Origin of the sequence: Neptuniibacter marinus (assembly GCF_965223595.1) — a bacterium.
Classification (GTDB): domain Bacteria; phylum Pseudomonadota; class Gammaproteobacteria; order Pseudomonadales; family Balneatricaceae; genus Neptuniibacter; species Neptuniibacter marinus.
Window position 1 is genome coordinate 2,818,469 of sequence record NZ_OZ245004.1, and the last position, 230,686, is coordinate 3,049,154.

Consider the following 230,686-nt stretch of genomic DNA (forward strand, 5'->3'; position numbering starts at 1 on the left):
AGGAAGATCATTGGATAAGCAGCGCGCACGGTAAACGACACGCCCATCAGCCCGCCATAGTACTGAACCGATGATATAACCGGGTAATTTTAAGCCGACGCCCCTCACTCCATGCTCCCTAGCACTGTGCACTAAAGGGAGAACATTCGTTGAAATGTCGCATTATAATCATCGAACGCGGTATCAGAAACAGGGGCACCATGACCACATAGAGCATGTTTAAATGGCAAGGCTAACAGGCGTTTAAAGTCATCCCCTAAAGGTTCAGCCGCTTGCGCCCATACAGGGCCTATATTGGCGGGCACAAAAAAGTTCATATTTTGCATCAGTTCTTTAGAGGCATCGGAAAAATATTGATCTGGCTCTAACCAGTTTTGTAGTGCGTCGCAGGCGATAAGAACACCACCTGCTCGATCAATGTGTAAAACGCCTTCGGGTATTTTTGTAGTTTCAAAGATAAATAGCGAAGCATCTGAGATAGGTAGGTTTTCTGTTGTAAGCACACGTGCGTCCTCCACACTTTTACCCCTTTCCATACCAGGTAAAATCCAGTAGTCAGCATCATACCGATCCACATAAAACTCATCATCACGCCCATGCAAACATCCTAGACGGATAACATCTGTCACCTTCCCTAGACGCTCTAATGCCGCAAGCCCTTCTTCGTCTAAACGTACACTATTAACAAGGATCAGGCGCTCACCATCCCGAACCACCGTCATATTACGACTAAACGCCCAGTCCATCTCCTGTAAAACGGTCTCCATAGCACCACTAACAAAAAACAGGTCTGGAAATACCTCTTCTAATGCACCATGGGCAAGCGCTGGGGGAAAATGATTCATTAATACTCCTTACTCTTCGCTGTAATCAAAGCGTCCAACATAACGGTACTCGCGAGCATATTCGTGTAGAAAAGCGTCTAAATATTGCCGCTGGGCCTGATTAAAGCGCCTGTGCCTCACATCATCCATAGTTTCACTATGATCGCTACAATCTAGCCTTTTTAGATGAAACAATGTCATATCTTTACCCCCGAAGAAACCTTTTAAATATTCATGCTGTCGTCGCGCCTCCGACATATCAAAAACAGCCCCATCCAACACCGTATACAATGGATACTGAGCTAAAGAAGTTCTATTAAATTGAGGATAATCACCTTGGGGAGGCTGAAAAGGAGGGTATACGCCGGGGTCATGCACAGGGTGACGTGCAAGCGCTGTTACATATTCAGCATCAAGTCCTGCTGATCGGGCACCCTCAACAATAATATTAAGGTAGCGCTGGCTAGGTAAACACATCTCATTGATAAACTCAGCTATGCCAATATAGGCAAACGCCGTGATAGTTCCACTTTCTGTTTCCACATCAACATTGACTCGGTCATAACCATGGCCGCAAGCTTCTACCGCATCTAAAGGTGCAAGCGCCTCATCTGGACACTCATAAAGCACACCCCAAACACAATCACTCAGATTACCGGTACATTCAATATTCCCAACACCGCCCTCCTGCCGGAAGAAGTGCTGCACATTAAAGCGCAAACGCCAACCGCGCAAAACCGCTCGCTGCGATGTTAAAGGCTCAACACCTTTAGCTCGTAGGGAGAGCTGATTCATATTGGAGCCAAAACCGAAATAACGAAACATGTGATATAAACCACCTTATTAGGGGCAATACACTAAGCCAGCACTTAACCTAAATCGACGTTATTTAGCTGACAGCAAGACCTTTACAATACAGAGATAGGACTCAAAATCAATAGCTTAGGAAGCAGAAGAAGGATCAAGAAAGGAAAACTCAGGATCCGATGCAGTATAAAAACTCCAAGCAACAAAGCGGCTAACTTTTTGCCCTTGCGCCATCTCAACCGTTTTAACTTTTTTAGCATTCACCTGCTTAAGTACCTGATAAACAGCCGGCAGATTATCTTTTTTAGATATTAACGTCGTAAACCAAAGCACATTATCTGCAAAGTGTTTACTCTCTTTAATCATTTGGCGTACAAAAGCGACCTCACCACCTTTACACCACAATTCAGCGCCCTGCCCGCCAAAATTGAGTTTCTCTTTAGCCTTATCCGCATTTCCATTAGCTCGATTTAAGTTTCTCACTTTACGCTTATTTCCCGCGCTAGCTTCTGCAAGCGAAGCATGAAAGGGGGGATTGCAGATAGAGAAATGGAAGAACTCTTCCGGCTGAATAATATTTTCAAAGATTCGATCAGACGAGGGCTGTAATCGGCACTGTAATTTATTCTTCATCACCTTGTTTGATCTAACAATCTCACCCACCGCAGCAATGGAGATAGGATCTATATCAGAGCCAACAAACTGCCACCCATAGCTCTGACTACCAATAATGGGATAGATACAGTTAGCCCCCACTCCCACATCTAAACCATGCACCTTTGTACCTACAGGTACACGACCTCCGTTACTCTCCGCTAGCAGGTCCGCTATATGATGTATGTAATCTGCTCGTCCTGGGATAGGCGGGCAAAGATAACCTTGAGGAAGATCCCAAAATGCTATCTGATAGAATACTTTCAAAAGAGCTTGGTTAAGTAATTTAACCGCTTGCGGGTCAGAAAAGTTAATGGAATCTTGCCCATTAGGCGTTTGATATACGTGGGATAACAGCTCAGGAGATGCTTTGCACAGCTGATCAAAATCATAACGTGAGCGATGGAGATTGCGAGCGTGCAGTGAGGTTTTAACTACAGATCGATCACTGCTACTTTTCAAAGGTTTACTCACACATCCTCACATTCTAATATCAGCTCATATTTATCAGTGAGATTGTAGCAAGATAAGTGAAAAGGGTTTAAGAAAGTTGCCCTGTTAAGCTAAAAAAATCGCCAAGTCTTACCTGTTACAGACCCCAACGTATGTTTCCTGCAAGACTTGGCCAAAGTTACCAGCGATTTTATGAGATCCTCTCTTATAAGTTGGATACCATGCGAACACGGTATTCATTGGCGACAATCCGCCATTGTGGGACTTCATCCATAACGCCCACTTGATCTAAATAACGTAGTGATAAATTACTCGCGAGATTACACTCTCCTTCCACATGCACTGAGGGTATCATTGCATCAGCAACATGCACGGCAGTTAGTACTTTAAAATCATGATCTTTAGATAGATGTGGGACATGATGTAACATCACCGCCTCTATCACTTGAGGAGGTAAGTTCCATAAAGCAAGCAAAGCGCCCGCTACCTCACCATGGAAAAAGCCAAAAGCCGCCTTCTCTACCAAATAGATAGGTTTACTTTTTTTAACCGCATAATTTAGTAGTTTTTTATATTGCTCTGGATTATGAGATGCCATTATCAATATACCCAAATCATGCAGTAAACCCGCCAAAAAGGCTTGATCCTGCATCACTTTGCTGGCACCTGATCGACGACAGATGGTCTGTGCCAAACGAGCCACAACTAAGGAGCGCGCATTCATCTGCTCAAATGAAAATGCCTTCCAATCATCTGGGCTTTTAAACTGGTTATTTAACTGGCTACTTAAGGCAAGACTACGTAAGTTACGAACACCTAGCATAGAGATCGCTTCTTTTAAATCAACGATAGTGCGTTCAAAGCCAAAGAAAGCAGAATTTACCTGCTTCATGATTTGCGCGACAACGGCGAGATCTTGCTCAACAATTTCACCAATATCAGCCAAATCTGCGCGATCAGAATTAATAGCATCGGTAAGTTGACGATAGATACTAGGGGGTGACGGCAAGCAACCAACAGACCCTACATAAGCTTGTAAGGAACTTCGATTAAGTAAGTGGAGTAATTTAATTTGATATTCAAGCGACGCCCCTAAGCCTTCAATCGTTACAGCGCTAGGATAAATTCGGTGTGCCACATCCGCCGCTTTCGCTTTTTGAGCGGCATTCCAATATTCTGCCCCCATAAACACTCGAACAGACGTAGGATGGCGTTTAGCTATTTGAGCCATCAACTCAATATCAACTTGAGCACGCATAGAGCAAGGGATAATTACCGCATCACAAATCTGCTCATCTAAACATAAAAGCAAACTGTCTTTAGAATCAAAGCGAACAAAATCCCACGAAAGATTAGACTCCGTGATATCTCTAGTCCAATTAGTATATCGGCATTCAGCATCCAACATGACTACTTTGAAATTATGTAAAGAACTATTAGTGATGGTACTCATGGCCTTTACTCACAATTATTTAGTTAATCATTACAAACCTTGTACCTTTAAAATAGTGAGTACAGGCCGTTTTAAAAGTTTGTTTTTATTAAAATTTTAGCGAATATGTATTAATAAAAAAACAGACTGTTTGAAAAACAGTATAAAACATAATGAATATGAGGCTTTTTTAAAACAGCAGCGTTTTGATTAAAATTTTATCAATCTTTTAATGAGTAAATTTCATATTAAAGCCACTCAGCATACTCAGCGTTTTAAATAAAACCATGTAATCTCGACGTAGAAAACCCGATAGATAACAACAAGATTAAACCTATTCCTGCTGCTTTAATTCAGAAGGACGCGACCAAATATAGATCATCGCAATCACAATCGTTACAACAACCCCAGCCTTTAAACCTAAATGAAATGACCTGAAAAACAGTGGATAAATCACCATAAGCACCATCATTGTGGTTGCTAAGACCTTTATTTTAAACGGTATGATACCGCCATCTTCCCAGTCTCGTATATATTTCCCAAAGTAGCGATTATTCAATAAAGTTTTATGCAGCCGCTCAGAGCTTCGTGAAAAACAAAAAGCGGCCACCAGTAAAAAAGGAGTGGTAGGAAGAAGCGGTAGGATTACGCCAATAAACCCAAGAACAACACATAAGCAACCGGCTATGAGGTATATAGAACGTATAATTTTAGCTTTCACTATTCCTCCTTTAACTGCATAAACCTAAAGCCTAAGTAGATACTTAACCTCCCTAATAAGATAGTCAGTAAAAAAAAGGCACCTAACGATGCCTATAATTATCTCTACTCTGGAAAAGCTCTACACTCAGTGCAATGGCCCCTCTCTGGTTATCATTGTTTATTTCAGCTCTTTTGCCAATATAGCATTCAATTCAGGAATACAGGATCCACAGTTAGTTCCACACTTAAGCTTATCCCCGAGCATATCAACCGTCCTAGAACCTAACCCTATCGCTTCTACTATGGCATTGCTACCTACTTGATAACAACTACAGATCATCTCACCGGGATTTTCAATTTCACATCCGGTTACACTCAAGATAAAACGGCGTTGATCAATCGACAATTCCGCTTCAGAAAACATCTCCTCCAACCAACGTGTAGAAGGTATCTCTCCATAAGGCATAACAAAAAAAGTCCATTCAAGTACTTCGCCTTTTAGTCCCGCTGCTCTAAAGTTTTGGCTATTCGGATCTTCTAACCAGATAGACACATCCCCTAAATGCTCTTTGCACCAAGCAATACCGTCAACCAACTCAACACTATCGGCAAGATAATAAAAAGTAACATCACCTTTAGGTACTTTGGACCAGTATTCAACGGGTAAATTGATTTCCAAATCAGAGCGACACATTAGCCACCCTTGCCAACTCGGATTAAGTTTAGAAAGACTGACTCGTCCATGCTTAGACTCAGGCTGCCCTGAAATAGGGTCCGTCACGGGTTCCAGTAAAGCGCCCATTTTAGCCAAGGAACTAAATTCATTATTCCAATGCATAGGCACAAACAGCTCACCCCTACGCTGCTCCGATGCCATAACTCTAGCACGGCCAATATAATCCCCTTGAGGATGGCTCAGCTTAACCAACTCGCCATCAGAGATCTGCTCTTTTAGCGCATCAGCCTGATTAAGCTCCACAAAAGGTTCATCCCTATGTTGAAACAAGCGGCGCGCACGTCCACTCATCGCCATGGTATGCCATTGATCTCTAATACGGCCTGTATTTAAGATATAAGGCAGTTCAGGGGTGACTTGCTGAATAGGGCTTGAAACCTGAATAGGTATAAACCTTGCCCGTTTTGATGGCGTAAAAAAGCGGCCATCTGAAAACATACGCGCTGTCCCGTAAGGTGCTTCCTGAGTCACCGGCCACTGAACAGGTTTAAAAGAATTATAAGTATCAATATCTATATCTTGATACAGACTAATATCAAAATCTCTGTTGCCATCATTCTCAAAACCAGAGAGCGCTGCATGCTCTGCAAAAATTTCTGCTGGATGTTGATAAGAGAATGCATCTTCAAAACCCATTTTCTTGGCCACTTCACTAATAATCCACCAATCATGTTTAGCCTCACCCGTAGGTGCTAAGAGACTACGCTGACGTGAAATTCTTCTTTCTGCATTAGTGACTGTGCCATCTTTCTCACTCCACCCTGTTGCGGGTAAGCAAACATCAGCATATTTAAGGGTTTCAGTACTCGCCATACAATCAGAAACAACCACTAAGGGACACTTTTCCAACGCCTGTGTCACTTGATGGGTATTAGGTAAACTCACCGCAGGATTTGTCCCCATAATCCAAACCGCTTTAACTTTACCCTCTTCAATGGCTTGAAAAAGCTCAACCGCCTTTAAACCTTCGGTTTGAGCAATATTCGGTGCATTCCAAAAACGCGAGACAAGATCAATATACTCAGGTGAAGAGAAGTCCAAATGCGCGGCTAGCTGATTTGCTAAACCGCCAACCTCACGCCCACCCATAGCATTAGGCTGTCCAGTAATAGAAAACGGGCCCGCACCTTCAAAACCTATACGACCAGTGGCAAGGTGACAGTTAATGATTGCATTGGAATTATCAGTGCCACTAAAAGACTGGTTTACCCCTTGAGAATAAAAAGTCACAACTTTATCAGTCTGGGCAAACCACTCATAAAACGTTGTTAAAATATCACTATCTAGATCGCAATACTTAGCTACCGCTGAAACTGAGTCAAACTGCTGCTGAGCTGAAGCTAAAGCAAGTTCAAAACCTTCTGTGTATTGCTCAATGTAATCATGATTTAAACAATTCTGATCAGCCAGATAGCTCAATAATCCTGAAAATAACTCACTATCGGTACTCGGTTTAAGTGCCAAATGAAGATCCGCTAAATCACAGGTTGCTGTTCGGCGAGGATCAACCACTACTACTTTCAGGGAGGGATTCTTTTTCTTAGCAGCCTGCATACGTTGATATAAAACAGGGTGGTTCCACGCGGTATTACTGCCGACCAGCACTAATAGTTCCGCTTTTTCCAAGTCTTCATAGGAACATGGCACTGTATCGCTACCAAAGGCACGTTTATAACCCGCTACAGCTGACGACATACAAAGACGTGAATTCGTATCCACATTAGCGCTACCAATAAAACCTTTCATCAATTTATTGGCTACATAATAATCTTCTGTGAGCAATTGACCGGATAAGTAAAAAGCTACAGAGTCCGGCCCATGCTCCGATATAGTGCGAAGAAATCTAGAAGAGACCTCATCTAGTGCGCTATCCCAAGAAACAGGGACATTATTTATAAGAGGGGAAAGTAGACGACCACCCGCACCTAATACCTCATGCAGGGCCGAGCCTTTAACGCATAACCTGCCAAAATTAGCCGGATGAGATTTATCGCCTTTAACACCGATTGAACCGGAATCCAGAATATCAGCATCAACACCACAGCCCACACCGCAGTATGGACACGTTGTCATTTTGTGCATCTAAACCTCCACTACTTTGTAACACACAAATCCAGATGCACTTTCCAGTTTACAGCGTACACGGCACGGAGCCACATATCTGCTAGTTGCCAGATAAGTGCGCTCCGTTGCGCTACTATAATTTTTTATGTACTAAATATGCTGTACATTTTTATCAATAAATATGATGAGTGACTCAGCAAGCACTGTGCCAATTTAGGATATCGCCAAGACCCAACGCCTGATTACACAGGCTACATCTTACCCACTTATCCACAGCAGCGTACCTCCAAACAACAATTAAATAAGTCTCCCGCACCACAATGGAACATTTATTGCTTAATTAACCAGTATCCACCTCCGGATATGGATTAATATGTAACGTGAATCGCTTAAATGTTTTACTGATAGATGACGAACCGGAAAGAGTACAGGCACTCAAAGAAGCCTTGCACTCACTAGGACATCATGTCGTCTGCCAACTACCCAATACTACCCATCTCAATAAACGTGTTGAGGATACCCATCCAGACATCGTTATTATTGATATGGATTCGCCTAATCGAGACACACTCGAAAGTATGTCAACGATGAGCAAAAACAATCCAAGACCTATCGTTTTTTTCGCTGAGCAGCAAAATGATCGTAAAACTATGTCTGATGCTATTAATGCGGGCGTCAGTGCTTACATATCGGACGGGCTACAGCCAGATCGGGTAAAAGCGATTATGGATACCGCTATTGCTCATTTCGATGCCCATAGCTCACTGCGCGCAGAACTCGAAAAAGCGAAAACCCAACTGGCTGACAGAAAAGTGATCGAAAAAGCCAAAGGCATGTTAATGAAGCATCAAGGGTGCGATGAAAAACAAGCATTCGAAACCCTTCGTAAGCTCGCCATGGATCGCGGTCAAAAGCTACCCGATGTCGCCCAGAGCGTTATTGATGTTCTGGAACTAACGAACGGCCTGAGCAAGTAGAGAGAAGAGGATAATTTATGTCAGCACCACTGACACTTGAAAAAAACAACCTGAAGCTCGGTTTTGTCGCGCTCTTAGATTGCGCACCTTTAGTGGTCGCCCGAGAAAAAGGCTTTTTCAAAAGACACGGCCTCGATGTCGTTTTATGCAAAGAATCATCTTGGGCCTCGATACGCGATAAAGTAAGCTTTGGCCTGTACGATGGCGCACATATGCTGGCCCCGATGCCATTGGCATCGACGCTTGGCTTAAACGGCAACAAAACACCGATGATGACAGCCCTAGCACTGAGCCAAAACGGTACGGCAATCACTTTATCTGAAGAGTTCCATACCCTCTTATCCAAAACAATTGATAACTGGGAAGACGACAAACTAGTCGGTGAGCAATTTAAAAAACAGGTCAAGAGCAGCTCAGTCAAACCGGTCATGGCAACGGTATATCCATACTCAAACCATTATTATCAGCTTCGTTACTGGCTTGAACAACATGGGATTGATGCAGAACATGATGTGCAATTAATTGCTGTTCCACCAACCCAGATGATACCAAGCTTATCTAATGGCGCTATAGATGGTTATTGCGTAGGTGAACCTTGGAATAGTTTAGCGCTCATTCAGAAGATCGGCGGCTTACTGACAACCGGACACAAAATATGGGGAGCCCATACAGAAAAGGTTCTTGGTGTGACTCAAGAGTGGGCAGCGGCCTACCCTAATACCCACCAAGCATTAGTAAAAGCGTTATATGAAGCTTGCCAATGGGTTGAAGATATCAACAATAAAGAGGAACTATACCAACTCCTTGCGCTACCCCCATACCTAGATCAAGCCGCCACTACGCTTTCTGACTACACACCGCCCCTTGCGATGAAACAACATTTCGCGGGCAAGCAAGTAAATGTTCCCGACCCGAAACAGGGCGAGTTTATTCTTAGCCAGATGTTAGACTGTGGGCAACTATCAGACGCAGACAACCCTGCCGATTTTGCAATCATTAGCCGTACAGTTTACCGCCAAGACCTCTTTCAAAAATGGGTTAGCTAAACATCAAGGCAGGAGTGCAACTTCTGCCTTTCTTCTCCCTGAACCCATTCGCTCGCCTACAGCTCGATAATCGGCACCCACTTACTCCATTCGTTTAATTGTATGCATCAATACGCACCCTGCTAACACAAATACGCACTATTGTGCAGCGCACCCTTGTAGAAACAGAGTAATAAAAATTACTGATTACATATATAACTATCTGTATATAAAGAGGTTTAGTTTTTTGGCATAGGTAATGCTTTATAAAAAAACAAATGAGCCATTCAACGAAGAGTGCTCGATAAATACAGAAACGGGCAGAAAAGCCCGCTCGATTATTTTATGGCAAAGGCGCCTTAACGAATCACAAGACTGTGATCACGTTAGGCGCCTTTTTTATTTTTCAAGACTGGAGAAGCCAACCATGCTTAAAAAGAAGACTGCTCTACTAAGCAAAATTATCAGTAGTACGGTGTTAGCCGCTGCCTTAATTACAACCCCTGCATGGGCAGCCATCGGCGAGCCTGAAAAGGAAGATTTAAAATTCGGGTTTATTAAACTAACTGATATGGCCCCTCTCGCAATTGCTTACGAAAAAGGTTTTTTCGAGGATGAAGGCCTCTACGTCACTTTAGAAGCCCAAGCCAACTGGAAGGTGCTTTTAGATCGCGTTATTGACGGTCAGCTAGATGGTGCTCATATGCTTGCAGGCCAACCTTTAGGCGCAACCATTGGGTTTGGTACTCAGTCCCACATTATCACGGCGTTTAGCATGGACCTTAATGGTAACGCCATCACCGTTTCCAATGATATTTGGGATCAGATGAAGCCATACGTACCAAAAGGGCCTGACGGCAAACCCGTTCACCCCATTAAAGCGGATGCGTTAAAGCCTATTGTCGAAAAATATAAAGATGAAGGTAAGCCTTTTAACATGGGCATGGTATTCCCTGTTTCGACCCATAACTATGAACTACGTTATTGGTTAGCAGCAGGCGGTATTCACCCTGGTTATTATGCGCCTCATAACGGCGATACATCAGGTACGATCGATGCAGATGCACTGTTATCAGTGACTCCGCCACCTCAAATGCCTGCAACAATGGAAGCTGGCACTATCTATGGTTACTGTGTGGGCGAACCTTGGAACCAGCAAGCGGTGTTTAAAGGTATTGGTGTTCCAGTCGTAACCGATTATGAAATATGGAAAAACAACCCCGAGAAAGTTTTTGGTGTCTCTAAGGGCTGGGCAGACGAAAATCCTAATACCCATATTCGTGTTGTTAAAGCGATGATTCGTGCCGCTAAATGGTTAGATGACAACAATAATGCTAACCGCCCAGAAGCAGTGAAGATTTTATCCAAATCTGATTATGTAGGTGCAGATTATGATGTTATCGCTAACTCAATGACTGGTACTTTTGAGTACGAAAAAGGCGATAAACGTCAGGTGCCTGATTTCAACGTATTCTTCCGCTATAACGCCACTTACCCGTACTATTCTGATGCGATTTGGTATCTAACTCAGATGCGTCGTTGGGGACAAATTGCTGAGCCTAAATCAGATCAGTGGTTTATGGATATTGCTAAGAAAGTTTACCGCCCAGATATCTATGCAGTTGCCGCAAAAGAACTCATTGAGGAAGGTAAAATGACTGCGGATATGTTCCCTGATTTTGTCTCCGAAGATGGCTACAAAGCACCACAAACACACTTTATCGACAACATCACCTTTGATGGCAAGCAACCAAACGCCTACCTAGAAAAATTCTCAATCGGTCTGAAGCCAGATCAAACACTTTGATCTAACAACAAAGCCCCTCTGTACCAGAGGGGCAACAGATCAACGGAAGGTAATATGTCATGAGTAAAATTTTAGCCACAATAGGCCTGAGCCATTTTATTGAAAACCCTAAAGCAAACTTCAGTCAATTGGGAAAGTCTTTACTGATACCGCTAATTGGTTTGTTAGTTTTCTTATTCATTTGGGAGATCGGGGCCAAAAGCGTCCACACTTCGCTAGGCACTTTCCCCGGTCCTGCGGCGGTTTATCAACAGTCGATTACATTAATAGAGGAACATCAAGCAGAGCGGGTGAAAGAGGTTAAATTCCACGAGCGCCAAGAGCTACGTAACGCAAAGAAACTCGAAAAAAATCCTGATGCTACAGTAAAAGTGCGTCCATACACCGGTAAACCCACCTTTTTTGATCAGATTTTAACAAGCCTAATCACCGTGCTTGCAGGCTTCATTATCGCCTCACTAATCGCTATTCCGGCGGGAATACTCATCGGTTTAAATAGCACACTTTACTCCGCCTTCAATCCACTGATTCAGCTATTTAAACCCGTCTCACCACTGGCTTGGTTACCCTTAGTAACGATGGTTGTCAGTGCAGTATACGTCAGTAAAGACCCGATGTTTGCGAAGTCATTCATCACCTCATTGATCACTGTATCCCTGTGTAGCTTATGGCCAACACTTCTCAATACAGCGGTCGGCGTGTCATCAATCAGTAAAGATCTACAAAACGTATCTCAAGTACTTCGCCTTAACTGGCTTACCCATATTATCAAAATCGTTCTGCCATCCTCTATCCCAATGATGTTTACTGGCTTGCGCTTATCACTCGGTATCGCATGGATGGTACTTATTGCAGCAGAAATGCTGGCCCAAAACCCAGGCCTTGGTAAATTTGTTTGGGATGAATTCCAAAACGGTAGCTCCAACTCCCTTGGCCGAATTATGGTGGCCGTACTCGTTATTGGACTGATCGGTTTTTTACTAGACCGTTGCATGCTGTTTTTACAGCGCAAAATGTCTTGGGATAAAACAGCAATACTTCGCTAATTAGCGGCGTTAGAAAAAGGATAATTATTATGGCTCAGCCTCCTAAACATTTAGAGTTAACAAAAGTTGATATCGATTTTCCAACACCTAACGGCCCTTTTAAAGCGCTTCAGGACATTAACCTGACGATTAACAAAGGGGAGTTTGTCTCGTTAATTGGTCACTCAGGTTGCGGTAAATCGACTGTACTAAACATCGTAGCCGGACTCTATCAAGCCACCAGCGGCGGCTGCCTCTTAGACGGAAAAGAGGTAAACTCACCAGGTCCTGAACGCGCGGTTGTTTTTCAAAACCACTCTTTACTGCCGTGGTTAAGCGCCTATGAAAACGTAGAGCTTGCGGTAAAACAGGTCTTTGGCCGCTCAAAGAGTAAAGCGGAGATGCGTGAATGGATAGAACATAACTTAGCCCTCGTCCATATGGATCATGCTATGGACAAGCGCCCTGATGAGATATCAGGAGGGATGAAGCAACGTGTCGGTATCGCACGCGCCCTCGCAATGGAACCCACTGTTATGTTGATGGACGAACCCTTCGGTGCCTTAGATGCGCTCACGCGAGCCCATCTACAGGACTCACTGATGGAGATCCAAAAAGATCTAAACAACACCGTTATTATGATCACTCATGATGTGGATGAAGCGGTTCTCCTCTCGGATCGCATTGTGATGATGACTAATGGCCCTGCCGCCACCGTCGGCGAAATACTGAATATTGACCTCCCCCGCCCACGCGACCGTATTGCGTTAGCGGACGACCCTCAATATAACCACTACCGCCATGAAGTACTGACTTTCCTGTATGAAAAACAGCGTACCCCCGACAGTAGCCCTAAAAAAGAAGAGGGCACACAAAAGATGGCGCAAGATATGCATAGTGATTCTCCAGTAAAAGCAAAACGCGAGGAAAAAGCAGCCTAAGGTCCGTGTATACCTCTATTCAAAGGCGAATAAAGGTAAATCGGTGTATCAAATAAGTGCACAGTTTTGTACTCAGGCTCAACCGACGCACCAATAGATAGCAAAAACATAAACAGCTTGAACAAAGGCGTTCATACCGTCCCCGATACAATCAGAGGGGACGTGTAGAACGCCTTTTTTGTTTCAACACCTATAACTATAATCGAGGCCAATACCATGAGTGATAGTGGCAAGCTAACTCTCTTCTCCTTCAGCGGAAAAATGAAGATTCTACATTTAAGCTGGATGGCGTTTTTCATCAGCTTTTTTGTATGGTTTAACCACGCCCCTTTACTCGGCGCTATAGCGGAATCCTTAGGGCTAACGAACGCAGAAATTAAAACTTTACTGATTTTAAACGTTGCATTGACCATCCCCGCTCGAATTATTATCGGCATGCTCACGGATAAGTACGGTCCAAGGATCACGTACGCCGCCCTCCTCTCGATTGCCAGTATCCCCTGCTTCATGTTTGCCCTATCCACTGATTTTGCGCAAGCCGCCGTATCCCGTTTTTTACTCGGCTTTATCGGCGCAGGATTTGTTATCGGTATTCGTATGGTAAGTGAATGGTTCCCTGCGAACGAGCTCGGTACGGCTGAAGGCTTATACGGCGGTTGGGGTAACTTTGGCTCCGCTGCAGCGGCTATGCTACTACCCACCTTAGTCGTGATCTTTGGGGGCCCTGATGGCTGGCGCTATGCGGTCGGTCTAACCGGTTTAATGAGCTTGCTCTTTAGTGTGATCTGGTACAAAAATGTAACCGACACACCAAAAGGTTCAACCTATTTTAAACCTAAGAAAATAGGGGGTATGGAGGTTACCAGCCCCAGTGATTTCATCTTAATGATTATCATGAAGGTCCCACTCTATGCCGCTCTATCGCTGCTCACATGGAAGCTTTCACCAGCAGGTGTATCAATCTTAACGGATACAGCTGCGTTCACTATATATCTAACCTTAGCCGCTATTTTTATCTATGACTGCTATAGCGCTTATCGTATTAACAAAACTATATTTACCCAGCCCGTCCCCGAGATGGAGCGCTACAAATTTAAGCAAGTTGCAGTATTAAATATACTGTACTTTGCCACCTTTGGCTCTGAACTAGCGGTGATCTCTATGCTACCTCTGTTCTTTGCCGACGTATTTTCATTAGATATGGTGTATGCCGGTTTAGTTGCATCCGCTTATGCGTTCATGAACCTCATGTCACGCCCTGGAGGGGGTTGGATCAGTGACCGTTTTGGCCGTAGAAAAACATTGTTAATTTTAACTGCAGGTTTGGCCGCAGGTTATGCTGTGATGTCGTTAATCGATAGCAGCTGGCCACTCTTCCTCGCCGTTGCCGCTGCGATGGCGTGCTCCTTCTTCGTTCAAGCGGGTGAAGGCGCTGTCTTTGCGGTCGTACCTTTAATAAAACGCCGCCTAACAGGGCAAATTGCCGGTATGACAGGGGCTTACGGCAATGTTGGCGCCGTCTTCTATCTAACCGTATTATCCTTAGTTGAGTACTCAACCTTTTTTACCGTGATTGCGGTAACTGCAGTCATTGGCTTTATCACCCTACTTTTCTTAGAAGAGCCAAAAGGGCATATGGCTGAGGTCAATGAAGATGGTACAGTAGAACTTATTAAAGTCAGTTAACCATGCTAAGGCCTAGCACGTTACCGAGACTCATTTCCGTGTACAGGCCTGACCCTCAGCAAGCGGTGAACAATGAACCCATTGCTCACCCTGCGTTTAGGTAAAAGTGAACATGAGTAAGAAAACGTTGGTCTTACGTTTTGGTGGACAATCCAGTGCAGGCATAAAGGCGCGTAACCAAGATGCCTTTGCCGCCCATCTGCCGAGTCATGCTGAACTTGACTTTAAAGGCGGTGCGGCAGCCATTGCCGACGGCGTGAGCAGCTGCGAAGACTCCCATATTGCAAGCCAAACCAGCGTCACCAGTTTCATGCAGGACTACTTCAGCACTCCCCATAGCTGGAGCGTAAAAAATTCTGTCTCCCGTGTATTAACCGCCTTGAATAGCTGGCTACACAAAGAAAACATTCAAAATAGCCGCGAAAAAGACAGCTTACTCTGTACCTTTTCAGCCTTAATCATTAAATCCAACACCCTACATTGGTTCCACGTTGGCGATTCTCGGATTTACCATTTTCAAGCGGACCAATTAGAGCAACTCACACAAGACCATGTCCGTAAAAGCGGTGGAAAACACTACTTATCTCGCGCCTTAGGGGGCGATCAACATTTAGACGTAGACTACGCAACCCGAGGTGTAAAAGAGGGTGATATGCTCTTAATGACCACCGATGGTATCCATGAGTTTCTCTCAAATCGCGAACTGCAAGCCATCCTTGCAGAACATTTCGATTCACCTGAAACCGCTGCACAGCAATGCATTGATCTTGCTCTTGAGCGCGGTAGTGATGACAACCTTACCGCACTCATCACCTGCATAGATCACCTGCCTTCGGAAACATTAGATGAAAGCCATGCACGGCTGGCCCAATTACCTATCCCTCCGGTCATGACCATTGGTAATAAAATTGATGATTACGAAGTGCTCGACATTATTTTTAGTGGCACCCGCAGCCATATGTACCTTGTTAAAGATACCGTTTCAGGGCAGCAATATGTGTTAAAAGCGCCCTCGCTTCAATTCGCGGAAGATCCTCTCTATCTTGATGGTTTTATCCGAGAAGAATGGGTGGGACAACGGATAGACCACCCCAATGTGATGAAAACCTTCCCTCCCCTGCGCGAAAAGCAGTACCTCTACTACTTAGGGGAACATATTCAGGGCATGAACCTGCGCGAATGGATGAACGATAATCCAGCACCAACGCTTGATGAGGTGCGGGACCTAACCAAACAGGTCATCCAAGGACTAAGAGCATTCCAACGGGCCGACATGGTGCATCAAGACCTCAAGCCCGAAAACATCATGATTAACCAAGATGGACGCATCAAAATTCTTGATTTTGGTACTGTGAAAATTGCGGGTATAGAGGAGATGAACTCTCCCCTAGATAAATCAATTCCCCAAGGTTCAATCAACTATGTCGCTCCTGAGTACCTACTTGGCGAGGCCGGTAGTTTTCGCTCGGACCTGTTCTCTCTCGCGGTCATTGTGTATGAGATGATCACAGGTCATCTGCCTTACAAGGAGATGAAAACCAATAATATAACGCTTAAAAATTATGGCCAAATGCACTACACGCCGACACTCCGTTACCGCAAAGGTGTACCTTTATGGGTCGAAGGCTGCTTAAAAAAGGCGTTACAGCCAAACCCCCGCTTTAGATATGAAGCTCTATCTGAATTTTTACAAGATTTCACCCAGCCCAATCAAAGCCTTGAAGCCAAAATAAAACATCAACCCATGCTAGAGAAAAACCCTATTCTCACGTGGCAGGTGATCGCAGCACTGATGCTGATCCTTAACCTAGTTCAACTCTTACTCAAATAGATCACACGGCATAGGTCACCGCCCCCTCAGTCGCACCAAAACAGTTCGCATCAACAGGTGTTTGCATCAAAACAAAGCCAAAACCCACCTACAAACAGCGTAATAACACTCTAACAAACACAGTAACCCACTGAAAAAAAGTAGATTTTAATAAATGGCACACTACGTGCTTTATTAAAAGCAATAACCACTATTATGTGTTTAATAGTCGTTATCACAACAAGCTCTGAGAACAAAGGCGTTCTACATCAACATGCTCATACATGTTGAATGTGAACGCCTTTTTTTATTTTTGGGATTTAGGATTTTTATGAAAAAACGTTTGGTCATCATTGGAAACGGCATGGCAACAGGTCGGTTACTGCAACGCTTATTTGAGCGTGCAGAACACCCGCTTGATGTCACTGTTTTTGGTGAAGAGCCGGGCGGTAGCTATAACCGTGTTTTGCTATCCAATTTACTCAGCGGTGAACTTGATAAAGATAAAGTGATCACCCTACCCACAGAGTGGTACGCAGAACATGGTGTGAAATTACATAGCCAAGATCCCGCTATACAAATTGATCGCGCTAATAAAACAGTCGTAAGCGAGCAAGGCGTCCAAGTAGATTACGATCTACTGGTTATTGCGACCGGTTCATACCCAACCCCTCTACCTGTAGAGGGCGCACATCTGAACGGGGTTATGAGCTTTAGAACATTTAAAGATGTTGAGCAGATGCAACATATTGCCAAAGAAAAGAAACGTGCCGTTGTTATTGGCGGTGGTTTCTTAGGCCTTGAAGCGGCAGAAGGCTTACGTGTGCAAGGTATGGATGTAACGCTACTGCATCGTGGGAAATACCTACTGGATCATCAACTGGACGAAACCGCCGGAAAGATGCTGCAAAACGCACTTGAAGAGCGAGGCCTTAAATTCCGCCTTCAAGCTAACACTCAAGCGATCCAAGGCAGTGGTTCCGTAGAGTCGGTAGCACTAGCAACAGGCGAAACACTACCCGCCGACCTTGTCGTCACCGCTATAGGTGTAACGCCGAATAAAGCATTAGCTGAAACAGCAAGACTTGATTACCAGCGCGGCATATTGGTCGATGCCCAAATGCGCACTAATGATTCATCTATTTATGCATTAGGTGAGTGCTGCCAGTTTGAATCATTCACTTATGGTTTAGTCGCCCCTATCTGGCAGCAGGCGGATATTCTTGTCGCTAGCCTTCTCAACGAAACCAAATTTTATCAAGAAGCACCGGTGGCGACTCAATTAAAAATCAGCGGTGTGGACCTTTTTTCATGTGGTTCGCTTCAGGACTCTCCTGAAACAGAAACACTGACTTATCACGATATTCAACACAATGAATACAGAAAACTTTGGCTGAAAGATAACCGAATAGTCGGCGCCGTTTTATACGGTGATGTCCGTGAGGGGCAGTGGTATTTCGATCAGCTAAAACAAAAAACTGATTTGAGTGCGAACAGACAACAACTGCTATTTGGCAGTCCGTTCTGCTCTCAAGACACTCAAACACAAGACATGGGTATATCTTCTATGACTACTTCAACGGACTCGAACAAAAAACAATTGGTCGTTATCGGTAACGGTATGGTGGGGCACCACTTTATTGAAAACTTTGTCGCTAACGAAGTTGCAGGCGAATATGAAATTCATATATTAGCCGAAGAATCACGTGCAGCTTACGACCGCGTCCACCTTTCAGAGTACTTTGGTGATTCAACCTACCAAGATCTCTGCCTAGTAGAAGATAACTTTTATGAAACACATGGCGTGCAGCTTCACTTAAACGAAGGTGCTACGCAGATCGATCGCGATACAAAGCAGGTGATCACAGAGCAAGCTAGCTATCCCTATGACAAGCTAGTACTCGCTACCGGTTCATACCCTTTTGTCCCCCCCATTCCGGGAAATGATGGTGATGCCTGCTTTGTTTATCGCACCTTGGAAGATTTAGATAAAATCCAAGAGTGCGCAAAAGCGGCCTCCGTCGGCGTTGTTGTTGGTGGTGGTTTACTGGGGCTAGAAGCGGCTAACGCGCTTAAATCTTTAGGTTTAAAAGCTCATGTTGTTGAGTTTGCTCCACGCTTAATGCCGGTACAGCTTGATGAAGATGGTGGTGAGCTTTTAAAGAAAAAAATAGAAGCCTTAGATGTAGATGTTCATTGCAATAAAGCGACTTCAGAAATCGTACCTGGTGAAGAGCATACCTACCGTATGAACTTCAGTGATGGCACTTTCTTAGAAACAGACCTAATCCTATTCTCTGCGGGTATCCGTCCTCAAGACGCCCTAGCACGTAGTAGCGCTCTGGCAATTGGCGAGCGCGGTGGCATCATTGTTGACAACTACTGCCAAACTTCTGATAAAAACATTTATGCCGTCGGCGAATGTGCACTATGGAACAATCAAATCTTTGGTTTAGTGGCGCCCGGTTATACTATGGCAAAAACAGCCGTTGCAGCCATTGTTGGCGATCTAGAAAACGAGACTACATTTACCGGCGCAGACATGAGTACAAAGCTAAAACTACTCGGCGTAGATGTAGGCTCCATTGGCGATGCGCATGGTAAAACCCCTGGCAGTATCAGTTACCGCTATTTAGATGAAGACACGCAGGTCTACTACCGCATCGTTGTATCAGAAGATCGTACAAAACTGCTCGGTGCGGTTTTAGTCGGCGATAACAGTAAATACGACACCTTAATTCAATATGCACTCAATGGCATTGATCTTCCCGAAAAGCCGCAGTCTCTAATCTTGCCGTCATTGGATGGTGCCGCGGCACCAACACTTGGCCCTGATGCGCTACCTGATACGGCGACTATTTGCTCCTGCTTAAATGTTACTAAAGGTCAAATCTGCTGTTCAATCGATGAGGGAGCCGTCACGCTCGGTGATGTTAAAGAGGTAACTAAAGCTGCATCAGGCTGTGGTGGCTGTGCCGCTATGTTAAAAAACCTAGTTGACCATGAGCTTGAAAAACGGGGGGTTGAAGTCTGTAAAGATATCTGCGAACACTTTGCTTACACCCGCGAAGAGCTTTACCACATTATTCGTGTTGAAGGTATTCGTAGCTTCTCTGATCTACTTGCTAAACATGGTAAAGGACTTGGTTGTGAAATATGTAAGCCTGCAGCCGGCTCTATTTTAGCCTCTTGCTGGAACGAGCATGTACTCGATGAACCTCACGTAGGGCTACAAGATACCAACGATCGTTTTATGGCCAATATGCAAAAAGATGGCACTTACTCTATTGTCCCGCGTATTGCCGGTGGTGAAATCACCCCTGACAAACTAATCGTCTTAGGTCAAGTAGGTAAAAAATACAACTTATACACCAAGATTACCGGTGGCCAACGTGTCGATCTATTTGGCGCAAAACTACATGAGCTGCCACTGATCTGGAAAGAACTGATTGATGCGGGTTTTGAAACCGGTCATGCCTACGGCAAGTCACTTCGTACCGTTAAATCATGTGTCGGCAGTACCTGGTGCCGCTTCGGCGTGAAGGACAGCGCAAGCATGGCAATCGAGCTTGAGAATCGCTATAAGGGTCTACGCTCTCCTCACAAAATAAAATTTGCCGTATCCGGTTGTACCCGCGAATGTGCAGAAGCACAAAGTAAAGATATTGGTGTGATCGCCACCGAAAATGGCTGGAACCTTTATGTGTGCGGTAATGGCGGTATGAAACCTCGCCACGGGGACCTGTTTGCTACCGACCTAGATGATGAAACTCTCGTTAAATATATCGACCGAGTTCTAATGTTCTACGTAAAAACCGCCGACCGCCTACAGCGCACATCCGTATGGATGGAAAATTTAGAGGGCGGTTTAGACTACCTAAAAGAGGTTGTCCTAGATGACAAATTAAACATTGCTACTGAACTTGAATCACAAATGCAGCATGTTGTTGATACTTACCAGTGTGAATGGAAAACAACATTGGAAGACGAGGAAAAATTAAAACAGTTCAGAAGTGTAGTAAATGCGGAAGAACAGGTTGATCCACAAATTGTACACATTATCGAACGCGATCAAATTCGCCCAGTTTAATTAAGTACGCTGATGAAAAGAGGAGAATGTTATGACAATTAACCCAAATGCTGACTGGCTAAAACTCTGCAATAAAAGCGACTTAGTACCTAACACAGGTGTTGCTGCATTGTATGAAGATCAGCAAATCGCTATTTTTTATATTCCTGGATATGAAGATGAAGTATTTGCAATCGGTAACCAAGATCCCTTTAGCGGTGCAAATATATTAGCCCGCGGTTTAATCGGAGATATCAAAGGTGAACCGATGGTGGCATCACCTTTATATAAACAGCACTTTTCCTTAAATACGGGGAGCTGCTTTGAGGATTCAAACACTCAAGTGCCCGTATGGCCAGTACGTTTAAAAGGTGAAAACGTCGAGATCATAGCCGCATAACGAGAACCGACTTCCGCGAGGAATAGCTTACACAGTAATGTGTAAGTGCGCTCTAAAATGACGTATACCCATACTTTTAGAGCACCATCCAATGTCGTTACATTGGTTTTTTACCGCAGGCAACCCCTGCGGTTTTTTTATAAGAAATAGATAACACATGGAAAATATTCTGTGTTATTTCTCCCTCACTCCATAAGCTCTTCGCAACCTCGCACCATAAAAGCAAACCAACGCACAATCACTACTTTTCAATCACATCGATAATCTGCACCTGCATGAATAACACTTAAAAATAGTTACATAAGCTGTTTAAAAAGCGGCACACGCGCTTGTCATGCTTTTAATTACCCCACCTATCATTTCTTAGATGATGACAATTGTCATATCAAAATGAGAAGCATTATCATTAAAATGGGTGGTTACTGTGGGTGAATGTTTAGGATCCACCCATTTTTATCGCCGCCATTTAGGAGAAAACATCTCATGAAGCTACCGCTCCCCAACAGGAGAAAGTGTACCATCCAAAATCATCGATGGAGATACCCTGTTACAACCTTAGCTTTCGCAATTGCCTGCACAAGCGCGGCACAGGCAGATGAGACAAAGTCTCACCACTCCTCCCAAAACACTCCAATCGAACTCGAATCGATCCTTGTAACAGGCACCCCCGATAAGGACGAAGAAAAGAAAGATGAAGTCTATACCGAAAACGTCACCAGTGTTTACCAAGATCGCGAACAACTACAACGTTTTAAAGCGACTAACCCTAGCGATGTATTCAAAGGCATGAACGGTGTGTACAGCATGGACTCTCGAAGTAGTCAGTCCATTACGCCTAATATCCGCGGTATAACGGGTGAAGGTCGAACCCCTTTAACCATTGATGGCACTGAACAATCCACCAACGTCTTCTTGCATATGTTTGGTTCGGGTAATCGTAGTTATGTTGATCCAGCTTTGTTTCGCAGCATTGAAGTGGAAAAAGGCCCTTCGCTAAGTCGAGGCATAAAAAGTGGTGTAGGTGGTGCCGTAAATATCCGGACTATTGAAGCGAACGACATTATTCCTGAAGGGGAAAGCTGGGGAATAGAAACGAACATCGAGACATCCGGTAATACTAGCGCCACACGCTTTAATGCCGAATCGTTCTACGGCAAAGATTATCGAGACATTCCTGGAGCAAGCCGATTAGGGCAAATGGGTATCGAAGTCCCCTACCCTGAACAGCGCTACAAGGGTAGCAGTGAACACTTAAATTTTGATGACCATTCCGAAATGTTAACTATTGCTGGGCGTAATGAATTTACCGACATTTTGATCTCACGAAGTGAGCGGACTACCGGAAATTATTACGCAGGTGACAATAATGCAGACCGATACTCAGGGTATGATTCTTTCGATACAACAACCGATAGATATATTCCAAATTTAATTAAATTGTACCCTTCTGGAAGTGAAGTTTTTAATACCGCTAGTAAAGTGGATACGACACTGATTAAAAATCACTGGTATTTGCCCAATGAGCAAAAAATTGGTTTGCAGTTTATGCGTACTAATACAATTTTTGGGGAAACTGTCCCTGGTGACTCCATCCTCTATTGGGGATATAGAGAGGCGGCAGAACAAAGCCAACCCGATGTTGATTGGTCTCAATACCAATTTGTGTTTGAAAAACCTCATTCAGAACTAGTAACGGAAAACTACAAGCTCAGTTACGATTTTAAACCGGAAGGCTCAAAATGGTTGAACCTAGAAACCAGCCTTTGGCATACCACAACAGAAGGGGAGCGCTATCAAAGTGGTGTAAACCCCTTTGGTTACTCCGTTGATGAAGATACGCAACAAGCACTTGATGATTATGATTTTAACGTAGAATCCTTCCCAGAATTTGCTGACTGGTTTGTCGAACCAGAACACGACGGCACCATTATTCGTCAAGGACGACAATGGACTCAACATGACCGAACTGGTTTTGATTTCAGCAATCAGATTCAGCTGAGCGATCGCCTACAGCTGATTTTAGGTGGTAGCTATCAGAAGGAAAAACTCAACGAACAGGTACAAACCAGCAATGCAGCCGCTAATGGTATTGCATTAGGCGGCGCAGATCTGCATATAACCAGTGAACTTTTTGGTCCTCGTTCAGGTGAACGTAAAGAATATTCGGCGATGTTTAACCTCGCTTGGCAGCCCACTGATTGGCTTACTTTGACTGCCGGAACACGCTATCTAAATTACACAGGTAAGGATACTGGAACGGCTAAACGTCGTAATGAAGGTAATGACTTTTATGCCGCAGAGCAACGTAAAGACGGTGTGGAGCTGACATGGGGCGAGCCTTTAACTGTTGAAGAGGTCGATGAATACACTAATATGCTGCAGACCTACGGAGTTAATAGTCCTGAATTTTCAGAGTATCTTGATGGACGTCAACTTGGACATGCTAAATATAACAGTTGGAGTTATCCCGTTTGGGAGAAAACGGCATTTGTACCTTATAAAGATGGCAAGCTTGATTCCTCACAAAACCCTTTCGCCAATGGCGAAATCGATACAGCACTTCTTTATGACAAAGTGATAGAGGCCCAAGGGGCTAATAGCGGAGAATATGAGATAAAGAATATCCCGGGAGTTCTCGCTGGCTCAGACACGGTTGTTTACCAAGATCTTGATGCTGGCCAAGCTTGGGAAGCCCCTGAGGAGCAGTCTGGTGATGCCTTTAGCCCAGTGTTCAGTGTTACTGCTCGAATCACTCCACACAGCACAGGTTTTTTACGTTATGCACAAACCACCCGCTTCCCTAGTGTTAATGAATTAACGTCTAGCGCTGTTATTGATGGTGCTGGAACCATAGGGACATTAGCCATCAATGGGGCTAGCAAACCAGAGCGCAGCATTAACTGGGAGCTAGGTTATTCCCATGACCTGACTCAATTCTTCCCCAATATGTATATGGCGGATGTACGTTTGAGTTATTACAACACCAAAATCAAGGACTTTATTGATCGTGACGACCAATATGATGTTATCCAGTTTGATGAAAAAAAGACCAGCGGTTTAGAGCTCCAGTCACGTTTCGATACAGGCCGTTATTTCGGTAGCCTAGGAGTGACCTATCGGCTAGAGCAAAAACTTTGTGATAAAGATTATGCCTCTGGCCTAGACCTTTTCTACAATCGTATTCCTGAATGTATGACGGGCGGCTTCCCAGGTACCTACAGCGGTAGCAGTTTGCAACCCAAATATTCTATTAATATGGGGTTGGGTGCTCGTTTTTTAAGTAATCAATTAGAGCTCGGTTGGCGCGGTGTCTATCACGCCGGTGCTGAAAATAAACAACTGGATCAGCTTTTGTCCTCAGAAAACCCCGATGATTGGGGGTTAGGTGAATCCGTCAGCGATGCATGGTTCAGTAATGGTGTTGATACTTTCTATTGGCGCTCTATGTTACTGCATGATCTTTATGTCAACTACAACGTAAATAATTCTGTGGCCTTAAACCTAGGCATCACCAATATTACGGATGAATATTATCTCGATCCTATGGCTAAAACCCTATTGCCGGGTCCTGGTCGTACAGTGACAGCAGGATTAAAGGTGAAATTCTAATAGTCTATTTAACGATTTTTGCTGGTTTTTATAAAAACTAGTTTTTACTAATCTAAATATGAGGAAGTGAAAATGAGAAAATGAGAAAATCAACATTAGCTTTGGCTGTTATGGCAATACTGAGTAGTAATGCTGTAATAGCTGCATCACCGAATGTGCAGGGTGGTAGCTCTAATGACTTATTAGTTGATCCCTATGCATCAAATCATTCGGTATTTGGTGGTGGCGACTCAGGTCTAGAACTTAATAGTTATGGCACCGCTATCGATGTAGCTAGTGGTCCAATTAATGGTTCTAATAATGCAATTACTGATCATGGAAATGGTGCCATTATGACACCGGGTGATTTAGGAATGCTTAATTTGCCAATTAATATTGCTCAGGTATGGAAAGATACTGAAACAGTGACAGGAGGCAGTAACGATGCCAACTTTGTGGTTAACAGTGTGCGACAAATTACCAAACTGTCGTTTGCTCCGCAATTTGGTGGTTTGGTAATTGGCCAAGTGGCGGATGCCAGTGGTGATCCGTTAGCAGCAGAGAGTGGTGTTTATTTTGGTGAATGGGCTCCGGCCGTTGATTCTCCAGACGCTGACAGCTATGACCTGAATATGACCAGCGCTGATCGTACTGTTTGGTACGTAGGTGATGATGCAGTTAAAAACGATGAAATGCCAACGTTGGATGATGTCGAATATGGTGTGGTTGGCATCAGCCAAACAGGTACAAATTCATCTGGTGTAACCTTGGATGGTGGACTACCTGACAGCGTGAATCTATATAAAGGTACATTGACTGCCAACTACTGTAGTGGCTGTAGCGGTAATGAACTCACTGGTAGCATTAGCCGTACTGTAGGTGCGACAACTCAAACCATTGACTTTGATGCTACTACCACGACTATCAATAGCGACGGTACCTTTGGAAATTCAGCTGCAACTAACACTATCGAAGGTCGTTTCTATAACGATGCAGAAGCGCTAGCGGGTATGTACACCAATGGTACTTATGATGATACAGCCTTCGGCGGTAGCAAAGTCAGCGGTACTATTACGCCTTAATATTTGACCACTCTCCACTGGGTGCAACCAGTGAAAAGCGTCAAATTGAGCGATTCTGGAAAGTTCTCTTTTCGTATCGTTTTAGAGGCAACACCCCAAGAGGCCAGTTCGCTGGCCTCTATTCTATTACGTCACTCTTTAAAATGGAAAAAATTCTATGACGTTCCGTTTCAGATCGGTGTGGCTACTGATATCTGTTTATCTTATCGTGCCTTTTGTGCAAGCGGATGAGGACGATACCCGTTTCCTACAAGAAGAAACCCATCGCATTATTGAACAGCAAGGCCAACATGAGGAAGAATTGGCCGCCCCTCCGGGGACTTTGATGTACCAAGGTAAACATTATCAAGTGCCTTCAACTCGAGATTCATTAGAGCCAGCGATTTACATCGCTATCAACAGCAATCAGTGGACGTTATTACCGGATTTTATTCAACGTTATCAGCAGTTACCTGATCACCGTCCTGCCTTGGTGGCCATGGCAGAAAGTTTGTTGGCACGTTTTCATAATGATTATTCGCTAGCGCTACAGCGAATGGAATACGCTAATAATTTGGAACCAGAAGACGCTCGAATTTTATTGGAGTTGGCGCGGCTATGGTTTGAAGACTATCAAGAAAAACGAGCGCTAGAAGGTTTTGAAAAGGCATTAAATGCCGGCTTGCCACCTCAAGCTCAAATGCTGGTTCAGCAATACAAACAAGCAATCGATATGCGTGATGATTGGCACGGCAGTGCGGCGTTTGGTTTTGGTTACAACAATAATATTAACCAGGCAAACGGCTATTACACCTGTTTAAGCAGTTTTGCAGGGATTTGTTTGTTTGAACGTCAAATGCCAGAAGCCATTGAATCGAACATGATCAATTATGAGCTGGCGTTTCAACGCCGTTTTAATGTCTCTGGTAATCATAATGTGGCGTTTAAACCGATGAGCTACGGGAGTTATTATCCCACTAAAAATCCTTCTGATACCGCCACGATTCAGGATTACAGTACTAACTTAACGCGTTTGCAGTTGGGCTACCAGTATTTGGATGCTAAAGACACTATCAGCCTAACGCCTTACCTTGAACATTATTACCGTAATGACAGTAGTCACTATCTTGCTCATGGTCTTAAAATGGGGTGGCAACATTCATTAAATCAACAATGGCAAGTAGGCACTGGCTTAGATGCCAAACGTTATGAATACACAACAGAGGGACAGCGCAGCGGGGCAGATTATGATTCGTATCAATGGGATTTTACTGCTGCCTATATGCCTAACCGAAGTACTAGCGTGTATGGTGGTTTGACACTTGATCGAAATAAATACGATGTAGATCAGGCCAGTAGTAAAAGTTGGTCAGTACGTGCTGGGGTATATCATGCTTTCTCCGGTCCTGCTGGATTATTCGTCAATGCCCAGACGATTTATCGTGATAGCAAGAACGACGCACATGATTTTTTCCTAGGTGAAAGACGTCACGATAAACAACAGATATATATCCTAAGCACAGGTGCCAAAGGCTGGGAGTTTGCAGAGTTAAGTCCAGAGCTAAGAATACGCCATAGTATTAATCAGAGTAATTTAGATTGGGCTTTTGGCTTTAAACAAACAGAAGTGAGTCTTCTGTTACGTCATATTTTTTAAATAACTAAAACACAATCAATTGAGATTAGATATTATTCACATTACAATCGTTATGAAAATGATTATTATTTGCATTGATATTGGGGTCACTCATGGAAGGTTTAGCCAAAACTAACTTATTTCGTATATTAGAAACAGACAACCTTCAAGCATTAACCCACGGTGCTCGTAGGCCAGTTATACAACGTGGTGAACATGTCTTTCATCAGGGCGACAAGCTGGATCATTATTATCTTTTGCAATCAGGCTGTATCCGCCTGTACAGACTCGGTCACGAAGGACATGAAAAAGTCTACCAAGAAATCAGTGAAGGCACTATATTTGCTGAAACGGTTGCATTTCAAAAGGATAAACTCGCACCACTCTCAGCGGTGGCTGTCCGAAAAAGCAAACTTCTCCAGCTAGATAGCCTCAAGCTTCTTAAACTCTTTGAAAAAAGCCCTGATTTCGCATTAACCATTGCGGCCAATATGGCGGATAACCTTTACTCTGCTGTTAGTCGTATTGACCAACTTACTGTCAACAAGTCGGCGCAACGACTTGTTATGTTTCTAGCTGAACTCTACCAAACTCAGAATACGCGTTGGCTAAAACTACCTTTCACTCAAGGCATCTTAGCCCGGCAACTAAACATTGAACCTGAAACACTTTCCCGAATGTTAACAAAATTCCGCGATGCAGGCTGTCTGAGTGTTAAAGGTAAAGACTGCGTTATATTAGAACCAGATCAGCTTTGTTCAATGGTTAGCCTTCCTTCAACCACATTAAGTAGCAATAAAATAGGAAGCGCCTCTTCTGATTTACTCCGCTGCTGTGGTATTCGTTAATTATCCACAAAGGTGATCGCCCATTGTGTAACGCTTTCTCACTTTAAGAAAATTACCTCACACTCATAGAATCAGTCTTTAATAAACTTATTGCTTAGAGCTTATGCACATAAGAAATTAGCGCACTCCTCTCCCGATCGCATGCAGATCACAACGACAAAAAATCAAGACTAAGCCTTATTCAGATAAGGGAGGGAGAATACCCACAACCCCAACACCTTCGACACACAAGGTGAACAAACTTTTCTAATATTCCGCTTGCCATTTAAACATGCAGCATCGTTTTGGCTAAAATAACAATCAGTATCATATGCGCAAAAACACTATAGTGCGTCAGTCGAAAACGACGGGAGGTCATGTTATTACACAGCGATGCTCTGATTGCGGTTATAAAATGAATTAAAACACTGATAGCAAGGATTATCTTGATAGTAAGTAATGTGGAAAAAGCACTGGAGAACGGAGGATACCAACTATGCCAATAAATCCTCCCCAACAAACCAATACCTGAAATAAACAGCAGAACAACCACGAAAGGCATAAACTTACGTGCCCGAGTATGAATACCTGCTTCAACTAATTCCATCATACTATCAGGTAAATGTGTACGGATTGGCTCCAGAAAAAGAACCTCGAATGCAACCACTCCAATAAATAGGATAGCGCAGCTAAGGTGGATAATTAACAGAATAGGGTATTCCATAAATACTTTTTTGACTCCTTGAAAATTAAAAAATCAATTACTTAAAGATAAGTATTATCCGCACTACGACCTTATATAATAATGACTATTATCAACAAAGTTCAGATAAAAGGTGGCTACAAAAAGGATAGAAGGTTAATTGACTAAAGGTAATTAAGAGGGGTCTTCTTAAACAATTCCTATAGGTAAGACCTGAGGTGCGAGCTATAAATAACGGCTTTGGGAGTGCATACAAATTTATTATTCTAGCAACCTAAGTTGACTAGTTAAGGGCTCAGGCTAGATAAGTAACGGCCAAGTTGACCTACCCATTTATATCAAATTTCCCCTTGAATCGCATGGGTAATTTTCTAGATTAAACCGCTCCCACATAGATAAAGTAGACTTCCCCCCCGAAAATAAAATTACTTTTATTTTAATAATTTATCAAACAGCCAACTTACGGTTAATTAAGTATTACCTTTTTTCAAGGTACTAAGCTACTACAGCTAAACCGCCTAGTATAAAAGCGCTGAACTAGCTTTTCTTACAACTTATTCCACTCTAATTTGAAGACAACTACACTTATCTATCACATAAGCGCAGCTCTCAGTTCAAGATGATTGGGATTCGTTCTTTACTGCTTCTAAGTTATGGCCCATTTTAAAAAGCAGCATATCTTTATCCAATGGTTTTAGCATTACCTCATGTACACCCTGCTTCATCGCTTCTTTAGCATTTTGAGTGTCACCCGGTTTAGCCAAGACCATAATCCGAGTATGACTCATTTCAGGATCTTGCTTGATCTGATCAATAACAAATAACGCACTCATATCTGGCAATGTTAAATCAAGCAGTATGATATCCGGTTTCCAGTTTTTTAATAACTTCATAGTATGAACCGCACTACCTGATACTTGCGCTTTATATCCCGCACCCTCCAAGATCATCTTAATCTTATCTCGCTCTTCAACCTCATCTTCCAACAGAAGGATATTACTATCGTCAAATACAATCGGATTATCTTTCTCCGCTTCTAAACTGGCTTTTTTCTGCTTAGCGACTTCCGTAACTGTGTTTAACTTACTTTTCACCTGTCCATTGGCACCCTGTTGATGCACACCCACTTCCTGTAAATGCTCTTTAGCATGGGTATCAATAAGGCTACTAATATTTTGACGTGACTGCTCCGTAATATTGCCATCATCAATTATTTTATCCTTCATATGCTTCATTGAGTATGAGACAAGTTCCATTAATTTGGCATAGTTAGCTTCATTAAGATCCGCTATTTCACTATCACAGTTAATGATCTGATCAAAATACCCACATAGATTTTCAACACTACAATCCCCCGATCCCAACAGACCTCTATCATCTCTTTCCGTCATCTCACGGCGAATAAATCGTAAACGAAGTAACAAATGGTAGGGATCATAAAGAGGTCGAATAATAAAATAATCGTCGAACACATCTTTATTACAGATGCCGAACGCATCTTTCAGCTCCTCTCGGCTACAAAAAACAATTTTTTTAAAAATAATCTTATCTACATCCTGTTTAGCGCTGAGAAGATGTAGATAAAACACTTCATTGTTTTGAATACCGTCAAGGCCCAATAAAAGAACATCGATCTGATGTTTGGCAATAAGCCGTATAGCTTCCTCTTCAGTAGAAGCAGTATAAAAACGTGGAAAATGTCTTTTAACCATATTGCAAAGAGACTGGATCTCTTTTGTTGACTGAATGATTAAAAGAACAGAAAACCGTTTCCCTGAACTCATCTACTGATACCTCTAGCAGCGCACACGTCAAATTTATTATAGTTTACTATAATTAAAATAATTTTCTTTAAAATCACCGAATTAAGTTCATTTCTAGATCAAAATAATTAACAAACCGTATCTAAAACAAACTCAACACCTTGGCTCGTGACAATGAAAGTTGTCTCCCCTCCCTTTTCTACCTCTTCAGCCATGTTAACCAACTCATAAAAAACATTACGATGTATCAACCCTTTTATGCCAAAACGCACATGAATATAAGGTGAAGGCTCCCCCGTTTCAAGACTGTGCTCAATCCATAACTGATGCGCCTTACCTAACGTCACTTTATCATCCGTCAAACTGGTAAAGACTAATTCAGGCCCTTTATCTCCTTCCTTTTTTTCAACCGCGACAAACAGAAAAGGGGCATCATCAACTTTAATTCCAACCTTCTCAACTGGAGTTTTTAAGAAATACCTTCCCTCTTCCATCCATAATACTTGTGAAAAAAGCTTAACCATCGCTGGACGGCCAATCGGCGTACCCATATAAAACCAGCGACCATCACGGGTAATACGCATATCAATATCACCACAAAACGCTGGGTCCCAACGTTCTAAAGGGGGGATGCCGTCAGAAGACTCCTCAATAGTTTTACTTACTTTTGCTAAATTAAAATTAGTTTCGGACAAACGCCTACCCCATTACAAAATTGGCTATTAAATTTACTCATCACTATCAGAGAAAATTTCATACGCTCAGCTAACTACATGAAAATAATTAATTGTTAGAATAGCCTACAATTAAAGCTTAGTAATAAAAGTAAAAAATACCATGAAACAGGATCTAAGAAGCAAATTTGCTGACAACAGTCGCGGAGTTTATCTCTTTGGCACCACTCCACCTAAAGCAACAACGACTGACGATGCTGCATCAGAGATCGCTGACAAGCTGCTCGGTCGCCTTCAGAATGTGGAGTTTGACGGCCTGATTGTTTATGACATTCAGGACGAAAGTAGCCGAATAGATATCCCTAGACCTTTCCCATATATGCGCACTTTAGATCCTCTCGCCTATTCTAAGCTGTTACGTGAAAAATCTGAAAAGCCAATTATCACTTATAAAAGTGTCTCTCAACGGGATAAACAGACATTTATTGAGTGGCTTGATAGCGCATGGAATGCCTACGGTGTTCGCGATACGGTATTGGTCGGCAGCCCCTCATCCGAAGGAGATATACAGCTCAGTTTAAATGATGCTTACGCCGCTATCGCAAAGCACCCTGCTGACTTTCAACTCGGTGGCGTTACCATTGCAGAACGTCATGCAGTCAAACACAATGAACATGAGCGCTTAATTAGTAAATCAGCGAATGGCTGCGAATTTTTCGTCTCTCAAGCGGTTTACAATGCCCAAGCTACTATTGATATGTTAAGCAGCTACGCACGTAAATGCCGCCAAGATGGCATTACACCTAAACGGGTTATTCTTACCTTCACTCCCTGCGGCAGCAGTAAAACATTAGAGTTTATGGAGTGGCTTGGCATTTCAGTCCCCGAGGCTACTAAATTTCGTATTATTGATGCGGAAAACCCACTACAAGAATCTACGCAAATTTGCCGTAATAATTTAGAGCAAATTTTAGAAGCGGTCATTCCACTCAATATTTCCATTGGTCTAAATATTGAGAGCTTAACTAACCGAAAAGAGGAGATTGATGCGTCTATACGTTTATTTAAACTCCTTAAGTCTATAGTGGATTTGAAGCTCGCTGAAGCGAACCTATAACCTCCCTCCACTCTCTCATCATGGCTGTTTTGTTTATCTTTTAATCTAAATAAAACAGCCCCATACCGACTCGTTATTCCCTCTTCATTTTCTCTCACAGCTATAAAATGGTGATTTTTTCAGCATCCCTCTGATGAACAGCAAGAATAGTTTGTTGCATTTTTAACGCTTGAAAAAAAAGCACGCCTAAGATATTTTGACGATTCGTCAACAATAATGAATCAAATTAAATGAGCAGCAAAAGCATTAATCATTGCGTATTAAAAGCACGCGAAGAAGAGATAATGGATACCGCCTTAGAGATCATTACAGCTCAAGGGATTGCTGGCCTAACGATTGATAAGGTGGCAGCTAAAATCCCCTATTCAAAAGGCACCATCTATAATCACTTTACTTGCAAAGAAGACTTGCTTACGGGCTTATGCAATAGAAGCGTTGAAAATTTATACAATCTCTTTTATCACGCCGCTTCATTTGATGGCTGTAGCCGTGAAAAAATTCTCGCTATAGGTTACGCCTATATGCTGCATGCGCTACTAAATCCTACCGAATTTATGCTAGTTATTTCGGCCAAGACCCCATCAATAGGTGAGAAATCGTCTGAAAAGCGTCGCGAAGAACATCTGCACCTTGAAGGCAAACTCCTTGAAAATATTCTACATGTAATATCAGAAGGCTTGACGAGTGGCGATTTTAAACTGCAAAGTCATCTAAGCCCCGCACAAGTGGCCTTTGCTCTCTGGTCGATGTGTTTTGGCACTATTGTTCTACTCCATGAATCCCTCGATAGATGCAGCGTTAGAACAGAGATGGAGCTAGAACGAGAGTTGATTAATCACGCTAACTTGATGCTTGATGGCTTGAACTGGAAACCTTATACCCAAGAGCATGACTGGGCTGGAACTCTTAAAAAATATAAAACCGAACTGTTTGCAGATGAAGTACGGCAATTAAAGCGACTACAAAACAAATAATAAAACGGTCTTTATATCGTTTTTATGGCATTAAAAATGACGAAACGTCACTTTTAAGTATTCAACCAACTTATAAAGTTGCCAATAGAGCAACATAATCCCTTGGAAAGGGTTCTGGAGAAGGGAAATGAAAGACCGTCTTTTCCGATTTGTGCTGGATCATCCAGTCTGGGTCATCTTAATTACTATAGTGTTTGTATTTGGCTCCGCTTATGGTGCTAAAAACTTAGTGTTTAAAAGCGATTACCGTGTATTTTTTAGTGAGGAAAATCCTCAACTAACAGCATTCGAGTCGATGCAAAAAATTTATAGTAAGAGTGATAATGTAGCATTTATTATTTCTCCCAATGATGGCGAAGTATTTACACCCAAAACACTTAAAGCGATTCAAGAACTCACTACCGAATCCTGGCAAGTACCCTTTTCCACGCGCGTAGATTCAATTACTAACTTCCAACATACATGGTCTGAAGAAGACGATATGTTTGTAGAAGATTTAGTTTTAGATGCTGACACCCTAACAAACGCAGATATGCCCCGTTTAAAAGAGATCGCAATTAACGAGCCTCTTTTACTGCATAAAATCATCTCACCTAAAAGCAATGTAAGCGTGGTGAATGTCACTGTACAACTACCCGGCATTAATCCAGTAGAAGAGATCCCACATGTAGTTTCTAAAATACGTGAGATAAAAACTCAATTTATTGAGAAAAACCCAGACATTACCGTTCACTTATCCGGCATGGTGATGATGAATAATAGCTTTGCTGAATCATCATTAAGCGACAACGCTATACTCGTACCGATTATGTTTGGCGTCGTCCTGTTAGGTATGATTTTTTTACTCCGTACCTTCAGCGGTACATTTGCCACTGTTGTCATCATCATTTTTACTATTGTTTCAACCATGGGATTAGCGGGACACACAGGCTTTTTCTTAACCGGTCCCTCTTCCACAACCCCCATAATGGTCCTCACTTTAGCCGTTGCCGATTGCATCCATATATTAACGACAATGTTTTATGAGATGCGCCAAGGGGTAGAGAAAAAACAAGCCATTCGAGACAGCCTTCGTATTAACTTCCAACCTATCTTCCTCACCAGTGTCACTACTGCTATAGGTTTCTTAAGCTTAAACTTTTCAGACTCACCACCGTTTAGAGACTTAGGAAATATGGTGGCTGCAGGCGTTATGTTGGCATTTATCTTCTCCATCACTTTGTTCCCAGCTATGTTAAGTTTATTGCCCCTTAAGGTTAAGGCAACCAAGGAAGGTAAGCTGGATTTCATGCACAAACTCGCAGGCTTTGTTGTTAACAACCGTAAAATACTGCTACCCAGCATGTCCGTTATTATGATCACTGTGATCCTATTTATGCCGCAAAACACACTCAACGATGACTTTGTTAAATACTTTGATACCAGTGTTCCATTTAGGCAAGCAACTGACTATATGCAGGAAAACCTGTCAGGTATGTCAACAATGGAAATCTCTATTGAGACAGGAGAATCAAGCGGTATAAACGATCCTAAGTTTCTTCGATCGGTCGGCGACTTAACCGAATGGCTGCGTACACAGCCTGAAACTGACCATGTCAGCTCTCTATCGGACATTATTAAACGCCTAAATAAAAATATGCATAGTGATGATCAAAACTTCTACGCCCTACCCGATGATCGTGAACTTTCTGCGCAATATTTACTTTTATATGAAATGTCACTGCCCTACGGCTTAGATCTCAACAATCAACTTAATGTGGATAAGTCATCCACGCGTGTTATCGCAACATTTCGCAATCTAACCAGTACTGAACAAATTGAAATTGAGGAGCGCATATATGCTTGGTTCAAAGCCCATGCCCCGACTTACCAAGTCGATATTGCCAGCCCCAATTTAATGTTCGCTCATATTGGACAGCGTAATATTAAAAGCATGTTATTAGGTACAACCGTTGCCCTGATCTTAATATCGCTTATTCTAGGTTTTGCGTTAAGGTCGGTTAAATTTGGATTGATTAGCCTTATTCCCAATATTGCGCCCGCCGCTATGGGCTTTGGTATCTGGTATTTTATTGATGGCCAAATCGGCTTAGCTTTATCTGTTGTCGCGGGTATGACCTTAGGGATCATTGTCGATGATACGGTACATTTCCTAAGCAAATACCTACATGCACGCCGTGAGCGTAACAAAGACCCTAAAGCCGCCGTAGAATATGCCTTTGCCAGTGTTGGCCGCGCATTATGGATCACCACATTTGTGCTGGTTGCTGGCTTTATGGTACTCGCCCAATCTAGTTTTAAATTAAATGCAGATATGGGTCTACTCACAGCCATTACTATTCTTATTGCCTTAATTGTCGATTTCTTATTTCTACCAGCGCTATTAATGAAACTGGATAAAAGCGACATCTCAACCACTGAAAATAATAGCAACCCTGCTGAAGGAGAACACAATGACTCTGTTAAAAAAATCGCTTAATTCAATCCTCGTATTAGGCCTAATAACGGCACCATTGATCGCTTCAGCGGAAACGCCTGAAGAGAAAGGCACGCGCATCGCCGTGGAAGCAAAAGCAAGCGATAAAGGCTGGCAAGATATGCAAGCCAGCATGAATATGATCCTTCGCAACAAACAGGGACAGGAAAGCGTTCGAGATATTCGCCTAAAATCATTAGAAATGGAGAATGATGGTGATAAAAGCCTATCAGTTTTTGATAAACCTAGGGATGTAAAAGGAACAGCATTCCTCAGTTTCTCTCACGCCATCGGTGCTGATGACCAGTGGTTATATCTACCTAAACTAAAACGGGTTAAACGTATCGCTTCTCGGAACAAGTCAGGTCCATTTATGGGTTCGGAATTTTCATACGAAGATTTATCCTCATTCGAAGTAGAAAAGTACACTTATAATTTTTTACGTGATGAGGCCTGCGAAGGGGGTACATGTTATGTGGTTGAACAGTTCCCTGTTGATAAAAATTCCGGTTATACCCGCCGTATCGCTTGGTTAGATCAAGCAGAATACCGCCCTTGGAAAATTGAGTTTTTTGATCGTAAAAATTCACTATTAAAAACACTCACTTACCATGAGTACAATGAGTACGAAGGTAAGCATTGGCGTCCGAACCTAATGAAAATGGTTAACCACCAATCAGGTAAAAGCACAGATCTAACCTATAGCGACTACCTATTTAAAGCCGGTTTAGATGATAACGATTTCAATAAAAACACCCTTAAACGGGCACGTTAATATGAACAGTAAGCGATTACTGCTAACCGCAGGGCTGTTAACAGCCCTGCCTACTCAAGCAGAAACCTTTTATGAGATGTCAGGTAAAGTGAGTGCTGAAGCACGTTACTTTTCCCAAGATGCCCAGTTCCAACATCAGGACTATAGCTCAAACTTATCTTTCTCAGTGGAGCCTGAATTTTATTGGGAATGGAATGATGGCATAGACAGTCTAACCTTCACCCCCTATCTGCGTGTCGATGGAAACGATAACGAACGGACCCACGGTGATATCCGTGAACTGAGCTGGATCCATATCGGTGAAGATTGGGAACTACGTATCGGTCTACGCAAAGTATTTTGGGGGGTAACCGAGTTTCAGCATCTGGTTGATGTTATTAACCAAACCGATAGCGTAGAAGATTTTGATGGCGAAGATAAACTAGGCCAACAGATGATCAACCTCTCTCTTGTTCGAGATTGGGGTATAGTCGATCTTTATCTTTTACCCGGCTTTAGAGAAAGAACCTTTTCCGGTGAAGATGGAAGATTGCGTTCAGGGCTTGTGGTCAATAGGGGTCAGGCCAGCTATGAATCTTCGGCGGGCGAACATCATTTAGATACCGCTATACGTTGGAGCCATACCTTAGGTGACTTTGATCTTGGTGCTTACTGGTTTCATGGTACTAACCGTGATCCAAAGCTTCTACTTAAGAATAGTAATGGCAACACCTACTTAGCACCTTACTATGAACAGATGGACCAAATAGGGTTTGATCTGCAAGCGACCATAGATAGTTGGTTATGGAAACTAGAAACCATTAACCGCGATACTAATAGCGAAAACTACTGGGCCGCCCAAGGTGGATTTGAGTATACCTTTTATGGCATTCAAGAAAGTGTCGCAGATCTCGGCGTATTAATGGAATATGGTTGGGATGAGCGTGGAGAAGATGCTGACGCCGCAGTTCAAAACGATCTCTTTCTGGGCGCCCGATTAACACTCAACGATGCAAGTAGCACAGAGATGCTGGCAGGCCTAAGCCACGACATTGATTATCACAGCGATAGTCTCATTATTGAAGCAAGCCGACGCTATGGTGACAACTGGAAACTCAGTTTAGATGGGCGTTTTTTTAGTAGCAACGATCCTATGGATCTAAGCTATAGCATTAAGCAAGATGATCATCTGCAATTAACGGTTGAACGTTACTTTTAATAACAGCCTGCCATGCTTACTCTGAAGCGGCGGTTTCATTCAGAAGCCGCTGCTCTAGTTTATCTAATGTTAACAGATCATCTTGGAGTTTTTTATACTTAGCTGGCGCCCAAATAATCTGTTGATTCTCTCTGTCTAACTCATACTGGGCGTTATATAGGAAGTCCATACCTAGTAAACCATGGCTACCGCCTGAATTCCCTTGATAATCGATAACCGCCGCAGACACATGGGGTATTTGATAGGGTCCTATATCGACACGATCAAAGTTCACCCGTTGGGTTTGCACAATACTTCCATTAGCTACTCGTGCAGCACCCGCCTCAATAAACTGTGCCCCTAGAGAACCTATTGCTGATTTATGTACAACCGTAAATGATGCACCCGTATCCATAACTAAATTCAGAGTGACTGAGCGAGCACCATAAACAAATTTAATCGGTAGCTGAATACGGTTCGAATGGAACGTAAAAGGCGTCACCCACTTTTTGATCGCGTCTTGTATCTTAGAGCGCTCAGCATTTACCTTTATCTGTAACTGTTTACGATCCCGTTCTCTAGACAGTTGCTGTAACGCTTGGCTAGAAAGTCGATCTTTTACCTCGTCTCGGGCGTCTAATTGGTCCCTATATTTTGCAGGCACTTTTGATAACCGGTCCACATAAACATTGCGTCCAGAATCATCTTTGTACTGATAGATTTTTGCTTCGCCAAACGTAGGTATAAATAAAAGTAAAAGCAAGACAGACCGTTTATACAATAGGCCAAACATTCAATCTACCTCGCTGTAATTTAAAACATACGTCACGGCGTTATGAGAAGAAATGTGAAAGCCCATTAAGCATAAATAAAACCACTACAGCCATAAACAACAAAGCAAAACGTAGCGCGATACACCGAGTACATATTTTTTTCTTCGCCATATTAGCCACCTGCTAACTTAACGGTAAAACCCTCTTTTTCCAAAACGGTTTTTAGTTTTTCTCGATGATCACCTTGGATCTCTATAACACTATCCTTCAATGCACCGCCGGTACCACAGACTTTTTTAAGTTTTTTCGCTAAGGCTTTTAGCTCCACATCCGCCAAGGGAACCCCTGTAATTGTGGTAACTCCTTTGCCTTTCCTACCTGAGGTTTCACGGCGAAGACGAACAATACCATCCAAACTGTCTAAACGTTGCTGATCGTTTAATGAGGCACAAATACACGCATCTACCGCCTCAGAACAGCCTGGGCACAGATCACCTTTTTCTGTTGAATATACCAAACCACTCAACTGATCTTTTAACGATGCCACGCCATTTTCCTTATCATTATTAAAAGCCCATTATAGGATAGTTACTCGTTTCGCACTAACCCGCTTTAATATAGTTACTAGCTTAAACCACCAATTTGACGGGCCAAATAGGTCGCATAATTGTCAGTCATGCCACTAATAAAATCTAACGCTCGCATATAAGCTTGATAGAGAGGAAGCTCCGGTTTTGGCGCATGTATACCCATCAAGCTGATAATTCTCTCACTACGATAACTAAGTTTCTCACCATCTAAGTGATGATTGTCATAAACCGCATGACAAAATGCTTCAAGTAGAATACCTAAAGTCGTGTAAGCCCCAACTTCAAGCTCAGCTTTTCGCGTATCTGGAAACACGCGTTCTTTTGCTAAGGCTTTAGCGGTATAAAGACCATCACGGACATCAGGGTCTCCATCACTCAGTAATTCACCTTGATACTCACCACGCATAATCTGTTGCTGATTATCCATATAAGCCTGCACTGCAGAAGAGACCATAAACTCCATCGCTTTGCCTCTTAAGGCAGAGATTTTACGTCGCGCAGATGCTTGAGAGGTAAAAATCTCATCATCAAATGAGGTATCCCCACAAAGCTGAAGAAGTATGGGTTTAATCTCATTAAAACTCAGTATATTAAGTTCTATCGCATCTTCTAGATCTACAATGGCATAACAAATATCATCAGCCGCTTCCATTAAGTAAGCTAAGGGGTGACGACACCAACGGTTTTCCCCTAAAGATACTAAACCTAATTCACGGCCTAACTTATTCAATATTTCTAGCTCAGTTAAGTAGGCACTAAACTTCCCTTTTGAGCCAGAATATTGAGCACTCCACGGATATTTGAGCAAAGCCCCCAAGGTTGGATAGGTTAACCGCAAACCGCCATCGAACAGATGATTCTCAATTCTAGTTACAACCCTTAACCCTTGCGCATTGCCTTCAAAGGTCATCAGATCTAGTCGCTCCTCTTGGCTTAAACTCTTGAGTAGTTCACTATCACCACGACGCTTAAACCAATCCCTTATTGCATACTCACCCGCATGACCAAAAGGTGGATTACCAATATCATGGGCAAGACAGGCTGACTGTACAATCATGCCAATATCATAAGCGGTGGCCCATTCGGGTAACTGATCCTGAATCTGCTCACCGACACGGATGCCTAAACTTCGCCCTAAACTGCCCACCTCAATAGAGTGGGTCAAACGTGTATGAATATGATCATTCAAAGCCATTGGATGCACTTGTGTTTTACGTCCTAAGCGCCGAAAAGCACTGGAGAAAATAATGCGATCATGATCTTTGTGGAAATGACTACGACCGATCTCCTCATCGGCAAGCTCCGCATGTCCATAACGTTTAGTTGTTAATAGACGTGGCCATTGCATCTCCATGCACAACTCTCCAAAAGAATGTTTAATATAAATTAGTTCGCTGCAACCCATTCTGTCGATCATCAAAGACAAAACTGAAGTAGCATAATAGTATAAGACCGCTATAGAATGCCCGCTCTACTCTAATCAAGCAAGGTGCCAAATGTTCATACATGGGAAAGAGATACATCGTAGCTATGATGAATATGGCGCAATACGCGTCATAGATGATGGCAACAAACGCTACCTTGCATTTGGTGATACCGATGAACAAAGTTGCTGGCTTAAAAGTGAACCTTTAGTGCCCCAACATGAATATGCGCGGGCGATGTTAATTGCACTGCTAATGACCGAGCCAAAACGTTGTATCACTTTGGGATTAGGTGCAGGTGCATTGAATAATTGCTTGCACCACCATTACCCAGAACTAAAACAACAGGTGATAGAACTCCGAGCTGATGTAATCCACACCGCCTATAAATACTTTCAATTACCCAGAAGTAAGCGTTTAGAACTTATTAATATGGATGCTTACGACTTTTTGCATGATGAGCACAAACGCAAAGTTGATATAATCTTTAGCGATATATACAGCGAAGAAGGCTTAGATGCTAAACAACTCTCTCCAGAATATTTAACTGCTGCCCACTCATTACTAAAAGAGGACGGTTGGCTGGTGCTTAATTGCTGGAAAGAGCATCAATCCGGTGACTGCCTTGATATATTAAGAGGGCTCTTTACCGATATCAGAGGCTGCACCACCAGCTGTGGGAACTGGATCATTTTCGCTGGTAAATTGGAGTGTTCACTCACCAGTAAGGAGCTAAAGCATCAGGCGAAAGCACTTAACTTAAAACTAGGTTTCTCTTTATCTTCCTCATTAAGCCGGCTCAAACAGTATTAAATAGAAACAAGTCGGCTAGCCTTATGCCAAAACAGATCACCCTACAGCAAGTAACTCCCGTATCTGTTTTGCCATAAGTTTTACCGCCTGCGTCACTGATTCATCTGGTTTTTTAGCAAAACTTAAACGCATACAATTTCTATATTTACCTGAAGCAGAAAAAATCACCCCAGGTGCAATACTAATGTTATGTTCTTCTAAGCATTTATTGAGCTTAATAGTATCGACCTCAATAGGTAACTCAACCCACAGCAAATAACCACCTTCTGGATAACTAATACGCGTCCCTTCAGGGAAATTTATTTTAACAAGATCAATCATCAAATCACGGGCCTGTTGATACTGAGCGCGCATAATTCTCATATGACGCTCATAGCCTCCCTGCGCAATAAACTCTGCCACAGCGGCCTGCTGGATCGGTGGATTACTCACGGTTGATACAAACTTTTTATGCAGCACTCTTTCAGTACATTGCCCAGGGGCTACCCAACCTAAACGTAGTCCGTAAGCCAATGTTTTTGAAAATGATGAGCATAAAAGTACACGCCCCTCTTCATCAAAAGATTTAATTGTGCGTGGTCGCGGTGATTTGTAAAACAAGTCACCATAAATATCATCTTCGATAATAGGTAGGTCAAACTGCTGCGCTAATCGCAATAAGGCCTTTCGCCGATCTTCCGGCATTGTATAGCCTAGTGGGTTATTGCAGGTAGGCGTTACCTGAATTGCTTTGATCGGCCATTGATCTAACGCCAGCTCCAGCGCTTCTAAACTAATACCCGTTTCAGGATGAGTAGGTATTTCTAACGCCTTTAAACCCAACGCTTTAATCGCTTGCGTAGAACCATAAAAACTAGGTGAATCTGTTGCCACTACATCACCAGGATTCGTGGTTGCTCGCAAACTACAAACCAATGCTTCCTGACAACCCGTTGTGATAATAATCTCATCGGGATGTAACTGGCACCCTGAATCTAAAGTAAGGCGGGCGATCTGTTTCCTTAGCTTTTCAGAGCCCCGTAGATCACAATAGTTTATAAAAGCATCTCCCCCCTGCTTTGCAGAATCCACCAATGCCTTTTTTAATAGCTTAAGCGTCGGTGAACTGACATCAGGCATCGCGGTTCCCAATGCGAGATGTCCATTTCCCTTCTCTGTATTTAACAGATGATAAACCTGCTCCCAATGAGAGACCTCTAGTGGTCTTTGTGCTGGACGGCTAATTTCTGGCAGTGTCGGCGCAACTGAACGACCTTGTACGTAATAACCTGATTTAGGTTTAACCTCAACAAGACCTCGTTCTTCTAAACGTTGATAAGCTTCTTGAACCGTTGAGATGCTAACGCCACGCTCTTTACTCAAAATACGTATAGAAGGCATTTTGCTACCCGCGGGATAATACCCTTGCTCAATACGCAAACTTAATTCTTCCAACAACTGCTCATACAGTTTCACCGCTAAACACCATTACACTTCAATTAAGTGGTACAGATATTGATTTATAATACATTACAGTTAAAAAAAAACAAATCTGTATACGAATAATTAGATAATTCTAAATCTGTAACCAAAAATCAATCTAATTTATTCTAACAATCTAAATTAATTACAGATCTGTAATGATAAAGATAGCAAATAGATATACGGAGGCGGGTCATGCTTAATTTCAAAAAAGGAGTTGTACTAATACTAGGAAGCTATCTATTAAATGGTTGTGACAGCAACTACCACTTATTTGACGGGTTATCAGGCTATAAGTTTTCACCCCTCACCTCGACTAGTTTTTCCGTCCAATACTATGGTAATGAAAAAAGCAGCTTAAAAGATGTAACAGCCATGTGGCATCACAAGGCTCGCGAATTATGTAAAGGTGGGGCTTATACCCATAAGCTACTTCCACCAACACAGCAAGACAGTTCAAATAAAAGCTTAGATAGTAGTTTTCTTCCAAAAGATGATAATTACTATTTACTGGAAGGCACAATAAACTGCTTAGCACCAAACCATACTAAAGATCAGAATCGTTTACTTAGCGAACACCTTCCCGCCAATCAACTTGTAGGCGGGCGTACCACGAATTAATGCTTCACGAGCAAACAGCCTATTACAGCTAGGGCATACACAAGGGGTAGTTGTATAATCTTCATTAATCCGTTCTTTGAAGCATTTTACCAACGCCCCTTTTCCTCCCTTTCGGTAATTAAAAAGACGCGTTCGACACTGACTGCAATACACATTAACCGTTGTTGATGGACCCTTTTTATTTGGTTTTGCCATAATATAAACAGCGTCCTTATTTAATAATACAAATAAAAAAGCGAACAGAATTGTTCGCTTTTAGCACTACAAAAATAAGATTAGACTTTAAATTGATTAACCAAAGTGCTTAAACGTACCTCTAACTGGGATACCTCACTTGTCGTCTCTGACAATTGATCAGCAGTACTACTAGCCCTCTCAGAAATATCAGCAATATGCTGGATACTGCGCCCCAACTCGTCGGCAACAGCCGTTTGTTCCTCTGCCGCAGTCGCAATCTGTGTACTCATTGCACTAATTTGGCTAACCGATGCCGTGATACTCTCCAACTGAGATCCCGTATTAGTCGCTTTCACTACCGTTTGATCTGTTTGTATGCGACTCTTTTCCATCTCTTGTACCGCTTGTCGTGCACCAGACTGCAGTTTCTCGATCATGGACTGTATCTCATCAGTACTCTGCTACGTACGGTTTGCCAATGTACGTACTTCATCGGCCACCACAGAGAAGCCTCCCCCTTGGTCTCCCGCTCGTGCAGCCTCAATAGCCGCATTCAAAGTTTGTTTGATCCGCAATATCTTTAATTACATTAACAACAGTGCCTATATGTTCAGCATCACAATCCAACTGGGTGATAACATCTGAAGCGGCATTGACTCCCCCTTGCAATAACTGGATAGACACTACCGTTTCATTCACTACCTTTTGCCCACCTTGGGCAAACTCATCAGCTTCTTGAACTGAGTGTGATGTATTAGTGGCATTCATAGATACCTCCTGAACAGCGGCAGCCATCTCATGAATAGCCGCGGCTACTTGCTCTGTTTCTTGGCGTTGTTCATTCACCTCAGTCCGCGTCTCATCTACAACACTGGTCATGCAATGGGAAGTACGAGAAAGCTCCTCAACAACACTTTTAACTTCACTCACTAAGAGTTGGATTTTGGCCGCAAACGCATTAAAACCATAAGCGACATCTCCAACCTCTCCTTTAACCGATGTATCCAGGCGTTTGCTTAGATCACCTTCTCCTTCACCTATACCTTTTAATGCTTCCGCTGCTACAGCAAGGGGGTTAGCAATATTATTCGCAAACATAATAGACATCACACCGAAAACCACCACTAAACCCGCGCCCACTAACAGAAACACCATCATTATATGGTTAATATCCTCTTCTAAAGTTTGCTGCGCGACTGCTATTTGATCGTCGATATCATCAACATAGAAGCCCGTACCTATCATCCACTGCCACTTATCAAGGCCCTTGGCATAACTCAGCTTTGGCATATCCGCTTTTTTAGATGGTTTCGCCCAAACATATTCAACAAAGCCACCGCCTTTTTTGGCCTGTTCAATCAGATCCTTAACAATAAAAACACCATTTTTATCTTTAAGACCCATTAACTTTTAGCCTTTCAATTCAGGCTTAGGACGGATTGCTAAATTAGTCCCATCATATTTATAAACAAACACATAGCCATCATTTTTTTCACCATAAGCCAATTTAGTAATGATATCTAAAGCTTGATCTTCAGCTGTTTGATCATCAGCAGAAGACTGATCATAAATGTGCTTTATTGACGATAGAGCAAGATCGACATAGCCCTCTAAGGCATCTTTTTTATCCGCCAACAGCTGCGAACGAAATACCTCAATTTGATGTTCACCAAACTCCCTTAACTGTATATTGGCCACAAACATTACAATACTTAATACCGTAAGAAGAGGCACCAGCGTTAACAGAAGTATTTTCTGTTTAACGTCACATTTACCATGATTTGAATTACTCCACCGTTCGCACTACGCACAAGAGACAATGGCCAAAATAAGCCATTAACCTCAAAATATACCCAGATTTTATAGTTTTAATTGTTAAAAAGACCTGTTCTTAAGCGTCATCAATCCTATCCCCAACAGATATCCATATTCACACTCTCGTTCATAAAAGTATAGATCAGATAAAACTGACCGACGCTGAGCTTTCTTGATACAAGTAGCCTCGCCTCCTTTTAAAGTAGGCGCCTCCTGTACTTAAATGATATTCTTTTTATAGACTTGCACAACTAGAACCACAAACAGCACTGAAAATTTCCCTACCCAGGGCAAAGAATAAACGGTAGATTTAGCGTCTATACGTATAAATAAAAACTAATGGACCTCTTATGTTTAAAAAGATTTTGCTAACCATCATTTTACCTATCTTATTTATCTCACCTGCATTCGCCGAAGGTGACAATCCTAAGGTTATTATGCAAACCAATTTAGGTAATATAACCATTGAGTTATTTCCTAATGAGTCTCCTGAAACAGTCGAAAATTTCCTAAACTATGTGGATAGTGGATATTACGAAGGCACGATTTTTCATCGCGTCATCGCAGGATTTATGATTCAAGGTGGCGGCTTTACACAAGAGATGGAAAAGAAAGAAACTCAAGAAGCAGTCAAGAATGAGTCTAAAAATGGCTTAAGTAATACACTAGGCACGATCGCTATGGCGCGTACAAACTACCCCCATAGCGCAACTTCCCAGTTTTTTATAAACACAGTCAACAACAGAAATTTAGATGCAAGAGGTAACCGCTTTGGCTATACCGTTTTTGGTAAAGTAACCGATGGCATGGACTTAGCGATTCAAATAAGTCGTGCACCTAGAACAGAAAAAAGCGGTCATAGGGACGTACCAAAGTCCCCTATTATAATAGAAAAAATTAGCCGCATCGGCGAATAAACAAACTCTGTATTGAGTCTTACTAAGATCTTATGCTCTCGCTTATTCTGGTAACAGATTTTTTTATAGTAAGACTCAATCCCCTTTAGCTATCTAAATTTAACCATCTATTTTAAGCCACCTAAGTCGATTGGCATTACTAACAACGGTAATGGACGACATCGCCATCGCAGCTCCAGCAATCGCCGGATTTAATAACACTCCGATAAAAGGAAATAGCACGCCTGCAGCGATAGGAATCGCTACCGCATTGTAAACAAACGCACCAAACAAATTCTGTTTGATATTTTTCACCGTGGCTTTAGAGATTGACATCGCTTTAGAGACACTCGATATAGACCCTGAAATCAACGTTACATCCGCGCTCGCAATTGCTATATCAGACCCAGTACCAATCGCATAGCCCAAATCAGCTTGAGCTAATGCAGGTGCATCATTAACACCATCTCCAACCATAGCCACAACCTCTCCTTGTGCTTGAAGGTCTTTAATAACCTCCTGCTTTTGCTCAGGTTTAACATCTGCAATCACTCGCTCGATTCCCACTTCGAGAGCAATAGCTTCTGCCGTAAGTTGGTTATCCCCTGATAATAGAATGATATTCAGGCCTGCTTTTTTTAGCTTTTCGATAGCCGATTTAGAATCACTTTTGACCTGATCAGCAATAGCCAATAAAGCGATCAACTCCTTATCACAAGCAACATATACTAAGGACTTCGCTTCTGATGCCCATTGCTGAGCTTGGGGTAAAACCTCCTCACAACGAACACCCTGCTCAGCCATAAGAGCGGCATTCCCCATAACCCAATGTTTATCCGCTACACAAGCAGAAAGCCCTAAGCCAGAGAGGCTTTCAAACGATTCAACACTGAGGTTTTCACCACTATGATCTAACGTCATCTGCATATGAGTGCATATGGCTGCTGCAAGAGGATGTTCAGAGCGAGACTGTATCGCTAAAATTGCTTGACGGACTTGGCTAATGTTTCGACTATCACAAATATACTGTTGATCAGTAACTACAGGCTTACCTTCTGTCACTGTACCTGTTTTATCAAATACGACCGTTGTTACTCGTTCAGCCAATTGCAACGCATCTGCATTTCGAATCAAAACCCCTTCACTTGCTGCCCGTCCTACTGCCACCATGACCGACATAGGTGTTGCTAATCCCAAAGCGCAAGGGCAAGCAATAATCAAAACAGTCATCATCGTAATGACTGCGTAGGTTAATTGAGGCTCAGGCCCCCAAAAGAACCAAATACAGGCGGTCAACACTGCAAACAACATCACAGAAGGCACAAAGAAAGAGGCAATCTTATCGGCCAGTTTACCTAGCTCTGGCTTACAGTTTTGCGCATCCCTGACCGATTCAATAATTTGAGCCAATACGGTTTGGGAGCCAACCTTCTCCACCTTCATTAGTAAACTACCAGAACCATTGAGCGTTCCGCCCACCAGCGGCTCTCCCTCAAGCTTATGCACCGGTTCAGATTCCCCCGTCAGCATCGACTCATCTATATAACTTTCACCTGACACTACTACGCCATCAACAGGAATGCTTTCACCGGGACGCACTCGCACTAGATCTTGTAGCGAGAGTAATTCAATGGCGACCTCCTGTTCATCATCACCGCGTATCCGTAATGCAGTACTCGGTTGAAGCTGCATTAAACTACGCACAGCATCACCGGTTTTCTTTCTCGCTTTTGCTTCGAGTGCTTGCCCTAATAAGATAAAACCCAAAATCATAACTGAAGCTTCGTAATAGAGATGGGTCGCAGGTTCAGGAAGAACAACGCCAAATAGGGAGACTAAAACAATCCCTGTGGAATAAAACCAAGCGGCACCTGTTCCAAGTGCAATTAAACTATCCATATTGAAATTTAACTTAAGTGCAGACCGCCAAGCACCTTTATAAATATGGCTTGCACAGGCAAACATGATCACAAGTGATAATAAGCAGGTGATAACACCCAACAAAATCCCACTGGTTTGATTAATAGGTGGCACCCAGCCAAGCCACATCTGAACCATTAACAAAGCCCCAAAACCTAAAGCAACAAGGCTACGTATCAACGTTGTTCGGTAATGCTGCTGCTCAGCTAGCTGAACTTTCTCTAAACTATCCGAGTCCGTTATCTCTATCGCACCATAACCAATTTCCTCTACCGTGCTGATGATCTGCTCAACAGGTTCCATAGAAGAGACCGTTAAACTACGATCCGCAAAATTCACCGAAAAGTCATCGATCGCTCTGCTCGCAGTTAAACCCTTTTCCAAAGAACGGACGCAGCCAGCACACTTAACACCTTGTAACGAGAAGCGGTATATCATGATGGTATCCAATAAATAGAAACTAAATAGAAGTACTAACCACTCAGCACTAAGTGGTTAGTTTGTATTAAAGGACAAGACTAGGTAGGGATATTATTTATATTAACGTCTTTTTTCTAAAGCAACATAACTACCCGTCAAACGCATAGCGATCTTATCATCCTGCTTAATGTCGATAATAAGATCCATTCTAGCGCGCCCTTTTTCTAACATTTTCCGATAAAACAGGCTAACAGCCCCCTCATCAGGCAAAGAGGTAATCGCTGTAAAATCTGCGGTAATTGGCAGAAAGTACTCTATATGACTATCGCGGATGACAACATCATCATCCCGCCCCTGAGACTTGAGGTAAAGAGTAACGATGCTCCAACCACACAAGGTTGCCACCGTTGCTAAAGACCCGCCAAAACCAGTGCCTTTATCATTCACATTAGGCGCAAGAGAGGCTTTCATTTCTAGCCTTGATCCATCCCATTTGAGAGGAAAAAGTCCCAAATGATTAATCAATGGAATTTGGCCCCTCAACTTAATAAGGAACTCTTCTGCTATTTGATTATAATCTGTCAAAAATGGCTGCCTTTCACTTTACCCATGCCAATCAGTGGCATAAAGTTCCTGATCATGCTGAGGTGGGTTGCGTAATTTTTTAGCCGTACCTAAATAGATGTAACCAATAATGGTTTCTTCTTCCTTAACACCTAAACCTGATTTAACAAGCGGATGATAAGCCATCTCACCGGTACGCCACATTGCCCCGATACCTTGAGCATGGGCCGCTAAGATAATATTTTGTGCTGCACATCCTGCCGAAACCTCTTGTTCAAGCTGAGGCACTTTAGGGTGATCAGATACCGCCGCTATGACGACAATCAAAGTAGGTGCGCGCAATGGCATCTTGCGTGTTTTCTCTTGACGCTCTTGAGCTAACTCAGAGTTATCAGCTAACGCCGCTTGTAAAAATAATTCACCCAAACGCTCACGGGAAGGCCCTGTGACTGTTAAAAAACGCCAAGGTCTAATCGCGCCATGATCCGGTGCTCTAAGCGCCGCTTGGTAGATATTATCGAGCTGCGCTTTAGTTGGCCCTGGTTCAGCCAAGGCGGGACAAGATACACGGTTATGTAAGAGTTCTAATGCATCCATAAACAGCTCCAGTTATTGTCGACTTAAACGTAGATTATCGATATCTTCCATTTCACTACTTCTGAATGGGTTTATATCCAATCCACCACGGCGCACATAACGAGCATAAACGTTTAAACTATCTGGTTTACAACGTTCCCAGATATGCATAAAGATATTTTCTACACACTGCTCATGGAAATCACCATGTTCACGATAAGAAATTATATATTTTAGTAAACCTTCTCGATCAATCTCCTTACCAGAGTAGCTTATACCTAAAGTTGCCCAATCTGGCTGCCCTGTTACAGGACAGTTAGATTTTAAGAGGTGGCTATATAGAACCTCTTCAACCTGATCTTCACAGGTAAACAACAACTCGGGATCTGGTGTGTATTGTGTAATCTCAACATCTTGGTTATCAATACAGAAGCCGGTGAATTGGCCAAACTCTGGCGCCTGATCCGGATGATAGATCCTTACATTAACTCGTCCTCCCGCCGCTTCAGAAAGGTCTTTAATCAATAAGGCCTCAACCTCTTTCTGCGATTCAAACTTACTCAAATTAAGTGAGTTTAAATAAAGCTTAAAGGATTTAGACTCAATGATATTTTTACTATCAGCAAACACGCGAAATTCAGCAAGACGAACCTCCGGCTTCCCTCGCTGATTTATCCAAGAAAGCTCATAAGCATTCCAAATATCGACCCCTTTGAAGGGTAACGCACTACGATCAACACCCTGTTCTTTCCAATTTAGGTCACGTGCTATTGGATATAATATCGAGGCATCGTAACTATTAATATACTCAGTGTCTTGGCCAAGCGGCGAGTTTTTTACATCATCATTTGTATTCATTAACTACGAATTCCTTTGCCATTTTGAAGCAGATAAAGTGCATAAGTGAAGAGCCCACCAATAAACAGCAAGATCATCATAAAAGCGAACCCAACATTTATATCACTCACCCCCAAAATACCGTAACGGAAGGTATTCACCATATAAAGAATAGGATTCAGCTGAGATACGCCCTGCCAAAATTCAGGTAATAACTGAATTGAATAAAAGACACCGCCTAAATAGGTAAGTGGCGTCAAAACAAAGGTAGGAATAATACTGATATCATCAAACGAGTTAGCAAATACCGCATTAATAAACCCGCCCAAAGCAAACAAAACAGCGGTCAGGAAAACGATTGTGATAGTTACCAATAGATTTTGTACCTGCAGCTCCGTAAAAAATAGGGACAGCAAGGTTACTATCAAACCCACACCTAAGCCTCGTACTACGCCACCGAGGACAAAACCACTTAAAATAATCCAGTTTGGTACAGGCGATACGAGTAATTCCTCAATACTACGTTGGAACTTAGTACTATAAAATGAGGAGACCACATTACTGTATGAGTTGGTAATAACGGACATCATAATTAAACCTGGAACAATATATTCCATATAATTAAAGCCGCCCATCTCTCCTATACGACTGCCGATTAAATTACCGAAAATAATAAAATACAGCGTCATAGTGATTGCGGGCGGAAGTAAAGTTTGCGGCCAAATACGGGTAAAACGACGTACTTCACGGCGAAAAATAGTCCAAAAAGCGATAAAAAGATCGTGGGCGTTCATGCTTTATCCTGATTAAGATTTTTATCCACAAGCGATACAAACAACTCTTCCAGTCTATTTGATTTATTTCGCATACTTCGCACTGACAGATTTTGAGCTTGTAAACGTTCAAACAAACTATTTAAGCCCTGTTCCTTCTCAACGTCTACTTCCAAAACATTATCTGTAATCAAACGAACGACGTATCCATCTAATTGCGGCGTTTCAGACAAACTCGCATCGATATCTAAAATAAACGTTTCTGTTGTGAGCTGCTGTAGTAAGGCTCGCATACTGGTATTTTTAATAATCTGGCCTTTATCGATAATAGCGATATTTCGACATAAGCTTTCCGCTTCTTCCAGATAGTGCGTCGTTAAAATAATCGTAGTACCCGACGCATTTAGCTCACGCAAAAACTCCCACATCGAACGACGCAACTCAATATCAACACCTGCCGTTGGCTCATCCAATATCAGTAACTTTGGGTCATGCATCAGAGCACGCGCGATCATCAAACGACGTTTCATCCCGCCTGATAACATACGAGCTGCACCATTGCGCTTTTCCCACAAACCTAACTTTTTAAGATAGTAATCAGCCCGCTCTGAAGCTATGGACCGCTTAATCCCATAATATCCAGCCTGCGTCACTAGGATGTCTTTGACATTTTCAAACATATTGAAATTAAATTCTTGTGGAACAACACCTAAGTTAAGCTTTGCTCCCGTCAGATTGTCATCAATATCAATACCAAAAATAGATACCTTGCCGGACGTTTTATTAACTAATGAGGAGACAATACCTAAGGTCGTGGACTTACCTGCACCATTAGGTCCAAGTAGTGCAAAAAAATCGCCCTCAGCCACATCAAAAGAGATCTCTTTTAACGCCTCAAAACCATTGCCATATACTTTATGTAACTTTTCAACTGTTAACGCTAATGTCATCTAGCTATCCCGACTTAAAATAAGGGGGTGAACGTGAATTTTTGAAAGAGTATAGGTTCTACTATCTACACCAAATAGACGCAGTTCCGCCATATCATCCATAAACTATATAAACGAACAACGGCCGTACATTGTAAGTAACTCTATTTTGCTTTCAATGGATTATTTATTCAGATCAAACTAGCAGGCTTAAGTTCCACCTTATAAAATAGCTTCACCATGATATCGGAGCCCGAAATGACATCTTACCAAATTCACCATCTTAATTTCCTGAAAATTGCATATAACAATTTGATAAAGTGCGAGCCCTTTACGCATGATGAGATCACACAAGAAGACGAGACCTTTATTCTTAGCCTTAAACAACTTATTGAAGACTTTGAAGCCGGTAACGAAAACATCTATATAACTGGAGAACAAATTCTAGAACGTGCTTTTAGAATGTACCCAGCCCTCGCCCACTTAATCGCTAGGGATCTACTCTGGTTTTTTGGAGGTAGTTGTCTACATAACATGGCCGACGACGAGATAGATAAATTCCAACAGCTAGATGAACTGCGATTCAGCGCAGAAGAAAATAATGAAGAGTTTGATTACCTAAACAAACGTGCAAGTATATTTAGTCAGAACTAGTGTAGAAGCATACACTCCCTATTCTCTTATTCAAATGTTATATCCACTGCTTGGTTAGCGACAAAACCTACAAGCTCTGCGCCCGGCAGTGGTCGACTAAAATAATAACCTTGGATTAAATGACAACCGTGCAATCTAAGGTAAGCAAGTTGCTCACTTGTTTCCACCCCTTCGGCAAGTACTTTTAAACCTAAACTTTTTGCCAATACAATAATTGCTTTCACAATCGCTTCACCTTCTGGATCAATCCCTATATCACGCACAAAGCTTTGATCAATCTTTAAGGTATTGAGTGGTAATTTTTTCAAATAACTAAGAGAAGAATAGCCTGTACCAAAATCATCCATAGAGAGCGAGATACCCATCTCTCTGATTTTTTGCAGCTTAGGAATCGTGATTTCAGGCTGACGTAATAAAAAATTCTCGGTCACCTCCAAATCAACTAGTTTAGGGTCTATGCCTGTCTCATGTATTACTTGTTGCACAGTCGACAATAAACTTTCATGCATAATCTGCTGACCAGCAACATTAACCCCCATACAAATATGTATACCTTCATCATGTAAGATCTTCCCTTGCTTACAAGCCTCGCGTAACACCCATTCGCCAATAGGTACAATCAATCCTTGCTCTTCAGCTAAAGGAATAAATTTGGCGGGAGAGATCATACCAAGCTCTTTATGCTGCCAACGAAGAAGCGCCTCCGCTCCCATCACGCTACCTGAACTCGTATCTATTTGAGGTTGAAAATAAACCTTAAGCTCATCACGCTCTAATGCTCGTCGCAGATCATTAATTAAAGAAAAGCGTTCATAACGCTCACTACCGCGCTCATCATGATAAAAACGTAGCTGATTTTTACCTCGCTCTTTCGCATCAAACATGGCCACGTCTGCATATTGCACAAGCGTAGTTACATCGACAGCATGTTCAGGATAGATCGCAATACCAATACTCAAGGTACTAAATATTTCGTAACCTTCAATAATAAAGGGCTCTCTAAATGCTGTTAAAGCATGCGAAGCAATATCCTCAAGCTCTTGAATTGAAGAACAAGCTTCAAGCAAGACAGTAAACTCATCACCACCCAAACGAGCCAAAAGACCCTTACTACCAATTACATTTTGAATACGCTCAGCCGCTTGCTTTAACAGTTCATCTCCCACAGGGTGGCCTATGGAATCATTAACATCCTTAAAGGAATCTAAATCACAAAAAAGTACAGCGATAATATCCTCACCACCCAAATGCCGAGCAAGCGCTTGCTCTACCAGATTATTAAACATCAATCTATTAGGTAAGGCGGTGAGCGAATCATGATTTGCAATCCACTCAAGGCTTTTTTCAGCATGCTGGCGTTCTGTAACATCCATGCCTATAGATAAAACCTGTGCATCTGAATCTGGGATATTTAATGCAGAATGCAACCATGAAATCTGTAATACTTGACCACTTTGAGCTCGAATCCCCGCTGAAATCTGTATCTTATTTTCTTGCTTATTTAACAAACGTTCCATTAACGCTTGATGCTCTTTCACATCTTGCTGATCATGCTGCAGATCAAAAAAACTAAGTGACGTCACTTCCTCATTGTTAAGCCCAAGTATACCTAGACCAAAACGGTTAATTGTCTCTATATTACCCTCATCATCTAAGGTCATAATAATTGCTTCAGCAGTATTCAAAAGACTGGTAACAAAATCACGCTCTGCCTCAAGCTGGACTGATCTCTCAGTCAAATTTACTGCGCGTTCAAGTAAAGACGTTTCTAAATGTTCAAGCTGTTGTGAAACCTCTAAGGTACTATTTTGTAAGAGATCTAGCTCATCCTCAAAAATATTACTCCGCTTGATTGTATGTATACCTAAACGAATATCTTCATAGGAACTTTTTGCGAGAAGCGGTAGAAGCGACGATACTTTAGCGAGTACACTCAAAGGTGAGCGCAAAACAGTCAATAAAAACAGAGCCGCCACAAAAAGCCCTGCTCCAGAAACCAATAAGCTCTGTACTAGATCATCTCTCGCCGCCATATAAGTATTTGTATGGTCTTCTATAAGAATCCAGTAAGCTTGCCCAGGAATCGTTCCCTCAGGAGGCCTTAAAATAATCTGGTAATGACGGCGATTGGCATCAATTTCATACATCCCTCCTTCGGTAGAGATATGCTGCTCGTTTATTAATGTATTTAACAGCATTTCATTTTCAGACTTTTGAGTTAAATACTTAAGCTCCAGCGTTTGTAATCGAGCATTATCAATACTTTCAGCCGGCTGTAAGGCAAGACCTATATCTCGTCCTGTTTGATGATTAAATTCAAGAATGATATCGCGCATCTCACGCCCAACGACGACTACACCAACTTGGCTATTCTCCAAAGTAACGGGCATAGCAATAAAACGTAAGCATTGTTCGGCGCAATGAAAAAACTTAACGGGCGATTCAATCTCTTGAACTTGAGTGATAACAGATACAGGAAAGTCGACAAAGATACCGTCTTTAACAACAAGTTTGCCTGCACTATCATAAAAATAGATAGCATCCATTGATCCGCTCATAACTAGATCTGGAAAGAGGGTTCCGATAACCTCCATATATGCTTCCGATCTTATGTTTCCCTCATACTGTTTATTAACAACGAGGGGGATGATTTCTGCTAAATTGAGCAGTCGATCATAAGAGGTAGCGACCAGCCCTTCTAGCACATCCACATCGCGTTTTATAAATTCAAGACGCTGTTGCTCACTTTTCTTTTCTAAGCTTAAATAGGAATAATAGCCATAAATAAGATGCACCATAGTCAATGCAAAAACTAAGTATATAAATACCTTCCAGCGCAAGCTAAAAAAAGAGCGACTACTCGCATGCACATCCGTCATCTTTATTAAAACCTATAGGTTGCTTGGAGAAGAAACAGATCCCAATTCTCTTTTTTCTTGGTTTGATCAGGATTATCTTGTGTTGCTAACCAACCCGTCCCTTCTACTTTGTGCCATTCGGCACGGAACAGCCAATGAGAGGAAGGCTCCCAACCAACCCCAAGCGTCCAATCGAAAGCATATTGATTATAAGCAGGCACTCCCAATAGCGCTTCCGTCTTTTTACCATCTTTATCGTCCTCATCTATATAAAATACATCTCGTCGAGCAAACATAGATAACTCAGACGTAAACCTATGCTCTAACTGTAGATAAAAAGATTCACTGGCCGTTTCAGGCTTAAGCGAAAATACGCCTCCTAAACTACCCCAATCAACATCTTGCCGAAAATACTCCCCCGTCAAACTCCACTTATCCCAATTGTATTGTAATGACAAAACAATAACGCCAAGATCGAGACGACCATCACCAGGCGCCCCAGGAGCCGGAGTCGAGGGGTGATCAAAATCCAACTTGAAATTCCCATAAGTAAAAGCGCCGATAAAACTATAGTCATTCAAACTATACTCTGTACGCCAAAGGTAGCCTCGAGTCTGATCAAATGAACCAGGCCAATCGTCATTCAAATACGCATATTCCACATTTTTATCTTTGCGCGGGGCGCCGACTAATAACTCCGACTTAATACGTCCACCGCTCAACATTTTCGTTCCATAAAGTATCAAGCCATCAGAAGATAGCTCTAGATTTCGGGCTCGGTCAAAATAGAGCGATTGAGGCAGCATAATTGAAGGCCGTGTAAACGCTACATCACGCGTCGTATTATAAAAACCAAATGGATTTTTTACCCGCCCTACCTGTATACCTGCATGTCCCCATTGCTGCTCTAAGAAACGATAATCGACTAAGGCATAATCAACACTTAATTTACCATCATCCACTTCCCCCGCCCGACGAGAAACCAACTGCCCGGAGACTAAAAACCGTTCACTTAAGCGCGTAGTTGAACTAATACCAAGCTCTCTAAAATCAAAACTTCCGCTCTCACTCTTACCATAGAAATTATTATCGTCAGTTAAGGAAAACCCTTGGGTAACAAAACCATTAACTTCCCAATCAATATCATCTGCCGCAACAAAATCCACCCATAGCAGACTGAAAAGAAGTGCACTAAACCACCTATTTAACCAGCAAAGTCTTAGCATCACTGCTCCCCCCCTTATCCATGGATATATACCCTATCGCTCCTTTATTTTTAGATACTTTATCTAGCATCTCGTCAAAGGACTCTACAACCATTGGGGACTGTCCTGAGCCAGAAAAAACAGATCGATCCCAGATTTTCACTAACTGATAAGGGAAGAGTTTTAATTCTTTTTTAACAAACATTTGATGTTCTGCTTTATGGGGAGGAAGAATATAAACCCTAACTGACTGACCATCGGGCCAAACACGAGTTTGCATCGAGAAAATAGAGAGGAGGTATTGTCGGCTAACGCTATCAAGTGAAACACTTGAATTGACGATAACCTCAGACGAAACTATCCGAGGAAGCACTAACAATAATAAAAATAACAGAAGTCGGATCATACAATGAATACAACCACATCCTATGTGAAATAACCTAGACTCGAAATAAAAAATCTTTATTTCGAACAAACAAGGTACAACGCATAGTAGTCTAGTTCAAGAAAAGAGATTTTTCTCAAAGCTAAGCATTAATTCATTTTATTGGGCGATACAACAAAGAAAAATAAGGAAATGGCGTCCCATAGGGGGTTCGAACCCCTGTTACCGCCGTGAAAGGGCGGTGTCCTAGACCTCTAGACGAATGGGACACAAAAAATTCAAATTCACTTCTGAATTTGGAGCGGGAAACGAGGTTCGAACTCGCGACCCCAACCTTGGCAAGGTTGTGCTCTACCGCTGAGCTATTCCCGCACAAGCTTCAAAGAGAATGGCGTCCCATAGGGGGTTCGAACCCCTGTTACCGCCGTGAAAGGGCGGTGTCCTAGACCTCTAGACGAATGGGACACAAAAAATTCAAATTCACTTCTGAATTTGGAGCGGGAAACGAGGTTCGAACTCGCGACCCCAACCTTGGCAAGGTTGTGCTCTACCACTGAGCTATTCCCGCTGATCTCTTTAAAGATAATGGCGTCCCATAGGGGGTTCGAACCCCTGTTACCGCCGTGAAAGGGCGGTGTCCTAGACCTCTAGACGAATGGGACGCTACATCCTTGCAAGACGTGTTGCCTTGTAAGGAGGCGCGTATATTAAAGAACTGATTCTTAGGGGTCAACCCTATTTTTAAGAAAAAAGAACACTTTGTTTTCTATCCATGGGTTGCAAATACAGCAAACAGCCCTAACGCTGTTTTCCCCCTAACCCATTGGTAATATTAAAGAACTTCCAACAAGGCAAACTCATGACAGCTTTACACCCAATACACATCATTTTTTGGCCACACAAGTACTAATAAGGTAGATTTTCAGTGAAGGAAGGCAGCTTAATAAACAGTTATCGGAGGGATAAAAAAAACCAACATAAGCCAGCTGATAGAATAAACGGGATAGTAGAAGATGGAGCGGGAAACGAGGTTCGAACTCGCGACCCCAACCTTGGCAAGGTTGTGCTCTACCACTGAGCTATTCCCGCAATGCTTTAAATGGCGTCCCATAGGGGGTTCGAACCCCTGTTACCGCCGTGAAAGGGCGGTGTCCTAGACCTCTAGACGAATGGGACGCAACAAGCTTCACCAGCTCATTAAAGCGGGGCAAATAATACTGATCTAACATTAAAAATACAAGTATTTTATTTGATTATTTACCTATAAAATCAGAGCTGTTTCCGATAGTGTAAAGTGATTAGAAATAGGACACTTTCATGAGCCCAACTTACATAGCAGTTATTATTCTTTGTGGCGTTGCTCTCATGGCCTGTATAGCCTTTGTCATACAGGATATTGAAAACAAAAAGCGTGAACGTAAGCTTCGCTTAATCAGTTTAAAGTCTGGCATTCGTAGGGCATCTCATCTACTGGATGCCTTCCCCCCCATTCTAATGACTACCGAAATCCGTTCCCTACTTTGCAAATATTTAGAAGCTCGCTGGACAGCAGTTGTCGAATTAGATTCGAGCGAAAGCAATAAACAACAAAGAGCCACCTTTCAAGCTCAAGCAGCTATTTTGCCAGAACCAGTAGCTCATCCATCCGGCTCCATGACCATATTTAAAAGCCATACAGAAGCAGCCAGAGCTATGGGAATCATAAAAGAGCTCGCTCAATTCATTACCGACATAAAAAATAAAGGCGAAATCAACCACGACATTGCTGATAACTTAACAAAAGGTGCGAAACAGACCTATGCACGTATAGAGGTCGATGTAGAACTACTAAATGCAATGGAAACGGAGAAGTCTAGAGGCCCCGAAGTCGTCATACATCACTACCGTAGCTGCTTTAGCAAGTTGCAAAACCTCAATTACCACCAAACGCTCGATCGACAATTATACGAAATCCGCACACATGTCGGCCAACTGGCTGAAAAAATAGATACAGCAGCAGAAGAAAAAGCAAAAGAGAAGGCAGAGGAAAAAGACTCAGGTAAAAAGTTTAACTTCTAACCACTGAAAGTTCTCGCTTTCGATCAACAAAGGTATCGGTCAGACCTGCCCCAGCCCACATAGAAGCCAAAGCAATCCAAGCCGTAATAGAAAACGCAGAACCTCCAGTTAATCCTGCACCCACGGCACAGCCACCAGCCAGCATCCCTCCCATCCCCATTAGGCATGCACCCATAATGTAGCGCACCATACTACTACCATCTTTAAACCCCTCAAGCTTCAACGTACGGGAAAAGAAAGCAGCTAAGAACGAACCGATAAAAACACCAGGCACGAGCCCAACATCAAAATCCATTGGCGCCCCACCCGGCGTCAGAAAGTACATCAAGGTATCAGCAGAAGGTCCTGTAAAGGTCATGCTCTCAACTTGTGTAGATTCGAATGTTTGATAAGACATATGATAAGTAAACCACCAGCCGCCTACGACCATAGATCCAACACCCATAGAACCAATCCAAGCCCACGGCGTCAGTTTATTTTTTATACCATAGATCACAGCCACTACAGCACAGGCGATACTGATATATATGCCGGCATAATCACCTAAGCCAAGAAAACCTAATAATTCCAGCCCCCCATCTTCATGTAGTAAAACAGAATGGGCAACAGCATCCCTAGCCGGTGCAAAAATACCCCGTAAACTCGCTTGCGCTATAGCAGCAAACAATAAGCCTGAAAACAGAGCACGAAGGTTTCCTGTGGCTGCTAGCACAAGCAAGCGTGCTCCGCAGCCTCTCGCCAAAATCATACCCGCACCAAACATGAGTCCGCCAAGCACTGCACCCGATAAACTTCCATAAGATGCCAGCATTCTAGAATCAGTAATATCCAGCTCACCCATCAGAATAAGCGCTTGAGTCCCGCCTACCGCAGCAGAAAAAGTTAACAGCCAAATAGCCACCTTAGGCCCCATATTTCCACGCACAAATTCAACAACCGCGGCTCGTAAACAGAACTGACTTCGCTGGGCAAACACACCAAACATTAGCCCTAACATCAGTCCACCTAAGGCTGTTGCGCCATCTTCACCTAAGCTATCAATTAAAAAATCGAAATCCATAATGGCTAAACCTATACATAAACGTTAAAGCTAATAGGCACCGCGCAACAAAAAAAAAAGAGACTCACAATCTCACGCTCAATTGAGAAAGGAATGACCACTGAGGGCTATTAGATTATTTCTGGATGGAATAATAACAAAACAAATTAGTATATAAATTGACCTATACCAACAGGCGAGTAGATTTATTAACAAGAACTAATAAAGAGATTGTCGGATGTAGTTGGTACTGGAACTGAGTTCCAACTTGGTAGGATTGCTCAACCATCGATGAGCTCTATGGTACAGAAGAGTTTCTCAAAAAATTGAAATGCCAGAATCCTAATTAAGATGGAACTATTATTCTCAAAGAGCAGATACCCCAATCACTTTATAGTGACGAAAAGTACTGTCCTATGGCTGAAGCCACTGAATATAGACACTTAAGGGTGGAACGTAACTAGCAAGTCTTGTTATTTTAGGCAATCATACTCTCAAGAAAGTCTAAGGAAGGAAGAGAATAAGATGTCAGTTAGCACTATAAAACAGCAGCTTCTTAAAGACTTAAAGGCAGGGAATACACTTAAAGCACTTTGTGATATTTATTTAGCCGAAGTAAATACGGGGCCCTCCAGTAGTTTAATCCTAGCAGTTGCAAAACTTCACAATACGAAAACTTTTGACCTTAATGAGCTGTTGCTGGGAGCTACACGTAATAACACACACTATGATTTGTTCATATTGCTTGATGTGTACGCATCATCATTACCATACATTAATTGCACCACCGCAGATGTTATGGGCTGTATAACCCATCTCTTGAATCAAGCAGGAAATGATCTATCCGTAGGAGATATCCACAAAGCCTTTCTCAATTTCTGTAAAAAGGATATTCAGCGTTCTAAAGATGCCTTATTCGCCATTCTTACTGATACCGACAAGTATTCTTCACTGACGTCCAGTGCAATTCTTGCAGCACAGAAACTTAAACCATCTTGGGCTTTAGAGCAGATAAAAGAACTCATCGAACATGAAACTCCAAGCATTAGATCTCAAGCCTTCATATCTATAAGTCAGCTGGATCTAGCCGAAGATCAAACATACGAGACTCTAATTACACTCATAAAAGAATCAGTAGAAAAAGAAACAGACGATTTTTCTAAAGCCCAATTGTTAAGGGCAATTATCTCTATTGGTGAGAAAAGCAAAACCAATTGGGATGATATAAAGATTCTGATCAATAAAATTGCCGCACAAAGGCAACCAGAAGTTGTTTATGCAGCGTCCCACATATCAGCCTTTTTTAGAGAAAACATTCCCCAAAATATTCTTGATCAACTGACTAATTGCCTCACAAGTAGCCCACTGGAATATGCAGGAACCGTGAGTAATATTGACTACATCCTTGTAGACCAAATCAAAGATAATCGTCTTTCTGAAGCAGCTAAACTTCTTGAATGCCTACTGAAAAAAAATGCCGAACTAGAAGTCAGAGCATTTAAGTCTTTCTCACACTTAATTCTCAAAGATCAGTCTTCACAGCTAAGCATGCTGATTACGATGTGGTTTTTATCAGGTGACCCAAAACTATGTAAAGCAGTTATGGATCTTATGGAAGAGTCGCCAAAAGATACTGCTATCGCCGCAGATATAAAACAACTAAGCACGTCAGATAAGAACCTATTATTCGTAAGTCGCAAGGCCATTGGCTGGTTGTTTTCCCGTCCAGTAGCAGCAAGCAGCTTTATTCTTTCCCTTTACCCACAGTGCTCAGCAGAAACAAAAAAAGAACTTAATGACTTACTGTTTGATCCCCTATTACTTAGTTACTCAGGTGATTTAAAGGACTACCTAAAAAGCATCAGCCAACAACCCGCTTATCAAGATATATGTAATAGCTTATTTACAAAGCTCGAGTCCTATAAGGACGGTTTAAAGGACACTTACGGCATAAAGGAATTAAAAGCCCCTCAAGAAAACTCTCAGCTATATAGGAAAGAATTTAATAAAGGAGTGCAAAAAGCACAGGATGAGGGGCCTAAACGACTATTCCATGAAATTTGCACAGTCCAGCATTTATTGTATGGGAACAGTTCAGTCTTTTACGTACATGATGGAAATGGAAATCAGCGTCGATCTGAGATGAAAATGCACTCTATTTCTCATTCTGCTGAATTACCCCGCCTTAACATAATCGACCCCGAAGGGCTTGATTATATGTTACGTACTTTTCGCGTTGAGAGGCTAAAATAATGAAACTAATTCTTAAACAGTATTTAGCTTCTCTAAGGGAAAGGGGCGAGCTAGATGTGGTGCTACCCGATCTACTAAGCCAAATGGGCCTAAATGTTTTCATTTCACCAACCAGAGGAGTCAAAGAATATGGAGTAGATATTGCTGCTGTCGGCAGTATCAAAGAAGGGGGTGAAAAGGTCTACCTATTTTCAGTTAAAGCAGGCAACCTAACAAGAAGCACTTGGGACGGCTCATCCGACCAAGCCTTGCGCCCTTCATTAAATGAAATACAAGATTCTTTCATTCCTAATCGAATACCCCCTGAACACTTAAATAAGCCTATTGTTATTTGTTTATGTTTTGGTGGCGATGTTAGCTCTGTAATACGCCAAGAAGTCACTGGCTATGAGAAGAACAACACTAGAGGGAATATTTCATTTGAAGAGTGGAATGGCGACAAGCTTTCAGAATTGATAATAGAATATTTGTTAAAGGAAGAGCTTTTACCAAAGGACTGGCAATCCTTACTAAGAAAATCACTTGCTCTTATTGATGAACCTGAATCCTCCCATAATCACTTTCAGAGACTAATATGCTTTATTCTGGAGAGGAGTGATAATGATGAAAAAGCATCTAATGCGCTTAATAAAATCAACTTGTACCTATGGATATTGTTCGCGTGGTGTCGTGAAGAAAGCAATTTAGAATCAGCATACCTTTCTGCTGAAAAAGCAGTTTTACTTTCATGGGAATCAATAAAAGAATATAACAATAGCAAAGTAACATCTTCGTTTTCTAGTTTACTAAGCACCTATCATTCCATTACGAGTGAATATATTGATAACCGTATCATCCCTCACACCCACAAAAAACATGCGATTTCTAACGCAATATCTTCTCCGTGTTCTATAGATATAAACCTCAAACTATTCGATCTCTTAGGGCGAATTTCGATTAAAGGGGTTTGGATTCTACAGCAATTAACCCAAAGCTATGAGGCTACCCCACCTACAGATCAACTCAATACGGAACAAACAGGCCTTATCAATAAACTCGATACCCTAACTGAATCATTGAAGCAACTGATTCATAATAATCCGCTATTGCTATCACCTTATAAGGACTCGCAAGCAATCGATATCGCACTTGCATTGTACTTACTTTGTCAGGACGATAAGCATGATGAATTTGTAGTCAGCTGGCTTGAGGCCATTATTGAAAATTCCATATTTACGTTCGCTTCAAATGGAATGTACCCAACAATTTTACAGAGTTATGAGCAACTACTTGAACATCGTCATAAAGATAAGGCTAATAAAAAATACAAACACAAAGTGACTCAAGGAAGCATCCTTTACCCATTATTGGCCCTCTACTGCGCTTTATACAAGGCAGAAAATGCTGGAGGAAAACTGACAAGCTTTGCAGAGAAAGATATGAAGCACTGCACTCTGCAATACTGGTACCCAAATTCATCATCAGAAGGTTGTTTATATTCAAATTCTGACACTCACGGAACAGCCTCGACTGATTTCCCAATTCATCAAAAAGACGTGATAAAACACGTAAGCAATGAATGCCAAATGTCTAAAACCTTCCATCTTCTTTCAGCTGTTAATAAGGGACACTATCCGTTAGTGCTTTTAGCCTGTCGTTGCTATCGTTACCCAATACCTTTTCATGTACTCGAAGATTGGATGCAACTGCAATAACCCCACTATCTAGGTACAGGGACATTTAAAATACCCAAAAAAGAGCTAGTGAGCAAAACGTAGCAAGCAGAAACGATATCGACACATTACCGCATCAAGGAAGAGCATGAAAATACAACTGATAGACTATTGGAACGGATCAAGTTACGAGCTTATTGATGGACTTAGATTTTTTGACGAGCTAAACCCAAAGACATACCAACGGCTCAGAATGGAAATAAATGACGCAAGAAATTCGAAGAACACCCCCTTGCTTCGCTGCAGCTTATGCAAAGAACCCCTCTATATCAGAGCCAAGAATCTATCTGATAAACATGAGTATTTTCCAAGTCACCATAAGGCGATTTCTGAGGAACAAGAACAGTGCCCACAAAGAAGTAATACTCATATTCCTATAGAGATAATACGAGCTCTTAAATACCAAGGAGCAGCTGAAAGTAAACTGCATCATGATCTAAAACACCATATCGCAGAAATACTAAAATTAGATTCAAGAATACCTAACGAAACCATACATATCGAGAAAATAATCAAGGTTAAGGGTGAGTGGCGAAAGCCAGATGTTCAAGCTTCATTAGGCGGACTCGTAACAGCATTTGAAGTACAGGTATCTACTGAAATGGCTCCGATGATTTCTGTCAGGCAGTATTTCTATCAAAAATTCGGTCGAATAATTTGGATCATGCCTACTTTTGATCCAGGCAAGATACGGCAAAGCCAAATCGATATTGCTATCACAAACAATGACCACTTATTTGTGCTAGATGATGAGATGATCCAGCTAAGTTTTGAAAGAAAAGAATTACACCTTCGTTGCTGGATTCATATGCCCTATAGAAATGACTGTGATATCGAGTATGAATGGCAACAACAACCAATCCACCTATCTGAAGTTCAATTTAGAAATGGACATCCATATATCGTCGATGTGGCAACAATAGAATCCGCGATTAAGGCAGAATGTGAACTGATCGAGGAAAGTAAAAAACAGCCTACTACTGACCCAACCCCTACAAAGAAAGTAGTATCCTTAGAAAGGCAGCTATGGGATAGATGGTTTAGCATTTGCGATTCAATCACTGATGATGCTATTCAACAGCTCCTTATTTCCACTATAACCAAACAGTATCAACAAGGTAGCCAATCCTCCCACCTTTTAGGAATCCTCTTAAGACTATACGGGCTTAATTGGAAAGACCTACAGTGCAATGATACTACTCTAGCTTTGTTACAAAGTGCTGCAAATGGGCATCTTCATTGGGAAAATCAATCTTGGAAATGGGCGGTTCATCAAGTATGTCAAAACCACTCTAGATGGTTTGCTCCATTTCTTAAGCTGCTAAAGAAAAGCAACGTATGGCCCCTAGATGATCTGGCCCAGTCAAACATTTTCCAAGAAACCTATAGAGACTTAAAGCAAACTCCTATCTACTTAACATCTCAAGAAAAAACTCTTCTATCGTTGATGTTTCCTAATACCTTTGAAGGCACAGACAATAGTCTATGCAAATACGATCTAATCGATTTCAAAACAAATGGGTTTTGTTATACGGCAGAGCTTAGGACAAGAAAAAACAGTGATATTCTTGATGTTGTTTTCTCGGATGTTTATGGCTATCAAACCGCCTGCTTAAGGGAAGATATCTCCAAGAGGCAGATGAGAAGGGATCTAGAACGAATGATACATCACCACTCTAACTCCAACACTTGGTTACCAATGCCAAATCTACCACCTAACGCTGATCATGAGGTTATACACTTTCCTGTGGGGAACTCAGGGAAGGCTAATTTCTTTGGTAAAATAGATAATCAACTATTAACTCTAGAAAAAGAACTCCAAAGTCTTACAAGTTAATTGATACTAGTATCAATTTAAGACCCCGCTCGAATTTACCTCAAGAACCCTTCTGACATCTTGTACGTTATATTTTCCACTAAAGCCAAAGTGATATGCAGGGATCTCTGTATTTCCAAAATAAGCTACTAGTGGATAGATACGCCCATGAACTTCAGAAGAAATTTGATCTGCTTTTTCTTCAACAGGAAGTCGGTTCTCACTTAGAAAATAGCCTAACATCGCCTTCCTCACCATGATGTGATTCTTTGGCAATAAATAGTCTCTCTCCATCAAAGCTTCAAACTGACTCCCATTAATTGGATTAGGCACGACTCTTATCGGCACAAGAGTATCCCAATCAACATCTGAGACCCCTTTATCAATTACTTCTGGCTGCACTCTTATCTCACTAAGAAACCTAGTGACCACAAAATCCTTTATTAAATCATTGTCATCAAGATCCACCGCCCTTAGATGAAAACGCCCATGAGCATTAACTATTTTAAGAGGTAACAGATTCCTCTCTATACCACCTGGATTTCTAGTAGAGGCGTAAATAGATCTGATTAGATGACTTCCTTCTATTGCTGCCTGAATAGAACAAAGAGCTTTTACAGGCACTTTGCGTTTTAGCACAAAACATGGAGATATATTTGGAGAACTAGGAGGAATAATTGTAGGAGTTGACTCCCACACGAGGTCATCTTCACCAAGAAAAAAAGGATTGAAAGATCCATGAGGCCTAAAAGCCCTAGTCTTCTCTCCAGGTGCGGTCTCATGAATGTTATGTGTAATTCGAGAGTACTCTGCAATATCCTTTCTAGCTTGTTGTTTAGAGACATGGAATGTATCGGCAATCATTCCAGAAGTAACAGACCTTTCCCACAACAACTGCCTTTCAACATATCTGAATCTAACCCATTGAGCATAAGTTATCGAAACACTGTGCTGCTGTACGAAATCTTCGAATTTCACTGAGTAGTCCTTGAAGATGTTTAGAACTTGTTGCCAGTGATCATACCACTGTATCAATAAACAGTAACACTTTATTACTGATTCAATCTATACTTTGCAAAGTTACTTTGCTTTTTATGCAATTATTTATTGCTTATATTGGAAATATAATATCCTCTGCTTGAGGCTGGATACTACAAATCACCGTTAAGCAAGATCGAAGTTAGATGCAATAGATCTCTTTTTGAAAACAACTTATAGCGCTATGATGGATAGCCTCAGGTAAGAGAACCTGCATCATCGAATTAGAGTTAACCGATGATTTTCATCACAAACGGATTGGTAAGAAGATGAAATACAAGCAAGCTCATATCGCTTTCAGCGAGGCGATGAACGCCCCGACTATGAAAATGCTGATCGCAAAGCACAGTGCATTCGTATTGGCCTTTCTCAGCGATGTTTTCAGCGAACAATCTGAAATTGAATTCAACGATTTTTTACTCCACTTAAGTGCAGTGCTTGAAGATCAACGTGTCAATGAGCTGAATGGGCCTCATGAAGACACAAACGCACGCTATCACTATGACCGTTGGATTCGTAACAACTGGATACGAGAAATGGATGGCAAGGTCATTAAGACCGAAGCTTTTGAACAAGCATCCCGTTTCGCCATGTCGCTCGAAAACCGAACTAGCGGTGTAACCTCCAACCACCTTCAACTTGTTCACAACACGATTAAAGACTATTCCAGTAAACTGAATAGCACTCCCGAAGAACGTATTAAGTATCTTGAATCTCAGATTTCTGATCTAAAAAAAGAAGTATCTGCATTACGCCGTGGTGAGTTCGTGCCTATGTCTGATCTTGAACGCCGTGAAGGTATTCAGGAGATCTACCAACAGGCGGAATTATTAACAAAGGATTTTCGCTATCTTGAGGACGAAACTATTCGTGTAGATCGCAAGATGCGACAAAAAATAGCAACAAGTGATAGCTCTCGCGCCAGTGTCTTAGAAACGGTCCTCAATTTAGAAGACGAGATTTTTTCAACAGAAGCAGGCTCTTCCTTTACCGAATTTGACGCATTACTCCGTGACACTCAGCGCCAGGAAGAAATCAATACTCTGCTTATAAGCATCCTTGCCGAGCCTGAAAGTGCTCAGCATCTCAATACTGACCAGAAGCGATACTTATCTCGATTTGTTCGAGAACTTAATAAAGAGTCAGGTCGAATTAGGGATGTCCGTAAAAAAACATCCGAGAGATTACGAGACCACATAACCAGTTATCAAGACATTGATCTGGGAGCTATTGGGAAAGTTCTTTCTCAAATAGAGCACTCAGCCATCTCTATTCATAATCATATTGGGAATGAGGTTTCTAAAACATACCGCGCCATCCCTGTAACAAGTGCATGCCTGAAAGTTAAAACCCGCAACCCTATTAGGCTTCATACACTTAAAACTCCTATTTCTGCTGAGGTTGAATCACATGATACATCTTCTGAACTAAGTGACGTTGCGCTTGAAGCTATGAACACCTTGCAAGCCCGTCGTGTTGCAGAACGAGTCAGAGAGTTGTTGCGCCAAACGGGTCGATCTATGACTCTGGGCGAAATTACCGAAGCACAACCGCTCACTTCTGGTGTGGAAGAATTAATAGCCTTAATACGTGTCGCTAAAGCCTCTTCAGCATTGGAATCGGAAGCACGTGAGCGTGTGACATTCACTGAGGATGGTAAAACCAAAACTGCAGATATTCCCTTTTTATCACTTCACGCTTCAGGCTTTCCTAACCATATTGAAGACATGAACCTTTGATCATGTCAGGCAGCTGTTTATTTGAGAGGATTACAATGGAAAACTCCAAACCTAGCATTTTTGACGACCTCACTTCTATCAACTCGGCTGAAGGCCTTGCTGCTAATGGCGAAAGTGAAGCATCAGATAGCGGAGCTGTAAGCGATGCAGAAGTCTCACCTGATATGGAGACAGCATTCACAATCGAAGTAATGCCACAGATGCGAGATTCACTGGTTTTCCTCCTAAAGAAAGGCTTAGTTGAATTAGAGAAAAACCAATCCATTTACAAAACAGTTAAGCAGTATCAGACCAATATCCGTGACTTTTTAGCAGCCATCTACATCGAGCTTGTGATTGATGATCTTAACGGCCTCATTTTTACTCGCTCCGTGACCAGAACCGATGACGATGGAAATGAAACTCTAGTCTGGGCACGAGGTCGAGAGGAAACATACCATCAATCTCTTGTGTACTTAGTGATACGACGCCACTTCCATGACCGTGAAATGGCAGGAGAAACGCAAATATTTATAGATGCCGAGTACATATCAGCCGAACTTCAGAAATACTGGAATGAAAGCGCATCAGGCACCAAAGATCAGAAGAAAATTGAAAACTGTATTAATCGTGCTGTCGAAGACAACATCCTCATTAAACCCAAAGCAAACGAAGGTGAGCGTTACCGTATATCCCCAATGGTGAAGCACCAACTAGATATGGACTATCTCCAGTCAACCCTTGCAAGTTACCAAGAATCTATTGATATCGAAATTGAAGACGAATTAGTGGGAGAACAATCATGACATCAATGACAATAAATGAATTGTTTTCCAACAATCGGGTTTGGGTATCGCAAATTGACTGTATCAATTGGGGTACTTTTGACGGGCACCACAGTGCAACATTGACCCCTGATGGCTTAATGGTTACAGGCGAAACTGGGGCAGGTAAATCAACACTTATCGATGGCTATATAACTCTCTTACAAGGTACTAATGGGCGTTACAATGTTGCTGCTGCTCAAGATGGTCAAAGCCGTGACAGAGATGTTTTGAGCTATATCCGTGGATACTATGCGAGCTCTGACTCAGGGGAAAATGATTGCCTTCGTAGCGACACGGTTGCCTCCGCCATCCGAGCAAGGTTTACATTCGAAGATGGTCGTACACTGATCGCAGCACTGATCTTATCCATTGAAGGTACTAGTCGCTCCAAATCCGATGTAAAACGCATGTATATATTGATGAATGATGATCTTTCTATAACAGATCTATATCGAGCGTATGCTGAAGATAAAAGGCGATTTAAAAAGCAGTTGTCTGAAAACAATCAATGCATTGTCCGTACTGATTCCTACAAAGAATATCGTTCCCACCTTTTGCAGTCATTGGGCATCGAAAACGAAAATGCAATAAGCCTTCTGTGTCGTGCAATGGGACTAAAGCAAATTCGGAACCTCGATGAAATGCTTCGCTCTCTAGTGCTAGAAGAAGGCGATTTTAAACAACGAGCAGAGTCTTCACTTGAAGAATCTGCTGCTCTCCATGAAATCAATGATGCCATTTTAGATGCTGAAGAGCAGATCGAAGAGCTAGAAACAATTAAAAATCAGCATGATCTTCATTCAGAGGCTGAATCACTCTTAAAAGAGGCAGAAACAGATACAGTACATGCTCGCAGCTTCTTTGCTCATTCAACGATTCCACACCTTCTACGAGCCAAGAAAATTTCTAAACAGGAAGCGGATTCTGTAGCGGAAGAAATTAGTAACAACGAATCCCAAAAAAGTTCATTAAAGTCTGAGTATGAGGTTTACCGAAGAGAGTTTGAGAACTTTGGCGGCAATCAGATTGAGGCGCTGGAGAAAGAAGCTGATTCAGTACGTGATGTTCTTGAAACACGAGAAGAACAAGCCAGACTGTATGCAAATATTGCTCAGTCACTTTCTCTAAATGCGTTGATTTCATTGGCCAACTTTGAGCAAAACCGTGCTCAAAAAAGCGAATCTATTGAGGCTATCGAAGGCTCTCAGGCAGATACACGTAATGAGATTTCTAAAGTAAGTCACAAACTGATTAATGTTGAAAATGAAATTAACTCCACTCAGTTAGAAATCGATGATTTAGCTCAGCGACGTTCCAATGTGCCAATGCCTTACCAGAAATTGCGTGATAAAATTTCTGAAGACCTTAATATCGATCCTGAATCCCTCATTTATATGGCTGAAATCATGAAGGTTAAGTCATCTGAATCGGAATGGCAGGGCGCTATCGAACGTGCTTTAGGTATGCGCAAACTGACATTATTAGTGCCAGCTGCTGATGAACATCGTGTAACTCAATACGTTAACCGCCGTCACCTGGGCTTAAATTTTAAAGCTCGTTCAGTAACGCCTGGTGCCAAGTTTGCGATGCCTACATTCAAGGACGATGGCTTTTTAAGAAAACTGGACTGGAAAGATCATCCTTACAGAGAAACAGTTAAAAATTTACTGGCTCATATTGATCTGAAGTGTGTAACTGAAGCTGAAATCAGCATGGTATCTCACGCGATGACAAAAGAAGGTCTTATTCATTATGAGAAAGGCCAATTTTCAAAAGATGATCGACATAAGATCAATGATAAAACTCGCTGGTCTCTAGGCTTTAGCAGTCAGGATCGTATGAATGCGTTGAATGAATTGCTGTCGAAACTAGAGCCTCAATTAGAGGAACTGAGTCAAGAATCTGAAAAACTAAATATTCGGCTAGAAACCTTAAGCACTCAAAAAGAAAAATGGGAGCAATTAAATCAGTACACTTGGGATGCCATTAATTTTCACCCAAAGATGGACGAACTAAAAAGGTTAGAAGAAAGACTGGAAGATCTGCGAAATAATCAACAAGATGCAGCAAGAGCCGAAGAGAAGATGCGCGATGTTGAAGGGCGCATCAAAGCTATCGAAGATACTGTACACAAACTTGTTGCAGATCAGACTCGTAAGGACGACCGATACAAAAAAGTCTGCAAAGAACATGAAAAAATGGAACTTGAATCCCAAGGCTTCAGCATGATTGAAGATTCCGTTATTCAGCGTCTCAGTGTTTATCTAACCGACCTTTCAGATATCACAGATTCTGAGAAAATTATTGATGACGCTGCAAAAAGTGTCAGCAAGGCATTTGAAGCTATCCATAAAAAAACGACTGAGCAAAAAGGTAAAATAAGTAACGCAGAGAGCAATATTAAGCTTGCTATTAAACGTTATAAATCAAAAGAAAATTGGGAAGTTTACTCTTGTAATTGGGGTTTAGAATTTGAGGATCGTCATGAATATATTGAGCATTATAGCTCGCTTGTAAATGAAGGATTGCCAAATCTTAAAGAGCGCTTCCAGAACAAACTTAACTCTCAAACCACCAGTAGCCTTTCTAGCTTAGTTAATCATTACCGTGATGAGCGCTTGGATATCCAAGAGCGCATAGAATCTATCAATAAGGTGCTTGAGCGAACTAATTTTACGCCAAGATCCTATTTGCGTATTGATATCTCAATTATCAAGAGCGTTATGGTTCAGGAGTTTGAAGCCAAAGTTCAAAAAGTACTTCAGCTGGCCTCAACCACTAATGAGTCACTTGATGCAAGGAAGCTCTTTAAGGCTCTGGAAGAGGTCAATGTGCTATTACGAGAAGCTCTCAGCAACCCTGATAAAAAGGCCAACAAAGAGTTAATCGATGTACGATATCAGATGAGTTTCACCGCAGTTGAAGTTGATCGTGAATCAGGTACTCAGCTTAACCGTTATGGTTCGAGAGGCACCCAAGGCAAGTCTGGGGGAGAAAAAGAGAGCTTCACAGGCATAATTTTAGCGGCGTCTCTTGCTTACGTCCTTACCCCTGATGGAACGACAAAGATTGGCTTCTCTACAGTTTTCTTGGATGAAGCTTTCAGTAATATGAGTGCTGCAGTAATCCGTCGAGTCATTCAGGTTTTCAAGGAAATGGGGCTTGTCCTAAACATAATCACCCCGTTTAAAAATATGGATATTGCTAAGGATGCCGCATCATCTGTTCTGATTGCAGATAAGGATGCAGGTAAACACCGATCAAGGTTGATTCAAATGTCCTGGGAAGAAGCTGAAAAACAACTCCAGCAACACCTAACTATTGATAATGCTCCATCAAATCAGAATGCTGAGAAGAAAAGCAGTGTTGAAGACTATGAGATCACTGTAAATGAGTAATCGTTTGGCTCTACCAGAAGAAGCCATCATGAGCGTTGCTAAGCGTTTCTGGGGAACTTTTGCCAAGCAGAAGGCACTTATCCTACGTGAAGTTGAACTCCCCTGGTCAAAATCTCTAGGGGGACTATCAGGCTCTCATTTGATAGATCGTATATCAGAGCATGGCGATTTCGTACATCGTTGGAAGCAATTTTCTAATCCAGACTTAGTTCAGTGGCGGACAGTCAACAAACAAGGCATAGGATCAATTGAGGTGCCAGAAAGGCTTGTAATAAAGAGTCTTGAAGACATTCTCAATTGTTTACCAGAGGAAGATCGCAAGACTTTCGACAACCGTAGCCACAGAATTAATGAATTAGCCCAAGGCTTGATAGCATCCTTTGGAAAAGTCGATTCACGAGGACTAATTGAAGCACTATGCGATTTCAACACGCTCGATTCTGCATCAGCACAATGGTGCAATGACCTGCTCACAATTATCCCTCAGTTGAGTCGCGGAATGGGCAAAGAAATTTATCTTCGTTCACTACCCATAAAACACGGGCATACCAAGTTCATCGAACGAAATACAAGTTTCATTGAACGAATCCTTGATTTTATTCATCAGGGAGAAGTATCTCAGCATGGAGGACTCCTCAATTGGCTTGGAGTTTCTGAGACTCCTAAAGGGTGGTTATATCTTAGGGGCCTATGTCCTTCTGTTCGCCAACAGCTCATGGGGCTGGATATGCTACGCGTGGATCAGGAGTCACTATCAGAACTAGATATCAAAGTTAAAAATGTTTTGATTGTTGAAAATCTTCAATCAGCGTTATCGATTCCCGATATTGAAAGTACACTCATTGTCACAGGTACAGGAAACAACCTTTCGTGGATAAATGGAACCTTATTAAAAAACAAACGAGTCGCCTACTGGGGTGATATTGATGTAGAGGGACTTAAGTTTCTTGCCGATGCTCGCACCTTTCAGCCTACTCTGACGGCACTCATGATGTCTCATGCAGAATGGAAAGCCTTTTCGATGTACCGTTCCACAGGCCCTAATTCAGTTAAAAAGATACCTGAGGGCCTGCTCGATCATGAGATAGAACTTTTCAATGAACTAGCGAGCTCAGAAAAGCCACGCCTTGAACAAGAATTTATTCATCAGGATTATCTTTCAGACCACTTACTCAAATGGGCCTCTCAAAATTCATGAGTGAACACTGCTCTGATCAATAAGCTTGCTAAAGATATTATGTTAACGTGATGAGCATAATTTCAGACTGAAATGTGTATTCACATGCGAGTCCTTTAATTGAAGCACGTCAAATATCTAAACTTTGACCGCATAAATAGATTTTAATATTAAAAAGCGCGTCAGGCTTCGAATTGGCGCGACGTAAAGATCAAAGATTAGATGAACTAGATTCATAACGGAGGCGTTGCGATACCTCCTGATCTGTAGTAGCTCAGACTTGATCAGACAGAATTCCATTAGCCGCCAGAGAGATCAGATCAACCTGCTCATCAGTCATTTCACATTGCCCTTCACGATACTTAGAAGCGCATCGACAGGAAGGTCAGATGAAATCATGGGCGATAACCTTTAAAGGAGGGATAACTCTAAGCCCATATATCTAGCGACGTAACCGCTCCTTTCTGTATTCGGCTAAGAAAAACCTCTGAGCCAATCACTACCGATCAAAAAACTAGGCTAGGTCTTGTGATGTATTAATATTTTTTAATGCAGAGGACTTTGCATCCACTTCCACAAAATACATAGGAAACTGCTTATACCATTTATAAACAGCTCGCTCACCGCTGGAAAGCCAATGGGTTAATTCAGTGCCAAATCTCATAGGTATAACCGCATGAAGAAACTGCGGTTGATCGCCCGTTTTTAACACCACAATCTTATCCCGATGCTCTTTGGTAGCCAGTAATAAACGTTCAATAACGTTTTTATCCAATAGAGGTGTATCACAAGGTAACACCATTAAATGGGTATAAGCATCCAGTTGACGCATTGCCGCATGAATGCCTGCTAGAGGCCCTTGATAACCATGAATCTGATCTTTTACCAAGGTACAGCCATAAGACTCATACTGATCAAAATTACGGTTACAACTAATAACCACGGTTTCTAACAAAGGCTTTAAACAATCCAATGTCCAGCAAACCATAGGCTTCCCATCGTAGAGCACTAAGCCTTTATCTTGATCTCCCATTCGACTCCCCTGCCCTCCAGCCAAAACGACCGCGGCAATCTTTAACGGGGAATGCTGTGTCAAAGTATGGGACATAAACAACCTAAATAGTAGATACGTTAAAAATCTACATACCGATAAAATGAAAGGATTACTCCGACACCGCAATATTATCTAAAGCAGTCACCAATTTTTCAAAATCAATCGGTTTCCAGAGAATCTCTTTAACATTCCCAGCATCAAGAATATTCTTAATCTCACGCCTTTCTGCTTGCCCAGTGATCACGATACAGGGTTGCTCTGGAAATTTCTGACTGATGTAATTAACCACCTGATCACCAGTCAAAAGTGGCATTTTCACATCGGTGATAAAAGCATAACAATCACCTTTTTCCAATTCGGCCAAAGCCGCTTTAATCGAACTAAAACAGTGCGGCTCATAGTCCAAATTTTCTAATTTAATACGACGCTCTAAGCTTTTGAGCATCATCTTCTCATCATCAAGAATGATAATTTTACGCATCTCTACACCGCTCAGTTTTCAACAACCCCTTATATATAGGAGCTATACACTTTTATAACGCTTTAATTATAAACTACAAATTAAAAAACAGATCGACTCAATTTCTCTTTGCACTCACTATAGCCAACCAAGATTGCTGTTGGCGCGGCATTCCTTCTGGGCGGTAATAATGATATAGCACCTCAAACCCAGCGTCATTCCAGAAACGTTGACTCACATCAAACTCCATATAATGGCCATATCGCTGACCATTCCAACCCTCATCATTCCCTCGAGGATTAGAACTAAACAAAATACCACCCTCTCTAAGCGCTCGATGGCAGGCACTTAAAACACTCGGTAATAACTGACTAGGTACATGAAACAGGGAAGCATTTGCGTAAATACCATCAAAACATTGCTCGCCTAAATCCAACTCAGCAAAACTTTGATTCAAAACATCGCAACCACTATGCTCCTGCGCCATCTTACAAAAAGTCTGACTACCATCTAAACCAACTGCTCGATGACCAAGCCTTTTAAAATAATGAAGATCGCGACCGGGTCCACAGCCTAAGTCCAAAAGGTCTAATCCTTCACGCTGCGGAAGCGCTTTTAAAAACGCCTCAATATTTTGACTAACATCATGATCACGTGTTCCCTGCCAAAACGCTTCTGCATTCGTTTCATAATGACCTAAAGTAATACGTTCAATCTCTTCAACTGCATCATCGGTGTGTTTCTTTGTCATACCTACCTTCCAATTTATATCTTTTACTAAATATTCGAACCGAGATTGAGGCCGCTTTATTTGATTTACATCCAAGCTTAAAACTAAATGACGGAGTAAAGTAGCTTTTTTCAACTAAGAGGTGGTTGTTATGAGTGAAATCTACGATGTCTTAATAATTGGTGCCGGCCCTGCAGGGCTGAGTTTTGCTCGTTCCTTAGCAGACCTGCCGCTTAATATCGCTATCGTAGAACGATCATCAGAAACAACGCTGGCAGAACCTCCCGAAGATGGCCGAGAAATAGCACTCACCCATCAATCCGTGGAGATCATGAAAGCTTGTGGCGCATGGCAAAGACTACCCGCGGAGTCGATCTCACCTATCAAAGCAGCCAAAGTGTTTGATGGTGAATCAAGCTACAGCTTAAATTTTGATAACTATATTCAAGATTTAGAAGCCTTAGGCTACCTAGTCCCCAACCACCAGATCCGTAAAGCTTACTACGCAGAACTCATATCTCACCCTCAGATAGACGTTTTAACTGAAACCCTTGTGGAAACAGTGACAACAGATGAATACAACGGCACAGCAATTCTCAGCAATGGCAAGGAACTAAAAGCTAAGCTAATTATTGCTGCGGATACGCGTTTTTCTGAGATGCGCCGTAAAATGGGGTTATCTGCAACCATGAAGGACTTTTCAAGAAGCGCAATCGTCTGCCGAATGGAACATAAAAAGTCACACCAGCAAACTGCATTTGAATGCTTTCATTATGGTCGCACAACCGCAATTCTACCGATGAACGGTAACCGCTCATCCATTGTAGTTACTGTTAATAGCCGTGAAGCACAGCACTATACTGAAATGAAAGAAACTGACTTTAACCAGACGATAGAACACCAGCTAAATGGCTTACTTGGTGGGATGCAACTGACCGGTATACGTCATATCTATCCATTAGTTGCTGTACACGCTAATCAATTTGTAGGATGTCGCTTCGCCTTAATCGGTGATGCCGCTGTAGGTATGCACCCCGTCACAGCTCACGGTTTTAATCTTGGACTTAAAGGACAAGCAACCTTAACTAAATTAATAGCACAAGCTGTGGCCGATGGAGAAGAGATTGCTAGTGAAACACTGTTAGCCAACTACGAATCAGAGATGATGCGCACTACTCGTATCCTCTACCACGGCACAAACTTAGTGGTAGGCCTATTCACAAACGACACTTTGGCAGCAAAAATAGCACGTAAAGCGACCCTTCGTTTGGCAAATAATATTACCCCGATAAAGCAGCTTATTACCCAATCTCTGACTGAAAAAGAATTAGATCAAGCAAACCCACTACAGGTATTAAAAAATTACCTACCGCCCCAACCAGCTTCCCTACCTATAAATAAGGTAAAACAGAACTTAGAAAAGAAGATATTGAACAAATTTAATCCGGCGGCGTTCTTTAGTTCTAACTAAATTATCCCTTATAGGGGCAAATGAGTGTTGAAGATCATTCTGCCGAAATTGCAGCAGAGCGGTAATTTAAAACCAAAATTCATCAACAAGCGTTTGGCACGCCTACCTTAGACGTGCCCTTTTTCCAAAACCTTACCTAATTCAGCCTCACAGCTAGGTAATGAATCCCCTGACCTGATAGCTGAGGCAAAAAGTAAATATCTCTATATTGAAAATACTGCTGTCCATTGATGGTGACCGACGCTGCGCCTTGGGGCAAAGCGCTATAACTGTTACCCAACTGAAAGTTGCTACTCCGGGTAGTACTACGGATAATCGTGCCACTCGGTGCTTCAACTACACGGTAATAGCCATTATCAAACACATAGTAAATGCCTTGAGCAGCATAATAGGAGCGCCCCTTTACTATGACCTTTTCATGTCCATTGGGTAGATAACGAATTTTTAAACCCAACGGTGGACGAACAACCGTATAGCCTTGATGACCATAGCGATAATAGAACCCGTCATTAAAGACAAATGACACACCTCCAAAATTAATGGATATTCCCTTCGCTGGTGCTTTATGAACAACCGCACCGGTTTTATAAACCTTCCGCTGCGGAACGCTATGCTGGCGATATACAGTTGTCTTGTGCGATACAACTTTAACCGGATCACTCTTATGATGACCCGGGCTCTTTTTCGTTTCCTTGCCCTTAGATTGTTTATTCTGATTCTTTTTATTTTGACCTTCTATAGATTTAGTCTCTTTATAGTGTGCATCTTTATACTGTGAGTCTTTTCCTTGAGCGGCACCCGTCGTTGGCAGCACAATCAAACTCATAACAAGGGGTAATAGGATAGTTAATTTCATCGCGTTACCTATCTAAACCAATTAAGTTAATAACCATACTACGCGGAAAAATTAACAAAAAACTCGACTTAGCATAGCTTTACACTACCTTTGCACTTCTTGACGGCCCTTAAAGTTTAACGATGAACTGGTGCACCTTCATAGACACATTGATTTCTTTCTAACCAAATAAGCCAGATAAAAAAGGCACAAATAATACGCGTACTAAGCTATACCAAGATAAAAATGGCATTCAGGGAATAGGCATAAAAACGTTAAGCTAGGATCTCTTTAGGGAAGGTAATCCGAAATCTGAACCTCATCAATCTGATCAGGGCTCATGTATTCTTGCGCATAAACCAGATAGGCCTTTGACTCTAAAAATAAGCGAAAGATATCAGGATCAATATGTTGGTTATCTACCATAAAAGACAGAATTTTAATGGATTCAGAGAGCATTTTTCCTTTTTTATAGGGTCGATCAATCGCAGTCAGCGCTTCAAATATATCAGCAACAGCCATCATTCGAGCGACAGGAGACATCTCTTCTCTCATTAAACGTTTAGGGTACCCTGTACCGTCCATCTTCTCATGATGCCCACCAGCAAGCTCGGGAACCATGCGTAAATGTTTAGGGAACGGGAGGTTATCAAGCATTTTTATGGTCTGAACAATATGTTCATTAATTTTATAACGGTCTTCTGGTGTTAGTGTTCCCCGTTGTATTGACAGATTATGTATCTCACCACGGTTATAGAGAAGTTCAGGAACATCCATTTTAAAGCCCCAAGGATTGCCTTCTGGAAGTTTTTCCGATTCTGGCCTCTCAAAAATATGCTCAAGCCTATCAGCGAGTAAAGGCTCTTTTACTGGTAGTTTAGGGGCAACAATCTTATTTTTCCTTTCTAGCTCCTCATGGGATATACCAATGCGATCATCCAGCGTTCGAGTCCAAGTTTTTTGAGCGATAGTATTCATACGATCTTGCTTGCTCTCGTCTAAATACTCCCCCCCTTGATTAAGCTTAGCGATAAAGGCGAAGTCATCATCAAGCTGGGAAAGCTCTTCATGCAATGCCATATCATCACAGGTAACACCGGCTGCACTAAGAGCACTGCGCAAGAAACGAATCTCTGCTTCGCGCTTCATCACCTCTACACGCATGCGAATCTCATGAATTCTATCGTAGAGGGTTTCGAGTTTTGTTGCCTTATCGACTATGAATTCCGGTGTTGTGATCTTGCCACAGTCATGCAACCAAGATGCAACATGAATCGCCTCCCAGTTATCACGAGACAAATTAAAATCTTTAAAGGGACCTTCATCTGCCTCATTCGCCGCTTTTGCGAGCAACTTAGTCAGCTCAGGTACCCTTGCACAATGCCCACCTGTATAAGGACTTTTCGCATCAATAGCGCCCGCTATAAGCTGAATAAAACTCTCAAATAGATCACGCTGGGCCGCAATAAGTCGTCTCGCTTCAACTGAAACAGCAGCCGACCCCGAAAGAGCCTCAGTAAAACGCACTAAAGCGGGGTCAATATTTGTTTCTTCAAAAAGCAGTATTACCCCAACAAGTTCGTTACTTCTATTAAATAGAGGGGCTGCCAATAGGTGTGACGGCGTAACATCCAAAACCGTTCCGAACGTTTCCAATCCCATACGCTCGAGCTCTTCACTCGAAGCTTTCGCATTCTCTGCATTTTTGTTTTCAGCAACACGAACAACTAAAGCCTCATCTAGCGAAAGCGGCACCGAAGGTATACTAATGTCAAGTGTTTGCTCACTGTCGATACGCGAGACAAATGGAACTAACGCAGTTTCTTCATTATCAGTTAGATAAAGAACACCAGCTTGGGTCTCGGTGGTGGCGATTATTTCGTCCAAAAGCTTCACAAGCAGTGTATTGAAGTCTTCTTCTGCCGCAATCGTTCGATTGATCTCTAAGAAGCGAGAAACAGTAACGCGCAACCGATCAATCGTATCGGCTAATTCCGAAGCCTCCCTAACCCTAGAACCCACACTGACCGGCTGAGTGAAATCGAAAGATGCAAGTTTTTGAACGTCCTTAGAGAGTTGGCTCAAAGGCTTAGTGATTTGGCGAATTATAAAAATGCCAAAAGGAATTGAAAGGCACAAAATAATCAAAATCACTATGCTTTGATCTCGAATAATTTGTCGTGTTGAGGCAAATAAATTATCCGCAGGTACAGCCAACAAGAGACGTGCTTCGGCCCCCATTCCAAAATCTAGAGGCCGGCTAGATACTACCCACTCCCTTCCCTCTGATTCGATAACACCATGTTTATATGATCCAGACAGGCCCATTTCTACAGCAGCTTTACTTAAAATCGGTGATTCAAGGCCAGATATATTCTGACGCACAATTTTACCGGAATCCGCACGCCTAGCTATTTGAGTAAGGTCAGGGTGAGCAATCAATGTACCATCACTTTCTGTGATAGCAATTTCAGAATCTGATGATAACTGAAGGCTTTTAACTTCCGCCGCCAACTGACCAATAGTCGCATCAAATCCAACAACAGCAGAAGCGTTCACGGAACGCTGCGATATAGTCACGCCAATTTTATCCGTCGTAAAAAATGCATAGGGCGCACTCGTAACTGAACCAGACTTTCCCTCACTAGCCTGAAACCATGAACGATCACGAGGGTCATAAGTATAATCCGACTTTACCTTCACCGCTTGTAAACGAAGGTTTTCATCATATAACCGATACTCCCCAACTCGATTACCGTTCACATCGATAGTTATGCTTTGCACAAGAAATGATGTCGTTTTATCTAACTGAAATAACGACCTAAGCTCATCATTATCTATTTTTTTAGCAAGAAAAAACTCACCATTCACATAACCTACATAGATATTACGAATGGTCGGATTGTTTTTAAGCGCTTCGGCTAGTACCGGCAATCTAGAAAGCCGTGTACTTAAATCTGAAGCAACTGTAATCTGATCATAAATCAGTATGCTCAGTTGAGATTGCACAGGCTCGACTAGCCGACGAGCACGTTCTTGGATCATCATACCGAGTGTATCAAACTGCTCCTCCAAAGCGGCCCTTAATCCATTGTTCGCACCAGTATAGCCAAGCACTAAAACCGTACTACCGAGCGTCAATGCAAGCGCAAAACTCGCTGCAATAAGCAACGTTTGAACAGATATGAGATTTTTTTTGGGTCTAGCGTGTGGCATAAGAAAACAACTCCATTGCATACAAAACATTCCATTTATGCCACTTAGAAACCGGCGAGACTACACTCTCTTTTAGCTCAATATACACAAAATAATCAATAGCGTTTGACTATTTTTTCGAATAATCTGGCTTAAAATCATCTAGAAATTTTTAGACTTAGAGGTCTCATTTTGCAGCCAATCGTTTTAGCCCTAGCATTATTTATCACACTAACATTAGATGCTTCAGCTGACAGCATTGACCCATACGGCTGTAAGGACAAAGAAATTTCTGTTGGTATTACTAAGTCTGGTGTCATGTATCATGACGGGCATGGCATAGACCCTGATTTACTTGCACTCTTAAGTGACATAACCCATTGCCAATTCCATTTAATCCCTATTGCCAGGAATGACGCATTCAATTTGGTAGAGCAAGGTAAAATAGACTTTGTTCCCAGCGTAACTCGCGAGCCGCACCGCGAAGCATTTGCATGGTTTATTCCTTATTACCAAGTTAAATTTTTACTATTGGCAAATACAAATAAATTACCGCTTATCTCTGATTTAGAGCAGTTAAAGAAAAAACAAAACATCAGCATTGCTCGCTCAGAAGGCAGTGGATACGGCACTTATTATAACTACCACTTATCTGAAATGAACTCACTCGGGATGCTTAAACTTTATCCTGATTATGGCGCAACCGTCGCCGCACTATTAGACGGAGAAGTCGATGCAGCACTTAGCCTACCCCTTATTTACCGTTTATTCTTTGCAGAAGGCGAAGAACCGATTCCCCTAAGTTTTACAGACCTATCTCCCGCCAATCCAATAACCGTTTCACTTATGCTCGGAAAACACCGCTTTTCAAGCTCACACGCTGCTAACTGGCTACGCGTAATTGAAACCTTACGTTTAGATGGCCGCTTACAAACAATAATGGAACATTACGTATCCGAAGATGAAGCTAATGCGATGATGCTAGGCACCTCCGCCCATCACTCCAATTGAAATCGGCCAGTCGCCCAAATATACAGATTGCTGAATAGACTTAAAAAAGCTGCCCACAAAAAGCCAATAACAGTTTTATTTCAGATAGTGGCTATCAATCAGCCAATCAGCTGATCAAATTTACCCTAGGGAGTACTTCCTGTTCTGTTATTACAGGGAATAGATCTCTCTACGCATCTATTAAACAAGCCAACATTTTACGTTCAACCTTTCCCAATCTAGCTCAAACGGGCTAATAATTTCGACTCGAGAATCGCGGCGGTAAGCGACCTTATCAAAATCAGATCCGTCCTGAACCCTATTGAACAAAACCCAATCACTACTAATTCGGATTACGCCCTTAATTCGATTAATGCCCCGAATACCATTAAGCACCTCTTCCAACTTCCAATAGTCGAAGCAATCACTCCGATGAAAAATCCAACCACAACTGTAAAAACCACTCCCATTACCTATTTTTTTGATAGGAGTTCTTGGTTCTGGCCATACGTCTGGATCGGAATGATTATGGTGATGATGAGGGGCATGCCCATGGGAACCGGGCAATTGATTACAAAACTTACCCTCTCGCACTACATCAAGCAGCTTAAGATCAATCAGTCCCCGAGTCGTTCTACCAACATGTTGTTTTGGAGGGAACATATTGTTGAGACTTGTTTCAGCTATTTCTATAAACTCTTCAGCAGCAAGATCACATTTATTGATGAGAACAATATCCGACATGCTCAGCTGATCCTGAAAAGTTTTATTACTTATTACCTCTTCTTGATCAAGTAAACGCGGATCCAGCAAACACACTGTCGCCCGTACATCCAGGATATCTTTAAAAGAACGATTCATAAGGGTATCCATAATACCTTCCGGATGCCCTAGACCTGTAGGTTCAATAATTAGACGGTCAGGGCTGGCATGCTCAATGAGCACTGAGAGCGTTTTTGACAATGAAGCTCCCATAGAACAACACATACATCCACCAGCAACCTCATTTTACATAAACGCCATCATTGTCAGGCAACATTTCCTGATCTATCCCGACCTGACCAAATTCATTAACTAAAATAGCCCAGGATTCACTTTCAGGTTTACTAGCTAACATTGCATTTATGGCTGTGGTTTTCCCGACACCCAAAAATCCAGTGATAATATTTGTAGGGATCTTTCGTTTCTGATCATTCATTAATTTTCTTCGCTATATTGTGAAGCAGGATACATCATCGAGGCTAAGTAACTTGAAACGCTTCAACGTGACACAAGATTCATAGATAACTGGTAGGTATGGCCGTTCTCAAAGGTAACGCCCATATTACAGGGCTATAACTTAAAAACTCATAGCGGAAGCGCAGCAAAGTTCTTAGCATCCGTTCTAGGAGTTTATTTTAATTTCTCTAGAGAGATAATAGCCTTTCCATAAAAACATCTTTTACACACAGGTAATAATAAAACCCCAGATAAAGCAGGTCTTTAATCCTTGCTGATGAAAAATGGACACCCCATGATTTACGCAGAACGGTGTCTAAAGCACCTAGAAGAAAATCAGGTGAAACGGACTTACCAACGGTATAGCTACCACAATGAAATGAAAGAAGCTTGGAAGTTACTGGAGGAACAGATTGAGCTATCAATACTTCAAGCTGCAAGCAAAGTAATAACAGCTGATTTTAGAATGAACAGATAGAAAGCAAGACAGACAAAACAACTACCCCGGCAAAGGCTGAGGTAGTTGTTTTGTCTGTAAATTGAAATAAAGTGCAAATTAGTTGAAATTATCCCTTTTAACTAATTCAATTAAAACATTACTTATCACATACTATAAAAACTGTAGTACCAATATTCGGCTGAGCAATACGAATAGAAGGCGTCATTTCAATAACTGATTTAGTTTGCCTAGTGACCCCTGCAGTGAAATCAAAGGATCTCGTTCCATTTGCTCGCCAACAACCAACACCTTCATCTAAGTAGATTTTAACGCTCTCCCCAGATTCAAAAACAAGCTCTAATTCCCTATTATGTGCAACATCCCGCCTATGCTTTGATTCTAGTCGAACAACTGTTCCTGTAATATGTTCTAACGCACTCCGAACCACTTGATCTCTTGACGCTTGAGAACTCCAGTTATCCGAAATCGAATAAGGAACGTTATCTCTCCCCCTCATATCTGCGGTCGCTATCTCTATTCGGGTTTGATTAGAAATACTTTCGTTCAAAGAATAAATTATTTGAAATATTAAGGAAGCATGCAGAGGCGTCACCAAATAACGGTCACGATAATATATATCTCTTAACAACCCCTTATTACAAATATCGCCACCCATTTTGCCATTTATTAATTGCCAAAATTTATCACCAAAATCTTGGGTGCTACCATCGCATTCTGTTTTGATAACCAAAGGTATTGCGCCAATAGCATCAGGAGTCTTTGCAATCGAAAGCTTAGACAATTCAAAGACGGTAGTAGGTAAATCGAATAACTTAGTACCCGCCACAAGAATATCTTCACTCTCTCCCCAATTAAGACCTGGGGTTAAGTTTGGTTTTTTAGTCAGCCAAAAATAGGGATTATCGCCTTCAGTAGAGGCCAATAAACTAGCGTCAGCTGTAACTAAATTCGGTAAATCCGTTTCAGCCAGCTCAATGCAACCATTTCCTAATGTACACATTGCAGATAACAGCCTTAATTGCTCATCTAGGAGGCTTTTGTATGTGCCTTTAGGCGCAACAATTTTTATAGTCTTGATGTCACCATTATTTTGGATGTTCTCTAATAATGGCCAATTGCTGATATCCCAATCGTCTACTTCAGATGACACAAACAGACTAATACTGGTAATTTCACCTCTAAAATTCTGCTCACGAACTGACTGAGCAATATTTGAATAAACAGCGCTAATGTCTTTAGATAAAGCAGAGTATTCATCTGATAATACCAAGCTTTTTTTCCAAGGTATTAAGAAATCGATTGCTTTTTGGCGCTTTAAAAATTCAACTTGATGCTGACTATCCCACTCAAGCAAACATGTATTACAAGCGTTATCGCATTTATCATCACAATCAAGCATATCCAAAGCTCTAGAAAGAACATTTTCTAAAAGATCCGGTAATTGCGAAACGTAACCCGCTCCTGATGAAGCTGAATCATAAAGATAAATAGCATAAATTTTTTCATTCTTGTCAGGCTCAGCAACCTCTTGCACTGCTACACAGACTTCATTTGCTTCAATACCAAGTTTGGTTACTAAGCCATGACGTAAGGCATAGGCTATTGACCATGCGGTCTCCTCATCTTCTAGAGCAGCCCCAACAGTTATATCATTTAACCTTAGCTCTAATACCGAAGTAACATCCTCACCCGCCAACCATAAATCACGCTTAATTGCCCAATCATGATCATTGCCTGGGCAATGAGTTTCAGCATTTGATTCCTTTCCTCCTCTTAACCTAAAGTGAGGGGGATCGATCATTTTAGCAGGGATAACTTCCGGCTCCATTTGCGGTTCAGTCCTCCCACAATGTAAACAAAGTGAATAACCATGACCATGAGGACCTTTGTTATAACTTAATACGGTTCCGTAATCAGAATACCGATAAATGCCCAAATCCTTATTCACAAAGTGATGGCGTTCGGCTTGAGCAATATTTACTCGCGGTGGACTAAAGGGCAAATACTCGGGTGTATTCACATCATTATGCGGCTCATAGTTTAACGACACTGCAAAACCATTGGGCTCAACTATCTGATTTTTTTTCAATTTACCCTTAGAGCAAACAGAGCATATTTCAGGAAATAAATGAGACGTGCCACCAGCACCACAAGATTCACAAAACCACGACCATTTTAAAGGTAAATTTTCGGGCGGCGCTTCTGCATTCGCCGGAATTTTCCAATTTAAGGTTAAGCCAGAAGATTGATAAACGGCACCATCCATAACAATGTCACTGCCTGGTGCAAACTCTCTGATCGCTACTGAGCGCTGACGAGTGGGATCTCCTCGCCGCACCGACTTAACATCAATACGACTGGTGTCATCATTATTTTTAGCTTGTTTAAAATCCCTCATTGTTGATGTCAAAAAAATAACAATACCGGAAGGGAAACCATGTCCTGGCAAATATCCTGCTACTGTAAGGTCTTTAAGTAAGTATTCATTTCTCGCTCGATACAGCTGACGATCAATTGCTTTAACAGCTGCTGAATCTTCACGCCCTTTTTCTGCAAGAACAAATGCTTCTCTCTGCTCTAACATAATACTGACATCATTTTGCCAAGTTGATGAGATAGAAAGCATCGTATCCAGTGTGGTACTGATGGATTCATCTAAAGAAATACCCGATAGAATTGTGCCGCGAATTAAAGTACTCACCGCATTTGCTACTAGAGAGCTCGGCTCGGATGAAATTGACTGACACCAAGTTTCAAATATCTGTACTCGGGTTAGCTCTGATACCTTTTCTTCAAATAACCACGCGCAATTCAATTTAGGGATATCTTCGCCAGAAGCCTTCAGCCATTCCGATAATAACAAAGCATTGACATGTCGCTGAACAATTGGACGACTATCAAACGGAACCTTAGGCACGCTCATAGCGTTTTGATCAAACGGCCACATTGGATTATTAAAGACTTCCAATCCATGTGAGTTTTGCTTACATAAAGTTACTGCTAATGCGGCGGATTCTTTACGTCGACCAGCACGCCCTGCTCGCTGTAAATAATTGGCTTGACTAGGTGGCACATTATTCATGACCACAGCCGACATACCACCAATATCAACTCCCATCTCCATGGTAGTCGAGCAACTCAAAACATTAACTTGGCCTTCTTTAAACGCTTTCTCTAGATCATCCAATCTAGATGAAGATTGCTGTGCAGAATGCTCACCTACTGCAAACCAACTGTCTTTTGCTGCCGCTCTATCCGAACGGTTTGGCCATAACCACTGTTTGCGCAGTTCCTTCACATCTTCATTAGTTTCTAACCAATCATTAACTGAAGGAATATCATCCAACTCTTTGTGCCAATAGCGTGCAGGAATGGTTGGCAAAGTAATTGGCTCTGCTTTTTCAATTACTTTACCCGCTTTAACAACACTATAAGGCGACATTCCAGCCAAAGTAACAGGTACAACCTTACGAGTATAAGGGCACTTCCAAGCATCTTTAATGGTAGAGAAAAGAGCATAGCGGGCTAAATCAAACTGAAAACCATCTGGATATTGATTCATCATGGGTCTTAATGCTTGCCATGCTTCCCTCATAAGCTGGTCCATAATACGACAATGTTCTTCTTGCTCAGTGGATAAGTGCAAGTACTCCATTGCTATATCAATAACACGATTACGACGACGATTACCTCGTAAACATTTAGGCCACCCCTTAACTCTTTTCCCACCTGTTAAAGGTTTATCATCAGGAGCTAGAACATACTTAAAACTGATCTTTGCACCCATCCAACGCTGAAATTGTTTCGGTATATCGATAATCGTATTTTCACGTAAAAAATGATCAACAATTAATCGTAAGAAATTCTTCCACTCACCTAAAGTGCCCTTGTAAGATTTCCACTCAACAGGGGCTGATTGAATCTGCTGAATCGGCAAGTAATCCATTTTAACCAAACCAAGCAGTTCACTTTGTGCTCCTTTTTTTGGTCTGCGCGCAAACTCACGAAACAAACAATAATCAGCAAACTCAGGTTGAGTTAAAGCGCTACCTGAAACCGAGTTAAAGGCCTTTCGCATTGAGTCACTGATGCTATTATCTTTTGTTAATGTAATCGAAAATTCAGGCCACGGTATTTCCTTCAATTCGACAGAGCAACTGCCTAAGGTCGATGCTTTTTCTTGCAGCACTTTAAGCTTTTCGAAAACAATAGGGCCAATAATAGGGTTATCTTCAACCTCAGAATAACTAACCTCTAATTCAGCAAGTTCATTTAGCTCAGCCTCACTCATCGATTGCACAGCCCCATTAAGTGGTGCCACGGCGTGATAAGCAATACTACGGATATAATTACGATCAGTATCCTGCTGTAGACGAGCAGAGATTCTAGCTGTTCCCTGACGAGAATCCGTAAAGGTCAATAAGCGACGCCCCTGAAAAGGTCCTGCTTGAGCATTACCCTTAGCAGGCGGGCACGATTCTAAGACTGTCGGCAAAATATCTCCCAAAAAGAAAGGAGCACCTAAACGCTTAGGCATAAAGAGCTTACGTAGTGAATTTTCACCTTCAGAGCAATGACTACACTCTAATACGTATTCCTTCCCGCTTGATAATTTGGGAGCCAATAATCGTATTCGATAATCACCCTCTTCAGGTTCTACTAGGGCCCAACTATTCTTACAAAGAGCATCGTTACCGTACTCGCTAATCAATGGAGCTATCAATCTTTTATAAGTAACGTCATGGCTACGACTATTATCATCATCCTGTTCAACATCTAACTGAAACTCATCAGCCAATACACTATTCCGAAGCGGCATTAATACTTGAGAGTCAGTATCTCGACTTTCTTCAGCTTGCAGGTATTCACTGCCACAACTAGCACAGCTGGTCATTTCAAATACGGAGCTATCGCAACAATCACAAAAGTCTTGCTGATGAAAAAATATTTTCCCGAAACCCCAATCCCCGTCATTAAGCGCTTTATTTTTGCCTGTACAGTTTTTATTAGCACAAGCCCACAAACCACCAAAAGTTTTCTCAAAAATATGCCCCCTTAACGGTAAAAAGGCATTATCGTTCTTATCTTTATACTCGGTTAAAACATCTAAAAACGTCAGTAATTCACTACGAGTAATATCCGGCCAAATCTCCTTAACTCTTCGGTGAATCGAAGTTAAGCTTTTAGGTGTATGGCTTACATGGTCTCTTATTGCACGTGCACCACGATTTTGTATAAGCACTTCATAAGATATTTCACTAACAGGCGCTTGATAAATGTACTCAGCACCTGAAGGCCCTTCAGGTAAAGAAGGCACCTGTCGCCTTCCTTTAACAACCACCACCTGCTCATCATTAACTCCCGCTATTTTAGCTAAGAAGCTACGTAACTTTGTTTTAGACGATTCATCATCACTCCCTATCGTTGCTGACGTAGCAACAAAACGAACATCACTTTTATTTACACCAAATGCAATCATCACACGGCGTAACATCAAAGCTAGCTCTGCCGCTTGAGAGCCAACATAAGTATGCGCTTCGTCCAGAACTATCCAACGTAATGTACCCTGTGATTTATTTAATATAGGCTGATCGTCTTTACGTACCAGCATATATTCCAGCATTGTAGAGTTCGTAACCAAAATTGGCGGTGGACATTCACGCAGTTCTTTTCTAGATTTAACCTCTTGAGGCTCTTCTCTTGCTAAACGGCTTGGTACTGTATGTTTAGTCTCACCGTTGTATAAACAAAAACGAACATCATTACCAAATGAGCCTGTCCAAGCAGCTAAACGATCACGCTGACTTTTGATCAATGCATTTAACGGATACAAGAATAAAGCCCTTACGCCCTCTAGCTGCCCCCCTGTTTGATCACGTTCATTTGCCAAATCATTCAAAATTGGAAATAAGAAACACTCTGTTTTACCCGACCCGGTACCACTAGAAACCAGAACAGACTTTTTCTTTTCCCCCATCAGGGCATTCCAAGCTGTTACCTGATGTTCATAAGGAACGAATTTTTTCGGTTTCAATTGATATTCGTCTTTATATTTTTTATCTGTTTTTGCCATCCCATCAATTAGGGCTGGATTAAACACCGTGCCTTTCATTGCCTCTAGTGACTTAACACCTTCTTTATAACCAAATGTAGCCTCGAAAACAGGATCAGCTAATAGCGAACCGTCAGAACCCGCGGGCTGACTTAACACATGACTAAGGTAATCATTTAATACTGCATTTCTGAAACCAAACTGACTTACTAATGCACGCTGAGAACGTCGATTTAACTGCTCAACTAATGGAGCAAATTTAATAGAATTATTTCCCATGATGAACACTCATATAAAAGACAATGACGGCAAGCTGCATCATTTGATCAAAAAATTGTGGATTAAATTCGCGGGTTGCACAGATGAATGCACGAAAATCTCTAGGTAAATATTCATCAAAAGCAATACTATAAGCTTGGGCAATAATCGCATCTAGAAAGGCCATTCTAAAGCCCATACCATGTGGATCTAACCAAGCAATTTCATTAGTGAAAAATACATTCCAATCTTCACGATTCAAGCCATTAGGCCAATCCGCCTCACCGACACTCTGAAATAGTTGTTGCTTTAGAATCCCGTCTAAATTGTTACGGAATAAGTCACAACTATTCATCCCTTTAACTTGATTATAGATTCCCTCTACAGGTGCATCGCTACAGTGAGTTAATACGATCTCAAGCGTGACTTTTGATAAGAAATTAAAGTGCCTGATTTGTTCTAAATTGGTTAATGCATTACCTATTATGATGTTAGCCAAATCCGAACCTTGATTTAATGCCATAATCTTAAAATCATCGAAGGCTCTAATATAAGAAGCAATAGGAATCTGCCACCACCTAAATGGAATATAATCCTCCCATGTCATCAGCATCGCTATATCTGCTTTATTCATACGGTACACCAGTCCTGCGATGACAACTGGATTATCAATTATGGCTTCATACAAATCTAAAGAGTCTGGATGCACTTCTGAGAACCGTCGAATCGCCTTTAAAACTTCTGACCACCCTTCATGATCCGCATTTAGCGATACAACATTTAAATATTCCTTCAGCGCTTGTTGCCTCTGCCACCGAGAAGGCAACCGGAATATATTACTTAGTTCAGAATATTCTTCTGCTTCAACAACTTCTTCTGAAGAAAACACAATACAAGGACGCACAGAACGTATTGTCGAGCCTTGCATTACAGCCATACAAGGACTGATATCACCAGAAATTGTTGAAAACTGATAAGCATATCCCCCCTCATCATTAATCACTGCGGTCTGTACTTCAGGTACTTGACCACCAGCTAATGAAATTAGCTGGATATCAAAACTATCGGATATCAATTGGCCTAAGTTATCTTTATGAACGATTTGACCTAACTCTCGATGAAATTCTAATTCACTAGAAAACTGACCAACGTCAATACGTGATAAAGTGCTACCATTCGAGACTATTTCTAATAACACGCTAGCATCAAGGTCTGCACTATAGCTAAACAAGTTACGAATCGAGGTTAAAACATTTACCAACGGTAATTCATAATAACCATTCTCTTGCTGATGGATTGGGGATGTAAACGAGAGACTGCACCGAACAACACCACCCTTAATATCACTAGCCCTCAGCGTGCCCTGCAATTCATAGTTTTGTAAATCACCACTACAAACTGCAACTGCAGATAGTCGAATAAGGTCATCCATACACTGACGCTTATTACTTCTATCATTGCCTTCAAGGTCAACAAAATTAGCACCCTGGCCGGGGAAAGGAACATAGATTGTCGCTCTATTTAAATCAGGCCAAATGACTTCAAGAGGTAATTTACCTGCGAAAGAGTTCTCAGCTATACAAGTCACTAATAATGCCCCTGGAACGTTATCTAGCTCTATAGACACGCCTAATTTATTATTAATATGAACTTGAACACCCTGAAGGCCTGTAAGTTCAATTTCTCCTGTTAAGCGACTACTTCCTTGTTGCAACTTAACCGAAAAAGTTTCTGGTAAAACAATCATTTTTCCAGACTGAACACACTCATTATCGATCACTATACGGTATTTAATAGAACCTTTAGGGAGTTCGTCCTCAGCAGTTTTCCAGTTAGCAACTTTCCCTATAGCTGACCAATAAAATTGTTGTTTGGTAATAGTAGTATGAGGTCCACCCTGCCATAACATCACTTTTGGAAAACCGGCATAACACGGAAGGTTAGGTGTCTCATATGAATACTGACGCTGTCCAACAACTGTACATAGTTGAGTTTCTGCAGATTGAGTTCTAGGAGAAATAGTACAATTAAAATCACCCGTCAAACTTAGATGTAAGCGTTCTATTACTTTCACCCACCTACCATCAAAGCCATCAATACTCCAAGATAACTGCTCATAATTACCGGTATTGATTTGGACTTCACTAGGCAAGAAAGTATAAACAAACTCAAGAGCACTACGAATAGAACCAGAGCCGATCACAGTTAAACGGCCATTATTCATTTGGCAAGTTAAAGGTAAATTGAAATCTAAAGCGCTACCACCACGTAAAGTTAGCTCACCCAACTTACCGCCATCGTAAGCCATAACAAAACAGCTCACCTCAACATCAGGGTCCAAGGTTAATGACAATGAATCCACACCATAGGGATAAATATAATAATCATCTTTCTCTCGTGTCATTGATGCTACTGGCACAAGGCTATGGGCAAATTGTATTGATAGTTCAAGCCGACGCGGCAACTTGTCTATCGCTATATTAACCTGTTGCGCTATTAATTCTTTTGAAAGAGAAGATGGAAGCTCTACCTTCCCTCCATGCTTCCAACAATCACTATTCTGAGAAGTCGGTTTAAAAAAACGATTCAGTAGTACAAATTCTGATTTGGAATGTTGCTTTTTCTTAGCCGTTCTTAACAACCCATTGACTAAAGACTGCGCGCCTGCAGACTCCAAGAGAATTGGTAATTTTTGTTTCCATTCAGGATAGTGCTTTTCTAATTCGTCAAACGCCTCTACCTCGGAGCTGCACTTATTTTGCAACGCCGTAATCTTATGAGCGTATTCATAGATCACCTCTATGGTATCAGCAGCAAGCTGGTAAACAGGATCGTTTCTGAAAGTTAATGGCAAGCGCTCACCATGAGCGGCTGCAATTCGAAATGCATCTGCGCCACCATCTATTAACTTGGTATAATCGTTAAGTACAGCTTTGAGATAACGGTTTAAATGGGTGTTCTCTTGATCCACAAGGCGCATAGGAAAGCCACCTTCAGCAACAACTGTCATTAGATAAGCAGCACGGCCCGAATCTCGACGAAAAACATTACGCTGCCAATAGCGCAGACCATCTTTCGCTAACCTCTGACGCTCTGACGCTCTGACGCTGAAAGCGTAGGCCAGTCTAGTGACTTGAAAACTTCCTCCCATTTCCAAGTGCCACCCTCATATCGTCGACGAAACCATTCCGCTGCATACAACACAAAGAGACGCTCAGTACCAGTATTAAAGCTAACGCAACCAACCTTGGAAGCAATTGAATTACTTAGAAGGGCACTTAAAAAATCAAATTCAGTCTCTTTTAATTGATAAGCATATAAAGCTCGACCATCGGGACCATCTAAATTTCGGTTATGATTTTTAAAAAAGCCTTTTAACCACATAGTTATACTGTTCACATTAACTCCTTGTAACCTTTTATATAACAACAACCAAAACCCAAAAATCGCATTCTGATGATTACGTCAATCCCAAACCCTATATTAAATTGCAATAACACTATCGATTCAGCTAACGCGAATTCATTGAGAGTATTAATATAATGTTCTAATATCAGGTATATAGGTACTTCACTTTAAGACTAATTTATATAGTCTCATGTCCAATCAACTTAAAACGTCTCTAAAACAGCACCTATCTCAGTTAAAGATATAGTAATGATCATTGCTATAAGATCACCACTTCCTCCTTTACAAATACCCTGTTACTTAAGCTGCTAACTTCTGTAACAAAAGCGCCTTGGCCTGATTTATCACGACGGGATTAGTCTTCTCAGACAAATCCTTTTCATCTTTCTCACCAAGAAAAAACTTAATCCTTTCCGCATTAGCTCCCGAAGGGTGCGGCATACCCGCAAGAACCTGCTCTTCTCTGATGACACCACGTTTAGCAAGATCCAATAGAACCTCAGCAACCTTTTCTCCAAGAGGCACATAAAGAGCACTAGGGTTTATTGAAGCGATCTCTGGTACTAAGTAAGTTTCAATTTGATCGCGTAACAAGGGAGTTCTCAGCATAGATGGAGAACCACTATAGTTTTTTCCATTTACAAATACGGGGTACCGAAGTGCTGAAGTCGTATGTAGAAGTTCTCGCTTGGCTTCGAATAACTCAGAGCAACTTGAAAGCTCTAATTTTTCATTTACTCCACAGTAATCAAGCATACGAATTAAATTTTTCCGCATACTTCCTGCAAAACTTGCCGTAGCTTTCGCCGCTCTTAAGGAATCAAGCTCAGAAGAACCAGTTCTTAAACTCTCAGCAGCAACCTCTAGAGCAATTCGGGCTTGCTGAAAACCTGGAGTGATACCACAAATAACAATTCGAGCATTGGTGTTTATGTAATCGAAAGGCGCGTAATAACAGCTTAGGCGATTGTCGCTAGCAATTTTTAGCGATTCTGGTAATTCTTCAATTCTCCCAATTGGGAGTGACTGAACTGTTGGTGTATGTTGCGAGAAACTATGTGACATCGGCATTCATCCTTATCCTTATGAAAAGCTAGAACAACAAGAGCGTCGCCTAACAGTCACGTCCTATATAGCACTTCATATGCCACAAACAAAAAACATATAACAAACAATAAGTTAAAAACTAACACTTATATAAACTGCATAACACCCTTCAAATAAAAATAAATTTATTTACCAAAATATAAATAAATTTACTAACAGATAGAGTTCGCCTGTTTCATCCTGCGGGCCCCAAGCGACAAGTAATCATATCCGTTCATCTAAACAGTACGAATAGTCAACTAAATTCTATTTAGAGTTCGGCAACAGTTTGACGGCTTTGGGGTGCCCAGCCTTAGCAGCTTTTTCTAGCCAGAACTCCCCTTTCACCCTTTTCTCCATTGATAGAGGCTTGCAGCTAAGCAAATATGCAGCAAGCAGATACATCGCTTCTGAGTTTCCCAACTTGGCAGAGATCTCAAAACTCTCTGCCATTTTACTTAAGTAACCTAAGTCATCGTATCTCTTACCTTTCAGCAAGTACTTTTGAGCGTTGGCGTCATGTAGGCTTTTGCCCAATTTACCAAGTGATTTTTCCCGTTCAAAAAAGGACGTAAACCACGGCTCCAGCTCTTCTGCCCGTCGTGCGATTAAATCACCATCTGGTTTAGGCAAACCATGTTTAGGCGAATAATCATTAGCATTTGGTGGCAGTCCTCTAAACCTTACAACCTCATCATTTGGTAAAATTCTAAAACACTTCCTGAGCCACGCTTCACATGACCATTGCCACATAAACACATGATCATGAACATCATCATGGAACGCCTGCCGTATCGATTTGATTGATAGATTCTTCGTCATCAATAACAAATTTGCATTACGTGTCGACTTATTAAAGAGCCTTACCTCACTGGTTCCACCACGTAAAAACTCAACAATGATGTGTTGGTCAAATTCCATAATGACAATTTCGCTACCAACCTCATCCTCCAAAGACTCCAGCCATGACGAATTGGCCATAAATTGAGGCAGCTTTACTTTGGTAGCACCTGAAACCAACACACGGAGGGAAAGCATTCTTGAGTCATAGTGCTCCCAAAATATTGCTCTCTTACGAATCTGGTTTTTGTCTTTATCATCTAATCCAATCTCTTCTGCTAAATCGTCATCACGTAGTAGCCGCACCAACTGTTTAAAAAGGTAGAATTCAGAAACACGTATCAGCTTACGCAAAACGGCTCGAGCATTATTTTTCAGCTCAAACCAGAAACTATTCTCAATACGTGGATGACAATGCTTTTCAAACCAGCTAATTAGCTCAGTAGAACTTTTCAGATGTTTTTCATCTGTTTCCAGAAGCGCGTTCAACAGACCGACCGCATCAGCTCTTTGAAGCTCAGAAAATACTTTAACCAACCAAGTATCATAACGACTAATATCTATTGATTTAACTAGCGGGGAAAGCGCCTCAACGGTCTTTCTCTTAAGATTTGTACACTTAGGAAGGTGGTAACTTGCATAAAATCGGTCAACGGTTAGATCTAAATCCGCAGCTATTCCTGCGATAGCTTCAAATTTACCCGCTCTCGCAAACAGGGCTATATCTAATAACTTAAGACTGCTGCCTTCAAGATGTTCACTCAAAAGGTGAAGATATTCTAAAAGTACTTTAGGCAGAAGGCTTCCCGAACCATCAATAGTTAACAACGCTCTAAACAAAGTAAGGTGCGTTAATGCCTGATCGTTCTGAATTGCTTTATAGATCAATACAGTTGTGTCTGCTATTTGTATATCAGAATGGGTTGAATCCCATGTATTCTTCGCATCAAAAAGAGTGATCCAATCCAGAATAGCTATATCTCCAGCCTGATCACTACGAAGTAAATCTAATACTTCTTCAACAGATTTAGGCGGAAAGGCATCAACGCTATTTCCCGGCGACCATTCTTTTTGCTCTAGTCCCCTAGCAAGCCTTATCATCCTATCAGGGATACTCTTATGTTCATGAAAACGAAGAGCTAAATCCAATGCTATAACCCTCTCTCATTGATAAACCAATGAAGGAAACGGTCACTTTTGAACTGAAACCGGAACAGAACTTTTCGATCACTAGGGCTATCGTAAGACTGATCCGCTTCTGACTCTCCCCTTCCTGCCACCAGCATCTTCGATCTAAACCTATTCTTACCATTAAAAGCGAGCTCTGAAATAGACTCCGAAACACTTTTCGCCCGATCCAAACTTAATGACATATTGAGATCCCAACTTCCTGTAGAGCTGGTATGTCCCTCAATCACAACATGTTGAATCTGATTAGATATCTGCTCAGATGAAAAGATAGCTTTACTATAAACCGGCACAAACAGCTCAAGAAACGCTTGCCCCTCAGGCTTTAATTTTGACTGGTTCAGATCAAAAAGCACTGAATCCAAAATACTGATATCTCCAGTCTGAGGATCAACATGCGCATTAATACCTTCCTGACTCAAGGTCTCTTGCAACGACTGAATAATAATAATTCGGCTGTTTTTAGCTTTTTCTGCTGCCTCTGTTAGCTGTAACAAAGCTAAAATCAGCAGCAGAGCAAAAATCATTAACAAGCCGGACATCAAATCACCGATTGAAAGCCAAGCGCCCGTTTCGTCAATATCCTGATCTGCCTGAATCTGACTATATCTATCCATTACGATACAGGCTCTTTCTCAAGTGAGATTAATTGCATTTCGATCTGCTGCATTGCAGTTACTAGAAGGTTCGCAGCGTCAGCTAACTTGCCGTGTACTTGAGCAGCCGCTTCATCAAAATTATCAAAGAAACGCTCATTTGAGCTTCTTGAGCGATTAAAATAATCATGCATTGCTTCAGGCATCTGCTCAGTCATTTCATTAAAGCGATTCGAGGCCTCTTCATAGGTACGTCTGAGTTTTCCAACCTGAGCGCTAATAGCTTGGGCACTATCTTCAAGTTGATTAAAAGCACCGGCCTTATTCATCCCCACCGCTTGAACCAACTGGCTAACAACATCCACACCTTCGAGTAACTTTTGATGCTGTTGATTGATCGCTTCAAATTGTCCTTTTCTTATCTCATTCTCAGCGACAAACGCTTCTTTATAGTCATTGACGACGCCAGCCAACCCCTCTCGCTGCTCACTCAACGTTTCTTCCAACAGGTTTGCCTGCTTACTAAAGAACTCTGTTAAGTTATTCTGATATTCCTTACGGAACACTTCCAGTTCTCGCTGAACAACATCAGACATGGCTTTAACTTTGTCGTCAATATTACCCAGTCCTTCAAGAAGACTCTCCTTAGCACTGAGCATCAGGTTGCTTGAATCCTCACCCACCCGTTTAAGGCTCTCATTTTGCTCAGAAAACGCATCAGCTGCTTTCACTGCACTCTCTTCGAAAGCCTTCCGCTGTAAAGTCATTCCTTGAATAGAACTATCCAAAGCGCCTTGAATCTCATCCGCCACTCGAGACAGAGCACCTTCAGTATCATCCTTAAATTGAGAAAGAATAATCTTAAGAGAATCCGCAAACCCTTGAAGCTTAACCAGCGTATCTCGCTGGAAGGTATTTAAAGAATCGGTGGTTTTATCCAGCCCAAGCATCATCTCCTCAAGCTTTGAGGCCAACTGATTAATCGACATTATTGATTGCTGAACCGCCTCCGCTGTGAGTTTATTACTACTAGAGAGCAGCTCTAGCTGTTGATTAAATGGTTCAAAAACCTCCTGCCGCATCTGACTGACTATCAGTTCAACTAGCTCTTTACTGCTTTGTTCTTTGATCGCTTTCAGCTCTTTAACGCTTTCACTAATAGCTTTAAGATGAGGTGATATCTCTTGCTCTACTGAATCAGACACCGCCTGAGAAATGGAAGCAGTCATTTTTTCGGCATCAAAACCAACGAGCGATTGAGCTAATTGATTACTCACAGCCATCATCGACTGATTAGAACGAATTGATTGCTCAGCGGCCTCTAACTGCTTTTCAATAAGGTTATTCTGACTAGAACCACCTAAGCGGTGTAAGAGTGTTACAGGTGATATCGCCAAACAGATAGCTTGATAGCTATTTATTACCTTTCTATGTCGAAACTCTCGAGATTTACTCAATAACGCATGCCAAACCATAAAAAGGATAGACCCCAACAGACCAGCTAAGGATGTATAAAAAGCAGTTTTCATTCCATCGAGCAGCGTAGTCGCTGATTTCATTAATGCCTGAGAGCCCTGACCATTAGCGTCAAAGTCCGATAAACCCAACGAGATACCCAAAAAAGTACCTAGTACACCTATCGTTGTTAACAAAGCGGGAACAAAACGATAGGGAGATATGGGTTGAACAGGAACAAATGCACTGACGGGAGTCGTCGCCAAGTATTTACTATTTTGCTGGGACAACGTCACATCACCCTCTTCTGAAACGGAATCCACAACAAAGTACTGATGCAACAAGCTTTGCTGCTGTGTAGATAACCTCTCATGAGAAACGGTTGCATGACGATGGCTCAACATTTTCACAAGCGTCTTCCAAGGCTGTAGCATTTTTCTATAACGTGTTGACAGCCTAAACTCTGCCAACATAAAAAAGAGGGCTACGCCGCCAATGACACTATAAAAAACAATATTAATATCAAACGATTTAAGCAGTGTTATATCCATGTTCAATCTCTATGAACTAATTGATCCAACTCTGTCGATGTAAATAACTCTTCGGCTAACCGAACAGGCAGATGTTCCGCATCTACACGACGTATTCCATTGGGTAAAGTGATCTCTGACTGAAGGCGAACACTGTAGAGCGCTTCACCTTCTGTATTTTCAATATCCAACCTTAAGAACACCTGGTTAGGGTATTCTCGGATTAAGCGACTTTGCAGGGAGGACTTTCGCTCTCGAAGCATAAGAGCGGTCTTTGAATCTTCTCCCCACTGGTCACGTGCCAACTTCCATGCTCGGTTGATTGCTGTAATTTGGTAAATTAACTTTTCCATATCAGTTCATTTGCGGCAAAATTTTGGTAACCATTCTACTTTATGGCTACAAAGCTGCATCTGTCACTTCCACCAGTTGCTTGAAAAAATTAATGCACTTCTTCATATCATCTCGGCTTACAAGATGACTGTTCTGTTTATCAGTAACCGAGCGATGCACTGCATCTCCCCTTTTCTTTATCCACTTATTTAACTTGGCTCTAATCTCTTCCGGTTTATTGCCGTTAATATCCCAGTGCTCAGTCACATCAACAGCAGTGAAGTCTTCAAAGATGTGCTTGGTTTTCTGTGAATTGGGGGTATGAAAGGTTTTAAGATCGATTTCCAGCTTCTTCCTGATGTAAGTTGCAATCTGACTTCCTTCTAAGGCTCTCAAACGACATTCAACTTCTTCTTTTACCCGATCCTCAACGTAGGTTTCCCACGCAGTCAGAGTCATAATCAATGCCGCTCGTTTCAGCTCTTCAGGGTCTCGGTTATCAACACGGTCTTTATTCAATCGATCATAAGCATCAAGAATATTCTCTGAATCCCTGATTGCTATCATGAAATTATCGTAAGCTTTAGACATCCTTATATCCTATTCAGTACATCCGTATCGTCAGGCCAATAAAGCCAGATCTTGTTTAAAGTTGATGAGTTCCGTGATTTGTCCGGAATCCGGATTAAAAACCCATTCATTGTCGAAATGAGTTTTAAGTCTTTTTGACATAAAACAGCTGCCAATCACCAACGAATTAAACTGATTATCCAATGCACGCTGCAACTCTAGTCGTTGTAGTAACTCATCAGAAAGACCAGCCATTATGAAATCAGAGATAATCAGCAGATCAGATTTTTTGTATACCTCGCTCTCCATTAGGTCGAGCGCATGTCTTAATGCTGGTGCCACATCGGTTCCACCGTGAAAAGACTGCTGCAGGAACTCAAGCAGCTTTTCTAAACCATTATTGGCACTGAATTCATAAGTGGCTATACCCGTCGAGAAATTGATCAGATAACATTTTCGGTTTTGTGATTTAGCAAGTGTAGCCAAATGTAGAGCCATCGCTTTTGCAATGGATTCCGGAGTTCCGGACATAGAACCACTGGTGTCGATACAAAGGATCATCGGCCCCTTTTTATCATCTTCCATAACTGAGCAATCCTCTATGTATTCCTCCGTTTCATCTCGGTATGTTTCGCCCTGCATCTCAAAACAGAGCAAACGCTCTTCCAGGTACTTTATATCAAACAGAATCGATGTATCCGGGTCAGATAGCAGTGCTAGCTCTGATGGAAGAGCATGTTCGATCTCACGAGCCAGCTTAATCCCTTTTATCTCCTGTCTCGAATTCACATCAATAGACGGGACTTTTACAATTCGTGATTTTGTTACCTGCTCAATCTTTTCAGACTGTTCAATCTGATGCATTTTACCCAGTAGGTCAGCAATCGCTTTCGCACCGGAATCCTCAGCAAGATAGCGTGCCCAACGCTGCAGCTGTTCAATATCACCGGGTGATAAATTCCCGTTACTCATATCCAGCCACACTCCCGGATCAAGCCCAAGAGTCTGTAGGGATTCAGACAGGGATGCCAATAGGTCAAGCCACTCTTGCAAACGTTTAATGAGTTCAGCACGCAGTTTTGCCAATTGCTCTAAACGCCACTGGACTTCGGCCTTATCTAGCTTCCTCCGCCACTCAGTCATCAACAGTTTGAAACTGACTTTCTTATTCTTCTCTGCCTGGGCTGTTTTTTTATCTACGGGCTTTAGTTTTTCTTTCGAACAATCATCTATGCCGAATTTTTGCTTCCAAAAATCTCTCTCGAATGGAGCATTAGTTTCTCTACAAAACTGGCGGTAATCATTAAGGGCTGCTGCAAACTGAGTATCGTGCAGACTAGATTCAGGCACCTGTTCCCATTCATTCAACGTTTCATCTGCAGCAGCATATGGAGAATCAACTATCAGTCGCTTTGCAACTTCACGCTGCCACTGTTCAATCTCAGATATGGTCTTATCATGAACCTGAGGCGATAAGGAAAAGACAACACCAAACTTATCATGAAGGCTCTCCTGAATATCAATTGCTTGATCTCTTAAAGCACTCATTTGCATAACTGCTCAAGTCTTTCACAGTCCTGAATACGCAACTCCAAAGCATCGAGTTGCGCTGTAATGCCTTGAACAGCAGTGTTAGCTTCGTGATCTGTAATAAAAGGGCTGTAAAGCTGAGATTTAAATTGATCCAGTTGTTTTTCAATGGAGGTTTTAACTTTCTTAAACTCCCCTCGAAGGTTACCAACTGATCCTGCTAAAGACCGAATCAGTCGGTGATTAATATCGGCCTTTTTATCACCCTTATGAAAAAGGATTTTTGGACTAAAGATAAAATCTTCGTATTCATCATAACGACTATTGTATTTTAGGGTGCATGTACCTTGACCATCAAAGGTAAACTTAATTTTATCAACCACATTACCTTGTTCATCCACTGGATTACCGTCTTTTCGAGACTTAAAGTCTGAATACGGTATATAACAAGTAAATTTTTCCCCGTCATAACGCCTTTCTTTAAAGTGAGCAAAAGCTTTAAAAAACTGCTTATCCCCAGCCCCCTTCAACTTCACCGTAGCGTAAACATCTCGACTGTGAAAAAGCTCTTCATGTATTTCTTTATCTAATGCATCTTTTTCACGATCTAGCTTCGCTAAATCAAACCCACTAGAAAAACCACATGCTTTGATAGCGTCCAGTACAATTTCCTGAACCGGCTGCTGATTCTCTGGCGTGGTCCATAAACAATGTTTCAATAAAACCAAATCACTCTGGTTGGTTTCCTGCCTACCATTGAAGAAAGCAGAAGCTTTTATTAATTGTGCTGCACGCTGCCAGCGACGGTCAGAAACATAAACACCTATGTCTTCGAACTGAGCTGTAAGTTCTGCACGGATCATTTTAATGATCAACAAACAGTTAGCGCTTAACTCCACCTCATGAATTTCTTTACGCCATTGAACCAATTCATCGTTTGAAACCAACAACTGTCTATCTATATCTGGTTTGTCTGTGGAGGGTTTACTGTTAATAAGGTTGTTGAAGTTACCTTCCTGCTCAATAGGGGGCACGACCAGTCGAACCACAAAGCGGTCATATAATGCATCAAGGCCCTGATTATCTTGTGGGACCTCATTCGAAGCTGCTATGAGTGATTTCAATGGAGCCGCCTCAACACTCTCGCCATTTTTAAATGTATGCTCGTTGATCAGTGTAAGAAGCGTATTGAGTATAGCCGGACTGGATTTCCAAATTTCATCTAAAAAGGCGAACTCAGCCGTAGGCAGGTAGCCACCCGTTTTACGGATATAGCGATCCTCTTTAAGCTCCTTAATGGATACCGGGCCGAATACCTCTTCCGGTGTAGTAAACCGGTTCATCAGGTGTTCAAAATAAGCTTCACTATGAAAAGCGGCTGAAAGCCTTCGGGAGATTAAGCTTTTTGCGGTTCCCGGTGGGCCATACAGAAACGTATTCTGTCCACTCAAGGCTGCAAGCAGAGAGACAGCCAATACCTGCTCACGTTCATGTAAGCCTGCACCCACCTGCTCCAGTAAACCAGAGATACGTGTTTGCAGTTGATTATTGGCCTGAGCTAACAGACTACCAATCTCTTTAAGGTTATCTGTTTTAAGTGGGTGTGTTTGTTTTGCTGTCATCTTCTGTCCTTAGATATAAAAATTGCCACCAAACGTCCAAATTCACTTGGTGCAAAATCGGTTTGAAAAGTAATACTGTTAAGACTCATATTTCTGCCCCTTAATATTTATCACCCGTGATAAAAGCAGGATACAAGCTAAATAAAAATATAATTACAAATCAATTGGTTATTTATTCTACGTAGTTGAATTTATTATATTTTGGTAAATTAATTTACCTATAAATAAATATATCACCTCTTATGGCTTAGGCAGTATTACCCAAGGATAATCTGAACTACCCGGTTCACCACCCTCGTTCCATTTCCTGTACTGCTCTTTCATGCAGGTACCACAGGGTTTGTAACCAGCTGCAATTGCATCTTCTTCATTTGCAAAGAAAACGCGATGGCCAGCATACCCCCTCGAGAGAGCGTTATTGGCCGCAGAGCAATGGAGTTCACCGTAACGCTTCTCTTTACTATTGCCCCCCAGGACTCCTTTGACAGGGCTTTTAAATAATTCTCCATCTGAGCCAAGTAAACGGTAGGTTTTTCCTGAACCGTTAAGAACCTGCAACAGCTGTTGAACGTATTGCTTGAGTAATGGAACCAAAAAAGCGGTTAGAGAGGTTTCATCAGAGAAAGGCAATTCGCGGCAGACGTGTTCCACACCAACCAAGGTGATGTCGTTATCTTTTAATGCAGGGCTATTCTTCCAGGAACCTGATGGTTTTCGATTCGTACTTACCTGTTTCAGCAATAGTCCTGAGGGTAATGCCGTATCGCACCATCGACTATATGACTCATTCGCGTGCTCATAAAACCAAGCAGTTATTCGTAATGAAAGAGGCTGAACGTCCCTTGGCAGAGTTATCGCCAGTAAGCGAATATCAGGATGAGGTTCACGGATTTCTATCCATGCGATCTGACTTTTTTTGTGCAGTGTTGCACTGAAACGCAGACGATCATCAGCTTCTTTTAGCAACGGCTTTATAATACTCTGAATTTCCTTTTTGGAATGTTTCCAATCAGGCTCGAACTGTTCTGAACAGATATAATTTTCGGGTTTCATAAATACAAACATCTCCTTGTAATGCACTACTTCGTTTGGCGCTATCCAACACTGATCATAGGGACTGGATCAAGCAGCTCTAAGTCGGTTCCGGTCCATAGGGCCACGCCGCCAATGACACTATAAAAAACAGTATTAATATCAAACGATTTAAGCAGTGATATATCCATGTTCAATCTCTATGAACTAATTGATCCAACTCTGTCGATGTAAACAACTCTTCGGCTAACCGAACAGGCAGATGTTCCGCATCTACACGACGTATTCCATTGGGTAAAGTAACCTCTGAATGAAGGCGAACACTAAATAGGGATTCTCCTTCGGTATTTTCAGTATCCAACCTTAAGAACACCTGGTTAGGGTATTCTCGGATTAAGCTACTTTGCAGGGAGGACTTTCGCTCTCGAAGCATAAGAGCGGTCTTTGAATCTTCTCCCCACTGGTCACGTGCTAACTTCCATGCACGGTTGATTGAGGTGATTTGATAAAGCAGCTCTTTCATAGCTATAACTAACCGGAGAAGGCTTTTTGCGACAGCACCCCAAACTGACAATTAGACATTTTAGCAGTCTCATACTGATAATTTTTCGTGGACATTAATTTTTTCACGACCTCTAAAAATTTTTCCTGTTCAGGCAATGGGGGAAGAGGTAATTCAAAATCTTTAATCATGCCGAGATTAAGGTTTTTCTGACGAACCCCGCGCCGCTGCCGCAGATATGTCTCTTTAGAAAACTCAATAAAACTAAACAACCATTCAATATGTACTAATTCATTAGGAATAATATTCGCGCACGCCTGATTTGAAGCTGAAGGCTCAGTCAATATTGATATTTTAAAAGCTGCTGTATCATACATACCAACAAGCATGGAGCCCTTAGGGAAGATCTTTGCTGCACTTTCTCTTAAAGCATTCTCGGTTATCTTCTCAATAGAACCATTTAAATACCGATCATTCAGCTCTCTAGCAGAATACCAATCAATATTACCTTCAAAATATTCAGGAACAGATCTTGACGGCGTTCCACCACTCGCCCACTGGCCTAGCTCTTCAAACTTTTTCACTTCCCATCCCTTCGGATTCGTCACTGGATCACCAAACATATCCAAGAACACGGAGCGGAGGAATTCGTCGGCGAGTTGGATCGCCTGCTGGCGTTTGCGACGGATGGCATCGGCCTTATCGAGGATGGCAGCGATGCGTTTCTGTTCGGCTAGAGGTGGGAGGGGGATTGTACTTTCTTTGATAATTCTATCGGACACTGCAGGATAATTAGCTCCTGTAGCTTTTGACATCATATCTTGAATAAATTTTCTAGTTTGTAACCAATAGAAAAGATAATTCGAATCTAAGCTTTCATCATTAGCTCTCAGTACACAATATCCAGTGGATGCAGTCGAAGAATGTAAAGATTCTGGAACTTTCGAAACACCGTTTAAATTTGGGCGGACGGTAGCAACGATAACATCTTCCTGGTGAACAATTTGACGAGCTCTACTTGGAGCATCTACTGGAAAAATGTTAGGTACTTCCGTTAGATCAATTTGTTTCTTTTCCTTATCTACTGAAGCTAGGTCAATGTAATCAAAGGGGTCTGAAGAACCAGACGTTACTGGATTCCACGTTTTAATTTTTTTAGTGTGCTCACCTATTGGAGACTTCGGCCAACTCACAACATCCCCTCCAACTCATCAAGATCCGCCATGATCTCTTTCTCTAAGCTCTTCAACTTAGCCAATATGACTTTCGGCTCTTCATACACCTCTTCCTCATACACCACTTCTTTATAGCGATTAATGGACAGATCATATTTATTGCCTTTGATATCGTCAGCATCAACCACAAAGGCTTTGCCGGTTTTATCGCCGTAGCTTTCTAGGATTGTCTCAACAGAGGTATTACTTTCAACCAGTTTACGGTAGTGCTTCCACTGTTCTATTACATCGGGCAGATCATTACTGTCTTCGCCTTGCAGTGGTGTGCGTTTATCGTCCAGCGAGTAGCCATCGGCTTTTAAGTCATAAAACCAGACGCGTTCTGTACTACCACCTTTGGTAAAGAACAAAATGGCGGTAGATACACCCGCATAAGGCTTAAATACGCCTGATGGCAGGCTAACAATGCCTTCCAGTTGGTTATCTTCTATCAGCGTTTTACGCAGCTGCTGGTGGGCTTTGGAGGAACCAAACAGCACACCGTCTGGAATGATGACCGCAGCACGGCCGCCAAGTCGTAGCATTTTGAGTATGCGAGCAACAAACAGCAATTCAGTCTTTTTAGTTTTAACAATGCGTAGTACTTCGGGCTCAACGTCGTCTTCATCCAAACTGCCTTTAAACGGTGGGTTGGCGAGGATTAGGTTAAAGCCGTTGTCGGCTTCTTGCGGGAAACGCTCGGCAAAACGCTGACTTAAGGTGTCCTGATAATGAATATCCGGTTCTTTAACGCCGTGCATAACCAAGTTCATAGCAGCGATACGCAGCATAGAAGCATCAAAATCAAAGCCATGGAACATATCAGTATCGACGTGTTTACGGTCTTCAGCCAATAGATCACCGGTGTAGGTTACTTGCTCCTCTTCCACACCCTTTTCGTTAATGACCGTTTCGCGAATAGTACCTGCTTCTGAAGAGTACTTTTCCAACATAAATTCGTAAGCGGTGCTTAAGAAACCCGCCGTACCACAAGCAGGGTCACAGATGCGGGCATGTTTATCGGGGTCCGTCATGTCAACCATGGCACGAATAATGTGGCGCGGGGTACGGAACTGGCCGTTAATACCTGCGGTGGTGAGCTTACCTAGCAGATACTCATAAAGATCACCTTTAGTATCCCCTTTATCCAACGGCAGCTTATCAATCATGATAACGGCTTTTTGCAACAGTGATGGTTTTTGGATCATCAACTGGGCGTCACGCATAAACTCGGCAAAAAGCGTGTTTTCACCGCCATGATTTTTACCGGAATCACGAAAGTATTTAAATAGACCGTCGCGTACTAGCTCAAGCAGCTTATCTGCAGACTCTTGATGCGCGAGCTCTTTCCAACGTAGATGCTGTTCACTGTCGCTAAAGCGGCGAGTAAAAGGCTTGCCCGTACGTTGGCTACGCTTTTCATCGCGGGTTTCATTAGCGTCGAGCAAGCGTGCGTACATCAGGAAGGTGATCTGCTCGATAACCGTGAGCGGGTTGGTAATGCCGCCCGTCCAGAACTCTTCCCATAGCTTGTCGATATTGCTTTTTAGTTCGCCAGTAATCATATATTTCTCTTATATTTAAGATGTAGGCTTAAACCTAAGCATCTTAAGATGTTAGTTCGGTTGTTGTTTTAGCCATGCCGGCGTTTACAGTGAAACCGGCTATAAAATCAGCGATAAGTGTCGCTTGTTCATCTTGGAACAGGCCATCAATGCCATCATCATGCAGAGACTGAAACGGGTGGTCATAAAGATCCGCTACGGTGATTTCACCACGGCGGCAGATTTCACTTTTAAGCATGCCGACAAAGCGCTGCTGTAATGCATTAAGAGCTAAGTGATTTTGTTGTACAAAGTCAGTGAACTTCTCTTCTATCGCCCCGCTATCGAGGCCAACAATGGTACGTAGCAGCTGATCAACGCCTACAGCGGAATCAGGGAAGAACTCTTTAAGCAGTGTTAAGTCGACACGTTCGTTTTGAGTGTGTACTAGGGCATTCAGCTGATCTAACTCTGTTTGAGTAACCGGCTCACCCGCACGGATTTTTTGCAGTACTTGGTTTTGCTCAAACAGCGGCGCTAAGGTTTTTTCAACTTCTTGACGATAGATTTCGTAATCCACTGTACGAATATTAGTTTTGCGTTCACCGTACTCTATCAAGCCACTCTCTTCTATCAGATCGATAACATTAATCGGCTCAGGTGGCGGCTTCACGTCTGTTTCACGTAGGTGAATGATGGGGCGCAGATCCAATCGTGATTTCTCTAATGCATCGAAACTTAATGCATTCCAATAATACTTATCTTGGATACGTTTAATCGCATCGCTTTTATTACGCACTTCATTTAAGTGCATCGTTAGTTGCCGAACTTTAGCCGTTACCTGCTCGCAGATCTGTTCAAGTTCTGGCGCATGAGTGAGCTGTGCATACTGAGCATTAATCAATTCCAGATCCCATTTAAGCGCTTCACTCTGACCACGGATATCACGCCACTGCATCAGCGGCGCTATGATACCGAGTAACTGTTGCTTAGTTTGCGGGGCAAATTTTTTCAGAAGGTCGAGCTTGCTCAACGTATGCTTATGCTGCCAATTATCTTTAATCGCAATGCATTTATCATTTAGCGCATCGATATCTTGCTTGATAAGCACAACGGCTTTTTCAAACTCATCAATACAGCCTTTTTTTAGTGCCTCTTCAGCAAAGAGCACACGTGCCTCAAACAGTTTTTGGCAAAGTGATTTACCTTGGCGGCCTTCATCATCTTCTGGATCTTGTTCGAAATACGCAAAGTTATTCCAATGATCGAAGATTAAGAATTTGTTTTTATGTTCACCCGGGCCAAAGAGATTTTCACACAGGCGCGTGCCGCGACCGATCATCTGCCAGAACTTAACCTTGGATTTAATCGGGCGCGCCATCACTAAGTTAAGAATTTCTGGAACGTCGATGCCTGTGTCGAGCATATCGACAGATACAGCGATCGTGATCTGTTTTTCGCTATTGTCTGTAAGTTTGAAGTTATCTATTAGCTCTTCTGCGCGTTCATATTTAGAGTGGATAACGCGACAGAAATTGACACCGTATTCATCGCCCGAATACATTTCATCGAATAACTCAGCCAGTAGCTCGGCATGGTCGATATTACGTGCGAATATAATTGTTTTACCTAAGGTTTGCCCGTCCGCTAACGTGAGGCCCTTTTCCATAAGGTTACGCAGAATATGACGGTTGGTATCTTTATTATAGATAGCCTTATCAATTGCACCTGCATCAAAGTCGAGTTCGTTTGGATCAATGCCTTGCTCTTCTAGCTGGGCTATCTGTTCATCCGTTAGGCTCTTCCCTGAGATACCTTCACGTAGGAACTGAGTAGTATGCGCGACCACTTTAAAGGGCACGAGGTTTTTATCTTCAATCGCCTGTTCTAACGGGTAGTTCGCTGTGGGTAATTTATATTCACAGCCGAACATTTCACTGGTAGAGCGGCTAATCATCTCAACGGGAGTTGCGGTCAAGCCTAGCTGCAACGCATCGTAGTATTTAAAAAGATCACCATAGATATTGTAGATGGAACGGTGAGACTCATCGGCAATAATCAAATCAAAATAGCCGGGGTCAAATTTCTCCATGATTTTCATCATGCCGGGGTACGTAGCGATAAATAGACGAGCACTATCGCGATCTGATTTCTTACTTTTACCCACCACATAAAGAGGCTCAGATAAAAAACCATTGTAAGCATTTGCTGCTTGCTTACGCAGTTCTTTACGGTCACATAAAAACAGTACGCGTTTAGCCCAACCCGCATCGATTAGACGCTTAGTTAGAGCAATAGAAACACGTGTTTTACCCGTACCTGTAGCCTGAACCACTAACGATTTACGGTATTTATCACTAAAGCGCTCACAGACACGTGTAATTGTTTCTATCTGATAGGTACGCCCCGCTATATTGGTATCAATAGCAGTTTGATTAAGGTCACCACGAGTGCGGCGCTGACGAATAAGGTATTCGAGGCTCTCTTTGCTGTAAAAGCTATACAGTTTACGAGGCTTATAGCCTTGCTTATCATCCAGAATACGAATGTCATGACCATTGGTGTAAAAGATGATCGGACGCTGATTGTATTTTTTCTCTAGCGCATCAGCATAAAGCACTGCTTGTTCACGTCCTTCGTTAATATTACGAATGGTACGTTTAGCTTCAATAACGGCTAATGGTTTACCATCGTCCCCCCAAAGCACGTAATCGCAATAACCAATACCACTTTCTGTAGGCTGACCTTCTACTTGTTCTTCAAAGCTAACTTGCTCTGTGCTTTTGCCATTGAGCAGATCAATATCCCAACCGCGAGTGTGGAGCTCTGTATCGATTAAACGACGGCGCGTTTCAGCCTCATTAAGGTCAATCTGGCTTTTAGCCTGATCACTGGCCTGTCGGTTTTTACTGGCCTGTACTGCATCCACCTGATGCTTAAGTTTGGCATTTTCTGCAAGCGCTTTCTGCTGAGACTGCTTTACTGACTCAAGCTCTTTAAGTGCCTTTTCTAACTGCTCCGCTTGCGCTTTGTTCAGTTCGTCTATCTTGGCAGTATCAGCCCTATCAGCTGCTTTGGGCTTTGGTTCTGGTTTAACTTCAACATAAGGGGTAAGGTCATTCTTAGTACCTTTACCAGACGTTAGCAGCAACCAGCAAGCAAGTATGTGGGCTTCTTTGATCAACCATTGGCTATCACCTCGATTGAACTTTCCATCATGACTGCCTTATTACCTGCTTTACGAATAGCATGTAGCTTATCCAGAATAGCCTGATCAACCATATCAGCAAAGTGAGCATTCTCTAGCCGATCAATAAACTTATCGCTGTAAAATGTTGGTAAGCGGAATTCTTGATAAACTACGCCCACCAGCAACTCAGCAAAGCAGCGTAGCTTTACCAGTGCACTTTGTGGATCACTGTAGGCGTATTGCTCAGCATGCGCACCTAAGCTTGCTAAATCAGGCCAATAAGGGCGAAGATGCTCAAAGTTATGTGATTGCATAAGTACTATTCTGTCCATATCCCCTCTATAGCGAAGGGTGTGCCAAGTTTAAAAGCGGCGGTTATTCAATGCCGTACTTGTCCATCCAATTGTTCAATGTTTGATAGTTTTTAAGGCTCAAAAGTTCTGCTGCCTTTTTCTTACTACCATTCGCTTCCGCCATCGCTCGCTTGATATAGTGTGTGCTAACTTCAGAAATAATACCATTAATATCAATACCTTGAGATACATCTCTATCTAATACTGGCTGTATAGATGCATTAACGCCCAACATAGCTTCCTTGATGTCAGTCTCAGAAAGGCTGGAACTACTTCCCCATAAAGAAGCTCTCAGCAATGTTGCATAGAGCTCTCTTACATTCCCAGGCCAAACGTGATTAAGAATAACTTTTTTTGCGCCAATAGAAATTTTTTTATTTTCATAGCCTGGCTGGCTCGCTGCTTCTTTATTGATCTGCTCTATCATATTTTCAGCTAACAGCCATTGATCACCTTGGCGATCTTTTAGTGGGGGCAAATTCAGCACCCCAATAGCAACACGATAGAACAGATCTTCTCGGAAGTTACCCTCGGCAACTTCCTGCGCTAAATTCCTGTTCGTTGCCACAACAATACGGACATTAACTTTCTTTTCCTGAACGGCCCCCACAGGGACAAATGTTCCATCCTGCAACACCCTCAATAAACGGACTTGGGCATCTGCAGGCAGCTCACCAAATTCATCAAGAAATAAAGTACCACCGTCCGCTTGCTCAAATACACCGGGTCTATTAGCACTTGCTCCAGTAAACGCCCCTTTAACATGACCAAACAGAGTGCTATCAATTAGCTCCGAAGGTATAGCGCCACAGTTAAGTGCAACGAAAGGCTTTTCTGATCGATGACTTGTATTATGAATGGCTCGTGCAAATAGCTCTTTACCTGTACCCGTTTCACCAAAAATCAAAACTGGGACTTCTCGGACAGCCAAAATAGCTGCACGCTCTTTTAAACGGATCATCACAGGATTATTAGTAATGATCTGATCAAATTCAGCGGTTGAGGGCGGTGTATAAGCAATAAGGTTAGTTAACTCGCCATCGAGTATCTCACTCACAGAGGGGAGGAAATCAGCAGCAATATCAAAAGGTACATCAACCTCTTGTACGCCTTGTTCCTTAGAGGATTGCAAGAACTTAGCTTTGTATTTTGTCTTACCCGTTAAAATAGACACAGAAGTCATCGCTGGAGTGCCTGAAGACAGCTGGATATATAGTTCCAAGCCTGGATTAGCACCCACTACTTGGCTTAACGTTGTATCTAGGGCTTTATAGATATCTGCAAAGTGGATCGGGGAACGCAGATCAGCCTTAACGACTTCAAAGCTCGTACTAAACTCTGAATTCAATCGGCTAGTAAATGCGTCACACTCATCTGGAGATTGATTATGGAGCAGATAAGCGTTATCAAAGCGATATTCTTTCAAAACACTTACTAGAGGCCCACTCATTGGATCCTCTAATCCACCTTTTAAATCAGCATAACCGATCCATGAAACAAGTATCTTAGCCATGAGGTATAAAATTAATTCCATTTAAAATAAGAATATTTATTCTCTAGGAACTTCACGCCTATCACAACCCTAAATCAGGCCATTATGAATAATCCCTATAAGTCAGCAGCACTATCATTGGGGCAGGCTTATTATTTCACCATCCTGAATTAACTTGCCACTCGCTACCAACCCTTCTAACGATGAATCCATATACATACGTGCCTTTTCTGTCGAACGTTGGAACCCCATTAGAGATAAAGCCTCAGCTACAGCATCTTGCTTAGTTAAACTAAAAGCCATTTTCACTGCCGTTTCTAATGATTCAGCCATCTCTTCACTTGGCACTAACTCAATTTTCTTCATAGCCGTCGGCAATGCTGAACGATCCCTGAGAGGCGTCGCTTTTTTTTCGTCCTGGTAAATAAAACCATTATCTACATGAAAACAATTTTGTTTATGACCCTCAGCTACAGCTTTCTCAACATGTTTCATAATCCGCTGACCTACTCGTGAATGACCAGCGCTCTCAGTTATTCGTCTAGCTGCTTCTTTTAAATGAATAGGCCCTTCAACTGCAAGAATAGCTTTAACTGCACTTTGTATTTGGGGGTGATCAAGCTCATGGATTTCTGCAGCAACAGGAATTCCGATCTCTCCAGAAACGAGTGTGTAGGGATTAGCGCTAACAGAAATATCGGTATCAACATCAACACGCTGAACTCGTGCTGGCTTGGCTTCTTCAAGAGGTACCGTGCTTTCCTCAATTACTTGCCCAGCATCTACTTTCTCATAAAACTCAATGGCCTTCTGAATAGATTCTTTTACTCGCTGCATCTCTTTATGAGGGTTTCGAAACCAATCAGTACTCCATATACGATGAAAACGCCAACCTAGACCTTCCAACACATCCTGACGTAATCTATCGCGATCACGAGCGCTAGCCGAACTGTGATACGTCGCACCATCGCACTCAACCGCTAACACGTAGCGGCCTGGCTTTTTGGGATCTCTCACCGCTATATCAATGAAAAAACCAGCGGAGCCTACTTGCGGTTCAACGTCATAACCTAATTGCCTAATAGCCGAAATAACTTCATCTTCAAACGGCGAATCTGTCTCTTTACCCGTTTCAGTAAGTCTTTCCAGATTTCCTGTTTCCGCATATTTGAGGAAATTTTTTAAGGACTTAACACCAAAGGGAGTTGATTCATCGGTTTTAAGGTCATCTGCACAAAAATTACTGAACACCTCCATACCTAATCTAGCACGCGTAATTAATACATTAAGACGGCGCTGCCCGCCTTCCCTGTTAATCGGACCAAAGCTTTTAGGTATGCTTCCTGCGGCTGTTCGGCCATAAGCAATACTTATTAAGATGATATCGCGTTCATCCCCTTGTACATTTTCTAAGTTTTTTACAAAAAAGGTTTCACCGTCATCTCGCTGAATATTAAAAAATGGCTCACAGCTCGGGTCTTCTCTTCGAAGCCTCTCGACCTCCAACAAAATACAGTCTCGCTGCGCTGTACTAAATGCCACCACCCCCAATGTTAAGGTTGGCTTAGTTTTCGCGTGAAGCATAACAGTTTCAGCTATCGCTCTAGCTTCTCCCGGATTTGTTCGCGACTCGCCACGCTCATATACAGTGTCTGGCAAATAATTAAATTTTAATCCTGTAGCATCGGGATGAACACCAGGAGAAGGGAAAACCATCAATTTGCCATCGTAGAACTCTTGATTGGAAACCGCTATTAAAGAATCATGTCGACTACGGTAATGCCAACGTAACATGGCCTCAGCGGCCCCTTGAGATAAGAACATGCTAAGAATGCTTTCAATATCTGCCGTTTGACTTTCATCTGCATCATCGTCATCTAACTCAAGGGCCCTGCCAAAGAAATCGGTGGGTGGCATCTGTTTAGTATCCCCAACAACCACAACCTGATGCCCTCTCAAAATTGGACCGAAAGCATCTACCACTTTTATTTGACTTGCCTCATCAAACACCACTAAATCAAACTCTACCGCCCCTTGCTCCAAATAAGTTGCAACTGACATAGGGCTCATCATAAATACAGGTTTAGCTTGCTGAATAGCCCTTCCTGCTTGAGAGATCAATTTTCGAATGGGAAGGTGACGACGCTTTTTATTCATCTCTCGACGAACAACGGCCATTTCTCCCGCTCCAGCAGATGACGGCATCTGCTGGTGAAGCTTATCCATCAAAGCTTCTTGTGCGTGATTAAACAACTTTTTATCAAGCCGCTTAAACTCATCAATCACATTTTCTTGACTGACTCGATCAAACTGCCGAAGAGCCTCACGTTGCTTATAGGCCTCCGCTACTAATCCTGAATACCAACTCATCTTCATTGTAGTTAATAACAACTTTGCTGGCAGTGCCCATTCATAAGATAACTCCCCAATTTCCGTTAACCCGGAACGCTTAAAGGATTGGCGAAGACGGTTATAACGAGTCATTTGATACAGATCATCAATACGCTGCTGCCAGCTCTCTAAAGCCCCTATAAGATTAGACAAATCAACATGCTGAAGTGATCTATTACCTTGACCTGGAAGTTCAGTAGAAAGCCGAACCATTACTTCACCGACAGTTTTTTCCAGTAATGCCGAATGACTTGCTAACTGTTCTAGGCGGGGCTGCCACTCTTCGACACTGCTTACCCCTTCAAGAAAACGAAGTAAACCTTTAGGTAAATCCCCTTTTCCTACTTCATCATAGAGCTCAATAACCCACTCGGTTAACTTAGCCAATACCTCCCAGTCACTGCTTTCACCTTGCCACTGCGCACCAAATAAGCTTTCACCCAATAACTGATGTTTGCTGAACACTTCATTTAGTGTCTGAAATTTTAGAATGTCATCAATTAAGTCAACACAATCCGTAGCAGCTTTAGGAAGCTCCGACCTCAGTAAGCCCTGTAATGTTCGTTTAGCCTGCCTAAACTCACTAGATAAAAAACGCCACCAGCTATGACCAGTAGTTGCCCACACGCTCCTAGTTGTGAGTAATTCTGCGCCCCATGCTTGATCAATCAATTGATTTTCACGTTTCTTTTTAAGCTGTGAAATTTCAGAACCCGCAGATATTAACTCACGCAGCTGATCACGCCGCTGCTGCCAATCATCTGTTGTTAAACTCAATCCAGCTAAATGAGGAGCTGCCACAGCACGAGTTGCTGCGCGATGTAGAGCCTGAATATCATCTAAGGTATTAGGCTCCTGTAACTCCATATCTATAGCTAACGCACTTGCTTCTTTTTTACACAGCTCGACCAATGCAAGAGAATCGGTAAGTAAATTGACTATCTGATTTTGCTCGATCGGAGAAAAATCTTCTAACCTTGAATCTGCAAAAGCGTTTTCAGCAGGCACGCCCATCGTTTCAAGATGCTCGACCAACTCTTTAACCAATAGGCAAGCCTCATCAAAATCATGACGAGTCCATTCTCGCATTCCAGTAAAATCAAGTTCAGGCAGTGCTTGATCATCCGTCGTTTTTTTAAGCTGTAGATGATGCCCTAAAGCATCAATATAGCTCACTGATGAGTTCAGGATTGGCTCATTAACTTGGTTAGAATAAGTATCAAGCTGATCTTGCAAGCGCGAATGACGGCGCTTGTCCGGCGTTCGATCTTCTACCGCTGGAGCACCCAACTCAAAAGTCCGTTTCAATTCTTCCAATACAGATTTTTTATTACTTTTGTGACTATGGAGTTCTAATACTGCATCACCTAGCTGGCACTCATCTAGGCGCCGCTTTACAACATCTAAGGCTGCCATTTTTTCGGCTACAAAGAGAATTCGTTTACCATCAGCTAAAGATTCAGAAATGATATTAGTAATAGTCTGTGATTTACCTGTGCCTGGAGGCCCCTGGATTACTAAATTAGATCCCTGTTTAACTGCCATAACTGCTTCTGTTTGGCTTGAATCTGCGTCCTTAACAAAATGCAAATCGACTAATTCTAGTGCTTTACTCGCACGATCATCCCCAAGCCCCCCGTCAGCCAAGGATTCTCCCCCAAAGCCTTCACCTAACAACCCATTCAATACAGGATGATCTGATGGCTGTTTATTAGCGGGCCAATTATTGCCATCCAGATCTTGGTACATCTGAAACTTACCAAACGAGAAAAAGCCGATTGCTATATCATCTACATTAATCTTCCAGCGAGGCTGATCCTTTATCCGTTCAGCTACTTCATTAAAGTACGCAACGATATCAAGCTCTTCACCAAACTCAGGTAGCTCAATATTAAATTCCATTTGCAGTTTGGCAGCCAAGCTTAAATTGGGCCCAATATCCGCTTGCGTATAACTAATCTTAAAACGCTCTTTAGCTGACGATCGCTCAAGGGCAACAGGAATTAAAACCAAAGGAGCCTTACGAGGGTTAGAGGAGTTTTTATCTTCGAACCAAGTTAAAAAACCCAGTGCCAGATACAAAATATCAACACCTTGCTCTTCGTAATAAGTACGAGCCTCAGTGCTGACTTTCAATAACCGTTTATCTAATTTTTCCGTCGTTAATTTAGTCTGCAGCTTAGTATCAACATGACGCCCACTGCCATACATCTCTTCCAACAAAGCGGGCAATGGCTGGGAATTGTCAACCTGATCATCTTCATCAACCAACGAATCAGGAACTGCCGAAAACGTCATAGCCTTATTTTGTTCAACAAAAATCCGGTAAACCTCAGCTGAGACCTCATCAACAACTTCTAATGTTTTAGCATTCTGACGGAAGTGAAGTAATGTATTACCCCTAAGCCCCATATCCAATAATTCTAGCCGCGCGTACTCAAGACTTTTTTTAACAGGGTTAGACATAAAACTTCCTTATTAATTGATTTCTATATAAATGGGAAAGGCCCAGCAATCATTTAACTGTGGAGACTACTATTGACTAAGAGTTATGATGCTAATAACAATGACATTAAACTCAACTCTCATATATTAACAATACGACTTCGCGACAACAAACATGGAAATATTACCGTTAGAGTTCTAAATAAGCATTATTGACTACTTTAATAGATATTTTCCACTTGATTTAATTTACCAATACTAAGAACGATAATTTTCTAAATACCTCCTCATATCTAGTATGAGTCAATCAACCGCACTAATCCCAAGAGAGGTTTGCTTGACGCTTAGTATGCACAGACATCTCTTTGCTCTATCTTGTCCAAAACCCAATCATCCACTTCACTCACTATCCAAGCAACTGCAGGCTCGCCCAATGATACAGGTTTAGGGAACTCTCCTTCTGCCACATACTTATGGATAGTGGAGCGCCCCAATCTGGTATTGCTCATTACTTCTTTCAGTTTGATTAATCTCATGACGTATTCCTCATCAGCGTTCATAAGATCAATCCCTCTTACTCGGCGTTATCGCAGGGTATAACTGGTCTAGAAAGCAAGATACTTAATGCTTCACCAGCATATAGAAGAAAGAGATAACTTAAAGGAAAGGTGCGATTAATTGACAGATAAACTAGATCAACTTCGCGTAACTTCAGATAAAGAAATGTGAACTGAAAAGCAGCCTCTATTAATACGGCTAGTAAGTTGTAAATAGCAACGAGAATCGAGCTTCCATCTAAACTAGAAAGAAGAGAGACCGAAAACAATCAGAACTTATTGATTTTATTGGTCGGGATGAGAGGATTTGAACCTCCGACCCCTTGCACCCCATGCAAGTGCGCTACCAAGCTGCGCTACATCCCGACTAAGAACTTGAGAGCGAGCGCTCTTCAAGAGGGCGGTATATTAACTTAACCGCCTGAATCTGTGAAGAATTTTTAAGAATTTATTGTGTAATAACCTCTTCCGCTATCACCATTACAGTAGCGGTTTGATTATAGTGACCAATGGAGCCACCTTGTGTTGAGCCCTGCTCGCCAAATGTATTAAATCCAATTAAAGGCACCTCTTCTCCGCAGACCTCTTGTAGCAAACTGAGGTCATCGACTTTTAGACGGCATTTAAGTTCGTGGCGCAGGATACAGTTAAAGACGATTACAGCAGCGATTTTTTTAGGGCTGCCCGCATCAATAATCGCTTTTTCCAAGGTTTCTTTAAAACGTTGCTTGGCGATTTCCGCATCGGTTTTCATCTCCCGAAGAAAAGCGCCTTTAGGGATCTCCGCATAAAAACTTACGCTACCATCTTCATGTACCTGTTGCGCACTTTTGATTGTGTATTCTGCAAACACATCGGAAGATTTAATCCCAAAGGGGTTTTGTATAAAAAGTTCAGGCGTTAGGTCGTCACTTTCTAGCAACTTTTCAAGCACCTCTTTTGCTGGTTTACCATTGAGGCTTATCACTCTACGACCAGAAGACTTTGTAACTACAGCACCTTTACTGGCAGGTGTGTAAGGGTGCCCCATCGCTGTACCAATTTTTAACCCGCTACTAAAACTAGCAATGGCGGCAGCATCTTGATAAATCCCATTACAGATCTGATAGCTTTTACTGTCAGAGAAATCGGTAGCGGTCGACCCCCCGATAATTTGCGATACAGTTCCAGTTTCAAGAATAAGGCTACGTAAAAACGCTTCCTCTTGTGCCGATGTACCATCCGGTAACACCATGTTAATACAAGGCTTAATACGAGAGACTTCATTTGCCCCTTTACTGTCTAGCGCAATCGCCATAAGGGACATAACAGCAGGGTTTGATAATAAGTTAGAGTAGGCATTACGAATAGCGTCTTTAGCCGCCTGTTCTGGCTGAGCGGTTAAGTTTTCACCTATGCCTAAACCAACGCTGAAGTAGGAACTTTGCAGGGTAAGAATAACAACCGTACCTGTTTGGGGCTCATCCATTAAACTGGAAAACTCTCCCCAAGCACTACCGCCAATAATTGGGGTATTTTCACCTACGATTGATCTTACATCTGCGTAAGCTTGATGAATGTCTAATGAGAAACTAATAAAACAGATTACTAGATCTGGTTTAGGTGTTTTCTCCATTGCTTGGTTCGCAGCAGTTGCTGCATCAGTCGCGTGACCTAACCCGACTCTAACAATAGCCATATCCATATCTCGCCGTTATTATTTTTGTTACATAATAGTAACTGAACAGCGATATCTAAACCAATAGTCTAAGAAAGAAACAGTGCCAAAGAGGGAGGGTATTGAAACTATGTATGTAAAACAGTTGTTTTAATAGATCCAAATATATAGAACTAAAGACGTATAACTAGTTCCGTTTAGACGAAGCTAGAATTGCTTCCAGTTCGGTAATTGTTTGCCGAAGCAACTGTTTATATTGATTTTGATCATCTTCGTTATTCTCGCCAGATAAATACTGCTTAGCCCCGCTCAAGGTATAACCTTGATCGTGTAATAAGCTTTTAATTTGGCGAATTAGCAGAACATCCTGCCGTTGATAATAACGACGATTATTACGTTTTACAGGCGATATTTGGCTAAACTCTTTCTCCCAATAACGCAGTACATGCGCTTTGAGATCACAAAGTTTAGCCACTTCACCAATAGTAAAATAACGCTTACCCGGAATAGGGTTAGGGTCGTTACTCTGCTCCGTCTCCAGCATAAGTTTCGACACGATCCTTCAGTTTTTGACCAGGTCGGAAAGTCACTACACGGCGAGCCGCTATAGGTACCTCTTCCCCCGTTTTGGGATTGCGGCCCGGTCTTTGACGCTTATCGCGCAGATCAAAGTTACCAAAGCCGGACAGTTTCACCTGCTCGTTATCAGCCAGACATGCACGGATTTCATCAAAAAACGACTCCACCATCTCTTTGGCTTCGCGTTTATTTAACCCAAGCTCTTCATTTAGGCGTTCAGCCATTTCAGCTTTTGTTAACGAACTCATGATAAATCACCTTTCGCTGCTTACTCTCGCAATGTGGCACTCAACTTAGAAGCTAGTGCTGAAACAACTGCGTCAATTGCGCTGTTTATTTCTTCGTCATTAAGAGTGCGCGAAGGATGCTGCCACGTCAAGCCCACAGCAAGACTTTTTCGTCCTGATTCAATACCTTGGCCCTGATAAACATCGAAAAGAGTGACTTCTTTAATAAATTCGCCTGCATGCTTCTCTGTAATCTGACGAATTGATTCAAATGCTACAGACTCATCCACAATCAATGCTAAGTCACGACGCGACTCTGGAAATTTAGAAATCTCATCATAACGAGGTAATTTACCTTGGCATAATGCAGCTTGGTTAAGCTCAAACAGATATACAGTACCATTCAAACCCAGCTCTTTAATCAAGTTAGGATGTAAAGCACCGATAAAGCCAATCGCGTTACCTTTACGCTCGATACGTGCGGTCTGCCCAGGATGCAAAGCGATATGACGGTCAGCAACAAAACTGAATTCATCCGCAGCACCACCAAGAGCTAGCAAGCTCTCCAAGTCACCTTTAATATCGAAGAAATCAACAGCGTCTTTACCTGCGTTCCAGCCTTCAGGGTCACGAGGGCCGGTGATCACACCCGCTATCACGTTTTCTTGAATAATCTCATCGCCGTCCGTAGGTAAAAAGCGCTGTCCGCTTTCAAACATGCGTACACGGTTTTGTTGACGGTTCTGGTTGTATTGAACGGCTTTAACAAGACCGGGCCAAATACTTGTACGCATTACAGCCATCTCAGCGGAAATTGGGTTAGCTAACGCAATCGCTTCGTATTGATCATCAAACTTTTTCTGCAAACCCGCTTCAATAAAGCTGTAAGTAATCGCTTCTTGATAACCTAAGGCGGTCAGAGCACGGCGCACATTGTGAATCGTTACAATGGTTTCATCATTCGCTTTGATCGGCATAGACGCCATTGGTGTGCGTACAGGTAGATTGTTATAACCATAAACACGGGCCAACTCTTCAATAAGATCAACTTCGATAGCGATATCAAAACGATAAGAGGGTACAGATACGCTCCATTCGCCTTCTGTCGATGTTTTCTCAATACCTAAACCTAAGCGTGTCAAAATCTCTTCGATCTCAGTAGATGACATCTCAAACGCCAACATACTATTCACTTTGCTTTGACGCAGAGTAACTTGACGAGCTGATGGCAGTTCATCTTGGTCAACAGTTTCAATAACTGGACCTGCTTCACCACCAACAATCTCAATCAATAAAGCGGTAGCACGGTTGATCGCTTTAGCTTGTAGCTGCCAATCTACACCCCGTTCAAAACGGTGAGATGAATCTGTATGCAAACCATAAGAACGCGCACGACCCGCAATAGTAATGGGGTTAAAAAAGGCGCTTTCTAGAAAAATATTTTTAGTCTCTGCCGTTACGCTAGTCGGTTCACCACCCATAATGCCGGCCATAGCAACAGGCCCTTTAGCATCAGAGATAGTCAGCGTATCAGTATTAAGCTCAACCTCTTGCCCATCAAGCAGTACAAGCTTTTCACCCTGCTCTGCACGACGAACAACGATGCCGCCTTCTAACTTATCTAAGTCAAAGGCATGCATTGGCTGACCTAATTCCAAAAGAATGAAGTTAGTGACATCAACGACTGGGTCGATACTACGCACACCAGAACGCTCAAGCTTCTGTTTCATCCACAATGGCGTTTCGGCCTGTGGATTAATATTACGAATCACACGGCTAACATAACGCGGGCAATCAGCACTGTCTTTTAAACCAACCGTAAATTGGTCATCAATGGTTGCAGCAACCTCAGGTGCGTCTATAAAGGTAACCGGCGCTTTATTAAGTACACCCACTTCGCGAGCAAGGCCGGTAATACTTAAACAGTCCCCTCGGTTAGGCGTAAGGTCAACATCAATAATATTATCATCAAGACCTAAGTAATCACGGATACAGGCACCTACAGGTGCTTCAGCCGGTAGCTCCATAATGCCGCCATGGTCTTCAGAAATACCTAGCTCATCATCCGCACATAACATACCGAAAGATTCAACTTGGCGTAGCTTAGCCTTCTTAATCTTAAAAGTTTTACCATCAGGCGTTGGGAGTACAGCCCCCACTGTCGCAAAGGCTGTTTTTAAGCCTGCACGTGCATTAGGTGCACCACATACAACTTGGAACTCTTCGCTACCACTTGATACAGTACAAACCTGCAGCTTATCAGCATTAGGATGCTGTTCAGCTGTTAGAATCTCACCGACAACAACACCACTAAAATCTTTAGCTGCCGCTTCTACTTCGTCTACTTCAAGACCTGCCATTGTGACCTGATCAACAAGACCCTGCGTATCAATTGCAGGGTTTACCAGTTCACGTAACCACTTTTCACTGAATTTCATTTTGCTTTCCCGAAAATCCTGTTAATAACCACTAAACGTTTATTGATCAGTTAAACTGACCTAAGAAACGCAGGTCGTTTTCAAAGAACAAGCGCAGGTCATTTACGCCATAACGTAGCATTGCCAAACGTTCCACACCCATGCCGAAAGCAAAGCCAGTGTACTCTTCAGGGTCGATACCCGATGCTTCAAATACTTTTGGATGCACCATGCCGCAACCAAGAACTTCTAACCATTTGCCATCACCACGATCAATATCCACTTCGATAGATGGTTCTGTAAATGGGAAATAAGATGGACGGAAACGTACACGTACATCTTCTTCAAAAAACTCACGAAGGAACTGCTCTAACGTGCCTTTCAAATCAGCAAAACTAATATTTTTATCTACAATCAAACCTTCAACCTGATGGAACATCGGTGAATGAGTTTGGTCGTAATCACAGCGATAAACTCGGCCGGGACAGATAATACGTAGAGGTGGCTGCTGTGTTTCCATAGTACGTACTTGCACACCTGAAGTATGTGTACGCAATAAGGTATTGGCATTAAAATAGAACGTATCATGCATCGCCCGCGCAGGATGGTGCGACGGTATATTTAGAGCTTCGAAATTGTGATAATCATCTTCAATCTCAGGCCCCTCTTCAACGCTGTAACCAATGCCAGCAAAGAACGCTTCTATACGTTCCATTGTTTTAGTTACAGGGTGTAAACCACCAAGTTCCTGACCACGACCGGGCAAAGTAACATCAATTGTCTCGTCTGCCAGTTTAGCTTCCAATGCCGCAGATTCTAACGAGGCTTTACGCTCGTTAATCTTATCTTGCAGTGCCTGTTTAGCTTCATTGATTTTGGCACCCGCCTGTGGACGCTCTTCAGCAGACAGCTTACCCAACCCTTTTAGCAGGGCTGTCAGCTCACCTTTTTTACCCAAGTACTGAACTCGTACATCGTCCAACGCTTGCGTAGTCGTTGCCTTAGCAACAGCTTCAGTACCTGCTGCCAACAGGCTTTGAATGTTTTCCATTATCCGGCTCCAATAATCAGGAGAAAAAGACCATAACCTTTATCTATATGAGAAAAGTAGGTCCCTACATAAAATCAGTTTCTTTGCGCAAATTTCATCAATAAATCTGTGCAAAAAAACCGAAAAAATAGGGGAAGAGCTTGCACCCTTCCCCTATTTCAATCGAGTCGTTCACACGACACTGGGTGCTTACTTACGCTAGAGAAGCTTTCGCTTTCTCAACGATCGCAGCAAATGCGCCAGCTTCGTGAACAGCTAGATCAGCTAGAACCTTACGGTCGATTTCAATGTTAGCCTTTTTAAGACCAGCAATGAAACGGCTGTAAGACAAACCATTGATACGTGCACCAGCGTTGATACGTGCAATCCACAATGCGCGGAATTGACGTTTTCTCTGGCGACGGTCACGGTATGCATACTGACCAGCTTTAATAACAGCCTGTTTAGCAACGCGGAATACACGGCTACGAGCACCGTAATAACCTTTTGCTTTTTTCAGGATTTTTTTGTGACGACGACGGGCAACAACACCACGTTTAACGCGAGCCATAACTTTCCTTCCTTTCTAAATTCTATTAACTAAAAAAATCGTTTAAATATAAGGCAACATACGACGAACTAGAGCCTTATCAGCAGCATGAATCTGCATCATCGGGCGTAGCTGACGCTTACGCTTAGTCGATTTTTTAGTCAGAATATGACTAGTGAAGGATTGCTTGTGCTTGAAGCCGTTAGCGGTTTTCTTAAAACGCTTAGCCGCACCACTATTAGATTTCATTTTAGGCATTACTAAAATCTCCACGCATTCGTTAATTTTTTTTCACTCAGAACAAACGACAAAACCCGCAGCTAACTTTTTAACGAGTTAGTCACGGGTTAAGGTAAGTAACGAGTTACTTTTTCTTCTTCGGAGCTAAGACCATGACCAATTGACGGCCTTCCATCTTAGGACGCTGTTCAACTACGGTTGTCTCTTCCAAATCTTTTTCGATTCGTTGGAGCAACTGCATGCCCAGTTCCTGATGAGCCATCTCACGGCCACGATAACGTAGTGTTATCTTGGCTTTATCTCCTGCTTCAAGGAAACGTATCAGGTTGCGTAGTTTTACCTGATAATCACCCTCTTCCGTATTTGGACGGAATTTTACTTCTTTAATCTGAACCTGGTGCTGTTTCTTCTTGGCTTCATTTTTTTGCTTTTTCAGCTCATATAAATGTTTGCCATAATCCATCACCTTACAGACGATAGGATCCGCTTCAGAAATCTTCACCAGATCAAGACCCGCTTCTTGAGATGCCTCAATAGCGTCTTTAATCGGTACGACGCCTATCTGCGTTCCGTCTGGACCAATCAACCTGCATTCTTTAGTTACTTTAAGCAGGTTCTCATTGATCATGGGCTCCTCTCTGCGAGCGCCCCTTTTATTATCACGCCTGATAGCTGTATCTCCTGACCATTATTTAGTCTAATTATTCCTGACGACCTTTCTTGGCGACATCGCTACCAAGAAGGTTTATAAATTCATCTTGAGACATGGAACCAAGGTCTACACCTGTTCTCGTACGTACCGCAACGGTACCTGCCTCAACTTCTTTATCGCCTATTACAAGAAGGTAAGGAACCTTCTGTAAAGTACGCTCGCGAATTTTAAAGCCGATCTTCTCATTTCTCAAGTCCGACTCGGCCCTGAATCCGTTATTTTCAAGATTTTGGACAACTTTTTCACAATATTCTGCTTGTTTGTCCGTAATATTCATCACAACAGCCTGTACAGGCGATAACCATGTCGGTAATGCACCGGCAAAGTTCTCGATCAGAATACCAATAAATCTTTCAAAAGAGCCCAAAATTGCTCGATGGAGCATGACTGGAGTCTCACGTTCGCCCTGCTCATTTACAAATTGAGCACCTAAACGACCGGGCATTGAGAAATCTACTTGAATAGTACCACACTGCCAAACACGACCAAGACAATCTTTCAAAGAAAATTCAATTTTAGGGCCATAAAAGGCGCCTTCGCCTGGAAGTTCACCCCATTCAAGGCCAGCAGCATCTAATGCATCCGCCAGAGCCTTCTCGGCTTTATCCCAAACTTCATCTGAACCTACACGCTGTTCTGGGCGTGTAGACAGTTTGTATATAACTTCGGTAAAACCAAAATCATCATATACTTCATCAAGAAATTCGATAAAGCGTGCAACTTCTTCTTGAATCGAGTCTTCAGCACAAAAAATATGCGCATCATCTTGCACAAAGCCGCGCACACGCATAATACCGTGTAAGGCACCTGATGGCTCATTACGGTGACAACAGCCAAACTCAGCCAAACGTAAAGGCAGATCTCGGTACGAGCGCAACCCTTGGTTAAACACTTGAACATGACAAGGGCAGTTCATTGGCTTAATTGCAAAATCGTGGTTTTCAGAGTGTGTTGTAAACATCTCTTCTGAGAACTTATCCCAGTGACCTGATTTCTCCCACAAGGAGCGTTCAACCACTTGTGGTGTTTTAATCTCGTTATAACCATGCTGGCGCTGCTTAGTACGCATGTACTGTTCGATCTGCTGATAAAGCGTCCAACCATTTGGATGCCAAAACACCATGCCCGGTGCTTCTTCTTGCAGATGGAACATATTAAGCTGTTTACCCAGCTTACGGTGATCACGTTTTTCAGCTTCTTCTAAGCGGTGCAAGTACGCTTTAAGTGCTTTTTTATCACCCCAAGCAGTACCGTAAATGCGCTGTAGCATTTCATTATTGGAGTCGCCACGCCAGTATGCACCGGCAACCTTCATCAATTTGAATGCTTTAATATGACCCGTAGATGGCACGTGTGGGCCACGACAAAGATCAATAAAATCACCTTGAGAGTAGAATGAAAGATCTTCAGCATCCGGAACAGCCTGTAGCAGCTCTACTTTGTACTTCTCACCCATCTCATCAAACATTTTAGTCGCTTCATCACGACTCATAATTGAACGGGTAACCGGTAGATTCTGCTTTGTTAGTTCAGCCATTTTCTTTTCGATTTTTTCTAGATCTTCTGGCGTAAACGGGCGTTCGTAAGCAAAGTCGTAATAGAAACCATCTTCAATAACAGGCCCGATGGTTACCTGAACACCTGGAAAAAGTGCTTGAACTGCCATTGCCATCAGATGCGCGCAAGAGTGACGAATCACTTCTAAACCTTCTTCATCACGGGAAGTTATAATCGCGAGGTCTGCATCATCTGCAATGGTAAAAGAAGTATCAACTGGCTGACCATTCACTTTACCAGCAAGGGCAGCTTTCGCTAAACCTGCACCAATATCAGCAGCAACTTCGAAAACAGTAACCGGATTAGCAAACTCACGTTTGCTACCGTCAGGTAGGGTAATTACAGGCATGTTATTTCCTTAGTTTCAGTGGTGACCCATACGGAAGGCCACATAGAATAATGGTTAAACTCGCATATCATACAAACCAAGTACGCTGCGGCGCGCCATTATATTCTATTGCAGAGCAGGTAGCTATAACGCACTTAAGAAACACTCGACAAGGCATTGCATTTAAGTTTATTCACGAAAAACCCAAACTTATTCGTATTATTTAACAACTTGCCCTATATCTATGTCGCCTTAATTATTTCCTATGTACTGTATGAAAGTACCTTTCTTTGCTTCACTTCAGCAACACGTAACATAAATCCATCGATACTCGCCACACCGGCACCATAAACAATAAGCTGAACCAGTAAAATACCCCATATATAGTGAAGATATAGTGCTGCAGGTGCTATTTCGACCAAACTAATGACAGCCACATAGTTGACAATAAACAAGCCTAACGCCGTAAACCGTGTAAAAAAGCCTAATACCAACAGCACAGGTAAAACTAGTTCACCAACCGTGCCTAAATAAGCGGCAAGTTCAAATGGTATCAACGGCACTTGGTACTCCTCTTCAAAGAGAAACAACGTTGTATCCCAATCTTGTACCTTTGTAAGCCCAGCTAAAAAGAAAATCTTTGCTATATATAATCTTGCTAATAGAGCAACCCAGCTATGGGCGGTAACAATCTTATCTACCTTTGTAAGATAGCCTTGATAAAATTTACTCATGATAATAATCACTCTTAAAATCTTTTAAAAAATCAAATTCACAATGGAAACGGACGAGATCTGTTTCAACGTAAGCCTTCTAACCACTGTTCTTCAATTGCAACACTTAACCAACCTGATAGATCAAAGGTTACATATTTTTCCAATAACTGGTCTAAACTCAAACCTGCCAACACGTCTATTAACCAAGCCTGTTCTTGTTCGGTTAATCGCTCTACGCAAGGCACAGCTTCGCGCTGATAAATAACAATACGATGCAGTTCTATAGGTTCCTTTAAAAGCACGGCTAATTCATTAGTGTCAATTTGGTTTTCATCTAATTGATGCAACATCCAAATTTCATCCACTGGATAGTGAAAACTCAGAACCTTCAACGTTTTGGATAGTTGAATAAATACACTCTTCAAATTCTGCTCGGATAAGCGAGCCAGTGAATTAACATTGAGTTCGGTCCCTACGCCTCGAGCGGTTTCATGTAAGAACCACTCAAATGATGCAATTTCTGCTAAATAAGGGTGCTGATCATACAATTCAGTTGTCATAATTAGTGATGAAAGCTGCTCACCCCAATCAGCCCAATCACCTGAAGCTGGAAGCTCTATATGCAGTAATTTCCGCGTTAAACCGCTTAATGCCTCACGCCCAATCATTTTATCAATTACGGGGTATTTTAATGATAAGGCTCGAACTGCGGTCATCAATAAGTTGTTCTGGTAGATTTTTAAGCCTTTGCTCATCTGATCCTCTTCTTTATTTTCGAGCATTGATTGTTCGGAAAAGATTAGGGCTATTAAAGCTTCTTGGCGGCGACATAAAATATCGAGTTCAGATTGCATTTAAAAAGCCCTCTTCACTCATCGGTACGTTTTTCATAATGGTTATCCCACTCATAATAGAGCGCGCCTTGGTCGCCTGATCTAATAAAACAGGCCAACTTGGCAAGTTATTATCCCATTCAATCAACGTTGTTACCGCCCCAAACTGCTTTAGTGCCGTGCGGTATAGCGACCAGCACTCATCAGAAACAGGCTGACTATGATCATCAATAATCAGTTCATTCTCAGCAACCGGTGTATAACCTGCTAAATGAATCTCTCCCACTGCACCAGTAGGTAATTGCTGCAACCACTGTGACGCAGTTTGGAGTGAACTCTCATCACTAAAATTATGCGCGTTCACAATTAAGTTATTCAGATCCACCAGCAATCCACATCCTGTGCGATTTACAAGTTCAGTTAAAAACTCTGTTTCGCTCATATTTGAAAACCGAAATTCAACATAAGAAGATAAGTTTTCAACTAGAATTTTACGCCCTAACACTTGCTGAACTTTATCTACATTTTCAGTCATAACTTGCAGGTTTTGCTGGCTAAACTCTAGAGGCAGAAGATCTCCCGCATGTACAGCATTTCCATTAAGGTTACTCCAAGTGAAGCAGGCATGATCAGAGATCAATATCGGGGTAACTTTCTGTGATAAGCGCTTTAAACGCTGCAGATAATCTCTGTTTATACCTACAGCCGAGCCTAGCCCCATGGAGGTTGAATGTAAGCTAATGGGATATTGCTGCGCGATATCATCTAAAATCGCAGGTACAATCCCACCTTCAGCAAAGAAGTTCTCGGCATGCACCTCGACAAAATCAATGGAAGATGACCCAAGCAGGGCTTCCTTATAATGAGGGTGGCGCAGCCCGACCCCAACCATTGATGAAAGAGTCTCACCTCTAGTATGAGCTGTATTTAAACAGGACATCTTCTTTCTCCTAGTGTTTTACTTTGCAGTAACCGAACAGCTATTTCTGCGCTTGATAGCGCTCTTTCGCTTCAGCCTTTAACATGCCACCCATATCTTCACAGGTACCTTTTGCTACGAGCTTCCATTCACCAGGATCGTTATCTACCTTTGCTTGACCTGCACACGAGTGCGTCCCAGCCAGATTGCCACAATCATTTTGGCCGGCTAATGCCACGCCGTAACACTTTTCTTTACCTGCGGCATTAGCTGCAGGAAGGGTTGCTACTGATGCCAGCGCTATGGCTAGCGCTGCAGTGGCTATACGTTGTTTACTGTCCATAACTTTTCTCCACTTTATTTAAAGTTAGCTAGATGCTGCTCGGCCATATGGCTAATCTGTTGATAGGCTATAGACCCCATCTGCCGATCCAGCTCTGCGTCTTTACTTAGAAAAACTAAGGTTGGAACCGCACGAATATTGAACTTATTTGAGAGTTCCGGCTGTTGATCAACATCGACTTTCAATACGCGAAGTTGACCTGCATATTTTTCAGCAAGCTTTTTCATAATGGGCACCATTTGCTGACAAGGTCCGCACCAATTAGCGCTGAAACAGATCAACGCTAAAGGTTCAGAGTAGTCGTGCCCAGTCGCTGAAAATGTCAATTCAGACTTAGACATCAGGAATTAATCTTCTGCGTTTGTGACAGCCACTGAAAGATCTTCAATACCCGCCCAAATACGATCAGCCGATTTCACATGGCCCGGTACATCTGTTAACCATTTTTTCTGTACATCTTTATTCAAATTAAGATAAAGCTTACCTTCCTGAATGTAGAACGCCTGAGGATCCACATCTAACTTTTTATTAAGCGCAACACCCATTGCACAATAACCACCAAACTGTGGTGCATATCGATCAGCATCGGCATTAAACAGGTCGCGATTTTTAGCACTTGCGAAACGATAAATTGCGCCATCATGTGTAGCCGTATATTTAGCGGAGCCTTCCACAGCTTTATCTTTTGTGAAATATGCAACAGGATCGTAACCGTGAATCGCTACATCGTTTGTGCCAATATTCACAGAAGCTGCAAAACTCATGCTGCTTAGTAGAAGCGCGCCTGCTGCTGTTGCTAGCTTTAGTGTTTTTGAAAATGTCATACCTTTTTCCTCATTTAATGGTTAAATAAACAAACTAGACAAAAGAAATCTGTCCCGTTGTTGAGGTATAGATTACGGACAATTAAGAATGGAAAGGCCTCCATTCATCTGCAAAAAAGCGCCAATCGTCCAAAAGGGGGTGTTCATGGATAAATTAAGTCACTTACTGCAAAACTTAGAGATCAATGCGGAAGTTTTTTTTAGTGGCAATTTATGCGGAATTCAACGCTTTGACGATAATGAAGAATCGGGCTTTCTACATTTAGTACAATCGGGATCATTAACGCTCAAGACTGAACAAGAACATAGCCTTAAGATGCATGCAGGTTCAGTGATCTTTTTCCCTAATGGAATCAGCCACCAAATCGAAATAGCTAAATCAGAAGATGCTCAGATGATTTGTGCTGCGATCAAGCTGCCCTCCTCCCAACACAAACAGTTGATTAGTCATCTCCCTAAATTTCTCTATTTTAATAAACTAGAGGAACAAGAAACCACTGACACAGTCGAGAAAATTTTTATGGAAGGCTTTGCTGAAAAGCAAGGACGTAAAATAATGATAGATCGCCTGTGCGATATTTTTATGGTCCAAACATTACGCAAGGTTGTAGAACAAGGGACCGTAGAGTTAGGCCTTATTGCGGCACAATCTCACCCTCAACTTGCCCGTTTGATCGAGGCGATTCAAAAGCAACCTGAACGAGAGTGGAGTCTTGAAGAGATGGCGGAGTCTGCCGCTATGTCTCGCTCAAAGTTTGCCTTAGTGTTTAAAGAAACCGTCGGGCAAGCACCCATGGGTTATGTAACCAGCTTACGCATGGCTATGGCAAAAGGCTTACTGCAACAAAATAAACCCGTAAGCCTCATTGCTAACGAAGTAGGCTATGAAAACTCTTCCTCTTTAGCCAAAGTATTTAAAAAACATTTTGGAATTACGCCAAAAAAATGGCTGCAAGAACATCTAAAGTCGCGCTAACAGCTTAATAAGGAGTGGGGTTGTAACAATTAAATAAAGTGGAGTCCTCTGTAAAAGGAAGGCGTTACACCGTTATCATTAAGTAGGGCTTTAGAGGTCACCCAGCGACCTAAACGCAAAGCGGTATCTTCGGTAAAGGCTACGTCAACTTATATCTGTCCCTGCTTGGCGTAACCATTACTAACACTAGTTAAGGTGCCAATGCTTTGGTCATCGTCACTATCATTAAGCTTCACGTTAGCAAAAGCTGACGCACCCAATGTAATCATATCTGTTGCGAGGACCCGCGAGTCAATACGCAAGGCTTGCGTTAGGATGTTCGATCCGTGTTCCCATCTTTGAAATCACAATAGAATGTTCTCAGGCTCAGGTCCGCTTCCCGCCGCCACACTGACTGTTGCGAATGAAGTAATGCTTAACATGGCAGCAGCTAGAGGCTAAACCTTTTTTCCGAAATAAGGCATAGTGTCAGAATCCAACGTTATTTATTATGGGTGGGATACTAAATTCTAGTAAAGAACCATTGGTTTATTTCGCTATATTGTAATAATTTGCAGTGCATACCATTCGTATCGCGCACTCAAAAAACACCGTTCAAGCTGTCGACTTATAATACAAATACATAGTCCCCACGTTACTTAACTATAAGTACCCGTGCAAAAAAAAGAGAATCAACATGATTCTCTTTTTTTTAATGCTTAAACAGAATTATCTGTGCTTAAGACTTTTATACCTATTGGTCTTCAATAATGACGATATGTAAAACCTCAGGGCCGTGCGCCCCTTGAATAAGTACACCTTCAATATCCGTAGTCCCACTCACACCAGAAATAAGACACATATTACGTGGCGTTCCCCCCTTTCTAGCTATCTCACCTGCAATTAGAGCATAGTCATCCATATAAGGGAGTATTTTCGATTTCGGGATAACGGCAAGAAGATACAAAGGTAAAAAATTAAGAAGAATAGGCATATCCGGCCCAGAATGAACGACAAACGTACCCGTTTCCGCTATACCATACTCCGCCCAACATAGCCCAACAGTATTATCGTTTTTAATATCGACTTCTGTTGTAATACCCTGCCAATTTAGTGCTTTTAATCGCTCTATCTCCTGAACCTTAAGCTCCGCAGGTAAAGCATATTTAGCTAAAAACTGATTAACAGAATCAGGTAACTGATCAAGGGAAGCAATCTTTTCGCAGCTGGTGCCTATAACTAGACCCGCTTCAATTCTTAGCGTCAATGCTTCAGCTGCATCTTCAGCTAATAGGGCAGGACGTGCAAACTCACTTTCACCTAAAATTTCAAGCGCTTCATTCTGAATGGTATTTACATCCATTGAAGTAGTGGGTGCTGCGGCTTTGATCGCACTAAAGATATTAGCTCGACTCATTTCACTTTTTTGTTTATTCATTATTTACGCACCATCACTTTTGGCTTTTTTCATTGCTTTATATTGCTGCATAAAGGTTTTTGATTCAGGCTCAATCAAATCACGATTACGCGTCCAACCACCCGCTAATGGCATTGATTTAATCCACCCCTGACGACTACATAACCTCATAAAGATCACGCCACAAGAGGAAACCAATTGAAATAACTTAGGTCTTTTAGCTAAAGCAGCAAAAACTTTGACAACAAAACGGTTTGTTAAGGGTTCGTACTTCTTATCCCATGACTGGGCGCGCAGTGAACGCAGTAATTTAGGTAGAGGAATATTAACCGGACAGACCTCTTCACAACGTCCATTTAAGGTACAGGCATGGGTCTGTTTATTCGCCACTTCCAGACTATTTAAATGGGGTGTTAACACAGACCCCATCGGACCTGGGTAAACAGAGCCATAGGCATGACCGCCAATATGTTTATAAACTACGCAATGATTCATACAAGCGCCACAACGTATACAACGCAGCATCTCTTCCATACCGTCAGCCAACATTTTGGTACGGCCATTATCGACTAAAACTATATGACACTCTTCAGGCCCATCCGCATCATTCTGGCGCTTAGGCCCGTTATGAAAAGTAATGTACTGGGTAATTTCCCCCCCAGTCGCCGAACGGGTCAGCAAGCGCAACAAAGGTACCGCATGAGCCATTGATGGTACTAACTTTTCAATACCCGCCGTTACAATATGTACTTTAGGCGGCGTAATTGTTAGCTCCGCATTACCTTCGTTAGTAACGGTACAAGATGAGCCACTATCCGCTAACAGAAAGTTTGAACCACTAATACCAATGTCGGCGGTTAAAAACTTGGTACGAAGATCTCGACGTGCGCTGCGCACTAGATCAATAATCTCTTCAGAATAAGTAGGGTCTTTATGGTATTCGCGGAAGAGTTTAATCACATCTTCTCGGCTACGGTGCATCGCAGGCCAGACAATATGCGAAGGGGGATCACCCGCCAACTGAATAATATGTTCAGCCAGATCTGTTTCAACTCGCTCTATCCCTGAGTTGTCTAACGCATGGGACAAACCGATCTCTTCACCTAGCATCGATTTACTACGGGTCACTTTCTTCGCTTCATGCTGACGGCAAATATCTAAAACGATCTTTGACGCTTCTTCTCCTGTGCTTGCCCAATGGACAATTGTCCCTTGCGCCAACGCATTTTTCTCGAACTCAGCCAAATAGTGATCCATATACTTAATTGTATGGTCTTTGACTTTCTGTCCCTGTTTACGGGCATTTTCAAACCCGGGGAAGTTAGTAATCGCCTCTGCACGTTTTGCTTCTGCCTTATCGGTCGTGCGCCGAATAATCATTTTTAGATCCGGCTGTGCTAGCGCATCTTTAACGTTCTGGTAGAAGTTTTCTGGTTTATTTGCTTGCATTTTCATCTCCCAAAATCTGTGGAGCCAAGCCTGCTAGCACTTCCGCCGTATGTAGCGCTTTGATCTCTTTATGGCCTTCTCGATTAAGCTTACCTGCCATATTCATTAAGCACCCCATGTCGCCGCCCAGCAAGTAATCCGCTTCAGTCGCTAGAATATTTTCAGTTTTCTCTGCAACAATCTCATTAGAGATATCGGAATACTTCACACAAAATGTTCCACCAAAGCCACAGCATTCAGAGTGGCCATTCAGCGGGTTATGCTCTAACCCTTTAACATTAGCCAACATCTTGCGAGGCTGCTCATAAACATGGAGCGCTCGATAACCTGAGCAGCTATCGTGGTAGGTGTACGACCCTTCAAGCTCAATACCGCTGGATTCAAATTCACAAACATCCACTAAAAATGAAAGCAGCTCATGAGTTATGTCAGCCAAATGCTGTGCTCGTGCAAGCCATTCTGGTTGATCTTTAAAAACCTCAATAAAATTCTTTTTGATCATTGCAGCACATGAGCCTGAAGGCACAACAACATAATCAAAATTCTCAAACTGTTTAATCGTCTGATAGGCTATCTGACGTGTTCCCTCATCATCACCCGAATTAAAAGCAGGCTGTCCACAACATGACTGCTGCTCCGGTACTTCAACGGTACATCCAGCCTCCTCCAGTAATTTTAGAGAAGCAAAGCCTACCGATGGTCGCATAGTATTGACTAAGCAGGTGACAAATAAACCTACTTTCTTTTCAGATATATTCAGGCATTTAATCGTATTGGATTGTGCGCCCTTAACATCGGCATTAATAATTTCTTGAGACATTTACCCGCCCTTGTCAATGAAGGTGACGTTCTTTTTATTGTTATACGAATCAACCAATAAGCAGTTTCAGGCAATGCTTGGCTAATCCACTAATCGGACCAACGTTTCGGGATAAATTATCATCGAATACAGGCCACCATTAAAACTTAGCAAGACACACTAAACCCTATTTTAAAGCAAAAACAGACAGATACGCCAACTGGTCTGACCAGAGAAGTCAAGAAAGCTAAGATTGATTGAAAAAAGCATAATGTGAATAAGTATAGGTTAATAAAACAGTACGGAATGAGAAAAGTAGACACACCTAAATTAACCAGCACCTTCCAACTGACTACGTGTGTAGTTGATATGCTCTATGGCTATTTTTTTTGCAAGCGGCGCATCTCTATTCATAAGAGCTTGATAGATCTGTGTATGCTGGGCACCGATGCGATCAGGGTATCGCCCAAATTTTTTCAGTGTGAGATCAAGTACGCCATAAATAGCATTAAAATAGCGATCATAAAAAATTTGGCTAAAGGACATGACTAAAACATTGTGGCTTGCTTCAGCGATCATCATATGGAACCGAAGATCCGCTTTCGCCTTAGCTAAGGTCGTCACGCCACTCGAACGCGCATGTACAATTTGGTATTCCTGCTCTATTTTTTCTAGCTGCTCATCTGTTGCTCTTAAAGCTGCATAAAAAGCAGCCTCTCCTTCCAAAGCAGCCCGCATCTCCATCACTTGTAATTGAAACTCCAAGCTATGCCCTAATCCTCCCAACGGCATATCTAAATGAGGTTCAAGTAAATTGAGACAGACTGACCCTCCACCTGGATAGGTCTTCACTATTCCTTTAAGCTCAAGATCTTGTATTGCCTCTCGAACTGTAGATCTAGAAACTTGATGAGTAGAAGCAAGTTCTCTCTGAGAAGTCAGTTTATGGCCAGGGCAAACATCGCCGTATAAGATATCTTGCTGCAGCTTAATACTTAATTGCTGACTTAAGCCCAACGATTGCTGCCCTAATTTTTTACTAGACATAGATAATCAACGTCATTTTTTAGAAAAATCTAGAACATATTTAGTTCGTTAATTCCAGTATTGCAATACAAGGAACAAATTCAAATAGGAAAGCTATATCTATTTATTCAGAGTGATGCGGAGAATATAGACATAGAAGGCAGATCATACGGTAGGTAAGGCAGGATTTCTAAACATGTTCTTTCTCAGTCAGATCAAATCGATGTAAAACCACCCCGAAAGATGGCTTACATCAAAAAATCGACCTAGTTATAAAGCTTTTCTAAATTACCCAAACCGGCTTTAAAAACACCTTGAATAACTTTTTCAGCCTCTTTATCTGGCAACCCTGCTGCATTAAAACTCGTTGACCAAGTTACAGTAGAACCACCTTTGCCATTAGACTGTACTGCAATTTCTGCTTCATAATCAGCAACAGGTAATGGAGATTTAGTGATGGCATAACGATAAGAGTGGTTCTCGTTATCCTGCTCTAACAACATTTCTGTTATTGTAGCGCCATCCCCTAAAGTTAATACGCGTACTTTATCTTGACGATCACTCGTAGCAATTGCTGGGTGCCATCGATACAGCCCATTATAATCACCTACTAACGCCCACACTGCAGCCGGTTTAGCATTAAGTGTTACCGACTCTTTCACATCGATATTACCCGCCGCAAAAGCAGTACCAGACAACATGCCTGATGCTGCAATTAATCCAATTAGAACTTTGCGAGTAACGCTTTGTTTCTGTTTCATTATCCCTAACCCTTTTAATTTTTAGTAAAGCAAAATGAAGTTAATTTAAAGCCTAAAAAATCCAGATAAGCATGAACTGTATATTCTGGTTTTTAAATCATTCTTGAGGCTTAGTTACAAAATAGTGTTTTCTGCCCAAAAAGTCACCTGTTGAATCGAGCTCTTGTCTTTTAAATGCTGTGCAACCTAAAGAAACGCTCAAGTATCTACACTTTCAGCCGATAATTTTATTACCTCTTTTTAAACAGAAAGAAAAAACTTCGCAGAGGAATGACAACCTAATCCCACGATCAAGGCAAAAGGTTAGAAATGGAAATAAATGAGATCAGTAGCAGTGCAGCAGTCGCTAGTGAGCATACAGTACCCACTAACCACACGATAAAATCTGCAGAAATGGCTAATAACCAAATTGAGAAAACGGGCGAGCAAGTGATGCAACTGCTAGAAGTCACTGCACCCGGAAAGTTACGCACCGACCCTCTAAGCCCATTAGGTTCACTGCTTGATGTCACCGCATAAAAACGGGCGAAAGCTACCTATTTCCGCAAAAAGATTAAAACAGTTTAATTTGCGGTGCGACTAAGTCATCAAAATCCTCACCTAAAAACTGCATAATTGCCTCAGCTACCGGCCGAATCTGTTTCTCTAGGTAGTGCTGGTAATCCAATGAAGACCTCACAAACTCGACTGGTTCTGGGCCATTAACCGTTATTACATATTCGATGTAACTGCCCGAACGGTACGGACTTGGCTGATCAAGCTGTTCATATTCGCGCTCAGCTTTTAAGCCTGCTTGAACGTGGGGCGGTTTATTTTTGACATATTGATCTAGGCGCTGCCTGATCCGTTTTCGATACACAAGCTTTGCATCAACCTCTCCCTGTTTCAGCTGCTCCACTATATGTTTTAAAAGTGACTTCCACTCCTGCCCTTTAAATACGCGTTCATACAAGTTCTCTTGCAACTCTCTAGCAAGCGGAGTCCAATCTGTTCGTACATTTTCCAACCCTTTAAAAACCATCCGTTCAGAACCGTCAGACAGACGCTTTAATCCCGCATAACGCTTCTTTGAACCTTTTTCAGAGTGTCTTATGGTCGGCATTAAAAAGCGGCTATAGTGTGTCTCGTACTCTAGCTCCAATTGAGTATCTAACTGAAAGCGCTGCTGTAAGTTTTCTCGCCACCAGCCGTTTAAAAATTCAGCTAACAACTCACCTTTTTTATCTGCATTTTCAGTAGAAAAGTCATCGCCTAACCACACAAAGACAGAGTCTGTGTCGCCATAGATTACTTTGAAACCAAAGTTATCCTCTATGCACTCAGCAGTTTTTGTCAGTATTTCATGTCCTCTCAGTGTAATAGAACTTGATAACCTTTGATCATAAAACCGGCAAACATTTGAACCGAGCACGCCATAAAACGAGTTCATTATTATTTTTATTGCCTGAGAGAGTGCGGCATTTTTCGACCGTTTAGCCTGATCTCTAGCGGCCCACAAGGTTTCAATTAACTCAGGGAGAATCGTCTTGCTACGCGAAAAAATAGCATGATTGAAACCGGGTAATAGATCTTCTGGGGGGCTATCCTCTTTTAGTCCTTCAGCTAAACCATAGGGATCTACTTTAAACGTACGAATAATACTCGGGTATAGGCTTTTAAAATCCAGAACAAGTACATGGCTGTATAGTCCTGGGCGGGAATCCATAACATATCCACCAGGTGCACTTAGCCCTGAAACTCCCGATGCGTATTCCGGCGCAACATAGCCTTTGCGATGAAGATGGGGTAAATACTGGTTATCAAAAGCGGCCGCTGAGCCTCCTACTTTATCTAAAGACAACCCTGTCAAACGGGCCCGTTCAATAAGATAATTGATCAGATCTGCTTTCTCAAAAATATCCCAAACCAACTTGCAATCTTCAAGGTTATAGCGCGCTAAAGCTTCTTTATCATCACGAAAAAGCCGTTGAATTTCATCCCCTCGAACCTCGACATGGTCAATCAACTTGCCACGATCCAACATCTGGCGAGAAACATTTTCTAAGGAGAAACTTTCAAATTGGTAGGTCGCACCTTTAAGCGTATCTATACCATCCAATACCATCCGCCCCGCCATACGGACAAATAACTTTCCCTGGCCTGACTCATGTAACTGTATTGGTTGTTTATCACGCCCCAAACGTAAAGCGACATGTAATGCATTGGCTCGATTTTTAAGGACTCTAAAATCAAAACCTACAACATTCCATCCGATGAAAATATCTGGATCATACTGTTCAACCACATCAATAAAAGCGAGTAGAAGTGATTTTTCACTGCTGTAGTATTGAAGTTCTGGCTTATCTTCACCCTCTCCGAGCATTAATACTAAACGGAAGTCATCAGCATAAAAGGCCGCCGATAATATTTTATCCGCACGCATAGTCGTTTCTAAGTCGATAGACAAAATTCGAAAACGCGGAAATACTTCTGCAGGTTTAAGCTTAAATTGCGATGCCTGCTGTGTGATAGCGACACCACCTTGAATGAACCGTTCCATTAAAAAACGATCAGTAAGGCGAATATCTTCCTCCATCATCACAATGCCTGATAATCGCAAAAGATCCACGATCTGCCGCATCACTTTAAGGCTACGGCAATAGAGGCCGTGCACCCCTTTATAATTAAGGTCAGTTAATTCAAGCTTAACTATTCGCCAACCTGAAAAACGCATTAATATGCGTTCGACCTCTTCAACCTGCTCATCTAAGACAAAGAAAATCGTCTCTTGATTGGGAATCGTAACAGGAAAAACTTGATCTATTGTGCGAACCCAGTAGGTGAGCACAATCCCTGTAGGGCCATCCTGTTGTTGACGCGTTAATATAAACCCTGTTGTCGATTCCGTAGTCGATTCCAACGCTAACAAATCTCGATTAGACATCAGGGATCACAGATAACTTATCCAAACGGCGCAACAATATCTACGTCCATTAACTCAGGAAAAACATCTCTTACTTGAGTTTCAGACTCACTATGGAAAATCAACTTTAAGTTGGGACCCGCATCCATAGTTAAGTAAACCTGAACACCCGATGCTCTTAATTCCCATAACCTATGCATTGCTGCAACAGACTCGGGTTGCCAATAAAGTAAGGGCGGCCAAGAACCTATCATAGTGGCATGCATAGATAAGGCATTCTGCTCCGCAGTTTGACCTAATAATTCTAGATCCCGATTATTAATAGCCTCTTTAATCACCCTCAAATCATTGGCAGCTTGCTGCGGCCATGAGTTATAAAGTGGTGCGGATTCAACTGTGCGCTGCATACCTGAACGGGAATCTATTTTTTTCTCGCCGGTTGCAACTTTTAACAGACCAATCCTAAATCCAGGCCATTGTGCAGCTAAAGGCTCAGCACAACTATCCATACCATCTGCTCGAACACCTAAATGCCACTCAACAAAACCTTGGTAAATGGAACGAGAAGCACTGCCACTCCCCATGCGAGCAAAAGCTGATAGATGTTCTTTCTTCAACCCAAAACGATAAAAGTCATTTACCGCTAAAGTCAAAGCAGCAAAGCCCGATGCAGATGATGCCAAACCTGCCGCTGTAGGAATATTATTTACAGTCCTCACAGTAATAGGCTGATCTAGATCTCGCCGAAACAGCTCAATAAACCTAATCACTTTACTGGCAAACTTACTATCTGGTTCAAGCAACTCATCGTTTAAATAAACCTGATCCTCTCCTGTGTCAGACTCATTTATTGATGTATGACTGCCCAGCTCACCTAACGAAATAGACAAAGATCCATTAATAGGCAGATTAAGCTCTACGTCTCGTTTCCCCCAATATTTGCATAACGCAATATTACTAGGCGCAAATGCCTCAGCTTTTAGCCCTGCCTCTGTTCTTTTCGGCAGGTAATTTGCGATCACATCCTTTTTAGAGATACTCAAGACTCACTCCTTGTTCTGATACTGCAACCTCTATCTGTTCATAAGGCATAGTTACATCTGTCACCTGCCCTAAAGCTAATACGCAATCACCTAAACCAGAACCTGATATTTTAACGCCTTGCACATCTGTACCGGATCGTAATCGATAAACCATATCTGAAATAACGCGATCAGATACGCCTAACGCATCCATTAAGCCTTGATAATGGTTCATCAGACAGCCAAGGTTCTGCCAATCTTGGTCTACAACAGCTTGTTCTGCTTTCAGTGTCACTTGCCCCATTAGCTGATAAATCTGTTGATATATCTCAGGATTAGCACGACTTAATTGCTCAACTTTACATAATACATCTGGGGTTTTTGTCTTATAACCTGCATAAAATAGAGAGATTGCAGGACATGCGGGCAGCTTTTTAATTGAACAAGGGTTAACACTATAAGCGACAATAGAGCCGTATATGCTAGCAACTAAATCTGTACCTGAACCACGTCCATCTTGCACTTTGTGCACGACAGCTAACGCTTTTTCAAATAAGGATTTATTATCTACCTTAAGCTCAGCATAGGCGGACAAAACAGCTACAACACCCGCTGTTACCGCCGCCGAAGAGCCCAATCCCACCTTATGGGAAAACTCTGACTCAATAGTTAACCGGAAGCCATTTGGCAGCTGACTCGCAAACAATTCAATCGCAGCTAACACAAAAGTTAAATTTGGATTAGCGGTAAGCTGAGCTAAATCAGATCGGTAATACGCTAAAGCAGAATCAATTACCACTTCAGGTTCTGACAGAGGCGTTAATTCAACAACAATATATTTATCTACAGCACAGGCCAATGCTCTCTCGCCAAAGAGCACTGAATGTTCACCCATCAGCATAATGCTACCGGGTATTTTTGCACGAATCTTACGCACGATGGGCGCCCCTTAATTGTTGCTGTAAAGGTGTTAACTGAATGCCGAGCTGTGCACTTAAGAGCTCAGTATTTTGTTCAGGAAAATACACTAGCACTTGCCCCGCCCCCTCACCTCGATGAGCTCCTGCACCACAAATTTTAGCTGCGCCGCCTAGCGCTTCAATACGCTCGATTAGCTGCGATACCGATAAAGGTACAACACCAATTTCTTGTAATAAACGATGATTTAATCGAATTGCGGAAAGCATCTCTGTAGGTTGATTGACACTCATCTCAACCCTTTGAGTTACTTCAGAAAATTGATCCCAAAGATGAGACTGATTTGAAAAACGTTCCCGTACTTCCGCAACTGTTTCTCCCGTTGAACAACAAGGCTCTCCCGAGTGAAAATGATACCATCCCTCTCCAAGCTCTACAGATAAAGGCGTTACATGATGATCTTGTACTTTAATTAGCCCGCCATAAGTCACCGCAGCAGCATCTATAGCACTACCTCTACCATGCTGTAAACGCTCACAATATTTTACTTTCTGGAAAAATATCTGCTGGTCAGCAGTCTCTTTTTGCATAGCGGAAGAGGGTTCAAATAGTTGAAGCAAACTCGCTATGACAGCAGCCGATGATCCCATACCTGCACCGCTAGGTATCTCACTATTTATGGTTATGTTTCCAGCACGTAATCTATTTGACTGTAACGCCGTATAATAAAGAAGATCATGGGGGGTAGTTAAAATATCTTGAACCGCAAGTTCGCCAGACAAAAAACGCTCAAAACGCTGATCTATACGCTCAACTAAGGTTGCTAGTTGCTCAAAAGCACGTCTATCCTGCCCCAACACAGTGGAAGTAATAGCTAACGTATCGGAATCCGAAGGAGTATAGCTAGCTGTGACAAAATGGTTCACAGCTAGCGCAATGGCAGGCGCCCCATAGACAACTGAATGTTCACCACTCAGTATCAATTTTCCAGGAGCTTTAGCAGATAACATATTCTCGTTTATGACCACTGATTGCAGCTAAACGATAGCGTCCTGTCGTGGACTCAGAAATATCATGATGCCCACCATCTCTGGGGTCAGGATAATGATAGAGCGTGAGATACTCGTCATAGGTTACTTCTCGACGCGCGTCCAACATACTTTTATGTGTCAATGTATGTAGACATTGTTCATAACCTGACACAACAGTGCCCGAGAAAAACTCAGCTACGCACCCTGAACCATAACTAAAAAAGCCAACTTTGTGGCCCGCAAGGTTTTCCTTACAGTTTTCTAGCAGCGAGGTTAGGCCAATATACATTGATGCCGTATAGCTGTTACCAATCACTCGATTGTAGTGCAGCGTATCTTCAACCTGCTGCTCTATTTGATCTAGTGACAAGCCCGCTTTATTCACTTTAGCTAAATGCTTATGTGCCTTCTCAGCCATTCGACTAAAAGGCAGGTGATAACAAAAGTGAGAAAAGTCATTAAATGCTAACGAACTCACTTCAACAAAATTTTCCCAAGCCTTTTTAAGCGATTTTAAATAAATCTTGGTGGAGTACTTACCATCCACAATAGCTGTAGTACGATAGTTAGGACGCCAAAAATCCATTACATCTTCGGTGTAATTTCCAACTTCAGGGTCAATTTCAACTAACCGAGGGTTCGTTGAGATGAGCATGGCTACAGCACCACAGCCTTGGGTCGCTTCACCTGAAGTATCCAGGTCATAACGGGCAACATCAGACGCGATAACCAGTACTTTTTTATTCGGCTGACGAGCAACTAAAGCGCACGCCATCTGAACCGCAGCGGTTGCGCTGTAGCAAGCCTGCTTTAATTCAACGACACGACAATTTGAATTTAGCCCTAATAAACGATGAACATAAACGCCAGCAGCTTTAGACTGATCGATCCCTGTTTCTGTAGCGAACAACAAGGTACCGATCGTATCTGCACCGACACGATCAATTAATGGATTGGCTGCATTTGCAGCCATAGTCACAACATCTTCATCTGGAGCGGCCATTGACATTTTTTCTTGCCAAATGCCTTGATAATACTTCCCAGACTCAATCTTTTGAACGTCTGCAAGAGTTCTCAGGTCTAAAAAATAATTAGATGTATAGAAACTAATTTCGTCAATACCAACTGACATTATGGGGTCTCGATCCTAACGCGCTTCTAAAATATGGGCTGGGTTATTAAATAAAGCGGCAACATCCCGAGCACCAAGCAGAAACATAGCAGTTCTGAATTCTGTTTTAATTTTTTCTATTTCTGCGACAACCGCTTCGCTTGATTCCATCGCCGGTTTCAGCAATGGAGCGGCCATGCCACATATTGAGGCGCCGAGTATAACAGATTTAACCATATCAATCCCATCCCTTAAGCCACCACTTGAAACTAATGTGGCACGATCGGTATAAGGATTTGCCATTTTCAGCGCCATTGGCGTAGAAATACCCCAGTCTTGAAACTTCAACCCTAAGTCACTACTGTCTTGACGACGATGATGTTCAATGCGACTCCATGAGGTACCACCGCTCCCTGCCACATCAAAGATAGATATACCGGCCTGCAGACCAATCTCAATATCCGCTGGAGACAAACCACTACCCACCTCTTTCAAAAGTACCGGGATATCCAACTTGTTAACTAATTCGGCAATGGCACTACCTAAGTTAGAAAAGTCCGTATCGCCTTCAGGCTGAACCGCTTCTTGTAAAGGGTTCAAATGCAGATAAAGCCCATCAGCCTGCAAGCAATCGATCGCATCTTGGACCTGTTCACCAGACATACCACAATTCAGTTGTACTGCACCAATATTACTAATCAACGGCACATCAGGGGCAAAATCTCGTAATTGGAAACTCGCTCTTGCGGAAGGCGCGGTAAACATCACCCGCTGAGAACCCACAGCCATTGCAACACCGCAGACTTGGGCCGCCTTAGCTAAATTCTGATTCACCTGTTTAACAAGCTGATGATCTCCACCGGTCATTGATGAGATCAACATAGGAAAGCTCAGCTTTTTTCCAAGGAAATCACAGGAGCTATCTACCTTCCCCAACGCTATCTCAGGAAGAGCTCGATGCATCAGTTTGATCTGATCAAAATAATGACCTGAACGATCGGTTAAAGGATCATTCTCAATAGCTCGAATATGCTCAAGTTTACGGTCATTGGTTAGATCCGTCATTATCGCTCCAACTTAAGATGCGCTTCCATAAGCTCACCTGGATTTGTCTGTGCCGCCAATAAAGAAAGCTCACCACACAACACCGTCGCGGCACAAATAGCCGCTAAACGACGCGCATTTTCACCTGGCGCCCTGTCTTCTTTACAGCCCAGCATCGCAAGATTATCTTCTACAAAATCAATCCCTTTACCATTCCCCACAGAACCCATTATTAGATTAGGTAAAGTACAGGAAAAATAAAGATCATCCCCCCTCACCTCTGCATGCACTATCCCTTGAGAGCCTTCAATAATATTCGCGGCATCCTGACCTGTTGCCAAATAGAATGCTAATAGCATATTAGCAAAATGGGCATTAGCACTCCGCAAACCACCGGCCACCATAGTACCTATTAGGTTTTTCTTAATATTAAGATCAACCACTTTCTCAGGTGTCGTCTTTAAACGCCGTTCACAGAGCTCACGTGAGATTAGAATTTCACATACAACATACTTGCCTCGGCCAAGAATACCATTCACCGCAGTTGCTTTTTTATCTGAGCAATAGTTACCCGATATGGATGAATACCGTAGCTGGGGATATTCATTGAGTATCCAAGGAATAATCTTATCCGCTGCATTAGTTACCATATTATGGCCCGACGCATCCCCAGTGGTAAACTCTAACCGCAGGTAGATCATATTCGCCACAATCTGGCTATTCATATCTATCAGCTTTGCAAAACGACTGCTGGTTGCCACCACAGCGTTAATATCATCCATTCTAGCCTTAATTGAGCTCAACGCTTTTAATGCTTCACAGGCATCATCCGCTTCCAAGAGAATTGAGCGACTCATACGCTCATCAATTACCGTTGTTTTAATTCCCTCAGTTAATACAGAGATCCGCGCTCCTCGACCCACAGAAGGCCAAAGCGGTGTTTCATAGGTCGCCAACGGCACCGATATTTTTTCATCCAATACAGGGCCACTAATCTTAATAGGGCCAACAGTTCGCATTGGGATTGGGGCTTGGCTAATTTTATGAGCTTTCATTTTGGCACTTCACATAAAGAAAAAAGGGCTGCCAATGGCAACCCTTTTTCAAACAATAAGGTTAGGGAGTGATTGTAATGAACTTCACACACCTTTTTCAATAATAGAACAATTCTATTAGCCTTTATTTATTCATTTATTTAGCGTCAGCTAACTGATCTTTTGGTTCTACATCACCCAAATTAGGTTCGGGTAACGAAAGATTAAAGCTATCCAATAGCGTACCCATACCATTAACGACACGATACTTAGCTACTAATTGATCATGCAACGCATTAGTAAGATCGTTTTTCGATGAAAACACCTCATTTTCAGTATCCAATAGATCCAATAATGAACGCTGACCAATATTGAACTGCTTTAGATATGAATTACGCGTCTCTTGGCTTGAGGCAACATGCTGTTCTAAATAAGGAACTTGGCGACTTAAAATAGAAAAAGCATTCCACGACAACTCAACACTCTGCATAACCTCACGGTGAGCATTACTCTGAACTGCTTTTGCTTCCTCAATCTGGTGCTGGGTTTGACGCACTTTCGCCTGATCAGCGCCACCATTGTATAAATTATAACTCATACGAATCATAGCGGTTAGGTCTTCATTCATACCATCAACGCCATCTAAATCATTATTCCATGTACGGTCTACTTCAAAATCAACGCGAGGATAATAATTACGTTTGGCTGCATTATACTGAGCGACGGCGGCCATCGTGTCAGCTTCAGCCACTTGAAGTGTCGGATGATTACTCATCGCCATCTCGGTAGCTTCTACAACAGTTTCAGGAATAGTTATATTCGCCGCTTCAGGGTAAATAATCTCTTCAGGAGCCGCAACGCCTACCACCCGCTGAAAGTTAGCCTTGGCATCCAATAAGTTGTTTTCAGCTGCCAATACGTTAACTTCAGCTAAAGCTAGACGACCTTCAGCCTGCTGAATAGAAGCTAACGCACCTAAACCAGACTCGGAACGGCGCTTAATTCGATCGTAAATTTTAACGTGATTAAATAAGGTTTCTTTAGCTTGTTGAAAAAGAACATTGCGACGATTCAATTCAATATAAGCGCGAGTGGCATCTAACGCATAAGATTCAGCTGTTTCAATCAGGCGTTTATCAGCCGACAACGCGCGAGCTTTTTGACGATTAACTTCGCTTTCCGTAGCAAAACCATCAAAAAGCATTTGACGGATGCTTAGAGCGCCCTCGCCCCTTTTTAATTCAACATCGTCCAAACCGTTAGCACCGGTAGTCGTGTTATTTGTCCATTCGTAACCATAACCAGCTGACACATCGACAGTAGGCAGATAGCCTCCTTTGGCTTGCCTAACTTCTTGGTACACCGAATTACGATAATTAATTGCTTGTTTTACACTGGGGTTGAGTGATAACCCCTGTGTAACAACCTCCTCCAAAGAGGCTGAATAGGAAACCGCACTCACTGTTCCTATAAGCACACCAGCAACTATTGACCTAAACATAAATCTTCCGCCTTCATTAATAAATAGTTTGTAGCCACCACCGCATTACTGCTAAACCGCCATAGAAGGCGATTTACTGGCCAATAAGACCAGCGAAACTCTGTCTGAAAGCCCTGTTTTCTGAAAAATAGAACTCAGGTGGGCTTTAACTGTTCGTTCAGTAATGTCAAGCTCGCGGGCAATTTCCTTATTACTAGCACCCGTCACTAAGACTGACAGTACCTCTTGCTCACGACTACTTAATCCGTCAAAACAATCTACAGACTCTGCGGTGTCCACTTTACTATTTGATGCAGGCAAATTACGTAATAGCCGCCGAAGCAACTTTTGTAATAATTCGGGGCCAGCCCAAATATCACCACGGAGTACAGTCTTCACCACTTCTAAAAGCAGTGAACCTGTTACATACGTGTTGGTATAACCATTTGCACCCAACTGCAACACTTCAACACCCTCTTCTTCATTAGGCGTATCCGTACATACAATTAAAATACTTTTAGGATTATTTTTTTTATAACTAAATACAAGCTGACTTTCAATGTCATTAACTGAGCTTAAATGCATCAGTAAAAGACCACCATTTGCCAACTTAGCTGCTACTTCATTTGCGCCAACCGTCTCAGGACTCCAATCACCTAATAGGTGATACCAACGTTCCAGAACCTTCGGTCGGTTACTAATGAAGAATAACTGCATAATTACTAGAATCCATCGCTCCAATTATAAACTTAAGAAATGATAACAAGTACATTACAACGAAATAAAGACAAATAACCATAACTTTATTATTGTTATTACGATTATCCTTTTTATAACTGAACATAAGCTGACTGAATCCATAATCAGGCGCTTAACCAGTTGTTTTTACTACTCTATCCACATTAGCCACCCCAGTATTTTATAATAATATCGATACAGAGTGGCATCAGCCTATTTAACCGGTTTTGTTAAATCACACCCAATAAACATGCTTTATAATTTTTTAGACTGACGCTCGGATTTACCTTCAGGTATTTAGGCTCGCTCTATAGCTAAAGAACTAATTACCACAACGCCCACCCTCCTCATAACAAAAAAACATGCATGATGTAATCCTTAGACTATAATTTAAATACACGTTTTCTTTTAAACTCAACCCTTTGTTTCCATTAGAGAAATCTTAATCAACGTTCAGTTAATGCTTTTTCTTTAGCTTTTAATACCGGCTTTAATAAATAATCCATTACCGTTTTCTTTCCTGTCAGGATATCAACTCCTACTGTCATGCCTGCAATCAGTGGTAATTCAGTTGAAGCCGTGCCTATATAAGGCTGATCTGTTTGTAAACGAACAAGATAATAACTCTCCCCCTCCTCATCTAGAATAGTACTAGGGCTGACAAAAACCACCTCCGCACCTACGCCACCATAAATCGAGAAATCATAAGCGGTTACTTTAATAACGGCTTTTTGCCCTTGTGCTATATTGGCAATATCCGAGGGCCTGATTCTCGCCTCAACAAGCAATGTGTCTTCCCATGGAATAATATTTAATAACTCATCACCCGGCTGAACAACACCGTCAATAGTGTTAACCAATAACTGCTTAATTGTCCCTTTCACGGGAGCTTTTACTTCAGCCTTTGCGATACGATCATTCATACCGGCCAAGGCTTGAGTGATTCGAGATATTTCCGCACTAACTTCATTCAGCTCTTTTTGAGCCTCATTACGATACTGAAGCTCAAACTCTCCTAATTTTTGCTTGGTTTCTTTTAAGGTTGATTCAATACGAGGAATATTTAACCGAACACCTGATAACTCCCCTCGTAGATCATTTAATTGACGCTTCAAACGCAAAAATTCTACTTCGGAAATAACCCCCTCTTTCAATAAAGGACGAGTTATATCAAGTTCACGCTTTAATAAACTATAACTCCGAGCAAGTTGCCCCTCCTGAGATTTAGCAGCCTTTAACTCTTGGCCTCGCTGAGCAATTTGCTGCTTTAGCCCTTCCACACCAGCTTGCATTTCAGCCTTACGGGTGGAATAAAGGTATTTTTCTTGCTCAACCATCGATTGATACTTGCCCGGAAAGTCACTAGGACTTACAAACGCCACATTATCTGCTTCCGCTTTCAAGCGTGCTGCTTTTGCAATAAGCTCATACTGACGAACTAAATTTTCCTCTAACGAACTAGAGAAACGGACATCATCAATACGTAAAAGCACTTGCCCTTTTTCAACAATACCCCCCTCTTTAACCAAAATTTCTGATACGGCTCCCCCTTCCAACGTTTTTATAATTTGGAGTTGGCTTGAAGGTATAATCTCTCCATCACCTCGAGTAATTTCATCGAGCTCAGCCCACATTGCCCAACCTATAGCGATAATAACGAAAAGAACCATTGCCCATAGTAGAATACTAGCGCCTCTTGGTGCTTGCTCCACAATCGCCTCGCTCACACTAGACATATACGAAAGATCTTTTTTATTGTGATTCATAGTACTCATTTCTGCACCTGAAGACGCCCTTGCTTCAAGGCATCTAAAACAACATCTTTAGGGCCGTCAGCAACAACTCTGCCCGAGTCCATAACTATGATTCGATCAACTAAAGAAAGTAATGACATTTTATGCGTAACCACTAACATCGTTTTATCTGCAGTGTATTTTTTCAACATAGATTTAATATGCTCTTCTGAAGCATTATCCATCGATGCCGTAGGCTCATCTAAAATCAAAACATTAGGGTCATGCACTAAAGACCTCGCTACGGCGACGGCCTGACGCTGCCCTCCCGAAAGAGATGCGCCACGCTCACCAACCGACATATCAAAGCCTTGCGGATGTCTATTCACCATATCCGATACGCCTGATAGATTAGCTACCTCTACCAGCCTAGAGTCTTCAGTCTGAGGGGAACCAATCACAATATTGTCACGTACACTCCCTGCAAATAACATAATATCTTGTGGCATATAACCAAAATTCCGACGCAGATCAACAGGATCGATTTGATTAATATCTAAGCCATCAATACGGACGGAACCCTCTGTCACATCATATAAGCCAAGGACTAATTTCTCGATACTAGACTTACCCGACCCTATACGCCCAATCAGTGCAACCTTTTCACCCGCTTTAACATTAAAAGACACATTATCCAGAGCCTTTTGCTGCTCACCCGGATAGGCAAAACTTACATTTTTAAACTCAATTGCACCTTTTAATTCATCACGATAAACAAACTGCTGGTTTTCTGAACGCTCAGATGGCATTTCCATAATTTCATTCAAGCCTTTTAACGCCGTTGAAGCTTGATGGTAAGAGATCACTAAATTGGCCACTTGGCTCATAGGCGCAATAGCCCGACCTGATAACATAACGCAGGCAACTAAAGCCCCCATCGTAATCTCTCGTTCACTAATCAGATAGACACCGGTAATGATAATACCTACCGATGTCAGCTGCTGAGCAAAGGATGCAAAATTGACGACCAATGCCGACAACATCCGCGACTTCAAACTCCATTTAGCGATATAACCTACAGCTTGCTCCCAGCTCAATTGCATCGACGAGCTGGCGCGCTGGGTCTTTACCGTTTCCATCGCGGTTAAGCTTTCAATCAGCGTAGAATTCTTTTGTGAATTAGATGCAAATGTTTTTTCTACAGTCTCTCTAAGGTAAGGACGCACAATAAACGAAAACAAAATAATCAAAGGAATTATTGTCAATGGAACAATGACTAATGGGCCACCAATAAAGCCAATAACAACTAAAAACAAAATAGCGAACGGCAGATCAATAAAAACCACATTAGTCGTAGAACTTAAAAAGGTCTTAATACTATCAAACTCTCTTAAGTTACTCGCAAAAGAGCCTACCGAAGCAGGTAATGCACTATATTTTAACGACAGAACCTTCTCAAACAGGATGGCTGATAATATGACATCACCTTTTTTACCTGCTATTTCAATAAAGTAGGAACGTAGCATCTTCAAACCAAAATCAAACAAATAGACAATGAAGACACCTATAGCCAACACCCATAATGTTTCAATCGCATTGTTAGGTACAACACGATCATAAACATTCATAACAAACAGGGGATTGGCAATAACAAATAGATTAATAAGAAAAGAGGCAATAAGAACATCACGATATATAGCAGATGAGCGCTTGATTGTTCCCCAAAACCAATGGCCTTTATGCCCCTCTAGCAGCTTTGACACTTGCTCCTGAAAGCGATATTCCAAACGAACAAAAACAGCATAACCAAGGTAACTATTTCTTAGCTGCTCAATATCTACCTTATGTTCACCGCCACTCTCAGGCTGCACAATAAGCGCTTGTCCAGTTTCTTGATCAATCTCCTGTAAAACACAGGCGTTATCACCTTCTAATAACAAAACGGCAGGAAGAACCATTGGGGGGATATCATCGAGTGAACGTTTCAACACTTGAGCAGCAAAACCGGCTCGTTTGGCCGCCCGCACAAAGAGTTTGGGCGTTAACTTATTATTAACTAGAGGGAGGCCCTCACAGAGCACTTCAGGCGTGGAAGGCTTATGATTTTGCTTACTTAGATGAACTAGACAACCGAGCAAAGGATCCTGAACAGCTTTCATTTACCTTGACCTTAACCTTATATGAGAGAGATACTCAAAAAAAAGCGCATGACAACCACGCTTTAAAACCCAACCAATGTAGCAAATCAATATGTTATACGCCATACGCAATGAAGAAGGACGCATTATCAGCCTTTCTGAAACCTTTCAAACAGGAGCAGAAGCGGTCGATATAAAAAACAAAGAGGTTCTAGCATTCCTCTCGATCAATGATAACGAATTTTCTGCGGAAGAATTCTTAGAGCAATCCGATGCGGCAGTATCTCGTATCTTCGAAGATCTAATTGATGTGCTTGTCGATAAAAACATCATTATGTTTACCGACCTCCCTCCTATGGCGCAGAAAAAGCTCTTAAGCCGAAAACTCGCTCGAAACCTTAATAGACAAGAAAGCGATTCGGAGACCCAAACATCAACATCATTTTTAATTGTAGATGACGATGAAACCATTTAACGTTTAGCCTTGATCAAAGCTCCTGACTCAGAGGGTCGTTACGAGGCATCTCTTCGGGCTGAACCAGCAAATTATATTGCTCCACAAAGCGCTTAAACAGAACCTTATAACGCTGCTGTTGTTTCGTGGGCAGCGCGCCAAAATTAACCGTTGAAAGTACATCGCGCACAGAAAGCAAAATCCAAATAGCACTCTCGCCTCTTTTCGCTTTTTCAATACCCGCTTGCACAAGGTTAAGTGCTATACCTGTATGACTAGGGAGCAGCTCATGGGCACGGCCGAACATTTGGAATGCCCTATCTAAATCTCCACTTCTAAAACTCGTCATTGCGGCATAATTAGCTTTACCCCACTCCATTTCAATCATTTTTCTAGTCAATTCTTTACGACGCTTTTTCACCTCGTCATCAAAACCTGTATCACTAGCGGTATCAACCATGACATCTAGCCACTTGCACTGACTATCTAAATCCATTCTTAAATAGAAATTCCACGTTTGTTGCAACATCTGCTGTAAACGAGAAGCATCAGACTCCATTCGGAAAAAATCACAGTTAATCAATTTTGCTCGAAACATTACCTCTTGATTATCAGGGTGGTCCAGCACAACATCCTCAAGGATTCTTATAACATCATCTTCTATCTCAGCTAAGCGCTGAGTATTTGCTTGAATAAGTGCCCGAACAAGCCCAAAGTAATATTTAGGCGACTGAAAAATTGAATAACGGGCATAACGTACCGCTTGCTGGTATGCCCCTTTAGCTATCTCCCACTCCTCAGTCTGACTAGCAAGTTCAGCTAGCTCCCCTTGCAACGAAGGCACAGTCGGTTGCAGCATCACTGCTTTTCGCATCAACGCGACAGCCAATTCAAGCTCCCCCCTAATCTGATGGGTTCGAGCCAACCATGTATAAGCCTCGACGCAAATATACTGCTGATTCACCACATTATTTAACGATGATAATGCATCTGAATATTCACCTAAATTAAAATAAGCAATCCCTTTCCCAACCTCAGCCCAAGGTAAGGACCGCTTCTCAGTCAACATCAAAAACAGTGCCTTTGCTTGACTAAAACGTCGCATACGAATCAGAGCAATTCCCGTAATACGCTGTAGCACAACATTTAAACCAGGGTAGTGTTTTGCCAGTATTTCAGATTTTTCTATCACCTCATCAAAATGCTCCTCATCCAACAATTGCTCTATTGGTTTAATGGCATCTTTTATTCGTAATAACTTTTCTAAACGTTGACGTATCTTAGCCTGATCAAAAGGTTTAGAAAGGTAGGTATCTGGAGAGTTTTCTAAAGAACCAAAGAGAAGCTCTGCGTCTTTAGGATCAACAATAAGGAAGTACGCACTCGATGATGGGAAAATATATTCAGCATTGGCCTCATGTAACAACTGAAGACCATTTTTTTCGCCTTTCCCCATATCGTAGGCAGCAAAACAGAGGTCATAGGAAAACTCCCTCATTAAACTAAGCGCCATATTCACCGACGAAGCTACCTGAATCTGTCCCACACCTATACGACTCAGGATTTGTCGCAGCGTCCCAAGGTCTTCAAGCTTACTGTCTACAATGAGAGCCGACTTTCCTGAGTAATTAATTTCCATAGGCGTCATAAAGATTACGTATCAGCAAAAGTAGCATATAAATCAGGATATTATCAAAGTTTAAGCGACTCTCTGGACAATAAAAAACCCCGCAGGACTAGTACGGGGTTTTTAAAAGGGTAAGTAACAACTTAATCTTCTAAAAGATTACGTCCTTTACTCGCTGCAATACGCATACGTAGTGCATTCAGTTTAATAAAGCCTGCCGCATCTTTCTGATCGTAAGAGCCTGCATCGTCTTCAAATGTTGCTATACTTTCATCAAAAAGACTGTCATCAGAACGACGACCAACGACCTCAACAGCTCCCTTGTAAAGTTTAACGCGTACATCACCGTTAACGACACGCTGAGAGTAATCAATAAGCTGCTGCATCATTTTACGCTCTTCTGACCACCAGAAGCCGTTATAAATAGTTTTAGCATACTTAGGCATCAATTCATCTTTAAGATGAGCCGCTTCACGATCCAAAGTAATAGACTCAATCGCACGATGCGCTTTCATCATGATGGTACCGCCCGGCGTTTCATAACAGCCGCGAGATTTCATGCCAACAAAACGGTTTTCAACAATATCTAAACGCCCAACACCATTCTCGCCACCTACTTTGTTCAGGTATTCAAGAACCGTAGCTGGACTCATTGCCTCACCGTTAATGGCAACAATATCACCTTTCTCATAGGTCAACTCAAGGTAAGTCGCCTGATCTGGAGCATTCTCAGGAGATACAGACCAACGCCACATCTCTTCTTCAGCTTCAGCCCAAGGGTCTTCTAAGATACCACCTTCATAAGAGATATGAAGAAGGTTAGCATCCATAGAGTAAGGGGACTTTTTCTTGCTTTTCGCGTAATCAACTTCAATATTGTGCGTTTCACAATAATTCATCAAAGATTCACGGGAATTCAAATCCCATTCACGCCAAGGGGCAATCACATGAACGCCAGGTTTAAGCGCATAAGCACCTAACTCAAAACGAACCTGATCGTTACCTTTACCTGTAGCACCATGAGAGATAGCATCTGCACCCGTTTCATTCGCAATTTCAATCAAACGTTTTGCGATTAACGGACGTGCTATAGACGTACCTAATAAGTACTCGCCCTCATAAATCGTATTAGCACGGAACATAGGGAATACAAAATCACGTACAAACTCTTCACGCAGATCTTCAATATAGATCTCTTTAACACCTAGCGCTTCGGCTTTAGCACGTGCAGGCTCAACCTCTTCACCCTGACCTAAATCAGCAGTAAAGGTAACAACTTCTGCGTTGTACTCATCTTGTAACCAACGAACAATTACGGACGTGTCTAATCCACCGGAATAGGCCAGAACGACCTTTTTGATCTCGGACATTCTCAAGCTCCAACTTGCGAACAGTTTCAGCCGAGAAGTCGACTGAAAGGGATGATTCAAATTTAGCGCGCTAGTATAGCAGAAACTATGCTGGTAACGAAACGGCTCGAAAGCAACAACTACAACTCAAACCAATAGAATCACAACAAACAGGCCGCTTTAATCTCGCTCTAAACGAATTGTCACACGACGATTTCGATCACGATTCGCCTTAGTGTTATTTTCAACAACGGGATAACGCTCACCATGATAACGGGTCGTAATCGCATTCGGATCCAAACCTAAACTAATAAGATAAGCGGTCACCTCTTCCGCTCGACGTTTAGACATATCACGATTCATTAAACGGCGCCCCATACTATCTGAGTGCCCATCAACATAAATCGCTTTTACGCTATCATCATTTTTCACATAAAGTGCAATCATATCCAAACGTTCGCGCGAAGCGTCGGACAACCGCCACTGAGAAGAAGGAAACAAAATAGCAGTACGCGCAACTTGGCGGTAATTAACAGGGAGCAGCCCTTCGGTACACCCTACATAATCAGAATAAGCAGATTGAAAATTTACAGCAGATACAGAGACACGGAGCGACTCCTCTGTGCCATACCACTGATTAGAAGTAAACGTAGGCATCATTCCCTTATAAAGCGCTGCTAACATATTTTTTGCATGCACTGGCTTGACATTCAGATAGCCGGTGCCCTCTTCAGCCTTCAGAGAGCCAATAAAACGAGGGGCAATTCCAGGCTGCCAAGGTGATGCTTCTGCAACGAGCTTCGCCCCATCTTCAAAATGTACATTTTCAGTAGGCTTGAGGATAAAGCGCACCGATTCACCGGCCTCATGTTCAAATACAGCACTACCAAACGAGGGAATAAGCTGACTTAGACGACAACTGAATTTTGAAGCTTCAAGGTCCCATTTCGCATCATCAATCGAGCTGCGAAATGTGATAGCCTGCACAGAATAAGCAGACAAAAAAATGATCAATGGAATAATTAAACGAACAAACACAGAATAAACCGCCTAGGAAATTCAATAAACACAACAACACCTACTTCTTTTCGGCCAAAACATCATTATCTTGAGGAGGTAATTGGAGTGACTTCAATTACACTGTTAGAATAACCTCTGATTAAACGGAAACCTCGCCAAGTAAGGGCAGCACTTGAATAACCTTCATGATACAAAACATCCCATGGCAAACCGCTTCCGCGGATTTTTACCTGTTGTTATAGACGTCGAGACAGCAGGTTTTAATGCCCGCACTGATGCGCTACTAGAAATTGCCGCAGTAACACTCACAATGGATGAAAATGGCTTTTTAATTATAGACCAAAGCTTTGAAGCTCAAGTTGATCCCTTTGAAGGCGCTAACATTGAGCAATCTGCACTTGATTTCACAGGCATAGATCCTTTTGATCCAAATCGGGAAGCCGTTCCCGAACGCGAAGCACTTGAAGAAATATTCAAAGCCGTTCGCAAATCGATCAAAGTTCATGACTGTAAACGTGCCGTATTAGTCGGCCATAATGCTTCTTTTGATCAAGGCTTTGTCAATGCCGCGTCTAATCGTGCCGATATCAAACGCAATCCATTCCATCCATTCTCTACATTCGACACAGCCACACTAGGCGGACTAGCCTTTGGCCAGACAGTATTAGCTAGAGCTTGCCAAGTTGCGGGGATAGATTTCGATGGAAAACAAGCCCATTCTGCACTCTATGACACAACCAAAACTGCCGAGCTTTTTTGCATTATTGTCAACCGCTGGAAAGAGCTAGGCGGATGGGACATGGTCGATAACTATGATGATTACGAATAACCACCATCACGTATAAATCCCCCCCTTTTACTATCAAACACAAAAAAACCCGCAATAGCGGGTTTTTTTATAAAAGCGCTAAAATTACAGCTTATCGCCTTCTTCGGAAAGATAAGAAGCAACACCTTCAGGAGATGCAACCATACCTTTATCACCTTGATTCCAGCCCGCTGGACAAACTTCACCATGCTCCTGGTGGAACGCAAGCGCATCAACCATACGTAGCATTTCATCAACGTTACGGCCAAGTGGCAGGTCGTTCACTACTTGATGACGAACTAAACCATCTTCATCAATCAAGAAAGAACCACGGAAAGCCATACCACCAGCAGATTCAACATCATAGTCCTTGCAGATACTATGCGTCATATCAGCAACCAATGTGTAGTTAACAGGCCCAATACCGCCTTCGTTAACCGGCGTATTACGCCAAGCATTATGTGAGAAATGAGAATCAATAGAAACACCGATCACTTCTACATTACGCTTTTTAAACTCTTCGATACGGTGATCGAAAGCCAATAGCTCAGAAGGACAAACAAAAGTAAAATCAAGCGGATAGAAGAAAACAACCGCTTTTTTGCCTTTGATAGCTTCAGACAGTGTATAAGAATCAACAATCTCACCGTTACCTAGTACAGCTGCTGTGGTGAAATCAGGTGCCTGCTTACCTACAAGTACGCCCATTGTAATAAATCTCCATTAAATGATATCTAGCGTTAGGGATAATATGATAGAAAAGATGCCCTTAAAATCAAGCGCATCCTTCTTCAAAATTTATTCTGCATCCGTTGCTTCTGAATTTGCTGCCGATTCTTTGATTAAGGTTTCAAGCTCACCGCTTTCTGCCATCTCACAAATAATATCGCAACCACCAATTAACTCACCTTTAATCCACAACTGTGGGAAGGTTGGCCAATTAGCATACTTTGGCAACTCTGCACGAATCTCTTGGTTTTCCAAAATATTGACAAAGGCAAAACGTTCGCCACAAGCCATTACTGCTTCAGAAGCACGAGATGAAAAGCCACACTGAGGGAAACGAGGCGTCCCTTTCATGTAAAGCAGAATATCATTACTCTCAAGCTGTTCTTTAATGGTATCTATTACACTCATTCGTACACCTATATTCTTTACTAATTCTGAAAACATTTCTCACGGATATTGTGGCGAACAATATACCATATATCCGACCATCTTACTCTGATAATGTACATTTGCATTTCTTAATTAGGTCGATAAATAATTTCTATCATTATCAACTACCGAAGTCCCCTCTCTAAAAAATTACTGACTTTATTGATACAAAATCTTGCCAAAGCGATCAAAGCTGCCTATTATTCGTCCTTTAGATTGGCAGCCTTGGCTGCCTTTTTGCGTTGTAGGGAAATATAAACATGGCTGTAGAATCTATCATGACTACCTACAACCGGTTGTCCGTAGCGTTCGAGCGCGGAGAAGGCAGCTGGTTGTTTGATATAAACGGTAATAAATACCTAGATGCATTAAGCGGTATCGCTGTATGTGGCTTAGGCCATGCACACCCAGCTGTTACACATGCCATATCAGAACAAGCAGGCAAACTTCTTCATACATCAAATTTATATACCATTCCCAATCAGCAGCAATTGGCAGAACGCCTAACCCAAATTTCGGGTATGGAAAATGTTTTTTTCGGCAACTCTGGTGCCGAAGCCAACGAAGCTGCGATAAAAATTGCTCGCCGCTACGGCCACACAGTTCGAAACATTGACAACCCTGCCATTATCGTTATGGAAAACGCATTCCACGGCCGCACCATGGCTACATTAAGTGCTACAGGTAATCGCTCAGCCCAAGCGGGTTTCGAGCCTCTCGTTAGTGGTTTTGTACGCGCCCCTTACGATGATATTGACGCCATCAAAACCATTGCAACAAACAATCCAAATATCGTTGCGGTTCTAGTAGAGCCGATCCAGGGCGAATCAGGTATTCATATACCTGCAGATGATTACCTCAACCAAATTCGTACCATCTGCGACGAAAATAACTGGCTAATGATGCTCGACGAAGTACAAAGCGGTAATGGCCGTTCGGGTAAATATTTCGCCTATCAACACAATAATATTCTGCCGGATGTTGTCACAACAGCCAAAGGCTTAGGCAATGGCGTACCTATTGGCGCTTGTTTAGCGCGCGGTGTAGCCGCTACTATTCTCTCTCCTGGTACTCATGGCTCAACCTATGGTGGTAACCCGCTTGCATGTGCCGCTGCACTTGCTGTCGTGAACACTATTATGAATGAGAATTTATGTGACCGCGCAGAAAAATTAGGCAATAAAATTGCTGAGGGTTTCCGCAGCGAAATCGGTACAGCCGAGTACGTTAAAGAGATCCGCAACAAAGGCATGCTTATCGCGATAGAACTCACCGACGGTGGTAGCGAACTGGCAGTCTTAGCAAAAGTGAAAGGAATTCTATTGAATATTACTGGCGGCGGGAAAGTCGTAAGGATGCTCCCTCCTCTAACAATGACCGACAGCGAAGCTGAACTTTTGGTCAACACGCTTTCACAAATTATTAGGATTTATGCGGCTGATGAACGCAGCTCAAATGATCTCCCAGAAGCACCCAATGGCGACCGCAGAGTATAATGACTATTAGACACTTTTTAACACTAAATGACCTAAGCTCAACTGAACTAGGCCGCCTGATCCGACGCGCAAGCGAACTCAAGGCAATTAGGAATCGCGGCGAAGTCTATGAGCCACTAAAAAGCAAAGTAATGTCGATGATCTTCGAAAAGTCATCGACTCGTACCCGTGTTTCTTTTGAAGCAGGTATGGCGCAATTTGGTGGCCACGCAATGTTTTTATCCCCGCGGGATACACAGTTAGGCCGCGGCGAACCAATTAGCGATAGTGCCAAAGTTATATCTAGCATGGTTGATGTGGTCATGATTAGAACATTTAGCCACCAGCTGGTTGAAGACTTTGCCGCCAACTCATCTGTACCGGTTATTAACGCACTGACCGATGAATACCACCCCTGCCAACTGCTTGCAGATATGCAAACTTACTTTGAACATCGCGGTGAGATTCAAGGAAAAACCGTGACTTGGATCGGTGATGGCAACAACATGTGCCACTCCTATATTAATGCGGCAAAACAATTCGATTTCAAACTTAATATTGCCTGCCCAGAAGGGTTTGATCCAAATATGGAGCTGGTTGAGGAAAATAAAGAACGTGTATTTATTACACGCTCTCCTCAAGAAGCAGTTACAGGCAGCGACCTGATCGTCACCGACGTATGGGCCTCCATGGGTCAAGAAGAGGAACAAAAGGAACGAGAAAAGAAATTTTCTGGTTTTCAAGTTTCTCCAGCACTGATGGACCATGCGAATAAAGATGCTTTATTTATGCACTGCCTTCCAGCTCACCGCGGCGAAGAAATTAGTATCGATATGATGGATGATCCTCGTTCGGTCGTATTCGATGAAGCTGAGAATAGACTGCATGCGCAAAAAGCATTATTAGAGTTTCTACTTGTCAAATAAAGCAAGGTAACCACAGTAATTTTCTGGGTTACCTGCTCTTCTTGCTCCAACGTACTATACTGCGTATATTCCGATTATAGGATCACCCACTAGAGAGACGAGCAAATGGTTGAACTTCGACATCTAAAAACACTGTCCGCTTTACGCGACGCCGGTAGTCTTGTCGAAGCAGCAGATCGAGTTCACCTCACTCAATCAGCCCTATCTCATCAGATTAAAGACTTAGAAGATCGTCTTAACTGCTCTCTTTTTATTCGTAAAACAAAACCTATTTGTTTTACCAGCGCAGGCCAACGCCTACTGACACTAGCCGATGAAATACTGCCCATGATTCGCAATACAGAACGCGATATTGCACGTCTTGCTGGCGGTGAAGCGGGCAGACTCAATTTATGTATAGAATGTCATAGTTGTTTTGACTGGCTAATGCCAACCATTGACCATTTCCGTCAGCACTGGCCTGAAATTGAGCTTGACCTCTCAAGTGGATTTAGCTTTCAACCCTTACCCGCACTCGCACGTGGCGATTTAGATCTAGTTATTACATCCGATCCAGAACCCCGTAATGGTATTACTTACATCCCTCTGTTTACCTACGAATCTCGATTAGCGATAAGTAAACAACACCGTTTAATGGCAAGACGCTTTATCCATCCAGAAGACTTAGCGCAAGAAACCCTTATTACCTACCCAGTAGAACACCAGCGACTGGATATTTTTAATCACTTTCTAGATGAAGCAGATGTAGAGCCACAAACCATAAGAACTGCTGAGCTGACTATTATGATGCTTCAGCTAGTGGCAAGCGGTCGCGGTGTAGCTGCTCTACCAAACTGGGCACTGCATGAGTATATTCAACGGGAATATATTGCCTCCAAACCTCTAGGCGAAAAAGGCATATGGTGCACCCTTTATGCAGCGATTCGCGACGACCAAAAAGATGCAGAATTTATGGTCGACTTCCTTAATACAGCAAAAGATATCTCTTTCCGTAATTTAACGGGTATTAAGACCGCTTAATAAATGATATAAATAATTAATCAACATTTAACAAGATAAGTATTTAAACGTGAATCGTAGCAATATGGATGCAGTAACCCTGCAGTCAAACTACATTACCTGCCCCGCTTTTTTTCTATACTCCTATTTTATTTAGGTCTGTAGACTTCGTGCTATCTGCACAAAATTTACAGGCCGCCTCCGTTCCTCTTTTCAAATAATCTTTATTTTTTAGCTTTAAACTAGAACACTCTAGGATGCAGAAAATGACCACACAAATATGGACACCGACTAGTTGGAGAGATAAACCTATTCTTCAACAGCCTGAATACACTGACCAAAAGGCTTTAATGGATGCCGAAGCAACATTAAGCAAAATGCCACCCTTGGTATTTGCCGGCGAAATAAACCAACTAAAAAAAGAGCTAGCTAACGTTGCTCAAGGCAAAGCTTTTCTTCTCCAAGGAGGGGACTGTGCTGAAAGCTTTAACGAATTTAGCGCCGATAAGATTCGCGATACCTTCAAGGTCCTTATGCAGATGGCCATTGTCATGACCTTTTCGGCAAGCAGCCCTATAGTAAAAATAGGTCGAATTGCTGGCCAGTACGCTAAACCTCGCTCCAGCGATATGGAAAGCAACAAAGGCATTGAATTACCTAGTTATCGCGGCGATATCATTAACGGTATTGAGTTTACGGAAAGCGCCCGACAGGCGGACCCTGAACGTTTAATAACTGCTTACCACCAAGCCGCATCGACGCTTAATCTGCTAAGAGCTTTCTCTAGTGGTGGCTTTGCCGACCTCCATCAAGTGCATGCATGGAATCAGAGTTTTATTAGTAACAGTCCACTGACAGATAAATACCAAAACCTAGCAGACCAAATTGATCAATCTATTCGTTTTATGGAGGCTTGTGGTATCAATTCATCCAACACGCCCCAGCTCCATGAAACGGCACTTTATACCTCTCACGAAGCGCTGCTACTGAGTTATGAGCAAGCTTTAACTCGAACAGATAGCCTAACAGGTGATTGGTATGACTGCTCAGCACATATGCTTTGGATTGGCGACAGAACACGTCAACCCGATCACGCCCATGTGGAGTTTTTACGAGGCGTCAAAAATCCCATTGGGATTAAAGTAGGGCCAAGTACAAAAGTTGACGACTTAGAGCAGCTGTTAAATATTTTGAATCCGGAAAACGAAGCTGGACGTATTACACTAATTGCTCGAATGGGAGCCGATAAAATCACTGAGTATCTGCCTAGACTTGTTCGCGCTGTCAAACAGAGCGGCCATCAAGTGATATGGAGTTCAGATCCTATGCATGGTAATACGATCAAAGCCTCCAGTGGCTATAAAACACGTAGTGTTGACGCCATTCTTAAAGAGGTCAAAGGATTCTTCGAAGTACACCGAGCGGAAGGCACCCATGCGGGCGGCGTTCATTTCGAAATGACAGGGCAAAATGTAACAGAATGCATAGGTGGCGCTTACATGATTAGCGAGCAAGGCCTAGCTGATCGCTACCACACTCATTGCGACCCCCGTCTTAATGGAGAACAAGCTTTAGAACTTGCTTATCTAATTGCCGATACACTAAAAGCCGCTCGACGGTAAGCAACCCATCACTCTAAATTAAAAAGCCTGCTCATGCAGGCTTTTCTATGTAAAGAAATCGACTGTATTTAAACGCCCAACACACCCTTTAAAACGATACCACTATAACTCACAACACCTAAGACCTTACCATCCTTAATAACAGGTGCATGCGCCAAACCAAAGTTCTCAAACAAACGTGAGCAATAACGAATATCCATTTCGGGATCCACGGAAACGACCGGCTTCGCCATTACTTCATAAACGTTGACTCGCTCTGGTGAACGATCTTTAGCTACAACATTCTTGGCCACATCAGATAAAAGTAACAGCCCATATTCGTCATCTGGGTTTCGCTTATTAATGATAAGCACTTCAGAATTTTGTTGCTGAAATACACTTAAAGCATCCTGCACAGTAATTAAACCATCAATGATAGCAAACTCATCCGTCATTACATCGCGGACACGGACTACTTTCTTTTCTACTTTCATAGCTCATCCTCAACGATATTCGACAGCTCTTTCACTTGATGAGCAATCCCTACTGCATCCTCTATATCAACTTGTATTGCTATTCCACGACCAGGATGCTCTTCAAACTCCGCAACGTTAGAAATTGTTTCTAGAATCTTCCGACTTAAATGCTCTTCAACAATAAAGAGTACAACATCACGCTGAGATACAAGCGTTAATCCTAAAAACGTTTTAGGCTGATTTACACCTTCTCCGCGAGCATTATTAATGACAGTAGCGCCTGTAGCACCCGCTTCGCGCGCAGCTTCCATAATCGCCTCAGTTTTTGAATCTTCTACAAAAACCACTAATAACTTGAAATGCATAACCGCCCCTTCGACTACTATTAGTCCGTTATCTTGCTACGTTTAGTACGTAGTTCTGCAATTTGCGCATATGCCATAACCGTTATTATCGGAAACAAACTAGCAAATGCAATCAAGCCAAAACCATCTATTAAAGCACTACGTCCCGGCACCGTTTCAGCCAATCCTAAGCCTAACGCAGCGACTAACGGAACAGTGACCGTTGATGTTGTAACCCCACCAGAATCATATGCCAACGGCACGATCATTTTAGGGGCAAAAAATGTTTGAATAACAACAATGATATAGCCAGCAATAATAAACCAGTAGATCGGGTACCCTGTAACTATACGCCAAGCACCTAAAGAGATTCCTATAGCAACCCCTATAGCAACCGCAATTCGAAGCCCCCAAACACCTATAGAGCCCCCCGAAACCTCATTCGCCTTCATAGCTACAGCAATAAGAGAGGGTTCGGCGATTGTTGTACTAGCACCTATAGCAAAAGCAAATATATACACCCAAAAATAATCATACCAATGAAGCCCCATATCAGAAGGATCACTCCAAGCACGAATAAAATCAGGATCGGTTAACTGCTCAGCCATTAAACGGCCAATAGGGAACAACGCTTTTTCTAGTCCTAACAAAAATAGTGCAAGGCCCAGCACTACATAAACAAAACCAACTAACACCTTTCGAAGGTTGGCTATACGCCGTCTGATCACACCAAACTGAAAACCAAAAAGAATAACCACAATGGGCATTACATCTTTTATGGTAGCAAGTGTAATATCAGAAAATTGCTCCCAAAATCCCATTACATCAACATTCCATAGGCCATTACAAAAATCATAGGAGAAAGCGAAGCAAAGGCAATCAACCCAAAGCCATCGATCATCGGATTACGTCCCTTTATAGAAGAAGCCAATCCAACCCCCAGTGCCGTCACTAAAGGCACCGTAATAGTTGAGGTAGTGACGCCACCCGAATCATACGCTATTCCAATTATTTCTTTAGGCGCAAAACAAGTCATAATCACCACTACAAGATAACCACCAATAATCATATATTGAATTGACCACCCTTTAAGAATACGAAGCACCCCCAAAACAATGGCAAACCCAACAGAAAAAGCAACGGTGTATCTAAGACCGGACGCATATTCAAGTTGAGCTTGAGGCTCCATAGCGATCATACCACCAGCTGCAGCCACCTGAGCCGCTTCAGCCGCGACCGCAATTAATGCAGGTTCAGCTACAGTCGTTCCCACACCTAGAGCAAACGCAAAAAGTAATAACCAAAAAAGGCTCCCTTTTCTTGTAAACTCATACGCCATACTCCCTCCAATAGGAAAGAGCCCCATTTCTAAGCCATAAATAAAAAAAGTAAGGCCAGCAACGACACACAAAAAGCCAACAAGAAGGTTAAAAAAATCAGGAATCGGCTGCTGTAAAACAACAAGCTGAAAAAACGCAATGACAAGTACAATCGGCGCCAAATCACGCAAACTCCCCAGCATTGATCGACCTAATGCAAACACACCCGCTTTCAATACAGTCCGCTCTCTATCAGTAAAGAAATAAGTTATAACAGAAAGGTGAGCGTTTTAGTCCACCCCGACAAAAAATACAGAAAAAAAAACCAAGGCAATTGCCTTGGTTTTTTATACCAAAAAGATACAGAGCCTAACGAGACACAGGAGAAGTAATCGCGTCATTAACACCCGCAAACAGCGTCTCATGCTGTAAGTCAGTGTATTCATTTGTAGACTTAACAATATCAACCATACCGACTACAGATTGAGCATTACCACCAAACACTGCACCATTAACTGTACCTGTTACGACTCCATCCACCGCACTCAAGTTACCTGAATTCGCCATAAAGTTAATACCATCAACCGTACCATTAGTAACAGCAAAAGCAACCTGACCTACAACATTGGTAGCTGTTGTACGAACAAGGCCATCACCTTGAACATCGCCATTATTCCAAGCACCATTCCATGTATTATTGCCAAAATCGATGGATGCCGCGAACGTACCTCCATGCATGGTAATACCGCTATAAGAAGCGATGACACCATTAGAACCAGTATAATCATTTAACTGATCCAAAGAGGTTGTAATACCCGCCCAAACAGCGCCATTAGCATTATCAAAACCAGATGGGGATAGAGTACTGCTAGACCAAGTACCCTCTGCAACACCTAATAAAGGAAAGAAGTTTGAGAAAAACACATCAGAATAACTGTTACCTTCCAGTTTAGCTAAGCCACCCCAGCCATAACCAAAAGTACCTGTAGCCTCATCAACCACTAGCTCATAGCCTTCATTGCCTTGTACATCAAAGGAACCGGCAATACGAGGAAACAACACTCTTTTCCAAAGAGGGCGATCCGCATCCGCTTCATAAATATCGGCTGTAAAAGTACCTACATCACCAACAGCAAATCTTGGCGGTACAGGACGTCTACTTCGTTCACCTTGAGACGTAGGGGCCGAATTTTGTGAATAGCTAGATTCTCGAATGGTAACAAACCCACAGATTGCACCGGCTTCGCATAGCGCAATATCTACTGGATCTACTGGATCTACTGGTACATCAAATCCAGGTTCATTTTGTCCATTACGACCAGTCTCACCTTGACCTACACCAGCAAATGCTAATCCTAAGGCTGCTGTGTTAACTTCACCACCTGCCGCAGTTGCAAAATTTTGCGCCCACTTGCCCCAAGACCTTACAGAATCCTCTTCTTTATCAGAAGAACCTGTATTAGCCGAAACCGACAACGCTGAAGTTAAAAGAATTGAAGCTATTGATACAGAAACTAGATTTCGCTTAAACATCATTATATCCCTTATTTTAATGAGCGACCCAGCTCCTAATGTTGAAACATAGGCGGGTAAAAGTATCTTATATGTTCATATTTTATACATATAAACTCTGGTTGTAATTGTACCAAGGTACAGGTGGCACTCTATTTGACGATAAAAACCCTCATCGCCAACAATAGGGCATTCAAACAAACTCGGCTTTAATTAGGTTTTAGATTCACAACTACTTGTTACTAAAAAAACTACCAGAAATAGCAGTATTTAAGGTACATGGCTCTGAAAAACTACCGAGCATGAAACTACAAAATTAAAACAGAATACTATAATAAAGAATCGACTCTTTTGACTTAATCAGCCCAAATCTCTATTTTTCTGCATCGAAAACGAATTTAAAAGAATCCACCCTGATAATTCAACACCCAACTAAACCTACATAAATTGTAGTTGAACAATCTATTTTATCCAATAAAAAAGGCCTCTAAAAAGAGGCCTTTATTACTAGATACTGTATTTAGAAATTAGAACTTTTTAGCCAAATTAATTGATAACTGATTACGATCATATTCATACAACTCAACATTAGAATCAGCTTCTACTCTCATCCATACAGCAGACAACTCTAATTCGTTAGCAAAAGTATGTTTACCACCGATAATAAGCTGAATCTGCTCATCATCCCTAACTTTACCAACACCTGTTACAATACCTTTAAAATCAGACTCATTGTAAGATACTCGGCTAAATAAGCTCGTCATAGGCTGAACTTGCCAATTCACACCAGCAAACACTTCCCAACCATTGTTAGAAAATTCAGCTTCGTTAGCATCATTTTCAAAACTTTCAAGCCCAGCCTGAACACCAATAGTATTATTTCTATACCCTTTACCTAGTGCTATGCCAACAGAGTAATAATCAGAGTCACGGCCTTGATCGCTAGCTTCCTGAAAATTACGATCTGTAAACTCAGCATCAACCGTCAATTCTGTACTGCTATCAAATGACCATGTCATAGATGGCTGAAGACCAATATAATTAGCAAGATCATTTCCTCCCAAACGGATATGATCCACCTGCAGTGCAACATTACCTCGCCATTTTTTATTGGTAATAACCGCAGGTCCTGTACGTAGTGACAACACATCTAAATCAAAATCATCTTCAGTATCATATCCACGATGATAAACAGATGCCCCACTCTGCCAAAACAGCATACCCGTGCTCTGTCCTAAACGGAGCGTTTTACCCGTACGATAACTATGATCATAACTACCGCTAACCACTAAAGCATTATCACTAACTGGCGAACCACCTGTAATAGTAAATGGCGTCCCATTAACATTAACAACTGAGCCCGAAGGGCCTACATTTACGTTGCTATCAAACAACACACCCGCTGACAAATTAAACTTATGGTCATGCTGTGGATTTAACTGCTCTTCATCTCTTTTCAACTGAGCTAAGAATGCCAATATAGATACGCGCACGCTCGCTGGTGTTTGAGGATCATCTAAAACTTCTTGCGCTTGCTCTTCAGCTTCTCGGTACTGCAATGTCTGCATATAAGCCACAGCCAATTCCAAACGAGCACGATGTAATGATGGCTGATTACTAAGGATAGTTTGAAATGATTCTATAGCACTATAAGGAGCTCCTTTTTCACGCTCCTCCATTCCTTGTTTGAAAAACTGCTCTGGATCAAACTGCTCTGCTGCGCTTTCTTCTGCCATGACAGAATTCGCCATCATTGACAATAAAACACCAGACAGCACAGAAACCCCGCTGTAATTCCTCATTTTTAAACTCCCCGTCCTTTATATGCACGCTATTTATTAGAGACTAGCGTTATTAACTGCGAGTATAACTACTGAGTATATTTCACACAACAAAAAAGGCACTTTAATAAAGTGCCTTTTAGTCGAACAGCTCTACATAACCCCTTTAACTAAATACCCTTTTATTGAGGTACTTGAAGGTCTGCACTAAAAGTTGTTACATGAACAGCATCAACGTACCCTGCAATATTTTCAGAAACGATGCTAGGCTGAGCGACAGTTTGTGTTTTCACTATATCAGCAACACCACCAATTTCACCTGCATTGTCGCCAAAAAAGCTAGCATTCACAGTTCCTGAGACTGTACCCTCCAAGGCACTTAATGCATTAGAGTCCGCATTTAAATTAATACCATTTATTGTACCCCCATCTATGCTGAAACCAACCTGCCCCACGACAGTAGTGCCATTTTCACTGGCATACGCCATAACATGACCTTCTAGCCCTCCATTAAAAGAGCCACCCAAAGTTTGATTGGAGAAATTAACACTCAGCTGTACACCTGCTCCCCAAGCACTATGCCCTCGATACTCAGCGACTAGGTCACCACTAAGTTCAGAAAAGCTATTCATGGTATCCAACTTAACCTGTAGAGCAATTAAGTCATCCAGTGTAGATGTAATACCAAGCACAAAACTACCTAAAAAAGTCTGAGCACCTCCACCTTCTTGACCGCCAGTGCTAGAAAACCAAAGCCCATGGGACAAATTACTACCTTCCAAGCCTCCTAAATGTCCATAATCCAACCGCATATATGGAGCAAAGCGTCCCTGACAATTACCTAAGCACCTGATAGATGTATCAGTTAATCCATCTAATCTTAAATTATCATCATCGTAACCATAATGAGCGACCATAGAACCTAGCCACATACGTTCATCAAGTGGCAAAGATGATAGATCAACGTACCGGCTATCACCGCCATTCGGTGCAACAGTAAATCCTAGCGCATCGTAACGCCTTATTCTTTGCTCACTCTCGGTATAACCTTCCATTGAAAAACCCGCCACAACAGGTGTCAAACTGGATACCCCTCTCCGAACAAAAAATCCACTGGAACGATGGCCTTGTCTGTCTGGGACCCTTGCATTACCTTCAGAACCAGACATAAGAGGATAGTAAGTCGCATAACCACAAGGCATTCCAGGCTGACAGCCATTCACTAATGGATCACCTCCCCCTAGACCTTCTATTTCTGGATCAAAAAACACATATTCAGGCCCTGCACCACCTGCTAAAAGCAAAGGATTTATAGCTACTTCAGGCCCTGCGGCTGTTGTTACCGGCATAGTCCATGTTACCGGCATATCCCAAGGCCCCCACTCATGAACAGAGCCTTGTTCCTCTCCTTACTGCTGATCTGCAAAAACAGAAGGTAGACTAACGCTGCTCAAGCAATTCTTTTGAAGTCCATGGCACACCTCCTTAAAGAGCTGCAATATCCAACTCCTTAATCTATCTTTTTCTTTCAATTAAAGAGTAGCTCTTAACAGCAAAGAAGGTATAAAAAAATACCCGAAAATAAATTGTATTTGTTGCATCTTATTAGTACATTTCAGGACTATCTGTGCAGCCCGTAAAAACAACCAAAACGATATAAACCTCCGCACTTATTGGTTACGCCATATAGTTTTAAATATGAACAGTGGAATTTCTGGCCTAGTTAGATATGCTCATAAAATCTATATATTGAGATCGCTGCCAATGAGAGCATCCTATCCACTCCTAATAATAGGAGTCATTTTATTAATCCCATTAACATGGTCATCCGCAACCTATGCAGGCCTTTTTGGTTCACAAGAACTACCACAGCGCTCATTAAGTGAGCTACCCGATTGGCTCAGCTACATGGAACGGCACTTAAGAGAAGATACGCCAGAACAAATATGCAGAGAATTAGGCTTATGTAATTTAAAGCCTTGGTATAATTTTCTTAATAGCATTAAAGGGCTTCCGAAAAGGCAGCAACTCGAACGGGTAAATCAATATGCAAACCGCCAACCTTATATTCAAGATATTGATAATTACGGAAAAGAAGATTACTGGGCGGTGGTAAGAGAGTTTCTATCGCGTAGTGGCGATTGCGAAGACTATTCATTAACTAAATTTTTCTCCTTACGACTATTAGGCTTCAGCAACGACGAGCTACGTATAGTGGTATTGCAAGACACCAACTTACGCATTGGTCACGCGGTGTTAGCCGTAAAGTACGGTGGTGATGAATTAATTCTAGATAATCAAAGCCGACAAGTTATTTCCCACCGCAACATTAAACATTACACCCCTCTATATACAGTTAATGAAAAGCGCTGGTGGCTGCATATGCCTGTTTACTGAGATTACTGCTAATATCTAGCTAGAATAAAATAATTTACTCACACACTTTGGATTATCAGCATGAAACGTATTTTAACCACTGGCTTTATCAGCCTCACACTTATCTTTATGATATGTATGTTGTTAATCAACCGTTTCACTGAAAATCAACAAACCCAGAGTATTCAACATTGGCAAACAACTTTATCAGCGCTCGCTGATAATCAAAGTTTAAGCGCAACAAGGTGGATGTTTTCTACAGAAGCCCCTCTAAAAGAGATTGCAGATAATAATTCCGTTCGGCTATACCTTCAACGATTAACAGGTAAAACATCAGCCGAACAAGAGAAAACCGCACAAATTGATTACCTTAGAAACCTTATTATCGCAGCCGCTAACCGTGAAGGTTATACTGATAAAACAAGAAGCAGTGTAAACGCCAATCTTCGAGTGATAGCCAATAGCTCTCTTGCTCTATATGACGCTAATTTAAAACCCATTGCTGGCACCCCTGGCTTAGCACCTATCAATAAAGAGATTCATGACACCATTAAATCCAGCTTATCAGTGGACACAGTCGCTGCCACCCACATATGGATGAATGAAAATCAAACAAGTCAGATCGCTTTTGTCAGCGCTATCACAGGGCTTCCGCAATTTGGCGCTGAAGGTAAGATCATTGGCTATTTGGTAGGGATAAAAAATGCTGAAAAAGAACTCTACAGCTTGCTCCGTAATTATAGTGTCGAACTACAATCCCTAGAATCTGCACTACTACAGAAAAAAGACGAAGGCTTAGTTTACGCGAGCCCTCTACGCCAAGACAAAAGCTCCGCATTGGCAAAAGTAATTCCAATGAATGGGCAAAGTGCAGCAGCGCTTGCCTTCAATGCACCTGGACAATTCATTCAGGCGAAAGATTATCGTGGCATAGATGTATTAGCGGTTAGCCGGAATATTGCCAGCACAAACCTTAAACTCATTATTAAGGTAGACCGTAACGATGCCCTAGGGCAAAGCGCAGAGGAACAAGCAAACCTACAAATGATGCTAGTGCTTGGCACACTCGCGCTTTTAGCGATGCTAGTCGCTGCGGGTTGGTACGGACACCTATTGAAGGAGCAGAAGTCAAACAAAGAGTTGCGAACCACCGCTCTAGCCTTAAAAGAAAAAACAAGCCTGCTTGATGCGATTAATAACAATGTGATCGATATGGTCATGATCGTTGATACTGATATTAACCTTGTATTTATCAACCATGCACTCGCCAGCAAAGTTTCAATCAACCCTGAGGATAGTGAAGGCAAAAATCTAAATTCCGTACTGGGGAGCCATTACGCTGAGCAACTATCCCCACTGATAAAAGAATGTTTTGAAAGCCAAAAAGATGGATCTTATAAAAAATCATTGGAGCTCCAAGGAACTCTCAGTACTTTTGTAATTAGCTTAGTGCCTATGCTCTACGGTGACACAGCATCGGTAATGCTCCACTTTCACGATATTACTTTAATTGAACAACACCAAAAGCGGCAAACTCAGCTACTTCGTCAAATCATGCAATCATTGATGAATGCGATTGACCTACATGATCCTTATTCAGCCAAGCATTCGCAAAAAACTGCCACAATAGCACTTGCAGTTGCTGATGCTATGGCACTCGAAGAAAATGACCGAGCCTCTCTTGAGATTGCAGCAAACCTTTGTAATTTAGGGAAACTATCCATCCCCCAGAGCCTGCTAACTAAAACAGAGCCTTTAACAGATCAAGAGAGAGATATTGTCCAAAATGAGGTCCAACATACCCGTGAAATACTCCAAAATATTGAATTTGATGGGCCGGTGTTAGAAACAATACTCCAGAAACATGAATACTTAGACGGTTCTGGCTCGAACGGAATATCTGGTGATGAGCTCTTGCTCAACTCGCGAATACTTACAACTGTAAACGATTTTGTCGCTATGATTAGTCCTAGAGCCTATAGAGATAGCTTACCGGTAGAAATGGCATTAGCGATCATTTTAAATGATGCAGGTAAGCGCTATGATCGCCAAGTAGTTGCATCTCTATTCCATGTGGCAGAAAACAAAATCGATTTCGATATACTATAAATCTACTTACTAAGTTCTTAATAATTAATGGATCGTCGGTGGGGCTTTAGGTGCATCAGGCACAATAATATGACCACTACTATCCAGCACCAACACTCCATGCTCAACGCCTAGCTCCAGCATCTGCTGGAGCAGCATCTGGGTTAAGTGGGCACTAATAATCAAACCTGCTGGAGGGTCACCATCAAACAGATCTTCATCCATTATATCTTCAGGCCTTAAACCAAGCAGCATTGGATTCTCAGCAACAAGCGGGGAGATATCTTCTGGTGCAAACACTGAATAACTAGATGATATATCAAGCGCCCGCTGATAAGGATCGAGGTCACGCGTACTTTGTTGCAATGAGTCTAGATAATCGGACTCTGCGGCAGAAAATATCTGAGACAGCTTACTCGCCCCTCCTATACTAATATTACGCTTTGCCGTTTCTGACTGGCTGTAATCAATATTAATCGGATACTGACTATCCTTTAGCAACTCTTCATCATCAACTAAAATATGCCCTTCATCATCAGTTTCCAGCCATTCACGATCGACAGCAACGGCCAGCAAGCCTTCTAAAGCTGCTGCTAAAATATTACTACAAACAATAATTCCAACGGAGGGGTTCTCACTCGCCTGTTTATTCATAATAAAATCACCAGCGCGGGCTGCGAGAAGTGTGGGATCCTGTTCTATTATCTCAGCTAACAGATCTGCTTCAAGAAAAAGCCTCTCATGGCATAAACGTTCGGCCGTTAAATAGGGCTCATTACAAGCCGTAGCCTGCATACGCGATATATATTCAACACGAACTTCTTCGAGTAAAGCTGTTAGCAATCCACTCATATAACGCCTAATTCCAAGAAAATGATAAAAATTTAAATTAAAAAGCTAAGGTTAATAAAACAATGGTCGATTGTTACTTAGGAAGCAACTAAAAAAAACAAGGAAGGGGAAACAAATGCGCACTTTATTTAAAGCAGGCGAAAAACAAACTGAAGATGAAGAAGGCAGCGTTTATATTCTCTCAGACAACTGAGAAACTAAGACGCAGAAGCTCATAACTAATGATCAAACTGCGTCCATACTTCACATTTACGGATAATCTCGAAACAGATTAATGTAACGTAATCCCTATGGGAGATGCATCCTGTTTAACTTCGTCAAAATAATCACGTAAGTCCACTAACTTAGTTAAACCATGATCTTCAGGTGATTTAGGTATTTCGAACCAATCTAATGCCCATACACGCGTCATCAGTTCATATTCACCTATCAATGCATCTAGATAGATCATAACCGCTTCTACCCTAGGATCCATATCCAAAACTTTTGGTGCATTTTCTAAATAGATCTCTAGATGCATACGATTATTTACAACATTTACGCGACACCAAAAATCATGAATTTCACAAAATTCATCACCAATATTCACCGATAAGGGAATAGGATCGTAGCGGTTATTAAACGCCTTAAATTCTATTCCGGTCAATTCTGGCGCTGCGCCTATTACACTTAACACAGAATGGATTGATTCGGGAAAACCATCACAACCAAAAACCATCTCTAAAGCCCCCTCTTCACCCTCATCGCTCTGAAAATGAAACGTCAGGTTGCTGTCAATCTTTTGTAATTGCTCACGGTATTGCTTTAGTAACGGCTCCGCCTCAAAACGATCATCACTCCTACTCGATAGAAGTTGCTCAATGGTTTCTTGGAGCTGGTCCCAAAATAAACTAATTTTTTCGTGCTTTAAAATCATTTATAGATACAGTCAAAGTTAAGTACGAGGAACCACAACACCAGTCTGACCCTGATACTTACCATCGCGATCTTTATAGGAGGTTTCACAAACCTCACTTCCCTGAAGAAACAGCATTTGAGCAACCCCTTCATTGGCATAAATTTTAGCAGGTAGCGGGGTGGTATTAGAAAACTCCAACGTTACATGACCTTCCCACTCAGGCTCTAATGGCGTGACATTAACAATAATACCGCAACGGGCATAAGTGCTTTTGCCTAAACAGATGGTTAATACATCACGAGGAATTTTGAAATATTCAACAGTACGCGCTAGCGCGAATGAATTTGGCGGGATAATACAGACATCCGACTGAACATCTACAAAACTGCCGTCATCAAAATCTTTAGGATCGACAATGGATGAGTTGATGTTGGTAAAAATTTTAAACTCATTCGCGCAACGTACATCATAGCCGTAACTAGATGTTCCATAAGAGACGATACGTGATCCATTAACCTCACGAACCTGACCCGGTTCAAAGGGTGAAATCATATCCTTCTCTTCCGCCATACGACGAATCCAACGATCAGCTTTAATGCCCATATTGGCCTATCCAGTAGTTAATAATTTTCTAGCCGCGCATTGTACCTTTTTTAATAGAGATGAACAAAGTTCAATCACACTAGCCACATATAAAAAACGACCCTTTAAGGGTCGTTTATTTTATTGATTAACAATATCTAATTAAATGAAATTAATTTAGCAGGTTAGCCGTCTTTTCATATTGATCAGCAAGCCAGAACTCTGCCGCTGTATTGCCTTCATCTCTCAAGCTATCAGCTTGTTTCCGAAGTTCCCTTGCCATATCACTACGGGAAGGTGCTGAAGGCTTTACCTGTATCTCTCTAATATCTGCTGTCTCTCTATAATCCATAACAACATCCCTCATTTATTTTTATATGATCCGTCTAATCGTCGAACTATCAGTGTAGACAATATTTTAGAGACCAACCAGATAACCTGGTTAATTTTTGATCTCAATCAAACTATAAACATTCGCAAAAAGCACCAACCTTAGCCTGTACGTAAAATATTAATCGTCAGAAACAACAATGGTAGGCACGGCAACATAGTTAGCATTTTTTGTAGCTAACCTAACTGCTAACTTACGTGCGACCTCCCGATATATTAACGCATAGTCGCACTCAGAATCAGCAGCTACGGTAGGTGTCCCTGAATCAACTTGCTGACGAATAGATAAGGCTAATGGTAATTGACCTAAGAGTTCCGTATCGTAGAGCTCTGCAATCTCTTTCCCCCCCCCATCGCCAAAGATCGCTTCAGTATGGCCACAGTTGCTGCATATATGAGTACTCATATTTTCAATGACCCCGAGTACATCAATATCGACTTTACGGAACATCTCTATCCCTTTTTTCGCATCCAGCAAAGCAATATCCTGCGGCGTTGTTACGATAACCGCCCCCGCAACCGGTACCTTTTGCGATAACGTCAACTGAATATCACCGGTGCCAGGTGGCATATCAATAAACAGGTAATCAAGATCATGCCAGCGTGTTTGCGTTAACAACTGCTGTAACGCACCTGCCGCCATTGGGCCTCGCCATACCATCGCCGTATTATCTTCGATTAGATAACTCATCGACATCGACTGTAAGCCATGCGCTTCAATAGGGTTAAAATGCTTCTCATCATGTTGAGAAGGGCGAACTCCCTCGTCTACACCGAGCATCATGCCTTGGCTTGGGCCATAAATATCAGCATCAAGAATACCTACTTTTGCACCCTCAGCAGCCATCGCCAGCGCTAAGTTAACCGCCGTGGTCGATTTACCAACACCCCCTTTACCTGAAGCGATGGCAATAACATTCTTAACACCTGACATCGAAGGAAGCTGGTTTTGCCCTTGATTGGAGGCAATCTGATGACTCAAGATCACCTCACATTCAGACACCTCATCCAAGGCCAACATTTTTTCACTGATGCGTTGTTTAAAAGTTGCTGCAACACCTTCACTTGGATAAACAAACTCAATGGCAATAACTAATTTACCAGAGGTTAGAGACACTTCTTTAACATGGTGCGCAGTAATAAGATCAGTCCCCATCAACGGATCATCAATTTCCGCTAACAAGTCAGTGACTTTAGATTCAATATTTGACACGGTTCTCTCCGCTTTCTGAGCTTTAGAATGTCGGTTAAAAAACTGTTTAAAAAAACTCATTATGACCTTCTAATTATATAGACTCACAGTATAACCCATAATAACCAAGCAGATTAGTAGGAATTACATAAAACTATGCAATACCTACTAAAACAAAGTATGTTCGCCGCTTTGTTTATGCGGGGCGAGCCATAGCCTCCGCCATCTCTCGGGCCGCACTAAAGTTCGTTTTACCACTGCCTAAAACAGGGACGGCCTCAACGCTATAGATATCCGCCGGTACCATCATCGGCGCCATTCCACCTTTGACCAAACGATCCCGCACATTTTCAACATCGATCCCTTCGATGAGAAGAATCACCTTTTCACCCTTTTTCAAGTCAGGCAGATTCACCGCGACCAAAGGCTGCTCTGTCAGCTCTAATATACGACGCACCTCACCCTCTATCGCAGTAAGACTCACCATCTCCCCACCCAGCTTAGCGAAACGACTATAGCGATCGACAATCGTTAAAAACCCATCTTCATCTAAATGGCCTTTATCGCCACTTTTATACCAACGAATACCATCCATCTCGACAACCACTTCGGCTGTTTTTTCTGGATTATTTAAATAACCCTGCATGATTTGAGTACCCCCAATCAAAATCAACCCATCTTCACCTATAGGGAGTTCATCTAAGGTTTCTGGGTCCACTATGCGGAAAGTCGAGCCGGGTAAGGCCATACCAACCGTACCGGGTTTGTTTCCCACCTGTACTGTCCACCAGTCTGTATCTAAAGCATCAGGTAAATTAGTACTTGCGACAGGAGTGGTTTCTGTAGAGCCATAACCTTCGACAACAGGTACATGGTATTTTTTCTCGAATCCCTCTCGTACAGCAGAATCAAGTTTCTCTGCACCGGCCACTACAGCTCGAAGCGACTGGAACATAAGTGGGTGAACCCGCTTATTCCGTGTATATAAACGCAAAAAGGTGGAGGTGGCACACATCAATGTTGCTTTATAACGTGCTACACCTTTACCTATTTTAGGCGCATCAGTTGGATCAGGATGGCAAACAACCGGCATTCCCTCAATCAACGGCATAAAACAAGTTACCGTTAGGCCAAACGCATGAAATAGGGGCAAGGTAGCCATAATACAATCATCTTCACGTACATTGAGCACATCTGCTGTTTGGCGAAGGTTCCCCATAATATTCCTGTGACTTAACATCACTCCTTTTGGAGCTCCCTCGCTACCGGAAGAGAATAATATAGCTGCGGTTTGATCAACATGTGCTTTATGACACAACCAAAATTGTAACCATGAAGTCGGCATCAGCGATACTAACCCTAAAGTTAATAGCCCTTCAGCTTTACTGATCTGTTCTTTAATATCTTCCATATACAGCAGTTCTCGTCCCTCAAATAACTCCGAAAGATCTGCGCCACGTGCTTTCAGCTTAATCACAAAACGACGCGAGGTAACAATAGTCTTCACATCCGCTTGCTCTAGCGCAGATTTCAGAGAGCCTACAGGTGCAGTAAAGTTGATATTAACTACAGTTTTTCCCGCCATTAATGCTGCCATATTAGCAATAGCACCAGCACTCGACGTTGGCACAAGCAAACCAATATTATTCCCTTCTGTTCGTACCATTCTTTTTCTAAATAAAGCCGTAGCAGTTAACAACTTTCTATGGCTTAACGGCCCTCCATCCACATCCGCTATAGCATATCCACCATCGGCACTTTTCATACTACGCACAAAGGCGCTTGGGAGTGTTTCAAGAGTTTCTGTATATTGTTCCCAAGTTCGAATCGATAACTCAAACACCTTCTGCTTAACTTCAGCAGCACAACTATCAATCGACATTGGCTGACCATAAGCGACGATGACATCTCGTTTAGAACCGTTACGACGAATGGTTTTCATTTTATCGGTCGAACGGGAGAAACGACTTCCCCACAACCCACGCATATAGAAAGGTACGATGACACCGTCCGCCCCTTCACAGGCTTTTTCAAAACCGCGCCTAAACTCTCCTAACTGTCCTATATGGCTGATTGCGCCTTCAGGAAACAAGCACACTACTTCGCCGATATTAATCAATTCACGTACCTGTTCAAGCGCTTGGCGACTCTTACCTTGAGAGATAGGAATAACTTTAAATAGATCTAAGAACCAGCGAAGATACCAGCGCTCATATATACTTCGCTCCATGACAAAGTGAATATGGCGAGGACAGGCCATCTGAATCATTGCCCAATCTAACCAGCTTATATGGTTACCTAATAGCAACGTCCCTTTACCCGCTTCAGGTAAGTTTTCAAAACCAAGTACCTGAAGATTATATTTCCGGCGAAACAGGAGCATCACCAAGACTTTGATAAATGCCTGTGGCAAGGTAATAATCGCATAGATAGCGCCCCCAACCCCCAGCGCGGCCAGCAACCAAAGCAACCAAAGTCCATCAATACTGTTCCACGCAAATAGCACAGTTAAAGACAAGAAACTCAGCATCATAAGGTTCTGAATAAAATTACTACCCGCCAATACCCGTCCGTTTTCAGCTTCACCTGCATGAAACTGTACCAATGCATTTAATGGCACACACATTAAGGCACCAAAAAGACCAATCGAAAAGAAGACAACCGCCTGCATAAGCATAGAATCAAGCTGAGGTAAAAGAACAAGCCCGCCCGCAACACCCACAGCCCCAACAGGAATCAAACCGACATTGATATAGTGCTTAGAAAACCGTCCAGCCAAGATAGAGCCCAGCATTATCCCTATACCTGCAAACGCCATGATGCCTTGAATTACGAAGGTATTATGTTGATCCATATGTTCTTCGGCAAACGCAGGAAAGACGGCCAGCATCACCTGACTAATTGACCAAAAAATAGATAGTCCAATAATCGACAACCAGATAGGACGTTTGCTTTTAAGTAAGCCAAGGTTGCGTTTTAAAGCTCGACCCGTTAGATAAGCCTTAGTATCAAAAACCGCTTTCTTATCGGTTTCCTGTAGTTCAGGCAGCTGGTACGCTAAATAGAGTTCAACAACCGCACCAGCAACTAAAAGCCAACCTAGGGGTGCGCATGACATTAAACTCTCTTCCGGTGAAAGCTGTACCGCGCCATCCAAACTCAATTCAAATAGTAGTGAGAAAACAACAATGCCACTTAAAATGGCGACCATAGTCACCGCCTGAACCCAGCTATTACCTTCGCTCAGGTTATTCGCGCCGACTAATTCTTTTATATATCCGTATTTAGCGGGCGAGTAAAAAGCACTTTGCAGCGCAAGTACAAAAGTCAGTCCAAAAGCAGGGATAAAAAGCCCTAAGTAGTAACAGGTTGTGATTAACAAAGTAATAACAACGCCGCCCCACGCAGATAGCTGCATCACCTTATTTTTAGGGTACTTATCAGCTAAGAATCCCGACGGGGTAAAAAGCAAAATAAAGGGAAGTAAGATCAAACCATTAACCACGGCGGTCAACAGTATCTGTAAATCACCGTCATAGGCCTTAAAGAGCGTATTTTGAATAATTATTTTATGACCAAGGTCGACAAAGGCATTAATAAATGCGACGCATATAAATGCAAAAAATCCGTTTAACTTTAATAGCTCTTTCATGGGGTGCTCCAGCCTATTCCAAACTCATGCTACGGTGCTTACCATACTTAGATCAAGGAATTACGACAGTTTTATGGGAATAAAGAACCACTTATGACTTGAGAATCATATGAACGGCTCCCGCTGTAGAGAACTATATAAAAAGCCGGCTAAAAACCGGCTTTTAATTGGAAAAGTATCGTATATTGCAACCTAATGGGTTGTGCTCTAAGCCTGCCTACTATTTGCGTGTAAGATAGACACCACACTCTAAATGCTCGGTATAGGGAAATTGATCGAAAATAGCAAAACGCTTTAACTCATGGGTCTGAGTCAAGGTTTCCAGATTTAACTTCAATGTTTCAGGGTTGCAGGATATATAGAGAATATTTTCATAGGACTGTACTTGCTTAACCGTTTCATCATCCAAACCTGAGCGAGGCGGATCAACCAATACCGTTGTAAAATCACAGCTATCCAAGCCAAGATCTTTAGTTCGACGCTTTTCCACCGTCCCACTTAGAACTTGGGAAAATTCCTCCGAACTAATACGAACAACATCTACATTTTCAATACCATTAGCCTCAATATTATATTGAGCAGCACGAACAGAGGTTTTTGAAATTTCAGTCGCTACGACACGGCGAAAGTTTTGAGCCATCGGCAAAGTAAAATTACCATTACCGCAATATAACTCGACCATATCACCTCCAGCCCCTTGGCTCGCATCAAGGGCCCATTTGATCATATGACGACAAACTTCGCCGTTCGGCTGGCTAAAATTGTTTTCTACCTGTTTATAGATATAATCCCGACCATTAATATCCAACGTTTCTATGACAAAATCCTGATCCAGCAATATTTTTGCTTTTCGAGAGCGTCCTACCAACTGAATATTAAATTTCTCTTTAAGCTTTTTAGCTTCTTCAATCCAGTCTTCTGCTAAAGGACGGTGATAGAGTAGTGTGACCAATAGCTCGCCACTTAAGGTGCTTAAAAAATCGATTTGGAATAGCTTACGTCGCAGCACTTCACTCGGGCGTATCTCTTCAAGCAGTTTGAACATCATATCGTGAATACGTTCAGCCACCATTGGGCAGTGATCAATACGTATACGGACGTTTTTGTTACCCTTTTCAAACATCACATAGAAAAGGTCATCACCCTCATGCCAAACACGAAACTCGCAGCGCATACGATAATGACTACGTGGAGATTCATAGACTTCGAGTTCGGGTAGATCAAAACAAGAAAAAAGCGATTCAACACCGGATTTTTTAACCGCAAGTTGAGCTTCATACTGTTCAGGTTCGACAACTGAGATTGACATTTACGCCTCTAAAATAAGTGCTATAGGCACAAAAAATGCGCCCACAAAAAATTGGGCGCATTTTAACAGTATGCAAGTCTCAGGCAAAACATTAAAAACAGGAAGCGGCAGGATTAAACAAATCCAACTTGTGTTTGATAATCTGCTGTAATTAGCTGCCAATGATCCAGTTCCGTCCCCATCCCAATTCGCTTGATGTAATCCATACTCAAACGACTGGACATATCACACCCAACAACGCTTGTAGCAGGTGGTAATAACGCATCCGCCACATGGACAGCCGTTAAGGGTGTAAAAACATTTTCAGGGTTAGCCTTGGGGAAATGGTGAAATAATACAGCCTCAATAACTCTAGGAGGTAAGTTCCATAAAGCCAGCATATACGCGCCCGCTTCAGCATGAGTAACACCTAACTCAAGCTTTTCAATTGCATAAACCGGTTGGTCCATTAAACTCGCTTTACTAATGATTCGATGATATTCAGCAGGGTTCTGACTGGCGAGAACTAAAATACCAAAATCATGTAGCAAACCTGCTAAAAACGCTTGGGCTTGCACATGACGGTCAGCTTTCACTGAACGCGCTATATGTTGAGCAGCGCGAGCGACGGCCATTGAACGCTGGTGAATTTGTTTAAACGAAAAACTTTTCCAAACATCGGTTTGCGGATAAGCATCAAATAGATGGGATGTTAGTACTAAATCTCGAATCATTCTGATACCAAGAATAGCTACCGCTTCCTGCATTCTATTAATATCACGACTTAAACCAAAAAAGGCTGAATTAACCCACTGCATGACTTTAGCAGTCATCACTGGGTCTTGCTCGAGTATCTGCGCAATTTGCCGAGCATTTGAGCGCTCAGAACTTAACGCTTTATTTAACTTATCGTATACATCCGGCAAGACTGGCAGAGTTTGTAACGAGGTAATGTAATTCTTCACTGCAGGTTTATTAATCAATCCTGCGACATGAATACTGTTGGATATATCCTCGATCAGCTCATCAGGACTACAGTCTAAAGATAACGAGTGATGCGCCAACTCAGATGCTCTTGCGGTTTGCAACGGGGTTAAATAACCAGATAAAACTACTCGAATAACATTAGGATGTTTTTCAACCACTTTGGCAAGTAATTCAAGTACTTGTGTCGGATTATCACCTAAAGGTAATACCAGCACATCGGCAGGATTACTATCAAGAACCGCCAATAACTCATCTAAGCGTTTGACTGAAACAGTATTCCAATCGGTGGTATCAGATATAGCCTTACCTAAACGTACACTTTGAGGGCATACCTGACAAAAAACAGCTGAATGTTTCAATATTTGGGATGTCATCTGCGCGTCCATAAAAAAACCATCCAATTAACCCATCCTTAGATAATACCTTTACTCTCTCGATATAGGTTTAGCTGGGTATTAGCTGAGTGTCCAGAAAATAAACAGCTACATGAAAACTATTCAAAATAAAACCACACTAAAATTGTACAATAAACAGCCTCCAGTTTAGCACAATCGGTATTTATTAAAAAACGTCAAACATAAGCTATCACCCTACCAGCACACTAAAATGATTAAGCGCGATATCATGAATAACTTACACACTTCCCTTATCAAGTATTTATTCTCCAACTCTCTATACAATCTGCATTCATAATGGTTCATATAATCAACTAAAAAGCGTAGAATCTGGCCTCCTTATTTCAATGATTTCAGGTTTTCAGGCAGCCCATGACTGACAGCAAACGTAAGATTCTTGTTACTAGTGCCCTTCCATACGCTAATGGTCCCATTCATTTAGGCCATTTAGTTGAATATATACAAACTGACATTTGGGTTCGCTTCCAAAAACTCCGGGGCAATCAATGTACTTACGTCTGTGCGGATGATGCTCACGGCACACCTATCATGCTGAAAGCCGATCAAATGGGTATTTCACCGCAAGAGCTGATTGACAAAGTTAGTGCTGAACACCAACGGGATTTTTCCGGTTTTATGGTTGGGTTTGATAACTACTACTCTACCCACTCAGAAGAAAACAAATACTTCGCATCTCATATATATACCGCATTACGTGACGGTGGGCATATTGATAAAAAAACGATCACTCAAGCCTATGACCCTGAAAAAGAGATGTTTCTGCCTGATCGCTTTGTTAAAGGCGACTGCCCAAAATGTGGCGAGAAAGACCAGTACGGCGATTCTTGTGAGAAATGTGGCGCAACCTACAGCCCTGTTGATCTTAAAAATGCTTATTCTGCAGTGTCTGGTGCAAAACCCATTGAAAAAGAATCTGAACACTATTTCTTTAAGCTAGGTAATTTCGAAACTTTCCTTCGTTCATGGGTAGATAACCACGTTCAAGAGCAGATGATTCATAAACTAAATGAATGGTTTGAATCAGGCCTACAGAATTGGGATATCTCTCGCGATGCACCTTATTGGGGTTTTGAAATACCAGATGCCCCAGGCAAATACTTCTATGTATGGCTAGACGCCCCAATCGGTTACATGGCGAGCTTTAAAAATTGGTGTGATAAAAACAACGTAGATTTTGATGAGTACTGGTCAGAAGCCTCAGAAACAGAGCTTTATCACTTTATCGGCAAAGATATAGCCTATTTTCACACTCTTTTCTGGCCCGCTATGCTTGAAGGCGCTGGCTTCCGTAAGCCTAATGGTGTTTTTTGTCACGGTTTCTTAACCGTAGATGGACAAAAAATGTCTAAGTCGCGCGGCACCTTCATTATGGCTGAGACCTACCTGAATCACCTTCGTCCAGAGTACCTGCGCTATTACTTTGCAGCTAAGTTAAGCTCTGGTATAGATGATATCGATTTAAACCTTGAAGATTTTCGTATGCGCGTCAATGCGGATCTGGTCAACAAAGTCGTCAATATCGCCTCTCGCTGTGCAGGCTTTATCAAAAAGAAATTTGACGGTGAAATGTCTGCACAATTAACCGAGCCTCAGCTTTATAACGAAGCAATTGCCGCTGGCGATCTAATTGCAGATGCCTACGAAAAACGCGAGTTTGGCAAGGCTATGCGTGAAATCATGGCCATTGCAGACAAAGCAAACCAATATATTGATACCGCTGAACCTTGGGTTTTAGCAAAACAAGAAGGCAAAGAACAGGAAGTACAAGATTGCTGCTCCATGGGCATCAACCTATTCCGCGTTATTGTTTCTTATTTGGCGCCTGTATTACCTCAAGTGGCTAAAGATGCAGAAGCGTTCTTGAATATTGACCGTATCACTTGGGATAGTATTAAAGAGCCACTGCTAAGTCATAAAATTAATAAATTTAAACCGCTAATGCAGCGCGTTGATGAAGATAAAATTACGGCAATAATTGATGACACAAAAGCGGCCATTGAAGCCGCCGCTCAGGCTTTACCACCAGCGGTTTCAACACCTTTAACCGATGAACCCATCGAAGAGACAATCGAATTCCCAGATTTTGCCAAGGTTGACTTACGGGTCGTGCGTATAGCGAAAGCTGAGCATGTTAAAGGGGCTAATAAACTTCTGCAACTCACCCTAGATTTAGGCGGAGAGACCCGTAATGTCTTTGCCGGCATTAAGTCAGCTTACGAACCAGAAGATCTTGAAGGAAAACTAACCGTTATGGTTGCTAACTTAGCTCCACGTCAGATGAAGTTTGGCGTATCTGAAGGCATGGTGTTAGCGGCAGGGCCTGGCGGCGAAGATATTTGGATACTAAGCCCAGATGACGGTGCACAACCAGGTATGCGCATCAAATAATCCAAGCTTAGATCTTCCACTTAAAAAGCCTATAAATCCACCTTTGTGATTTGTAGGCTTTTTTATTTCTACAGAGCAAACCAGCCCACTTCTGCTTACCCCTTACTGTTCAGCGTCACTCTCAAATGCAATACGACTTAAGCATCCTATTAAGAGATAGATAAATATAACTCTTGATTATTGAAGGCTTATATTTAGATAAAATTAAGTCTATGCTGTTCACAAGTACGTCGTTGTAAGCAACTTTATATAGTTGCAGCCACAAATATCTTGCCGTGAATAACTCAGGAGCGCATATGCCATACAACGAAGAAATCATGCAGGAATTGAATGTGTTAAACCTTTTCAACCTCAACACCACTCAAGAAGGAATCAAAGTCCACTCCTCTGCTCAATCAGAGGTTATTGCCGCTACACAAAGACTCTTTGACAAAGGATTGATTACTCAACACGACGGTGGCTACCTTACGCCACTAGGCCACGATGCAGCAGAAAGCACGCAAACCTTACTTACGATTCTAATAACAGAAAGCAGACTCTAATAGACAAAACAAAGGGCCTTATTAGGCCCTCTGTTAATCAATATTATGCTGGCGAGTGTATCGCCAAGAAATGCTCCATTACACGTCGGAGCAAGCTTGCATGAGCATAATCTCCACTGCGCTCTGCATGAGCAATATCATCAAGAATAATCTTTTTGATCTTGTCCTCACCGTCATGCTCGACTAAGTAATTACCTAGAGCCATAGCAATCATGGGATCAACATGTTCATGCTCAGCGATGGCATTAACTTCACCAACAGAGAGTCCACTCATTTCAACACATTCGTTGTAAGTTAACATGACACTACCCTCGCTTAAAAGTAATCAATCCTTCAAACCGGAAAGCAGACTGCTTAACTCCCTCCCTCATACTCAGTCTAGTTGAAAACTATAGATTCGAAGTGAATAGCGACTAAACACGAGTAATAACCCTGTCATAACTGACCTCTATCAATCTATTGCATATTTGACCAATATCACTAAGATCATTTGCCGCCAGAAGATTAAGACAGAGGATTACACCCTAATGACGCTGAATGACTTTATAAGCAAGCTTGCAACCAGCTCAGAGCTGGATTTTGAAGATACTATGCTAGTGATCGAAAGTAACTATAGCTATACACCTACCGCATTTGACAACGGCTCGATCAGTAATGATGCTGGGCAAAATGAGGGGAGCTGCAAAATCTTTGCTTTTGCTAAGCTAAATAACCTAGATGAAACAAGCACTCTAAAATGCTTTGGCCGCTTTTACCAAGATGTATTAAATACACCTGATGGTGATGATCATGGAAATATTCGCAACTTTATGCAGACCGGCTGGGCAGGTATTCACTTCTCAGGCGAAGCCCTTAGCTAATATAAAAACTTAGCTAATATAAAAATCTTAGCTGCTCTCAATAGCTAACCATCCATATAAAAAGACCCTCATCATTGGTGATCCAACGATGAGGGTCTTTTTACAACTTAGACCAGCAAGCGTTTTATAGCCAAAGGCGTTTAGGCTAAACGATCATCCGCCACTTTATAGCTTGGGTCTTCAATCATATTCACTTCCACAAGGCTTCCAGCCTTATTCAGAAGCTTACAACATTCAGGGCTTAAATGACGCAGACTGAGCTCTTTACCTGCTTTATCATAACGTTCCGCTAAAGACTCTATTGCCTCAATACCTGAGTGATCCATGACCCGACAGTTTGCAAAATCTACAATCACTTCCGGGGGATCAAACTTCGGATTAAATTGATCGCGAAAAGTTTGAATAGAAGCAAAGAAAAGCGGACCGTTTGGAAAATAAACTTTAGTATCGTATTCGTCACGTACTTCAAAAGACATATGGCTTGCATGTTTCCAAGCAAAAACCAACGCAGAGATAATTACGCCAACAATAACGGCAATCGCTAAATCCTGCCAAACCGTAACCCCAGTCACAGCAATAACGACAATTAAATCAGAACGCGGAATTTTTCCCCACAGGCGTAAACTAGCCCACTCAAATGTACCAATAACAACAATAAACATTACACCGACCAGCGCTGCAACAGGAATAACTTCGATAAGGCCCGAACCTACCAGAATAAAAGCAAGTAAGAAAAGAGCAGCAGATATACCTGATGCACGGCCAAAACCGCCCGAATTAATATTGATCATACTTTGACCAATCATTGCGCAGCCACCCATGCCACCAAAAAAGCCTGTTGTGACATTCGCCACACCTTGACCTATACACTCTTTATTACCACGACCACGCGTCTCTGTGATCTCATCAATCAAGGTCAACGTTAACAAGGACTCTATCAAGCCAACGGCAGCCAAGATCAAAGCATAAGGCACAATAATCTGAAATGTCTCCAAAGTTAATGGCACCATCGGAATATGGAACTGAGGCAGGCCACCAGCAATAGTGGCGTCAGCGTTACCTGTCATATCAGCTAGAACATCTTGCACTGTGCGCGTATCAAGATCTAAGCCGATTACAAGTAAGGTGACCGCAAGAATAGCGGCAAGTGTAGAGGGAATAACACGCGTAAACTTAGGTAAGAAGTGAATAATCGCCATTGTTAAAGCAATTAAACCGAGCATCACAAACATCTGCTCACCCTGCAGCCACTTAATAGCGCCATCATCATCCATAAACTGAAACTGCTTCATTTGCGCAAGAAAGATAACAATAGCCAGTCCGTTTACAAACCCCAACATAACCGGATGTGGTACTAAACGGATAAACTTACCTAATCGAAAAACACCCGCCAGTACTTGAAATATCCCCATTAATACAACAGTTGCAAAGAGATATTCCACACCATGATCAGCGACTAAGCTCACCATCACTACAGCAAGAGCACCCGTCGCACCCGAAATCATTCCTGGACGACCACCAATAGCAGCGGTAATAAGTCCAACCATAAAAGCGGCATAAAGGCCTACTAAAGGATCGACACCGGCTACAAAAGCAAACGCAACAGCTTCAGGCACAAGCGCCAATGCAACGGTTAATCCAGATAAAACATCGCTTTTAAGTGATTGTGTCCGCGACACAAGCAATTGAATCATTTACCACCTCAGCCATATACTGGTTCTTTTTTAACCAGACTTGAAAAGCGCGCGAGTATAACAAATCTACGGGCTAATTTCAGGTATCAAGAACGAATAGTTAACATAAGTTTCTGCCGCAGACCTTGCATCTGTGCAGATGCAATATCTGAGGCTAAGATAGAAAGTTCCTTCTCTTTATTAAAGCATTTAATAACAATTAGTTGAGCAAGATTATCCCACGCAGCTGGCAACTTATTGCAATGCGACATCATTCCACCCGCTTTATCTTCAGCTAAATAAATAATCTGACCTATCCCTGAGGCTAAAATCCGACCGCAGCACATAGGGCAAGGTTCTAACGAAGAGATCAGCTGCAAGCCTTCTCGATCCTTATAATCAGGAAACATATTTTCAAACTGATCAAGAACTCTCATCTCCGCATGCGCGGATGAATTAAACCCTTCACTAAACACCTGATTAGCCGCCTCAGCTAACAGATTATTATCCCGATCGACCAAAACAGCACCAACGCCATAGTTTCCCTCTTCCAAAGCTTCCAGCGCTAATTCACAACAACGAAACGCCCATTTATGTTCCCCTAATCGGTATTCAGGCGCATAAGTAGCTAAGCGAATTTTCAAACTCTCAATATTATTGTTATCAGTGCTCATCGCGCCACCACCTTGTAAAGCTTTCACTTAAAAATTAAGACTTATCTAGTAAGCTTAGCTGCAAAGGTTGTTCTTTGGAGCTTTCCGTTAATTTATATCCTACCCCTATCAGCCTTACTGGGCGTTGACCTCGATTGAAAGCATCCATTAATAGCTGTCGAAAATGGACAACGTTAGGACAAGCGACCTGATGTTCTGCTGTCGTTTGGACAAAATCACAAAACTTAACTTTCACCACAATCCCAGCAATCGACCGAGTCTCCTGTAAACGCTTATAACGTAAAACTAGCTTTTCTATTAACATAGGCAATTGAGCAACACAGCTATCAAGATCTAAAAGGTCCTGAGAATAAGTATGCTCCACACTAATCGACTTTCTTATTCGACTGAGTTTAACTGGACGCTCATCAATACCACGAGATAGGTCAAATAGACGTTGGCCGAACTTTCCAAACCTATCAACTAATTCAACCAAGGATTTCGCACGTAGATCTCGACAAGTCTCTATATCCATTTCTTTTAGCTTCTCAGCGGTTTTCATACCAACACCGGATATTTTTTTAACCGGTAGATTCAATACGAATTCATCTACTTTACGAGGGTGAACAACATAAATACCATCGGGCTTATTCCAATCACTCGCCACTTTGGCTAAAAATTTATTAGGCGCAACCCCAGCGGAAATAGTAATTCCTATCTCATCTCTTACTCGATTTCTTATCTGATCTGCGATTAAGGTTGCACTGCCTTGGCAATGATTTAATCCTGTTACATCAATAAATGCTTCATCGAGTGAGAGCGGCTCAATAATATCGCTATATTCAAGAAAGATACTCATCACCTGCTGGGAAACTTGACGATATTTAGCCATATCTCCTGAGACGACCCGTAAATCCGGACACAACTTTAATGCCTGAGCGGTAGACATCGCTGATCGAACTCCAAACTCCCTAGCAATATAGTTACAGGTAGCAATCACTCCTCGTCGATCAGCACTACCTCCAATTGCCATGGGAATGGATCTTAATTCTGGGTTATCTCTCATCTCAACTGCCGCAAAGAAACAATCACAATCGCAGTGAATGATCTTACGTTGCATAAATACCACCAAGATACTGTTTATATATACAGTATTGTAATAAAAAATAGCCTAAGCTGAAAATCTATTTTCAGTCGTCACAAAACCGTCACGTTTCTGTAAAGAGTTAGTCACCTAACTCACCTATATTTTTCACCTTATGAATACACGTGAAAATACCCTCATCATTAAAGAGCCAACTATTAACGTAGAGAAAGCTCTTGTAAGCAAATACCCTGCTTTTATTGATAAGCCGGCGCCGTTTAAACGCTCTGCTCTATTTATGTTGAAAAAACTGGTTCATGAAAATGAGATAAATAGTTTTCTCGACATTAATAAAGATGCAACAGGGTTTGAATTTATTGAACGGGTTCTGGAATATTTCAATTTTGGTTACAGCATCAGCAACCATGATAGAGCCAACATTCCATCCTCCGGCCGAGTGGTGATTATTGCTAACCACCCATTGGGGGCCTTAGATGGGCTCGCTTTACTTAAAATGGTCGGCGAAGTTAGACGCGATGTAAGGATCGTAGCTAATGATGTTCTTATGAACTTCGACCCTATAAAAAACTTGTTTCTCCCTGTAGACAACTTAGGCAAAAGCACGCGTAAAAGAGATATAGAACGTATTGTTGAGGCCCTTCATCAAGAACAAGCAATTATCGTCTTTCCCGCTGGCGAAGTTTCAAGAGCAGGCATAACAGGCGTTAAAGATGATAAGTGGAACAGCGGATTTATTCGTTTTGCCCGCAAAGCTAACGCACCTGTACTTCCTATTTTTATCGGTGGAAAAAACTCATCCTTGTTTTATAGCGTTTCTTACATTAACAAAACCCTCTCAACATTAATGCTAGCTAGAGAGATGTTTAATAAGCGCTCGGTCACTATCCCAATGCGTGTAGGTGAGCCCATTCCATTCAGTCAAATAGATGCGGTACCTGTATCCACAGCTGAAAAAACTAAACTGCTGAAAAAACACCTTTATCGTATAGCAAAAAATAAAAAGCCCCTTTTTCTAACGGAAAAAACGATCGCCCATCCTCAAAATCGCCAGAACCTAAAACAGGAACTAAGAGAGTCCGAACTCTTAGGTGAAACCATTGATGGAAAAAAGATCTATCTCTTTGATTACAAAGCAGAGTCAGCAGTTATTCAGGAGATAGGACGTCTGCGGGAGATCGCTTTCCGCTGTGTCGGCGAAGGAACTGGAGATAAAAAAGATTTAGACCTGTATGACCAATACTATCGTCACCTTATTTTATGGGATGAAGAGGAGCTAGAGATAGCAGGGGCCTACCGCCTTGCTGAAGCGGGAAAAATGGATCCAACGGCAACCGATACCGGCCTATACAGTGCAACCCTGTTCAAATATGGAGAACAGATGAAGCCCTATTTCGAGCAAGGAATAGAGTTAGGCCGAAGCTTTATTCAACCCAAGTACTGGGGAAAACGTAGTTTAGATTACCTCTGGTACGGAATTGGTGCCTATCTACGTAAACACCCTGAAGTACGCTATATGTTCGGTCCTGTAAGCTTGAGCAACAGCTACCCGAGGGTCGCTAAAGATATGCTTGTATGGTTTTATAGCCACTATTTTAATGATAACGAAGACCTTGGCCATTCATTCTCCCCTTATGTTTTAGATCAAGAAGCTCTAAATAATATGGATCGAATGTTTAGTGGTGACAATTACAAAGCTGACTTTAGAGCCCTAAAGGAACAACTGGAATTTTTAGGCGTTAGTGTACCAACGCTCTACAAACAATATAGTGAACTCTGTGAAGAGGGAGGCGTGCGTTTCCTTGATTTTGGTGTTGATGCCGACTTTAACTACTGTATTGATGGGCTTGTGTTAGTCGATATTGAGTTCGTGAAGGCAAAGAAACGAAAACGATATATAGGCGAAGATCCCATAGCAGAAACACTCTAAGTGTGATCAAAGCTCGCAACCAATAAAAAAGCCCCAAGAGCAAACACTTGGGGCTTTTTAGATTCAGAATGTAAAGTGTAGTAGCTCAGACTTGATCTGACAGTTACCCGTTTTTTATCTGGTGTCTGTCAGTTTAGATCTGGGCTAAATTCTTCTCGGCCCAGACCCGTTTACCATCAAGCAACGTTTCCATTGGCGTTCTACCGCAACATACCTTGCCCTGATGAGTTCGTTCATTGTTGTAGTATTCCATCCAGCCGTCCAGATCTTTTTGTAGTTCCTCAAGTGATTCGTAGAGCTTTTTACGGAAAGTTACTTGATAGAACTCATTCAAGATCGTTTTATGAAAGCGTTCACATATACCATTTGTTTGTGGGGACATCGCTTTAGTTTTGGTGTGATCAATATCGTTTATAGCAAGATAAAGCTGGTAATCATGCTGATCGACCCGACCACAGTATTCAGTTCCTCGGTCTGTAAGAATACGCAGCATAGGAAGCTCCTGTTCTTCAAAGAACGGTAATACCTTATCGTTGAGTGTATCTGCAGCAGTAATCGGTGTTTTAGTGGTATAGAGCTTACAGAAAGCGATTTTGCTGTAAGTATCCACAAAGGTCTGTTGGTATATACGGCCAACGCCTTTCAGGTTACCTACGTAAAAGGTGTCCTGAGACCCCAGATAACCTGGGTGTATCGTCTCAATTTCACCGCATGCTTCATCATCAGATTTCTTTTTCTCAAGCGCTGCAACCTGAGCATCGCTCAGGATGATGCCGTCGTTAGCAACTTTATCTTCTAAAGCTTTCAGTCTCTTTTTAAAGTTCTCAAGATTATGTCGAACCCAAATTGAACGGACGCCACTACCTGATACAAAGACACCCGACTTACGTAGTTCATTACTGGTACGGTGCTGACCATGAGCGGGTTGTTCAATGGCATAAGCAACGACAGCTTGTTCTGTTGCTTCATCCACTCTGTTCTTGGGATTCGGTGCTCTACGGCTTTTGTTGATCAGGCTATCGATACCACCTTCTTCAACAAGTTCCTGATAACGATAAAACGTATCTCGTGATACGCCCATGACTTTGCATGCTTTGGACACATTCCCAAGCTCTTCTGCCAAATTCAGCAAGCCAGCTTTGTGTTTAATGATTGGATTGTTAGTATGGATCATGAGAGTTACCTTTTGTTTTGATTTAAGATTCGACACCTTTATCAAAACGGGTAACTCTCTCTTTTTCAAGATGATGTGTCAGATCAAGTCTGAGCTACTACATGTAAAGCTACACCTTGGCGCTAAGGTGCTTTAATATCCGCTTCACTCTCAATTAAAATGCCCTGCTCATTCAGATTAATATCCATCTTCACTCGCATATCCATATTTTTCAATACGTCTAGCTGCTCAGTGACTTCTGGATCACCTGCCATCTCTAGAATAGGCAGTATCGGCTCAAACATTTTTTTATAATCAACAGAGAAGCTCAATAGGCCATTACTTTCGACAGTTTCACCTGCTAACTGATCAGCAATCGCCTTTCCTTTCTCTCCATTATAAACAACCAAGTGCTTACCTTTTAAAGCCAACATAGGTTTAATATCAACCTCGGTCGGAAGAGGCATAATTGTCGATAGATCAACAGGGCTTCCATCTGTAGGCAATTGCAGTTGCGCCAATTGTGGAACAAAAGCTTTAGCCATATTAAACAGAACAGCTGGATCCTCTGCACTCAAAGAGACGATACCATCTAAAGAGTTTAACTTAGGCGCTGAAGAGTCCATAGAAATAGAGAAATCTTGAACCCCAACCGCTACACCTTTAACCCCTTGCGCCATACCGGTAAACATACCTAAAGCAGCAGGGTTGGCTTGCTGAATATCCGCCTGCATCTCCAATAAAGGTTCACACTTATAGCTTGGCTCAAGCATGTTGCTCCAGATTGATGATAATGCGGGACCTAACTTATTCGCATCAAGCCCTAAGCCCATCCCAAACACTTGCGCATCACTAAGATAAGAAGGAATAAAACCCTGCATAGAGGTAAGCGCATCAAGCACAACTTTATTATTACTTTCCACCACTAACGCAGCCTTCATATAGCTCCGTTCAGAGGTGATTTTCAAATCATCGTGACTACGTATACCTGCTACTGTGCGCGGCCAGTTAGCTGCCATCGCTCCCATCTCAGCCTGACATTCAGCAGTGCGAACCCTATCTAGATCCGTCCCCTTTCCTTCCATCTCCATCGCTTTAGTCAACATAGATGCCAATCTATTGCCATCCGCCGTAGTAAATGCAGTGACTAGCCCTTTATGATCAAGATAAGAAAGGGTTGCATTAATAAAGCCATGTTTCGTTTGAATATCTTCCAAAATACCAGCGTCCTGCAACGAAGCTGCTGGTTTGGTTTGCGCTAAAGCCAATTCAACGTCCGACTCAGTATTCACATGCGTATTAATCGTCCAAGTCGCCCAGCCATTTTCATAAGCAACAAGCACTTCAAACTTTTCACCCTTAGCGTTACTTTCAAAGCTATACGCTCTATATACCAACTTATTTAATGTACGCGCCTCATGCTTAAAACCACTCTCCTGTTCAGCCTTATCTAAAACTGCCCACAAGCCCTGTTCATCGGTCACTTGATAACGCACAACTGGCATAAAACCGACAGCATAAACAAACGTTTTTATCTGATCAGGAAGCCCGAACGTTTTCTGAAAACTTTCTACTGAATGCGCAGCTTCAAAATAAGACTTAACTAAACTCGCAAAAAAGCGCTCCTTAGGATCTGTTCCATCATCCAGTTCTTCAAGCAAATCATCCGGAATTTTTGCTTGGGGAAACATTGTAGAATTCAGGTAATCCTTAAGGGGAAATGACTCAAGTTGACCTGAAAAGATCACACTATCCGCAGGCACGTATGCTAAAGGAGAGTATTCTGAAGAACCTGACTCGCCTTGCTGATTGACCATATAACCAACTGCACCAGCGGCAATGACTGCGCCGGCAATAATAATTTTACGCACCGTTTAAAGCTCCATTTTAATGTTTGTAAGAATCTTAACTGATCATTTTAAAACTGTCCCGATTTAGCCTAGAAAAATCGAGGCTATTCGGTATAAAAATATATACATAGTGACTCAGGTCTATAACCTAACACAGCAATATACACTCAATCTAAAGTTTGCCCCCCTATTCAGGGCCGTTTATCATGCAGGTAATGAACCTAAAGTCAGGTTATTAAAACACTGAGTTATAAAATGACTATCATCCGATAAGGGGAATTTGTGAATCCAGTCAGTTTGGTCTTATTAATTAGCATCGCACTTTTAGTGATTTTATGGGTACGCTCACTACCTAAGAAGAAAAAGCTGCCTGCGGTCATCATGATTATTCTGACACTCATTGCACTTTTTGTTCTACTGATGGCTATCACTGGACGCTTAAGCTGGGTCGCTGTTGCCTTTACAGCTCTACTACCTTTTGCTCGCCACTTAGTTCCGACCCTATTAAAAGTGCTTCCTTTTCTGAATATCTGGAATAAACATCGAAAAGAAAAGCGTCAACACAATAATAATCGAAGCTCAGCCAACCAAGGCCCATCCGGCAATAGTCAAAAGGTACGTGAGGCTTATGAAATTTTAGGCTTAAAGCCGGGTTGCTCTAAGGATGAGATCATTGCGGCCCATCGCCGTCTAATGCAAAAAAACCATCCAGATCGAGGAGGCAGTGATTATTTAGCGGCCAAAATAAATCAAGCGAAAGACACGCTACTTAACGGTTAAATCGACGATGTACTCGCTCAGGTCCAACTCGCTCAAGCCTAAGACCATCTGCGCCATAAGTAGAACTATACCCTTTAACGACTAAGCCTCCTCGCTTATCACGCCGAAATATAATCAATTCGTTACCTTCGCGGCCATCAATTTCTGTCAGATGAACTACAATTTTCCCTGCACTAAGGTGCCTCCATGTTCCTTTCTGTACAATCAAGGGCTGGCTATTTCGATAATCCTGAGTCAACAAAACGGTTTGATCAGATGATAAATCAAGGGATAAAAATCGATCTAACCCATTAGCACCTGTTAATAATGAAGTATATAACCCAGGTAACGTTCTGACCTCTAAGTCTCCTTGCCGAGCACAACCTGTAAACACCTTGCCGTTCAATACCATTCGGCTAGTGTATTCATATTCAATATCATACTGATCCCGACACCAGCGTTTTTCCAATGTTAGGCTTACCGTAAAAGCTTCAGCTCCTTCCAAATGGCTACTCCACTCAAAACCATTCCCTAAATTAATCGGTGACTCTTTAGGAAATATCAACTGAGATAATCTTCCATAATCCTGTACATAGAGGCCATCACCTCTAATGTCAGCAATCCATAAAGGGCGATCCCCTGCGGCTCGGTATTCATTGCCTGACAGCTCATAGCTACATGTGGATTGGTTCCCGCCCATTAAATGCACTTGATAGACCTCCCAAGGCTCACCAGGCACAACATGGTCTCCAGTTAACTCGGCATAAAAAACCGGAGACCCCGTTTGATTAAAACGTTTCTTTAGCTTGTTGGTATGATCCTGAATTGACTCTTCTTTGTTAACATAACAGGCTTGAAATTTTAATTCGCCATTCTGCAAAGACACTATACCTCGACGAAACAAAGGACGATCTTCGTCCGTTAAATCCGACGGTGTCGTTTTACAGCCCGATACAATCAGACAAGCGATAACAATGATAAATTGATGCTTCAACGTTATATTTTTAAAGAAAATCATATGGGTATTGCTTGAGATAGAATGAATGCCGATAATAAGCCAATAGTTCATGGAGGGCAAAAAATGGCAAGGCCAGCAGAGTTCGACCGCACGGATGTATTAGAAAAAGCGATGGACGTGTTCTGGAGAACCGGCTACAACGCTTCTTCAATTACAGATCTAGTCAAAGCAACGCAACTAAAACCCGGTTCACTTTATGGTGCATTTCAAAGTAAACGCGGATTGTTTTTGGAAGCAATCGACACTTATAGTAAACGTAGTGTTGAGCGTATCACTGCAGTGCTTAGCAAATCTGAATCCCCTCTACAAAATATAGAATCATTCTTTATTATATTCTGTGAGGAGCTAGAAAAAGATCAGATAGGCAAAGGCTGCTTCATGATTAATACAATGCTAGAACTGGCTACCGAAGATGATGAGATTAGAGAACGTGTGAGCATCTATTTAGATCAAGTCGAGCAGAGCTTCTGCAACACGGTTAGTAAAGCGCAACAACTAGGTGAGATTGATCCACACAAAAGTGCCGCAGATCTAGCGACCTATCTAATGACCAATATTTGGGGGTTGCGAGTATTAAGCAGCAAGCGCCCTAATCATAAAAAATATAAAGCGGTCATTAGTAATATTCTTTTAACCCTTACCTATTCACATCATTGATTAAGGACAACCTCAGAACTTATGTAGTTTGATTGAATAATTGATCAGACTACACGACCTTTTCCAATGCCCCACCCATCCAGCTTTTATTACCCCTATATCCACTCAGAAAACCCAGATACCCCATCACTGAAGAATATTTTTTAGTTACCTACCTTCTGTTAGATAACTAAATTGCTCTGATACCCATATAATAAACCCTACAACTGAATAACTGTTCTCTTGGGGCTCATCCTATGAAACTAGTCACTTTTAAGCACGATAACCGTGTTTCTGTAGGGATTCTCTATCAAGGAAAGATCATTCCTGCATGGTCAAACCCATTAATGCCTCAAGATATGTGTCATTTCCTATCCGGTGGGAAATCCCTACAAGAAAACCTACTCTCGTACGCAGGTAAAGCCGATATCCCCCAAGAAGAGGCAGAACTACTTGCACCCGTTCTTAATCCCCAAAAGTTTCTTGGTGTTGGGCTTAATTATGCTGACCACATTGCAGAAACAGGCTTAAAAACGCCTGAATTCCCCACTATTTTTAACAAACAGGCCAGTTGTATTATTGGTGACAGCGCGGCTATCCACCGCCCCTCAGTCTCAAATAAGCTTGATTACGAAGGCGAGCTAGCTTTCGTCATTGGGAAACGATGTCGGCATGTTCCTTACGAACAAGCTCAACATGTTATTGCGGGCTATACCATTGTTAATGATATCTCAGTACGTGACTGGCAAATTAAATCCCCAACATGGACTTTAGGAAAATCCTTTGATACCCATGGTCCTATGGGGCCTTGGATAACAACCGATAATATAGACCCTCACGCATTAGAACTTAAAACATGGGTTAATGGAGAGTTACGGCAACACTCCAATACAAAAAACCTCATCTTTGATTGCTATGCCCTAGTTGAAACACTCTCGACAGTCTGCACTTTAATGCCTGGTGATGTTATCGCGACGGGCACATGCTCTGGTGTAGGAGTATCAATGAAACCACGAGGCTACTTAAAGCCAGGCGATACTGTCACTGTCGAAATTGAACATATTGGACGTTTATCAAATAACATCATTGCAGAGCCCACTACTCCGCTCTATTAAAGCATCTAAACAACACTTTATCACAGCCACTATTTATAGGTGTCTCCATTTGGAAACCTTCTAACTTATTGTTTTATATAAATAAGTATATTAACCACTCAATTACTGTCTGCAAATGGAGACAGTATTGAAGAGATAAACATACTAAGTTTAAGCAGGCCTTTCCAAAAAAACCAAAAACACAATATAACTAATTGTTTTTAAATGCTTTTAAAAATATGGCACAAGTATTGATATATCTAGTTCGATTTTAAACTTTCGAACTGCCATATTTTATCTAGGAGATAAATCATGAAAACAATTAATTGGGTACTTGCTTCACTAATCGCTACTTCTTCAACTGTTGCACTAGCAGAAGAAGCACCAACAACTGCGGTAGAAACTCAAACTGAAGTTACTACAAGTGAACAGCCTGCAGAGAAAAAAGTTTTTAACAAACTTGATGCAGACCAAGATGGAAAAATCAGCCAAGAAGAAGCAAAAAATTACCCTAAACTGGTTGAAGGTTTCGATAAAATCGATGCCGATAGCGATGGTTTTTTAAGCCCTGAAGAATTCACTCGTCCACACAAAAAATCATAATCGGACAATCATAAGTTTTCTGGGAGAATCATTATGAAAGTAACAACATGGGCACTTGCGTCTCTACTAGTTATTTCATCATCAGCAAGCATCGCTGACACAGTAATTGCTGCAAAAATCCAATCGGATGATGCGCAGCCCGATGTGATGACTAATGAACAACCTAAAGCGCCTAGTATTTTTGAAAAGCTAGATGGAAACAAAGATGGCAAAGTAAGCCCACAAGAAGCGCAAGTATCCCCCGCTCTTGTAAAAGGTTTCGATAAAATCGATACCAATAAAGATGGCTTCCTAAGCCCTGACGAGTTTTCCCAACTTCAGGTTAATGCAACGCCAGCCCCTACTTTCATAGTAATGGCTTCTCTACAAACGTTGTAAACGGGTTCACTAGTGTGTGGAGGGGTAGCTTAAACTGATTCCGAGACAGCCTCAGTTAGTTATCTCTCCTCCTTCTGGTAACGGTTGAGTAGAGCATCCATGTCCACAAACATAGCCGCCAGCTCTACTTAATAGGCTAGGAATCCTCCACGGGGTTCCTAGCCCCCCTAATTTTTTCAAACCACCTCAATTAGTAAAAACAGATGGAAATACTATCCAATTAAAGCTCTATTCATGGATAATAGACATACACTTGTTAAATAAAATACTCTATTAAATGCCAAATCATAACCGGCGCGGTTGGCGCTTAAGTTCACTAAAGCAGTTAGTGTTACTTTCCTTCTTAGTAGTGGTCACACCTTTTGGTATCTTGATCTACTATGCAACAGATGCCCTTGTTGAACAATCAGCAGAGGGGCGCGTACTTGCTAAACAAGCACTAGAAGTCACTCGCCGTGGGCAACGCTTAGAAGGCCTAGCCGAAGACATTACTCGCTCTGCCCGTCAATACCAGATTCTCGCCAAGCCAGAAATAAAACAACGCTTAACTCAAAACCTGCTTGATTACCGAGAACAACTCTCGATCCACAGCTTCATACTGACCCAAGTTGAGCAGCTTAACCAAATCAGTACACTCTTAGATAATATTGAACAATATCAGTCAGAAGACGCTAATAACCTACTCGGATTAACACGCGAGATAAATCAGCAGGTTGACCTGATTCTTGACCAGCGATTACAAGCGCTCAACTCAACCGCTCAACATACACAAACCCAGCTAAGTACACTTGCGATCATTTTATTGGTTATAGAGATGCTGCTGATCCTATTTTTTAGTTTTAGCATTATTCGCCCGGTTCGCCGCATTGCAGATAGAATACAAGCACTAGGTACAGGTGAGGAATATACTGGAGCAATGGTAGGAGGCCCTGACGAGCTGGTCGAATTAGAGCAACAGCTTGATTGGCTCACCGATCGCTTAGCCGAAGTAGAAAATGAGAAACAGCGCTTTTTACGCCATATGTCCCATGAATTAAAAACGCCCTTAACCACTTTACGAGAAGGCTCCGACCTATTGGCAGATCAGATCACTGGGCCACTAAATACAAGCCAAATGGAAGTCACTCAATTACTACAAAGTAACTCAAGGCAGCTACAATCATTAATAGAACAGCTGTTAGACTACAGCCGTTTACATCAAAACGAATCTGTTAATTTTCATCGCGTCAAACTACTTCCAGTCTTAACTGAAGCGATCGAGCCTTATAAATTATTACTTGAGCAAAAAAAGATACACCTTAGCCTTCCTAAGGAAGATCATGAATGGGTCACCGACCGTGCTATGTTGGTAAGAATTATAAGCAACTTAGTCTCTAATGCTGCGCTATATGGGAGTAATGAAGGTGATCTCACGCTGAGTATTAGCCAAACAAATGAACACTGTCTTATTAACGTAGAAAATGATGGCCCCACTATCCCTCTTAAAGATGTTCCTCTGCTATTTGAACCGTTTTATCAAGGCCAAAATAGGCGACAAGGACCAGTAAAAGGCTCAGGTATAGGTCTAAGTATTGTCCATGACGCAGCCGAGTCCTTAGGCGCAACGGTTAAATTAGCAAAGAATGAAAATCACCGCGTTGGTTTTAGCGTTTGCCTTCCCATTTCGGAGCACCCTATTAATGATTAGATACATTCCTCTCACTTTATGCCTATTCATCTTACAAGGCTGCGAATTGAACGAAACAAAACCGAGTATTGAAGTAGAAACCATTTCAGAACAAAAAAGCTGCCGAATAGAGCCTGCTAATCTCGACCGTTTACAAAAAATAGAAAAGCTCTTTTTAGAAAACCCTGAACGACGTAGCCGAATAATGCAAAATGCTATCCGAGATAAAGACCAGACGCTTCTTGCTTTGCTGCTCTCAACACCGCTATCCTCTAAAGAACAGCTCCAACAAGCAAAACGCTATTACGCCAAATTTGTACTTTATCCAGATAAAGCCTGCCCTGGCGATCGATATTTCGACTTAAGAGATCAATTAACCTCTGCCCTACTGTGGATGAGAGCTGAGCAAGACAATCTATTACAAGAAAACAAAACATTGCAGATTAAAATAGATGCCTTAACTCAGATAGAAACTGATTTAAGTAAAGACAAAGAGATTCAGGAATGAAACCTCATATCCTTTTAGTCGATGATGACGCCTCTTTGCTAAAGCTTCTATCAATGCGTTTAGAGGCCAGTGGTTACCAGATTAGTTGTGCCGAAAGTGCAGAAGCGGCCCTAGAGGTGTTAGACGATAAGATTGATCTTCTGGTTACCGATCTACGAATGGAAGGTATGGATGGTATGGCACTGTTTAAACAAGTGCAGCGCCTTTATCCACAGCTCCCTGTTGTTATTATCACTGCCCATGGATCTATTCCTGAGGCCGTCACCGCTACCCAACAAGGCGTATTTGGTTTTTTAACTAAACCGATTGATCGTGACCAACTGATGCAAAATATTGAAGCCGCCTTAGCAAGCATCAGTCGAAGCGAAGGGGAATGGCGTAATAATATTATCAGCCGTAGCCATACTATGGAGCAACTACTCCAAGAAGCAGAGCAGATAGCCGCTTCCGATGTCAGTGTACTGATAACAGGAGCGAGCGGTAGCGGTAAAGAGCTATTGGCCAATGCCATTCATAAAGCGAGTCCACGTAGTAAAAAACCCTTTATTGCCATTAACTGTGGCGCACTACCAGAGCAACTACTGGAATCAGAACTCTTTGGGCACAGCAAAGGAGCCTTCACTGGCGCAGTTAATAAACACGAAGGGCTATTTCAAGCTGCAAATGGAGGCACCTTATTCTTAGATGAAATCGGTGATATGCCAACGCCACTTCAGGTAAAACTATTAAGGGTGTTGCAGGAACGTCAAATCCGTCCCGTTGGGAGCACCGAAACCATTGCCGTGGATGTCCGTGTTATTTCAGCGACGCATCGAGATCTTGAGCAAGCGATGCAAGACAATAGTTTTAGGGAAGATCTTTTCTACCGCCTAAACGTAATCAATCTGCACTTGCCTCCCTTAAAGGACCGACCTGAAGATATTCTTCCTCTCGCGCGCTATTTTGTTGAACAAGCAGCTCTAAGGCACAATCCAAAAGTCAAAAACATCTCAAGTGCAGCCCTACAAGTACTTGCTCAATCCTCATGGCCCGGTAATGTTCGCCAGCTCGAAAATATTATTGAAAAGGTCACGGCGTTAAGCACAACCCCAATCATTTCTGATACAGCTATCCACCGGGCATTAGCTAATCAAGAACAGGTCATTGCTAACTTTAATGATGCTAGGGCTGAGTTTGAAAAGAGATATCTCTGCAAAGTACTGCAGATAACTGAAGGTAATGTTACCCAAGCTGCGAAAATCGCCGGACGCAACCGAACCGATTTTTACAAATTACTGAAAAAACATGCACTGGAAGCTGCTGATTACAAAAATGCGGAGTAATCCATTACATTAATCCAACGCGATTACTGATAATCATCCGGTAGTTTAATACCCATGGTATTTGCATCCTCTTGTGCAAGCGCCTTAAAACGCTCTCGTACTTTAGAACCTTTAGGTTTAGTCAGATAAAATAGCCATTTACTCGCAATTTCAGGTTTTAGCTGATGCTCCTCTCCCCAAGATTGGATAAACGTAAAGAGTGAGTCATCGCTTTTATCAGGCAATGCGACAGGAACGGGGTTATCCAACTGCTCCCCTGCTCTTACCCGACGACAAAGAACCTCGTAGTTATATCGAAAATCAGGATATACATCCGCTGCATCTTCTGTACGTAGACGGAACCATCCCGTCGCTTTGCCCGCATGGTAAATGGCAGGGTGAGTCCACTGATGATGGGAAGCGCTGTCAGAAAAATTACACGCTTCTTCATAAGCATGTTTAGCCATGGGAAGGCCATAGTCTCCCGTCAAGCTTCTTAAAACTTTAATGAATTCAGAAATAGTCGGCATCCATGCACTATTTTCTTTACAGTAATCAATCGCAGCCACCAGCTCATTTTCAGTATAACCATCTAAGCTAAGTGCCCACTCTCGTTTTGCTATACGGATCTCATCTTGAGTTTCAAAACAGCTTTTAAACTTATGCCCATAGATCGCCATGAATCGGGCAAAGATCATATTTACAAAAGTTTTAACTTCAACACTCAGTTCGCGATTTTCCTGCTGTGTTTGATCATCACCAGTCTGTGTCTTTGATGTCCATGACTGCTGCGGTAACCCGTTTTCGCTTCTCTCGAGTATCTCGGCGGGGGTCTTCATGACTTAAACCTGCTTTTTGTTCGTTATTGATACGTTGTTGGCGACCCTCTTGGGTTTGTTTCTTAACCCACTCACGTTTCACCCAACCTAAAAATTTCTGATCCCAGTTTGTCTCTTTACGATCTTTATCTAACCAATAGAGAACGAACTCATCCAAACAGCTTAAGGCAAACTGCTGTGAAATATTGTGCCTTGGTAAAAGCGCATACAAATTTTCCGATGGCTGCCAGCCTAACTCCATACCATGTAGCTGCTTATTACGCTGTTCATGTTGCTGGAATAGCGCTTGCAGTTCATCGCCCTGACGTACTTTTTTAGCCCACCCAATACTACCACCAAAGGTAGGAGCGGGACCGGCATTAGGCGTCGACGTTGTTTGATAAGTACTAACCGCAGCATCAGGGTAGTAAGGCGTATCCTGCTGTGATTCTATCGACTGACTCTCCACATAATGGTCTTCATTTGTAAATTTTTGAGGTGGCGCAATTGCACGCTCTTCAACAACAGGGAGCCGACTCACCATCTCAACATCTGATGTGCTATCGGCCCCATCCTCCTTTACAGGAAGGAACGTTACACGTACACGGCCATCTTGAGAAAAAGCGACATCAACATACTCTTCCGCGACTAACAAACTGGTTAATTGAGCCAATCGTTCCTCATCCCAATAGGGTGCTAACAATAACCACTGCTGACGAGAAAGAATAAATTCGGAAGTAGCATTATTCAGATTTTCAAGCTGTAAACGCTGTTGATAAATCGTTAGCAATACAGCAGCTTCAACACCTACTTTATGAATAAGAGAGGGATAAAGCACAATAGGTGTTTCAGGAAAAGAGTAATTCATTAAATAGAACTGACCTTACAAATAAAAAAGCCGCAGTCTAAGCCACGGCTTTAGACATAACATTAAATGATCAACCGTTTTGAGCGAAGTTCTCTACTGCACGTAAAACATCACGACGACTAATCTGGCCGATCAGTTTACCATCTTTTACCACAGGTAAACGGCGACGTTTATTATTAATAAACTCTTCTGCCACTTTAATAATATCCGCATCATGGTTTATGGTGTAAACCTCTTCAGACATATACTTGCCCACAGTGCCGCCCATCTCTTCTTCATGATACGTTAGCGTGAGAATGGCTTTTAAACAATCAACTTCCGACATCAAGCCAACCAAATTACCTTTGGTATCCAAAACCGGTGCCCCGGTAATATGATGCTCAAGTAGTAAGTTGATCGCTTCAAAAAGATCAGTCTCAGGCGTAAAAGTGATTAAATCAGTACACATATAATCCTGAGCTTTTACGGATCTCAACATTAGCATTCCTCCAAGGCAATAGACATCAATTACCGAATATCATAAAACCGGGAAACCTATCGCCCTTATGGCGAAACATGCCCGACACTGTCTTTATATTTACACCTAAGCGCCTAAGCCGCAACAAAATAGAACTGATCAAGATCAGCTTAATTGAATACAACCGTCTTATTACCATGTACAAGCACTTTGTCTTCTAAGTGCCAACGCAAACCTCGCGACAGTACAGTTTTTTCCACATCACGACCTAAACGCACCATATCCTCAGGCTCATCACGATGAGTAATTCGAATCACATCTTGGTCAATTATCGGCCCTGCATCCAATTCCTCTGTCACAAAATGGCAGGTTGCACCAATTAGTTTAACACCACGCTCATGGGCTTGATGATAAGGCTTAGCCCCAGCAAACGAAGGCAGGAAGCTATGATGAATATTGATAATTCGATGTGTATAAGCCGCACAAATATCCGTAGGTAGTATCTGCATATAACGAGCTAGCACGACGACATCAGCATCATGTTCTCGAATAAGATGACTGACTTTGTCAAAATGCGGTTGTTTGTTCTCTTTATCGACAGGCACATGATGGTAAGGAATTTTATGCCACTCCACCATACTTCTTAAGTCATCATGATTGGAGATAACACATACGATCTCACAATCTAATTCCCCTTCATGATAACGATAGAGCAGATCAGCTAAACAGTGAGACTCTTTACTGGCCATAAGAATAACTTTCTTTGGCTGGGCCGAATCGGTTACTTCCCAATTCATATTGAACGACTGAGCTATAGGAGCAAAAGCCTCTTTAAACTCTGCTAGGGAATATGGCAGCGTCGTAGCACAGATCTCTACACGCATAAAAAAATAGCCGGAGCTACTATCAGAATGTTGATTAGCATCAGAAATGGAACCACCATGGCTGGAGATAAAATTACTAACCATCGCGACAATCCCTACCCTATCTGGGCACGATAACACCAACCTGAATTTACGCTCCATTAATCCCTAACTCCACAGCAAAAAATCGAGTGGACATTCTAGCAGCAGTTATCAGTGCATTGTAATTATTATAAACACCAAAAAATAATAACTATTTTGATTTTTTAACAATACTTTTCCATTCAAGCGTTCCCTCATATACTGAAAGAAGTAGGGAGACCGATTAGATGAATTACACACCAGAAAGAATGAATCCTTTAAAAGCCTGTCGCTTGGGCTTAGACACCCATCAAGAGCTCACCATTTATTTACGACAAGATAGCCCTGTATGCCGTTCTGAAGGTTTTTCTGCGCTCTCTCGCGTACTTGTTCATACAGACCATAAACATTTAATCGCTACGCTACATATGGTGACAGGCGACCTTTTGAACCCCGGAGAGATTGGCTTTTCAGAATCCGCTTGGAAACGGATGGAGCTCGAAGAAAACGTATCGGTATGGCTATCCCATCCGAAGCCCGTGCAATCACTCTCATATATTAGAGCTAAGGTATATAGTAAGGAACTGTCCGGAGAACAGCTAAAAGAGATCATTGATGATATTGTCGCCGGACGCTATGCGGATGTACATTTAGCCGCTTTTATCACTGCATGTGGTGGTGATAATTTAAATATCCGCGAGATCACTGACCTCACTAAAGCCATGGTAAATTCCGGCAGTAAAATAGAGTGGGGCCTACCTTTAGTTGTTGATAAACATTGTGTAGGCGGACTTCCGGGAAACCGCACCACCCCGATTCTAGTATCTATTTTAGCTGCCGCTGGGCTCATAATGCCTAAAACATCATCCCGGGCGATCACCTCCCCTGCGGGCACTGCAGATACGATGGAAACATTAACAAATGTTGATCTTAGCTTAGAATCTATGCGTGCTGTGGTCGAAAAAGAAGGTGCCTGTCTTGCCTGGGGTGGCTCAGTTAAGCTATCGCCCTCCGATGACCTTTTGATTCAAGTTGAGCGCGCACTAGATATTGATAGTGAGGGCCAGCTGATCGCATCAGTACTGTCGAAAAAGATTGCTGCTGGAGCGACCCATGTAGTCATTGATATACCTGTCGGCCCTACCGCAAAAGTAAGAAGTCGTGAAGCGGCAGAAATTTTATCCAATAATTTTAAAGCGGTAGCAACCACCTTAGGCTTAACAATCAGGGTACTCTTTACCGATGGTTCGCAACCGGTTGGACGCGGTATAGGCCCATCGCTTGAAGCAAGAGACATCCTCGATGTATTACAAAACACCCCCTCAATGCCACAAGATCTCCGACAACGTTCAGTGGAAGTGGCTGGGGCTATGCTGGAAATGGCGAAAGACCTTCCCCCCGGTGAAGGCATAAAAGAAGCTTTAAGTATTTTGGATTCAGGTGCTGCTTGGGAGAAGTTTCAAGCGATCTGTTTAGCCCAAGGCGCCTTAAAGTCACCTCCTATTGCTCCGTACCGGTATGAACTCATCGCCCATACCCACGGGACGGTAAAATGCATTAACAATAGAAAACTCGCCAAAGTCGCCAAACTTGCCGGAGCACCAGCGGACTTAGCCGCTGGTGTAGATTTACACTGCAAAATTGGTGACCCTGTTATCCACAATCAACCTCTTTTAACCATTCATGCCGAAAGTTCAGGTGAATTAAGCTACGCCGTAGAATATTTAGAAGACCACTTAGATGTTATTGAACTGATAGAAAAACCAAAAGGCTAACCCATGAAACCACTATTATTTAATCTGAACTCCGATACGCCATTGGCCAACAAGGTCGCAGATAGATTGAAAGCTGATTTGGGTGAGCTAGATACCAGACTCTTCCCGGATGGGGAAAGTTATTTGCGCGTTTTAAGTGACTGTAAAGATCGCTCGATCATTGTATTCTGCAATTTATATCAACCTAATAATAAAACACTAGACCTTATCTTCTTAGCCAACACTCTCAAGGAACTTGGCGCTAAGCATATAGGCTTAGTGACACCCTACCTGCCCTATATGAGGCAAGATAAACGCTTTAAGCCCGGTGAATGTGTTACGTCTCGCCCCTTTGCTCAACTGCTATCTACTCATTTTGATTGGCTCGTCACCCTAGACCCTCACCTCCATCGCTATCACTCACTGGATGAGATCTACAGTTTAGAGGGCCATGTAGTTCACGCAGCGCCAATGATTGCCAACTGGATCAAAAATAATATCCAGCAACCTCTTTTGATCGGCCCCGATAGTGAAAGTGAACAGTGGGTGTCTGATGTTGCTCAACTGGCTAATGCGCCCTTCCAAGTACTGTCAAAAGTGCGTAAAGGTGACTATCAAGTGGAGGTCTCACTCCCCGATGTGGAACAATGGCAACAACATACCCCTATTCTGGTCGACGATATAATCTCCAGTGGAAAAACAATGCTGCAAACCGTTCAGCATTTACATTCAGCAGGTCTATCAACACCTATCTGCATTGGTGTGCACGGCTTATTCTCTAATAACGCATACGAAGAACTTACGGCAAAAGCTAAGGTCATCACTTGTAACTCTATCCCTCATCTAAGCAATCAAATAGATATCAGTGACGCACTTTCACATGCTATATCTGAGCATCTATGAATCAGTAATGATGAAACGAATAAAGCTATTCCCAAGGATTACCACTAAAAAGTATGATATTTCAACCTGACTATTGGCTAAAAAATAATTTTATCTCTGAACAAGAATCTAGCGCCTTCTTATCGCTCCTAATTGAACAAATTGCTTGGCGACAAGATAAAATTCGCATGTTTGGAAAGACTGTCAGCATCCCTAGACTACAAACCTTTATGGGTGATCAAGGTATCAACTACACCTACTCAAACCTCAGCCTTAAAACCGAAGAATGGCATCCTGTAGTCGCTGAAATTAAGGAACGTATTGAGACACTAACAGGCCACTCTTTTAATTCAGTACTACTTAACTACTATCGTGATGGAAACGACAGTATGGGTTGGCATCGAGATAATGAACCTGAATTAGGTAAAAATCCGACTATTGCCTGCGTATCCCTGGGTGCATCGCGAACATTTACACTTAGAGATATAAACAACAAGAGCACAAAACAACAACTGACACTCGAAAACGGTTCTCTATTATGGATGGGTCCACAACTCCAGCAACAATGCCAACACGCCCTCCCGAAAAGGCTTAGCTGCAAAAATCCGCGGATAAGTTTAACGTTCAGGCAGATTCAATCAAAAACATAAATAGACCTATGACTAATAAATAAGGCTATTACGCTATAGTAAAGTGCAACCGCTTGGTATTATGTACAGATTCATAATAATTAAGATTGGCCAATGAATAGCTGCTCCAACACTCAAAATCCAGAAATTACTGGTAACCCTAATGCCCAAGAGCTTAATACTATTTTAAAGCTCCAAAGCCAGGTATTAGAATACGTTGTACAGGACACTCCTCCTGAACGAATCTTCGATGCTATTTGTCAATTTATAGAACAATCTGTACCTGATTGTATCGCATCCATTATGCTTTTTGATGCAACATATGAGTCTTTAAATGTAGCCTGCGCCCCCAGCTTTACTCGCGAAGCTATTGACGCATTTAACGGCCTAAAAGCAAACCTTGGCGAAGGCTCTTGTGGGTCATCCGCTTTTTTAGGTACACCCGTACTTAGTATAAATATTGAAAATGATTCACGATGGAATAACGTGCGCCACATAGCCAAAAAATTTGGCATAAGCGCGTGCTGGTCTTACCCCATCCTATTAGATACAAACAAAGTACACGGTACTATCGCTATATCGTCTTTTGAGTCGCGAAAGCCTAACTCCTTCCACATACAGCTTCTGAAAGCAGCAGCTAACATCATTGGCATTGTGCTCAAGCGGGTAGCCTCACATAAAGCCCTAACTCATACCTCTAGTCTCCTACAAAATATTACACAAGCAATGCCTGGTGTGCTTTATCAATACCACTTAACCACTGATAAAAAGCAAAATTTCACCTATCTCAGTCCAAGTATAGAAAAAATCACAGGTATCACACTGGAAGAGGCTTATGAAAACTTCGACCTTGTTTGGAACCAAGTTCACCCTGAAGACCAAGCTCAACTGTGGACAAGCATCATCGATGCAAGCACACACTCAAAACCTTGGTCCCATGAATTTAGACTTTTTCATAAGCAGGGGGGAGAACTAAAGTGGCTTCGCGGCTCATCCCTTCCGGGTCAACAGATATCAGATCAGGATCAAATTTGGAACGGTGTGCTGTTAGATATCACACCTGAAAAGTCATCGATTGAACAGCTAAGATTGGCAGGAATCGCCTTCTCTAGTACTACCGATGGCATCATGATAGCTGACAAGAACAATAAAATTGTCGATATAAATAGAGCTTACGCCATTATCTCTGGCTATAGCCGCGAAGAACTTATTGGTCAAAGCCCGACCCTTCTAAAATCAGACAAACACAGCTCAATATTTTACCAATCTATCTGGGAGTCCTTAGACAAAGATAAACATTGGCAAGGCGAGATTTGGAACAAACGTAAAGATGGTAAAGTTGTTCCTCATTTAGTCAATATAAATGCTGTTTTAGATCCTATCAGCGATGAACTAACCCACTATGTCAGTGTACTATCCGATATTAGCAGCATAAAGGCATCTGAAGCTAAACTATCCCATTTAGCCCATCATGATACTCTGACCAATCTACCTAATCGTTTACTCTTTAGCGCACGACTAGATCACGCCATTACGCACCGAAAGAAGAATGAGAAAGTAGTAATGTTGCACCTAGATTTAGACCGCTTCAAACACATCAACGATTCCTTAGGTCACACTTATGGGGATCAGCTTCTAATACAAGTAAGCGAGCGTCTAACTAATACATTAAATCCAGCCGATATTGTAGCTCGAGTTGGCGGAGATGAGTTCGCTATTCTTGTTGAAGAACTTGAAGATACAATCGATGCCTCAGCCGTCGCAGACAAAATTGTTACCGCGATGGAGCAGCCATTTGTATTGAATGGTAATGATTACTTCACTACAGCAAGCATAGGTATTGCTCTCTCGCCAGATCACGGTGAAGATATTGATGTGTTCACTAAAAACGCCGATATCGCTCTCAATCAGGCAAAAGATTTAGGCCGTAATAACTATGCTTTCTTCCAGCCAGAATTATCCGAAAGCGCGGAAGAATGGATCAAGCTGGAACCCCAACTGCGCAAAGCGATAAAAGAAAATCAGTTTAGGCTTTTTTATCAACCGCAAATGGACCGCAGAGGAAATAACATTGTTGGTGCAGAAGCACTCATACGCTGGCAACATCCTGAAATGGGCCTTATCCCACCGATTCAGTTTCTGAATATTGCGGAAGAGATGGGGCTGATGAAAAACATTGGTAACTGGGTATTAGAGGAAGCCTTTAAGCAACTTGCTCTCTGGAGACAGGCAGGCCTGAGAAATTTCAGACTTGCAATCAATTTAGCAAGCGATCAAATAACCAAACAAAGCCTACCTGATAAAGTCAGCGATTTATTACAGGAATACAAAATACCAGCAGAGATGATCGAGTTAGAAATCCTAGAAACCTTTCTACTCGAACATAAAACCGCATCGACTGAAACCTTTCATCAGCTTAGGGCACTAGACATACACTTAGCACTTGATGACTTTGGAACAGGCTACTCATCACTTAGCTATTTAAAACAATTACCAATCAATAAAGTTAAAATCGATCAATCTCTTGTCAGAGATATACCTGAAGATGCGAATGACGAGGCAATTGCCAAAGCTGTTATTTTACTTGGGCACACACTCGACCTTACAGCCTGCGCAGAGGGTGTAGAAACACCTGAACAACGGGCTTTTCTAGAATTAGAAGGCTGCGACCAACTACAAGGCTACTTATTCAGCAAACCGATTAATCAGGAGGAATTTAGCACCTTACTCCGTAAAAATAAGCGGCTAGTCTCTCTAAATAGCTAACTACTCTAGCACCAATTTTATACTTGTTATTTTCCCATTCAATAAATGGTAAAACCTTGAAGCAGCTTTATCAATGATAAGCATGCTGATGACTTTCCTTCTTAGTCCTCACCAAAACCACCTTTCCCTCTACTTTCAAACATTTGTTTACTTTTTTTTCTGGAAATACTCAGCCTTACATCTACACTAATAAGGAATGACATGTTCATGAAGGGGAATAAAACAATGGGCAAAGAAAGCTTATCTGCGCTTCTACACGAGTGGGAAAATAGAGCTCGAAAAATCAACGGCCGCCAAGAGGAAACACTATCTATATACCAATCTGATTCAGTAAAACTAAAAGCGTTAGCCACTATGTACAACCTACCAAAAGCAGATATTGTTGCGGCACTCCTTCACGAAGCCCTCAATGAATTAGAAGCTAAAATGCCCTATGTTCCGGGTAACAAAGTAATAAGAATTGAAGATGGTGAAGAGATCTACGAGGATAAAGGGCCTATGCCTCGCTACCTTGCTGAGCAAAAAAAGTTGTTGGATGTAAGTTAAATTACTCATGCAACGATAATAGATAAACTCTAAATAACGGCATAAAAAAGCCACCAGCTTTCACGGGTAGCTTGATAGGTTTATATGCAGGGATAGATTACAGGGTTTTCAAGTAAGCAATCAGGTAGTCCTGCTCTGCTTTATCTGTAATTTCTACGTGACGCATACGTGTGCCTGGTACAAACTGGTCGTTACCGGCAATCCACTTACGTAAATTATCTTCTGTCCAAGTAATTCCTGAATTACGTAGTGCATCAGAATAAGCAAAACGTGGTAATGAAGCGGCTTCACGACCAACTACACCAATCAAACTTGGACCGAAAGCATTTTTACTTGCATCTAAAGAGTGACAAGCTGAACACTTAGTGAAGATATCTTTACCTGCAGCTTGCATCATTGCTTCAGTATCTGCTGCCACAGCAACTGAAGACAAGGATAGTGACGCAACAAGTCCCATTAGAGCTACTTTAATTTTCATTTTCATTCCCCTCAAAATGAATAAAACAATTAAGCGTAAGTATATGCTCTATTCTCTACACAACAGTTGATCTCAAACATGAAATGACCATCTAATAAAAAATAAGGGTTAAATCACTCTACGGGTACCAGACATAAAAAAACGCAGCAGTAGAGTATCTCCTCTACACACTGCGTTTTTGAAAGAATAACTTACGAAACGTTAAACTTGCTTAGCGATAACATCTTTCCACTTAGCAGGACCTGTTGTATGAACAGACTCACCTGACGTATCAACAGCAACAGTAACCGGCATATCTTTAACTTCAAACTCATAAATAGCTTCCATTCCCATCTCAGGGAAGGCTAGCACTTTAGATGAAGTAATCGCTTTAGATACTAAATAAGCAGCACCACCAACAGCCATTAGATAAACCGCTTCGTTATCTTTAATCGCCTCAATCGCAACAGGACCACGTTCCGACTTACCGATCATACCTAATAATCCAGTACTTTCTAAAATCTGACGCGTAAATTTATCCATACGTGTCGACGTTGTCGGGCCCGCAGGGCCAACAACTTCATCACCTACAGGATCAACAGGACCTACATAATAGATAAAGCGCCCTTTCAGATCGACAGGTAGCTCTTCACCATTATTAAGCATCTCCACCATCCGCTTGTGGGCTGCATCACGTCCAGTTAACATCTTGCCATTAAGTAATACAGTCTCACCAACCTTCCACTCTTTAACATCTTCAGGTGTGATCTCATCTAAATTAACGCGACGAGTTGTTGCTCCCACTTCGAATGTCACTTCTGGCCAATCATCAAGATTTGGTGGCGTCAGAACAGCAGGGCCTGTTCCATCTAAGGTAAAGTGTGTATGACGTGTTGCCGCACAATTAGGGATCATGCAAACAGGTAACGAAGCTGCATGGGTTGGATAGTCCATAATTTTGACATCCATAATGGTTGTTAAACCGCCTAAGCCTTGAGCCCCTATACCTAAATTATTAACCGCATCCATAATTTCTAGGCGCAGTTCTTCAACTCGATTTTGAGGCCCACGTTCACGCAGTTCGTGAATATCTATAGATCCCATCAAGGATTCTTTAGCCATAACCGCCGCTTTTTCTGCCGTACCACCAATACCTATACCTAGCATACCCGGTGGGCACCAACCTGCCCCCATAGTAGGGACGGTTTTAACAATCCAGTCGACAATGCTATCGGATGGATTCAACATAACCATTTTAGATTTATTTTCAGAACCGCCGCCTTTAGCTGCAACCTGAACATCAACCTTATCGCCATCCACAATCTCATAATGAATAACAGCAGGCGTATTATCTTTTGTGTTTTGGCGCTTACCCGCAGGGTCTGCCAGAATTGAAGCACGTAGCACGTTATCAGGGTTAAGGTAAGCGCGACGTACACCTTCATTAACCATATCCGTTACATTCATGTCAGCATCCCACTGAACATTCATACCCACTTTCAAGAACACGGTCACAATACCGGTATCCTGACAGATTGGACGCTTACCTTCAGCACACATGCGAGAGTTAATAAGGATCTGCGCCATCGCATCCTTCGCCGCTGGGTTTTCTTCTTTTAGATAAGCTTCATGTACACCCTTGATGAAATCAAGCGGGTGGTAATAAGAGATGAACTGCAAAGCATCAGCAATACTGCTAATGAAATCGTCTTGACGGATTACGCTCATGCGGGGGCTCCATATATGGCTTTATTGTCATAAGGGATGAGTTTTGAAAATATTAGACTAAAACGAGTTTGAGTGGCTATCTTCACTTAACTACTCCATCTAACATCATCACCCATTAGTGCTCTCTCTCGGGAAAGCTTGAACTGCTGCAGAGTATACACCAAAAGTACCAATAAACGGTGTCGGGCATTGGTATTAGTTAACCATTTAGCATATCTTCAATTGTTATCTAACGAGCTTAGATATAGGCGGTAAAAAAGTAATAATCTATGACGATAATCAAACAAAAAGCTCAATTAAAAGAGTAAGTAATAAAGTTAGAGAGCTAACAAACAACAGTAAAAAAGCCCAAAAACAAAATAACCTCGCCCCGTCTCAGGTGTTAACTGACGGCGAGCGTCCCTTTCTCTATGTAAAAAGCGACAAGGTAAGATAACAATAGGCAAGGTCAGCAATAACCAATAGCTCCACGGCAATATATCCGCTAGGCCCAGCAGAATGGTGACGAGATAGATCGCAGCAATCATCATCTTATAAATTAAGATCGCATTATCGTAACCAACTCTCACCGATAAAGTTCGAATACCTTTATCCCGATCATCTTCATAATCCCTTATTTCATTACTTAATAGCAGCAATGAAGTAAACAAGCTAACCGGAATCGAGAGAAAGAAAACATCTACTTTCACCACTTTCGTTTGAATAAAATAAGCACCCAACACCATCATGACGCCCATTAACCAAAACACAAAGAAAACAGCTAAACCTCGATGTTTATAGTTAATGGGCTCTAAGGTGTATCCCAAGGCCCCAAACAATCCAACAACGCTAAGCACCAGTAAAAAAGGTCCAGACAGGTAGATAAAATACACACCTATGCAACTGGCGATAAGGAAGCAACACAAACCGATTCGAAAATTTATCTTTATCTGACGATGGACTGTCTGATATTGCGGTCCGCTAAGAAACGTTAAATCTGAAAAGTCATTTATAAGGTTCACACCCGCTTGCAATAACAACCCCGCCAAAAGAATAAGGAAAGCATTAAGAGGGTCAGAAAAACCCTCTCGATAAGCAGCAACAATACCGGTCAAACAGACGATAAACGCCACGCTAAATGAGAATGGCCGTAACGCTCGGCTAAAACGATACCGCTCAACAAGCATCATATTTTTTGATGGCCTGTCCGTTAAGCCTGACGGCTATATTCAGGGGCATTGGGAAGATCGCGCATCATCAAGGCATATTCAGGCTCACAATCTAACGCCATAGGGATCTTCATTACATGACCCGATCCTGGCGCAACATCGGCTTGCTTACCTTTTTTATCGATCATCTCATCTAATCTGAATTTATGGTTACCTTGGGGCGTCATCAATTCGAGAGTATCTCCTTTTAAGAAGCGATTTTTCACATCAACCTCCAACATACCCGCTTGTTTATCGTACCCCATAATCTCGCCAACAAACTGTTGATGGACACCCACCGAATTACCCGTTTCGTAGTTTTGATACTCATCATGGACATGACGGCGATAAAAACCTTCGGTATAACCTCGGCTGGCAAGATTTTCCAACTCATCCATCAATTTCATATCAAAAGGTTTACCCGCAACCGCATCATCAATCGCTTTACGATAAACTTGAGCGGTTCGTGCAACGTAGTAATGGGATTTTGTTCGTCCCTCTATTTTTAATGAATCAACCCCCATCGCAGCTAAGCGATGTACATGCTGAATGGCACGCAGGTCTTTTGAATTCATAATATAGGTGCCATGTTCATCTTCGAACGCGGGCATAAATTCACCGGGGCGCGTCTCCTCTTGCAATAGGAAGATACGATCAGTTGGCTCGCCCTCACCTAATGCAGGCTGACTCCCCTGCGCAAGCGTCTCCAATTTAGGATCAAATTGTTCAACCGGAACGACATCACCGGACTCATCCACTTTGGCTTCATGGGCGTCATACTTCCACCGACATGAGTTGGTACAAGTGCCTTGGTTTGGATCACGTTTATTAATGTAACCCGATAACAAGCAACGTCCTGAATAGGCAATACACAGCGCCCCATGAACAAACACCTCAATCTCCATCTCTGGACAACGCTGGCGAATCTCTTCCACTTCATCTAAAGACAGTTCACGTGAAAGAATCACCCTCTCGACACCCATGGCATGCCAAAACTTAACCGCGGCCCAGTTCATGGTATTTGCTTGCACAGAAAGGTGGATCGGCACATCAGGGAAGTGCTCTTTAACCAGATAAATCAATCCAGGGTCCGACATAATTAAGGCGTCAGGCCCCATGGCAATGATCGGACGAAGATCATCAATATAGGTTTTCAACTTGCTATTGTGAGGCAATATATTGCTGGCGAGGAAAAACTTTTTACCTAATTGATGGGCAAGGTCAATCCCTTCGCCCAAGTTTTCCATATTGAAGTCGTTATTGCGGACACGCAAACTATAACGAGGCTGCCCGGCATATACTGCATCTGCGCCATAGGCAAACGCATATTTCATATTTTTTAGTGTCCCCGCTGGAGACAAAAGTTCTGGAGTACGCATAATGAGGTGGTTTTTCTATAAGTCAGATAGAATAAATAACGCTAATTATTCAATTAGGCTAAATCCTGTAAGGGAATCTCAAATAATGGCGTGTAAATAGAGCCGTCCTCTCCTTGTTTACTTTGGAAAAGAACCACTGAATCAGCAAGACTGAACATATCAATAGCCGGCCAACTATCAGGCGCGTTAAACTTGTTAATACCCGGTAATCGTCCTAATGTGACATGAGGTTTAAAGTCTTCATCTGTATGGTTTACACCTGCTGTATCAGCAACATCGACCATTAGATGATGCAAAGATTCTAACTCTTTATTCACATCGGGAAGTGCGGCAATTAATGCCAAGCTTCTGCTAACACGATAATACTCAGCCGCATTTATATGCACTTGGAAAGAGCTAAAGTCAGCCAGTTTCTCCCGTGCACAGCGTTCGAGTTCTTCCACCTGTTCAAGCGAGACCTCTCCAAGAAAGCACAATGTCAGATGATAACGATCTGAATCCACCCAACTAATTTCTGTTTTTTTGTCGTAAACACACAGCGTATCAGCATGATCAGCCAACCAACGCACAACTGAATCAGGTAACGTTAGTGCAAAGAAAGCGCGGATCTTCATGGAGGCTAAAATTATCTCGTTTAGGAATAAGCGTGTATTCTGCCTTCAAGGGCCTGACTTAGCAAACCCTCAACGGCTATCATTTTGCTAGCTATACACCAATTGATTACTTTTGTTCCAATTGGAGCTGCAGATTATTCAATTTTTGCTTCACTTGAAGCAGATCTTGATTAAGTTGCCTGCGTGTACCATCAAACGCCCGCACAGCCTGCTCATTCACTTTTACTCGCCGCTCTAAACCAGCAGTGCTTTTACCTTCTAATTTCGTAACACGATCAGACAGCGACCTCTGAGTTTTAATAACCTCATCTTGCTGATCTTGATTAATCTCATTACTGGTTCTTACTTCAGTTTCTATACGTGTGACCAGTTTATTAATTTTTTCTACTTCAGCATTAACCGACTTCTTTAACTTAGCGCTTTCTGACTTCAAGCTTGATAATGCTTTTAACTCTTTTGCTTGGTTCGCCACAGTCGCTTGCAAGGTTTTAATTGTAGCTTCTTGCGTCTTAATTTGGTTACCCTGCTCTTTAATTAGGGGCGCATTCTTCTGGTGAGCGATCGCCCATAACTTAGCAATCTCTGAATCTAACTGTTTATCTTTTTGTTTAAGACTCTCTTCCAAAGAAGAAACATTACCTTGAATCGCTTGGCCGGACTGCTCTGCACCCTGCTCTGTTTGCTTTAAGAGCTCTCGTAATTCTTCGATCTGTTTTTGGGCTTGAGTAAATGTTGCCTCTTTCTGTTTTTGGGCATCGTACATATCAAAACCAAAGTAACCTAATGCAGATACCGCAGCGATCAGCACTATACTCACTAATGCCTGCAAAAAGCCCCCCGAACGTTGAACTTCAACCACAGGTGCCGCTGAGTTTCCTTTTTGAGAAGGCGATGCAGATTGGGGAGAACGGCTCTCGTCTATAGGCTCCGCTGGCCCCATATTTGGCACATTAATATCATCATCACGATTCATGGTTATCCATTCACCCATCACATAGAAAGTTAGATTTTAAACTTATTTTACGCACAAATAAAAAGCCCCGCAAAATGCGGGGCTCAGTATTTATAAATAGCCAACAGACGACTCTATTAGCTATTTACTACAGTAAGGGGATGATTTACATCATGCCGCCCATACCGCCCATACCACCCATGCCGCCCATATCTGGCATAGCAGGAGCTCCACCTTCTGATGGTTTATCAGCAATCATCGCTTCTGTTGTGATCATCAAGCCTGCAACAGATGCAGCAGCCTGAAGAGCAGAACGTGTTACTTTAGCTGGATCAAGGATACCCATATCGATCATATCACCATATTCACCAGATGCAGCATTGTAACCAAAGTTACCTTCACCCTTCTCACGAATATTCGCAACAATAACAGATCCTTCATCGCCAGAGTTAGCAACGATCTGACGAAGCGGCGCTTCTAATGCACGGAACGCAAGCTCAATACCAACGCTTTGATCATGGTTATCACCTTTAAGGTCTTTAACCATATCCATAGCACGAATAAGCGCAACCCCACCGCCAGGAACAACACCCTCTTCAACAGCAGCGCGAGTAGCATGCAGCGCATCTTCTACGCGTGCTTTCTTCTCTTTCATTTCAACTTCTGTTGCTGCGCCTACTTTAATTACCGCAACACCACCAGCCAGTTTAGCAACGCGCTCTTGCAGCTTTTCACGATCATAGTCAGAAGACGTTTCTTCCATCTGAGCACGGATCTGATTAACGCGAGCTTCAATCGTATCAGCAGCACCAACACCATCAACAAGCGTTGTATTTTCTTTAGTGATAGATACGCGCTTCGCTTGACCTAACTGTTCTAATGTTGCTTCTTCTAGCGTCAAACCCACTTCTTCAGAGATAACCGTACCACCGGTTAGGATCGCGATATCTTCAAGCATTGCTTTACGACGATCACCAAAACCAGGTGCTTTTACTGCAGCAACTTTAACAATACCGCGCATATTGTTCACAACCAATGTTGCTAGTGCTTCACCTTCAACGTCTTCAGCAATAATAAGTAGAGGACGAGATGCTTTCGCTACCTGTTCCAAAATAGGAAGAAGATCACGAATGTTAGAAATTTTCTTGTCAACTAACAAAATAAAAGGCTGTTCAACTTCAACAGACATGCTTTCCTGGTTGTTGATAAAGTAAGGTGATAGGTATCCACGATCAAACTGCATACCCTCAACAACAGCCAGCTCATTCTCAAGCCCACTACCTTCTTCAACAGTAATAACACCTTCTTTACCTACACGATCCATTGCTTCGGCAATAATTTCACCGACCTGAAGGTCAGCATTTGCTGAGATCGTACCTACCTGAGCAATCGCTTTACTATCCGCACATGGAACAGCCATTTTTTTGATCTGTTCAACAACCGCAGCAGATGCTTTATCGATACCGCGTTTAAGATCCATTGGGTTCATGCCTGCAGCAACAGATTTCAAACCTTCATTCACGATCGCTTGAGCTAGAACAGTCGCTGTTGTAGTACCATCACCCGCAACATCGTTAGCCTGCGACGCAACTTCTTTAACCATCTGAGCGCCCATATTTTCGAACTTATCCTCTAGTTCGATTTCTTTCGCTACAGATACACCGTCTTTAGTTACTGTTGGTGCGCCAAATGATTTATCTAGTACAACATTACGTCCTTTTGGACCGAGTGTTGTTTTAACTGCATCAGCAAGAATATTCACGCCGCTAAGCATACGTTGGCGTGCATCGTTTCCAAATAATACTTCTTTAGACATCTTGAAAATCCTATATTCAAAAATTCTTTAAACAAAACGTTCTACTGAACGTAGATACCTGCGAAAAGTTAAGCTGGAAGATTAATCTTCTAGCACACCGTAAATTTCGCCTTCGCTAAGAATAAGTAGCTCCTCGCCGTTTACTTTCACAGTATTGGCATAACCACCGAATAGTACTGTATCCCCAACCTGAACAGTCAACGCACTACGCTCACCGTTATCTAGAAGTCGGCCTTCGCCTACAGCAATAACCTTACCTTGGTTAGGTTTTTCCTGCGCGGAACCTGGCAACACAATACCGCTGGCAGTAGTGGCTTCTTCTTCGTTACGACGAACAACTACACGGTCGTGAAGTGGACGAATTTTCATTTTGTTTTTTCTCCTGATCTCTGTCTGACCAAAATCAACATTATGTTAGGAAATAGAGCAATTCATAGATTTAAAGAATCACCCTTTGAATAGCTAAATTGGGGCATTAAAAATGAATTCAACACCCCATCGAAAAAAAGTTTCGATGGAACAATTAATCTTTACGCTCAAACTCACCATCAATCACATCAGCCCTAGGCTTCGGAGGTATTTTTTGCTCGCCATGATGCTCAAAGGGGGTGGCAGAACGATTAAAAGGATCATTAGAATAGAAGTGAGCGGAACCCGAAGTATGTTGCTGAGACGCCATAATAGTGAAACGCCCCATTAGCTTAGATGCAAAAGCTTTACGTGTATAAGGCAGCAAACAGCAAAACCCAAGAATATCTGTTACAAAGCCAGGTGTAATAAGCATGGCCCCGCCAACAGCTAAAACAACGCCTTCAACCATCTCTTGGCCTGGAATTTCACCTTGATTAGCACGTTGCTGGGCCCTCATCAACGTTGATACCCCTTGATAACGCAACATATTCACGCCAATAAAGGCCGACAGTAGCACCAGACCGACCGTATTCCATATACCGATCGCATCACCTACATTTATAAGCACTGTGATTTCAATAATCGGGATAATAATAAACAGTAAAAAAAGAAATCTCATGGGCGCCTCATTGTGAATCAAAACACAACTAAACAGTAAGCAAAATTAATACAAAGTCAGCTGCGATATGCTTTATTTCTATGGGCACAAGCTTGCTTTTTCAAGTCTTATCGATATTTAAAATCATAAATTTGTATTAAGCCATGAAGTATTCATAAATAAAAAAGCATTACTACGAAAGTACAAATCTACATTGCAGCGCAATATTTAAAAGAAAAAACAGATACTTAGCAAATGCGTAATAAATCCAAAAAATACAGTCAAAAGTATATAGAACCTATTGATAAATGAATCATACAGGCTAAATGTGGACATTTGTGCAAAAGCGTTATAAGTTTAAATTCTGCACAATGACGCAATGCACAATAACATTCAGAGTCAAACCGAAGTAAGGGTAACCCTCAATGGAACTCAAAGATAAAGTAATTGTTGTAACCGGCGGTGGCCGTGGTCTTGGTCGCGCAATGGCGCTTGAACTAGCTTCTCAAGGTGCCAAATTGGCATTAATTGATCTTAGCCAAGAAGACTTAGACACAACTGTAGGCCTTTGCATGGAAGAAGGTGTTGAAGCTCGTGCTTACATTTGCAATGTTGCAAAAGAAGACGAAGTGGAAGCAACATTCGCTAAAATAGTAGCAGATTTCGGCTCTCTCAACGGTTTAGTAAACAATGCGGGTATTACTCGTGACGGTCTATTCCTAAAAGTTGATCGTGAAACAGGTAAAGTTGCTAAGAAGATGTCTATGGATCAGTGGAATCTGGTTATAGATGTAAACCTAACGGGTACTTTCCTATGTGCACGTGAAGCCGCTGCTCAGATGATCGATTTAGGTGTTGAAGGTTGTATCATCAATATCTCTTCAATATCACGTTCAGGTAATATGGGCCAGACTAACTACACCGCAACAAAAGCTGGCGCACAGGCAATGGCTGTCACTTGGGCTAAAGAGCTTGCTCGTTACAAGATTCGTGCCGCATCAATTGCACCAGGCTACATCGGTACTGAGATGGTAATGAGCATGAAGCCTGAAGCACTTGATAAAATCGCGGCAGGCATTCCAGCTAAACGTTTAGGTAAACCAGAAGAGATCGCTAAAACAGTTACTTTCATCTTTGAAAATGACTACGTTAGCGGCCGCTGCTTTGAAGTTGATGGCGGTCTGCGCATCTAATTTCGAGCAATTAGCACAAAAAAACCGGCTATTGCCGGTTTTTTTATATCTAATTTTTAAGATTAACTATTTTTGGCTCTTACGAAAAAGAGCTTTTCGGCCCTTTTTGTTAACAGTAATTCTAGAAGCCTAATTAAGCGCCAATCACTCCGCCATCATCACGGGTAATAACAACAATAGTTGAACGCGGTTTACTCATCCCACCTTCTGGAAAATGCGAACCTTTCAATTTCTCACCTGGATGCTGGATACCAATAAACATAGTTTTATAGTCAGGCGTAAATGTTAACCCCGTCACTTCTGCTGCCACTGGCCCCGTAAGGAAACGATGAACCTCACCGCTTTCAGGATCACCACACAGCATCTGGTTATTGCCCATACCTACAAAGTCATCTTTATTGGAATATTTACCATCGGTCATAATCCATAAGCGACCACTTTCATCAAAACCTAAACCGTCAGGACTATTAAACATATTATCTGGGGTTATATTATTGCTACCCGCCAACAAACCGCTTGAGTGCAATGTTGGGTTACCCGCTATCAGGTATAAATCCCAATTAAACGCAGACTGAGTATGATCACCATTCATTGGGCTCCAACGAACAATCTGCCCATACTTATTATTCTCACGAGGGTTCGGCCCGCCAATAGGTTGATTCTCTTTTTTACCACGATTTTTATTGTTAGTCAGAGTGCAAAAAGCGGTCTGTTTATTAGGATGTACTGCTACCCACTCGGGGCGATCCATGGTTGTTCCACCCACCTGAGTGGCGGCTAAACGGGTATAAATCAATACTTCAGCTTGGCTGTTAAAGCCATTCTCTGGTGTTAACCCATTTTTACCGAAAGTAAGCTCTATCCACTGACCTTTACCCTTTAACTCGCCATCAGCCGCCATAAATTTGGCAACGTATAAGGTACCCTCCTCAAGTAAACGACGATTATGTTGATTGTTGTTCGCTATATATTTATCTTTAGAAACAAACTTATAAAGATGCTCACCGCGCTCATCATCACCTAAATACACAACAGCATGACCGTTCTTATCGATCATAAATGCAGCATTTTCATGCTTAAAACGTCCTAACGCGGTACGCTTTTGTGGTTTAGACGTTGGATCCATTGGGTCAATCTCTATAACCCATCCGTGACGATTTGGCTCATTCGGATTTTGAGACAAATCAAAGCGCTCATCATGCTTACTCCACTGATAGGTTTTATCTTCTACGTTAATACCGTAGCGTTGCAGCTCAGCAGGCACAGCATAAGTGTCATCATTGGAACCAAAGTACTTATGAAAGTTTTCTTCACAAGTGAGATATGTTCCCCATGGAGTCTGCCCATTAGCGCAGTTATTAAATGTGCCAAGAACCTCCATGCCTGATGGATCCGCAGCGGTTTTTAGCAACTCATCGCCCGCAGCAGGGCCAGTAATCTGCATAGGCGTATTTGCTGTAATACGGCGGTTTAGTTTGCCTAAACGGTCCACGCTCCAGCCTTTAGCCGTTTTTTTAATTTCAAAAACAGACACACCATGGGCGTTTTGCGCTTTTAAAACATCATCCGCAGTAATTGCTTTACCTTGATGATCATATAAATACTCAACATTGGTATATTCATTATTGACCGCCATCACCGCGCGATCATTAGAGAGAGGGAATAAACTCATCCCATCGGTATTATCGCCAAACTGCAGTGCCTGACTTGCCGCCGGAGCCTTGCCTGACGGATCAAATTCAGGAGCATTGTCAAAAAGAGGATCACCCCAAGATATTAAATTAGTTACTTTATAGCCTTCAGGCACAACAACAGAATCAGCAGTACTTGCCGGTACAGGTTTAAAACCGATCAGTTTACTCTTAACTGAAGCAGACATTGCCGCCTGAACCGATTGGGCAATGGGCGACATACCAATAAAAGCACCTACACCCAGCGCTCCCATTCCCGCCATAAAACCACGACGACTAACAGCTGTGTTAGTCATGCGTGTAAATTCAGAATCTTGCTCTTGATTCAAATTACTACATAGATCATGTGAATTGTCGTAACCCATTTTACTCACCTATTGAAATTAAAAGGAGCGGCTCAAAGTTAAATGTTCTTCTATAAACACAGCAACTAAAGAGTTTTTAAACTGCTTAATCGAAGTGATGCAAGATAGAAGGTATGAGTGACAAAACCATGACAAATAGAGGAACAAAACAGATGAAATAAAAGTTTAATTAATTTTTAACATAAGCCAAAAGTAGCCGAACATACACGATATATCCATATATTTCATATAGATAGATCGACACAAAAACCAATAATCCGATAAAAGCAGTTAACCTTTCACGCAACCGTCACAATAGATCCATAGGATCCCGCCTCAATTCATTATTGAGTAGCCTATAGGAGTCGACACCCGATGTTTAACCACCCAGGTAAACACACCCTAATTGCATTAGCGCTAGCCTCTGCTGCAATGACAACCCATGCAGACACATTCAACCGAATCGCCACTTTTGCAAACATTCACAACCTACCTGCAGGTTCTGACGTTGCCACAGAGACATCAGCAGAAATTATTGCTGCAACACAAGATGGAAAATCACTTGTGTACTCTGATAGTCCTTTAGGTGGTTTAGGTTTTATTGATATCAAAAATGCATCAATGCCTAAACCGGGTGGTTTTGTTTCTCTTAATGGAGAACCTACATCGGTTGCAGTTACAGCAACGACGGTTCTTGCTGGCATCAACACATCAAAGAGCTATATCAAACCCAGCGGCAAGCTAGTATCTCTAAGCTTAAACGACCATAAGATCATCGCAAGCTGTGATCTGGGCGGTCAGCCAGACTCTGTAGCAGTCTCAAAAGATGAGAAATATGTTGCCATTGCCATCGAAAATGAACGCGATGAAGATCTAAATGATGGCGCTCTGCCACAACTACCAGCAGGCTTCCTTACTATTTATCCGTTAGAAAACGGCAACCCCGTTTGCAGCAAGATGAAAAAAGTAAATATGACAGGTATGGCGACTATAGGCGCTGACGATCCTGAGCCAGAATTTGTTGATTTCAACGAAAACAATGAAATCGTGGTCACTTTACAAGAGAACAACCACATTGCCATTGTTAATGCGGAAACAGGCACAGTAATTAATCATTTTTCAGCAGGTTCAGCAAAACTAACAATGATTGATACGAAGAAAGACAAAGCCTTTGATTTTTCCCAATCACAAACTCGCCTACGTGAACCCGATTCGGTTAAGTGGATCGACAATGATCGCTTCGTTACTGCTAACGAAGGTGATTTCCAAGGCGGCGCACGTGGGTTCACTATTTTCCACAAGAATGGCGAAGTCATCTATGAATCAGGGTCTGACTTCGAACACAAAGTGATTGCAACTGGACACTATCCAGATAAACGTTCTGGCAAAAAAGGTAATGAACCAGAAGGTGTTGCAATAGGCAAGTTTGGTAAAGAGACTTACATCTTCATCTTATCTGAACGCGCATCACTAATCGGCGTATACCGTGATACAGGCAAAGCCCCTGAATTTATTCAGATGCTCCCTTCAGGCATTGCACCTGAATCAGCAGTTACCATCCCAAGCCGCAATCTGTTAATCAGTGCCAATGAAAAGGATTTGATTGAAGATAAAGGTCCGCGTGCCCACGTTATGATTTATGAGCTAAGTGATAAAACTGCGGCTTACCCACAAATTATGTCTCAGCATGATGATAAAGGTATGCCTATCGGCTGGGGTGCACTTTCAGGCCTAGCTGCTGATCCGAAAAAAGCGGGTCACCTATTTGCAGTAAACGATAGCTTTTATGCAAACCAACCAACTATTTTCAGTATTGATGCAACACACAAGCCTGCCATCATAACTGAAGCTTTAAAAGTCACTCGTAATGGCAAACCTGCTAAAAAGCTAGATCTAGAAGGGATCTCTATTGATGGCGATAATGGCTTCTGGCTAGCCTCTGAAGGTAACGCTAAGAAAAAAGTTCCTCATGCTATCTATCATGTCGATACTAAAGGCGAAATTGATCAAACAATCGATTTTCCTAAAAGCCTTTTAGCACATCAAAAACGTTTCGGCGCTGAAGGTATCACGCAGGTCGGTGACACTTTATGGGTTGCTATCCAGAGAGAATGGGCTGACGATCCTAAAGGGTTAGTAAAACTACTTTCTTATGATCTAAAAACAAAACAATGGGGTGCGGTGCACTATCCTCTAGAAAAAGCCCAAACAGGTTGGGTTGGACTATCAGAGGTCACTGCCTACAACGATTCGCTCTATATTATCGAACGTGATAACCAACTAGACGAAAATGCCAAAATCAAGCAGCTATACAAGGTTAGCCTTGACGACCTAAAACCTGCTCCGATTGGCAGCACCCTACCTATAGTGAAGAAAGAGCTTGTAAAGAACTTCATCCCAAATCTGAAATCACTTAACGGCTACGTTACCGATAAAATTGAAGGTTTTGCCATTGATGCTTCGGGTCACGCTTACGCTGTAACTGACAATGATGGTGTAGATGACAGCTCTGGTGAGACTCTGTTCTTCTCTGCTGGCAAATTATAACGCCCACGCTTAAAACGACATCTCTTAAGGTAATCCAACCTTAGGAGATGTCTTCCTCATTTATATACCTATAAAAAAACAACGCCCTATCTATTTAAAAGTTTAAAAGTTTAAAAGTTTAAAAGTTTAAAAGTTTAAAAGAAATGTAACAAAAATAAACAAAACTGAAACCTAATTGAAATAAACAGCAACTATTATTGCGCTGAAAAATAAATTATTAAACGTAGAACAAACCAAGGACATAACATTGTTTTCATTACAGCCACTAAAAGTATCAATATTATTTCTGGCAACATTATTTTCATCTTCATTTGTTTTTGCAGAAAACATATTAAACCTCTCGGAAGGGGTTAATTTACTTGCAATTAATGGAAAAGAAGCTAAGTCACCTAGTTTCTTTAATGACCAAAGTGCCTATAA

187 protein-coding genes, 8 tRNA genes and 4 pseudogenes (2 of these 199 cut by a window edge) are annotated in these 230,686 nt (G+C 42.2%); 63 read left to right on the forward strand and 136 right to left on the reverse strand.

Annotated features, from left to right (window positions below):
• The 7 genes from ACOQOE_RS13300 to ACOQOE_RS13330 form a co-directional block, all read right to left on the reverse strand.
• Window positions 1-108, reverse strand: partial view of a diguanylate cyclase gene (locus ACOQOE_RS13300; RefSeq protein WP_420554227.1) — the 5' portion only. The gene continues 4,956 nt to the left of window position 1, outside the view; 108 of the gene's 5,064 nt are visible here — the first part of the coding sequence; the start codon lies at window positions 106-108; the stop codon falls past the left edge of the window.
• A gap of 23 nt (window positions 109-131) precedes the next feature.
• Complete coding sequence (locus ACOQOE_RS13305) at window positions 132-845, reverse strand: hypothetical protein (RefSeq protein WP_420554228.1); 714 nt, start codon at window positions 843-845, stop codon at window positions 132-134.
• Window positions 846-854: 9 nt separating this feature from the next.
• Window positions 855-1,649 (reverse strand): gamma-glutamylcyclotransferase family protein, encoded by a 795-nt coding sequence (locus ACOQOE_RS13310; protein WP_420554229.1) that lies wholly within the window; start codon window positions 1,647-1,649, stop codon window positions 855-857.
• Window positions 1,650-1,766: 117 nt separating this feature from the next.
• Window positions 1,767-2,759, reverse strand: coding sequence for a 23S rRNA (adenine(1618)-N(6))-methyltransferase RlmF (gene rlmF, locus ACOQOE_RS13315; RefSeq protein WP_067863458.1), 993 nt, complete (start codon window positions 2,757-2,759; stop codon window positions 1,767-1,769).
• A gap of 184 nt (window positions 2,760-2,943) precedes the next feature.
• Entirely contained in the window at window positions 2,944-4,191 is a 1,248-nt protein-coding gene (locus ACOQOE_RS13320; protein WP_420554230.1) for an HDOD domain-containing protein, read from the reverse strand.
• A gap of 313 nt (window positions 4,192-4,504) precedes the next feature.
• The gene (locus tag ACOQOE_RS13325) at window positions 4,505-4,891 is read right to left on the reverse strand and encodes a YbaN family protein (RefSeq protein ID WP_067863453.1); all 387 of its coding nucleotides are present in this window, start codon (window positions 4,889-4,891) and stop codon (window positions 4,505-4,507) included.
• A gap of 159 nt (window positions 4,892-5,050) precedes the next feature.
• A complete protein-coding gene (locus ACOQOE_RS13330; protein WP_420554231.1) occupies window positions 5,051-7,681 on the reverse strand; it encodes a molybdopterin-dependent oxidoreductase in 2,631 nt (876 codons plus the stop codon).
• Between the two features lie 371 nt (window positions 7,682-8,052).
• Here ACOQOE_RS13330 and ACOQOE_RS13335 point away from each other — a divergent pair, with 371 nt between their 5' ends.
• The 14 genes and pseudogenes from ACOQOE_RS13335 (at window position 8,053) to ACOQOE_RS13400 (ending at window position 28,545) form a co-directional block, all read left to right on the forward strand.
• Window positions 8,053-8,649, forward strand: a complete 597-nt coding sequence (locus tag ACOQOE_RS13335; protein ID WP_067863446.1) for an ANTAR domain-containing response regulator — start codon at window positions 8,053-8,055, stop codon at window positions 8,647-8,649.
• Between the two features lie 17 nt (window positions 8,650-8,666).
• Window positions 8,667-9,695 (forward strand): CmpA/NrtA family ABC transporter substrate-binding protein, encoded by a 1,029-nt coding sequence (locus ACOQOE_RS13340; protein ID WP_067863443.1) that lies wholly within the window; start codon window positions 8,667-8,669, stop codon window positions 9,693-9,695.
• A 406-nt stretch (window positions 9,696-10,101) separates the two neighbouring features.
• Window positions 10,102-11,481: a CmpA/NrtA family ABC transporter substrate-binding protein gene (locus tag ACOQOE_RS13345; protein ID WP_067864103.1), complete on the forward strand. Its 1,380-nt coding sequence runs from the start codon at window positions 10,102-10,104 to the stop codon at window positions 11,479-11,481.
• Window positions 11,482-11,540: 59 nt separating this feature from the next.
• Window positions 11,541-12,527 (forward strand): ABC transporter permease, encoded by a 987-nt coding sequence (locus ACOQOE_RS13350; protein ID WP_082792337.1) that lies wholly within the window; start codon window positions 11,541-11,543, stop codon window positions 12,525-12,527.
• 29 nt (window positions 12,528-12,556) lie between these two features.
• Window positions 12,557-13,447 carry an ABC transporter ATP-binding protein gene (locus tag ACOQOE_RS13355; RefSeq protein ID WP_067863440.1) on the forward strand — a complete coding sequence of 297 codons (891 nt, stop codon included), beginning with the start codon at window positions 12,557-12,559 and terminating at the stop codon, window positions 13,445-13,447.
• 216 nt (window positions 13,448-13,663) lie between these two features.
• Window positions 13,664-15,133 carry a NarK family nitrate/nitrite MFS transporter gene (locus ACOQOE_RS13360; RefSeq protein ID WP_420554232.1) on the forward strand — a complete coding sequence of 490 codons (1,470 nt, stop codon included), beginning with the start codon at window positions 13,664-13,666 and terminating at the stop codon, window positions 15,131-15,133.
• Between the two features lie 112 nt (window positions 15,134-15,245).
• Window positions 15,246-16,964 (forward strand): protein kinase domain-containing protein, encoded by a 1,719-nt coding sequence (locus ACOQOE_RS13365; RefSeq protein ID WP_420554233.1) that lies wholly within the window; start codon window positions 15,246-15,248, stop codon window positions 16,962-16,964.
• A gap of 343 nt (window positions 16,965-17,307) precedes the next feature.
• Window positions 17,308-18,360, forward strand: a pseudogene (locus tag ACOQOE_RS13370) (NAD(P)/FAD-dependent oxidoreductase); the annotation flags it as partial.
• Between the two features lie 150 nt (window positions 18,361-18,510).
• Complete coding sequence (gene nirB / locus ACOQOE_RS13375) at window positions 18,511-21,033, forward strand: nitrite reductase large subunit NirB (RefSeq protein ID WP_420555484.1); 2,523 nt, start codon at window positions 18,511-18,513, stop codon at window positions 21,031-21,033.
• Window positions 21,034-21,064: 31 nt separating this feature from the next.
• Entirely contained in the window at window positions 21,065-21,412 is a 348-nt protein-coding gene (gene nirD, locus ACOQOE_RS13380; protein ID WP_067863430.1) for a nitrite reductase small subunit NirD, read from the forward strand.
• 483 nt (window positions 21,413-21,895) lie between these two features.
• On the forward strand, window positions 21,896-25,021 hold the full coding sequence (locus tag ACOQOE_RS13385) for a TonB-dependent receptor domain-containing protein (RefSeq protein ID WP_420554234.1): 3,126 nt from the start codon (window positions 21,896-21,898) through the stop codon (window positions 25,019-25,021).
• A gap of 80 nt (window positions 25,022-25,101) precedes the next feature.
• Window positions 25,102-26,082, forward strand: a complete 981-nt coding sequence (locus ACOQOE_RS13390; protein ID WP_067863425.1) for a hypothetical protein — start codon at window positions 25,102-25,104, stop codon at window positions 26,080-26,082.
• A gap of 157 nt (window positions 26,083-26,239) precedes the next feature.
• Complete coding sequence (locus tag ACOQOE_RS13395; RefSeq protein WP_067863422.1) at window positions 26,240-27,718, forward strand: surface lipoprotein assembly modifier; 1,479 nt, start codon at window positions 26,240-26,242, stop codon at window positions 27,716-27,718.
• Window positions 27,719-27,810: 92 nt separating this feature from the next.
• Window positions 27,811-28,545 (forward strand): Crp/Fnr family transcriptional regulator, encoded by a 735-nt coding sequence (locus ACOQOE_RS13400; RefSeq protein WP_067863419.1) that lies wholly within the window; start codon window positions 27,811-27,813, stop codon window positions 28,543-28,545.
• 265 nt (window positions 28,546-28,810) lie between these two features.
• Here ACOQOE_RS13400 and ACOQOE_RS13405 read toward each other — a convergent pair whose 3' ends face one another.
• The 3 genes from ACOQOE_RS13405 to ACOQOE_RS13415 all read right to left on the reverse strand — a co-directional run bounded on the left by ACOQOE_RS13405 (window position 28,811) and on the right by ACOQOE_RS13415 (window position 31,685).
• Window positions 28,811-29,248 (reverse strand): CopD family copper resistance protein, encoded by a 438-nt coding sequence (locus tag ACOQOE_RS13405; RefSeq protein ID WP_067863416.1) that lies wholly within the window; start codon window positions 29,246-29,248, stop codon window positions 28,811-28,813.
• 593 nt (window positions 29,249-29,841) lie between these two features.
• Window positions 29,842-31,011, reverse strand: coding sequence for a response regulator (locus ACOQOE_RS13410; protein ID WP_420554235.1), 1,170 nt, complete (start codon window positions 31,009-31,011; stop codon window positions 29,842-29,844).
• A gap of 107 nt (window positions 31,012-31,118) precedes the next feature.
• On the reverse strand, window positions 31,119-31,685 hold the full coding sequence (locus tag ACOQOE_RS13415; protein ID WP_067863411.1) for a DUF1285 domain-containing protein: 567 nt from the start codon (window positions 31,683-31,685) through the stop codon (window positions 31,119-31,121).
• A 142-nt stretch (window positions 31,686-31,827) separates the two neighbouring features.
• On the opposite strand from ACOQOE_RS13415, the gene ACOQOE_RS13420 reads away from it, so the two are divergent.
• From ACOQOE_RS13420 to ACOQOE_RS13440, 5 genes are all read left to right on the forward strand, one after another.
• Window positions 31,828-32,781, forward strand: a complete 954-nt coding sequence (locus tag ACOQOE_RS13420; RefSeq protein ID WP_067863408.1) for a methylenetetrahydrofolate reductase — start codon at window positions 31,828-31,830, stop codon at window positions 32,779-32,781.
• 230 nt (window positions 32,782-33,011) lie between these two features.
• Entirely contained in the window at window positions 33,012-33,755 is a 744-nt protein-coding gene (locus ACOQOE_RS13425) for a TetR/AcrR family transcriptional regulator (protein WP_420554236.1), read from the forward strand.
• Window positions 33,756-33,882: 127 nt separating this feature from the next.
• A complete protein-coding gene (locus ACOQOE_RS13430) occupies window positions 33,883-36,234 on the forward strand; it encodes an efflux RND transporter permease subunit (protein ID WP_067863402.1) in 2,352 nt (783 codons plus the stop codon).
• On the forward strand, window positions 36,209-37,006 hold the full coding sequence (locus ACOQOE_RS13435; RefSeq protein WP_067863399.1) for an outer membrane lipoprotein-sorting protein: 798 nt from the start codon (window positions 36,209-36,211) through the stop codon (window positions 37,004-37,006). The genes ACOQOE_RS13430 and ACOQOE_RS13435 overlap by 26 nt, the downstream gene beginning before the upstream one ends.
• 1 nt (window position 37,007) lies before the next feature.
• Window positions 37,008-38,204 (forward strand): hypothetical protein, encoded by a 1,197-nt coding sequence (locus tag ACOQOE_RS13440; RefSeq protein ID WP_067863397.1) that lies wholly within the window; start codon window positions 37,008-37,010, stop codon window positions 38,202-38,204.
• Between the two features lie 16 nt (window positions 38,205-38,220).
• Here the strand turns inward: ACOQOE_RS13440 and ACOQOE_RS13445 are convergent, their stop codons facing one another.
• The 3 genes from ACOQOE_RS13445 to ACOQOE_RS13455 all read right to left on the reverse strand — a co-directional run bounded on the left by ACOQOE_RS13445 (window position 38,221) and on the right by ACOQOE_RS13455 (window position 40,900).
• Entirely contained in the window at window positions 38,221-38,976 is a 756-nt protein-coding gene (locus tag ACOQOE_RS13445; protein ID WP_067863394.1) for a retropepsin-like aspartic protease, read from the reverse strand.
• A 152-nt stretch (window positions 38,977-39,128) separates the two neighbouring features.
• Entirely contained in the window at window positions 39,129-39,503 is a 375-nt protein-coding gene (locus tag ACOQOE_RS13450) for a translation initiation factor Sui1 (protein ID WP_067863392.1), read from the reverse strand.
• Window positions 39,504-39,580: 77 nt separating this feature from the next.
• Entirely contained in the window at window positions 39,581-40,900 is a 1,320-nt protein-coding gene (locus ACOQOE_RS13455) for a deoxyguanosinetriphosphate triphosphohydrolase (protein ID WP_420554237.1), read from the reverse strand.
• A gap of 142 nt (window positions 40,901-41,042) precedes the next feature.
• Here ACOQOE_RS13455 and ACOQOE_RS13460 point away from each other — a divergent pair, with 142 nt between their 5' ends.
• Window positions 41,043-41,783: a spermidine synthase gene (locus tag ACOQOE_RS13460; protein WP_067863386.1), complete on the forward strand. Its 741-nt coding sequence runs from the start codon at window positions 41,043-41,045 to the stop codon at window positions 41,781-41,783.
• Window positions 41,784-41,819: 36 nt separating this feature from the next.
• Here ACOQOE_RS13460 and ACOQOE_RS13465 read toward each other — a convergent pair whose 3' ends face one another.
• A complete protein-coding gene (locus ACOQOE_RS13465; RefSeq protein WP_067863383.1) occupies window positions 41,820-43,238 on the reverse strand; it encodes a PLP-dependent aminotransferase family protein in 1,419 nt (472 codons plus the stop codon).
• A 201-nt stretch (window positions 43,239-43,439) separates the two neighbouring features.
• On the opposite strand from ACOQOE_RS13465, the gene ACOQOE_RS13470 reads away from it, so the two are divergent.
• Window positions 43,440-43,865, forward strand: coding sequence for a hypothetical protein (locus ACOQOE_RS13470; RefSeq protein ID WP_067863380.1), 426 nt, complete (start codon window positions 43,440-43,442; stop codon window positions 43,863-43,865).
• 275 nt (window positions 43,866-44,140) lie between these two features.
• Here ACOQOE_RS13470 and ACOQOE_RS13475 read toward each other — a convergent pair.
• The 3 genes and pseudogenes from ACOQOE_RS13475 to ACOQOE_RS13485 all read right to left on the reverse strand — a co-directional run.
• Window positions 44,141-44,545 (reverse strand): annotated as a pseudogene (locus ACOQOE_RS13475) (methyl-accepting chemotaxis protein).
• 37 nt (window positions 44,546-44,582) lie between these two features.
• Complete coding sequence (locus tag ACOQOE_RS13480; RefSeq protein WP_420555485.1) at window positions 44,583-45,287, reverse strand: methyl-accepting chemotaxis protein; 705 nt, start codon at window positions 45,285-45,287, stop codon at window positions 44,583-44,585.
• Window positions 45,288-45,746, reverse strand: a pseudogene (locus ACOQOE_RS13485) (cache domain-containing protein); the annotation flags it as partial.
• Between the two features lie 461 nt (window positions 45,747-46,207).
• Between ACOQOE_RS13485 and ACOQOE_RS13490 the strand changes: the two are divergent.
• Window positions 46,208-46,774: a peptidylprolyl isomerase gene (locus ACOQOE_RS13490; RefSeq protein ID WP_067863377.1), complete on the forward strand. Its 567-nt coding sequence runs from the start codon at window positions 46,208-46,210 to the stop codon at window positions 46,772-46,774.
• A gap of 99 nt (window positions 46,775-46,873) precedes the next feature.
• Here ACOQOE_RS13490 and ACOQOE_RS13495 read toward each other — a convergent pair whose 3' ends face one another.
• The 6 genes from ACOQOE_RS13495 to ACOQOE_RS13520 all read right to left on the reverse strand — a co-directional run bounded on the left by ACOQOE_RS13495 (window position 46,874) and on the right by ACOQOE_RS13520 (window position 52,793).
• Window positions 46,874-49,111, reverse strand: coding sequence for a heavy metal translocating P-type ATPase (locus tag ACOQOE_RS13495; RefSeq protein WP_420554238.1), 2,238 nt, complete (start codon window positions 49,109-49,111; stop codon window positions 46,874-46,876).
• A gap of 102 nt (window positions 49,112-49,213) precedes the next feature.
• Window positions 49,214-49,678, reverse strand: coding sequence for a YiiD C-terminal domain-containing protein (locus tag ACOQOE_RS13500; RefSeq protein WP_067863371.1), 465 nt, complete (start codon window positions 49,676-49,678; stop codon window positions 49,214-49,216).
• Window positions 49,679-49,696: 18 nt separating this feature from the next.
• Window positions 49,697-50,254: a nitroreductase family protein gene (locus tag ACOQOE_RS13505; protein WP_067863368.1), complete on the reverse strand. Its 558-nt coding sequence runs from the start codon at window positions 50,252-50,254 to the stop codon at window positions 49,697-49,699.
• A gap of 12 nt (window positions 50,255-50,266) precedes the next feature.
• Complete coding sequence (gene queF / locus ACOQOE_RS13510) at window positions 50,267-51,091, reverse strand: NADPH-dependent 7-cyano-7-deazaguanine reductase QueF (RefSeq protein ID WP_420554239.1); 825 nt, start codon at window positions 51,089-51,091, stop codon at window positions 50,267-50,269.
• On the reverse strand, window positions 51,091-51,864 hold the full coding sequence (locus ACOQOE_RS13515) for an ABC transporter permease (RefSeq protein WP_420554240.1): 774 nt from the start codon (window positions 51,862-51,864) through the stop codon (window positions 51,091-51,093). The genes queF and ACOQOE_RS13515 overlap by 1 nt, the downstream gene beginning before the upstream one ends.
• Window positions 51,861-52,793 (reverse strand): ABC transporter ATP-binding protein, encoded by a 933-nt coding sequence (locus ACOQOE_RS13520; RefSeq protein ID WP_420554241.1) that lies wholly within the window; start codon window positions 52,791-52,793, stop codon window positions 51,861-51,863. Before ACOQOE_RS13520 ends, ACOQOE_RS13515 begins: the two co-directional genes overlap by 4 nt.
• A gap of 237 nt (window positions 52,794-53,030) precedes the next feature.
• On the opposite strand from ACOQOE_RS13520, the gene ACOQOE_RS13525 reads away from it, so the two are divergent.
• A complete protein-coding gene (locus tag ACOQOE_RS13525) occupies window positions 53,031-53,426 on the forward strand; it encodes a PA2817 family protein (protein WP_420554242.1) in 396 nt (131 codons plus the stop codon).
• A 26-nt stretch (window positions 53,427-53,452) separates the two neighbouring features.
• On the opposite strand, the gene ACOQOE_RS13530 is transcribed toward ACOQOE_RS13525, so the two are convergent.
• From ACOQOE_RS13530 to ACOQOE_RS13575, 10 genes are all read right to left on the reverse strand, one after another.
• Entirely contained in the window at window positions 53,453-56,305 is a 2,853-nt protein-coding gene (locus ACOQOE_RS13530; protein WP_420554243.1) for a putative bifunctional diguanylate cyclase/phosphodiesterase, read from the reverse strand.
• A 5-nt stretch (window positions 56,306-56,310) separates the two neighbouring features.
• Window positions 56,311-57,513 (reverse strand): hypothetical protein, encoded by a 1,203-nt coding sequence (locus ACOQOE_RS13535; RefSeq protein WP_420554244.1) that lies wholly within the window; start codon window positions 57,511-57,513, stop codon window positions 56,311-56,313.
• Entirely contained in the window at window positions 57,485-57,895 is a 411-nt protein-coding gene (locus tag ACOQOE_RS13540; protein ID WP_303415555.1) for a hypothetical protein, read from the reverse strand. Before ACOQOE_RS13540 ends, ACOQOE_RS13535 begins: the two co-directional genes overlap by 29 nt.
• Before the next feature lie 172 nt (window positions 57,896-58,067).
• Window positions 58,068-58,143, reverse strand: a tRNA-Glu gene (locus ACOQOE_RS13545).
• A 28-nt stretch (window positions 58,144-58,171) separates the two neighbouring features.
• Window positions 58,172-58,246: transfer RNA gene (locus tag ACOQOE_RS13550), tRNA-Gly, on the reverse strand.
• A 17-nt stretch (window positions 58,247-58,263) separates the two neighbouring features.
• A tRNA-Glu gene (locus tag ACOQOE_RS13555) sits at window positions 58,264-58,339 on the reverse strand.
• A gap of 28 nt (window positions 58,340-58,367) precedes the next feature.
• Window positions 58,368-58,442: transfer RNA gene (locus tag ACOQOE_RS13560), tRNA-Gly, on the reverse strand.
• 18 nt (window positions 58,443-58,460) lie between these two features.
• Window positions 58,461-58,536: transfer RNA gene (locus tag ACOQOE_RS13565), tRNA-Glu, on the reverse strand.
• Window positions 58,537-58,888: 352 nt separating this feature from the next.
• Window positions 58,889-58,963, reverse strand: a tRNA-Gly gene (locus ACOQOE_RS13570).
• Between the two features lie 11 nt (window positions 58,964-58,974).
• Window positions 58,975-59,050, reverse strand: a tRNA-Glu gene (locus tag ACOQOE_RS13575).
• 141 nt (window positions 59,051-59,191) lie between these two features.
• On the opposite strand from ACOQOE_RS13575, the gene ACOQOE_RS13580 reads away from it, so the two are divergent.
• The gene (locus tag ACOQOE_RS13580) at window positions 59,192-59,932 is read left to right on the forward strand and encodes a hypothetical protein (protein WP_420554245.1); all 741 of its coding nucleotides are present in this window, start codon (window positions 59,192-59,194) and stop codon (window positions 59,930-59,932) included.
• Here the strand turns inward: ACOQOE_RS13580 and ACOQOE_RS13585 are convergent.
• Window positions 59,922-60,992, reverse strand: a complete 1,071-nt coding sequence (locus tag ACOQOE_RS13585; protein ID WP_420554246.1) for a YeeE/YedE family protein — start codon at window positions 60,990-60,992, stop codon at window positions 59,922-59,924. The genes ACOQOE_RS13580 and ACOQOE_RS13585 overlap by 11 nt on opposite strands.
• A 504-nt stretch (window positions 60,993-61,496) precedes the next feature.
• Between ACOQOE_RS13585 and ACOQOE_RS13590 the strand changes: the two genes are divergently transcribed.
• From ACOQOE_RS13590 to ACOQOE_RS13600, 3 genes are all read left to right on the forward strand, one after another.
• Complete coding sequence (locus tag ACOQOE_RS13590) at window positions 61,497-63,224, forward strand: hypothetical protein (protein ID WP_420554247.1); 1,728 nt, start codon at window positions 61,497-61,499, stop codon at window positions 63,222-63,224.
• Window positions 63,224-64,918 carry a hypothetical protein gene (locus tag ACOQOE_RS13595; protein ID WP_420554248.1) on the forward strand — a complete coding sequence of 565 codons (1,695 nt, stop codon included), beginning with the start codon at window positions 63,224-63,226 and terminating at the stop codon, window positions 64,916-64,918. Before ACOQOE_RS13590 ends, ACOQOE_RS13595 begins: the two co-directional genes overlap by 1 nt.
• A gap of 106 nt (window positions 64,919-65,024) precedes the next feature.
• Window positions 65,025-66,773 (forward strand): DUF6035 family protein, encoded by a 1,749-nt coding sequence (locus ACOQOE_RS13600; protein WP_420554249.1) that lies wholly within the window; start codon window positions 65,025-65,027, stop codon window positions 66,771-66,773.
• 12 nt (window positions 66,774-66,785) lie between these two features.
• On the opposite strand, the gene ACOQOE_RS13605 is transcribed toward ACOQOE_RS13600, so the two are convergent.
• Window positions 66,786-67,730, reverse strand: coding sequence for a hypothetical protein (locus tag ACOQOE_RS13605; protein WP_420554250.1), 945 nt, complete (start codon window positions 67,728-67,730; stop codon window positions 66,786-66,788).
• A gap of 329 nt (window positions 67,731-68,059) precedes the next feature.
• On the opposite strand from ACOQOE_RS13605, the gene ACOQOE_RS13610 reads away from it, so the two are divergent.
• Genes ACOQOE_RS13610 through ACOQOE_RS13625 form a run of 4 tightly spaced genes read left to right on the forward strand, consistent with a single transcriptional unit; the run spans window position 68,060 to window position 74,931 of the window.
• Window positions 68,060-69,529 carry a DUF3375 family protein gene (locus ACOQOE_RS13610; RefSeq protein ID WP_420554251.1) on the forward strand — a complete coding sequence of 490 codons (1,470 nt, stop codon included), beginning with the start codon at window positions 68,060-68,062 and terminating at the stop codon, window positions 69,527-69,529.
• 35 nt (window positions 69,530-69,564) lie between these two features.
• Entirely contained in the window at window positions 69,565-70,314 is a 750-nt protein-coding gene (locus tag ACOQOE_RS13615) for a DUF4194 domain-containing protein (RefSeq protein ID WP_420554252.1), read from the forward strand.
• On the forward strand, window positions 70,311-73,733 hold the full coding sequence (locus ACOQOE_RS13620) for an ATP-binding protein (RefSeq protein WP_420554253.1): 3,423 nt from the start codon (window positions 70,311-70,313) through the stop codon (window positions 73,731-73,733). The genes ACOQOE_RS13615 and ACOQOE_RS13620 overlap by 4 nt, the downstream gene beginning before the upstream one ends.
• Window positions 73,726-74,931, forward strand: coding sequence for a Wadjet anti-phage system protein JetD domain-containing protein (locus tag ACOQOE_RS13625; RefSeq protein ID WP_420554254.1), 1,206 nt, complete (start codon window positions 73,726-73,728; stop codon window positions 74,929-74,931). The genes ACOQOE_RS13620 and ACOQOE_RS13625 overlap by 8 nt, the downstream gene beginning before the upstream one ends.
• 493 nt (window positions 74,932-75,424) lie before the next feature.
• Here the strand turns inward: ACOQOE_RS13625 and mobA are convergent, their stop codons facing one another.
• The 3 genes from mobA to ACOQOE_RS13640 all read right to left on the reverse strand — a co-directional run bounded on the left by mobA (window position 75,425) and on the right by ACOQOE_RS13640 (window position 77,175).
• On the reverse strand, window positions 75,425-76,018 hold the full coding sequence (mobA, locus tag ACOQOE_RS13630; RefSeq protein ID WP_420554255.1) for a molybdenum cofactor guanylyltransferase MobA: 594 nt from the start codon (window positions 76,016-76,018) through the stop codon (window positions 75,425-75,427).
• Window positions 76,019-76,073: 55 nt separating this feature from the next.
• Window positions 76,074-76,445, reverse strand: a complete 372-nt coding sequence (locus ACOQOE_RS13635) for a response regulator (RefSeq protein WP_420554256.1) — start codon at window positions 76,443-76,445, stop codon at window positions 76,074-76,076.
• Between the two features lie 97 nt (window positions 76,446-76,542).
• Window positions 76,543-77,175, reverse strand: a complete 633-nt coding sequence (locus ACOQOE_RS13640) for a class I SAM-dependent methyltransferase (protein WP_420554257.1) — start codon at window positions 77,173-77,175, stop codon at window positions 76,543-76,545.
• Between the two features lie 130 nt (window positions 77,176-77,305).
• Between ACOQOE_RS13640 and ubiM the strand changes: the two genes are divergently transcribed.
• Window positions 77,306-78,625, forward strand: coding sequence for a 5-demethoxyubiquinol-8 5-hydroxylase UbiM (gene ubiM, locus ACOQOE_RS13645; RefSeq protein WP_420554258.1), 1,320 nt, complete (start codon window positions 77,306-77,308; stop codon window positions 78,623-78,625).
• Window positions 78,626-78,761: 136 nt separating this feature from the next.
• Here the strand turns inward: ubiM and ACOQOE_RS13650 are convergent, their stop codons facing one another.
• Both ACOQOE_RS13650 and ACOQOE_RS13655 read right to left on the reverse strand, forming a co-directional pair.
• Window positions 78,762-79,481 (reverse strand): DUF6515 family protein, encoded by a 720-nt coding sequence (locus ACOQOE_RS13650; protein ID WP_420554259.1) that lies wholly within the window; start codon window positions 79,479-79,481, stop codon window positions 78,762-78,764.
• A 270-nt stretch (window positions 79,482-79,751) separates the two neighbouring features.
• Window positions 79,752-82,676, reverse strand: coding sequence for an HD domain-containing phosphohydrolase (locus ACOQOE_RS13655; protein WP_420554260.1), 2,925 nt, complete (start codon window positions 82,674-82,676; stop codon window positions 79,752-79,754).
• Window positions 82,677-82,847: 171 nt separating this feature from the next.
• On the opposite strand from ACOQOE_RS13655, the gene ACOQOE_RS13660 reads away from it, so the two are divergent.
• Entirely contained in the window at window positions 82,848-83,666 is an 819-nt protein-coding gene (locus ACOQOE_RS13660) for a substrate-binding periplasmic protein (RefSeq protein ID WP_067866282.1), read from the forward strand.
• Between the two features lie 180 nt (window positions 83,667-83,846).
• Here ACOQOE_RS13660 and ACOQOE_RS13665 read toward each other — a convergent pair whose 3' ends face one another.
• The 39 genes from ACOQOE_RS13665 to ACOQOE_RS13855 form a co-directional block, all read right to left on the reverse strand.
• Entirely contained in the window at window positions 83,847-84,608 is a 762-nt protein-coding gene (locus tag ACOQOE_RS13665) for a GTP-binding protein (RefSeq protein ID WP_420554261.1), read from the reverse strand.
• 40 nt (window positions 84,609-84,648) lie between these two features.
• Window positions 84,649-84,843, reverse strand: coding sequence for a GTP-binding protein (locus ACOQOE_RS13670; protein ID WP_067866289.1), 195 nt, complete (start codon window positions 84,841-84,843; stop codon window positions 84,649-84,651).
• Window positions 84,844-85,459: 616 nt separating this feature from the next.
• Complete coding sequence (locus ACOQOE_RS13675; RefSeq protein WP_420554262.1) at window positions 85,460-91,654, reverse strand: DEAD/DEAH box helicase; 6,195 nt, start codon at window positions 91,652-91,654, stop codon at window positions 85,460-85,462.
• The gene (locus tag ACOQOE_RS13680) at window positions 91,644-94,784 is read right to left on the reverse strand and encodes an STY4851/ECs_5259 family protein (protein WP_420554263.1); all 3,141 of its coding nucleotides are present in this window, start codon (window positions 94,782-94,784) and stop codon (window positions 91,644-91,646) included. The genes ACOQOE_RS13675 and ACOQOE_RS13680 overlap by 11 nt, the downstream gene beginning before the upstream one ends.
• A complete protein-coding gene (locus ACOQOE_RS13685; protein WP_420554264.1) occupies window positions 94,712-95,032 on the reverse strand; it encodes a hypothetical protein in 321 nt (106 codons plus the stop codon). The genes ACOQOE_RS13680 and ACOQOE_RS13685 overlap by 73 nt, the downstream gene beginning before the upstream one ends.
• 309 nt (window positions 95,033-95,341) lie before the next feature.
• Complete coding sequence (locus ACOQOE_RS13690; protein ID WP_420554265.1) at window positions 95,342-96,106, reverse strand: uracil-DNA glycosylase family protein; 765 nt, start codon at window positions 96,104-96,106, stop codon at window positions 95,342-95,344.
• 288 nt (window positions 96,107-96,394) lie between these two features.
• Window positions 96,395-98,116, reverse strand: coding sequence for an EH signature domain-containing protein (locus tag ACOQOE_RS13695; protein WP_420554266.1), 1,722 nt, complete (start codon window positions 98,114-98,116; stop codon window positions 96,395-96,397).
• 2 nt (window positions 98,117-98,118) lie between these two features.
• Window positions 98,119-98,772 (reverse strand): OmpA family protein, encoded by a 654-nt coding sequence (locus tag ACOQOE_RS13700; RefSeq protein ID WP_420554267.1) that lies wholly within the window; start codon window positions 98,770-98,772, stop codon window positions 98,119-98,121.
• Window positions 98,772-100,757 (reverse strand): hypothetical protein, encoded by a 1,986-nt coding sequence (locus ACOQOE_RS13705; protein ID WP_420554268.1) that lies wholly within the window; start codon window positions 100,755-100,757, stop codon window positions 98,772-98,774. The genes ACOQOE_RS13700 and ACOQOE_RS13705 overlap by 1 nt, the downstream gene beginning before the upstream one ends.
• 2 nt (window positions 100,758-100,759) lie before the next feature.
• Window positions 100,760-101,089 (reverse strand): hypothetical protein, encoded by a 330-nt coding sequence (locus ACOQOE_RS13710; RefSeq protein WP_420554269.1) that lies wholly within the window; start codon window positions 101,087-101,089, stop codon window positions 100,760-100,762.
• A 46-nt stretch (window positions 101,090-101,135) separates the two neighbouring features.
• Window positions 101,136-101,660 (reverse strand): HEPN domain-containing protein, encoded by a 525-nt coding sequence (locus ACOQOE_RS13715; protein WP_420554270.1) that lies wholly within the window; start codon window positions 101,658-101,660, stop codon window positions 101,136-101,138.
• A gap of 30 nt (window positions 101,661-101,690) precedes the next feature.
• Complete coding sequence (locus tag ACOQOE_RS13720; protein WP_420554271.1) at window positions 101,691-103,187, reverse strand: VWA domain-containing protein; 1,497 nt, start codon at window positions 103,185-103,187, stop codon at window positions 101,691-101,693.
• Window positions 103,184-104,791, reverse strand: a complete 1,608-nt coding sequence (locus ACOQOE_RS13725; RefSeq protein ID WP_420554272.1) for an AAA family ATPase — start codon at window positions 104,789-104,791, stop codon at window positions 103,184-103,186. The genes ACOQOE_RS13720 and ACOQOE_RS13725 overlap by 4 nt, the downstream gene beginning before the upstream one ends.
• Window positions 104,792-105,031: 240 nt before the next feature.
• On the reverse strand, window positions 105,032-105,844 hold the full coding sequence (locus tag ACOQOE_RS13730) for a hypothetical protein (protein WP_420554273.1): 813 nt from the start codon (window positions 105,842-105,844) through the stop codon (window positions 105,032-105,034).
• Window positions 105,845-105,885: 41 nt separating this feature from the next.
• Window positions 105,886-106,014, reverse strand: coding sequence for a hypothetical protein (locus ACOQOE_RS13735; protein ID WP_420554274.1), 129 nt, complete (start codon window positions 106,012-106,014; stop codon window positions 105,886-105,888).
• Between the two features lie 2 nt (window positions 106,015-106,016).
• Entirely contained in the window at window positions 106,017-106,346 is a 330-nt protein-coding gene (locus ACOQOE_RS13740; protein ID WP_420554275.1) for a hypothetical protein, read from the reverse strand.
• An 8-nt stretch (window positions 106,347-106,354) separates the two neighbouring features.
• On the reverse strand, window positions 106,355-107,518 hold the full coding sequence (locus tag ACOQOE_RS13745) for a restriction endonuclease subunit S (RefSeq protein WP_420554276.1): 1,164 nt from the start codon (window positions 107,516-107,518) through the stop codon (window positions 106,355-106,357).
• On the reverse strand, window positions 107,515-109,104 hold the full coding sequence (locus ACOQOE_RS13750; protein ID WP_420554277.1) for a type I restriction-modification system subunit M: 1,590 nt from the start codon (window positions 109,102-109,104) through the stop codon (window positions 107,515-107,517). Before ACOQOE_RS13750 ends, ACOQOE_RS13745 begins: the two co-directional genes overlap by 4 nt.
• A 43-nt stretch (window positions 109,105-109,147) precedes the next feature.
• Window positions 109,148-112,267, reverse strand: coding sequence for a DEAD/DEAH box helicase family protein (locus ACOQOE_RS13755; protein WP_420554278.1), 3,120 nt, complete (start codon window positions 112,265-112,267; stop codon window positions 109,148-109,150).
• Complete coding sequence (locus ACOQOE_RS13760; protein WP_420554279.1) at window positions 112,264-112,605, reverse strand: DUF4145 domain-containing protein; 342 nt, start codon at window positions 112,603-112,605, stop codon at window positions 112,264-112,266. The genes ACOQOE_RS13755 and ACOQOE_RS13760 overlap by 4 nt, the downstream gene beginning before the upstream one ends.
• A gap of 43 nt (window positions 112,606-112,648) precedes the next feature.
• Complete coding sequence (locus ACOQOE_RS13765) at window positions 112,649-114,139, reverse strand: sigma-54 interaction domain-containing protein (protein WP_420554280.1); 1,491 nt, start codon at window positions 114,137-114,139, stop codon at window positions 112,649-112,651.
• Window positions 114,140-114,253: 114 nt separating this feature from the next.
• Window positions 114,254-118,975 (reverse strand): DUF3320 domain-containing protein, encoded by a 4,722-nt coding sequence (locus tag ACOQOE_RS13770; RefSeq protein WP_420554281.1) that lies wholly within the window; start codon window positions 118,973-118,975, stop codon window positions 114,254-114,256.
• Between the two features lie 323 nt (window positions 118,976-119,298).
• Entirely contained in the window at window positions 119,299-119,490 is a 192-nt protein-coding gene (locus ACOQOE_RS13775; RefSeq protein ID WP_420554282.1) for an AlpA family transcriptional regulator, read from the reverse strand.
• Between the two features lie 310 nt (window positions 119,491-119,800).
• Window positions 119,801-119,877, reverse strand: a tRNA-Pro gene (locus tag ACOQOE_RS13780).
• An 82-nt stretch (window positions 119,878-119,959) separates the two neighbouring features.
• Entirely contained in the window at window positions 119,960-121,189 is a 1,230-nt protein-coding gene (locus tag ACOQOE_RS13785; protein ID WP_197468040.1) for an FIST signal transduction protein, read from the reverse strand.
• 166 nt (window positions 121,190-121,355) lie between these two features.
• Window positions 121,356-121,712, reverse strand: coding sequence for a MerR family transcriptional regulator (locus ACOQOE_RS13790; protein ID WP_067866303.1), 357 nt, complete (start codon window positions 121,710-121,712; stop codon window positions 121,356-121,358).
• Window positions 121,690-121,995, reverse strand: a complete 306-nt coding sequence (gene ihfA, locus ACOQOE_RS13795; protein WP_067866305.1) for an integration host factor subunit alpha — start codon at window positions 121,993-121,995, stop codon at window positions 121,690-121,692. Before ihfA ends, ACOQOE_RS13790 begins: the two co-directional genes overlap by 23 nt.
• A gap of 20 nt (window positions 121,996-122,015) precedes the next feature.
• Window positions 122,016-124,412 (reverse strand): phenylalanine--tRNA ligase subunit beta, encoded by a 2,397-nt coding sequence (gene pheT / locus ACOQOE_RS13800; protein ID WP_420554283.1) that lies wholly within the window; start codon window positions 124,410-124,412, stop codon window positions 122,016-122,018.
• A 46-nt stretch (window positions 124,413-124,458) separates the two neighbouring features.
• Complete coding sequence (gene pheS, locus ACOQOE_RS13805) at window positions 124,459-125,442, reverse strand: phenylalanine--tRNA ligase subunit alpha (protein ID WP_067866310.1); 984 nt, start codon at window positions 125,440-125,442, stop codon at window positions 124,459-124,461.
• 193 nt (window positions 125,443-125,635) lie between these two features.
• Entirely contained in the window at window positions 125,636-125,992 is a 357-nt protein-coding gene (rplT, locus tag ACOQOE_RS13810) for a 50S ribosomal protein L20 (protein WP_067866312.1), read from the reverse strand.
• 42 nt (window positions 125,993-126,034) lie between these two features.
• On the reverse strand, window positions 126,035-126,229 hold the full coding sequence (rpmI, locus tag ACOQOE_RS13815) for a 50S ribosomal protein L35 (RefSeq protein WP_067866314.1): 195 nt from the start codon (window positions 126,227-126,229) through the stop codon (window positions 126,035-126,037).
• 106 nt (window positions 126,230-126,335) lie between these two features.
• On the reverse strand, window positions 126,336-126,839 hold the full coding sequence (gene infC / locus ACOQOE_RS13820; RefSeq protein ID WP_067866316.1) for a translation initiation factor IF-3: 504 nt from the start codon (window positions 126,837-126,839) through the stop codon (window positions 126,336-126,338).
• A 73-nt stretch (window positions 126,840-126,912) separates the two neighbouring features.
• Window positions 126,913-128,829, reverse strand: coding sequence for a threonine--tRNA ligase (gene thrS, locus ACOQOE_RS13825; RefSeq protein ID WP_067866318.1), 1,917 nt, complete (start codon window positions 128,827-128,829; stop codon window positions 126,913-126,915).
• Window positions 128,830-129,071: 242 nt separating this feature from the next.
• Window positions 129,072-129,542, reverse strand: a complete 471-nt coding sequence (locus tag ACOQOE_RS13830; protein ID WP_067866320.1) for a DoxX family protein — start codon at window positions 129,540-129,542, stop codon at window positions 129,072-129,074.
• A 65-nt stretch (window positions 129,543-129,607) separates the two neighbouring features.
• Window positions 129,608-130,378 carry a putative DNA-binding domain-containing protein gene (locus ACOQOE_RS13835; protein ID WP_067866323.1) on the reverse strand — a complete coding sequence of 257 codons (771 nt, stop codon included), beginning with the start codon at window positions 130,376-130,378 and terminating at the stop codon, window positions 129,608-129,610.
• Window positions 130,368-131,297 carry a DUF692 domain-containing protein gene (locus tag ACOQOE_RS13840; protein ID WP_197468041.1) on the reverse strand — a complete coding sequence of 310 codons (930 nt, stop codon included), beginning with the start codon at window positions 131,295-131,297 and terminating at the stop codon, window positions 130,368-130,370. The genes ACOQOE_RS13835 and ACOQOE_RS13840 overlap by 11 nt, the downstream gene beginning before the upstream one ends.
• A 40-nt stretch (window positions 131,298-131,337) precedes the next feature.
• Window positions 131,338-131,619: a DUF2282 domain-containing protein gene (locus ACOQOE_RS13845; RefSeq protein WP_067982153.1), complete on the reverse strand. Its 282-nt coding sequence runs from the start codon at window positions 131,617-131,619 to the stop codon at window positions 131,338-131,340.
• 14 nt (window positions 131,620-131,633) lie between these two features.
• Window positions 131,634-131,960: a thioredoxin family protein gene (locus ACOQOE_RS13850; protein WP_067866330.1), complete on the reverse strand. Its 327-nt coding sequence runs from the start codon at window positions 131,958-131,960 to the stop codon at window positions 131,634-131,636.
• Between the two features lie 6 nt (window positions 131,961-131,966).
• Window positions 131,967-132,443: a YHS domain-containing (seleno)protein gene (locus tag ACOQOE_RS13855; RefSeq protein WP_420554284.1), complete on the reverse strand. Its 477-nt coding sequence runs from the start codon at window positions 132,441-132,443 to the stop codon at window positions 131,967-131,969.
• Between the two features lie 145 nt (window positions 132,444-132,588).
• On the opposite strand from ACOQOE_RS13855, the gene ACOQOE_RS13860 reads away from it, so the two are divergent.
• A complete protein-coding gene (locus ACOQOE_RS13860) occupies window positions 132,589-133,419 on the forward strand; it encodes a cupin domain-containing protein (RefSeq protein ID WP_420554285.1) in 831 nt (276 codons plus the stop codon).
• A gap of 733 nt (window positions 133,420-134,152) precedes the next feature.
• Here the strand turns inward: ACOQOE_RS13860 and ACOQOE_RS13865 are convergent.
• The 5 genes from ACOQOE_RS13865 to ACOQOE_RS13885 form a co-directional block, all read right to left on the reverse strand.
• Window positions 134,153-134,836: a LutC/YkgG family protein gene (locus ACOQOE_RS13865; protein ID WP_067866336.1), complete on the reverse strand. Its 684-nt coding sequence runs from the start codon at window positions 134,834-134,836 to the stop codon at window positions 134,153-134,155.
• Window positions 134,837-134,839: 3 nt separating this feature from the next.
• Window positions 134,840-136,264, reverse strand: a complete 1,425-nt coding sequence (locus tag ACOQOE_RS13870) for a lactate utilization protein B (protein ID WP_420554286.1) — start codon at window positions 136,262-136,264, stop codon at window positions 134,840-134,842.
• The gene (locus ACOQOE_RS13875; protein ID WP_420554287.1) at window positions 136,251-137,084 is read right to left on the reverse strand and encodes a (Fe-S)-binding protein; all 834 of its coding nucleotides are present in this window, start codon (window positions 137,082-137,084) and stop codon (window positions 136,251-136,253) included. The genes ACOQOE_RS13870 and ACOQOE_RS13875 overlap by 14 nt, the downstream gene beginning before the upstream one ends.
• Window positions 137,085-137,393: 309 nt before the next feature.
• A complete protein-coding gene (locus tag ACOQOE_RS13880) occupies window positions 137,394-138,110 on the reverse strand; it encodes a FadR/GntR family transcriptional regulator (RefSeq protein ID WP_420554288.1) in 717 nt (238 codons plus the stop codon).
• A 245-nt stretch (window positions 138,111-138,355) separates the two neighbouring features.
• Window positions 138,356-138,850 carry an SRPBCC family protein gene (locus tag ACOQOE_RS13885; RefSeq protein WP_420554289.1) on the reverse strand — a complete coding sequence of 165 codons (495 nt, stop codon included), beginning with the start codon at window positions 138,848-138,850 and terminating at the stop codon, window positions 138,356-138,358.
• Between the two features lie 309 nt (window positions 138,851-139,159).
• Between ACOQOE_RS13885 and ACOQOE_RS13890 the strand changes: the two genes are divergently transcribed.
• Complete coding sequence (locus tag ACOQOE_RS13890) at window positions 139,160-139,369, forward strand: hypothetical protein (protein ID WP_420554290.1); 210 nt, start codon at window positions 139,160-139,162, stop codon at window positions 139,367-139,369.
• Between the two features lie 34 nt (window positions 139,370-139,403).
• Here ACOQOE_RS13890 and ACOQOE_RS13895 read toward each other — a convergent pair whose 3' ends face one another.
• From ACOQOE_RS13895 to ACOQOE_RS13945, 11 genes are all read right to left on the reverse strand, one after another.
• Window positions 139,404-141,773, reverse strand: coding sequence for a DNA polymerase II (locus tag ACOQOE_RS13895; RefSeq protein ID WP_420554291.1), 2,370 nt, complete (start codon window positions 141,771-141,773; stop codon window positions 139,404-139,406).
• Between the two features lie 17 nt (window positions 141,774-141,790).
• Window positions 141,791-142,795: a diphosphomevalonate decarboxylase gene (gene mvaD, locus ACOQOE_RS13900; RefSeq protein WP_420554292.1), complete on the reverse strand. Its 1,005-nt coding sequence runs from the start codon at window positions 142,793-142,795 to the stop codon at window positions 141,791-141,793.
• A complete protein-coding gene (gene mvk / locus ACOQOE_RS13905; protein ID WP_231867964.1) occupies window positions 142,782-143,711 on the reverse strand; it encodes a mevalonate kinase in 930 nt (309 codons plus the stop codon). Before mvk ends, mvaD begins: the two co-directional genes overlap by 14 nt.
• Entirely contained in the window at window positions 143,704-144,702 is a 999-nt protein-coding gene (locus ACOQOE_RS13910) for a mevalonate kinase (RefSeq protein WP_420554293.1), read from the reverse strand. The genes mvk and ACOQOE_RS13910 overlap by 8 nt, the downstream gene beginning before the upstream one ends.
• Window positions 144,689-145,855 (reverse strand): hydroxymethylglutaryl-CoA synthase, encoded by a 1,167-nt coding sequence (locus ACOQOE_RS13915; RefSeq protein WP_067866353.1) that lies wholly within the window; start codon window positions 145,853-145,855, stop codon window positions 144,689-144,691. The genes ACOQOE_RS13910 and ACOQOE_RS13915 overlap by 14 nt, the downstream gene beginning before the upstream one ends.
• 15 nt (window positions 145,856-145,870) lie before the next feature.
• Window positions 145,871-146,899, reverse strand: coding sequence for a type 2 isopentenyl-diphosphate Delta-isomerase (gene fni / locus ACOQOE_RS13920; protein WP_067866355.1), 1,029 nt, complete (start codon window positions 146,897-146,899; stop codon window positions 145,871-145,873).
• A complete protein-coding gene (locus ACOQOE_RS13925) occupies window positions 146,899-147,933 on the reverse strand; it encodes a hydroxymethylglutaryl-CoA reductase (protein ID WP_067866357.1) in 1,035 nt (344 codons plus the stop codon). Before ACOQOE_RS13925 ends, fni begins: the two co-directional genes overlap by 1 nt.
• A 136-nt stretch (window positions 147,934-148,069) precedes the next feature.
• Complete coding sequence (locus ACOQOE_RS13930; RefSeq protein ID WP_420554294.1) at window positions 148,070-149,413, reverse strand: TolC family outer membrane protein; 1,344 nt, start codon at window positions 149,411-149,413, stop codon at window positions 148,070-148,072.
• Window positions 149,414-149,464: 51 nt separating this feature from the next.
• Window positions 149,465-150,109, reverse strand: coding sequence for a helix-turn-helix domain-containing protein (locus ACOQOE_RS13935; RefSeq protein WP_420554295.1), 645 nt, complete (start codon window positions 150,107-150,109; stop codon window positions 149,465-149,467).
• A gap of 467 nt (window positions 150,110-150,576) precedes the next feature.
• Window positions 150,577-151,905, reverse strand: a complete 1,329-nt coding sequence (locus ACOQOE_RS13940; protein WP_420554296.1) for an HlyD family type I secretion periplasmic adaptor subunit — start codon at window positions 151,903-151,905, stop codon at window positions 150,577-150,579.
• Entirely contained in the window at window positions 151,902-154,022 is a 2,121-nt protein-coding gene (locus ACOQOE_RS13945; protein ID WP_420554297.1) for a type I secretion system permease/ATPase, read from the reverse strand. Before ACOQOE_RS13945 ends, ACOQOE_RS13940 begins: the two co-directional genes overlap by 4 nt.
• Before the next feature lie 91 nt (window positions 154,023-154,113).
• On the opposite strand from ACOQOE_RS13945, the gene ACOQOE_RS13950 reads away from it, so the two are divergent.
• A complete protein-coding gene (locus ACOQOE_RS13950; RefSeq protein ID WP_067866364.1) occupies window positions 154,114-154,476 on the forward strand; it encodes a hypothetical protein in 363 nt (120 codons plus the stop codon).
• 13 nt (window positions 154,477-154,489) lie between these two features.
• Here ACOQOE_RS13950 and ACOQOE_RS13955 read toward each other — a convergent pair whose 3' ends face one another.
• From ACOQOE_RS13955 to ACOQOE_RS13965, 3 genes are all read right to left on the reverse strand, one after another.
• Window positions 154,490-156,103, reverse strand: coding sequence for a tetratricopeptide repeat protein (locus tag ACOQOE_RS13955; RefSeq protein WP_082792399.1), 1,614 nt, complete (start codon window positions 156,101-156,103; stop codon window positions 154,490-154,492).
• 122 nt (window positions 156,104-156,225) lie between these two features.
• Entirely contained in the window at window positions 156,226-157,452 is a 1,227-nt protein-coding gene (locus tag ACOQOE_RS13960) for an argininosuccinate synthase (RefSeq protein WP_067866368.1), read from the reverse strand.
• Between the two features lie 159 nt (window positions 157,453-157,611).
• Window positions 157,612-158,469 carry a flagellar protein MotY gene (locus ACOQOE_RS13965; RefSeq protein WP_420554298.1) on the reverse strand — a complete coding sequence of 286 codons (858 nt, stop codon included), beginning with the start codon at window positions 158,467-158,469 and terminating at the stop codon, window positions 157,612-157,614.
• 184 nt (window positions 158,470-158,653) lie between these two features.
• Between ACOQOE_RS13965 and rnt the strand changes: the two genes are divergently transcribed.
• Window positions 158,654-159,280 carry a ribonuclease T gene (rnt, locus tag ACOQOE_RS13970; protein WP_067866445.1) on the forward strand — a complete coding sequence of 209 codons (627 nt, stop codon included), beginning with the start codon at window positions 158,654-158,656 and terminating at the stop codon, window positions 159,278-159,280.
• Between the two features lie 84 nt (window positions 159,281-159,364).
• Here the strand turns inward: rnt and ACOQOE_RS13975 are convergent, their stop codons facing one another.
• Window positions 159,365-159,967, reverse strand: coding sequence for a peroxiredoxin (locus tag ACOQOE_RS13975; protein WP_067866372.1), 603 nt, complete (start codon window positions 159,965-159,967; stop codon window positions 159,365-159,367).
• 90 nt (window positions 159,968-160,057) lie between these two features.
• Complete coding sequence (grxD, locus tag ACOQOE_RS13980; RefSeq protein ID WP_067866374.1) at window positions 160,058-160,396, reverse strand: Grx4 family monothiol glutaredoxin; 339 nt, start codon at window positions 160,394-160,396, stop codon at window positions 160,058-160,060.
• A gap of 281 nt (window positions 160,397-160,677) precedes the next feature.
• Between grxD and ACOQOE_RS13985 the strand changes: the two genes are divergently transcribed.
• The 4 genes from ACOQOE_RS13985 (at window position 160,678) to ACOQOE_RS14000 (ending at window position 165,439) form a co-directional block, all read left to right on the forward strand.
• Window positions 160,678-161,913, forward strand: coding sequence for an aspartate aminotransferase family protein (locus tag ACOQOE_RS13985; RefSeq protein ID WP_067866376.1), 1,236 nt, complete (start codon window positions 160,678-160,680; stop codon window positions 161,911-161,913).
• Window positions 161,913-162,818, forward strand: coding sequence for an ornithine carbamoyltransferase (argF, locus tag ACOQOE_RS13990; protein WP_067866379.1), 906 nt, complete (start codon window positions 161,913-161,915; stop codon window positions 162,816-162,818). Before ACOQOE_RS13985 ends, argF begins: the two co-directional genes overlap by 1 nt.
• Window positions 162,819-162,923: 105 nt before the next feature.
• Complete coding sequence (locus ACOQOE_RS13995; protein WP_420554299.1) at window positions 162,924-163,838, forward strand: LysR family transcriptional regulator; 915 nt, start codon at window positions 162,924-162,926, stop codon at window positions 163,836-163,838.
• A gap of 245 nt (window positions 163,839-164,083) precedes the next feature.
• Complete coding sequence (locus ACOQOE_RS14000) at window positions 164,084-165,439, forward strand: class II 3-deoxy-7-phosphoheptulonate synthase (RefSeq protein ID WP_067866382.1); 1,356 nt, start codon at window positions 164,084-164,086, stop codon at window positions 165,437-165,439.
• 68 nt (window positions 165,440-165,507) lie between these two features.
• On the opposite strand, the gene ACOQOE_RS14005 is transcribed toward ACOQOE_RS14000, so the two are convergent.
• From ACOQOE_RS14005 to ACOQOE_RS14035, 7 genes are all read right to left on the reverse strand, one after another.
• Window positions 165,508-165,912: a CBS domain-containing protein gene (locus tag ACOQOE_RS14005; RefSeq protein WP_067866384.1), complete on the reverse strand. Its 405-nt coding sequence runs from the start codon at window positions 165,910-165,912 to the stop codon at window positions 165,508-165,510.
• Complete coding sequence (locus tag ACOQOE_RS14010; protein ID WP_067866386.1) at window positions 165,909-166,259, reverse strand: P-II family nitrogen regulator; 351 nt, start codon at window positions 166,257-166,259, stop codon at window positions 165,909-165,911. Before ACOQOE_RS14010 ends, ACOQOE_RS14005 begins: the two co-directional genes overlap by 4 nt.
• A gap of 20 nt (window positions 166,260-166,279) precedes the next feature.
• Window positions 166,280-167,059 (reverse strand): DUF1538 domain-containing protein, encoded by a 780-nt coding sequence (locus tag ACOQOE_RS14015; protein WP_420554300.1) that lies wholly within the window; start codon window positions 167,057-167,059, stop codon window positions 166,280-166,282.
• Window positions 167,059-167,760 (reverse strand): DUF1538 domain-containing protein, encoded by a 702-nt coding sequence (locus ACOQOE_RS14020; protein ID WP_067866446.1) that lies wholly within the window; start codon window positions 167,758-167,760, stop codon window positions 167,059-167,061. Before ACOQOE_RS14020 ends, ACOQOE_RS14015 begins: the two co-directional genes overlap by 1 nt.
• Before the next feature lie 166 nt (window positions 167,761-167,926).
• Window positions 167,927-169,093 carry a hypothetical protein gene (locus ACOQOE_RS14025; RefSeq protein WP_420554301.1) on the reverse strand — a complete coding sequence of 389 codons (1,167 nt, stop codon included), beginning with the start codon at window positions 169,091-169,093 and terminating at the stop codon, window positions 167,927-167,929.
• A gap of 503 nt (window positions 169,094-169,596) precedes the next feature.
• Window positions 169,597-170,871 carry a surface lipoprotein assembly modifier gene (locus tag ACOQOE_RS14030; RefSeq protein ID WP_067866392.1) on the reverse strand — a complete coding sequence of 425 codons (1,275 nt, stop codon included), beginning with the start codon at window positions 170,869-170,871 and terminating at the stop codon, window positions 169,597-169,599.
• A gap of 161 nt (window positions 170,872-171,032) precedes the next feature.
• Window positions 171,033-172,217 carry a transferrin-binding protein-like solute binding protein gene (locus ACOQOE_RS14035; RefSeq protein WP_067866394.1) on the reverse strand — a complete coding sequence of 395 codons (1,185 nt, stop codon included), beginning with the start codon at window positions 172,215-172,217 and terminating at the stop codon, window positions 171,033-171,035.
• A gap of 397 nt (window positions 172,218-172,614) precedes the next feature.
• Between ACOQOE_RS14035 and ACOQOE_RS14040 the strand changes: the two genes are divergently transcribed.
• Together ACOQOE_RS14040 and ACOQOE_RS14045 are read left to right on the forward strand one after the other, a co-directional pair.
• The gene (locus tag ACOQOE_RS14040; protein ID WP_420554302.1) at window positions 172,615-173,247 is read left to right on the forward strand and encodes a transglutaminase-like cysteine peptidase; all 633 of its coding nucleotides are present in this window, start codon (window positions 172,615-172,617) and stop codon (window positions 173,245-173,247) included.
• Window positions 173,248-173,307: 60 nt separating this feature from the next.
• Window positions 173,308-175,335: an HD domain-containing phosphohydrolase gene (locus ACOQOE_RS14045; protein WP_420554303.1), complete on the forward strand. Its 2,028-nt coding sequence runs from the start codon at window positions 173,308-173,310 to the stop codon at window positions 175,333-175,335.
• A 24-nt stretch (window positions 175,336-175,359) separates the two neighbouring features.
• Here the strand turns inward: ACOQOE_RS14045 and ACOQOE_RS14050 are convergent, their stop codons facing one another.
• The 8 genes from ACOQOE_RS14050 to ACOQOE_RS14085 form a co-directional block, all read right to left on the reverse strand.
• Entirely contained in the window at window positions 175,360-176,166 is an 807-nt protein-coding gene (locus ACOQOE_RS14050) for a hypothetical protein (RefSeq protein ID WP_420554304.1), read from the reverse strand.
• A 271-nt stretch (window positions 176,167-176,437) separates the two neighbouring features.
• Window positions 176,438-177,082, reverse strand: a complete 645-nt coding sequence (locus ACOQOE_RS14055) for a hypothetical protein (RefSeq protein ID WP_067866403.1) — start codon at window positions 177,080-177,082, stop codon at window positions 176,438-176,440.
• 18 nt (window positions 177,083-177,100) lie between these two features.
• On the reverse strand, window positions 177,101-177,667 hold the full coding sequence (gene dcd, locus ACOQOE_RS14060) for a dCTP deaminase (RefSeq protein WP_067866405.1): 567 nt from the start codon (window positions 177,665-177,667) through the stop codon (window positions 177,101-177,103).
• A 151-nt stretch (window positions 177,668-177,818) separates the two neighbouring features.
• Window positions 177,819-177,998 carry a hypothetical protein gene (locus ACOQOE_RS14065; protein ID WP_067866407.1) on the reverse strand — a complete coding sequence of 60 codons (180 nt, stop codon included), beginning with the start codon at window positions 177,996-177,998 and terminating at the stop codon, window positions 177,819-177,821.
• A gap of 159 nt (window positions 177,999-178,157) precedes the next feature.
• Window positions 178,158-179,249 (reverse strand): iron-sulfur cluster carrier protein ApbC, encoded by a 1,092-nt coding sequence (gene apbC, locus ACOQOE_RS14070; protein WP_067866448.1) that lies wholly within the window; start codon window positions 179,247-179,249, stop codon window positions 178,158-178,160.
• 175 nt (window positions 179,250-179,424) lie between these two features.
• The gene (locus tag ACOQOE_RS14075) at window positions 179,425-182,880 is read right to left on the reverse strand and encodes an acyl-[ACP]--phospholipid O-acyltransferase (RefSeq protein WP_067866408.1); all 3,456 of its coding nucleotides are present in this window, start codon (window positions 182,878-182,880) and stop codon (window positions 179,425-179,427) included.
• Between the two features lie 220 nt (window positions 182,881-183,100).
• Window positions 183,101-184,189 (reverse strand): tRNA (uridine(54)-C5)-methyltransferase TrmA, encoded by a 1,089-nt coding sequence (trmA, locus tag ACOQOE_RS14080; RefSeq protein WP_420554305.1) that lies wholly within the window; start codon window positions 184,187-184,189, stop codon window positions 183,101-183,103.
• Between the two features lie 113 nt (window positions 184,190-184,302).
• Window positions 184,303-185,529, reverse strand: a complete 1,227-nt coding sequence (locus ACOQOE_RS14085; protein WP_420554306.1) for an HDOD domain-containing protein — start codon at window positions 185,527-185,529, stop codon at window positions 184,303-184,305.
• Window positions 185,530-185,922: 393 nt separating this feature from the next.
• On the opposite strand from ACOQOE_RS14085, the gene metG reads away from it, so the two are divergent.
• Both metG and ACOQOE_RS14095 read left to right on the forward strand, forming a co-directional pair.
• Window positions 185,923-187,959 (forward strand): methionine--tRNA ligase, encoded by a 2,037-nt coding sequence (metG, locus tag ACOQOE_RS14090; RefSeq protein WP_420554307.1) that lies wholly within the window; start codon window positions 185,923-185,925, stop codon window positions 187,957-187,959.
• Window positions 187,960-188,255: 296 nt separating this feature from the next.
• Window positions 188,256-188,501 (forward strand): TIGR02647 family protein, encoded by a 246-nt coding sequence (locus ACOQOE_RS14095; RefSeq protein WP_067866418.1) that lies wholly within the window; start codon window positions 188,256-188,258, stop codon window positions 188,499-188,501.
• A 43-nt stretch (window positions 188,502-188,544) separates the two neighbouring features.
• Here ACOQOE_RS14095 and ACOQOE_RS14100 read toward each other — a convergent pair whose 3' ends face one another.
• Window positions 188,545-188,802: a hypothetical protein gene (locus ACOQOE_RS14100; protein ID WP_067866421.1), complete on the reverse strand. Its 258-nt coding sequence runs from the start codon at window positions 188,800-188,802 to the stop codon at window positions 188,545-188,547.
• A gap of 226 nt (window positions 188,803-189,028) precedes the next feature.
• Between ACOQOE_RS14100 and ACOQOE_RS14105 the strand changes: the two genes are divergently transcribed.
• Window positions 189,029-189,361, forward strand: coding sequence for a HopJ type III effector protein (locus ACOQOE_RS14105; RefSeq protein ID WP_067866423.1), 333 nt, complete (start codon window positions 189,029-189,031; stop codon window positions 189,359-189,361).
• A gap of 140 nt (window positions 189,362-189,501) precedes the next feature.
• Here the strand turns inward: ACOQOE_RS14105 and ACOQOE_RS14110 are convergent, their stop codons facing one another.
• From ACOQOE_RS14110 to dinB, 3 genes are all read right to left on the reverse strand, one after another.
• Window positions 189,502-191,055 (reverse strand): SulP family inorganic anion transporter, encoded by a 1,554-nt coding sequence (locus tag ACOQOE_RS14110; RefSeq protein WP_067866425.1) that lies wholly within the window; start codon window positions 191,053-191,055, stop codon window positions 189,502-189,504.
• Between the two features lie 86 nt (window positions 191,056-191,141).
• Window positions 191,142-191,708, reverse strand: a complete 567-nt coding sequence (locus ACOQOE_RS14115; protein ID WP_067866427.1) for a nucleoside deaminase — start codon at window positions 191,706-191,708, stop codon at window positions 191,142-191,144.
• A 34-nt stretch (window positions 191,709-191,742) separates the two neighbouring features.
• A complete protein-coding gene (dinB, locus tag ACOQOE_RS14120) occupies window positions 191,743-192,807 on the reverse strand; it encodes a DNA polymerase IV (protein WP_420554308.1) in 1,065 nt (354 codons plus the stop codon).
• 139 nt (window positions 192,808-192,946) lie between these two features.
• Between dinB and ACOQOE_RS14125 the strand changes: the two genes are divergently transcribed.
• A complete protein-coding gene (locus ACOQOE_RS14125) occupies window positions 192,947-194,719 on the forward strand; it encodes a GNAT family N-acyltransferase (protein ID WP_420554309.1) in 1,773 nt (590 codons plus the stop codon).
• Window positions 194,720-194,852: 133 nt separating this feature from the next.
• On the opposite strand, the gene ACOQOE_RS14130 is transcribed toward ACOQOE_RS14125, so the two are convergent.
• A complete protein-coding gene (locus tag ACOQOE_RS14130) occupies window positions 194,853-195,893 on the reverse strand; it encodes an IS481 family transposase (RefSeq protein ID WP_420553798.1) in 1,041 nt (346 codons plus the stop codon).
• Between the two features lie 122 nt (window positions 195,894-196,015).
• Entirely contained in the window at window positions 196,016-197,743 is a 1,728-nt protein-coding gene (locus tag ACOQOE_RS14135) for a hypothetical protein (RefSeq protein ID WP_420554310.1), read from the reverse strand.
• 261 nt (window positions 197,744-198,004) lie between these two features.
• Here ACOQOE_RS14135 and ACOQOE_RS14140 point away from each other — a divergent pair, with 261 nt between their 5' ends.
• Window positions 198,005-198,502: a DnaJ domain-containing protein gene (locus ACOQOE_RS14140; RefSeq protein ID WP_067868614.1), complete on the forward strand. Its 498-nt coding sequence runs from the start codon at window positions 198,005-198,007 to the stop codon at window positions 198,500-198,502.
• Here ACOQOE_RS14140 and ACOQOE_RS14145 read toward each other — a convergent pair.
• The gene (locus ACOQOE_RS14145) at window positions 198,492-199,499 is read right to left on the reverse strand and encodes a hypothetical protein (RefSeq protein ID WP_067868616.1); all 1,008 of its coding nucleotides are present in this window, start codon (window positions 199,497-199,499) and stop codon (window positions 198,492-198,494) included. The genes ACOQOE_RS14140 and ACOQOE_RS14145 overlap by 11 nt on opposite strands.
• A 63-nt stretch (window positions 199,500-199,562) precedes the next feature.
• Between ACOQOE_RS14145 and ACOQOE_RS14150 the strand changes: the two genes are divergently transcribed.
• From ACOQOE_RS14150 to ACOQOE_RS14180, 7 genes are all read left to right on the forward strand, one after another.
• Window positions 199,563-200,156 (forward strand): TetR/AcrR family transcriptional regulator, encoded by a 594-nt coding sequence (locus tag ACOQOE_RS14150; protein ID WP_197468069.1) that lies wholly within the window; start codon window positions 199,563-199,565, stop codon window positions 200,154-200,156.
• A gap of 236 nt (window positions 200,157-200,392) precedes the next feature.
• A complete protein-coding gene (locus ACOQOE_RS14155) occupies window positions 200,393-201,250 on the forward strand; it encodes a fumarylacetoacetate hydrolase family protein (protein ID WP_067868622.1) in 858 nt (285 codons plus the stop codon).
• Between the two features lie 291 nt (window positions 201,251-201,541).
• On the forward strand, window positions 201,542-201,832 hold the full coding sequence (locus ACOQOE_RS14160; RefSeq protein WP_420554311.1) for a hypothetical protein: 291 nt from the start codon (window positions 201,542-201,544) through the stop codon (window positions 201,830-201,832).
• Window positions 201,833-201,865: 33 nt separating this feature from the next.
• Complete coding sequence (locus tag ACOQOE_RS14165) at window positions 201,866-202,210, forward strand: hypothetical protein (RefSeq protein WP_067868631.1); 345 nt, start codon at window positions 201,866-201,868, stop codon at window positions 202,208-202,210.
• Window positions 202,211-202,487: 277 nt separating this feature from the next.
• A complete protein-coding gene (locus ACOQOE_RS14170; RefSeq protein ID WP_067868634.1) occupies window positions 202,488-203,897 on the forward strand; it encodes a HAMP domain-containing sensor histidine kinase in 1,410 nt (469 codons plus the stop codon).
• On the forward strand, window positions 203,890-204,384 hold the full coding sequence (locus ACOQOE_RS14175; protein ID WP_067868637.1) for a hypothetical protein: 495 nt from the start codon (window positions 203,890-203,892) through the stop codon (window positions 204,382-204,384). Before ACOQOE_RS14170 ends, ACOQOE_RS14175 begins: the two co-directional genes overlap by 8 nt.
• Window positions 204,381-205,706, forward strand: coding sequence for a sigma 54-interacting transcriptional regulator (locus tag ACOQOE_RS14180; protein WP_067868640.1), 1,326 nt, complete (start codon window positions 204,381-204,383; stop codon window positions 205,704-205,706). Before ACOQOE_RS14175 ends, ACOQOE_RS14180 begins: the two co-directional genes overlap by 4 nt.
• A 23-nt stretch (window positions 205,707-205,729) precedes the next feature.
• Here ACOQOE_RS14180 and ACOQOE_RS14185 read toward each other — a convergent pair whose 3' ends face one another.
• From ACOQOE_RS14185 to purU, 4 genes are all read right to left on the reverse strand, one after another.
• Complete coding sequence (locus tag ACOQOE_RS14185) at window positions 205,730-206,524, reverse strand: replication protein P (protein WP_082792447.1); 795 nt, start codon at window positions 206,522-206,524, stop codon at window positions 205,730-205,732.
• Window positions 206,442-207,371 carry a DnaT-like ssDNA-binding domain-containing protein gene (locus ACOQOE_RS14190; RefSeq protein ID WP_067868646.1) on the reverse strand — a complete coding sequence of 310 codons (930 nt, stop codon included), beginning with the start codon at window positions 207,369-207,371 and terminating at the stop codon, window positions 206,442-206,444. The genes ACOQOE_RS14185 and ACOQOE_RS14190 overlap by 83 nt, the downstream gene beginning before the upstream one ends.
• 70 nt (window positions 207,372-207,441) lie before the next feature.
• Entirely contained in the window at window positions 207,442-207,849 is a 408-nt protein-coding gene (locus tag ACOQOE_RS14195) for a CBS domain-containing protein (protein ID WP_067868648.1), read from the reverse strand.
• A 149-nt stretch (window positions 207,850-207,998) separates the two neighbouring features.
• Window positions 207,999-208,853, reverse strand: a complete 855-nt coding sequence (gene purU / locus ACOQOE_RS14200) for a formyltetrahydrofolate deformylase (RefSeq protein ID WP_420554312.1) — start codon at window positions 208,851-208,853, stop codon at window positions 207,999-208,001.
• 167 nt (window positions 208,854-209,020) lie between these two features.
• Between purU and ACOQOE_RS14205 the strand changes: the two genes are divergently transcribed.
• The 5 genes from ACOQOE_RS14205 (at window position 209,021) to ACOQOE_RS14225 (ending at window position 215,349) form a co-directional block, all read left to right on the forward strand.
• Window positions 209,021-210,547: a thymidine phosphorylase family protein gene (locus ACOQOE_RS14205; protein ID WP_420554313.1), complete on the forward strand. Its 1,527-nt coding sequence runs from the start codon at window positions 209,021-209,023 to the stop codon at window positions 210,545-210,547.
• Window positions 210,548-210,550: 3 nt separating this feature from the next.
• Complete coding sequence (locus ACOQOE_RS14210) at window positions 210,551-211,429, forward strand: ribose-phosphate pyrophosphokinase (protein ID WP_067868658.1); 879 nt, start codon at window positions 210,551-210,553, stop codon at window positions 211,427-211,429.
• Window positions 211,430-211,482: 53 nt separating this feature from the next.
• Window positions 211,483-212,058, forward strand: coding sequence for an alpha-ketoglutarate-dependent dioxygenase AlkB family protein (locus tag ACOQOE_RS14215; RefSeq protein WP_420554314.1), 576 nt, complete (start codon window positions 211,483-211,485; stop codon window positions 212,056-212,058).
• Between the two features lie 93 nt (window positions 212,059-212,151).
• Window positions 212,152-214,803: an EAL domain-containing protein gene (locus ACOQOE_RS14220; RefSeq protein WP_420554315.1), complete on the forward strand. Its 2,652-nt coding sequence runs from the start codon at window positions 212,152-212,154 to the stop codon at window positions 214,801-214,803.
• 225 nt (window positions 214,804-215,028) lie between these two features.
• The gene (locus tag ACOQOE_RS14225) at window positions 215,029-215,349 is read left to right on the forward strand and encodes a hypothetical protein (protein WP_075107982.1); all 321 of its coding nucleotides are present in this window, start codon (window positions 215,029-215,031) and stop codon (window positions 215,347-215,349) included.
• A gap of 97 nt (window positions 215,350-215,446) precedes the next feature.
• Here the strand turns inward: ACOQOE_RS14225 and ACOQOE_RS14230 are convergent, their stop codons facing one another.
• From ACOQOE_RS14230 to ACOQOE_RS14270, 9 genes are all read right to left on the reverse strand, one after another.
• Entirely contained in the window at window positions 215,447-215,827 is a 381-nt protein-coding gene (locus ACOQOE_RS14230; RefSeq protein WP_067868667.1) for a c-type cytochrome, read from the reverse strand.
• A 201-nt stretch (window positions 215,828-216,028) separates the two neighbouring features.
• Window positions 216,029-217,534 (reverse strand): fumarate hydratase, encoded by a 1,506-nt coding sequence (locus ACOQOE_RS14235; protein WP_067868669.1) that lies wholly within the window; start codon window positions 217,532-217,534, stop codon window positions 216,029-216,031.
• Between the two features lie 317 nt (window positions 217,535-217,851).
• Window positions 217,852-218,703, reverse strand: coding sequence for a prenyltransferase (locus ACOQOE_RS14240; RefSeq protein WP_067868670.1), 852 nt, complete (start codon window positions 218,701-218,703; stop codon window positions 217,852-217,854).
• Window positions 218,704-218,723: 20 nt separating this feature from the next.
• The gene (gene yegQ, locus ACOQOE_RS14245; protein WP_067868673.1) at window positions 218,724-220,100 is read right to left on the reverse strand and encodes a tRNA 5-hydroxyuridine modification protein YegQ; all 1,377 of its coding nucleotides are present in this window, start codon (window positions 220,098-220,100) and stop codon (window positions 218,724-218,726) included.
• 53 nt (window positions 220,101-220,153) lie between these two features.
• Window positions 220,154-220,714, reverse strand: coding sequence for an RNA 2',3'-cyclic phosphodiesterase (thpR, locus tag ACOQOE_RS14250; protein ID WP_067868676.1), 561 nt, complete (start codon window positions 220,712-220,714; stop codon window positions 220,154-220,156).
• Between the two features lie 106 nt (window positions 220,715-220,820).
• Window positions 220,821-221,687, reverse strand: a complete 867-nt coding sequence (locus ACOQOE_RS14255) for a hypothetical protein (RefSeq protein WP_420554316.1) — start codon at window positions 221,685-221,687, stop codon at window positions 220,821-220,823.
• A gap of 145 nt (window positions 221,688-221,832) precedes the next feature.
• Window positions 221,833-223,482 (reverse strand): chaperonin GroEL, encoded by a 1,650-nt coding sequence (gene groL, locus ACOQOE_RS14260; protein ID WP_067868686.1) that lies wholly within the window; start codon window positions 223,480-223,482, stop codon window positions 221,833-221,835.
• An 81-nt stretch (window positions 223,483-223,563) separates the two neighbouring features.
• Window positions 223,564-223,851 (reverse strand): co-chaperone GroES, encoded by a 288-nt coding sequence (locus ACOQOE_RS14265; protein WP_067868688.1) that lies wholly within the window; start codon window positions 223,849-223,851, stop codon window positions 223,564-223,566.
• A 154-nt stretch (window positions 223,852-224,005) separates the two neighbouring features.
• Window positions 224,006-224,512, reverse strand: coding sequence for an FxsA family protein (locus ACOQOE_RS14270; protein ID WP_420554317.1), 507 nt, complete (start codon window positions 224,510-224,512; stop codon window positions 224,006-224,008).
• Between the two features lie 404 nt (window positions 224,513-224,916).
• Between ACOQOE_RS14270 and ACOQOE_RS14275 the strand changes: the two genes are divergently transcribed.
• Window positions 224,917-225,684, forward strand: a complete 768-nt coding sequence (locus tag ACOQOE_RS14275; protein WP_067868692.1) for an SDR family oxidoreductase — start codon at window positions 224,917-224,919, stop codon at window positions 225,682-225,684.
• Window positions 225,685-225,817: 133 nt separating this feature from the next.
• Here the strand turns inward: ACOQOE_RS14275 and ACOQOE_RS14280 are convergent, their stop codons facing one another.
• A complete protein-coding gene (locus ACOQOE_RS14280; RefSeq protein ID WP_420554318.1) occupies window positions 225,818-227,740 on the reverse strand; it encodes a PhoX family protein in 1,923 nt (640 codons plus the stop codon).
• Window positions 227,741-228,094: 354 nt separating this feature from the next.
• Between ACOQOE_RS14280 and ACOQOE_RS14285 the strand changes: the two genes are divergently transcribed.
• Both ACOQOE_RS14285 and ACOQOE_RS14290 read left to right on the forward strand, forming a co-directional pair.
• A complete protein-coding gene (locus tag ACOQOE_RS14285) occupies window positions 228,095-230,266 on the forward strand; it encodes an esterase-like activity of phytase family protein (RefSeq protein WP_420554319.1) in 2,172 nt (723 codons plus the stop codon).
• A 247-nt stretch (window positions 230,267-230,513) separates the two neighbouring features.
• Window positions 230,514-230,686: pseudogene (locus ACOQOE_RS14290) on the forward strand (DUF2057 family protein) (it continues 496 nt past the right edge of the window).

Excerpts from the sequence above, each read along its gene's own strand:
- ACOQOE_RS13640 (WP_420554257.1), bottom strand. The coding sequence starts at position 77,175 with ATGACAAAGAAACACACCGATGATGCAGTTGAAGAGATTGAACGTATT.
- ACOQOE_RS14115 (WP_067866427.1), bottom strand. The coding sequence starts at position 191,708 with ATGAGCACTGATAACAATAATATTGAGAGTTTGAAAATTCGCTTAGCT.
- ACOQOE_RS14125 (WP_420554309.1), top strand. The coding sequence starts at position 192,947 with ATGAATACACGTGAAAATACCCTCATCATTAAAGAGCCAACTATTAAC.
- ACOQOE_RS13625 (WP_420554254.1), top strand. The coding sequence starts at position 73,726 with ATGAGTAATCGTTTGGCTCTACCAGAAGAAGCCATCATGAGCGTTGCT.
- ACOQOE_RS13830 (WP_067866320.1), bottom strand. The coding sequence starts at position 129,542 with ATGAGTAAATTTTATCAAGGCTATCTTACAAAGGTAGATAAGATTGTT.
- ACOQOE_RS13610 (WP_420554251.1), top strand. The coding sequence starts at position 68,060 with ATGAAATACAAGCAAGCTCATATCGCTTTCAGCGAGGCGATGAACGCC.
- ACOQOE_RS14040 (WP_420554302.1), top strand. The coding sequence starts at position 172,615 with ATGAGAGCATCCTATCCACTCCTAATAATAGGAGTCATTTTATTAATC.
- ACOQOE_RS14265 (WP_067868688.1), bottom strand. The coding sequence starts at position 223,851 with ATGAAAATTCGTCCACTTCACGACCGTGTAGTTGTTCGTCGTAACGAA.
- argF (WP_067866379.1), top strand. The coding sequence starts at position 161,913 with ATGACTATTAGACACTTTTTAACACTAAATGACCTAAGCTCAACTGAA.
- ACOQOE_RS13730 (WP_420554273.1), bottom strand. The coding sequence starts at position 105,844 with ATGAAACCCGAAAATTATATCTGTTCAGAACAGTTCGAGCCTGATTGG.
- ACOQOE_RS13945 (WP_420554297.1), bottom strand. The coding sequence starts at position 154,022 with ATGAAAGCTGTTCAGGATCCTTTGCTCGGTTGTCTAGTTCATCTAAGT.
- ACOQOE_RS13925 (WP_067866357.1), bottom strand. The coding sequence starts at position 147,933 with ATGAAAGCTCATAAAATTAGCCAAGCCCCAATCCCAATGCGAACTGTT.
- ACOQOE_RS13495 (WP_420554238.1), bottom strand. The coding sequence starts at position 49,111 with ATGATATACCGCTTCTCGTTACAAGGTGTTAAGTGTGCTGGCTGCGTC.
- ACOQOE_RS13865 (WP_067866336.1), bottom strand. The coding sequence starts at position 134,836 with ATGAATAAACAAAAAAGTGAAATGAGTCGAGCTAATATCTTTAGTGCG.
- ACOQOE_RS13400 (WP_067863419.1), top strand. The coding sequence starts at position 27,811 with ATGGAAGGTTTAGCCAAAACTAACTTATTTCGTATATTAGAAACAGAC.
- ACOQOE_RS13430 (WP_067863402.1), top strand. The coding sequence starts at position 33,883 with ATGAAAGACCGTCTTTTCCGATTTGTGCTGGATCATCCAGTCTGGGTC.
- ACOQOE_RS13895 (WP_420554291.1), bottom strand. The coding sequence starts at position 141,773 with ATGTCTAATCGAGATTTGTTAGCGTTGGAATCGACTACGGAATCGACA.
- ACOQOE_RS13705 (WP_420554268.1), bottom strand. The coding sequence starts at position 100,757 with ATGGATATAACACTGCTTAAATCGTTTGATATTAATATTGTTTTTTAT.
- ACOQOE_RS14170 (WP_067868634.1), top strand. The coding sequence starts at position 202,488 with ATGCCAAATCATAACCGGCGCGGTTGGCGCTTAAGTTCACTAAAGCAG.
- ACOQOE_RS13650 (WP_420554259.1), bottom strand. The coding sequence starts at position 79,481 with ATGAAATTAACTATCCTATTACCCCTTGTTATGAGTTTGATTGTGCTG.
- ACOQOE_RS13595 (WP_420554248.1), top strand. The coding sequence starts at position 63,224 with ATGAAACTAATTCTTAAACAGTATTTAGCTTCTCTAAGGGAAAGGGGC.
- ACOQOE_RS13405 (WP_067863416.1), bottom strand. The coding sequence starts at position 29,248 with ATGGAATACCCTATTCTGTTAATTATCCACCTTAGCTGCGCTATCCTA.
- ACOQOE_RS13950 (WP_067866364.1), top strand. The coding sequence starts at position 154,114 with ATGTTATACGCCATACGCAATGAAGAAGGACGCATTATCAGCCTTTCT.
- ACOQOE_RS13835 (WP_067866323.1), bottom strand. The coding sequence starts at position 130,378 with ATGCAATCTGAACTCGATATTTTATGTCGCCGCCAAGAAGCTTTAATA.
- ACOQOE_RS14220 (WP_420554315.1), top strand. The coding sequence starts at position 212,152 with ATGAATAGCTGCTCCAACACTCAAAATCCAGAAATTACTGGTAACCCT.
- ACOQOE_RS14150 (WP_197468069.1), top strand. The coding sequence starts at position 199,563 with ATGGCAAGGCCAGCAGAGTTCGACCGCACGGATGTATTAGAAAAAGCG.
- trmA (WP_420554305.1), bottom strand. The coding sequence starts at position 184,189 with ATGTCAATCTCAGTTGTCGAACCTGAACAGTATGAAGCTCAACTTGCG.
- ACOQOE_RS13670 (WP_067866289.1), bottom strand. The coding sequence starts at position 84,843 with ATGAATGATCAGAAACGAAAGATCCCTACAAATATTATCACTGGATTT.
- ACOQOE_RS13975 (WP_067866372.1), bottom strand. The coding sequence starts at position 159,967 with ATGGGCGTACTTGTAGGTAAGCAGGCACCTGATTTCACCACAGCAGCT.
- ACOQOE_RS13770 (WP_420554281.1), bottom strand. The coding sequence starts at position 118,975 with ATGTCTAACCCTGTTAAAAAAAGTCTTGAGTACGCGCGGCTAGAATTA.
- rpmI (WP_067866314.1), bottom strand. The coding sequence starts at position 126,229 with ATGCCTAAAATGAAATCTAATAGTGGTGCGGCTAAGCGTTTTAAGAAA.
- ACOQOE_RS13775 (WP_420554282.1), bottom strand. The coding sequence starts at position 119,490 with ATGAGATTAATCAAACTGAAAGAAGTAATGAGCAATACCAGATTGGGG.
- ACOQOE_RS14085 (WP_420554306.1), bottom strand. The coding sequence starts at position 185,529 with ATGACATCCCAAATATTGAAACATTCAGCTGTTTTTTGTCAGGTATGC.
- ACOQOE_RS13385 (WP_420554234.1), top strand. The coding sequence starts at position 21,896 with ATGAAGCTACCGCTCCCCAACAGGAGAAAGTGTACCATCCAAAATCAT.
- fni (WP_067866355.1), bottom strand. The coding sequence starts at position 146,899 with ATGACGGATCTAACCAATGACCGTAAACTTGAGCATATTCGAGCTATT.
- ACOQOE_RS13710 (WP_420554269.1), bottom strand. The coding sequence starts at position 101,089 with ATGGAAAAGTTAATTTACCAAATTACAGCAATCAACCGAGCATGGAAG.
- ACOQOE_RS14270 (WP_420554317.1), bottom strand. The coding sequence starts at position 224,512 with ATGAGATTTCTTTTTTTACTGTTTATTATTATCCCGATTATTGAAATC.
- ACOQOE_RS13515 (WP_420554240.1), bottom strand. The coding sequence starts at position 51,864 with ATGAACGCCCACGATCTTTTTATCGCTTTTTGGACTATTTTTCGCCGT.
- ACOQOE_RS13585 (WP_420554246.1), bottom strand. The coding sequence starts at position 60,992 with ATGGATTTCGATTTTTTAATTGATAGCTTAGGTGAAGATGGCGCAACA.
- grxD (WP_067866374.1), bottom strand. The coding sequence starts at position 160,396 with ATGAGTGTAATAGATACCATTAAAGAACAGCTTGAGAGTAATGATATT.
- ACOQOE_RS13320 (WP_420554230.1), bottom strand. The coding sequence starts at position 4,191 with ATGAGTACCATCACTAATAGTTCTTTACATAATTTCAAAGTAGTCATG.
- ACOQOE_RS13410 (WP_420554235.1), bottom strand. The coding sequence starts at position 31,011 with ATGAGTTCAGGGAAACGGTTTTCTGTTCTTTTAATCATTCAGTCAACA.
- ACOQOE_RS14075 (WP_067866408.1), bottom strand. The coding sequence starts at position 182,880 with ATGAAAGAGCTATTAAAGTTAAACGGATTTTTTGCATTTATATGCGTC.
- ACOQOE_RS13350 (WP_082792337.1), top strand. The coding sequence starts at position 11,541 with ATGAGTAAAATTTTAGCCACAATAGGCCTGAGCCATTTTATTGAAAAC.
- ACOQOE_RS13340 (WP_067863443.1), top strand. The coding sequence starts at position 8,667 with ATGTCAGCACCACTGACACTTGAAAAAAACAACCTGAAGCTCGGTTTT.
- ACOQOE_RS13850 (WP_067866330.1), bottom strand. The coding sequence starts at position 131,960 with ATGTCTAAGTCTGAATTGACATTTTCAGCGACTGGGCACGACTACTCT.
- ACOQOE_RS13740 (WP_420554275.1), bottom strand. The coding sequence starts at position 106,346 with ATGAAAGAGCTGCTTTATCAAATCACCTCAATCAACCGTGCATGGAAG.
- purU (WP_420554312.1), bottom strand. The coding sequence starts at position 208,853 with ATGGAGCGTAAATTCAGGTTGGTGTTATCGTGCCCAGATAGGGTAGGG.
- ACOQOE_RS13330 (WP_420554231.1), bottom strand. The coding sequence starts at position 7,681 with ATGACAACGTGTCCATACTGCGGTGTGGGCTGTGGTGTTGATGCTGAT.
- ACOQOE_RS14030 (WP_067866392.1), bottom strand. The coding sequence starts at position 170,871 with ATGAGGAATTACAGCGGGGTTTCTGTGCTGTCTGGTGTTTTATTGTCA.
- ACOQOE_RS13725 (WP_420554272.1), bottom strand. The coding sequence starts at position 104,791 with ATGACAGCAAAACAAACACACCCACTTAAAACAGATAACCTTAAAGAG.
- ACOQOE_RS14020 (WP_067866446.1), bottom strand. The coding sequence starts at position 167,760 with ATGCTGGGGAGTTTGCGTGATTTGGCGCCGATTGTACTTGTCATTGCG.
- ACOQOE_RS14165 (WP_067868631.1), top strand. The coding sequence starts at position 201,866 with ATGAAAGTAACAACATGGGCACTTGCGTCTCTACTAGTTATTTCATCA.
- ACOQOE_RS14275 (WP_067868692.1), top strand. The coding sequence starts at position 224,917 with ATGGAACTCAAAGATAAAGTAATTGTTGTAACCGGCGGTGGCCGTGGT.
- ACOQOE_RS13840 (WP_197468041.1), bottom strand. The coding sequence starts at position 131,297 with ATGTCCTGTTTAAATACAGCTCATACTAGAGGTGAGACTCTTTCATCA.
- ACOQOE_RS14175 (WP_067868637.1), top strand. The coding sequence starts at position 203,890 with ATGATTAGATACATTCCTCTCACTTTATGCCTATTCATCTTACAAGGC.
- ACOQOE_RS13445 (WP_067863394.1), bottom strand. The coding sequence starts at position 38,976 with ATGTTTGGCCTATTGTATAAACGGTCTGTCTTGCTTTTACTTTTATTT.
- queF (WP_420554239.1), bottom strand. The coding sequence starts at position 51,091 with ATGAATACAAATGATGATGTAAAAAACTCGCCGCTTGGCCAAGACACT.
- ACOQOE_RS13880 (WP_420554288.1), bottom strand. The coding sequence starts at position 138,110 with ATGTCTAGTAAAAAATTAGGGCAGCAATCGTTGGGCTTAAGTCAGCAA.
- ACOQOE_RS14195 (WP_067868648.1), bottom strand. The coding sequence starts at position 207,849 with ATGTTGAGATCCGTAAAAGCTCAGGATTATATGTGTACTGATTTAATC.
- ACOQOE_RS14130 (WP_420553798.1), bottom strand. The coding sequence starts at position 195,893 with ATGATCCATACTAACAATCCAATCATTAAACACAAAGCTGGCTTGCTG.
- ACOQOE_RS14155 (WP_067868622.1), top strand. The coding sequence starts at position 200,393 with ATGAAACTAGTCACTTTTAAGCACGATAACCGTGTTTCTGTAGGGATT.
- dcd (WP_067866405.1), bottom strand. The coding sequence starts at position 177,667 with ATGGGCATTAAAGCTGATCGTTGGATTCGTCGTATGGCGGAAGAGAAG.
- thrS (WP_067866318.1), bottom strand. The coding sequence starts at position 128,829 with ATGCCTGTAATTACCCTACCTGACGGTAGCAAACGTGAGTTTGCTAAT.
- ACOQOE_RS13490 (WP_067863377.1), top strand. The coding sequence starts at position 46,208 with ATGTTTAAAAAGATTTTGCTAACCATCATTTTACCTATCTTATTTATC.
- ACOQOE_RS13505 (WP_067863368.1), bottom strand. The coding sequence starts at position 50,254 with ATGGATGCATTAGAACTCTTACATAACCGTGTATCTTGTCCCGCCTTG.
- pheS (WP_067866310.1), bottom strand. The coding sequence starts at position 125,442 with ATGGAAAACATTCAAAGCCTGTTGGCAGCAGGTACTGAAGCTGTTGCT.
- ACOQOE_RS13935 (WP_420554295.1), bottom strand. The coding sequence starts at position 150,109 with ATGCAGTTATTCTTCATTAGTAACCGACCGAAGGTTCTGGAACGTTGG.
- ACOQOE_RS13750 (WP_420554277.1), bottom strand. The coding sequence starts at position 109,104 with ATGATTACTGGCGAACTAAAAAGCAATATCGACAAGCTATGGGAAGAG.
- groL (WP_067868686.1), bottom strand. The coding sequence starts at position 223,482 with ATGTCTAAAGAAGTATTATTTGGAAACGATGCACGCCAACGTATGCTT.
- ACOQOE_RS13845 (WP_067982153.1), bottom strand. The coding sequence starts at position 131,619 with ATGGACAGTAAACAACGTATAGCCACTGCAGCGCTAGCCATAGCGCTG.
- ACOQOE_RS13690 (WP_420554265.1), bottom strand. The coding sequence starts at position 96,106 with ATGTCACATAGTTTCTCGCAACATACACCAACAGTTCAGTCACTCCCA.
- ACOQOE_RS13890 (WP_420554290.1), top strand. The coding sequence starts at position 139,160 with ATGGAAATAAATGAGATCAGTAGCAGTGCAGCAGTCGCTAGTGAGCAT.
- ubiM (WP_420554258.1), top strand. The coding sequence starts at position 77,306 with ATGAGTGAAATCTACGATGTCTTAATAATTGGTGCCGGCCCTGCAGGG.
- ACOQOE_RS14190 (WP_067868646.1), bottom strand. The coding sequence starts at position 207,371 with ATGAATTACTCTTTTCCTGAAACACCTATTGTGCTTTATCCCTCTCTT.
- ACOQOE_RS13530 (WP_420554243.1), bottom strand. The coding sequence starts at position 56,305 with ATGACGGATGTGCATGCGAGTAGTCGCTCTTTTTTTAGCTTGCGCTGG.
- ACOQOE_RS13790 (WP_067866303.1), bottom strand. The coding sequence starts at position 121,712 with ATGCTGGAGACGGAGCAGAGTAACGACCCTAACCCTATTCCGGGTAAG.
- ACOQOE_RS13875 (WP_420554287.1), bottom strand. The coding sequence starts at position 137,084 with ATGTCTCAAGAAATTATTAATGCCGATGTTAAGGGCGCACAATCCAAT.
- ACOQOE_RS14285 (WP_420554319.1), top strand. The coding sequence starts at position 228,095 with ATGTTTAACCACCCAGGTAAACACACCCTAATTGCATTAGCGCTAGCC.
- ACOQOE_RS13395 (WP_067863422.1), top strand. The coding sequence starts at position 26,240 with ATGACGTTCCGTTTCAGATCGGTGTGGCTACTGATATCTGTTTATCTT.
- ACOQOE_RS13600 (WP_420554249.1), top strand. The coding sequence starts at position 65,025 with ATGAAAATACAACTGATAGACTATTGGAACGGATCAAGTTACGAGCTT.
- dinB (WP_420554308.1), bottom strand. The coding sequence starts at position 192,807 with ATGCAACGTAAGATCATTCACTGCGATTGTGATTGTTTCTTTGCGGCA.
- ACOQOE_RS13305 (WP_420554228.1), bottom strand. The coding sequence starts at position 845 with ATGAATCATTTTCCCCCAGCGCTTGCCCATGGTGCATTAGAAGAGGTA.
- ACOQOE_RS14230 (WP_067868667.1), bottom strand. The coding sequence starts at position 215,827 with ATGAAAATTAAAGTAGCTCTAATGGGACTTGTTGCGTCACTATCCTTG.
- ACOQOE_RS14240 (WP_067868670.1), bottom strand. The coding sequence starts at position 218,703 with ATGATGCTTGTTGAGCGGTATCGTTTTAGCCGAGCGTTACGGCCATTC.
- ACOQOE_RS14145 (WP_067868616.1), bottom strand. The coding sequence starts at position 199,499 with ATGATTTTCTTTAAAAATATAACGTTGAAGCATCAATTTATCATTGTT.
- ACOQOE_RS13460 (WP_067863386.1), top strand. The coding sequence starts at position 41,043 with ATGTTCATACATGGGAAAGAGATACATCGTAGCTATGATGAATATGGC.
- ACOQOE_RS13425 (WP_420554236.1), top strand. The coding sequence starts at position 33,012 with ATGAGCAGCAAAAGCATTAATCATTGCGTATTAAAAGCACGCGAAGAA.
- ACOQOE_RS14050 (WP_420554304.1), bottom strand. The coding sequence starts at position 176,166 with ATGAGTGGATTGCTAACAGCTTTACTCGAAGAAGTTCGTGTTGAATAT.
- ACOQOE_RS13435 (WP_067863399.1), top strand. The coding sequence starts at position 36,209 with ATGACTCTGTTAAAAAAATCGCTTAATTCAATCCTCGTATTAGGCCTA.
- ACOQOE_RS14180 (WP_067868640.1), top strand. The coding sequence starts at position 204,381 with ATGAAACCTCATATCCTTTTAGTCGATGATGACGCCTCTTTGCTAAAG.
- ACOQOE_RS13715 (WP_420554270.1), bottom strand. The coding sequence starts at position 101,660 with ATGTCTAAAGCTTACGATAATTTCATGATAGCAATCAGGGATTCAGAG.
- ACOQOE_RS13590 (WP_420554247.1), top strand. The coding sequence starts at position 61,497 with ATGTCAGTTAGCACTATAAAACAGCAGCTTCTTAAAGACTTAAAGGCA.
- ACOQOE_RS13365 (WP_420554233.1), top strand. The coding sequence starts at position 15,246 with ATGAGTAAGAAAACGTTGGTCTTACGTTTTGGTGGACAATCCAGTGCA.
- ACOQOE_RS13420 (WP_067863408.1), top strand. The coding sequence starts at position 31,828 with ATGAAACAGGATCTAAGAAGCAAATTTGCTGACAACAGTCGCGGAGTT.
- ACOQOE_RS13885 (WP_420554289.1), bottom strand. The coding sequence starts at position 138,850 with ATGAAACAGAAACAAAGCGTTACTCGCAAAGTTCTAATTGGATTAATT.
- ACOQOE_RS13870 (WP_420554286.1), bottom strand. The coding sequence starts at position 136,264 with ATGCAAGCAAATAAACCAGAAAACTTCTACCAGAACGTTAAAGATGCG.
- ACOQOE_RS13985 (WP_067866376.1), top strand. The coding sequence starts at position 160,678 with ATGGCTGTAGAATCTATCATGACTACCTACAACCGGTTGTCCGTAGCG.
- ACOQOE_RS13720 (WP_420554271.1), bottom strand. The coding sequence starts at position 103,187 with ATGAGTGCTTTAAGAGATCAAGCAATTGATATTCAGGAGAGCCTTCAT.
- ACOQOE_RS14045 (WP_420554303.1), top strand. The coding sequence starts at position 173,308 with ATGAAACGTATTTTAACCACTGGCTTTATCAGCCTCACACTTATCTTT.
- ACOQOE_RS13540 (WP_303415555.1), bottom strand. The coding sequence starts at position 57,895 with ATGATCCGACTTCTGTTATTTTTATTATTGTTAGTGCTTCCTCGGATA.
- ACOQOE_RS14280 (WP_420554318.1), bottom strand. The coding sequence starts at position 227,740 with ATGGGTTACGACAATTCACATGATCTATGTAGTAATTTGAATCAAGAG.
- ACOQOE_RS13910 (WP_420554293.1), bottom strand. The coding sequence starts at position 144,702 with ATGTTATCTGCTAAAGCTCCTGGAAAATTGATACTGAGTGGTGAACAT.
- ACOQOE_RS14025 (WP_420554301.1), bottom strand. The coding sequence starts at position 169,093 with ATGATGTTTAAGCGAAATCTAGTTTCTGTATCAATAGCTTCAATTCTT.
- ACOQOE_RS13440 (WP_067863397.1), top strand. The coding sequence starts at position 37,008 with ATGAACAGTAAGCGATTACTGCTAACCGCAGGGCTGTTAACAGCCCTG.
- ACOQOE_RS13930 (WP_420554294.1), bottom strand. The coding sequence starts at position 149,413 with ATGTTTAGGTCAATAGTTGCTGGTGTGCTTATAGGAACAGTGAGTGCG.
- ACOQOE_RS13960 (WP_067866368.1), bottom strand. The coding sequence starts at position 157,452 with ATGTCCGAGATCAAAAAGGTCGTTCTGGCCTATTCCGGTGGATTAGAC.
- ACOQOE_RS13915 (WP_067866353.1), bottom strand. The coding sequence starts at position 145,855 with ATGTCAGTTGGTATTGACGAAATTAGTTTCTATACATCTAATTATTTT.
- rplT (WP_067866312.1), bottom strand. The coding sequence starts at position 125,992 with ATGGCTCGCGTTAAACGTGGTGTTGTTGCCCGTCGTCGTCACAAAAAA.
- rnt (WP_067866445.1), top strand. The coding sequence starts at position 158,654 with ATGGCAAACCGCTTCCGCGGATTTTTACCTGTTGTTATAGACGTCGAG.
- ACOQOE_RS14255 (WP_420554316.1), bottom strand. The coding sequence starts at position 221,687 with ATGAATCGTGATGATGATATTAATGTGCCAAATATGGGGCCAGCGGAG.
- ACOQOE_RS13635 (WP_420554256.1), bottom strand. The coding sequence starts at position 76,445 with ATGCGTAAAATTATCATTCTTGATGATGAGAAGATGATGCTCAAAAGC.
- ACOQOE_RS13470 (WP_067863380.1), top strand. The coding sequence starts at position 43,440 with ATGCTTAATTTCAAAAAAGGAGTTGTACTAATACTAGGAAGCTATCTA.
- ACOQOE_RS13480 (WP_420555485.1), bottom strand. The coding sequence starts at position 45,287 with ATGATAGGTACGGGCTTCTATGTTGATGATATCGACGATCAAATAGCA.
- nirD (WP_067863430.1), top strand. The coding sequence starts at position 21,065 with ATGACAATTAACCCAAATGCTGACTGGCTAAAACTCTGCAATAAAAGC.
- metG (WP_420554307.1), top strand. The coding sequence starts at position 185,923 with ATGACTGACAGCAAACGTAAGATTCTTGTTACTAGTGCCCTTCCATAC.
- ACOQOE_RS14010 (WP_067866386.1), bottom strand. The coding sequence starts at position 166,259 with ATGCATTTCAAGTTATTAGTGGTTTTTGTAGAAGATTCAAAAACTGAG.
- ACOQOE_RS14215 (WP_420554314.1), top strand. The coding sequence starts at position 211,483 with ATGATATTTCAACCTGACTATTGGCTAAAAAATAATTTTATCTCTGAA.
- ACOQOE_RS13785 (WP_197468040.1), bottom strand. The coding sequence starts at position 121,189 with ATGGCTATTGTTAGAGTCGGGTTAGGTCACGCGACTGATGCAGCAACT.
- thpR (WP_067868676.1), bottom strand. The coding sequence starts at position 220,714 with ATGAAGATCCGCGCTTTCTTTGCACTAACGTTACCTGATTCAGTTGTG.
- ACOQOE_RS13995 (WP_420554299.1), top strand. The coding sequence starts at position 162,924 with ATGGTTGAACTTCGACATCTAAAAACACTGTCCGCTTTACGCGACGCC.
- ACOQOE_RS14235 (WP_067868669.1), bottom strand. The coding sequence starts at position 217,534 with ATGAGCGTAATCCGTCAAGACGATTTCATTAGCAGTATTGCTGATGCT.
- ACOQOE_RS13760 (WP_420554279.1), bottom strand. The coding sequence starts at position 112,605 with ATGGACAGAATAGTACTTATGCAATCACATAACTTTGAGCATCTTCGC.
- ACOQOE_RS13860 (WP_420554285.1), top strand. The coding sequence starts at position 132,589 with ATGGATAAATTAAGTCACTTACTGCAAAACTTAGAGATCAATGCGGAA.
- ACOQOE_RS14185 (WP_082792447.1), bottom strand. The coding sequence starts at position 206,524 with ATGAAGACCCCCGCCGAGATACTCGAGAGAAGCGAAAACGGGTTACCG.
- ihfA (WP_067866305.1), bottom strand. The coding sequence starts at position 121,995 with ATGAGTTCGTTAACAAAAGCTGAAATGGCTGAACGCCTAAATGAAGAG.
- ACOQOE_RS13620 (WP_420554253.1), top strand. The coding sequence starts at position 70,311 with ATGACATCAATGACAATAAATGAATTGTTTTCCAACAATCGGGTTTGG.
- ACOQOE_RS14110 (WP_067866425.1), bottom strand. The coding sequence starts at position 191,055 with ATGATTCAATTGCTTGTGTCGCGGACACAATCACTTAAAAGCGATGTT.
- ACOQOE_RS13355 (WP_067863440.1), top strand. The coding sequence starts at position 12,557 with ATGGCTCAGCCTCCTAAACATTTAGAGTTAACAAAAGTTGATATCGAT.
- ACOQOE_RS13615 (WP_420554252.1), top strand. The coding sequence starts at position 69,565 with ATGGAAAACTCCAAACCTAGCATTTTTGACGACCTCACTTCTATCAAC.
- ACOQOE_RS14015 (WP_420554300.1), bottom strand. The coding sequence starts at position 167,059 with ATGGGATTTTGGGAGCAATTTTCTGATATTACACTTGCTACCATAAAA.
- ACOQOE_RS13655 (WP_420554260.1), bottom strand. The coding sequence starts at position 82,676 with ATGCCACACGCTAGACCCAAAAAAAATCTCATATCTGTTCAAACGTTG.
- nirB (WP_420555484.1), top strand. The coding sequence starts at position 18,511 with ATGACTACTTCAACGGACTCGAACAAAAAACAATTGGTCGTTATCGGT.
- ACOQOE_RS14035 (WP_067866394.1), bottom strand. The coding sequence starts at position 172,217 with ATGCCGGTAACATGGACTATGCCGGTAACAACAGCCGCAGGGCCTGAA.
- ACOQOE_RS14105 (WP_067866423.1), top strand. The coding sequence starts at position 189,029 with ATGACGCTGAATGACTTTATAAGCAAGCTTGCAACCAGCTCAGAGCTG.
- ACOQOE_RS13735 (WP_420554274.1), bottom strand. The coding sequence starts at position 106,014 with ATGGATATATCACTGCTTAAATCGTTTGATATTAATACTGTTTTTTAT.
- pheT (WP_420554283.1), bottom strand. The coding sequence starts at position 124,412 with ATGAAATTCAGTGAAAAGTGGTTACGTGAACTGGTAAACCCTGCAATT.
- ACOQOE_RS14065 (WP_067866407.1), bottom strand. The coding sequence starts at position 177,998 with ATGGATTATAGAGAGACAGCAGATATTAGAGAGATACAGGTAAAGCCT.
- ACOQOE_RS13310 (WP_420554229.1), bottom strand. The coding sequence starts at position 1,649 with ATGTTTCGTTATTTCGGTTTTGGCTCCAATATGAATCAGCTCTCCCTA.
- infC (WP_067866316.1), bottom strand. The coding sequence starts at position 126,839 with ATGATCAATGAGAACCTGCTTAAAGTAACTAAAGAATGCAGGTTGATT.
- ACOQOE_RS14055 (WP_067866403.1), bottom strand. The coding sequence starts at position 177,082 with ATGATTTTAAAGCACGAAAAAATTAGTTTATTTTGGGACCAGCTCCAA.
- yegQ (WP_067868673.1), bottom strand. The coding sequence starts at position 220,100 with ATGCGTACTCCAGAACTTTTGTCTCCAGCGGGGACACTAAAAAATATG.
- ACOQOE_RS13520 (WP_420554241.1), bottom strand. The coding sequence starts at position 52,793 with ATGACATTAGCGTTAACAGTTGAAAAGTTACATAAAGTATATGGCAAT.
- ACOQOE_RS13700 (WP_420554267.1), bottom strand. The coding sequence starts at position 98,772 with ATGGATAGATATAGTCAGATTCAGGCAGATCAGGATATTGACGAAACG.
- ACOQOE_RS13765 (WP_420554280.1), bottom strand. The coding sequence starts at position 114,139 with ATGGCTAAGATACTTGTTTCATGGATCGGTTATGCTGATTTAAAAGGT.
- ACOQOE_RS14095 (WP_067866418.1), top strand. The coding sequence starts at position 188,256 with ATGCCATACAACGAAGAAATCATGCAGGAATTGAATGTGTTAAACCTT.
- ACOQOE_RS14000 (WP_067866382.1), top strand. The coding sequence starts at position 164,084 with ATGACCACACAAATATGGACACCGACTAGTTGGAGAGATAAACCTATT.
- ACOQOE_RS14005 (WP_067866384.1), bottom strand. The coding sequence starts at position 165,912 with ATGAAAGTAGAAAAGAAAGTAGTCCGTGTCCGCGATGTAATGACGGAT.
- ACOQOE_RS13580 (WP_420554245.1), top strand. The coding sequence starts at position 59,192 with ATGAGCCCAACTTACATAGCAGTTATTATTCTTTGTGGCGTTGCTCTC.
- ACOQOE_RS13940 (WP_420554296.1), bottom strand. The coding sequence starts at position 151,905 with ATGAGTACTATGAATCACAATAAAAAAGATCTTTCGTATATGTCTAGT.
- ACOQOE_RS14205 (WP_420554313.1), top strand. The coding sequence starts at position 209,021 with ATGAATTACACACCAGAAAGAATGAATCCTTTAAAAGCCTGTCGCTTG.
- ACOQOE_RS13360 (WP_420554232.1), top strand. The coding sequence starts at position 13,664 with ATGAGTGATAGTGGCAAGCTAACTCTCTTCTCCTTCAGCGGAAAAATG.
- ACOQOE_RS13455 (WP_420554237.1), bottom strand. The coding sequence starts at position 40,900 with ATGGAGATGCAATGGCCACGTCTATTAACAACTAAACGTTATGGACAT.
- ACOQOE_RS14160 (WP_420554311.1), top strand. The coding sequence starts at position 201,542 with ATGAAAACAATTAATTGGGTACTTGCTTCACTAATCGCTACTTCTTCA.
- ACOQOE_RS13680 (WP_420554263.1), bottom strand. The coding sequence starts at position 94,784 with ATGGGAGGAAGTTTTCAAGTCACTAGACTGGCCTACGCTTTCAGCGTC.
- ACOQOE_RS13525 (WP_420554242.1), top strand. The coding sequence starts at position 53,031 with ATGACATCTTACCAAATTCACCATCTTAATTTCCTGAAAATTGCATAT.
- mobA (WP_420554255.1), bottom strand. The coding sequence starts at position 76,018 with ATGTCCCATACTTTGACACAGCATTCCCCGTTAAAGATTGCCGCGGTC.
- ACOQOE_RS13855 (WP_420554284.1), bottom strand. The coding sequence starts at position 132,443 with ATGACATTTTCAAAAACACTAAAGCTAGCAACAGCAGCAGGCGCGCTT.
- ACOQOE_RS13345 (WP_067864103.1), top strand. The coding sequence starts at position 10,102 with ATGCTTAAAAAGAAGACTGCTCTACTAAGCAAAATTATCAGTAGTACG.
- ACOQOE_RS13675 (WP_420554262.1), bottom strand. The coding sequence starts at position 91,654 with ATGGGAAATAATTCTATTAAATTTGCTCCATTAGTTGAGCAGTTAAAT.
- ACOQOE_RS13955 (WP_082792399.1), bottom strand. The coding sequence starts at position 156,103 with ATGACGCCTATGGAAATTAATTACTCAGGAAAGTCGGCTCTCATTGTA.
- ACOQOE_RS14210 (WP_067868658.1), top strand. The coding sequence starts at position 210,551 with ATGAAACCACTATTATTTAATCTGAACTCCGATACGCCATTGGCCAAC.
- ACOQOE_RS13390 (WP_067863425.1), top strand. The coding sequence starts at position 25,102 with ATGAGAAAATCAACATTAGCTTTGGCTGTTATGGCAATACTGAGTAGT.
- ACOQOE_RS14225 (WP_075107982.1), top strand. The coding sequence starts at position 215,029 with ATGGGCAAAGAAAGCTTATCTGCGCTTCTACACGAGTGGGAAAATAGA.
- ACOQOE_RS14100 (WP_067866421.1), bottom strand. The coding sequence starts at position 188,802 with ATGTTAACTTACAACGAATGTGTTGAAATGAGTGGACTCTCTGTTGGT.